We start from the raw sequence: 230,686 nt of genomic DNA, 5'->3' as shown, positions 1-230,686 counted from the left end.
CGTATCACGGCTGGCGCTATTCGGATGCGGGCCGGTGCGTGAAGGTACCGGCCCATCCGAATCAGGAACCGCCGGCACAGCGGCTCGTGGCCGTCTATCACGCCACGGTGCGCTACGGTCTGGTCTGGGTGAGCCTCGGTCGGCCGGAAAGCGACGTGCCGGTATTTCCCGAATGGGACAACCCGGCCTTTCGCAAAGTGTTTGCGGGCCCTTACCGTTATCGCGCGAACGCGTTGCGCTCGGTCGAGAATTTTCTCGATGCGTCGCATTTTCCGTTCGTGCATGCCAACCTGAACGGTGACCCCGACAACCCCGATCCGATCGATGACTACGAAGTGTTCAAGGACCCGCAAGGGCTGAGAACGTCGGAAATCACGGTATTCCAGCCCTACGGTGATCATCGCGGCATTCCGGTCACCGCGCACTACACGTACCACGTATTTCAGCCGACCACCGCCTACTTCACGAAGAAGACCGGTGTGACCGAGCGCTTCTGCACATTCCTGAACGCGACACCCGCTGACGAGGACGAGACCGTGCTGTACCTGATCGTCGCGATCAACTTCGGCGCGGACCTGACTGAAGCGCAGATTCTCGATCGCCAGGATCGGGTGTTCGAACAGGACCGCCGGATCGTCGAATCGCAACGGCCGTACCGCCTGCCACTCGATCTGCGCGAAGAAATGCACGTGCGCAGCGACCGGCTTGCCGTCGAATACCGCCGCTGGTTGAAGAGTCTGGGTGAAGCTGCGTCGGCAGCAGGCTCGACTCCGTCGGCGGAGAACGAACCATCGAGGAGCACTTCCTATGCTTGAACATCGCTTCGAAAGCGCACGACAGGCGATCCCGATGCGCGCGCCCGAACCGGACGGCGCATATCGCGATCCACTCGCCGACCCACTCATCGATCCGCTTGCAACGTTGACGTCGCTGGCCGAGCGCGAATCGAATGCGCGTACCTACGCGCGCACGATCGACCGCGTACTCACGCGCGGCGAACTTGCCGTGGTCCACGACAGCGAAGGGCGTCGCTATCTCGACTGCCTCGCATGCGCTGGCGCGCTGCCGCTCGGACACAATCATCCGTATGTGATGGATCGGGTGAATCGATTCCTTGCGTCTGGTCACATTCTGCAGGGGCTCGACATTGCCACGCCGGCGAAGGCCGCGTTCGTCGACGAGCTGTATCGCGTGTTGCCGCCTGCGTTTGCCGCAAACGCGAAAGTGCAGTTCTGCGGTCCGAGCGGCGCCGATGCGGTCGAAGCGGTGATCAAGCTGTTCAAGACCGCGACCGGACGCCGTTCAGTGCTGGCGTTTCATGGCGCGTACCACGGCATGACGATGGGCGCGATGAGTTTGATGGGCAACGCCGCGCCGAAGCAGGCCGTGTCGGGGCATATGGCCGAAGTGTTCTTTCTGCCGTATCCGAATGCGTATCGCTGTCCGTTCGGTGTCGGCGGCGACGCGAGCGACATGCTGTCGTTGTCGTATATCGATCATCTCCTCGCCGATCCTGAAAGCGGGATCACGAAGCCCGCGCTGATCATTCTCGAGGCGGTGCAGGGCGAGGGCGGTTGCATTCCCGCCAGCGCCGCGTGGCTGAAAGGGCTCGCCGCGCTGGCGGAGCGTCACGCAATCCCGCTCGTGATCGACGAAGTGCAGACCGGCTTTGGCCGCACCGGAACGATGTTTGCGCACGAACACGCGGGCATCGTGCCGGATGCGATCGTGATGTCGAAAGCGGTCGGTGGTGGGTTTCCGCTCGCACTGATCGCGTATCACAAGCAATACGACACGTGGAATCCGGGCGCGCACGCGGGCACGTTCCGCGGCAATCAGATTGCGCTGGTGTCCGGCGCGGCAACGCTGCGGTATCTGCGTGAACACGATTTGCCGGCCGCCGCCGCGCGACTCGGTGCGAAGTTGCGCGCCGGGCTCGAGGCTTTGCAACAGCGCTTCGCCTGCATCGGCGATGTGCGCGGTCGCGGTCTGATGCTCGGTGTCGAGATCGTCGATCCGACTGGCCCTCGCGATGCGCGCGGTCTGCCGCCGGCCGACGGCGCGCTCGCGAAGCGCATCAAACGCGAGTGTTTGCAACAGGGGATGATCATCGAGACCGGTGGTCGTCACGGCGCTGTGCTGCGGATGCTGCCGCCGCTCGTCATCACCGATGCGCAGATCGAGGAAATCCTCACGCGGCTGAATCTCGCGCTCGCGGTGAGCGTGGGCGAGGATGTCCATGCGAATGGCACGGAGGCGCCATGAGCGACGACATCGTTATCGCCGAACCACCGATGCTCGATATCATCGGCATCGGTTTTGGACCCGCGAACATCGCGCTCGCGGTCGCACTCGAGGAACTGACCGAGGGCCTGTCGGTGCAATTCCTCGAGAAACGCCGCGGTAAAGGCTGGCAGGAAGGCATGTTGCTGGAGGAGTCCGATATCCAGAACCATCCGCTGCGTGATCTCGTCACGCCGCGCAACCCGCGCAGCCGCTATTCGTTTACCAATTTCCTGTTCGAGAATGGCCGGTTGTTCGAGCATCTGAATCTCGGCCTGCCGTTTCCGTTGCGCATCGAATACGAACAGTACGTGTGCTGGGTGGCGGGTTTCTTCGACCATCAGGTGACGTACGGCGTGAATGTGACCGGCATCACACCGCTCGTCGATCGCGGCACCGGTGCACTGCAAGGCTATGTGGTGCGCGACGCCGCGGGCCGCGAGTGGCGGGCACGCGCGGTCGTGGTGGCGCCGGGCCGCACACCGAACGTGCCCGCACAGTTTGCGCACGCCGACAGCGAACGCATCGTGCATCTGAACGATTATCTGTTTGCACTGAAGCGCGCCTGCAAAGACGGCCGCAAGCCGCGCGTCGCGGTAGTGGGCGGCAGTCAGAGCGCAGTCGAGATTCTGCTGCACGCGCACGGCAGTGGCGCATGCGAATCGGTGACGGGCATTACGCGCAACTTTGGCTTTCGGCAGAAGGACACGAGCCCGTTCTCCGACGAAGTGTATTTCCCCCAATTCGTGCAGACGTTTTTCTTTGCCGACCAGAAGACTAAAGACCGGTTGCGTGCCGAACTTGCGCCGACCAATTATTCTTCCGCCGACAAGGACGTGGTCGAAGCACTCTACGTGAAGCTCTACGCGAACCGGATTCTGCAGCGCGACTCGCTGACGGTTCGGACCAACACCGAAGTCGCTGGTGTCAGCACCGATCCAGAGAGCGTGCAACTGACGTTGCATGACACGGTGACCGATGCCCGGTCCGACGAGCGCTTCGATCTGGTCGTGCTTGCCACTGGCTTTCTCGACATTGGCGATGGTCCGAAGCGCGAAGCGTATCCGAAGCTGCTGGCGGAATTGACGCCGATGTTCGATCTGAGCCGCGGGCATCTGAACGTATCGATCGACTATCGCGTGCAGTTCAGCGATGCTGTCGATGTAGACCACGCCGCTGCACCGGTCTATCTGAACGGACTGTGCGAGTCGTCGCACGGGATGGGCGATTCGGGGTCGTTCAGCCTGCTCGCGCTGCGCTCGGCGGCGATTGCTCAATCGCTGGCCGCGCGGCTGGCAGCGGCATCGCCTGACGGAGCGTTCGATACGGACTGTGCCCTCGCGGGCGACGCTGTGCGCTGAGTCGTACCGCCAGAATCGCACGCTTGCCGCCGATGCGGAACGCATTCCAGCGTCCGGGATCGGCGGCGAGCTGCCCGAGGTGGACGCATTCAGACCCGATGCCGCCTACACTTCATCCTGTGACCCTCCGGAAAAGCCACCATGCTGACCGAAGCCGACGTGCCCAAGACTATCCCCATGCCGTTTCACTACGATGCCTATCGTTTTACCGACCCCGAGCGGATCGACGCGATCGTCGATAGTTTTCCGCTTGCACTGGTTATCAGCAGCGACGGTTTGCAGCCGCATGCAAACCATGTCCCGCTGTTTCGCTGCGCGGGTTCGCGCGATCTGTTCGGTCATGTCGATGCCGCCAATCCGCAGTTTGCCGGGCAGCGGCGGATTCGCGCGCGCATCGTGTTCGTCGGACCGGACAGCTATATTCCGCCCGAAGCCTACGTGACACGCCAGTTGCCGACATGGAACTACGTGTCGGTGCACGTGAGCGGCGTCATCGACGTTGTCACCGACCTCGCGCACAAGCTCGACGTGCTGCGCGAAACGGCCGCGTGCCTGCAACCGGAAGACGCGCCGTATCAGTTCGACGCGCAGGATGAGCGCGTGCAGCGTTTTGCGCCGCACATCCTGGCGTTGCGGATTCGGGTCGAGCATGAAGAGGCGCGGATCAAGCTCTCGCAGGACAAGTCGCCTGCCGACCAGCACGCGGCGCTCGAACATCTGCTCGCCACACGGTCGCGTAGCCCGCGGCGTCTGCTGGAAACGTTCCTGCCGCCTGCGGAGAGTGTGGGGAGTGCGGATAGGGCGCAGCATGCTTGACGAAGCACAGGTCGTCAGTGCGCTGGCCGCGCGCGAGATCGTGCCCGACACGAGCCAGCGCCACGCCATCGCGGCGCTTGTCGCGATGCTTGGCACGCGCGTGCGGCGCACCTGGCTTGGCCATCCGCACGCGCCACCTGGCATCTATTGTCACGGGCTACCGGGCCGCGGCAAGAGTCTCGTCGTCGATACCGTGTTTGGGCTTGCGACCTGTTCGAAGCGGCGCATTCACTTCCATGAGTTCCTGCGCGAGATGAACCAACGGCTCGTCCACGAACCGCACGGCGACGACCGCCTCGCCTCGGTGTCGAAGCAATGGCTGGCCGGCGTCGAATTGCTGTGCTTCGACGAGTTCCATGTGCACGACATCGCGGATGCGTTTCTGATCGGCCGCTTTCTCGATGTCGCCATCGATCTCGGCACGCGCATCGTCCTGACGTCGAATTACGCGCCGGACGGTTTGCTGCCGGACCCGCAGTTTCACGAACGCTTTCAGCCCACCATCGAGCGGATCCGGCAGCACTTCGTCGTGGTTCATTTCGACGGTGAGCGCGACTATCGCTTTGGCAGCGAAGATGCCGCGTTGCTGCGCTTCTTTGCGCCACTTGATACGGCCACCGCGCAGCAACTGCGACACATCTTTGTCCATTACGAAGGCAGCGCGGCGCTACAGGCGCAAACGCTATCCGCCGCGGGGCGCCCGTTCGTGGCGCGCGCGGCGGGCAATGCCTTGCTGTGGGCCGATTTTCAGAACCTGTGCGTCGACAACCGCTCGCACCTCGACTATCTGGAGCTGGCAGAACGCTGGCAAGGATTGATCGTCGACAACCTGCACACCGGGTTGCTGCAGAAGTCGCACACGTTGCAGCGGCTCGTGTGGCTGGTCGACATTTTCTACGATCACAAGCGGGCGCTGTTCATCGCGTCCGATCAACCGATCGCTCCGGCGCTAAACGGCCTGGAAGGCGCACACGATCTGTCGCGCACGCTCAGCCGGCTCGCCGAAATGCAATCTCGCGCGTATCCGAATCCGCTCGATCGCGCGAGACCCCTCTCTGAGACGACACCATGCCCATCGTAAAGATCGAAGATCGCGGTCCACGTACCGCTCAGGAAAAAGCAGCGCTCGTCGGTGTGCTGTTCGACGCGCTGAAGGCGACGCTCGGCGTGAACGACGAGGAGCTGCAGGCGCGCTATCACTGTTACGACGCGGAAGATTTCATTCCTCCCGTCGGGATGGCCGATTATCTGGCGATTGAAATCAGCCTGTTCGTTGGCCGCTCGCTCGATGCAAAGCGTCGCCTGTATGCGCGTATTGCGCGCGACGTCGCGCAACTGCGTGCGATCGATCCGGCGCACATCATCGTACTGCTGCGCGAAGAGCCGTTCGACAACTGGGGCATGCGTGGGGGCAAGGCCGCGACCGATCTTCGCTTCGACTACGCGATCGAGATATGAAGCTGGAGGGTGAACGTGGCGGCGCCGGTGCGCCGACCTGCCGGTGTGCCCAGGTGGAAACGTGGCCCGATGCTGGCGTGGCGTTCTGGGGAGACGGTGGCGATCTCATGATGTATGTCGCGGATGCTGCGCAACTCAGTTCGCCGACGCTGTGGCGTCGGCTTGAGGCGGTCAAGCGCTGCGGCAGCGGTGCGAGTGTAGACAACGGTTTAGATTCCGATGAGCACGATCGATAGTCAGGAACTCATTCGCCAGATCGAACACGCGGTGCGCACGCTAGGCACATCGCGCGATATCGCGCGTATCGGCGGTTGCAGTGTATTTGCGACGCTTGGTATGGACGTGCGCTGGAGCGATACGACACGCCCGCTCGGCGATCTGATCGCAACCGGGATTCGCGCAGCCCTGCCGACACGCGCCGACACCGTGCCGCTGGAAGTGCACTACGACATCGCGCCAGGCTCGCGTGTCGAGTTGCGCATCGCTTTGACCGATGTCGATGCACCTCCTTGCGCGCTGCTGAAAATGCTAAACCCGTCCGATTCGATCGCCGAATGGGTCGCGCAGACTGCGCCTGTCTGGCATCGCGGCGACGCCGGACGGATGCTTGGACTGGGTGTTGGCGGTAACCCCGAATACGCGATGCTGATGGCGCGTACGGCCTTGCTCGACATCGGTGGACAAGTCGAGGAGCATGGATACGATGCGGGCGACTGGCGCGCAACGTTGCACGAGGCGGTTCTTGCTAGCTGCGCCGCTGCGGGTTATCCGGTGCAGACGCTAAGAATCGTCGGCGCGCCGACCCACGCGGGGACGAAACCCGTCGCGCTGATGAGCGGCGAACCAGCTGCGACCACATATGTACGCGTCGAGCTGGAAGTCACTCACGCCTGATTCATCCCTTCATCGGCGCATCGCGTGGATTCAGACGACCGACCATCAACGGATCGGATGGCGTAAACGGGAACTGCGGCAGGTCACGCTCAAGTACACCAAAGGTCGCCCCAATCACCTCGCGTGAAAATGCAGTCACGCTGGTTCTGCAACCGATATCGCCCGGTGTCGGCTGGTCGAAGAAAATCAGAAAATGAAAACCGTCGTCACCTAGCGTTTCGATGTGATGAGGGTACGCACGCGGGACGAAATACACATCGCCTTGCTTAAGCTCGTACTCGTCGAGTGAACCGTCGGGGTCCAGCACACGCATTCTGGCGCTGCCCTTCTCGACATAGCCCATTTCGGCGGTTTCCGGGTGCCAGTGCACATCTCTCATGCCGTTTTCCTTAATACGAAGCGAGTACATGGAGATGTCTTCGAGTGCTGCCCAGTATTGCTTGCGCGCAAGATGCGCGGAGCCGAAGTCGTAGGAGAGCGGCGCATGCTGCCCTTCGACATCGAACAGACGCGCATTGGGTAATCCGGTGTTCGATGGCACGACAGCATTGCCTTGCCGGCGAACAATCTGTTTAGCCGATGAGCGATCGAACGCCGCAAACGCAGATGCAGGCAGATCGTAAGTGTTACCGAGCACGGCGTTTGTCATCGCATTGAAAGTCGAATGCAGCGAGAAGTGCTGAGGGCGCTCGTTGCGCAACGCGATGATCAACTCGGCCGGGTCATGGCCGATGTTCTCGATGTGGTAAATCGCCCCCGATTCAACGTGATACATCTGGCCGGGTTTCACCACGAACGATGAAAACGACGCACTGTTTCCCAGGGTCGAAATCAGCACGGTGCCAGATGCACAGTAGGCAAGCTGGTTGGCGTTGACGTTCCACTGCGGTTCGCGGATCGCGCCCGGGTTGAGGACCATGCGCTTGATGGACAGGCACTTCAGAATGGGCAGAACGCTTGCATCGACTGCGCTGATGAAGCCGTCCTCGCTTTCGAAGACGGGTTTGGCGGTGAGCAACGAAACGATGTGAGGAGATCTGGCTTGCATGATGTCGGATCCATTCGAATGAAATTGGCCGCTATTCATCTGCCCAGGTACGCTTTACATCCGATGCCTGGAACAAGGCGTTATTTTGACCGCAAGGTCGCAGGCAGATTCTGGTGGTCGGAAGAGCAGCAAGGCGCTCAAGCCAACATTAAGAAGCATAGGACAAAAAATTAACAATCTTGTCGTTGTGCAAAAGACCGCTTTGTCACACTAGAGGACAACATCCAATGTCGCGTCTGGACCAGACCGCGTCGCTTCAGCGAAGGTCACGCGCCCGCCAAAAATTAGCATCCGCGATGTACTACGCATCTGCTAAAGCATCGGCATTCGTAACTGCATTGTCTTAAAGAACGTATACCTGTCATATCGCGTCGCTAGATTAGCGGAAGACATGCGGCCCATGCCTTCCAGAATTGCCCTGCACTGAAGAAGCTGCCGTTACGGCGGGTATGCGAGTACCCGTCTTGTCATCGTTGTGCAAACCCCTGGTGAACAACCCGAAAAAGGCGGTGCTTTACATGGCAAGAATCAGCAGACGTACATTCCTCGAGCGCGCCGCGCAGACGGCCGGCGCGGCAGCAGTAGCCGCCGCGATACCGGAGAGCATCCGGCGTGCCCTCGCGATCGAACCGGCCCGCGTGACCGGTACCATCGAGGATGTCGCGCATATCGTCGTCCTGATGCAGGAAAACCGCAGCTTCGATCACTACTTCGGTTCGTTTCCCGGGGTGCGGGGCTTCAACGATCCGCGTACGGTGCTGCGGGCCGACGGCAAGCTGAACTGGTATCAGGCGTACAACGGACGCGACTACGTGCCATGGCACTTCGATACGTCCACCACCTCCGCGCAATGGCTGTCGTCCGACTATCACGACTGGACCTCGTATCACAACCTGTGGAACGAAGGCCGTTGCGACAAGTGGATGGCAGTGCAATGGCCGACCGCCATCGGTTATTACGAGCGCACCGATCTGCCGTACTACTATCCGCTCGCTGAGGCGTTCACGATTTGCGATGCCTACCATCAATCGATGATGGGGCCGACGAATACCAATCGCCTGTATCTGATGTCGGGCACTGCGTCGCCGAATAGCGACGGCACGAACGTCGCGACCAGCAATTACATGACCGACACAGGTCCGACGGTGTCGTGGGGCACGTTTCCAGAACGTCTGCAGCAGGCTGGGATTGACTGGCGGATTTATCAGGACGGTGGCGCAGGATCGTACAACGCGGTCGCGAACTTCCTGACGAGTCACAACTGGATCGACAACAAGAACAATTTCGACTGCAACGCACTCGCGTGGTTTTCGCAGTTCCGGTCGGCGGCGACGACGTCGGATCTGTATCAGCGCGGCATGGGCGTGCGCGGCATTTCGATGCTGCGCGACGATGTGCTCGCCAACCGTCTGCCGCAGGTGTCGTGGATCATTCCGCCGTTTTCGTCGTCCGAGCATCCGTGGTGGGGACCGTCGTTTGGCGAGCAGTACGTTTCGCGCATCCTCGAGGCGCTGACGTCGAACCCCGACGTATGGGCGAAGACCGTGTTCCTGATCTGCTACGACGAAGGTGATGGCGGCTACGATCACGTCACGGCGCCCGTGCCGCCGTGGAAGGCCGGCAAGGGCCTGTCGACCGTGAGCGTCGAAGGCGAGATTGAACAGGCTTCGGGTTTGCCTATTGGTCTTGGTCCGCGCGTTCCGCTGCTTGCGATATCGCCGTGGTCGAAGGGCGGCTGGACCAGCTCGGAAGTATTCGACCACACATCGGTGATCCGCTTTATCGAAAAGCGTTTCCTCGGTCAATACCCGAGCGTCTACGAAAGCAATATCACGCCGTGGCGCAGGGCGGTTTGCGGCGACCTGACATCGGTGTTCGATTTCGCGGGCACAGCCGATGCAGCGGTGCCCGCGAACCTGCTCAACCTGAACGCCACAGAGGCTCAGCTCGACTACGCTTACTGGACACAGTTCTATTTCGCGTCGCCGGCTTACCCGTCCTCCTATCCGGCCCAGAATGCGCCGCTGCCTGTTCAGGAGCCGGGGCAGCGCAAAGCGCGGCCCGTGCCGTATGAGTTGTTTGCGGAAGCCTCGATCAACCTGACCGCTGGCACGATCCAGCTCGCGTTCACCAACAACGGCAAGGCGATTCCAGGCAACGCGCAAGGCGTCTCCGCTGCCGTGTTCCAGGTCAACGACGCAAAGAGTAGCGATGGCCCGCGGTTCTATACGATCCAGAGCGGCAACCAGCTGGCTGACCAATGGTCGCCTGTGCGCGATTCACAAGGGCTCTACGATCTGTCGGTATATGGACCGAACGGCTTCTATCGTGCGTTCACGGGCAACGTCACGGGGCAAGCGACGCTTGAAGTCACCGTCGCCTATCTGCCCAATGGCAACTTGATCATCATGGCGCGCAATACCGGCAAGACTGTTCGCACGGTGACGGTCGTGGACAACGCTTATGGCGGTGCTACGCGCACCGGCCAGATCGCGCCGGGGAGCGTCGGCAGAATGGAGTGGGGTGCATCGGCAAGCGGCGGATGGTATGACCTGAGCGTCACGACAAACGTAGAGACGGGCTACCTGAGAAGGCTTGCCGGTCACGTCGAAACCGGTAGCGCCAGTGTGACCGATCCACTATTCAAATCGAGGCAGGCGTAAGCGATGAACCGGCAGAACATGCTCTGGGCGGCCTCTGCGATTATCGTGGCCGGTGCCGCGGTGTCTGGTGTGCTGCTCAGTAGCAGTTTCAACAGTGGTCGTAACAGCAATGCGCCGCAGTCCGCCAGTTCGGCGGCGGGCAACGCGTCTTTAGTGCAGAACAGCAAGGTGAACACCATGTCGTCCCCATCGCCGGCAGATTTTCAGGCGCAACTCGAAGCGTATGGACTCAAGCGCGCGCAGCTCTCGCCCGATGCACGTCGCGCAGCAGCACAGCAGTTGATCGACGAACTCAAGCAGGGTGCGCAGGCAGGCACGATCGATCCGCGTCATGCGTCCGATCTTGCCGACATGCTATGGATTGATGCAGAGCCGGATGCCGCCAAGCGCGTCGCTCGCAGCGACGCATTGCATCAGACGTTGCGTGACATCGCGATGCCGCCGGTAACGCCGTCGCCGCAGCGTGAGCAGCAGGATCAGTCATATGCCGAAGCGAGCCGGCAGGTGATCGCCGATGTTACGTCGAGTGTTTCGGATCGAACCGAGCAGCGTGTTTTGATCGACGAACGTTTGCGCGATCTGCGCAAGCGTATTTATGGCGATGCGGATGCGGGGCGATCGCGCTAGGGAAGGGCGAAACGGCACGACACGATCGTGATCAAGGTGAGCGTGGCACGTCGCGTCGTATCAGTCTCGATCCAGCTGTCTGAGAACCGCAGGCGACTCACCAAACCAGCGTATAAACGCTCGCCGGAAAGAGCGTGCATCGCTAAATCCTAGCCGCTCGGCCGTAGCCGAAACCGTGAGACCTTCGTCATGGAGGAGTTCGTGTGCAACCTTGGCGCACACGCGATCCCGGAGTTCGCGGAATGAAGTGTTGGCATCGGTCAAACGTCTGGCCAGCGTGCGAACGCTGAGGTCGAGTGCCTCGGCCGCTTGACCTATGGTTATCGTGGCATCGCCTGTCCGGCTCAACAGGTTTTCAACTGCGGCTGCCGTACCCAGGACCGGATCGCGATCTCGCGCTTGTTGTTCAAGAACCTCCTTGAGCTGCGCGGCCATGATGGGAGAATGTCCCGGCAAGGGGACGCTAAACCAGTGAAGGTTGATCAAGATACGGTTCCGCTTGCAGGCAAAGTGAACGGGGCAATCCAGTACTTCCTGATAGCGCGCGGCATGTGACGGAGCCTTATAAGCGACGTCTACCGCGTGAAAAGAGAAAGTCGGACCCAGCAGAATGCGCAACAGCGCGAGAGCGCTCGAAACCATCTCTTCGACAAGAAACGGTTGAACGCTGGCATCCTTGATCGGTGTGATGATCGACACGATTCCAAAGACATCGTCGACCTCGTAATCGAGACCCACGAGCGGACCAGGTTGCAGGTAGTGGCGCATGGCCAGTGTCAGCGCGTGATGCAAATCAGGCTCTGCCATCATCGCGAAGCCGACCATGCCGAAGTGACTCAGATTCTGCCGGCGGCCCACTTCAAGCCCGAGGTCCGGACGTCCAGTGAGTCGCAAAGAGCGCCGAATCAGACTCCACGCCTGACGCTGGGATATCTGCATGCCGTGCAGAAGTTCATCCGGTGTAAACCCAAGTTCCAAACATGCTCGCTGCGGACTGACGCCAAGCTCCGGCAGAAATTGCATTAACGCGGCCATCGAATATGCCGTGATCTCCGGAATGAACTGACGTTCGTCGATCTTCTTGCGCGACATCCGATCCTCAATTGGCAGAATTTGTCCCCATCGTAAAGCAGAAGGGAAAACGTAATTCAACACGTGAGCGCCGTAAAACAGCGTATTTCCCTGCTCATCCCGCTGCGCGTGCACTTTTCCTTGCGTGTAAACACCAGGCTCATTCGACTTTTGGCGTCCTAACGCGTCCTTATGCACCGCGAGTATAAATTCAACGTCGTCGAGAAAGAAAGGGAAGCTCAATGGAATTGAAATCTGCGCGCGAAGCGGTCGTCGCCGCTGGCCAGCGACTGGCCGCCAGGGGAATCATCATCGGTACGTCCGGCAATCTCTCTGTGCGCGAAGGCGATCACGTTGTGGTGACGCCCTCTGGTGTAGCACTCGACGCCGTACAGCCGGACGACCTCGCAGTCATCGATATGGATGGACAGTGGCTCACCGGCCGGCATAAGCCGACTTCGGAAGTGCAACTTCATCTTGCGGTCTATCAGCACAACGCCAAGGCACGTGCGATCGCCCATACCCATGCGGTGGGATCCACCGCAGTGTCATGCACCTGCACTTCGCTGCCGCCCATTCACTACACCAGCCTGTATCTCGGCGGTGAAGTACGCGTGGCGAAATACGCGACCTATGGCTCAAAGGAGCTGGCTGAGAACGTGGTCGAAGCACTAGCCGACGGCAAGAGCGCAGCGCTGATGGCGAATCACGGAACGATCGCCTATGGCAGCACGATGGATCAGGCGTGCGAGCGACTCGAACTGCTGGAATGGCTATGCGATGTCTATCGCGCAAGCGTGCCGCTTGGCCGCATCCGCGCACTGACCGCCAGCGAACTGGCCGACGTCATGCAGATGTATCAGAACAATCGCTACGCGTCGGGTCCGCAACAGGCGTCCTGAATGACAGAGCATGCGCCGTCCGGGATCAACCCGGTCATCCGGCAAAGTCTTGAATACTTTTATCTCCAGGAAAGCAGCAATGAATCCTGCATTGCGTAACACCGATTTCCCCGCGGGCGTGAACCGCGTCAAACATCCGTCCGGGATTAGCTACTGGCCTGAAATCGATGCCGTCGATCAGGCCGGCCGACGCCTCGCCACTGGTCCGATGCCGAAACTCACCGCGCAGCACAGCGCGCAGGTTGAGGAATGGTTTGCGGCGCATTGCAACAGCTCAAGGGAGTTGGCTCAAGAAGCGAAGAAGTACATTCCAGGCGGCGTGCAGCACAACCTCGCGTTCAACAAGCCGTTTCCGCTCGACATCGTGCGTGCCCAAGGTGCTCACTTGTGGGATGCCGACGGGAACCGTTACATCGACTTCATCCAGGCGGGCGGCCCCACGCTCCTCGGCAGCAACTTCGAGCCGGTGCGCGAGAAGGTCGCGGAACTGCTGCATGAATGCGGCCCGGTGACCGGCCTGTTCCACGCGTACGAACTCAAGCTGGCCCGTCTCATCCACGATTTCATGCCGAACATCGAACTGTTCCGGATGCTCGGCAGCGGTACCGAAAGCGTGATGGCGGCGATCCGGGCAGCGCGCACGTTTACCGGTCACGCACAGATCGTCAAGGTTGGTGGCGGCTATCACGGCTGGAGCGATCAGGTCGTCTACGGTATGCGTCTGCCGGGCACCGGTCTGCTCGATGCCGCAGGTATTCCTGAAGGCGCGCTGAGCAACACCACCGAAGTCTGGCCCAACGACATCGACGCGTTGCGCCACGTCTTGCTGGCCAACAAGGAACGCGGCGGAACCGCGGCCGTTATCGTCGAGCCGTTTGGCCCCGAGAGCGGTGTGCGGCCGGTACGCCTCGATTACAACGAACAGGTAAGCGGCTTGTGCAAAGAGTACGGCGCGCTGCTGATTTTCGACGAGGTGGTCACGGGTTTTCGTGCTGGGCTCGGCGGAGCGCAAGCCTTCTTTGGCCTTAAGCCTGACCTGACGATCTTCGGCAAATGTGTTGCTGGTGGTTATCCCGCTGCTGGCGGTGTGGGTGGTCGTGCGGATGTGATGAGCGTGTTTGCTGCAGGTATTGGCGGCACCGGTCGTCGTGCGATGGTCGGCGGCACGCTGTCTGCCAATCCGTTGAGCTGTGCGGCGGGCTACTGGAGTCTGCTGGAAATCGAACGGACCAATGCTCCGGCAGCGGCCGGTCGCGCAGGCGATCGTCTGAGCGCAGGTCTGCAAACGCTGATCGACAAATACAGGTTGCCGTTTGTGACCTACAACCTCGGCGCAATCGTTCATCTGCACACGACCGGCATATTGCAACTCGATCTGCGCGAAAAAGGTGCGAAGGAACAGATCGCACATCGTAAGGAAGGGTTAGAGGACTTTGGCGCAGCGTTCACTGCCGCCGGGATCATCACACTAGCCGGTAGCCGGCTGTACACGTCACTCGCGGATACCGACGAAGTCGTCGACGACGCGCTCAACCGCTTCGAGCAGGTGTTCCGGGGAGTCGAAGGTGCCGCTGCATAACGAACGCTACGTGCTCGCGATCGATCTGGGAACGAGCGGCGCGAAGGTCGCGCTGGTTACCACCACCGGGCGTGTCGTTGCACACGAGAAAGAGCATGTCGATCTGATACTCGGCGAAGGCGGGCTCGCCGAGCAGGATCCCGATAGTTGGTGGCAGGCTATCTGTCTTGCGAGTCGACGGTTGCTGCAAAGGCATCCAGTTCCGGCGGAGGCGATCGTCTCCGCCTGCGCGGGATCGCAGTGGAGCTGCACGGTGGCGGTCGACGCTAACGGCGTGGCGTTGCGTCATGCGCATAGCTGGCTCGACAGTCGTGGTCGCAAGCAGGCACGTCGTGTTGTCGGTGGATGGATTCGTGTGCCGGGTACACCGTACAGCGCACGCAAGCTGATGACGTGGCTGCGTCGTACGGGCGGGGCGCCTTCGATCGATGGCAAAGATCCGGTTGGCCAGATCCACTGGATACGTACCGAGGAACCCCAGGTGTACGCGGCAACGCGCTGGTTTCTCGACGCGCCTGAATATCTGACGCTACGCCTGAGCGGTCGCGCGGTCGCGACACCCGATTCGATCGTTCCGAGGTGGTGCACCGACAACCGGGATCTGTCGAACGTTCAATACGATACGAAACTGCTGGCGCTAACCGGAATCGAGCGCGAGAAGTTGCCGGACCTGGTGCCGTCGGCGTCGGTCGTCGGACCGATGACGCCCACCGCAAGAAGCGAACTCGGGCTAGGTGGCGAGCATGAGATCGCGGTCGTCGCTGGGGTCGGCGATACGATTGCCGCGGCCATCGGTGCCGGCGCGGTTAACGACTATCAACCTTATCTCTACATCGGAACGTCGGCCTGGTATTCCTACCATTTGCCCCACAAGCGCGCTGACGTGATGCGGAGCGTCTTCACCTTGCCTTCGGTCGTGCCAGAGCGCTATTGGGCCGTTGGGATTCAGGAGACAGCGGGCAAGGCGGTCGAGTGGTTGCTCGACAACGTGATTTTTGCCAGCGACGAATTTGCCAGTGAAGCGCGGTCCGAAGACGCACTGGCGCGACTCAACGCCGTTGGTATGGCGGCGCCCGCGGGGAGCAATGGCGTCATCTTCACGCCCTGGCTCAATGGCGAGCGCACGCCGGTCGACGACAACGACGTGCGCGGCGGCTGGCACAACCTCTCGCTGAAAACCACCCGGGCTGACCTTGTTCGCAGCGTGATCGAAGGCGTGATGTTCAACGCTCGCTGGATGATCGAATCGGTTGATCGACTGGCGAAAAAGGACCGTCCGCCCGTGTCGCTGCCTATTCGCTTTATCGGCGGGGGAGCGTCGTCGGACCTGTTTTGCCAGGTAGCGGCCAACATCCTCGGAAGATCCATCGCTCAGGTGCGCGATCCCGTCTCCGCCAATCTGCGGGGCGCCGGCCTTCTCGGGGCAATTGGCACGGGTCATCTGAAATGGTCGCAGGTCAGCGATGCCGCGGAGATCGCACGAACATTTTCTCCCGAGCTTTCGTTACGGAAACTTTACGACCGCAGATTCGAGGCATTTGTCCGGATCTACAAAGGGAATAAAGCGGTGTATCGAGATCTCGCTGCGCCGGTCGGCAAACACGAGACCAAAACCAATGAGTTAGCCGGACAGGGCCAGTTGCTGGGCTCTTCAGATTAGACACAGGCGCGGGTACTAACCGTCGCCATCTGTAGGCAAGGTATGGGGAGAATCGTATGAGTGAGCCAGCAGGTTTTGTGAGCGACAGCCTCGATCGCGGACAGGAAGGTCTGCGAGGGAATCTGACTGCGCGCAGCATCACGCTGTTGATCGTTGCAGCAGCGTCGCCGCTGGGTGTGGTGATCGGCCAGTCGACGGTTGGTTTTATGTTGGGAAATGGTCCGGGACTCGCGGGCGCATTTCTACTGTCTGGATTGCTGATTCTCTGTTTCGCGATTGGTTACAGCGCATTGATCCGCGACATCCCGGGCGCGGGCGCCTTTTATTACTACCTCTCAGTGGTCTTCGGGCGGAGAGTCGGCACGGGCGCGGCGCTCGTCGCACTGACCTCATATCTGGTCCTGTCGGCTGCGTTGGCCGTTGGGGGAGGCTACTTTGTCGATCTGGTGTTGCAGACCATGAACATCCATGTCGGATGGAAATGGTTCGCGCTGGGCTTTATCGTTGCAGTCGCGATTCTGGGTCGCTCCAACATCGACATAGCAGCAAAATTCCTCGTGCCGCTGGTGCTTGCGGAGTTCGGCATCATTCTTCTGCTGACCATCGCGATCATCTATCACAAGGGGCTGGCGGCATTCCCTTATGAAGCGGTAGCGCCGTCTTTCGTGTTCACGAAGGGATTCGGCTTCTCGATGATGACGGGGCTCTCTGCGTTTATCGGCATCGAAACCGCGGCGTTGTATGTACTCGAGGCACGCAATCCCGGCCGGGCAATTCCAAGAGCGACGCTTGGCGCCGTATTACTGATCAGCGTCTCGTATGTGGCTTGCGTATGGGCAATTGTTGGTGACCTCGGTGTGCACTCCATTCAGGCACTTGCGACGAAAGAGCAGGGCGATCTGATTTTAGGTGTGCTCGGAAGGAACACCGGGGAAGTGCTGGCCAGTGTTGCAGCGATCATGGTGTGCACCAGCACGTTTGCCTGCTATCTGGCTACGCATAACGCGGCCGCTCGTTATGTTTTTACGCTTGCGCAAAACGGCACCGTGCCGCGCACGTTCGCTGCTGCCAGTTCAAAACATGGTTCCCCCGCTCGCGCCAGTCTTCTCGTGACCGTGTGCGTCGCGCTCGTGGTCGGTATCCCGGCATTGCTTAACGTCGACCCCTATACGGTGCTGTTTCCCAGCGCGATGGCGCTAGGAACGATCGGGATCATCGCGCTGCAAGCGGCCGTAGCTATCGCGACTGTGATTCATTTCCGGCGCAAACGCGATCGACGATTGTGGGTGAGCCTCATCTACCCCGCGATCGGTGCCATCGGTCTTCTGACCGCAACGTGGCTGGTTGCAGAGAACTACAAGGTACTCACCGGTAGCACGTCGCCTCTCCTGAACGGTGCGCCGTTTCTGCTACTGGGTCTCTTTACTTACGGCGTCCTTGCCGCGAGGCCGGAATAACATGACTCATATTCTTATCACTGGATGCAGCAGCGGCTTTGGCTATCTCGCCGCATTGGGCCTGGCGCGGCGCGGCAACCGCGTTTTCGCCACGATGCGTGATCCTGAGCGTGGTGCACAGCTAGCCGACGTGGCGTCACGCGAAGGATTGGCACTCACCGTTCACCCGCTCGATGTGACGGACAAGGCATCGGTGGATCGAGCCGTTGCCGGAATCATCGAACTGGGTGGGAAGATCGATGTGCTGGTCAATAACGCGGGCTATGCCCTTCGTGGCCCGATCGAATGTATCTCGGACGAAGAAGCACACCGTCAGTTCGATACCAATGTAATCGGTGTCCTAAGGCTCATCCGTGCGGTGATTCCACACATGCGGGCGCGGGCCGCGGGGACGGTCATCAACATGTCCTCGCTGTCTGGGCTGGTGGGAATTCCGTATGAGGGGCTATACAGCGCGAGCAAGCACGCAGTCGAAGCGTTGACCGATGCGTTGCGATTCGAACTCGCCGGCACCGGAGTGCGCGTTCTGCTGATCGAGCCGGGCGCCTTTGAAACGGGCTTCGTCGGAAATACATCAGAGGCAGCGAATTTTCGGCCGGAGCACCCGCTGTGGGAGGAATACCAGGCGTTCTGGGTCGCGGCCGCGGGGATGACCGGAGGTGCACGTTCGGACCCCGCCGCAGTGGTCGAAGCGATCCATCGGGCAATCACCGACTCTGCTGCGCCTTATCGACAGCTCGTCGGCGCCGATGCACAGCATGCGGTTGAGTTGAAACGAAGTGCTGGCCTGGAAGATACAGGCCCGGTGATTCGTGAAACGCTGCAGTTGCCCTGATTCGCTGATTAGCAACGTACTGGCATATCAACTAATACAACAAAAGGGACCATCAAGAAATGAAAAAGCAAACCTTGCTGTGCACGGCTTTGTCACTGTGGTGCAGTGCCACCTGGGCACAAACCAGTCTCACGCTATACGGTGTGCTCGACGCCGGACTCCGTTATCAGACCCATGGTGTGAGTTACGGTGCGGATGGCGCACCCGTCTCGACCGGAAAGCAGTTTGGGATGACGACTGGCGGTGGCCTCACGGAGAGCTACTGGGGCTTGAAGGGGCAGGAAGATCTGGGTGGAGGTGCGCAGGCGTCATTCGTCCTGGAGAGTCATTTCGACCCCAGCAGCGGCGGCATTACCCCACAGGGGTCAGTGAATTTCTTTCAGGTCTCGTATGTGGCTCTGATGTCGCCCACGCTAGGGCAACTCTCGCTGGGCCGGCAATATAACGTGGCCTTCGAAGGCACGACGCTCGCATACGGTTCTAATCTGTGGGCCGGCGATCAGGATCCCTATACCAATCTCTTCAAGCCCGAGCAGACGATGCTTGCCGGCGCGCGTACCAGCAGCATGATCCAGTACGGCGCACAACTGGGCGACGTGATCCTGCTCGGGCAATACGCGCCTGGAGGCCAGGCGGGTGGTGGCGGATCAGGTAGTCAGATCGGCGCCTCGATCGCGTATGCGCCGCCCAAAGGTCCGGTAAAGGTCGCCGCATCGTTCCTGCGTACACGGGACGACGTGACGAACGCCAAGTTCGATATCTATACCGGCGGCGGCTCGCTCAACATCGGCAATTTCTCGGTCAACGCGGGCTACTTTGAGAACGCACGGGACAACGCCTTCACGAATTTCGGTAACGGCCCGTTCAGCTCGGTCGACCTGGCCGGTCTCGGGATTATTTCGCCGGCGCAGGTCGTCGACCCCAACATCCCGGGGGGCTTTGACAAACGGAAGATGATTCTTGCGGGCCTCACCTACCGCTTTACGCCGGCAGTCACCGTTGCAGTCAACGGCTGGTGGACCAAGCAGACTGGCTACACGCCCGAGTTCAATGGCTGGGCGCACCAGTACCAGATCGTGGCCGGCTACAGCCTGTCGAAGCGCAGCATGCTGTACGCCGAAGCGGACTACTCGATGTACCGCGGCGGTCTGATCGGTGCGCAGCTCGTCGGTGTAAACGGTCAGTCGCCATCGACCAGTTCGACGCAGCTAGGTGTGATGGCTGGTTTGCGCCACTACTTCTGACCGCTGTACGACATCCCGTTGAATGACCGTCGACCAACCCGCCCGGGAAGCGCAATGACAACGCCTGGATTTTCATGGCGCTTTCCGGCAGTACCCATTGCGGCGGGCACCGCGGCATCGCATACCCTGTAGCCCCCGATACGGAGCAGCAATGTTAGCGTCGAAATATCTGAAGCAACTTGGCATGGCGGCCCTGCTCGGCGTAGCCGCCATGAACGGCCACGCGGCCGATGTGCCCACGCCTGACCCTTCCATTCCGTATTACTCATGGTACGAAGTCACGCTGCCGGAGAGCAGCGGTGCCTCCTGCGGCAACGGCACGCCGATGCGTTTCTACATCAACCGCGCGCAGTCGGACAGCATGGCGTACTTCATGGAGTCGGGCGGTGGTTGCTGGGACGAGGGCACGTGTACGCAGACCCCCACCGGCGCAGAGGCCGGTCTAGGCGAATCGAACCCGGACGGTATTCCCCACAATTACCTGAATGGCACAGCGAGCCAAAGCCTGAGGTCTTCGCTCATTGCACCGGTGATATCGCGCATGGATCTCGAACATGTTCTGCTCGGCGAACCCAAGGTAGAGACGCAGGACTGGACGCAGATATATGTTCCGTACTGCACAGGTGATAACTACGGCGGCAATGCCGTACGCAACTACACATCGCCGTCCGGTGACTGGCGCCTCCAGCACTTCAGCGGTATGAAAAACACCGAGGCCATCACGCAATGGCTGGCCGATCATGGACTCGCGAAACCGAACCGCCTTCTCGTCTATGGAGTTAGCGCGGGCGGTTACGCAACGCTCCTTGAATATGCGACGATCCGGGCCGCACTGCAACCGCAGGCCCACAGCTCGATGCTTGACGATGCCGGCACTGTGATGATTTCGCCGTTCAATGCGGATCCGACTACCCATCCGTCGGTAGGCCTCTACAGTAAGGTTCGTCAGGAGTGGAACCTGTCAGGGCCAAACGGCATCATTGCGAAGAACAGCAAGCTGCTGAAGAATCTCGATCCCAACAATATGGGTAGTTCGTACGCGGCACTATCGGCAACCTTCCCGCATGACCGGTTCGGCTACACCACCTACCAGCAGGACAAGATCATAGCGGCGTATCACTATCGCCCGTTCGTACCGGCGGTTATCGCCGCGCCGGACGACACGACCAAGGACACGCTGTCGCTGGCTTTGTATGGTCCGGAACTCGACCGTCTCAAGCAGGCGTTAAATCCGTTGCCGAATTTCGGCTATTTCATGCCTTGGGCCCGTAACGACTTCATCGACAACCACTCGACCACGCTCGTCAGCTTTCAGGGATCGGGCATTCACGAGAATGGCATCAACGCGGATGTCGGCGATTTCATCAACAACCTGCTGAATCAGCAGGATCCGTCCGAGACACCCTTGATGAAAGTATTCAGAACCGAGCAATGGTCGGACTTCACCGCCTCGACGTTTCTGTCCTGGCTCGACAGTGTTATCAATATCACTGGAGAGGCTGGTCCGATCTCGACGCATAAAGACTGATCGATGCCGCATCAATCAAAGTACTGGCGGGGCATCGTGGCCATACTCGTGAAGCGCAGCGGCAATTGTCGGCGGTCGGTTTCGATAATTTCGACGTAGATGACCGCAGTGAGGAATACGTGAGAATTGCTGTCCGGATGGGACCCACTGAACGGCCGTCTATGCACTTGTCCGTGTGTCGGGCTGTTCCTATCCTTCAGTGTCGGGCGTGGTTTGTGCGGTGATGGCGATCGTCGATACGATAGCGCGATCCGTCGTTATGCGAAATGACATTGCTGCGCAGACTCGCCCGATGTATGACGACGCATCGCACTCAAGCGCAGGTCCGAATAGCGGATAGTGTCCAACCTCTAAATCTCGGCGTGTCTCGCGGAATATTTCCGTCTATTATTGCCACTGATTGCAACAATTTGCAACATAAAGAAGCAAAATAAAGCAGGGAGACGTGATGCAAAAATCGAGGCTTTCATGGAGTCTATTGGCAGTGCTACTGACTGGTGGCGCCATTGCGGCAGCGTGGTGGTATGGAGCGCCATCGAGTGCCGCGGCTACGCAGCCCGCCAGCACTGCTGCGTCCGCGCAGCAGACAGCACCGTCCGGGCAGGCACAGGCTTCATCGACAGCAGGTCCCGCTGAACGCCGGCTCGACATCGCAGCATTGCGCAAGAGTCTGGCCGGCCGGCCCGACGCTGAAGCGGAAGTGCAACGCATCCTGGCGTTTGCGCGCTTCCAGGATCAGGTCGCCGACTACGGCAAGAATCGCAAGAACATGTCCGACCAGGACAAGCGCATCCTCGCGCAACAGATCCTTGGTGAACTGCCCGAGCATGTCGCACGCAACGAGATCGTTCCGGTGCAGGCCGAAGCGATGAGCGCGGCGCTGCTGATCGATGCTGAGCCCGATCCGGCCACACGTGACGCAGCGATCCAGAACATGCAGCAGCAGTGGAACAGCTACGCGCAACAGACGGTCGGCCCGTCGCCCGCGCAGGATCCGCGTTTTCAGACGTATTCGCAGCAGGCCAAACAGATCGTCGACCAGGTGCAGTCAACGGTACGCGATCCCGACCAGCAGCAAACGATCATCAGCCAGCGTTTGCAGACGCTGCGCACGCAGATCTACGACGGCGGCGCTCCGTCCGGTACGAACTAAATCTCGCTTCGTAGTAGTCATAGCGTCCCGTTAGAGGACGTTAGAACAATCGTATCTATAAACAGGGAAGAGACATGATTTCAATACGCCTCATCGCGCGGCTCTGCGTGGCATTTCTGTTGAGCCTGACCGTGTTCAACGCTCACGCGGCGGCAGCCGCACCGGCTACGCCTGATCCATCGATTCCGTATTACTCGTGGTACGAAGTGACGCTGCCGGAGAGCACCGGCGCCAGTTGTGGCAACGGTACGCCGATGCGCTTCTATATCAATCGCGCGCAGTCGGACAACATGCTGGTTGGCTTCGAACCCGGTGGCGCCTGCTGGGACTACGGTACCTGCTCGGGCGACGCGACCGGGGTAGAGAAAACATTGGGCGCGGCCAATCCCGATGGCATTCCGCACAACTACATGGACGGCACGCTGACAGAGTCGCTTACGTCGACCTTCCTGTCGCCGATCATGACCCGTATCAACTTCCTGACGTGGCTGGTGGGGGAGCCCAAGGTGGAGACCCAGGACTGGACCCAGGTCTACCTGCCGTATTGCAGCGGCGACATCAGCACCGGTAACGCGGTCCAGAACTACACCGGGCCGAACGGCAACTGGCGTATCCAGCACTTCGCCGGCATGAAGAACACGCAAGCCGTGATGCAATGGCTTGTGTCGCATGGTTTATCAAAGCCGCAACGTCTACTTGTATGGGGTGTTAGCGCGGGAGGCTATAGCGCACTAACCAACTACTCTACGGCTCGGGATGCGCTTCAGCCGCAGTCCTTCAGTTCGTTGCTCGATGACGCGGGTACGGTATTTGTCACGCCGTTCAATGCCGATCCTGCGACACATCCTTCGGTCCGAATCTACAACTACATCAAGCAGCAATGGAACTGGGCGGGTACGAGCGGCTTTCTGACAAAGCTGCGTACTACGCTAGGCACCGCCTTTGACACTAACAACGTGGGCAGCATCTACAAGGGGCTAAGCGCGAAATATCCGCATGACCGTTTAGGTTTCGCGACCTTCCAGCAGGACAAGGTCATCTCGGCGTTCCATTACTTCCTGTTCGATCCAACGGTCGAGGCGTTGCCAGACGTCGCATCGAAATCTACCGCGTCGTTGGCTTTGTTCGATCAGGAGCTTCCGGGTATCAAGACCGAATTGAATGGGCTGACGAATTTTGGTTACTACATCCCGTGGGCTCGCGGTGACTTCGTAGATAACCATATGGTTACCGCGATCACATTCGCCGGTACCGGGATCAACGAGGACGGCATCAATGCCCATGTCGGCGACTTCGTCAACAACCTGCTTAACCAGAAAGATCCGCTGGATACGCCGGTGATGAAAGCGTTCAGAACCGACCAGTCATCCGATTTTTCATGGACGTCGATCGCAGCGGTGTTTCTGAATCTGTTTGGTGTCAATCCGATATGAAGTCGGCGTGTAGACGGTAAGCCGTCTACACGCTTCGAACCGATATGACTTGCGGTCCCCTACTGGCCGGCTCGCTCGCCGGCTGCGGGCGACCGTATGCCCTGCATCGGTGGATACGGAGAAAACATGCTTTCGATGAAATACATCAAGCAGCTTTGTCTGATGATCCTGCTCGGTATCGCCGCCGTGAATAGCCACGCGGCTGATACCACCGCGCCGGATTCGTCCATCCCGTACTACTCGTGGTACGAGGTGACGTTGCCGGAAAGCAGCGGTGCTAGTTGCGGCAACGGTACGCCGATGCGCTTCTATATCAACCGCGCACAATCGGATAGCACGCTGATCGGCTTCGAGGGCGGTGGCGCGTGCTCGGACTACGGCACATGTTCAGGCGATGCAACGGGCGTGGAGCAAAGAGTCAACGCGGTCAATCCAAATGGGATTCCGCACAACTACATGAACAGCACGGTCACGCAGTCGCTGTACTACACCTTCATGTCGCCGGTCATGACGCGTGTCGATCTGCTCACGACACTACTCAATGACCCGAAGGTCGAGACGCAAAACTGGACTCAGGTTTTCATCCCCTATTGCAGTGGCGATTTCCACAGTGGCGACGCGGTCCAGAGTTACATCGGACCGAACGGCAACTGGCGCGTCCAGCACTTCGCCGGTCTGAAGAATACTCAGGCGGTGATGCAATGGCTGGTCTCGCATGGCTTTGCAAAACCTCAGCGGTTGCTGGTGTGGGGTCTTAGTGCGGGCGGCTACGGTTCGCTAGTCAACTACGGCACGGTTCGCGACGCGCTTCAACCGCAGGCACACAGCTCTTTGCTAACCGACGCAGGGGGGATGTTTGTAACGCCCTTCAATGCCGACCCCGCGGCGCATCCTTCCGTGCGGATGTATCAGGTCATCAGGCAACAGTGGAACTGGGGCGGCGCGGCGGGCTTGTTGACGACGCTGCGTAACAAGTTGGGTCAAGCGTTCGACACGAATAACGTCGGCAGCGTCTATCAGGCGTTGAGCGAGAAGTATCCGCACGACCGCCTGGGGTACTCGACTTTCCAGCAGGACAAGACGATTGCCGCATACCACTACTTCCTGTTCGATCCGGCCATCGAGGCGTTGCCTGACGTTGCGTCGAAATCCGCGGCCTCGCTGGTGTTGTTCAATCAGGAGTTACCGGGCATTAAGACAGCGCTGAACAGGCTAACGAATTTCGGTTACTACATGCCGTGGGCACGCGGCGATTTTATCGACAACCACACACTGACCTCAGTGACGTTCGACGGCACAGGCATCGACGAGAACGGCATCCATGCCAACGTCGGCGACTTCGTCAACAACCTGCTCAATCAGAAAGATCCGCTGGATACGCCCGTGATGAAAGCGTTCAGAACCGATCAGTCGTCCGATTTTTCATGGACATCGGTTGCAGCGATCTTTCTGAATCTGTTTGGCATTAACCCGATATGAACACCGCGCGTAAGCAGTAGCGCGGCTACCTGTCGGACCGGCATAACCTCGCAGTAGCCCGCTCGCCCACTGCGAATAAAGGAACACCCTGTATCCATCGATAAGGAGGAGCAATGTTCGCACTGAAATACATGAAGCATCTGGGCGTAGCGGGTCTGTTCGGCATGGCAATGGCAAGCGGTCACGCAGCCGATACGACCGCACCAGACCCATCCATTCCGTACTATTCGTGGTTCGAAGTGACGCTGCCGGAGAGCACCGGCGCAAACTGCGGCAATGGCACACCGCTGCGGTTCTATGTGAACCGTGCGCAATCCGACAGCATGCTGTTCATGATGCAGCCGGGTGGCGCGTGCTGGGATTACGGAACCTGCACCCAGACGTCGACGGGTGCAGAAGCAGGCTTGGGCGGCTTCAACCCGGACGGCATCCCGCACAACTACATGAACGGTACGACGGACGAAGCCCTGATGTCGTCGTTCCTGTCGCCGCTGCTCACGCGTATGGATCTCGAGCACATTCTGGTCGGTGAACCTTCGGTAGAAACGCAGAACTGGACTCAGGTCTACGTTCCGTATTGCAGCGGCGATATTCATATGGGCAACGCGGTGCGCAACTACACGTCGCCGACCGGTGACTGGCGCATTCAGCACTTCAGCGGCACCAAAAACATTCAGGCAGTGAGCCAGTGGCTGGTCGATCATGGATTGAGCAAGCCGAACCGCTTGCTGGTGTATGGCATGAGCGCAGGCGGCTACGGAACACTCGCCAACTATGCGTCGATCCGCAATACGCTGCAGCCGCAGGCGCATAGCTCGTTGCTGGACGATGCCGGTACCGTATTCAACACGCCGTTCAATGCCGATCCGACGACGCATCCTTCGGTGGGGCTATACGACAAGGTCCGCACCGAATGGAATATGACGGGGCAAGGCAGCATGATCACGGTGAACAGCAAACTGCTCAAGAACTTCGATCCCAACAATATGGGCAGTGCGTACGCGGCACTTTCTGCCACGTTCCCGCATGACCGTTTCGGCTTTTCGTCGTATCAGCAGGACAAGATCATCGCGGCCTATCACTACCGCGCGTTCGTGCCGGCAGTCATCGCAGCGCCGGATGACACGACTAAAGACTCACTGTCGCTGGTCATGTTCAACAACGAGCTGGATGGCCTCAAGCAGGCGTTGAACCCGTTGCCGAACTTCGGCTATTACATGCCGTGGGCGCGTAACGACTTCATCGACAACCATCAGGTCACCGCGGTCAGCTTCACAGGCTCGGGGATACACGAGAACGGCATCAACGCTGACATCGGCAATTTCGTCAGTGATTTGCTCAACCAGAAGGATCCGTCCGATACGCCGGTCATGAAGGCGTTCCGGACCGAGCAGTGGTCCGACTTCACGTTCTCGACGTTCCTGTCGTGGCTCGACAGCATTCTCAATCTGACTGGGGAAGCGGGGCCGATCTCCACTCACCACGCTTGATATCGCACTGGCTGTCGCAATCCCGGAAGGGGACGCGGCAGCCAGTGCCGACCTGTTACAGGCGGTGTTGTCTCTCAGGTCCCGCCTGCACCCTCGGCGGGCCTTTGCCAGGACCGCAAGGTCTTGGCCTTTTTATATCCCGGGTAATTGCCACGCCTTTTCACGGGTGGCGTGAAAGCGGGCATGGTGACAACAGAGGAAGATCAGGCCGTCGCATATAAAAGGCAAGCCCGGTGACATTTCGTCGTTGCAATAAGGGGATTGCGCTTTTACAGTTAAACGAGCGTTGTTTGACCCTTCCGCCGAAGCGAATATTTCATGTTACTTGATTCGCATAGCCATTTTCTGCGAAATCCGCCTGTTTGCGGTGGTGCAGAAGACTTCGCGGCGAGGAATCGCCGTCTGGCACTGCTTCGACGCAAACGTTTCAATAGCGCAGTGGCCACGCGCGGCTCGATTTTTACCGAAAAAAAGATATCCAGAATGAAAATTACATAGACGAAAGGTAGCAAGTTGGCGCATTATCTTTCAGGCGTTCCGTGGGTATTAGAATCGTCGATAAAAACCAGTTGCCTCGTCGCACGTAAAAACGATTGTCTTGCATGCACAGACAATGAGGCGCGAATATTCCGAGGGCGAATTTATGCAACGCGAATTCGAATTTCCGGCGGGTTCTGTGTGGCGCCTTTTCACCATGCTGTAGAGGATTGCCATGACCAAGTGCTGGAATGGCATTCATGACGCACCTTACGGCGAGACTGACCGCCATAGCCAAAGCCATCAGAAGAACAGATACGGCTGGGGCACCGGAATCCTGCTAGCCGTGCTGCTGTCGCCAGCTCACGCTCAGGTCGCACCGCCCAATGCAGGACAAATCCTGCGGCAGACCGAGCAGGCTCCGCAGAGCTTGCCACCACCACAAGCACCGTTAAAGCTCGATGTCGAGAATGCCGGGCAATCCGTTTTGCAGGCGCCGCCCACCGCGAAATTCCGCGTCACGGGCTTTCGTATTCAAGGCAACACCGTCTACCCCGAAGCGCGCTTGCAGCCCTTGCTGCACGACGCGATAGGTCGCGATCTGGATCTGGCCGGCCTGGAGGAAGTCGCGGCGCGCATCACCGGTTACTACCGCGATCATGGTTTCCTGCTCGCGCGTGCGTATCTACCTGCCCAGGACATACACGATGGCGTCGTCGCTATCGCCGTCCTGGAAGGCCGCTACGACAAGATCGTCGTGCACAACGAGTCTCTGGTGAGAGACTGGGCCGCCGATATGCCGCTGCAGGTCTTGCAACCCGGCGATGTCGTGCAGACCCAACGTCTCGAGAGTGCCTTGTTGCTGACGGGCGATCTGGCTGGCGTCGGTGATGTGGCGTCGACGTTGCGCCCAGGCAGCACGGTCGGCACGTCGCAACTGGATGTGGCGATCCCGGCGGACAGGCGGGTGTCGGGTTCGGTATCGCTCGATAACTACGGCAATCGCTATACCGGCGGCGATCGTCTTGGCGCTTCGCTCGCGGTGAGAAGCCCGTTAGGCATCGGCGATCTGTTCAACGTCGACGGCCTCGTCTCGGACGAGCATCAATACTATGGCCGCGCCAGCTATCAGGTACCGGTGGGCAGTTATGGCACGCAGATTGGCGCCGCGTATTCGGCGCTCAGGTATTCGTTGGGCAAAGAGTTCGATCAACTCGATGCGCATGGCACGGCGCGGACTGTCGGTGGGTTCCTGACCCAGCCGTTGATTCGCCGGCGCGATTTCAATCTGTCCGCCCGCATCGGTGTCGACAAGGTTGAACTGATCGACAAGATCGATCTATACGGCACCCGCAATGCGCGCAATCTGCTGAACTGGACCTTGAGCCTGAACGGCAACCTGCGCGACAACTTCGGCGGTGGTGGCGTGACCAGCTTTAGCGTCAGCTACCTGACGGGCCAGCTCGATTTCCATGATCCGCTATCGAAAGAACTGGATGCGATCAGCGCGCATACCGAAGGCCACTTCCAGGTATGGAATTTTTCGCTGCTAAGACTGCAGCGCCTGACTGACCGCTTTAGCCTGTACGGTGCATTTCAGGCGCAGGTTGCAAGCAAGAATCTCGATTCCGCGGAGCAGTTTCAGCTCGGCGGTGCCTATGGCGTGCGCGGTTACCCGCAAGGCGAAGGCAACGGCGATCAAGGGTACCTCGCGACGCTCGAACTTCGCTATGCGCTCACGCCTGCATGGCAGCTTGCCGGTTTCTACGATGTCGGCCACGTCACGCTCAGCAAGGACCCGTGGACCAGCGACGTGAACAGCCGCACGCTCGGCGACGTCGGTGTCGCGGTGCGCTGGAACTATGCGGCTCACTGGAGCGTGGATAGTGCGCTGGCCTGGCGGGTTGCCGGCGGTACGCCCGATAGCGGACCGGACCATAACCCGCGAGTCTGGATCCGCGGTAGCTATTACTTTTAAGTTTGCGGCCTGCTGACCAGAGTGGAAGCAAGGCATCAGGTCGGCTGCACCCTTCGGCTTTGCCAGGGACGATCGCTATCATGACTACGCGCAATCCTCGCTTCGTCTTGCATCCGGTGACGCATGCCGTGTTGTTGCTGCTGTTGTTAAGCGGGACGGCAGTGGCACAAAGCCTGCCTACTGGCGGAAGCATCAGCGCCGGCAACGGACGCATCTCGCAGAGCGGTCAAACGCTGACCGTCGATCAAGGCAGCCCCAAGCTGTCGATCAACTGGAACAGCTTCAATATCGGCGCCGGGCAGACGGTGAATTTCAATCAGCCCGGTACCAGCGCGATCGCGTTGAACCGCGTGCTAGGCACCGACGGCAGCAAGATCTTCGGGCAGCTCAATGCGAACGGCCAGGTGTTCCTGATCAATCCCAATGGGGTGTTGTTTGGTCGTGGAGCGCAGGTCAACGTCGGTGGTCTGGTGGCCTCGACGCTGGGTCTCAGCGATCAGGATTTTCTCGCGGGGCGCTACCGTTTTAGCGGTTCGGGCGCGTCGGGTACGGTGCTCAACCAGGGCAACCTGCATGCCGCCGATGGCGGCTACATCGCGATGCTCGGCGGCCAGGTCGACAACGAAGGTTTGATCCAGGCGCGCCTAGGCAGTGTGGCGTTAGGAGCGGGGCAGGGCATCACGCTGAATTTTGCCGGTGACAGCCTGCTGAACCTGCAGATCGACCAGGGCGTCGCGGGCGCACTCGCACAGAACGGCCAACTGATTCAGGCCGACGGCGGCAGCGTGTGGCTTACCGCGAAGGCCACCGACGCACTGCTCGATACGGTGGTGAACAACCAGGGGATCATCGAAGCGCGCACCCTGGAGAATCACAACGGCACGATCACGCTGCTCGGCAATATGGATCAGGGGACGGTCAAGGTCGGCGGCACACTAGACGCTTCGGCGCCGAACGGTGGCAACGGCGGATTTATCGAAACCTCGGGCCACATCGTGCAGGTTGGCGATACCGCGCGGATCACCACCAAGGCAGCTTCCGGCAAGACCGGCCAATGGCTGATCGATCCCACCGATTACTACATCGGCAACGATCCCGGCAACGGCAGCAGCTTCATGACCGGCGCGACGCTCAGCGCGAATCTCGCCAATACCAACATGACGATTGCGACGCTGCCCGGTGGCAGCGCGCCGGGCGATATCTACGTCCAGCAGGCGGTCAACTGGAACAGCGGGCTCAGCCTCGATCTGGAGGCGTACCGCAATATCAACGTCAACGCGAATATCACCAATGCGGGTGCCGGGAACATCATCCTGCGGTCGGACAAGACCGGTACCGGCATCGGGACGGTCATTTTCAATACGGGTATTACCGCGGGCACTGCAGGTGCGATATCGCTTTACTACAACCCCACCAGCTATACCGCGCCTACCGTCTATACCGGCAACATCAGCGCGGGCACGCTGAGCGCCTACATGTTGGTGAACAACGTTACGCAGTTGCAGGCCATCACTAGCAACCTTGCCGGTATCTATGCGCTAAGCCAGAACATCGATGCGTCGGTGACATCGACCTGGAACAGTGGTGCGGGTTTTGTGCCGATTGGTGGTGGCAGCAACTATTTCAGCGGCACGCTGGACGGTCAGGGTCATGTGATTTCCAACCTGTTTATCAATCTGCCCAGTACGAACTACGTCGGTCTGTTCGGCAAGCTTGGCGGTGCGGCTAACACGGGGATCATCAGCAATCTCGGCATCGTCAATGCCAACATCACGGGTTACAGGTTTACCGGCATCCTGGCGGGTTATACCAGCTATGGTTCGGTGACCAATACCTATGTCACAGGCGCATTGAATTCGGGGGATGACTACGTCGGCGGGCTGGTGGGCCAAAGCGAAAACGGTGTTTTCGCCAATGTGTATTCCACCGCTGCCGTGTCGGCTCCCGATACCTCCGGTAGCGGCAGCGACGAAATCGGTGGGTTGATCGGTGCGATCAGCAACGGTTCGATTACCAACTCCTACGCGACGGGTGCAGTGAACGGCGGTGATGATTACGTCGGCGGACTGGTTGGCGACGCACGCACTTCGACTATTACCCGGTCCTATGCCACCGGGAGCGTGCAAGGTGCAACTGGCTCGCAGGCCACCCAGTATATGGGCGGACTGGTTGGCTATTCGACGGCGAACATCAGCGATTCCTATGCGACCGGGTATGTGACCGGCGGCTATGATTCGGTCGGTGGGTTCATCGGCTATAACAACGGTGGCACGGTGACCAACTCGTTCTCGACGGGACTGGTGCGCAGTCCTGCCACTAACGTTGCTGGATTCATCGGCTATAGCTCGGGCGGCGTCACTAATTCCTACTGGGATACAACGACCAGCGGCCAGACTTTAGCTGCCAACAACGTAGCGACCGGCATCACCGGACAAACCACCGCGCAACTTCAAGGCGGTCTGCCCAGCGGTTTCAATCCCGCGGTGTGGGGGATCGAGCCGGGCATTTCCTACGGCTATCTGAACTGGCGCTTCCCTACCGGCCCGACCATCGTCTCCGGCATGGCCAATACCGGTGGCGACAACAGCGCGTTAGGCGTGAAGCTCGCGGGCGGCGGCAACGTGCTGGAGAACGCCACCACCGGCGCTAACGGCTACTACTACTTTACGGTTGATCCGCGGCAAGGCCCAGTGCTGACCTGGTTGTCGGGGGGCACTGCGGTCGGCAACGCGCTGACTAACATCGATGCGGTGGGCGGCAATGCTACCGGTCTCAACATCGTGGCCAACAACGTCACGGTGTATTCATCCGACGTCGCCACCCTGAGCGGGATCATGGCGCCGCCGCTCGGTGGCCTGACCGCCCCGGGCGTGCTCTATACGGTCGACGGTTCGAGCTTGACGCTCACGTCCAACATCAACCTGAACTTCACCGCTACCACCGATCTCACCATCGATCGAAACATCACCACCACCGGCACTGGGACGGTGCTGGTTAAAGGCAGTGGTGCGTTGACGCTTGGTGCCGGTACTACGGTGAGCAGTCAGGCTACCGGCAATGCGGTCGTGCTGTCGGCGCAGACTGCTTTCAACAATCTGTCCGGTGCGGGTGCTGTCAGCACCGGGAACGGCCGCTGGCTGATCTATTCGGCCAATCCGGCTAACGACAATTTCAACAATCTCAACAGCGCCAACGTCGCTGTGTGGAGTTCGACGTATGCATCTCAACCGCCGGGTGGTGTGACGCAGACGGGTAACCGCTATCTGTTTTCGATTCAACCGACGTTGACTTTCACGTCGAGCAATCTTGGCAAGATCTATGGTAATACCGCTAACGTAGGTAGCACCTATACCGTGAGTGGCGGTTTCGCGGAAACCGGTGTCGCCGGCGCGTATCTTGGCGAGAATCCTCTTAACGCTTTTAGCGGTGCGCCTACGCTGGGTTCGGCGGGCACGTTGAGTAGCGCTAACGTGGGCGGTTATCAGATCAATATCGCGCAAGGCACCGTGTCGGCCTTGAATGGCTACGCGCTGGTTTTCCTGAGTTCGGGACAGTTGACCGTTACGCCACGGCCGATCACGCTGACGGGCGATCAGTTGAGCAAGATCTACGGCAACACCGATCCGAATCTGACTTACCAGATCACGAGCGGCAACCTCGTAGGCACGGACACGTTGAGTGGAGCTGCTGCGCGGCTGGCGGGCCAGAACGTTGGTAACTACGCGACTAGCCAGGGGACACTCGCCAATAGCAACTATGCGATTACCTTCGTCAACGGCAATCTGCAGATCACACCGCGGCCGATTACGCTGACCGGCGATCAGCTCAGCAAGATCTATGGCAATACTGATCCCAATCTGACTTACCAGATCACTGGCGGCAATCTGGTGGGTACGGATACCTTGAGCGGTGCTGCCGCGCGTCAGACCGGCGAAAACGTGGGTAACTACGCGATCAACCAGGGGACCGTCGCTAACAGCAACTACGCGATTACGTTCGTCAACGGGCAGCTACAGATCACGCCGCGGCCGATTACGCTGACTGGCGATCAGCTCAGCAAGATCTATGGCAATACCGATCCTAATCTGACGTACCAGATCACGGGTGGCAATCTGGTGGGCACCGATACGCTGAGCGGAGCGGTAACCCGTCAGACCGGCGAGAACGTGGGCAACTACGCGATCAACCAGGGCACCGTCGCTAACAGCAACTACGCGATCACCTTCGTCAATGGGCAACTACAGATCACGCAGCGGCCGATCACGCTAACCGGCGATCAGTTGAGCAAGATCTATGGCAATACCGATCCGAATCTTACCTACCAGATTACTAACGGCAACCTGGTCGGCACCGATACGCTAAGCGGAGCTGCCGGTCGCCTGGCAGGCGAAAACGTCGGCAACTATGCGACCAGTCAAGGGACGATTGCTAACGGCAACTACGCGATTACGTTCGTTAATGGGCAACTTCAGATCACGGCGCGACCGATCACGCTGACCGGCGATCAGCTCAGCAAGATCTACGGCAATACCGATCCAAACCTGACGTATCACGTCACTAGCGGCAATCTCGTAGGCACTGACACGTTGGGCGGCGTGGCTGCGCGTCAGGCCGGCGAGAACGTCGGTAGTTACGCGATCAGTCAGGGGACGCTCGCTAACAGCAACTACATCATTACGTTCGTCAACGGTCAGCTCGCGGTTACACCGCGGCCGATCACGTTGACCGGTGATCAGTTGAGCAAGGTCTACGGCAACACCGATCCGAACCTGACGTACCAGGTCACCACTGGCAACCTGGTGGGCACGGACACGCTGAGCGGAGCGGTGACACGCCAGGCTGGCGAGAACGTGGGTAATTACCTGGTCTCTCAAGGGACACTGGCCAATAGCAACTACGCCATTACCTTCGTCAACGGCGGGCTGCAGATCACACCGCGACCGATCACGCTGACGGGTGACCAGCTCAGCAAGATCTATGGCAATACCGATCCGAATCTGACGTATCAGATCACCGGTGGCAATCTGGTGGGTACAGACGCGCTGAGCGGAGCGGTGACACGTCAGGCCGGCGAGAACGTTGGCAATTACCTGGTTACTCAGGGGACGCTCGCCAACAGCAACTACGCGATCACCTTCGTCAACGGAGGATTGCAGATCACACCGCGACCGATCACGCTCACCGGCGATCAGTTGAGCAAGGTCTACGGGAATACCGATCCGAATCTGACTTATCAGGTGACTGGCGGTAACCTGGTAGGGAGCGATACGTTAAGCGGAGCCGCGGCACGTCAAGCTGGCGAGAACGTCGGCAACTATGCGATCAGTCAGGGAACGCTTGCCAATAGCAACTACACGATCACCTTCGTGAACGGTGGACTGCAGATTACGCCGCGACCGATTACGCTGACCGGCGATCAACTGAGCAAGGTCTATGGCAACACCGATCCGAATCTGACGTATCAGATTACGAGTGGGAACCTGGTCGGCACGGATGCGATAAGCGGTGCTGCGACACGTCAGACTGGTGAGAACGTAGGCAACTACGCGATCAACCAGGGGACACTTTCCAACAGCAACTACGCGATCACTTTCGTCAATGGGCAACTCCAGATCACGCCGCGACCGATCACGCTAACTGGCGACCAGTTGAGCAAGATCTATGGCAACACGGACCCGAATCTGACGTATCAGATTACCGCTGGGAACCTGGTCGGCACGGATACCTTAAGTGGTGCTGCGACACGTCAGACCGGTGAGAACGTCGGTGGCTACGCGATCAACCAGGGAACGCTCGCCAACAGCAACTACGCGATCACTTTCGTCAACGGCCAGCTACAGATCACACCGCGACCGATCACGCTAACCGGCGATCAGTTGAGCAAGATCTATGGCAACACGGATCCGAATCTGACGTACCAGATCACGAGCGGCAACCTGGTGGGGAGCGATACCTTAAGCGGCGCTACGACACGTCAGACCGGCGAGAACGTCGGCAACTATGCGATCAACCAGGGAACGCTCGCTAACAGCAACTACGCGATCACTTTCGTCAACGGACAGCTACAGATCACCCCGCGACCGATCACGTTGACCGGTGATCAGCTAAGCAAGATCTACGGCAACACGGATCCGAACCTGACCTATCAGATTACCGCTGGCAATCTGGTAGGTACGGATGCGTTGAGCGGAACCGCAACACGTCAGGTGGGTGAGAACGTCGGCGGCTACGCGATTGGCCAGGGGACACTCGCCAATAGCAACTATGCGATCACCTTCGTCAACGGCAATCTGCAGATCACGCCGCGGGCGATTACGCTGACTGGCGATCAACTGAGCAAGATCTACGGGAACACCGATCCGAACCTGACGTATCAGATCACCAATGGAAACCTGGTGGGCACGGATGCGCTGAGCGGAGCGGTGACGCGGCAGGCTGGCGAGAACGTCGGCAGCTATCTGGTCACTCAGGGGACGCTGGCCAACAGCAACTATGCCATTACCTTCGTCAACGGCGGATTGCAGATCACCCCGCGACCGATCACATTAACCGGCGATCAGTTAAGCAAGATCTATGGGAACACTGATCCAAACCTCACTTACCAGATCACCACCGGCAATCTGGTAGGTACGGATACGCTAAGCGGCGCGGCGACACGTCAGGCTGGCGAGAATGTCGGCAACTACGCGATCAACCAGGGGACGCTGGCTAACAGCAACTACGCGATTACCTTCGTCAACGGTCAGCTACAGATCACGCCGCGCTCGATCACGCTCACCGGTGACCAGCTGAGCAAGATCTACGGCAATACCGATCCGAACCTGACGTACCAGATCACCGGTGGTAACCTGGTGGGCACCGATACGTTAAGCGGGGCGACGACACGCCAGGCTGGCGAGAACGTAGGTAACTACCTGATCACTCAAGGGACACTGGCCAACAGCAACTACGCGATCACCTTCGTCAACGGCGGACTGCAGATCACCCCGCGCCCGATCACACTGACGGGTGACCAGCTGAGCAAGATCTACGGCAACACTGATCCGAACCTGACGTATCAGATCACCGGTGGCAATCTGGTAGGCACGGACACGTTAAGCGGAGCGACGACACGTCAGGCCGGCGAGAACGTTGGTAGCTACCTGGTCACTCAAGGAACGCTGGCCAACAGCAACTACGCCATCACCTTCGTCAACGGCGGCCTACAGATCACCCCGCGCCCGATCACGTTGACGGGCGATCAGCTCAGCAAGATCTACGGCAACACCGATCCAAACCTCACTTACCAGATCACCACAGGCAATCTGGTAGGCACCGACGCGCTGAGCGGAGCAGCGACACGTCAGACCGGCGAGAACGTAGGCAGTTACCTGATCACTCAAGGGACGCTAGCCAACAGCAACTACGCGATCACCTTCGTCAACGGCGGCCTACAGATCACCCCGCGACCGATCACGCTAACCGGTGATCAGCTAAGCAAGATCTACGGCAACACCGATCCAAACCTCACTTACCAGGTCACCACCGGCAATCTGGTAGGTACAGATACGCTGAGCGGCACAGCGACACGTCAGACCGGCGAGAACGTCGGCAACTACGCGATCAACCAGGGGACGCTTGCTAACAGCAACTACGCAATCACCTTCGTCAACGGCCAGTTGCAGATCACGCCACGGGAGATCACGCTCACGGGTGATCAGCTAAGCAAGATCTACGGCAACACCGATCCGAACCTGGCTTACCAGGTCACGAGCGGCAACCTGGTGGGCACCGATACGTTGAGCGGAGCCGCAACACGTCAGACTGGTGAGAACGTCGGTAACTACGCCATCACTCAAGGGACGCTGGCTAACAGCAACTACACGATCACCTTCGTGAACGGCCAACTGCAGATCACGCCGCGAGCGATCACGCTAACCGGCGACCAGTTGAGCAAGATCTACGGCAACACGGATCCGAACCTGACGTACCAGATCACCAGCGGCAACCTCGTAGGCACCGACACACTAAGTGGAGCGACGACACGTCAGGCCGGCGAGAGCGTTGGCGGTTACGCAATCAGTCAAGGCACACTCGCCAACAGTAATTACACGATCACCTTCGTGAACGGCCAGTTGCAGATCACGCCGCGACCGCTCACGCTAACCGGCGATCAGTTGAGCAAGATCTACGGCAATACGGATCCGAACCTGACGTATCAGATCACTGGCGGCAACCTCGTAGGCACGGATACTCTAAGTGGCGCTACGACAAGACAGACCGGTGAGAACGTCGGCGGCTACGCAATCGAACAGGGCACGCTAGCCAACAGCAACTACGCGATCACGTTCGTCAACGGGCAACTCCAGATTACACCGCGGCCGATCACACTGACCGGTGACCAGCTAGGCAAGATCTACGGCAATACGGACCCCAACCTGACGTATCAGATCACCGGTGGCAACCTCGTGGGCACCGATACGCTAAGCGGAACCGCGACGCGCCAGGCCGGCGAGAACGTCGGCAACTACGCGATTGAACAGGGCACACTGGCCAACAGCAACTACGCGATCACCTTCGTCAACGGTCAGTTGCAAATCACGCCGCGGGCGATCACCTTGACCGGCGATCAACTGAGCAAGATCTACGGCAACACCGATCCGAACCTGGCGTATCAGGTCACCAGCGGCAATCTGGTGGGCAACGACACCTTGAGCGGAGCGGCCACACGGCAAGCCGGCGAGAACGTCGGCAATTACACAATCGGTCAAGGCACGCTGACCAACAGCAATTACACGATCACCTTCGTCAACGGCCAGTTGCAGATCACGCCAAGGCCAATCACAGTGACCGGCGATCAACTGGGCAAGATCTATGGCAACACCGATCCGAACCTGGCGTATCAGGTCACCAGCGGCAATCTGGTCGGCAACGATACCTTGAGCGGAGCGGCCACACGGCAAGCGGGCGAGAACGTCGGTAGTTACGCAATCAGTCAAGGCACGCTGGCCAACAGCAACTACACGATCACGTTCGTGAACGGCCAGCTACAGATCACCCCGCGACCGATCACGCTAACCGGCGATCAACTGGGCAAGATCTACGGCAACACCGATCCGAACCTGACATACCAGATCACGAACGGCAACCTGGTGGGCAGCGATACCTTAAGCGGAGCGGCGACACGGCAGACCGGAGAGAACGTCGGCGGCTACGCAATCGAACAGGGCACGCTAGGCAACAGCAACTACGCAATCACGTTCGTGAATGGACAGCTACAGATCACGCCCAGGCCGATCACGCTCACCGGTGACCAGCTAGGCAAGATCTACGGCAATACCGATCCGAACTTCACCTACCAGATCACCAACGGCAACCTCGTCGGCACCGATACGTTAAGCGGCGCGGCTACGCGTCAAGCTGGCGAGAACGTCGGCGGCTACGCAATCGAACAGGGCACACTGGCCAACAGCAACTACGCGATCACGTTCGTCAACGGGCAACTGCAAATCACGCCAAGGCCCATCACCTTGACCGGCGATCAGCTAAGCAAGATCTACGGCAACACGGATCCGAACTTCGCTTATCAGATCACTGGCGGCAACCTGGTCGGCAACGACAGCCTCAGCGGAGCGGCGACCCGTCAGACCGGCGAGAACGTCGGCAACTACGCGATCGGTCAAGGCACACTCGCCAATAGCAACTACGCGATCACCTTCGTCAACGGCCAGTTGCAGATCACACCGGCCACACTGACCGTGCGTGCCGACAATGTCACGGGATACTGGGGGTTCCTCGCGCCATACAGTGTCACCGTCCGCGGTTTGCGCTACGACGATACGGCCACCGGTGTGCTGGGCGGCAGGGTGATCTTCACTACCAATGTCGGCACGCCGTTACCGGGCCAGTACGTGATTACGCCGTCGGGTTATAGCGTGCTGAGTCCCAACTACGTGCTGAACTACGCGGCCGGCACGCTGCAGTTGCTGCCGTCCAACCCGCAGGTGCCGGGTCAACCGGACAAGGGTTACCACGGCTCTATTGCGAGTCTGGGTGGCGTGCTGGGTCAAGGCGGTGGCAGTGGCTTCGGCGGCGGTGCATTGGGTCAGGGCAGCAGCAGTGGCGTGGGCGGCGGCGTGGTCGGTCAGGGCAACGCATTCGGCCCGAACAGCTTCAGCAACAATGCGGTCGCGCAAAGCACCGATCACGAAGGCAAAGCGCACGGCGAAAAAGGACCTCAGGATGCGAACACTGGCGATCGCTATATCAACCTTATCAATGGCGGCGTGAGACTGCCTGCGGGGCTGATGCCGCTCTGATACAGGCATCCGATGGTCGTTGCGGGTGTGGGTTTCATTGGAAATGCGAGGGAATGGCTATCGCCGGGTAGCCGCCTTTGCTAGACTGGCCGCCATTGAATCTTCCGCCGGCCCCCATGTTCTCGACCCAACGCAAAGCTGAAATCATGCGCATGCTGCGTGCGCAACAGACCTGCACGATCACCGAACTCGCTGAAGTTTTCGCCGTATCGGACGAGACCATCCGGCGCAACATCAAGCCGTTGATCGCCGAAGGCCTGCTGGTCAAGGTGCATGGCGGCATCATGTTGCCCGACCGGCTCGACGAACCGCCGTTCCAGCGGCGCATGCAGGAAAACGATGCGGCGAAGCAGGTGATTGCCGCGCAGGTCGGCGAACTGGTACGCGACGGCGACTCGCTGATTCTCGACGGCGGCACCACCTGCGTCCATGTCGCGCAGGCGTTATGCGCCCGTTCGCGTCTAACCGTCGTCACCAATTCAACCGAGATCGCGCGCATGCTGGCCACGCGCAACGACAATCGTGTGTTCATCACCGGCGGCGAACTGCGCGCCGACGATGCAGCAGCGTTCGGCGAAAGCGTACTGGCCTTCATGCGCCAGTTCTATGTCCGCTATGCGATCGTTTCGGTGACGGCCATCGATGCACAAGGCCGTTTCATGGATGCTCAACCCGCCGACGTCGCGTATTCGCTTGCCGCATTTGCGCAGGCGGAGCGTCGCGTCGTCGTTGCGGATCACGCGAAGTTTGGACATAGCGCGCTGGTCCATGCGTTCGGCGCGGAGGCAGTCAATCTGCTGATCACTGACGAAGCCCCGTCGCCAGCGCTAGCTGAGGTGCTAGCCGCGGCGGGTGTCGAAGTGTGCTACGGCGCGCCGGAAGCGGCGTAGATGCACGATCTTTGGTTTGATTGAAAAGGCGACTATCCTCAAACCAGCCGCCACCTACAAAATTCCACAGACGCGTCTGTGTCGGTTGGCTAACATGACTCACCCCATTTCGTGATCGTCGAAAACCATGCGTAATCACTGCTTTGTGGCTCTGGCTGGACTGGTGATGGTAGTGAACAGTGCGACGGCGGGCGTCGAGGAAAACAATATCCAGTGGGCTGCCCGTACGGCTCCGATCGTGAGCGCACCGGACAATTGCGGGCAATGGACTGCGCCATTGCTATCGGTGAAAAAGGATGGCGGCATTCATTCCGACTGGGGGCGCGCGTTGCTCCAGCTTGCCGCGTACACCGTCGCGTCCAGGCCGCTTTCCTTCACATACGGGCCGGGTTCCATGGACCCGGTCAGGTCGAAATGCGACGCAGAGCGAGCTACGGGCACGATGCCGCGCGACTCTTTCGTCGCGCCGCAGTCTTCCGCACAGTAGCCGCAGGCCGTCACGCTAATAGAGGACCCCGGAAAAGCCAGGCGTTTGGGACCAGCCATTCGCCTCCAGGCAGGAGAGCGTCCCACGACGCCGCTGCGAACTATTCAAGTCGACTGCCGCAACGACCGGCGGCACGTACTCTCCTGGATAGGTCTCGCAGGTTTGTCCATTCCCGTCACGCCAGTAATGGCAGTGAGTTTCGGCTGGCCGGTAGTAGTCGCCGTCCACCAGCCGACCGCCGATCACCTGAGGGTACTGCCGCAGCGCCTGTTGCTCGCAACTGTAGCTGTCGCGAGGAAACGCCGACAGTGGCTTCGAAGGATTAGTCCAGGTACATCCGCTGACGAACGTACCCAGTAATGCCAGAGAAATAATTGCACGCATTTCAGTTGTCTCTTCCGATGAAGGCTCTGTCGCGATGACGATCAACCGCGGACTGTGATTACCACTGCATCGACCCACCGATACCAAACGCCGTACCACCCGCACTCAAACTCGCACCGGCTCGCACCTTGATGTTTTCGGTGATGCGGGCGGTGCCGCCAATCGCCGTTGCCTGGTAGCCGCGATACGATCCGACGCCTACGCCAAGCGACAAAGTCTTGCCCTTGTCGACGTCGGGAATCATCGTCAGTGCGGTAGCCGCTGCCACACCCGAGTACGCGTTACGAGCAGTCTCGTTGACGCTCTGCTGCAATTGTCCAAAGCGCTGATCCGTGTAGCCATTCGCCTGCGAAAGCGCGGAATTGAGCTGATTCACGTTCACCGCGTCAGTACCGCCCACGCCGCTGCCGACGTTGGTCATGCGCCGCTCGTTGCCCACCGAGCCAACCGATACGGTGTTGTCTTCAGATGCAACCGAGTTGTTGCCCAGCGCGACCGAGTCCGTGCCGCTTGCGTGCGCACCGTTGCCCAGCGCGGTACTGCCCGTGCCCGACGCAACGCTGCCACTTCCCGCCGCGGTCGCGTTGGCTGCATTCGCGACTGGTGCCTGGTAGGTGGACGGATTGCCAGCAATCAGTGACCCGTTAGCGGACGAAGCGTTGTTACCGGCGCCACTCGAGGGAGTCGGCGCAACCGGTTTGATACTGTTCGACAGCGAGCTCATCGCGGCTTGCAACTGGCTCAGGTTCACCGCATCGGTGGCCTGCGTACCGGCGGCGACATTAGTGATCTGGCGCAGCGAACCGGCGAGACCGACCGATACCGCACCCAGCGCCGTCGTAAAGTTGGCGCCAGAAATCGGGTCGGTGAATGTTCCTGCCGCACGGTTTGCGATGGAGCCCGAGCCCAATGCAACGCCACCCGCTGTCGTCACGCTGGCATTCGCGCCCAATGCGAGCGACGAGCCGCCCGTTGCGCTTGCGTTCGAACCATACGCGGCATCCTGAGCGATGGTCGCATTCGAACCGGCGACGCCCGCCACCGCACCGGTGCCTTGCGCAATGCTGTTATCGCCATTCGCGATCGCATTCGAACCGGTCGCGATCGAACCGTTACCCGTCGCGCTTGCCGACGGACCGATCGCTACGCTGTCGGTGCCGGTCGCGCTGCTGTCTGGTTGCGTCGAGTTCGCGTGGAAGTACTTGATGCCGGCACCGCTATTGATGTTCTGCACGGAGTTCGTGACCGAATCGATCGCCTGGTTGGTCGCATTCAGTTGCGCGCCGTTGACCGCATCGGTGCTGGTTGCATTGACCGCACCGGCCGCTACATTGGTGATCTTCTGCGGCGCGCTGCTACCGTGGCTCGCGTCGTACGCACCCAATGTGCTGTTCCATTGCAAGGCGTTCTGCTGCAGGCCGTTGATGTTCGATGCATTCGTCGACACGTTGCCTTGCAGCGTCGTGACGTTCGCTTCCGTCGTCGTCATCCGCTTGCCGAGACCCGTTACAGCCTGATTCGTCGCATTGAGCTGCGAGCCGTTCACGGCGTCCGTGCTCGTTGCGTTGATCTGTCCGGCTGCGACGCTGGTAATCGTGCGTTCGTTGCCTGCTGTACCGACGCTGACGGTGCTCGTCGGCGACGTGCCGGCGAACTTGTAGGTCGTACCGTTGATCGTCGTGTTCTTCGTACCGACAGCGGTCGACGTCGTCGAGCCCGCGCCGAGTGCGACATCGTTTGCGTTGTTTGCAGCGCTACCGAGGCCGATTGCAACGGCCGCCGAACGCGATGCGCTTGCCTGACCGCCAATTGCAATTGCGTCCGCTGCGCTCGCTTGCGCACCACGGACCGCATTGCTACCGATCGCGACAGCGCCCTTACCCGAAGCGACCGTCGAATTCGCAGCCGACAGCGGCGTCGTACCGTCACCGCCCGCACCGCCGATCGCCACAGAGTTCGTCGCGCTCGCCACACTGCCGAAGCCGACTGCCGTGCTTGCCGTGCCGGACGCATTCGCCTCGGTGCCGGCCGCCGTGCCCCATTTTCCTGCGGAGGTCATGAAGCCAAAGGCCGAGCCGCCTTCACCGGTGACCTGGGAATATCCGCCATAGACGGTTGCGGCGAGCTGTCCATTGCCGCTCGCGTTGCAGCCGGCGACGGTCGAATAGGTTCCGGACCCGTCGGTGGGTTGCGCACTCTCGCCGGGTACTCCAGATCGCCCAACGGCGCTGAGACCCGCTGAATCGCATGCTTCGTTGGACTTGAAAGTGTTCGCATGGGCGGGCACAGGAAGCCCGATGAAAAGTGCCGTCGCCACGATGGCGAGTACGCTTACCTCGAACGGCGGACGCGGTGACACCGACGTGCCACTGGAATTCCGGACGATGCGTCCATGAGCAGCTGTCGTGTCTTGATTGTTCGTGCCGATGGTCTTTTCAACGGCGATCAGTCGGTTCAAAAAGGCTTTCATCTCGATCTCATTAACATTGGTTGATGTAACAGTGGCGAAAGATAAATGAGATAGGAATGAAAGATTGCAAAGAAACGCAAGATCGGCGGCGGGTAATTGTTAGATCTTGCCAGGTGGCGCTTAACAATCGCGGTGGCACGGGCCTGAGAGCCAGTAAACGCGAGGGTTTCCGGGCAACGCTCGGTCCCCTGGTCGAGGCGGATCAGCAGCGGTGGATTTCACGAATTTCCCGACAGGCCTGTGTGCCGGGAGCGGGAGCTATAAGGTTGGTTATTTATATCAACACGAATCAACGGAAATCAACGAGCTAGATGTGGATTCGAGGATGGCCTTGCTCCGAGCGTCGCAAATGGAAATCAGGCCACCTTCCTGCGGTATTTGTGGTTTTATCTTGCATTTTGCGTCATCGTAAGGCACACTAAACCCACATCGAGTAGCAAAAACACACGTAATACCGGACAGATATCAACATATGTCAACAAACATTCCTCAACACGCACGGGTTGTGATCGTCGGTGGCGGCATCATTGGCTGCTCCGTTGCCTATCACCTGACCAAGCTGGGCTGGTCCGACGTCGTGCTGCTCGAACAGGGCCAACTGTCCTGTGGCACCACCTGGCATGCGGCCGGTCTGGTCGGCCAACTGCGTGCGCAGGAAAGCATGACGAAATTGATTCGCTACTCGACTGCGCTCTATGCCGAGCTGGAGGCCGACACCGGTCTCGCTACCGGCTGGAAGCAATGCGGTTCGCTATCGGTTGCGCGCACGGCTGAACGCATGACGCAGCTCAAACGCACGGCCGCGGTCGCACGCGCCTACGGCGTGGCGTGCGACGTGATCGGTCCGAAGGAAGCCGGCGATCTGTGGCCGGTGATGCGCACCGACGATCTGCTCGGCGCGGTCTGGCTGCCCGGCGACGGCAAGGCGAATCCCACCGATCTGACACAGGCACTCGCACGCGGTGCACGCACGCGCGGCGCACGCATCGTCGAGAACACACGCGTGACCGCGATCCATACGCGGCAAGCCGAAGCGGGCCGCGAAGTGAGTGGCCTCGCGTGGCGCAACAAGGACGGCGAAGAAGGCACCATTGCCGCGGACATCGTCGTCAACTGCGCGGGCCAATGGGCGAAGGCGATCGGCCGGATGTGCGACGTGACTGTGCCGCTGCATTCCGCCGAGCACTACTACATCGTGACCGAGCGCATCGCGGGCGTGCATCCCGACCTGCCGGTGATGCGCGATCCGGACGGCTACATCTATTTCAAGGAAGAAGTGGGCGGCCTCGTGATGGGTGGCTTCGAGCCCAACGCGAAGCCCTGGGGCATGAATGGCATTCCGGAAAACTTCGAATTCCAGTTGCTGCCCGATGATTGGGATCAATTCCAGATCCTGATGGAAAACGCATTGCAGCGCGTGCCCGCGCTCGAAACCGCGCAGGTCAAGCAGTTCTACAACGGGCCGGAATCGTTCACACCGGACAACAACTTCATCCTCGGCGAAGCGCCTGAATTGCGGCGCTTCTTCGTCGGTGCCGGTTTCAATTCGATGGGGATCGCGTCGGCGGGCGGGGCAGGGATGGCGCTTGCCGAGTGGATCGTCGCGGGCTCACCGACGATGGATCTCTGGCCCGTCGACATCCGTCGCTTTGCACGCTTCAACGGCAACGACACGTGGCTGCATGATCGCGTGAAGGAAACACTCGGCCTGCACTACGCGATGCCGTGGCCGAATCGCGAACTCGATACCGCGCGGCCGTTCCGTCGTTCGCCGCTTTACACGTTGCTGCGCGACGAGGGTGCGTACTTCGGTAGCAAGATGGGCTGGGAACGCCCGAACTTCTTCGCGCCGAGCCCGGCTGAAGCGCGCGTCGAATATGGATTTGGCCAGCAAAACTGGCTGCCGTGGAGCGGCGCGGAACATCGCGCGTGCCGTGAGGGCGTCGCGTTGTTCGACATGACATCGTTCTCGAAACTGCTCGTCAAGGGACGCGATGCGGAAGCGGTGCTGCAAGGCATCGTCGCTAACGATGTCGCCGTGCCGACTGGCACGACTGTCTATACCGGCATGCTCAACGAGCGCGGCAACTACGAATCCGATTTCACGTTGACCCGTCTCGCCGACGATCAATACCTGATCGTCACCGGCTCGGCCCAGACCACACGCGATTTCGACTACATCGAAAAATCGATTCCGCACGACAAACACTGCACGCTCGTCGATGTGACGGGCCAGTATGCGGTGCTCGCGGTGATGGGGCCGCGCGCTCGCGACCTTTTGCAGAGCGTGTCGAAGGCCGACTGGAGTGCCGCAGCCTTTCCGTTCGGCCAGAGCCGCGAAGTCGATATCGGTTACGCGACTGTTCGCGCGACACGCCTGACCTATGTCGGTGAGCTGGGCTGGGAACTCTACGTACCGGTTGAATTCGCAGCCGGTGTGTACGAAACGCTGCACGCAGCAGGCAAACCGTTTGGTCTCGTCAATGCGGGCTACTACGCGATCGATTCGCTGCGTATCGAGAAGGGATATCGCGCGTGGGGCCGTGAGCTCACGCCTGATTACAACCCGTTCGAAGCCGGTCTGTCGTTCGCGTGCAAGCTCAACAAGGACATCCCGTTCCGCGGTCGCGAGGCATTGCTTAAGCTGCGCGACGAACCGTTGCGGCGTCGTATGGTGGTGCTCACGGTCGATGGCGCAAGCGATCGCATGGTGTGGGGCAGCGAAGCGATCCTGCGTGACGGCAAACCGGTCGGCTTCGTGACCTCGGCGGCTTTCGGGCATACGCTCGGTTGCCCGGTAGCGATGGGCTACATCAGCAATCCGGACGGTGTCGCCGACGCGGCTTACCTGAACAGCGGCCACTACACGATCGACCTCGCAGGCGAACTGCTGCCCGCCACGGTGCATCTGAAAGCACCCTACGATCCGCGCTCCGAGCGCGTCAAAAGCTGATCGAACGGAACTTTCCCATGGCCGCGCCTGCAAACAGCTACATCCTGAAACTGTCGTGTCCGGACCAGCCCGGTATCGTCAATGCCGTATCGGCGGCGTTGCTTGAATGCGGCGCCAACATCGTCGATTCCGCGCAGTTCGGCGACCGGCGCACCGCGCAATTTTTCATGCGCATGCATTTTCAGTTGCTCGCGAGCGATGCGACGTATGACGATCTATGTGCGAAGTTCGAGCCGCTTGCGCAACACTGGAACATGCAGTGGCAGATCGGCGACGCATCGCACAAGCCCCGTGTGCTGCTGATGGTGTCGAAGTTCGGGCACTGTCTGAACGACCTGCTGTTTCGCTACCGCACCGGGCAGCTGAACATCGAAATTCCTGCGATCGTGTCGAATCACAAGGACTTTTATCAGCTGGCTGCGAGCTACAACATTCCCTATCATCACTTCCCGTTGTTGAAAGCGACGCCTGAATCGAAGGCCGCTCAGGAAGCGAAGATCTGGGACGTGATACAGGATCAGGCGATCGATCTCGTGGTGCTTGCGCGCTATATGCAAGTGCTATCCGCCGATATGTGCGAGAAGCTCGCAGGCCGCGCGATCAATATTCATCATTCGTTTCTGCCGAGCTTCAAGGGCGCGGGGCCGTATCAGCAGGCCTACGATCGCGGCGTCAAGCTGATCGGCGCAACGGCTCATTACGTCACCACCGATCTCGACGAAGGACCGATCATCGAGCAGGCCGTCGAGCGCGTCGACCACGCGATGGATCCGGACGATCTGACGATGATCGGGCGCGATGTCGAATGTGTCGCGCTGTCGCGGGCAGTGAAGTGGCATCTCGAGCATCGGGTGATCATCAACGGGCACCGGACGGTGGTGTTCCGCTGATCTTCACCTTCGTGCTCAGGTCGATGGCCTCGTCGATGTGAGACCTGTCGGCGGCCCGTCGATCGCTGTCCACCCACCGTCCACCGACAACGAACTGCCGGTGATATAGCTTGCCGCATCGGATGCGAGGAAAGCGATCGCCGCACCCACTTCAGAGGGCTGGCCCCAGCGGTTGAACACGGTGTGCGCCGCATAGACGTCGTAGATATCGGCGCGTTCCTTGATCGGCGCGGTCAGCTTCGTCTCGATGATGCTCGGCATGATTGCGTTCACGCGCACGTTATAGGGTCCCACTTCCGCGGCAAACGCTCGCACCATCTGCGCGATGCCGCTTTTGGACGCGGCGTAGATGCCAAGGCCTGGCTCGATGGTGACCGCACGCATCGATGAACACGCGATGATGCTGCCGGAGCCTTGCTGTTGCATCGGACGTCCAAAAGCGCGCAGAAAGTGGAACGTGCCTTTCAGGTTTAGCGTCATGACACGGTCGTATTCCTCTTCCGTGTAATCCATGATCAGCTTGCGGATGTTTAGCGCGGGCGTGCTCACTGCAATGTCGATCACGCGGCGTGTGCGCACGACATCGGCGGCTAGCGCTTCGATCTGCTTGCCATCCGCGGCATCGACCTTTAGCGCTAGCGCTTCGCCCACACTGTTGATCTCGTCGGCCGTTGCCTTTGCGCCGTCGATGTCCGCATCGGCGCAGACCACATACGCACCGAGACTGCCTAGCGCCTCCGCCGCAGCTCTGCCGATACCGGACGCCGCACCGATCACGACCGCCGTCTTCCCGCTGAGATCAAACAGTTTTCGATAGTCTTGCATGGTCGGCTCCGAGGTCGCCCGACTGGGTTGGGCAATGAGGTAGGCGGTGTTCGTTCATAACATTCGCGCCTGGTCAAAGCGAGTCGCGTTCTTCGAGCAGCTCGGCATACTCTCTCGCAAAGCGATGCACATCGCCAGGCCAGCGCGCCGATACATAGCGGCCGTCGCGCACGACGAAGGCTGGCCGTTCGTCGCTGTCGCTATCGCGTGCGATGCCATCGGTCTTGCTGCGATGATCGGGCGCATCGCGTGGGACGTCGAGAAAATCTTCGGGGCGGGCCAGTTCGCGCGTCACTTCCTGCTGAACCGACATATAGCCGGCGGGCTGTCCTGGCGACTCATTGTAGGTGCGGTAATAACCGGGATCCCAGAAGCGCGTGAAGCGCGTGAGCGATGCGGCCTTGTGTTCCAGTGCCCACGTCAATGCCGTGGTGCGCAATCCATACAGTACGGATCGCCCATCGGGGCGACGGCTGCGAGCGGCCAGCAGTACGCCGTGACAGATTGCGCCGATCGGCATTCCGGCAGCAAAGCATGCGGCGGTTACCAGTTGCAACTGTTCGCTCTCGAGATACTCACGCATGCCGCGCGCCCGGTGACCGCCCGGCAGCACCAGACCGTCGAAACCGACGATGTCGATCGCATCCCAGCGCAGCGGATTCTGGAACGCTGCGTCCGCGCGGAGTTGCGCGTAAGCGTCGCGTGCATCGCGCCGTGCCCGCAGTATCAAACCGACCAGCGGCAGGCACCGTAACCCCGGAATCCAGCCCCATGGGTCGAGGCCGCGGCCATCGATCATTAACTGATCGCATTCGGCGGGACGGCCGTCCGGGGTGGCGAAACTGACCCGGTGTCCACGCGCCCGCAGAATCTGCCAGCTCACGGCCACTTCGCTGGGATCGGAATCGCGGGACGGGAGCGGCATCAGGATATGTGCCATGGTGCGTTGCGCGGCATTGGCCGTCATAAGAATTTTTCCTCTCAGGAGTTTGAATGCGCCGCGCATGCCTGTCAGGCGATGGCGGCGCTACAGACCCGGGTTCGAGCGTCGGTCCTTATGACGATTGTGCCTGAGTCTCCAGACGGCTTACCAGTCCACCGCCGGATCGATCCGGCGCATTCCCCACGTTGAGTTTTGCGGGCATGTCGCGCACGGGGCACAAGGATTGCTGATAACCGGTGAGAGCGGCGACGGGTTGCTCGAATAACGAACCGGAAGGAGGCACGCCATGTTGGGAACAATCTTGATCGTCGTATTGATACTGGTGTTGATCGGTGCATTCCCGACCTGGCCACACAGTCGTTCCTGGGGATATGCGCCTAGTGGCACGTTAGGCGTTGTACTGATCGTGCTGGTTGTGTTGCTTCTTTTAGGGCGGATATAAGCGGGCTCGGTGCGCCGCTGGGCGTGCGATTGTGGATCCCGCAGGGTCGCAATCAACCGGCGGCGCGTCGTTGCGCCAGTTGATCGAGGATGCGTGTATGCGCGGACCGGTCGAGTCGATACAGCAGCATGAGCAGCACCCCGGCAATGGAAAGAAGCGCGGCGCCTGGCCCATAGGCTAGTCCGAGCACGGCGACCGTCTCCGGGCGCAGCACGACCTCGATACCTGCTTGCGCCGCAGTGCCGCTCGGCAATCCGCTGAACTCGAGCACAAGGCCTGCAATCAGCGCACCGCCGCCCGTCGCGACTTTGCTGGCGAACGACCAACCCGCAAAGTAGAGTCCTTCGCGTCGGTGGCCGAACAGGTATTCGTGTTCGTCGGCGGCGTCGGCGAGCATCGACGAAGCGGCGATTGCCGCGGCCGTCAGAGCAAGCCCACCGATCGCAGCGTTCGCGACGAGCAGCAGCGTGAGCGGCCGGCCCTCCAGTGCAAGCCATCCGACGAGCCTTAGCGTGGCGGGCAACGCTTGCGTGGCGATCAGGACGCACACGCTGAGCAACAGCATTCGCTTCTTGTCGAAGCGTGGCGCGACGAGGCCGATCAGCGGCGCGCCGATCAGCAGCCCGCAAAAATACGCGACCGTCACGAGCTTGATGCTATCGGCATGGAGTCGCCAGAAATAGGTGTTCGCGTGCAGACCGAGCGACATCGCGACGCCCTGCGCCGCAAAGAACAGCGCCGATGCACCGAACAGGATGCGAAACGACCGGTTGCGAAAAATCTCGGCGACGCCGGCGAGCAATGCACGCAACCAGTCCGAGCGATCTTCGGTAACCGGATGCGCGCGATGCCGCAGCTTGAAGCTGCCCCATATCGCGATCAGCGCACCGACCGTCGCCACGGCCGCGCATGTCAACGCGAATGGCGCATACGCGGCACGATGCGAAAGGCCGCCCGCACCTTTGAAGAAGAAACCAAAACCGATCAACACCGCGGCGAGTGCACCGATCATGCCGAGACCCCAGCGCCACGCGGCGACCTTCGATCGTTCCGCGTAGTCGTCAGTCAGTTCCGCACCGAGCGCGAGATACGGCAGATTGAACAGCGATACCGACAGACGCAGCATCACGGATAACAGAAGCAACATCACGAACAGCGTTGTCGCGGACACGCCGGCGGGCAGCGAGAAAATCAGTACGAACGCAACCATCGCGAGCGGCAGGCCCAGCAGCATGAACGGCAGACGCCTGCCGAGCCGCGAGCGCCATCGGTCGGAGACGGAGCCTATCAGCGGGTCCAGCACGGCATCGACGACCAGCCCAGCCGACAGCGCGAGTCCCGCCGAGCCCCCGGGCACGCCGCATACGGCGGTGAAGTAGAACAGCCCGAACACGGTCAACGCGTTGTTGGTTACCGTGTCGACGAACGAGCCTGCGCCATAGGCGATTTTGGGGCCGAGCGGTAGTGGAGCGTGCCTCGCTGCGGTGGTGTCGACGGGGGTGTTCTGCGTGGTCTCGGTGGTGCTCATGAGAAATGCCGATCCCTCGCTCGATATGCTCGCGCGATGGCCTGTAGGGGCACGCGGGTAGGGCGAATTTCTTTGGCGGTCGGCACGATCAGATTCGATGCAGTTGATGACGTTGCTGGGAGAAAAAGTGTTCTTCGCGATGGAAAGGCTGTCAGGAAGATCTTTTACAGTACGTTTGTGGCAAACGATCACCTTATGCACGCACCTTACTTCGTACGCCTGGTTTTCGCCTTTGCACCGGATGCATTGAGCGCGACCGCAGCAAGAATCAGCGCCTTGAACGCTTTCGCGTCAATCTCTTCTCCTTCGTGGATGTCGATCGCGCGCCTCGTGTTTCCCTCAAGGCTTGAGTTGAAGAGCCTGGCCGGGTCTTCCAACGAAGCCCCCTTGGCGAAGGTCAGCTTGACGATCGCCTTGTAGGACTCGCCGGTGCAAATGATTCCGTCGTGCGACCAGACCGGCGTGCCGCGCCATTTCCATTCTTCTACGATGTCCGGGTCTGCGTCCTTGATGAGCTGACGCACCCGGCTCAAGGTCGCTCCGCGCCAGTCGCCGAGTTCGACGATTTTCTGGTCGATCAGCTCAGACGCAGGCTGGCTCTCGATTGAATCCGGCTTTGTCATGTCTCCTCCTTGAAGCGTGTTAGTCGTCGCCTTGCGCCACGATCGCACCGGTAATGCCATGACGCGCCAGCGATGCCGCGACAAACCCCGATGCTTTCATCTCTTCGACGAACTTCGACAGATACGCGGCCGCTTCATCGCCCCTGGCCTTGGGCACGCCCATCGCCTGGCGGATCACCATGAACCGTTGATCGAGTATCCGCAATCCATCGGTTTTTGCGGCATCGCTTTCCAGCTGTTGCTTGACGCCTGCGGCCACGTCCAGATGCTGATCGAGAAATCCTTGCACCACGGCAGGCGACAGCGGAATCCGCACGATCGTCGCGTGATGCAACTCGCGCGTGAGGAACAGATCGTACGCGCTGTCTTTGCCAACCGCGACCGTCACACCGGGTTGATCGACCTGATCGTTGGTGGTAATCGGTGACGTGTCGCGCACCAGATAAAAACCTTCGATCAACACATACGGCTTCGTGAAACTGATTTCCTGGCCGCGCTTCGGATCGACGGCGAAGAAGCCGACATCGGCGTTGCCTTGATTGACGTTATCGACGGACGCACCCGCCGACTTGACCACGACGAGTTGCAACGGCACACCGAGGCGGCTGGCGAGTTCGGTGGCGAGATCGACCGATACGCCGACTGCTTTGCCGGTCGCCGGGTCGATGCTGGCCAGCACCGGGTTCCCGAGATTGATCGACGCGCGTAGCGTGCCGTGTGGCGCAAATACTTTCGTCATGGATTCACCTGCATGCTGTGTGGTTTGTGCGAATGCGGAAGCGGGTAGGACAGTACCAACTGTCAGCGAGACAGACAGCGTCACCATGAGAGCCACCCAGCGTTTCATTGTAGAAAGCTTTGTCATCTTCGGATGCCTTTATTTAGCGGACACGCATGGTCTTCTGCAGGCGTTTGTCGGATCGATTGCCGTATCTTCGGTGAAAAGAATCGCATGCAGCTGCGGAATGTCATTGCAGACTCCACGGGAATATCCGACAGCGAACTCGTGTCTCCTCAGTGCATGCCGTACCATGTTCGCTTCGTGAGTCGCCATTCTCCCCACGCCTGCTGTCAAGAGGAACCGCAAGTGCAACTGATTCTGCGCCGTTTGCAACTCACTTCCGGTGTGGTGATGCTGGTCTACGTGTTTCTCCATCTGGTCAATCACGCGCTCGGCATCTGGTCGCTCGATCTTGCCGGACAAGGCCTCACGCTTGCCATCCGACTCTGGCACAGCGTGCCCGGAACGATCCTGCTTTACGGTTCAGCTGCCCTGCATTTTTCGCTGGCTATCCATACGCTTTATGGGCGTCGCCACTGGACACTGCCACTCACTGACTGGATCCGTCTTTGGGCTGGGCTCAGTCTTCCGCTTCTGCTCATTGGGCATGCGGTGTCGACGCGCCTGGCTGCCTCGCTATACGGCTTCGAACCGAACTATGAACGGATCGTGACATCGCTGATTACCGGCGGCACGCAAGGCTTGCAACTCGCGCTGCTCGCGCCGGGCTGGGTGCATGGTTGCCTTGGACTGTGGTTGCGCTTTCGACATCACGAGAGGGTGCGCCGTGCGAAACCGATACTGCTGGCTGTGCTGATTCTTCTGCCGCTGTTGTCGGCAGTCGGGTTCATTCAGATGACCCGCGCGGTCGAAGCCGCCCATGCCATCCTGCCAGCGCTCGACCCGACACTGGTCCAGCATCGTCTTTCTCTCGATGCATGGCGTCACAATCTCCTCGTGCTCTACGTGTCGCTGATCATCGGTGCTGTTCTGGCCGGCCACTTGCGTAACTGGATCGAGCGTCGGGCCGCGTAGTTGCATTCAAAGACCTGATGCCCCAACGTTCGCGACACGCTCTGTCTCGACCATCCGGTCGTCCTCGCCAGACATCGGTCCAAAACCCGTCGGCACGATCACGAGCGGATACGTAGTCGCGTCGTGCTTATCGTTGTGCTTCTCATCGTACTTATCAGCCAGCGCGAATGCCTCTGAAATAATCTGCTGCACGTCCTGACGCATCATGGTGACCTCAAACGGCAGATGCGCAGCAAAAGGATCCCAGTCGAAACACCCGACCACCGTCGACTGCCAGGCATCGCGCGACAAACTCGACGCGAACTGCACGAGCCCTTCAAACGCCGTAATCGAATTCATTAGCAAGCCCGCGGGGAGCCGCCCCAGACTCTCATACCGACGAGCCAGCGCCAGCCTCGCAGACGACGCGGCATAGCCGAAGCACTCCACCGCATCGGCGGCCGGACTGATACCGCGCGCTTCGAATGCATCGCGGTAGCCAGCGATACGCATGTCCGTCGCATACTCGTCGGTCACGCCGCCGAGGAACAGCAGTTCGTCGGGCGCGTTGCCGCGTGCCTTCATCTTGTCCATCAATACGTCTGCCAGCGCACGGGCGCCGCCGCGATTGTCGGACACCACCGACGGCGCACCTTCGCCAGGCAGATCGACGTTGATGCAGGGAATCCCTGCGGCTGAGCAGAGCGCATCGAGTGGCGTCGGATTTCGTACGCCAGCGATAAAGAGCAACTCCACCTGTTGCGAGATCAGCGTCTCCGTCACGCTCGCTTCGACGGCCGGATCGCGTTGAGTGCTGACCACGATTGGACACAGTCCGCGACTGCGTGCGTGATCTTCGAAAGTCTCGGCAAGCCCCGCAAAAAAACGGTTGCGATAGTGCGGAAGAATCATGCCGGCCAGTCCCGAACGCGAGAGCCGCAATCCGCGCGCTTTCATGTTCACGTTGTAGCCGAGCTGCGCGGCGCTCGCGAGGATGCGATTCGCCGTTTCCTCCTTGATGCGATAGCGCGCCCAGGTGCCGTTCAGCACCATGCTCACTGCGGATATCGAAGAACCCGTTGCCTTCGCGATGTCATAGATCGTGGACTTGCGGTTCGTGGGGGTGCGGGCCATCGGCGTTCACTCCAAAGGTCAATCTCGTTCTTGTCCGGCAGACGGTAGCGCTTCTGCCGGATCAATCCATTTCGGGTATTCACCTAGTTGACGTAGGTGCTGAATGGATACAGCATGCACTTCAGCCGATTGCTGAATGGATTCAGCAAGTTTACAGCAACGAGCTGACCGTACGTTTTCATAACCCCTACTTGGACCACCGGCGGGCGTAATCCGTGGCCCGTGGTCCAGCGGAGGAGACATGTCAAAGAATTTCGTGCGCATTCTGTGCGCAGGCGTCGTTGCATTTACGGCATTTGCGTTAAGCACCGGCGTGGCAAGCGCGTCGCCCGATCACCCGGTCATCGGCATCGTCGTCAAGATCGGCGGCATTCCATGGTTCAACGCGATGGAAGCGGGGATCAAGAAGCGCGCCGATCAACTCGGCGTCAAAGCCTTCATGGTGGGGCCGACCAGTGCGGACCCGGCGCTGCAGGTGCGGGCCATCCAGGATCTGATCGCGCAACACGTCGACGTGATCGGCGTGGTGCCTAACGATGCGCAGGTACTCGAGCCAGTCTTGCAACGCGCCCGTGCAGCCGGCATCAAGGTCATCACACACGAGTCTCCGAAGCAGCAGAACACCGACTGGGATTTCGAACTGGCGTCGGTCAAGGGCTTCGGAGAAGCGTATGGCAAGCGTCTGGCTACCGCGCTGGGAGGCAAGGGCGAGTACGCAGTCTTTGTCGGCTCGCTCACGGTGCCGTTGCACAACGCATGGGCCGATGCCGCGATTGCGTATCTCAAGGCTAACTATCCCGACATGAAACCGGTCGGCGACCGCTATGGCGTTGCCGAAGATGTCGACGCATCGCGCAAGACCGCACTCGATCTGATGCGGGCCCATCCCAACCTGAAGGGCTTCCTTGCCTTCGGCAGCCAGGGTCCGATTGGTGCTGCGCGTGCAGTGGCAGAAAACCACCAGCAAGGAAAGATCGTCGTGCTCGGGCCGTTCTCGCCGGGGCAGGGCAAGCGTCTCGTACACGACGGGACCCTGACGGGCGGCTTTATGTGGAACCCCGAGCTGGCCGGTGAGGTGTTCGTGACGTTGGGCGTGATGGTCGCGAAAGGGCAACCGATCAAGGACGGTATGACGATCCCAGGTCTCGGCGTTGTCCATCCCGATGGTCATAACCTGATCGTCGATCAACTGGTGGAACTCAACGCGAACACCATCGACGCACTCGCCAAATCGGGCCTTTGATCGGGTCGCCGCAGCGGAATCAATCGATGAACCCCACAGCTTCTACGGCACCTCGCTCGTCTGGGCGAGGTCATGCGAGCGACGTACCCGCGGTGGTCGACACGGATCATGCTGAAGGCACCGCGTTGCTCAAGCTCGAAAATATTTCGAAGCTCTTCGGCGGCGTGAAAGCGCTGCAGGCCGTGAAGTTCGACGTGATGCCCGGCGAGGTGCTGTGCCTCGCCGGAGAAAACGGTTGCGGCAAGAGCACGCTGATCAAGGTGATCAGCGGTGTCTATCAACCGGAAGCCGACGCCGTGATGCTGATGGATGGGCAATCGATTGAAGGACTGGACCCGGCAAAGGCACGAGACCTAGGCATTCAGGTGATCTGGCAGGACCTTGCGCTGTTTCCCGAAATGACGGTTGCCGAGAATATCGCCTTCGAACAGAACCTCGGTCCACGTCCGCGCCTCGTCAACTACGGCCGGATGAAGATTGCGGCGCGCCGCATCCTCGAGCGATTAGGTGTCGATATCGCGCTTAACCGGTCGGTGCGCTCGCTGTCGATTGCGCAGCGCCAGGTTGTGGCGATCGCCCGCGCACTCGTTGCCGATGCACGGTTGGTCTTCATGGACGAACCCACCGCATCGCTGAGTCACGCCGAGACGGAAGCGCTGCTCAAGATCGTCCGGCGTCTCTCCGCCGACGGTATTGCTGTCGTGTTCGTCAGTCACCGGCTCGCAGAAGTGCTCGATGTCTGTACGCGCGTGACGGTGCTGCGCGATGGCCGTTACGTCGGCACGTTCCCGACGGACGGCATGACACAAACGCGGCTGACGGAACTGATGACCGGCCGCACCTTCGACTACGCGGTACGTACGACGGATCTATCGGCGGCGCCGGTCGTATTGCGGGTCGAAAATCTGTCGCGGCGTGACGAATACGACTCCGTGTCATTCGACGTAAAGCGAGGCGAGATCGTTGGCTTGACGGGTCGCCTCGGCGCAGGGCGCACGGAACTCGCGCTGTCGCTGTTCGGTATGACGCGGCCCGATGCGGGCACGATCCGCCTCGACGGAAAGCCGTTATCGCTGCGCTCGAACCGCGATGCAATTCGCGAAGGCATTGCCTATGTTTCCGAAGATCGTCTGCAGCTCGGTCTCGTGCAGCAGCAATCGATCGGCGACAACACCGTGGCTGCAGTACTGGATGACCTGCTCGATGCCACGCATCTGATCGCACTACGCAAACGCGACGAACTGATTCGCGGCTGGATCGAACGGCTAGCGATCAAGATCGGTAAGCCGGACGACGCGGTATCGACTCTTTCCGGCGGCAACCAGCAGCGCGTAGTACTCGCCAAGTGGCTCGCGACCAACCCAGAGCTACTGATCCTCGACTCACCGACAGTCGGTGTGGACGTGGGCGCGCGGGCCGGCATCTTCGCGATCATTCACCAGCTTGCGGAACAGGGCATGGCCATCCTGCTGATCTCCGACGAGATCCCCGAAGTCTATTTCAACGCCGATCGTGTTCTGCATATGCGCAATGGCCAGATCGTCGCGGAGTACGTGCCCGGTGCCACGACCATCGATCAGATCGAGCGAGACGTCCATGCCTGATTTGCGCAAATGGGGAATCGGCTCAACCGAAGCCCTGCTGATTCTCGTCATCGCCGTCATGGCGATCGGTCTCAGCGTTTCAACGACGACCTTCCTTACGTTGCCGAACCTGTTCGATCTGCTCAACCAGAGTTCGGTCAATCTGATCTTCGCCGTTGGGCTGCTGGTGGTGTTGATCGCCGGCGGGATCGATATTTCGTTTGCGGTGGGCGCGTCGGTGGTTCAGTACCTCACGGCGTTGACAGTCATGCATCTCGGTGGTGGTAACTGGGCGACCGGTTTTGTTGCGGCTGCCGGCTTTGGATTTCTGCTGGGCGCGATCAACGCCACCTTCATCTATCGCTTTCGTATCGTTTCGATCGTGGTGACGATTGCTACCTTCAATATATTCTTCGGCGGCTTGATGTTCGTCACCGGTGGCGTGTCGATCTACGATCTGCCCGACTGGTGGATGAACCGCGTTTCACTCGTGCAGGTGAAGACCGCAAGCGGTGTGGCGGACCTCGCGTTGCCTGTCGCCGTGATGGCCGTGATGGTCTCGGCAACCTGGTTTCTACTTCGACGCACGACCACGGGGCGGCAACTCTACGCGATGGGCGACAACCCGGAGGCCGCGCGCCGTGTCGGTATCAATCTCGGCACGATGCATTACGTGGCGTTCGGCTGGCTCGGCATGATGGCCGGCGTCGCGGGACTGATGCAGGCTCACTACGTACAGGAGGTCGTGCCCAACGCGCTCTACGGACGTGAACTCGAGGTGCTCGCAGCGGTAGTGCTCGGTGGAGCACGACTGGGCGGCGGTCGAGGCACGATCCTCGGTGCCATCCTCGGCATTCTGCTGACCGCCATCACCGCGAATGGGCTCAACCTGCTCGGCATCTCGCCTTACGCGTTCAAGATGATCATCGGCGCGATCATCCTGATTGCGATCACCTTGTCGAGCGACGGTTTTGCGAAGCTCGCGGGATCGCGGTTCATGTCGCCACGTGCAAAGGCGTCGTCATGAGTACCTCTTCATCGCGACGCTCCTTCGTGCCGCACGTACCCGCGGACATTGTCGGTCTGCTTGGCTTTCTCGTCTTCGTCATTGCGGCAATGAGCTATGCCTCGCCGCGCTTTTTCTCTGTCGATACGTTCACGTCGGTGGCCTTTCAGTTGCCGGAACTTGGGTTATTTACGCTGGCGATGTTGATGCCGCTCGTTTCCGGTGGCTTCAATCTTGCGGTGACCTTTACCGCCAATATCGCTGGCCTGGCGATGGCGTGGGTGCTGCATTCGTATGGTGGCGTGGATGCGGGCGCGGGCACCATCGCGCTCGGTATCGCCGCTGCGCTCGCAACCGGTGCCGCTTCCGGATGGGTGATGGGCGCGATCATCGCGCGGACCGGCGCGAGTCCAATTCTCGTCTCGCTGTCGATGATGATTTTCCTGCGCGGCCTCGGTGAATTTCTCACACACGGTGGAGATATTTCAGGTTTTCCGCCGTTCGTGCTGTCGCTAGGCAATGGGCTGTTGCTCGGCGTCCCGGTGCCGTTGTGGATCTTCGCCGGTTGCGCAGCGCTCTGGCACGTCGTCATGACGCGCACCCGTCTCGGCTTCGCTACGCGGATGATCGGCTCGAATCTCGAGGCAACCCGCTACTCGGGTATTGCAACGACGCGCGCCGTCACCCGCATTTACATGCTCTCGGGACTGATGTGCGGCGTCGCCGGTGTGGTGATGCTCGGTAGTTTCAACTCGGTGCGGGTCGGTCATGGCGAAGCGTTCCTGCTGATCTCCGTGCTCGCCTGTTTTCTCGGGCGCGTGGATCCGTTCGGCGGCTTCGGGCGTGTCGTGCCGGTAGTGATTGCGCTGGTCATCCTGCAGGCGATCGCCTCTGGCCTCAATCTGCTTGGCGCGAGTCAGCATCTTGCGACGGCCCTGTGGGGTGTGTTTTTGCTTGCCGTGATGCTCATCCGTTGGGCGTGGGCGCACGGCTCTATTCAGTCCATGGTCCGCCGACGCGTGACCGCATCAGGAGGAAAGACTCAATGAACAAGCTAGGCGTGCACGCATTGGTATGGTCCGGCGATCTGACGCCGGAGTCGACTCGCAAGGTGATCAGCCAGACTAAAGCCGCAGGGTTCGACCTCGTCGAACTGTCTTTACATGGACCGAAGGTCATGGACCTGGCGCTTACGCGTGACTTGTTGCAGGAGCACGGTCTGCAGCTTGGCTGCTCGCGCGGCCTGACTTTCGATGCCGATGTATCCAGCGACGATCCCGCTTCCGTTGCACGTGGACTGTCGTTGCTCGAAGAAGGCATCAGCATTACCGCCGAACTTGGCGGCAATTACTTCGGCGGAATTTTGTACGGTGCGATGGGGAAGTATTCCGCACCGCTTACCGCACAAGGGCGTCGCAACGCGGTCGATGCGCTAAAGCGCGTGGCGGACTTTGCGCACAAGAGAAACGTCACGCTGGGTCTCGAAGTGGTGAACCGCTACGAGAGCAATCTGCTGAACACCGCGTCGCAAGCGCTCGCGATGCTCGATGACGTTGGCGCACCAAACGTCGTCGTGCATCTCGACACCTATCACATGAACATCGAAGAATCCGATTTCATGCAACCGGTCCTCGCGTGCGGAAAACGCCTGGGCTACGTCCATATCGGCGAGAGCAACCGTGGCTATCTGGGTTCGGGTACCATCGACTTTGCGCAGTTTTTCCATGCGCTCGCGATGATCGACTACCAGGGCGTGATCACGTTCGAGAGTTTTTCATCGAGCGTCGTGAACGAGCAGTTGTCCAACGCGCTGGCGATCTGGCGGAACCTGTGGGACGACGGCATGGATCTGGCCACGCATGCACGGGCGTTTATCGCTGGCGGCGTGAACGCGGCGGCTAAGGCGAGGGCGCATCATTAGGACGATGCGCCGTTTTTTCAACACGACACCTCATTGTCTCGATGATCGAAGATCGCTTTATTGAAAGGCTGGAGCAGCTTATCGCCGACGGTAAGCGCCGTATTCTTGGGCTGGTCGGTGCGCCGGGCGCCGGCAAATCGACGGTGGCGCAGGCGATACTCGAAGCTTTTTCGGATCGCGCGGTTATCGTGCCGATGGATGGGTTTCATCTTGCGAACGTCGAACTTGAACGTCTTGGCCGCGCTGCCCGTAAGGGTGCAGAAGATACGTTCGACAGCGCGGGTTACGTCGCGCTGCTGGGCCGCCTGCGCGCGCAGCGTTCCGGCGAAGTGATTTACGCGCCCACGTTTCGCCGCGAGATCGAAGAACCGATCGCGGGCGCGATTCCTGTTATGCCAGACACGCCGCTCGTGATTACCGAAGGCAACTATCTGTTGCTCGATCGCGGTCACTGGAAGGACGTTCGGCCGTTGCTCGATGAGGCGTGGTATGTCGATGTCGATCCGGAATTGCGCAGGCAACGACTGGTTGAGCGCCATATGCGGTTTGGCCGCGATGAAGTTGCGGCGAGAAACTGGGTTCAACAGACTGACGAGGTTAACGCGGTGCTGATCGAGTCGACGCGGGCGCGGGCGGATCTGGTATTTCCGTTGGCTTAGTAGAGCGCGATCGCTTGCGTTTAATTCCTGGCCTTCAGAGGCGGACACCATGAAGAACAGTGCTACCGGTCAGGTTCCTGCCGTCGATCTACCGGAATGGGCCGAGGACGCGTGCCGTGAATTGCAGGCTGTCGTCGGCGCAGTCGCGGTGGAGGACATCGATGCGTTGTGCGGTTTGCTCGCGCAGGCGGGCGTTATCGCGCTCCATGGACTCGGCAGGGAAGGGCTCATGATGCGGGCGTTCAGCATGCGGCTTTTTCATCTGGGGCTGCGCGCGACGCCCGTTGGCGACATGGCGTTACCTGCCGTAGGAGGCGGGGATCTCTTCATCGCGAGCGCCGGCCCTGGGCACTTCGACACCGTCGCTGCTTTGATGCGGATCGCACAGACCGCAGGCGCGAAGACTGTACTGTTCACCGCGGAACCTGATGCACCGTTGCGGCATTGCGCGGACCTAACGATTCTTTTGCCTGCCCGGACGATGGCTCGTCCGGTGGCGCATACGTCGGGACCACTGGCGCTTCCGATGGGCAGCGCGTATGAAGGTGGTCTGTTCCTGCTATGCGAGTACATCGTTGCGCAGCTTGCGGGCCGTCTCGAGGTTGATGAGGCGTCCATGCGTGCGCGGCATACGAATCTGGAATGATGAATTGATCCTCAGGCGCGCTTCATTGTTGAGGCGATCCTGGTAGAGGCGTGATGTCCTGAGCCCACGACAGTGCCGAATCACACCATCGTTGTTTGAGCGCCGGGATCTGCGCGCGCTGCGCTACCGCGCCTAGCCGCAGATTGTATTGAGTGGGATTTTCGGCGGCCGACGCGTAGATCGGTGTGCCACATTCAGCACAGAACGCTTGAGCGCGTTTCGCACCAGATGCCGCTGTCTTGATGTAGATCTTGGGCTGACCGCGCAGAAGATGAAAGTCTTCGGCCATAGCGGGCACGCTTGCGCGAAATGGTGCGCCCGATAAGGTCTGGCAATCGGTGCAATGGCAAAGGCTAGCTTTTTGCGGATCGACGACGGCCTCGTAGGCGATTGTGCCGCAGTGGCAGTTACCTGTGATTTTCATGTTCTCCTCCAGACCGTAAAGCGTTCTTTCATTTTATGGGTCGTCGTGCGGGCCACTCAAGCTCGACTGCCTACCAAGGCTCCCGCCGAAGATGCGGCCACTCGCGTTGCCAGCGCCGGGTCTTTTCTTCGTACACGTCCGGTATAGGAAGTGCGCGATTGGGTCTCAGCACACCTTCGAACAGAGACGTCAGGCCAAATGGCGCATAGACCTCAAGCTTCTCGTCGAGGAGCTTGACTCCGACAGCAACCGTTGCACACGGAAATCGATCGATACCATCCGAAGCCCGATACACTGAACCAAACGAAATGCCGAACTTCTTCTCGTACCACAGCGGCACGCGAGCTTGATTGCGGATCTGAACTTCAACAGGGATGTCAGAAAATATTCGTGCGGCCTCGGAGATAACGTCGTTCTCTGCATCCCATGACGTATCCGGATCGTAGTAGAACAGGTCGTAATCGCGGATGCCTGCGTGAATATCCCGATCACAGGCGACATTCCAGACAGACTGAGCAATACAGCCTGCGGTTAACCACCAGTCTTCAAAGCCGAGTCGTGCCGCGCGAGCCAGAATGACCGCATTCCATCGATTCTTTTGTGCGACCTGAGCAAGGTGGAGTTCCAGGGCTGTGCTCATTTTTTCTCGTTAAAGAAGTCAGGTCGGAATGATGCTCCGGTTCAAATCTCTACGGATGGTCCGAATCCTGATCATCGGCGTTGAACTCTTGCTTATACGGCGGGGCAGTGATGCTGCTACAATAGCGCATCTGATGTTTGATGCGTGATGATAAAGGGGCCGATATGCGTACCACTCTCGATATCGATGACGACGTGCTCGCGGTCGTGCGCTCGCGTGCGGAGCGTGAGCACTCCAGCATCGGACGTGTGTTGTCGGAACTTGCCCGGGCCGCCTTGCAGCCGCCTAGTGGTCTAGCCTCGCCCGCGGTGCGAAACGGGCTGCCGGTGCTGCAGGCGGCGGCCGGCAATCGTCCGGTTACGCTCGATCTCGTCAACCAGCTACGGGACGAGACACCCTGATGACCTATCTGCTTGACGTCAATGTATTGATCGCACTGCTCGACTCGGGTCACGTGCAACACGACACGGCGCATGCTTGGTTTGGGCGCGTCGGACAGACGTCGTGGGCTACGTGTCCGCTGACCGAAAACGGTGTGCTGCGTATCATTGGCAACCCGAAGTATCCGAATACAACGGGGTCGCCGGCCGCAGTCGCGCCGCTGGTCGCGCAGCTACGCGCGCATCCTGGGCATCGTTTCTGGCCTGATGATGTGAGCCTGCTTGATTCGCAGCACGTCGATACGACCCGCTTGCTGGCGACCGACCAGGTCACCGATACCTATCTACTCGCACTCGCACGGGCGCACGATGGCACGCTCATCACGTTCGACCGCCGCCTCGCGGTCGGCGCGGTGCACGCTGGTGCGAAGCATCTTGAAGTGCTCGCCTGATCATCACCCCCCACGCGCAAGAAACACCCGCACTTCATCCGCCAGCCAATCCCGCAACGCACACACCTTGGCGTCATCCCGACTACCGATCCGATAAAGCAGATCATGCCCGCGCTCGGCCTTGAGCCGAAACTGCGGAAAAGGCGCGACCAGATATCCCGCCGCAATATCGTCCGCCACAATCACGCTACGCCCCAGCGCGATGCCTTCACCGCGAATCGCCGCCTCGATAGCGAGGCTCCCGTGACTGTAGGCCGAACCCCGATCGCTACGAATGCTGTCCACGTTCGCCAGTGCAAACCATTGCTCCCAGTTGGCCAGCATGCGGTCCTCGTGTAGCAACGTACACCGCGCAAGACTCGCTACTGAAGTCAGCCCGCCCATCTTCGCCTGATAAGCCGGACTGCAAACCGGCGTCACGGTCTCTTCCAGAATCCGCTCGGCGAGAACCCGTGGATAACGACCACTCCCATAACGAATGGCCACATCGACGTCGCTGTCGTTCAGATCGATATGCGTGTCAGTTACGTCGAGGTGCACGTCGAGTTCCGGATGCAAAGCCTTCAATCGATGCAGCCGTGGCGCGAGCCACTTGTTTGCAAAAGAAACACTCGCGTTGATCTTGAGGCGCGCGACATTTTCATGAGCACGCAGGCGTTCGGATTCCTTCGTCAGTTCCCCCAGCACGCGGGTCACAGCCAGCAGGAATTCGGCGCCCGCTTCGGTCAGGACGATGCGTCGGGTCAGGCGCTGGAACAGCGGCGTGCCGAGATGACTCTCGAGCGTCTTGATATGCCGGCTCACCGCGCCGTGAGTGACGTGCAGCTCTTCCGCTGCGAGCGTCATGCTCAACAGCCGTCCGGTTGCTTCGAAAGCGCGCAGCGTTTGCAGAGGAGGAAGTCGGTCGAACACAGTAGCCATATGCGTGAGTCGTACTCACGCATTGTATGACGACAAATGGTTTGTCAGCGGAAGGCGCTGTCCTCAGTATTAACCGGTAGCCACGCCGAAGCAGCTACCGACCCGCGTACGTCGTCCTGTGCCGACATTCTCTGAGTTGTGCCGTCATTCATGAATCTTCTTGTTCTCAAGCTCGCTGTTACGCCGCTGTTGCTGCTGGCTGCATCTATTGCTGTTCGTCGTTGGGGAGAGGCGATTGGTGGGCTGCTGGTCGGGTTGCCGCTCACATCGGGGCCGATTTCGGTGTTCCTCGCTCTTGAACATGGGCCTGCCTTTGCCGCGCAGGCTACAGCGGGCTCGCTCGTCGCGACGGCTGCGCAAGCGGCCTTTTGTTTTGTCTATTACAGACTGGCGCCGCGCGGATGGCTTGCAGCGCTCGCGGGCGCGTGCACGACTTTTTGTATCGTGGCCGGGTTTCTGCAATGGAGCGCGCTGCCGCAAACGTTCCTGTTTCTGATCGCCATCCTGTCCGCTACGCTTGCGCTGAACCTCATTCCCGACCACACCGTTAGAACCGTCAGGCTCGATCCGCCGTGGTGGGATTTGCCTTTGCGCATGGTGCTTATTGCCGCGCTGGTGGTCGGCGTGACGTTGATCGCGCCATATGTCGGGCCTAAAGCGAGCGGTGTGTTCGCGTCGTTTCCGTTCATGGTCATCATCCTCGCGGTATTCGGTCACCGCATGATCGGTCACACTGCAGTGCAGCCATTGATGCGTGGCGTCGTGATGGCGCTCCTCGGCTTTGCTGTGTTTTTCTACGTACTGAGCCTGACGTTGACGCGGTTCAATCTGTTTGCCGCTTATGGTGTCGCGATTCTTTGCGCGCTCGCCATACAGGTTGTTTCCTTGTACAGGATGCGTGTCCCCGTCGCGCTTCCTGTGGAGTCGTCGTCATAATCGTGCATGGTCAATGACTTGCGTCACGATTTAATCGGCTGAAGAAACCATTCCATCAACTAGACTGGTCGATGACCTCTGTCTGCCTGCATGTCCAGTTTCCCGCACAAAAAGACGCTGCTCCCTGTCGACCCCACCCGCCATTGCGACCCAAGCCGTACCGCTTTGTGCAGCACATGAACCGGCGTTGTATTGCGGTCCATGGCACACCCAAGGAAAGGAGATCGCCGTGCAAACCGCATGCAAGCCGACGAACCGTGTGCATCACACGCTGACTGCGTTCATCCTGCTCACAGTCGCCGCCTTCCAGCCCGCCGCAGCCCACCAGAGTTACACCATCAAGGATCTCGGCGCACTACCCGGTAGCGATCTCAGCACGGCTGGCCCCATCAACGAGCGCGGCCAGACGGTCGGTTACTCGATCCTCGCAAGTGGGGAGCAGCACGCCACGCTGTATGAACGCGGCAAGGTGATCGACCTCGGCCTGTTCGATGGTGGCACCAGTGCCGGCGCCTACGGGATCAACGAACGTGGCCAGGCCGTCGGCTACTCGTTTATCGCAACGCAGTACCCGCACGCCGCGCTGTTCGAGAAAGGTGCCGTGACCGACCTGGGCCTGCTGCCCGGTGGCGACAACAGCACCGCTTACGGCATTAACAATCGCGGCCAGGCGGTTGGCTACTCGTTCGACTCAACCCGGGCGTCGCACGCCGTGTTGTTTGAGAAAGGCACTGTGACCAATCTGGGCACGCTGCCTGGCGGCTACTACAGCTCGGCCAACTCAATCAACGATCGCGGCCAGATAGTCGGCTGGTCCACGACAAGCGACAACAACCAGCACGCGTTTCTGTTCGAGAAGGGCGCAATGACCAACCTGGGCGTGCTGCCCGGCGGTAACAGCAGTGCCGCTTACGCGATCAACAATCGTGGTCAGGTGGTTGGCTCATCGGCTACTGCTAGCGGGAACCAGCACGCGTTTCTGTACGAGAGGGGTGTGATGACCGACCTCGGTACACTGCCCGGCGGCAGCAGCAGTGCCGCTCATTCGATCAACGAGCGCGGTCAGATAGTCGGGTCGTCGTCCGACGCTAGCGGGAACTCGCATGCGTTTCTGTACGAGAGGGGCGCGATGATCGATCTGGGCACGCTGCCAGGTGGCAATGGAAGTAACGCTAGCGGGATCAACGATCTCGGCCAGATATCGGGTTCATCCGCGACGCCTTACTCTCCATCGCATGCTGTTATCTGGTCGATAGAGCGGCGATGACTGTCGATCTCTAGCGGCTGGCAGCGCAGTGGGTCGAAACATCGAGATCCGAATGCGGAGGAAGGCGTCAACTATTCCCCATCCGCCTTGCCGATCATCTCGACGCTCCACCCACCCCCCATCGCTTGATACAGCGTCACGCGTGCCGCGAGCGTATCGGCGCGCAACTGCACCACACCGAGTTCCGCAGAAAGCAGATTGCGCTGCGCGTCGAGCTGATCCAGATAGCCCGCGTAACCTTCGCGGTAGCGATTGGTAGCAATCCGCAACTGCTCGGACAAAGAGTCGCGTTGCGCGATGGCGAGCACCAGTTGCTCATCCAGACGCTGAACTGCTGCGAGCGCTTTCTCCGCCTCGCTGATCGCAGTCAAGGCCGTGCCGCGATACGCAAAGGCGGCTTGATCGCGCTGCGCACCGGCCTTGTCGGCGAGCGCGGTCAGCTTGCCGCCTTCGAACAGCGGCGCAAGAATGCTCCCGCCTATCGACCAGATGTTGAACGGATAGATCTGCTCGGTGCCGAAGGAGCGCCCGAACGAAGCCGCCAGATTGAACTGGGGCAGGAAGTTCTTGCGCGCCACAGCAAGCGACTTATCAGCGGCCGCGAGCTGATATTCCGCTGCGGCGACATCGGGGCGGCGCCTTAACAACCCGGAAGGCAAGGTCTGCGGAATGACCGGCTCGGTCAGTTTGTCGAGCACACCGCCGCGTGGGATATCGCCGGGAAGATCGTCGGTGAGCACGCTCAGCGAATTTTCTGCGCGTGTGATTGCGAGCTTCGTCTGCGGGATAAGTTGCGCGGTCGCATCGTATTCCGACTGTGCCTGCTGCAATTCCAGTCGCGACGAATAGCCGTTCGCGAATTCTGTTTTGGCGAGGCGCAGTGAATTCGCGCGCGCAGTGAGCGTGGCCTCGGCGATCTTCAACTGTGCATCGAGGCTCAGCAGTGTGATGTAGCCGCTCGCCGTCGAACTGGCGACCGATAGCCGTGTGGCATCGCGTGCTGCCGCGGTGGCGAGATACGCGTCACGCGCGGCGGCGCGCTGGTCCGCCAGCCGGCCGAACAGGTCCACTTCCCATGCAGCGTCGAACTCCCACTGTGCGGTGTTGAGCAGGAGCGGCGTACCAAACGGACTGACAATCTGCGAGCGCCCGGCATTATCGAAGGCGGCGTTGAGTGTCGGCAGCAACGCGGCGCGCGCGATCCTGGCGTCTGCGCGCGCCTCACGCACGCGGCCGACTGCCTTGCCGATATCGCTATTGTTGGCCAGCGCTTTTTCGACCAGGGCGGTCAGGACCGGATCGCCGAATTGCCGCCACCAGTCCTTATCCAGCGACATCGTCTGCGCGGCATCGCCTTGCCATGCCGCGGGCTCGACGACAGCGGGCACGGTGGCGACTTTGACGGGTGGCCCTGCGCAAGCGGTCAGCAGCAGAGCAACGCCGAGGCCAGAGATACAGCTAGAAACGCGACCAGGAACGCGGCGTTTCATTTGTCACCATCGCGCGTATCGACCGCGGTTTCAACCGACATGCCGGGTCGCAGCCGCTGCGCCAGTTCCTGTCCCGGATCGACGCTGATGCGGATCGCAATGCGCTGTGCCACCTTGACGAAGTTGCCGGTCGCGTTGTCGGGTTTGATCGCCGCAAATTCCGACCCCGTTGCCGGCGAGATTCTTTCGACATGACCATGCAGCTCGGCGTCGCCGAGCGCATCGACGCGGAACGTCACGGGCTGGCCGGGGCGCATGCGATGTGTCTGCGCTTCCTTGTAGTTGGCCACGATCCAGACGAAGTGCGGGACCAGCGACATCATCTGCGTGCCCGCCGTGACATAGTCGCCGTTGCGCACCCCGACTTCGGAAAGCTGTCCATCGACAGGCGCACGAATCACCGTGTTCTCGAGATCGACCTGTGCGCTTCGCAGGGCCGCTTTGGCGGAATCGATCGCTGCCTTCAATCCCGGGCGCGCGACCAGCACGGTGCGCACATCTTCGGTACCGATCGAGCGACCCGCAACCGCCTGTTGCAGCGCGGCCTGCGCCGCGAGCAATGCAGCACGTGTCTGGTCGTACTCGCGCTTCGAAAGCGAGCCGTCCTTGACGAGCGCATCTGCGCGGCGCATGTCGGCTTCGGCACGGACCTGCTGCGCACGCGCGGCGGCGATGTTCGCATCCTGACTGCGTGTCGCCAGTTCGCGCGAGCGTTGCGATTGCGCGGAATTATCGAATGCCGCCTGCTGCGCCTCAAGATTGGCCTGGGCTTGCGCAACCCTCGCCGCATAGATGCGGTCGTCGACGGTGACGAGAATCTGCCCGGCCTTTACTTCGAGGAAATCGTCGACCGGCACGCTCGTGACATAGCCACTCACCTGCGAACTGATGGTCGTCACGAATCCACGCACATAGGCATTGTTGGTATCTTCGAAGGGCCCGGCAAAGGGCGGTAGACGCCACGCGCGCAGCACCACACCGATCGCGCACAGCGCGAGCACGACGATGATGATGACCGTCAGCCGGCTTTTCTTCGGCGGATGCCAGCCGCTCGGTTCAGCCGTTGCAGCGGGAGCGGCAGCGGCTGGTGTCTGGGCGTTGCTCGCGGGTAATTGATTTTTGGGCTCGTTCATTCCGGGCTCTTCCTGTTAGCTTGCGCCTGTTGTGCTTTCATCACTTGCTGCTGGAGAAGGATGAGCGGCGAAACCTCGCGACGTCGCCACATCGACCACTGGATTATCACGCCCCAAACAACGGTCAGGCTGGCCAGCACACCCACCAGCAGGAATACGTCGTTGTAGGCCAGAATATTTGCTTCGCGTGCCACGCGTTGCGCCAGTCGCGCCGCGCCCGCGCGCATCTGCGCGGCGACCACCGGGTTACTCATGACGAGAGACTGAACGAGTTCGTTCGAATGAAACCGTTCGCGAATCGTCTGAAAAGTGCCGAGCAAGGTACTGCCCACGACACCGCCGACGCTCTGGCTGATGTTGAACACCACGATGAAGCTCACCAGATAATTCTGGCTGCCGCCCACGACCATTCGCGCCGCACCGATCACCATCGCCCGCCCGAGGAACAGCAGCGAGGCGAAGCCGATCAACCCCTGGCTGATGTAGAAATTTTCCGGCCTCGACAGGTTGGTTGCATCCGCATCCATGAAGGCGCCGATCGCGATCAGCACGGCCGCTATCGCGATCGGCTTGCCGGGATTCTTTGGATCGAGCGTCAGCGCACTGAACACGATGCCGGCGATCGACGCCACGAGGATGATCGTATTGAGCGTGATCATCTGGTCGTTGAGCATGCCGAACAGCGTCAGCAGACCGACCGAGCCAAAGGTTTGTTCGGAGAGGAGGATGCGGATTGCCGCCGCGATCAGCATGATGCGGGCAACTTCGCGCGTGCCCAGCCAGCGCGTATTGATCAGCGGATTGACGCGATAGTGCTCGATGATCAGGCCCGCGGTGATCAGCGCGATGCTGCCAGCGAGCGCCCAGCCCAGCCAGACGCGCTCGGTCCACCACTCGATCCGGCCTTCGGAGAAGATCGCCACGAATAGTGCGAGCCCCGATCCCAGCACGGCGAGAGTCAGAAAGTCGGCTGGCTCGAATACCTTGCGGCGCTCGCTCGGCGGTAAGGGCAGGGCCATCACGGCCGCCAGCGTCGCCAGCGCCATGCCCAGTTCGAACCAGTTGAGCCGGTGCCAGTTGCCCGTTTCCAGCAGCCCGGGCGACAGGACACGCGCGAGCGGCGTCGCAAGCTGGGGAACGCTGATGCCGATCAGCATCCCGAGCATTTTCTTCGGTCCTGGGAACGACTGCATCATGTAGTAGATGCCCGTCGACGAAAGGCCGGCTGCGGAGATCGCGCTGACGGCCCGCACCACCACCGCCGAGGCGAATCCTCGCGTGAACACATGCAGCATCGCGAACACGACGTAGGTGACGAGCAGGGAAATGACGAAGCGCCGCAAACCGAACTGCTGGCGAAATTTCACGAGGATCAGGTTCGAGGTCGCATAGACCATGAAATACGCGGCGGTGAGCCAGGTCGCTTCGTCGCTGTAGAGGCCGAGCGTTCCCTGCGCGTAATTCAGGTTCACCGACACCAGCCCGTTACCGAGCCCCTGCGTGATGCAGATCAGACAGCCGATCGCGAAGTAGCCATAGCGTCTCGCCGCCGGATGGTCGGGACTGGCCGGTCCGCCCAGTACCATCGGCCGCTCATGCGGCTTTAGCGTGTAGTCGCTTTCTTCTTCCAGGCGGGGGGCGTTGTGCATCCGGTCCTGTCGATGGGTGGGGCTTTCGCCGCGTGTCGGTTGATCGGGTGTCACTGCATGGGGCAACGCGTACTAAGGCCGCTTGCGATTTTCGCTTTGCGGCTTCGCCAGAATAATGCGGAATATAAAGGTCAGCTATAGGTCAGCCGTTGCCTGTTCGACAACACGATGGTGCGTCGCGGTAGGTTGCCCGATCTATGTTTCCTGATTGTGGCCTAAGGGATTTCCCTGGGGAGTGGCTTGGTGACGCTATCCCCAGGGTGATCGGGTCGGTTGCAGTTGCGTGGCTTTTATTGACTCGCTGCTTGAGCCGCGTTGGCCTTCTTTTCTGCGTTTTGCAGGTTCTGCGGATAGTTCGGATCGTTCTGTGCCGGGTGATAGCCGTTGGCCTCGAGCTTTTTCAGTTCGGCAGCATTCTTCGCGTGAGCCTGCTTGCGGGCCGCCTTTCGCTCAGCTTTTTTCTGTGCCCTTTGTTGTGCCTTTGTAGCAGGCGCTGAGGCGGATGGGCTGGCAGTGGCCGCAGCGTCGCTGGACTGGGCTTGCGCGAGCCCGGCCAGACCGAACATCAATGCGCCTGATGTGAGCAGGATGGCCAGCTTTCTTGTATGCAATGACGTCATGTCGTTCTCCACTTTAGTTTTGGGCAAACAGAGATTACCAGCATACAAATGTAATCGGTGTTGGATCTGTTCAACGCGGATGTCGATGGATATACGTGACGCTGATTCGGTAATCGAAATACTAATCTTCACGAAGCAATCATCAGTTTCCGGTTTAAGCGCGTTCGACGCAGTACGCTGGATGCTTCACGATTGCACGGATGAAGAAACGTCATGATCATCGACATTCACGGGCACTACACGACCGCACCGAAGGCGCTAGAGACATGGCGCAATCGACAGATCGCGGGCATCAACCATTCCGCCGAGACACCCAGTCCGTCAGAGTTGCGCATCAGCGATGACGAGCTACGCGAGTCGATCGAAAGCAATCAGCTTCGTCTGATGCGCGAGCGGGGTCTGGACGTGACCGTATTCAGCCCGCGCGCGAGCTTCATGGCACACCATATCGGCAATTTTGAAGTGTCCAGCACGTGGGCGTCGATATGCAACGAGTTGTGCTACAGGGTCAGCCAGCTATTTCCCGACCATTTCATTCCTGCTGCGATGTTGCCGCAGAGCCCAGGCGTGGACGCCGCAAGCTGCATTCCGGAACTGACCCGGTGCATCGAGCAGTATGGGAACGTCGCGATCAACCTGAACCCCGACCCATCGGGTGGTCACTGGACGAGCCCGCCGTTGTCGGATCGCTACTGGTATCCGATTTACGAAAAGATGGTGGAGTACGATGTCCCTGCGATGATCCACGTCAGCACGAGTTGTAACGCGTGTTTCCATACGACAGGCGCGCACTACCTGAATGCGGACACAACAGCGTTCATGCAATGTCTGACCGCAGATCTATTCCACGACTTTCCCACACTACGTTTTGTCATTCCTCACGGTGGCGGCGCGGTTCCGTACCATTGGGGCCGTTTCCGCGGGCTCGCGCAAGAGTTGAAGAAGCCGCTGCTAAAAGATCATCTGCTGAACAACATCTTTTTCGATACCTGCGTCTACCATCAACCGGGCATCGATCTGCTGACGCGCGTCATTCCCGTCGAAAACATCCTGTTCGCGAGCGAAATGATCGGTGCGGTTCGCGGTGTCGATCCTGAAACCGGCCACTATTTCGACGACACCAAACGCTACATCGAAACCGCAACGATCGACGCGGACGCCCGATACAAGATCTACGAATGTAACGCGCGCCGTGTCTATCCACGACTCGATGCCGCACTGAAACGCAAGGGACACTGATCATGTACGAACTGGGTGTGGTGTATCGAAACATCGAACGCGCTGACCAGACCGTGGCGGAAAAGCTCGGCTCCTTCGGTTCGGCGACGGTCCACGAAGCGATGAAGCGCACGGGTCTGATGAAGCCGTATATGCGGCCTATTTTCTCTCGCGCGCGTACCAGCGGGACCGCAGTCACGGTGCTGCTGCATCCCGGCGACAACTGGATGATGCACGTGGTCGCCGAACAGATTCGCCCAGGAGACGTCGTCGTTGCAGCCATCACCGCCGAATGCACGGACGGTTACTTTGGCGACCTGCTTGCGACGAGCTTCAAGGCGCGCGGTGCGAGAGGTTTGGTCATCGACGGCGGCGTGCGTGACGTCGCTACGCTCGAAGACATGAACTTCCCGGTCTGGAGCAAGGCCATTTCTGCTAAAGGCACGATCAAGGCAACACTGGGTTCGGTGAATGTACCGGTCGTATGCGCGGGCGCACTCGTCACACCCGGCGACGTCATCGTCGCGGACGGCGATGGCGTGGTGTGCGTACCTCGGGCGCTCGCCAACGAGGTACTCGACAGGGCAGCCGAGCGCGAAGCGAACGAAGTTCAGAAGCGCGCTACGCTGGCATCGGGTGTTCTCGGTCTCGACATGTACAAGATGCGCGAATCGCTGGCGCAAGCGGGACTGCGCTATATCGACTGAAGCCGGCGCTCATCTTTTCGGCGATCACACGTGATTGGCTAGCGGCATCCGCAGGTTGACGACTTCCCGGATCGCGTTGACGGCACATTGCATGGCAGGCGACGGAAGTGTGTCTGCCCGGAACGTGAAGCCGATCTCGCGTCGCGTGGCGGGTAACGCCAGATCGAGTGCGACCAGGCAACCCGACTGACGCTCGTGCTCCCAATGCTGGGCAGAGAGTGCCGCAATCATGTCGGTGCGTAGCAGTAGTTCTCTCGTGAGGGCGAGATCGCCGGTTTCGACCGTAGGTGCAGGAGAACGCAGCTGGCTTTGCACGAACACGTTATCGAGCATGGCGCGTGCCGGCGAGTGGCTGCGTGGAAGGATCCAGTTTGCATTGGCAAGTTGCGCCAACGTGATGTTCGGGATGTCCGATAGCGGATGACCTTTGCGGGCTAGCACCACCATCTCTTCTGACATCAGCGTTTCGCAGCTTAACCCACTGTTTTTTTCGACGGGTCGCAACGCGCCCAGTATGAAATCGATGTCACCGGCGAGCAGATCCGCAACCAATGTTTCGTATGAGCCCTCGTCGGTTCTGATCACTACTTCGGGAAAGGCGCCATGCAGCCTGGCGATAGATTCCGGGAGGATCGAAGTACGCGTAAGCGGCAACGCGCCGATGTTGACCTCACCGACAACCTTACCCGCTAGCGCGGCGATATCTGCGGGAATCAGGCGCAGTTCATTCAGTGCGCGCCGGATGCGAAGGATGAATGCCTCGCCCTCGACAGTGAGCTTTAAGCCCATGGCGGTACGGTCGAACAAGCGAAAACCGGAACCGGTCTCCACGGCCTTTACCGCGCTGCTTACGGCCGGCTGGCTGACACCGAACGCTCTCGCCACTGTCGGCATGTGGAGATGTCTTCCAAGACTTGCCACGAGTTGCAGACGATGACTGTTCATCAGGTAGGACGGTGTTCCCCAACATGAGGACGTGTGCTCGCGAGATTCATGCAGCGACGACGCGTTGGCGCTCGTGTCCAGTTCCGCGAAGACTTTCTCCGCGCGTTGCAGTACGGACTGACCTGTGCGCGTAGGGAGCATGCCCGAAGCACGCCGCTCAAATAGCGGCGCTCCAATCGTCGCCTCGAGAGTGCGTATGGACCGACTGATTGCTGATTGCGCGCGATAAAGCGATTGACCCGCTCTGGTCGCGCTGCCGTACTGAGCCACTCGCATAAAGGTACGCAAATGGGCAAGGTTGATCAGCTCGGAGGGCATGGGTAGGTGAGCCGGTTTCGCGTTGCGATGGAGGATGACAGGATTCTATATCGGCGACACGATTCCATCTGTACCCGACAAGCAGCCGATGCCTAACCCGTTAGAAGTCTGATTCGCAATGGCAATGAGTAGAGTTGTTTAGAGAATCAAGGATTCGTCTCGACGCGACTACACTACCGTTCAAGCTGAGCCGTAGAGAAACCGTCTAGCCCGTTGATTGCGTCTCGACCTGAGTCGCTTCATTCCATGTATCGACGCGGCTGATCGCTAGCGGATGGTCCGGATACGAGATCCCCACCGGGAGGATTTCGCTCGCCCGAACAGTCACTGGCAAGGGAATTCGTCTGACCAAATAACGATAAAAATCGACGCCCACAAGCTTTGGTGCACTCACGTCGAGATTGAAGCGTTCGCCTTAATCGTCATTGCATGAGTTATCGATACATCTAATTAAGAATAATTGGAGGAGATATGCATCGTGCAGTTTTCACGACGTCTTTAATTGCGTTGTCGACGGGCAGTTCCGCTCTCTTCGCGCAAAGCAGCCTGTCGTTGTCAGGCTTGCTGGATGCCGGTTTGACCTATGTGAGCAATTCGTCTGGACACGGCAACGTTCAGTTTGTCGATGGTGTCGATGTCCCGAATCTGATCATTCTGACGGGAAAGGAAGACCTGGGGCAAGGCACGTCATTCATCTTCCAGCTTGAGGACCAGTACTTACTGGGAACCGGGAGTTGGCCGCAAGGCAAAAGCATGTTCACGTGGGAATCGATGGCGGGTTTCGACAGCCATCGATTGGGTACGTTGACGTTTGGCAACCTGCGCGACTTCATGGTCGACTCGGTGTTTCTCGGGCACAACGACGGCTCGGAGATGTATGACGGCACCTATGGCATAGCAGGTGGTCCGTTTACGAAGCTCAATCTTCCCAACAACCCGACCGGGTCGTTCAACTGGGACCGCATGGGGTTCAACGCCGCGATTCCCAACTCGGTGAAGTATGCGATGCCTGCGTGGAATGGATTTTCCGGTGGTGCGCTTTATTCTTTTGGCGGGGTTCCCGGATCGATTGGATCGAACAACGGGTCCAGCTTCGGAGTGAACTATGCAAGGGGATCGTTTGGGGCCAATGCGGCCATCACTAACGTCAAGTATGTCATTTCCGGTGTTGAGGCCAGTATTCGTAACTGGGGCGTGGGTGCCCACTATTACCTCGGTAAGTTGACGATGGCGGCGCTCTTCACCGCGATTCATAACGGGGCGAACGGTGGAGCCGTATGGGAAGGGCAGCTCAGTGGGTTCTGGCAGATAGATCCGGCGTGGGGGTTAGGTGCTGCATACGTGTACATGAAGGGAAATTCCGAGGTCGATAACAACCACGTTCATGAAGTGTCGTCGGCCCTGTCGTATGCGCTCTCGAAGCGTACCGCTGTCTACACCACCGTCGTCTATCAGCGCACCAACCGTGGTGCCAATGCCTTGATCAACGGCCTGAACAATCCGGGATCGGCGTCGAGTGGGCCGTCGCAGTTTCTCGCGAGGATCGGTGTGCTGACGCACTTTTAGGTGTTGCGACTGATCTTCAAGCGTGCGGATCAGATCAACCGTGTATCGAGAAATCAGACCCGCTCAATGATTTCGATCGCAAATTAGTAGATCGCGAAACGGCAATTGAGGAATGTCTCCCGGGCGAATACTCTGGCCGCAGGTTCACCGGATCGTTGCGACAACAACCAGGGAAAATCATGTTGATGAAAGAGCCATCGCTACCTCGCGAGACGATTGATGCACGCGCCTGTACCCAGGCCGTTTCCGGTATGCAGTCTGGTGCAACCCTGTCGAGCAGGATGCGTAGCGTCATTGGCTCGACTGTCGCCGCCCTGGTGGGCATCGCGGTAGCCATGAGCGCTGCCGCCGCCGGTACCGATCCGTTGAGCGTTGGACCCCTTCCAGTCGAAGTCGCGATCAAGGCCGCGCAAAACGCGCTCACTGCCTGCGACAGAGACGGTTATCACGTGACGGTTAGCATCGTCGACAGAGAAGGGATAACGCGTGTGTTTCTGGTAGGCGATGGCGCAGGGCCGATTAGCATCAGCACCAGCCGACGCAAGGCATACACATCGGCTGCGCTCGGCGTCAGCACCGGTGACATGGCGAAGCACGCTGCCGCTTCTGGTCATCCGCCGCCCGCGATTGATCCGGAGATTCTGGCGTTGGGCGGTGGACTTCCTATTGTCAGTCGCGACGTCGTCGTCGGTGGCATTGGGGTAGGGGGCGCCGATGTCTCCGATAAAGATGAAGCTTGTGCGCGCGCCGGACTTGACAGCATCAAGGACCAGTTGAAGTAACCATTGACGTGGCCGCGATTCAATACAAGGCGCTCTTATGTTCACTACACCACTACCCGCGAATTCCACGCAACCTGCCCTGCCCGAAGGCAAATTGCGCTACGGTCTCCCATTGCGCGTACTGCATTGGCTAACCGCGTTGTGCATGTTCGTCGTTATTCCGTTAGCGTGGTACATGACCGAACTTGACCGGCACAATCCGGCAAGAGAGGGATGGTTCAATCTGCATAAATCGATTGGCCTTACCGTGCTGCTCCTGACGTTGATCCGGGTGTTCACACGTCTCTCGAATGCGCCGACGCCGCTACCTGAATCCATTCCATCTTTTGAGCGAACACTGGCCCACATCGGGCACGGGTTGCTGTATGTGATCCTGATCGCCATGCCAGTCAGTGGTTATCTGAACTCATACGGCGCGGGTCACGCGGTGAACTGGTTCTGGCTGTTTCGCGTGCCTGCCGTCGTGCCCGAGAGCCATTGGCTTGCGCACCTCGGTGGCCAGATTCATGCGCTGCTCGCATGGGCGACCTACGCCTTGATTGCCGGACACCTACTCGCGGTTCTCTATCACCAGTTGATACAGCGAGTCGACCTGTTAGCGCGCATGACCCTAAGAACTGGTGTAACGAGACGCTAACGTCTTCCGTCAAGAAATCGCCATGACTGCCATGCTGATCTGCGTGTCGCATTCGCCCATCACCTTGATTCGTGCGAAAGCGCCCGAACGCGAGCCCGAAATACTTTCGCTCTATGAGCGAACGGCGCAGGAAGTGGCGAGCTTCGATCCCGAACTGGTGGTCGTGTTTGCATCCGACCACTTCGCCGGCTTCCACTACTCGCTGATGCCGTCGTATTGCGTGGGCCTGGAGGCGAGCGCGGTAGCGGATGTAGGTGGGTTCGGCGGCGAGTTTCGCGTGCCCCGGCAGACGGTTCTCTCAATCGTTCAGGCATTGATGGCGCGCGGGTTCGATCCCGCGGTTTCCCATCGGATGAAAGTCGATCACGCGTTTTCGCAGCCGGTTCATCGTCTGTGCGGATCGCTCGATCGGTACCCGGTCATCCCCATATTTCTAAACGCTATCGCAGCGCCGATGCTTTCTTTTGGGCGCGCCCGTCTTCTGGGCGTTGCGCTGGGCGAGATATTCAGCAGCGTCGATGCACGCATCCTCGTGATTGCGTCGGGTGGCCTGTCGCATCATCCAACGCGCTATTACCCGGCGTTGGGAAGCGGGTCGCCTGAGGTCGAGGCGTGGCAGATGTCCGGACCTGACAGCGGAATGTCGAGCGACGCGTGGTTCGACAAGCTGAAGTCGATGCACGAAGAAGGCGCAAACATGTTGATCGACGGACGCAGGACCGTGCGCGACATCCGCTTGAATGAAGCATTCGATGAGCGATTCATGGATTTGATGTGCGGAACGGATATCTCGGTGGTCGACAACTGGGCAACGGATAGCGTGATCGAGGAAGCCGGCATTGGTGCGATGGAACTCAATGCCTGGACAGCGGGCTGGAGCACGTATCGCCAGTTGCAAAGCGCTCCGGTGCGCCGGCAGATCTATGTGCCGGCGCTTGAGTACGGTATCGGCTATGGAATGGTCGTGGCGGGCGGCGTGGGTACGGGTGCGGAATAGTTTCTGCGCTTTAGTGGTTAGCGAGGTTCGCTGAGACGCCACCCGATCGGATCGAAATATCACTGTTGATACACGGAGTTCAACATGCAGATTGTCCAGGAGCGGCAAGATGTACAGGACCACAGTGCTACCGGTTTGACAAACGGTCTATTGGAGCCGGGCGAAACCAGCTCTGCCGCTGCCGACGACGAGCAAAACCTGCGAGTCCAGCTAGCCGGCGTATACCGCATCTTCGCGATGCTCGGATGGACCGAACTGATCTACAACCACATTACGGTTCGCATCCCCGGTCCAGAGTCACACTTTCTGATCAATCCATTCGGGCTTCACTATTCGGAAGTCACGGCCTCGAACCTTGTGAAGATCGACCTCGACGGCAACGCAGTCGGAGATTCGCACTATGGCGTGAATCCGGCGGGCTTCGTCGTGCATTCGACCATTCACCGCGGGTTACCCGATGTGCATTGCGTGATGCATACCCATACGACGGCCGGTTTGGCCGTTGCGTGCTCGGTGAGCGGCCTGGAAAACTCGAACTTCTACTCGGCGCAACTGCACGACAAGGTTGCCTATCACGAGTTTGAAGGCATCACCCTGCGACCCGACGAAGGCCCGCGAATGCTCGCAAGTCTTGGCGAGCGGCGCCTGCTGATCCTCCGCAACCACGGTCTGCTGTCGATCGGCAGCACGATCGCGCAAGCGTTCAGCTTGTTGTGGACATTGAACCGGGCCTGCGAAATCCAGCTCGCTTCCGCTGCCCTTGGACCGAGACGACTGATCGCGGAAGACATCGCGATTCTCTCGACCAGCGCCTCATTGCAATTCGATCCGCGCTATGGCGCTGGGCAGGACGTGCTCGACGCGCTGCTCAGACAGGTCGATAAGGTCGACCCGTCTTACCGGCTTTGAGTCACACCGCGCGTACCGATTGCCATTCCCCGACACACATTCCCCGCTGATTGCGATAACAAATTAATAACCCCGGTCCATGCAATTGATCGCACGAGAACCCGCGGGATACCATCGTTTCACGGTGAAGACACGCCGATAAAAGCAAGCGCCCGGAGGAGACGATGTTGAGAAGTCAGCAGCTTGTCGAGCAGGTCGATTCATCGCCGTCTGTCAGTGCTTCGAATCTCGTGCCGATCATTGTGGCGTGCATTCTGGTGATGATCGACGGTTACGACATGTTCATTGTGTCGTTTCTGGCGCCGCTTATTTCCGGCGAATTGCATCTCACGCCGATGGGGCTGGGTCGCGTTTTCACAGCGGGGCTGGCAGGGTCGATGGCGGGTGGTGTCGTGCTCGGACCGGTCGCCGATCGTCTCGGACGTACGCGCACGCTTGTCGCTTCGCTAGTGGTTGCGGGCATCGCCACGATTCTCTGTTCGCGTGCATCGTCGTTCGGCGGTTTCGGGTTGCTTCGCTTTGTGTCGGGATTCGCGTTGGGCGGTGTGTTGACTGCTGTGGTCCCGCTCGTGGCCGAACACTTCAGTGCAACGAGACGCAGCGCGGCGGTGACGCTGATGTTTGTCGGCTACCCGCTTGGGGCGGTTGTCGGTGGCGCGGTGACCGCGCTGCTTTACGCGCAAGGCTGGCGGCCGTTGTTTTTAGGTACCGGTGTGCTGTTGCTGGCCGCCGCTCCGCTGTCGTTGACGATGCGAGAAACGGTGAGCCAGCAGGGTGTCGTCGCTGAATCGGCAGTCCGCTGGCAGGTTGCGTTTCTTGGCGCGTTCGCGGAAGGACGGCTTATCGCCAGCGCGTTCCTTGCGACGGGCATCTTCTGCATGTTGCTGGTGACGTATCTATTGACGAGCTGGATTCCGATGATCGCCGTGCGATCGGGGATGACACCGGGCGTGGCGGCACTGTGCGGCGTGTTTCTCAACCTCGGCGGCGTGACCGGTGCGCTGCTCTCGACGTTAGCGGTTCGAAAGCTGGGTGTCTTCAAACTGGTTGCTTTCATGATCGCCACGGGTGCGCTATGCATTGCGCTTATTGGGCAGTTTTTCAGCTCGGCCGCTACGTTGTGGGCGATGCTTTTTCTGGCTGGCGCGCTTGCGATCGGTGGTCAGCAGAACACACCGGCGATGTGCGTGCAACTTTATCCACGGCGCGTACGGGCAACCGGAGCGGGATGGATGTTCGCAGCAGGGCGGATTGGATCGATGCTCGGACCGATTCTGGGCGCGCACCTGTTGTCCATCGATACCCACCCGCAGACGATGTTCGTCATCGTGGCCGTACCGACTTTAGTGGCGGCGCTCGCGTACGCCACGGTCGATGTGGTGAGACCGCGCTAGGTTCACGCGTGTTTTCGCCTAACCCGCATTGAGGAATCAACCCACCATGTTATTGACCGAACACCAACGTTTGCCGACCAACGGCGCTCGCGCTGTGTTGCCTTATACGACCGGCGGGCACCAGTATCTGGCGATTCCGCAGCTTTCGAAAGACGTCGCCGACACGCCCGCGCACATGAACGGCGGCGACAGCGATACGGGCGCACCGATCTACCGCTGGGAGCAGGGTCGTTTCGTCGAGGACAGCACGCTTGCGCTAAGCGGCGGTGAAGACATTGCGAGCTTCACACTCGACGGCGAGCAGTTTCTCGTGACCGCGGGCATTCGCGCTGGCCACGGACCTTACCGCTACAACCTCGATCAGTTGCTATACCGGCGTAGCGGCTCGGAATGGGCGCCGTTTCAGCGCTTTGCAGCCTTTGCAGCCAAGCAGTGGTATTTCTTTCAGATCGGCACGCGCGCGTTTCTCGCGCTGGCTCAAGGCGTAACGCTCGGGCATATCGAAGCGATCAATCCGCGTCAGTCGAAGCTATTCGAATGGAACGGCTCGCAGTTCGTCGAGTTCCAGGAGCTCGACGGCAAGTGGGGATACAACTGGGAGTCGTTTGAAATCGACGGCCGGTTTTTCCTTGGGTATGCGGATCACGTGGGCGAGTCGCTGCTGTACGAATGGAATGGCACATCCTTCGTGTCGTTCCAGGTGTTCGCCACTTCGCACGGACGATGCTTCCGGTACTTCGAAGCGGGCGGCCAGCAGTTGCTTGCATTCGCCAATATTCAGGGTGATTCGGTGCTGCACCGGTGGGACGGCACGACCTTCACGCCGCTTCAGACGCTAAGCGGCCCGGGTGGTCGCGAGTTCTGTGTCGTCACGACGAATGACGCGCTCTTTCTCGTGCAGATCAACTTCATCGAGGGAGAGCCGTCCGCGCCGCATACCAGTCTGCGTTCGCGCATCTACCGGTGGGCTAACGGCCAGATGGATCTCGTGGAGGAGTTTCCGACGTCGGGGGGCACGGATGCCGCGACGTTCAGCATAGACGGTCAGCGCTATCTGGCGGTGTCGAACAGCTTGACCGCCGATGTGCGCTTCAGGACCGACACGATTATCTACACGTTCAACGCATAAGGTAGGGGATATGGCTTATCAACCGCATCCGTCGTTTCAAAGCCTGTACGACGCCTACACCGGCCAGGACAGCACGGGACAGCATCTGACCCGTCACATGGTGAAGCTGACCGAGGACAAACCGATCCTGATCGTGACCGGCTCTGACTTCGTGATCTTTCCTGGTTCGCGTCGCCCGCCGATCATAGAAAGCTTCCGGCGTTCGACGCGCGGCTTCACGGAATTGACGGCGATTTCGCATTTCGGGCCCGCGCTTGCCTGGATCTTCCGTCTGCGCGATCTGGGCTACGCATCATGGCGTGAGGACGCAGCACGCATGCTGACGCGGACAGAAGAAGTGCGCGGCAACAACAGCGAAAGCTACTGGACCGACGTTGTCGCCGTCGACGCATTTCGTGGCTACGAGCGCAAGATCACCGACATGATCGACTACAGCTGCGATGTGACCGCATCGTTTCTGAACTGGTGTCTTGCCGACGAAAGCAGGATGACATTCGAAAATCTGCGCGAGCGCTACCTCGATCCGTTGAACAGCGCCGACGTGCCGGTGCCGATCGACGACATGATGGTGGCGACGTTCTCGCTGACGTTCCTCGACATCGGTCATCGCATGCTGAACTGGTTGCGCGCACAGGACTTCGACTGGAGCACGTTGATGGTGCTGTTGAGCGGAAAATCCGGTCGGCCCACTGCGGGCCTTACGTGGCCGACCAACAATAACTGTCACATCCTGTCGAGCGCATCGAACGGACAGTTGCCTGCGGAGAATGTGCAGATCGCCCCGCACGGCCCGTCGATGCAGCTGGCGGACATGGGCAATCCCGCGCGGCTGCAGGAACTCGAACAACAGTTCCGCGAACTCTTTCTGCACATCCGCGCAAATATTGACCTCTCGCGACTGATGTTCGACGGATACCCGGCGTTCCTGAAAAGCATCGAGGAGCCGCCCGTTATCGAACCCGGCACGAAGACGCTACGCGCGATGCCGAAACTGCGTTCCCCCGACGACCGGCTCACTGCGATCACGCGGCTTCGCTTTGTGATGGAAGACCCGTGCCAGCTGCTCTCGAACTCGGTTGCGCATTTCGTCATCGATCAACTGTGCGAGCACGGTAACGACCCGAAGCGCGTGGTGATTCCCGGGTTCTCGAATCTGACGTATCCATCGCGCAGGTGACACGAACGCAGCGCGAACGTTGAACGATACCCAAACGTCATTCAGGAGAAATGCAATGAGCGCGTACCAGGCGCACGAGGGCAATAGCTTGATCGAGAAACTGCGTCGCGGTGAGCTCGTCACGGCGATGATGATCCGCAGTGCACGCAACACCGATGCAGTCCGCGTGGCTGGCTCTGCGGGATACGACAGCATCATCATCGATCTCGAACACAGTTCGATGCCGCTTCAGATTGTGTCCGACATGGCCTCGGCTGCGCACGATCTCGGCATGACGCCGTTCGTGCGTGTGCCCGAGCGCGACTATGGCTCAGTGGGGAGGGTGCTCGACGGCGGCGCGACGGGCGTGATTGCCGCGCGCATAGAAACGCCGGAGCAGGCCGAAGAACTTGCACGTGCGTGCCGGTTCGCGCCACGCGGGCAGCGCTCGCAGATCGCGATGGTGCCGCAGCTCGGCTTCAAGCCGACTTCGGCGCGCGAACTCAACCCGTTGCTCGATCGCGAGACGATCGTCAAGACACTGATCGAAACGCCCTTGGGCGCGGCGAATGCCGATGCGATCGCGCAGGTCGACGGCGTCGACATGCTGGCGATCGGCGCGAATGACCTGTCCGCCGAACTCGGTGCAGCGGGCGACTACACAAGCAGTGCGTTTTATGACGCGGTCGCAACGATCGCAGCGGCGTGCGCGAAACACGGCAAGTTGTGCGTGATCGGCGGCATTGCCGATTTCGACATCCTGGCCGGGTTCATGAGAATCGGCGTCGCGCCGATGATCATCTCCGGCTCGGACATCGAGATGCTGTATGCGGCCGCGCGTCAGCGCAACGAGGCGTTGAAGCACTGGCATGCCGGATTGAAGGATGCGGTGGCCATCACTGCGAATCGATAGACATTCAGAACGGAGAGGAAAATATGGCAAACGAAGTTCAGGTACCGACCGCGATGAGGGAAGCCACGACCAACACCCGGCCCGCGTTTGCACTGCCGCACAACACATGCGACGTCCATTTTCATGTGTTCGAGCAGGGATACCCTTCAGTCAAGGAGCCGCACTATACGTTCCCCGATGGCACGCTCGAGCAGTATCTCGCGATGTGCCGGTATATCGGCATCGAGCGGATGGTGCTTGTTCAACCGAGCTATTACGGCACCGATAACCGGCTCACGATCGACACACTCGGCAAGCTCGGTTCGCGCGCGCGGGCCATCGTGATGGTTGAAGAAACCGTCACCGATGCCGAGCTGGAACGGTTTCATGCAGCCGGTGTTCGCGGTATCCGGCTGGATCTTTTTGCAAGAGCGGGCTGGGCACGGCCCGACATCCAGGCGTACATCCTGCGGATGATCGAACGTGCGCGACCATTTGGCTGGCATATCCAGTTCTATACGCCAGGCTACGTCGTGCGCGACCTGATTCCGTTCCTCGCTACGGTCGAATACAACTTCGTCATCGATCACATGGGCTACATGCTCGAAGAGGACGGTTTGACGGGTCACGACTTCGAACAACTGCTCGGCTTGCTCAAGCGCGGTTTTGCGTGGTTAAAGCTGTCGGCTCCTTATCGGATTGCTCGCGGGCGAGGCTATGGCGCGGTGGAACATCTGGCGCGCGCGATCATCGAAACCCGGTCCGACCGCGCGTTGTGGGGCACCGACTGGCCGCACCTGACCGATGGCAGCCGCGATACCGGCGAACTCGTGAATCTGCTGCTCGACTGGACAACGGATGAAGCGACACGCAATCGCATCCTGGTGGATAACCCACAATCGCTCTTTGGTTTTGACGAGTGAGCCATAGCGCGAATACACCTCGAGAGCGACTCCCGATGTCCAGCGAGACCCGCGTAACCCATACGCACGATCACTTCAGGGAAGCGCTGGCGGGACTCGTTCTGGCTATCGTGCTGTCTTCGCTCGACCAGAACATCGTATCGACGGCGCTGCCGCATATCGCGCAGGTGCTCGGCGGATTGCCGCAGATCTCATGGGTCGTGACGGCGTTTCTGCTCGCGTCTACCGTTTCCATGCCGATCTACGGCAAGCTGTCCGATATGCATGGACGGCGCCGGTTGTTCATCGTCAGCATTGCAATTTTTCTCGTTGCATCTGCGCTTTGCGGCTTTGCCCAGGACATGAACCAGCTCATCGCATTTCGTGCACTGCAGGGTCTAGGAGCAGGTGGTCTTTCGACGTTGTCGCAAAGCGCGATAGGCGATCTCGTAGGCCCCAGGGAGCGCGGCAGATATCAGGGACTCTTTAGCGGAGCTCAGGCTGTTTGCACTGTTGCCGGTCCGTTACTCGGTGGATTGTTCATCGCGGTCGCGTCATGGCGATGGATATTCTTCGCCAGCTTGCCGGTGGGATTGCTGGCGTTGGGGTTGATCGTTGTGCGTTTGCCTGCTGCGACGACCGTGCGCGCACATCGGATCGATTATGCGGGCATGGTGCTGCTTATCGTCAGTGTGGGTGCTGTGCTGCTGGCGTTGAACGGCATCGCTAGCGCGCGCACTGCGTTTCCCGTCAGCCCCGCGGTGAGTGCGGCGATCGCGCTCGTCTTCGGCGCGCTGTTTGTCTGGTGGGAGAAGCGCGCGCAGGAGCCGATCGTCAGTGTGGGACTGTTCCGCAACGATACCTTCGCGGTGGCGGTCGCTGCATCGGGAATGATGGTGTTTGCGATGCAGGCGTCGATGGTGTTCCTGCCGCTCTATTTCCAGATGGTGCTTGGTAAAACGCCGACCGCGTCGGGGTTGATGTTGTTGCCGCAGATCGCCGGGATGATAGTCAGCTCGACCTGGGGAGGACGTTTGTCGAGCGCGAGCGGAAACTTCAAACGGTTCTTCATGCTAGGTGTCGGGCTCGAAACGTTAGGCCTCGCGTCGCTCGGTATCAGTGCGTTTGCTGGTACCGGAAGCGTGCCTTTTCTGTTTGCGCTTGCCATCCTCGGTCTCGGCACGGGCCTTGGTATGCCTAACGCCATCGTGCTGGTTCAGAATGCCGTGCCGTCAGCGAAGCTCGGTATGGCGACGGGATCGATGTCGTTCGTCCGATCGCTCGGCGGTGCAGTCGGTGTCGCGTTCTCGGGCTTCGTCATGCGATTGATGCTCGACGGCGAGCGCGGCAACCGGCTTTTCTCCCGCTTTTTTGGGCATGACGGAGGAAGCGGGGCAATCACAGGAGGCGGTGTGGGCCCGCATACGGCCGATGCATTGCGCTTAGCCATTTCATGCAGCTTTGCGCTTGGCGCGCTCATGATGGCGGTCGCTTTTATGACGTCGACCCGAGTGTCTGCAGAGCAGGCGCACTAGGGTCGCCGCCGACGCACGTCATGCCTGAACGATATCGAGCGCGAGATTCACAAACTGGCGAACCCGTGAATTCGCATCGCCGAAGCGATGTGCGACATAGAGCGTCGTGGTCGCATCGAGATCGGTAAACGTCCGGAACACGACACCAGGCACGGCGATGGTCGCCAGCGGCGCAGGCACGATCGCGACGCCGAGCCCGGTCGATGCAAGCCCGATCATCGTCGATGCCTGTTGTACTTCCTGTACGACGTTCGGAACGAAGCCACGTTTCGCGCACAACTGCAGGATCTGCTCGGAGACTGCGATCCCTGCCTTGCGCGCATACACGATAAACGCTTCGTCGCGCACGTCCGCCACGCTAACCTGCTCAGCCTTGGCGAGTGGGTGCCCGCTATGGAGAGCAAGTAGCAGCGGTTCCTGCAGCAATGGCGTGCAGACGATCGTCGAATTGACCTGAGCGTTTGGTAGCAGACGCAAGATGCTGACATCGAGTTCGCGCTGTTCGAGCGCCTCGAGCTGCAACGAAGACGAAATCTCCGACAACACCATGCTGACTTTCGGCCAGGAGGTCCGGTACTGGCGAATCAGATGGGGAAAGAAAGGCGCCAGCGATGATGCGTTGGTAAAACCCACCCGCAACCTTCCCACCTCTCCGCTCACGGTTTGCCATACCGCTTCCTTACCGTGCTCGAGCCGCGAGAGCACCGCGCGCGCATCGTCGAGTAGCGCCATTCCTGCTTCAGTCAACGAAACCGCTCGCTTGGTCCGGTGAAAGAGTCGCGCGCCCAGTTCGTTTTCGAGTGCCTGAATACCGAGGCTCAGCGGTGCCTGGGTAATGCCGAGACGTTCGGCGGTGCGCCGGAAATGCAGCTCGTCCGAGAGGATGACGAAGTACTCGAGGTGACGGATGTTCATTGATTTACCCGACAAATTTATAAGGTGTTGATTGCAAATGAGGGGGGACGTCAACGCTGAGTGATACTTGTGCATATCGATACTGTGCCACAGCGATGAAGCGATAGCGCAAGTGCGCGGGTAAGTACGGAAGCCTGACGATCTCATGCACAAGCCGCGTATACGGCGAACCGACAGCAGCCGGTCACCCGCGAATGTGTGCCACTGCCTGAATAAATAAGCGCAAACGGAGACGGCAATGATCAAGAGAATGGGGGTGCTGAGCGTATTGCTGTTCGCGGCGGCACGATCCCCTGCATTTGCCCAGAGCAGCGTGACGTTGTCGGGTCTCATCGACGCCGGCGTTTCGTATATCAGCAATCAGGCGGGGCACGGTAACGTCAAGTTCGACGACGGTATTGCGTTGCCGAACCTGTTGCAGTTCACCGGTCGAGAAGACATCGGTGGCGGCAATGCGGTGATCTTCCGGCTCGAGGATCACTATGTTCTGGGTTCAGGAAGTTTCCTGCCGAATCAGAGCCTGTTTAGCTGGCAATCATACGTGGGATTCGATAGCCGGGAATTCGGCAAGCTGACATTCGGTAATCAGCAGGACTTCATGAAGGATGCGTTGTTCTTTGGCGGCAATGACGGTGGCGCGATGTACACCGCGGGGCTCTACGATTTTCGCGCAGGCCCGTTCACGAAACTCGCGCTACCCAACAGCCCAACCGGGGGATTCGATTGGGATCGGCTGGGGGGCGACCAGACTGTCAACAACTCAGTGAAGTACCGCAGCCCCGACTATCACGGTCTATCGGCCGGCATGTTGTATGGCTTCGGCGGCGTGCCGGGGTCGATCGGTGCGAACAACGCGACGAGCTTCGCGCTGAATTATTCGAATGGTGGTTTTGGTGCGGCCGCGGCCTATACGAACGTCAAGTCGTCGGTGGCTGGCGCGCAGGCAAGCGTACGCAACTGGGGGCTGGGTAGTCACTATCGGTTGGGTCCGTTTCTGACGACGGCGCTGTTTACGACGGTTCACAACGGCGCAAACGGCGGAGCGGTGTGGGCTGCGCAACTGGGCGAGTTCTACCAGATCACGCCTTTCTGGTCCGTCAGCGCGGCGTACGTTTATATGAAGGGCAATGCGGAAGTCAACGACAACCATGCTCATCAGATGTCCGCAGCGGTGTCGTATGCGTTCTCCAAACGCACGGTGGTGTACCTGTCTGGCGTGTACCAACGCACGAATGAAGGCGCCAAGGCGTTGATCAATGGTCTTACTGGGCCCACAGCGGCGTCGAGTGGGCCGGATCAGGCTATTGCACGTATTGGACTGGTGACGCGCTTCTAGCGTTAAGCGTGATACGCAGGCGATGACGCTTTCGATAACGGTAATGAACACAACGGAGGTCGTAACATGAAGCTGGTCAGTTTTCGGGCGGAAGGCAGCGACAGGATCGGTCTCGTCACGGCGGACGAAAAAATCAGCGATCTCGCGCAGGCTGCGGTGGCATTCGGTATCGATGTGCTGACTGGGTTTCCGGCTAACATGATTGCGCTGATCGAGGCGGGGTCTGATACGCATGCGGCGCTGAGTCGATTGAACGCAGCGCTGCAAGACGATCCCCAACGTGTGCGTCTTTTCGAGCGGAGCGAGATCGTGTTGCATCCGCCGGTGCGACGCCCTTCGAAGATCTGCTGTCTCGCGCTCAACAACAGCGCGAATGCCGATCGCATCATTTCTGGCCCGAAGCATCCCGCTATCTTCACGAAACCGTCGTCGGCGCTGATTGGCGATCTGGGTGCCTTGCAGGTGCGCGAGGAATACGGTCGCGTTCATCCCGAGCCGGAGCTGGCGGTCGTGATTGGTAAAGAAGCCCGCGATGTGGCGGCGAGCGACGCGCTGGACTATGTATTCGGCTACACGATTCACAACGATTTCACCTCGCCCACCATGCGAGGAGAAGACACCTTTCACTATCGCGCCATTCATCCAAAGGCCGATGACCCAAGCACGGTGGAGTACGTGGATACGTGGGTGAGCTATCCGGGGCGCTATAAAAGCAGTGACACATTCTCCGCGCTCGGCCCGTGGCTCGTCACACGCGACGAGATCACGGACCCGCATGACCTGACGGTGCAGTGCTTCCATCAGGGCAGGTTGGTGACCGAGGACAACACTGAGAACCTGTTCTACAAGGTCGCTCAGGTCATCGAGTTCGCATCGTTCTATATGACATTGTTGCCGGGCGATGTGATCTCGATGGGGACCGCGTTGCGGCGTTCGAACGGTGGCATGGCGGTGCAGAACGTCGATCTGGCGAAGCTCGGTGGTCCGGTGTCGGTGAGCATTCAGGGGCTTGGCACGTTGACCACGGCTGTCGAGCATCGGTCGTGACGGCCGTGTGCAGCCATGCGAGATCCTGACTATTCCTCGCCTGGCTGCACTTTGTGCTCTGCCTGTGTCGGCGCTTGATCAGCAGGTTGTGCCGCAACCGAATACAGCACCTTCGTATTGCGCGTCTCCAGAAACGTATCGAGCGTCTCACCCCGCATTGCAGCGTAGATGTGCAGATTCGATATGCCAAGCACCGCGCCGAGCTTCTCGAGTCCGAAGAAGATCGCGCCGTGATGAATCAATCCGCGCCAGTCGCGCTTGCGTAACAGGTCGCGCTCGACATCGCTCAGTCCCGCATCGGCGAAGGCCTGTTCCGGTTCAGCGAGAAAACGTTGACGGTGCGCCGGTTCCGTCATCGCGTGCAGGAAACGATTGAGCCGGAATGCCTGCAGGCTGCGCGCGTGATCGAACACATAGGTACCCGTTAGATGTTCGGCACCCGACAACTGGCGGCGCATTTTCTCCAGATGCCGTTCATTGATTGCGCCGGGAACGGCCATCGCGTCGTTTTCGAGGATGAGTGTGCCGATGCCGGTCATCGACGGCAGGTAGTACGATTGATGAACCCGCCGCACATTGGCCGACAGTGCTCCGCGCATGATCAGCCACATGATGATTTCCGCGCCTTCGAATCCGCCGACCGCCGCGTACTCCGCCTGCGTCATCTCGGCGAGGTTCGCGGGATCGTTGGTTAGCAGGTCCATGAAGCGCTGATCCCACTCGACGTTATTGAAGCCCGCGCGCTCGCCATGCACCTGGTGCGACAGACCGCCGGTCGCCACGATCGCCACATCGATGTCTTCAGGGAAGCTTTCGACCGCACGGCGCAACGCGTGACCGAGCTTGTAGCAGCGCGCTGCCGTCGGCGTCGGAAACTGCAACACGCCGACCTGCAACGGCACCACTGCGGTTGGCCACCGTCCGCCCTCGTGCTGCAACAGCACCGACATCGGCGAAAAGAAACCGTGATCGAGCGGCTTGCCCTGGAAGAAGGCCATGTCGAATTCATCGGCCATCAGGCTTGTGCCGATATGCTGCGACAGACCGGGATGTCCCGCGACAGGCGGTAGCCCTCGTACGCCGCCGCCTTCGTCCGCGACCGCATACGACGAGTCGATGCCGAGCGTGAACGCCGAATAGTGATCGAAGAAGAAAGACGTGACGTGATCGTTGTAGATGTAGACCAGCGCATCGGGTTTCTTTGCTTCGAACCATGCTTGAATGGGCGCGAAATTCTCAAAGATCGGCGCCCAGACAGGATCGTTCTGTTTGCCGGCGTCGAAAGCGAAACCGATGGTGGGTGTGTGCGAGACGGCAACACCGCCGATGATTCTTGCCATGGCAGGATCGAATGCTCCGTGTGAACGTGCGACTACGTGCGTAACGCGACTGGCGGGAATAGCATGCCGTAGTCGGGATTATGCTGCCACGGCTCCGATCGCGTCAGTCGCGATAAGCAGATTCGATGGGAAAGCGGGGCACTTTGCATGGGTTGTCGCGCGGGCTCGCTTCGTTTCGGCGGCACACTCGTCATTTGCTACTTCAGTTGCTTCATCGTGGCAGGATAGTTGCACTGACTATCCTGCACCTCATCCCGGCACTCACCACTACGGGCGAGAATATGAACGCTCCCTCTCTTCGTGTCATCTCGTCGATGGCGACCCGTACGTTGCTGGCGGATCTCGTCGTGCTTTATCGTGCAACGTCGGGCGAAGAAGTTGCCGTCGAATCGATTGGCGGGGTTGACGCTGCGAAGCGCGTCGAGGCAGGCGAGCCTGTCGACGTCGTCGTTCTAGCCGCCGATGTGATCGAACGTCTCGGGCAAGCAGGGCGGATCGTTGCTGAAACGCGTGTCGATCTGGTGCGCTCCGGCATCGCGGTGGCGATACCCGCACATGTTGCAACGTTCGATATCGGAAGCGAGCACGCGCTCAGGCAGGCGGTGCTGAACGCGCGTAGCGTCGGCTATTCGACGGGGCCGAGCGGCGTGTATGTGCTCAAGCTGTTTGACCGCTGGGGTATCGCCGGGCAGGTCAGGGAGCGCATCGTGCAGGCCGAACCAGGCGTCCCGGTTGGCGCACTCATTGCACAGGGCAAGGTCGAGCTGGGCTTTCAGCAACTGAGCGAACTGATGCATCTGGAGGGCATCACGGTGCTCGGGCCGCTGCCCGACGCCGTCCAGTTGTTGACGACATTTACGGCAGCACGCTCGACGGGGTCGACGCGTATCGCCGAGGTAGAGCGTTTTCTGCGGTTTATCGCGTCACCAGCTACGGAACAGGCGAAGCGCGACAACGGAATGTTGCCTGCCTGAGCGCGATCCGGTCGGCCGGCCCGCCCGCGGTCTCGATCTGGACCACGAGCGATAAGAAAACCTGTTTACAGCCTATTTATTTTCTTGTTGGACCGGCGCGCTCCATATTCGACACACTGCGCTGCCCGATTCAATACGCGGGCACGCGCGCTTTATGCTCACGGCGCGCTCGTCGTCCGCTGCAGGACTGACCATCATCCTGGTTCTGCCTTAAGAAGCACATGCATCTGAACTGAACGCCGGTCGGCTTCGACCGGCGCGGTATGACATCATGCAGCCGCAATGTCATGCATGAGTGCACAGCGGTCCGCCGCAAACCGTTCGAAGAAAAACCCCCTGGAGATATCCAACATGAGCTGGACCCGCGAACAGCGCAATGTGACGATCGCAGCCTACCTCGGCTGGACGCTCGATGCCTTCGATTTCTTCCTGATGGTTTTCGTCCTCAAAGACATTGCGACGGAATTCAATACGGGAATCCCGGCGGTTGCGTTAGCGGTGACGCTGACGCTTGCGATGCGTCCAATCGGTGCGCTGATCTTCGGTTACCTCGCAGATCGCTTTGGACGGCGTCCCACACTGATGATCAACGTCGCCTGCTTCTCGTTGCTGGAATTTGCTTCCGGTTTCGCGCCAAGCCTGACCGCGCTGCTCGTGCTGCGTGCGCTCTTTGGGGTGGCCATGGGCGGTGAATGGGGCGTCGGCTCCGCACTGACGATGGAAACCGTGCCGACCCGTTCGCGCGGCCTCGTGTCGGGCATCTTGCAGGCCGGCTATCCCAGCGGCTATCTGCTCGCATCTGTTGTGTTCGGCGTTTTGTATCAACACATCGGCTGGCGCGGCATGTTCATGGTCGGCGTACTGCCTGCGTTGCTGGTCCTCTACGTGCGCTCGAATGTGCCGGAGTCGCCGGGGTGGAAGCAGATGGCGAAGCGCCCGCGCCCGAGCCTGATGTCAACACTCAAGCACAACTGGAAGCTGTCGATCTACGCAGTCGTGCTGATGACAGCGTTCAATTTCTTCTCGCACGGCACGCAGGACATGTACCCGACGTTTCTGCGCGAGCAGCATCATTTCGCTCCGCATACCGTGACCTGGATCTCGATCGCGTTGAATCTCGGTGCGATCGCCGGAGGGCTGGCTTTCGGTTGGGGATCGGAAAAGATCGGCCGTCGCCGGGCGATTTTCATCGCAGCGTTGATGGCACTGCCGGTATTGCCGCTGTGGGCGTTTTCGAGCGGCGCAGTCGCACTCGCGATCGGTGCGGTTCTGATGCAGATCTTCGAGCAGGGCGCATGGAGCGTGATACCGGTTCACCTCAACGAAATTTCGCCCGAGGAAGTGCGCGCGACGTTCCCCGGTTTCGTCTATCAGCTTGGCAACCTGCTGGCGAGCGGAAACGCTGCGCTGCAGGCGCAAATTGCGGCGAGTCACGGTGGCAACTACGGTATGGCGCTCGCAATCGTCACGGGTATCGTCGCAGTGGTCATCGCTGTGCTGATTCTGTTTAGCCCTGAGCGGCGTGGTATCGATATGTCGCGAACCAGTGCTGGAAGTGCTGCAGCGAGTTGATTTCAGGCGTTTCCCATGAGCGCCTGGTACGCGCGACCCGTAGCGAGGCGCTTCTCGGTAATGTCCCGTGCCCGCTCTCTGACGGTTTCAAGAATCGGTGCGGGCGCCGTGGCGGGCGATCCTGCCTGAAACGGCGGTTTGGGATCGTAGGCCATATATAGCTGAAGCTCCTGAGCGACCGTCTCCCCACGCAGCAGCGACACGACGATCAACGAACCGTCGATCCCGGATGTGACGCCACCCGCGCTGATGAACTGACCGTCGATCACCACGCGCTCATCACTCGGCATCGCACCGTACAGCGGCAGCACGTCCATCGCGGTCCAGTGCGTCGTGGCGCGCTTGCCCTGTAGCAGTCCCGCCGCGCCGCACAGCAACGCGCCGGTACAGACCGAATACACATAGCGCGCGCCTGCCGCCTGCCTGCGGATGAACGACAGCACGGCTTCGTCGTGCATCAGTGCTTCCTGACCGTAGCCACCGGGTATGAGCAATACATCGAGCTGCGGTGCTTCGTCGATCGTGGTGTCGGGTAGCAGCTTCATGCCGGCCAGATCGCGCACGGGTTCTATCTCTTTCCAGATCGTGAAGAACGATGAGTTCGGTACGCGTGCGAGCGCCTCGAACGGACCCGTGAAGTCGCACTGATCCATGTTCGGGAAGATGAGGGCGCCGATTTTCAGGGGGATGTCTAATGGAATGGTCATGGTGGTTACCTCTGCGTCCTGGTCGAATCGACTGTTTCGGTGCGTGTGTTCCTTGAGAAGCTATGTTGGAGAAGACGCCATCGCATGTCTATTACCTGCGATGTAATCGTGATGCCTCCCCCGGCAGTTGCAGCATGCGCAGTAAGGGCGGCTATTACCTCGCGCGTAATTGTTGAGCCTGACGTGGCTCACTAAAGTGTGCGTGTCGTTTGATGAATCTCATCGACACACTCAACTTTCAAGGAAGCGTCATGACTCACTTTCCCATTTACACGCTCGACTCCGCGCCGGAACAATCGAAGCCCGCGCTGAATGGCCTCGCTCAGGCATTCGGCATGGTGCCTAACATCGCTGGTGCGATTGCCGGGTCACCGAGGTTGATCAACGGGCTGGTTGGCGTGTTCCAGCAGGCACACAGCGGCATCTTCACGGAGGCGGAAGTCCAGACGCTGCTGCTGACCAATGCGGTGACAAACGCTGCGACGTGGCCGGTCGCTTTCCATTCGTTCCTTGCACTCAAGGAAGGCTTAAGCGAGGCCGATGTGTGGGCTATTCGTGAACGTCGATTGCCGCAAGACGACAAACTCGCGGCGCTGTCGCGCCTTGCACGCACGCTGATTGAAAAGCGCGGCCGCGTCGGTGATGAGGACGTGGCTGCGTTTACTGCAGCAGGCTTCGAAGCATCGCGTGTACTCGATGTGATTCTCGTGGTCGCCGCATCGACCATGACGAATTACACGGCGAGCGTCACGCAGCCGCCGCTGGAAGAACTGTTCCAGTCTCACGCATGGCAGGACTAAGGGGTAAAAAACGGCCGGCCTCCACGCTTTACACCAGGCTGGCTGGCCGCTACCTCGTATTCGCGTCGCTTTGAACCAACGGTGGCGCCGTTTTCGTACGACGCCCGCTAGCTGCTCACCCCGATCAGTACCTTGCCACGCGCGTGTCCGGTGGCCACCTTCTCGAGGGCGGAGCGTGCTTCGTCAAACGGAAAAACCGAGTCGACAATGATCTGTAGCTGGTCCGCCTGGAACAGGCGGACCGCGTCCCGCAGATACGAAGCTGCTTCCTCAAAGAACACGGACTCGCCTGCATGACCGTTTCTGGCTTGAATCTCGAACTCCACCAGAGTCGCGATGCGTCCGCCCGCAGCGAGTACCGACCACGACCTTTCCATCGTCTCGCCACCGATGGTGTCAAGTACAAGGTCGATGTCGCGTATCGTCGTGAAATCCTGCGTGCGATAGTCGATGACCTCGTTCGCACCGAGACTCTTGACCAGCTCCACGTTGCGGCCTGAGGCTGTCGCAACGACGTAGGCGCCCGCGCGATGAGCCAGTTGGACCGCCATGCTACCTACTCCACCGGCCGCGGCATGAATCAGTACCCGTTGCCCCGGTTGCAACTGACCGATGTCGAAAAGACTCTGGCTGGCCGTGCCGAAAGCGGTAGGGAGAGCCGCTGCCTGCTCGAAGCTCATCTCCAGCGGGATGAGGCACAGCTGGGCGGTAGAGACTACGAGTGCCTTCGCAAATGCACCGCCTGCGCCTGGCGTAGTGCGGCCGACTACACGATCACCCGGTGTGAAATCGGTCACCCGCTCGCCAACAGCCTGGACTACGCCGCTGAAGTCCGTACCTGGCGCATACGGAAACTGGACAGGAAACACCTGCTGCATGTGGCCAGCGATGATCTTCAGGTCGAGCGGGTTAACGCTCGCGGCTTCAACACGGACAACAACTTCGTGGGGTTGCGGGTCGCGTAGAGCGGCTTCGCCAGGCGTGACGACGTCCGGGCCACCGAACGCGTTGATGAAGACTGTCTTCATGGTTCCCTCCGAAAAATAGGTTGATCAGGCTTGCGAAGGGAACTGGCCAAGCTGAAGGAACAAGGCGAACCAGTCCTCCATATGCCACGTGGTGGTGATGTGCTTTCCGTCGAGTGTATGAAACTCATGAAGGCGGAACTTCACTTCCTTCCCCGTCGATGCGATGCCGAATATTTCGCCGCGATGGGTACCGCTGATCTCGGCGCGAACACCGATCCTGCCGGGTTCCTGGATCATGTCGTGAATCGTGATCTGAAGATCGGAAAACGCCTGCGTGAAACTGCGAATAATGACTTTGATGCCCTCGGGTCCCGGCTGCTGACCGGGCGCGAGCGGAATGTCGTCCCAGTCGGAAGCGAGCACTTCGTCGACGAGATCGGGATTCTTCTCGCTGAATGCGCGATAAAGGGTTTCCACCGCAGCGCGTTCCACGCGGAGCCGTGTAGAGAGGTCGGTACCTGATGCGTTCATGGTGTTGTCATCGATTGGGTGGGAGGGGAGCCCATTGTGCGAACTGCGTTAAAATCCGTCCAACAAATAACCGATATATATCTTTATTCGTTCTATGGATTTTCACGGAATCGATCTGAACCTGCTCGTCGCATTCGATGCCTTGATGGGCGAGCTCAATGTGACCCGCGCGGCGGTCCAGGTTGGCGTCAGCCAGCCGGCGATGAGTGCAGCCCTGTCGAGGCTGCGCAAACTGCTGGGCGATCCGCTTTTTCTCCGCGGTGCGGACGGGCTGCGGCCGACGCCGCGTGCGCGTGATCTGGCCGGACCGATCGCGCAGGCCCTGCGCGAGATTGAGGCGACACTTGTTAGCAAGCCGGAGTTCTTGCCCGAGCGTGCATCGTTGACTTTCAGCCTTGGCATGTCGGAGTACCCGGCGTTCGTCTTGTTACCTTCTTTACTGCAGTCGCTTGAACAGGAGGCGCCCGGTATCACGATCACCGTGCATGCATTTAGCGACCGGGATCATGCGGTTGATCTGCTGGATGCGGGGACCATCGATGCCGCTATCGGCGTGCCACCAACGCGTTCAGACGGGCGAATCAAGACACGCCCCATCCTGCGTGACGAATTCGTGACGATCATCGCCAGGCGCCACCCGTCAGCGCGACGAGCGATGAGCATGAAAGCCTACCTGGCGCTATCGCATGTGCTTGCGTCTCCGGAAGGCGACCGGCATGGCCTTGTTGATCAGGTTCTGGCGCAGCAAGGCAAGAAGCGTCGTCTCGCACTCACGTTGCCACACATGTTTGCTGTGCCCGGCGTCGTCGCACGCACGACCATGGCCGCTACCGTGATGAAGCGTGTCGCGCTGAGTTCGCCGGCCAGCCGCAATCTGGTGTTGTTTCCTCCGCCGGTTGCATTGCCGGAGATCGTGTTCGATCTCATCTGGCATCGTCGCAGCGACCATCATCCCGCGCAGATCTGGATGAGAGAGTACATAGCGCAACAGGCTGCGTCGCTGTAGCTATCGCGGTGTCGACGGCATATTTGAATGTAGTTGCCAATTGATGCTGGTACGCTTCACCGCACCGCATTGTCAAGCGAACCTGTACCTGCTCCCTGTCATGTTCCTCCACCGTGACTGCAAGACGCGGTGGAGGTGATTTCGTCGAGAGCGAACCCGAACTCGGAACGACGGCCGTGGAGAACGACCGGGAGCCCTACGGGAAGGTCCTGAATGGCGCACTCGCGGTTGACAAGGACCGTATAGCCGGTGAGCCACGAGTGGATCGACCGGTAGGATCTAGCGGTGACTTCGTCGCTTCCATCTAGCGGGGCGATGTCGGCGTAGTAAGCGTTGGTGACTTTGCCGACGTGACGCAGCCCGGCGCGAGTCACGGTGCCGGCAATGGTCTCAGGTTTTGTGGCGACATGGAAAAGGACGACGCACGTCGCGGAATAGAGCGGAACCCCGGTGAAGAAGATCACTGGCAGCATCCCGAAGCAGTCGATGCCGATACGTTTCAGGCGATCCACGAAAGAGCGCGGTTTGCGATTCTTGAGCTGGAGCCAGAGGATTCCGGCCAGCAACATGAGGGCGCACTCCAGCAACGAAATGCGCATGATGCGGAGTTCCTGGGCACGAGAGGTGATGAGACGTGCCGCGAGATCGTCGAGCCAGAAGAAGACGTAGAAGTAACCGAGGCAAGCAGCGCCCTGGAGTAAATAGATGAGCTGCAGCGCTCGGTTGCCTGCGCGATCCGCTTTTTTCTGCGCCTCCAGGTGCGCTTTGTGTCGCGCCATGCGTTCGGGCGGCAGGGTCGCCAGAAATTGCCTGTTATAGGCCCGCTGCTGGGCACGCAGCAGTCTCGCCGCGCGCCATTGCCTCAGACCAGGCAGAGCGAGCGCGATCGTGACAAACAGGATGCCTGCCAGCAGGCTGAGGAGTAAGGCCATGGCGCATTCTAGTTGGCTATGCCCCATCACCCCCACGTGTGCGGCGCTCGCGAACGGCGCCGAGCCTATCGCACCAGCGCCGAATCGTTTCATAACTGACGATCAACCTACGCTCGAATGTGAGGCGTGGGACCTCCCTGCCTGCTCGTAAAACGACCAGTTATTCCAAGATATTACCCATTCGATTGAATCAATTGACTTGGCGTCGGGCACATGCAAAATTTATATACACAGCAATTACAGTAGAACTAATAAACGTGTAATTACTGTTAAGGATTTTAAATCGTCGGGGGATGAACAACATATGACATCTTGAAGCGTCATTGCAGGCATCGACATTACACCCATGAGAAGAAATCGTAAGATATTGAGCAGCCTTTCCTCGGTGCTGCTGGTGGCCGGTCTGATTACCGCACAAAGCGGACATGCTCAGGTGACACTCAATTTCGTCAATGCCGAGATTGATCAGGTAGCGAAAGCAATTGGCGCAGCGACTGGCAAAACGATCATTGTCGATCCGCGCGTGAAGGGGCAAATCAATCTCGTTTCGGAGAACCCGGTGCCCGAAGATCAGGCGCTCAAGACATTGCAATCTGCGTTGCGGATGCAAGGGTTCTCGATGGTCCAGGATCACGGTGTATTGAAGGTGCTGCCGGAAGCCGATGCGAAGCTGCAGGGTGTACCGACGTATGTCGGCAATGCACCTGCCGCGCGTGGCGACCAGGTGATCACGCAGGTGTTCCAGCTCAAGAACGAATCGGCCAACAATCTGTTGCCGGTACTGCGTCCACTCATCTCGCCGAACAACACGGTGGCCGCGTACCCCGCGAACAACACGCTCGTCGTGACCGACTATGCGGATAACGTGCGGCGTATCGCGCAGATCATCGCGGGTATCGATATGGCGGCGGGTCAGCAGGTGGCCGTTGTGCCGTTGCGTAACGCGAACGCACTCGACACCGCACAGTCGCTGTCGAAGATGCTCGATCCGGGTGCGATCGGTAGTACGGATACGACGTTGAAGGTCTCCGTTACCGCCGATCCTCGCACTAACTCGCTGCTGCTGCGCGCATCGAACGCGGTGCGACTCAATGCAGCGGAGCAGCTCGCGAAGAAACTCGATGCGCCGACTGCGCAACCCGGCAACATCCACGTCGTGCCATTGCGCAATGCCGATGCGGTAAAGCTCGCGAAGACGTTGCACGGCATGCTGGGCAAAGGCGGCGACAGCGGTTCGTCGGCCAGCTCCAACGATGCGAACTCGTTTAACCAGAACGGCAACTCGTCGTCGGGCGGCGGCAGTTTCTCGACAGGGACGTCAGGCACGCCGCCGCTGCCGTCGGGGTTGGGTAGCTCGTCGTCGACATCAAGCGGCTCGTCGGGTTCGACCACCGGCGGTGGCACCGCCGCAGCGGGGCTGCTGGGCGGCGACAAGGACAAGGGTGACGACAATCAGCAGGGCGGCATGATTCAGGCCGATGCGGCGACCAACTCGCTGATCATCACGGCGCCGGACGCGGTGTATCGCAACCTGCGCGCAGTGATCGACCAGCTCGATGCGCGGCGTGCACAGGTCTACGTCGAAGCGTTGATCGTCGAACTGGCAGCGAACAACAATGCCGATCTCGGGATCCAGTGGCAGATCGGCAACAACTCGCTCGTTGCCGGCACTAACCTCGCGGCGAGCGGCACCAACAGCATCATCAATCTGACGTCGGCGGCGGCGACGGCGACCACCGGGGGTCTTGCGTCGTCGTTGGGGAGCCTGTCTCAGGGGCTCAACATCGGTTGGGTGCACAACTTTCTCGGTGTCCAGGGGCTGGGCGCGTTGTTGCAGGCATTGTCCCAGTCCAGCGACGTCAATGTGCTGTCCACACCTAACCTCGTCACACTCGACAACGAAGAAGCCAAGATTGTGGTGGGCCAGAATGTGCCGATCACCACCGGGTCGTATTCGAATCTCACCAGCGGTAGCACGGCCTCGGCGTTCAACACGGTCGATCGCGTGGACGTTGGCCTGACGCTGGATATCAAACCGCAGATCACCGACGGCGGGATCCTCAAGTTGCAGCTTGCCACTGAAGACTCGTCGGTCGTAAGTGGCACGACCGACGCGACGACCAATCCGAACGGTCCGACGTTCAACAAGCGTTCGATTCAATCGACGGTGCTCGCTGACGATGGCGAAATCATTGTGCTCGGTGGCCTGATGCAGGACAGCTACGCGGTCAGCAACAGCAAGGTGCCGCTGCTCGGCGACATTCCGTGGATCGGCCAGCTGTTCCGCTCGGAATCGAAGACCCGCTCGAAGACCAATCTGCTGGTGTTCCTGCGTCCTGTGATCATCAACGACCGCGCGACTGCGCGAGCCGTGACGCAGAACCGCTACGACTACATCCAGGGTGTGCAGGGCGCGTACAAGTCGGACAACAACCTGATCAAGGACACGGACGATCCCGTCGTTCCGCCGATGCCGCTCGGCCCTGCCGAGGGCGGTTCGCCCGCCATGAATCTGTTCAATCTGGACCAGATGCGTCGTCAGCAGATGGCGCCAAAGGCAGCGGCGCCCGCACCTGCTTCGGCGAGCGGCGTCAGTTCGAAGATCGAATCACCGGGTGACCATCCTTGACTGGTTTGCCAACTATTTAGTCATGCCCGCAAGATAAAGGAAACGCCCCATGGACGATCGATCCGGTGAAGTGATGGCAGTAATGTGGGGTTATCTCGCCCTGGCAAAGGCGCTTGACTGCAACGGAGTCTTGCCCGTTTCAGAGCTGGTCAAACATCTGGAGACGGGCTACGGCTATGGCGTGGCAACCCAGCAGATTGCGCAAACCACGGAAGTCGACTCGCTTATCGAAGCGCTGCGGCAGATTGGTGATGCGCTTCACAAGGCGGGGAGCGCGTAGCGAGCGGTACGCCACGACATCCCACAGTCGTCGCCACAAAGATAAGGTGGCGTGAAAACCCAGAAACGACATCGGTTCTGGTCCTCGCGGATAACTCGGCAACGCTATATAACCTGGGCACTAAAGGCAGAAATTCGCATTCTGCCTGCTCCCACTTTCGTCAAAGCTACGCTTGCGGCGTCGGAAAATACACGCCTGCGCGCTGCGCCGCATTCTTGATATGTGTCTCGATCGCCTGACCCGCTGCCGCGCCGTCGCGGGCCTTGAGCGTGTCCAGAATCTCGCGATGCTCGTGGAACGTCGAGAGTACGAGTTCGCGCCGGTAGAACGGCATGCGCTGGCTTTCCTTCATGATGTCGGCGCTGCTGCGCAGAATCGATTCGATAGAGGCGTTACCGGCAATCGCGACGATGCGCATGTGGAAGTCGAAATCGAGCTGGGCTGCTTCGTCGAGCTCGTTGTTCGACAGTGCAACCTGTAGCGCAGCGAGGTTCTCTTCGAGCCATTCGATGTCGGCGTCGCTGATCGCGAGTGCCGCCATACGCGCGGCGAAGCCTTCGAGCGCAAAGCGCATCTGATAGGTGTCCGGCGGCGACGACTGCTGTGCGAAACGCCATGTGTGCGCGTTCGACACCTGCGTGCTTTGCACGTACACCCCTTTGCCGGGCCGGATTGTCAGCAGCCCGAGCGCCTCGAGCGCTGTCAGCGCCTCGCGTAACGATGCTCGACTGATCTCCAGTTCCTCGGACAACTGGCGTTGCGCAGGCAACAGGCTGTCGACCGGATACACGCCGGCCTCGATCCGTTCTCGGATCCTCGCGACGGCGGTGTCAGTCACGGTATGCGGGACGTTTCTCATCATCTCGATGGTTTTTTCTGGTCTGACCAGTATTGTAGTGCGCATTTCCCACAGCCCGTTCCGCATCGCCGCAAAAAGACTTGCCGCACGAAATACCCTGGGTAAACACGGTGATTTTCATCCTTGACTCGACTATATCGGCTTTCTACTATCCAGCATAACGGGTCTGGTCAGACCAGTATGAACAGATGGATCCGAAACCGGGAGAAGGCCGTGTTGAAGTTTTTCAATTCGCTGTTTGGCCGGGTGGTGATCGCGCTTGTCGCAGGGATCGTAATCGGCGCGCTGTTTCCTCACTTCGCGCAATCGCTGCGGCCGCTCGGCGACGGGTTTCTGAAGCTCATCAAGATGGTGATCGGTCCGATCGTGTTCTGTGTGGTGGTGAGCGGAATCGCGCATGCCGGTGACCTGAAGAAAGTGGGGCGGGTCGGTCTGAAGGCCGTCGTGTACTTCGAGGCGATGACGACGATCGCGCTGCTGATCGGGGCCGTGCTCGCGTACGCGACGCGACCGGGTGCCGGCATGAACGTCGATCTGCATTCGCTCGACGCCGCGTCGCTCGCGACTTACACCGAAAACGCAAAGAGCCTGAAGGACACCGCGGCCTTTCTGCTGAAGATCATCCCCGACACTGCCATCGATGCGTTCGCGAAAGGCGACATCCTGCAGATTCTCGTGTTCTCCGTGCTGTTCGGCTCGGCGCTGTCGTTGCTCGGTCCGAAGGCACAGCGTGTCAATCATCTGATCGACGAGCTGGCACAGGTGTTTTTCCGCGTGATGGGTTTCATCATCAAGCTCGCGCCGCTCGGCGTGCTCGGTGCAATCGCGTTCACGACGGGGACATACGGCGTCGCGTCGCTGAAGCAGCTCGGCATGCTGGTCATCGTGTTCTACGCGAGCTGCATCGTGTTCGTCGCGGTGGTGCTCGGCGTCGTGATGCGCATGGCGGGTTTCAGCGTCTTCAAACTGATCCGTTATCTGCGCGAGGAACTGTCGATCGTCCTCGGTACGGCTTCATCCGATGCCGTGCTGCCGCAGATCATGCGCAAGCTCGAATGGATGGGCGTGAAAGACTCGACGGTTGGGCTCGTCATTCCCACCGGCTATTCGTTCAATCTCGACGGCTTCTCGATCTATCTGACGCTCGCGGTGATCTTCATCGCGCAGGCGACCAACACGCCGCTTTCCATTCACGATCTGATCGTGGTCGTGCTGGTATCGCTGGTGACGTCGAAGGGTGCGCATGGCATTCCCGGCTCGGCGATCGTGATTCTTGCCGCGACGCTCTCTGCGATTCCGGCGATCCCTGTGCTCGGCCTCGTCCTGATCCTGCCGGTCGACTGGTTCGTCGGGATTGCGCGCGCGCTGACCAACCTGATCGGCAACTGCGTCGCGACCGTCGTCGTCGCGGTGTGGGAGAACGACATCGATGCGGTGCGTGCGCGCCGCGTACTGAACCAGGACCCGGAACTGCGCTACGTGCCCGCCGGCGATACACCGGGCGACGAACCTCTTGCGGGCCGGCACGTTCCGGCGCTCTGACGCTCGCTGAATACGGCTGGACGAACCGCCCGCTCCCTTTCACTCATCCATAGACACCATCATGGCAACTTCCACTCTTGATCCGAACGCGCCGGCCTTCACGCGCCGCTATATGAATCTCGCCGACCCACGGCTCGGTGCAAAGGCGCTCGTTGCCAGCGATGAATTCTTCGCGCCGAAGGAGCGCATGCTGGACCCGCAGCCCGCGGTGTTCATCCCCGGCAAGTACGACGAACACGGCAAGTGGATGGACGGCTGGGAGACGCGCCGTAAGCGCACCGCAGGACACGACCACTGCGTGGTCCGGCTCGCGCGTCCGGGCATCGTGCATGGCGTCGATCTGGATACCAGCCACTTCACCGGCAACTTCCCGCCCGCCGCATCAATCGAAGCGTGCCATACCGGCGACGACGTGCCGTCGGAGGACGTACAGTGGCATGTCATCGTGCCCGCGACGACGCTGCAGGGCAATCAGCATCACTACGTCGAAGTGAACGATGCGCGTGCCTTTACCCATCTGCGCGTGAATCTGTATCCGGATGGCGGGCTCGCGCGTCTGCGTGTGTACGGTCAACCGAAACGCGAATGGGAGAGCGTCGAGCGCGGCAGTCTCGTGGATCTCGCCGCCGTCGAGAACGGTGCGTATCTCGTCGCTGCGAACAACCAGCATTTCGGGCCGGCGTCGCAGATGCTGATGCCCGGGCGCGGCGTCAACATGGGTGACGGTTGGGAAACGCGGCGGCGCCGCGAGCCGGGTAACGACTGGGCGATCGTCGCGCTTGCGCGGCCGGGCACGATCCGGCGGATCGAAGTCGATACTGCGCATTTCAAGGGCAATTTTCCGGATCGCTGCTCGTTGCAGGCGGCATCGGTAGTGGGCGGCACGGACGAGTCGCTGGTGACGCAGGCGATGTTCTGGCCGGTGCTGCTCGCCGAACAGAAACTGCAGATGGACCACGCGCATACGTTCGCGGCGGAACTCGCAGCGCTCGGACCGGTGACGCACGTGCGCTTCAATATCTTTCCGGATGGCGGCGTGTCGCGGCTGCGTCTGTGGGGTGAGCTCGGCTAAGGGCGCGCATCGATGAAGACATTACGGCTAGAACGTCTGACGCGCGAAGCTTTCGCACCATTCGGCGAGGTGATCGAACTGGCAGGCGCGCGGCATTTTCCGATCAATGGCGGAACGACCGAGCGCTATCACGATCTCGCGAACGTCGACGTATGCGCGGACGGCGGCCGGCCGCTGATCAGCCTGTTTCGCGCGCAACCGCGTGCGTGGCCCATCGAGATCGCTATGATGGAGCGACACCCGCACGGCAGCCAGGCATTCGTCCCGCTTGTCGATGTGCGCTATCTCGTCGTGGTGGCGCCCGCCGGCGAATTCGACGCCGCACGGATGTGTGCGTTCGTGAGCGACGGCTGGCAGGGCGTGAACTATGCGCGTGGTGTGTGGCATCACCCGCTGCTCGCGCTCGATCGCGTCAGCGATTTCGTAGTCGTGGATCGTGGCGGGGCGCAACCGAACTGCGACGAGATCGAACTTCCCGTCCCGCTACGACTCGCGATGGAAGCCGGGTGATGCTCCGCGCGTAAGTCGATCTCGCTCGGCAATACCTGTCGCGGCTTCACTGCAGAGCAAGGACGCAGTGCGGCCAGCGCCGCCTCCTTGCTCCCGTGCTTTGAAAGTCCGCTTATGCGGGATCAGTTCGGATGGGCGTTCGCGGCTTCCGTTGCTTTCTTGAGTTCGTCGCTAGCCTCGACAAGCAGCGCACGTGCCTTTCCGGCGTGTCCGCCAAGGTCCCATTCATTGGCCTTCTGTGCATCATTGATTCGCGTACTCGCTTCTGCGACCAGGCCCTGCGCGACACGCAGGTTGGGGTGTCTGTCGCCGGTGCTCTTCGGTGCGGTTTGGGCAAACGTCGAGAAACTGCACAAGGTCGCTGCTAGAACCGCGGTACTCAGGACGAAGCGCTTCATATGATTCTCTCCTTTGGGGGCACATGCGAGGCGGGCGGCGATGTACTGCCATTCCCGGGGGTATGCCGGCGAGCCGTGAGGCTGCTTACCGTGCTCCTTTCTAACGAAACCGGGTCTCCGAGCGTTGACGCGCAATAGTATGCGTTCCAGATAGGCGCGCGAACCAGAGAAGGTCAGATCGATCTGCACTGCGAAATAGTGAACCTGCCGATGGCGTGACCATGACTCGGGTCCCCGCCCGCTAATGAGCCGTCTGGCCGCTATCGATAGTCCCAGAACCATGACGGCACCACACGATCGAAGCTGCTATTTGCTGAAGGACCCGGTCAGATTTGCCGTTTTTTCACGTACCGAGGGATTTCCCTGGTCATGGGACGTTCTTCAGATTAGGGCCGCGCACACGAGGGGCTGGTGTCAGCTCCGGTGAGTGACATCGGGTAGGGGTGGGGCGTAGATTATCCTGCTGTTTATAAAGGATATTTTATTGAATTCCTGCTTTTTCGCCACGGTTCAAGATTCAAATTCAAGCGAACGAAATCCAAAGTAACGCGATTCTCGCCACCCTAACTTCACCCACTTCTTGAATTTGTCATTCCTCGTCCATATAATTGGCACTCACCGCACGAGAGTGCTAACAACATCGCCGGTTGGCCCGCCAGCCGGGTTTTCTCAGCGTTCTTCAGTCTCAATCAAGAGAGGAGTGTGTATGAACCTTCGTCCTTTGCACGATCGCGTGATCGTCAAGCGTCTGGATCAGGAAACGAAAACCGCCTCGGGCATCGTGATCCCCGAAGCTGCAGCAGAAAAGCCGGATCAAGGCGAAATCCTGGCCGTCGGCCCGGGCAAGCGTGACGACAAGGGCGCACAGATCGCGCTCGACGTGAAGGTCGGTGACCGCGTCCTGTTCGGCAAGTACGCTGGCCAGACCGTCAAGGTCGATGGCAACGAACTGCTCGTGATGCGCGAAGAAGACATCATGGCTGTGGTGCAGAAGTAAGTTTCGCACCCAGTTATTTTCAAGAATTCAAGGAGTTAGAAGATGGCAGCTAAAGACGTCGTATTCGGTGATTCCGCCCGTGCCAAGATGGTTGAAGGCGTGAACATCCTCGCCAACGCTGTTAAGGTCACGCTCGGTCCCAAGGGCCGCAATGTCGTGCTCGAGCGCAGCTTCGGCGGCCCGACGATCACGAAGGACGGTGTGTCGGTCGCGAAGGAAATCGAGCTGAAGGACAAGCTCCAGAACATGGGCGCGCAAATGGTCAAGGAAGTTGCTTCCAAGACCAGCGACAACGCCGGCGACGGTACGACGACCGCAACGGTCCTCGCACAATCCATCGTTCGCGAAGGCATGAAGTACGTCGCATCGGGCATGAACCCGATGGACCTGAAGCGCGGCATCGACAAGGCTGTGAACGCAGCGATCGAAGAACTGCGCAAGATCAGCAAGCCGTGCACGACGAACAAGGAAATCGCCCAGGTCGGCGCGATCTCGGCAAACAGCGACACGTCGATTGGCGACCGCATTGCTGAAGCCATGGACAAGGTCGGCAAGGAAGGCGTCATCACCGTCGAAGACGGCAAGTCGCTGCAAGACGAGCTGGATGTTGTCGAAGGGATGCAATTCGACCGCGGCTACCTGTCGCCGTACTTCATCAACAACCCGGACAAGCAAGTTGCTGTGCTCGAAAACCCGTTCGTGCTGCTGCACGACAAGAAGGTTTCGAACATTCGTGACCTCCTCCCGGTCCTCGAACAAGTCGCGAAGGCTGGCCGTCCGCTGCTGATCATCGCTGAAGACGTCGAAGGCGAAGCGCTCGCTACGCTGGTGGTGAACAACATCCGCGGCATTCTGAAGACGGTGGCTGTCAAGGCTCCGGGCTTCGGCGATCGTCGTAAGGCCATGCTGGAAGACATCGCGATCCTGACCGGTGGTCAGGTCATCGCTGAAGAAACCGGCCTGACGCTCGAGAAGGCAACGCTGGCCGAACTGGGTCAAGCGAAGCGTATCGAAGTGGGCAAGGAAAACACGACGATCATCGACGGCGCTGGCGAAGGCGCGAACATCGAAGCGCGCGTGAAGCAAGTGCGTACGCAGATCGAAGAAGCGACGTCGGACTACGACCGTGAAAAGCTGCAAGAACGCGTGGCCAAGCTGGCCGGCGGCGTGGCAGTGATCAAGGTTGGCGCTGCGACCGAGATGGAAATGAAGGAAAAGAAGGCACGTGTCGAAGACGCACTGCACGCAACTCGCGCAGCTGTTGAAGAAGGCATCGTGGCTGGCGGCGGTGTGGCACTGATCCGCGCGCGTTCGGCAATCGCTGGCATCAAGGGCGACAATGCAGATCAAGACGCAGGTATCAAGATCGTGCTGCGCGCGATGGAAGAGCCGCTGCGTCAGATCGTCACGAACGGCGGCGAAGAAGCCAGCGTCGTGGTGGCAGCAGTTGCAGCAGGCAAGGGCAACTACGGCTACAACGCTGCAACCGGCGAGTACGTCGATCTGGTCGATGCAGGCGTGGTCGATCCGACGAAGGTGACGCGCACGGCGCTGCAAAACGCAGCTTCGGTTGCAGGTCTGCTGCTCACGACCGACGCAGCTGTCTGCGAACTGCCGAAGGAAGATGCACCGATGCCTGGTGGTGGCGGCATGGGTGGCATGGGCGGTATGGGCATGGACATGTAATTTCGGCTTCTGCCGGATTGCATGCGGGAGACGCGCCGCAAGGCGTGTCCCCCGGAAACGAAAAACCCGCAAGCAATTGCGGGTTTTTTTATGGCTCCGGGTTTTGCAGCGCCCGGGCGCGCGGATCAAGGCATCGAAAGATACCGGTCCTGCAGATAACCGAAGACGCGCGCGACACTGCTGGCCTTCGACAACGTTGCCGTGTCCACCGTCAGGTCAGGATCGACTGGCGGCTCATAGGGCGCGGATACGCCGGTGAATGACGGAATCGCGCCGGAGCGTGCCTTCGCATAAAGACCTTTCGGATCGCGGCGCTCGCAGTCGTTTATCGAGGCCGCAACGTACACCTCGATAAATTTGTCCTCTCCGATGATCTCGCGGGCCATGGCGCGATCTTCCCGCATCGGCGATATCAGTGCGACGATCACAATCAGCCCGGCATCGTTCATCAGTTGTGCAACGTGCGCGACTCGACGGATATTCTCGTGCCGGTCCTGCGCGCTGAAACCAAGATCGCTGGTGAGGCCGTGCCGGACGCTGTCGCCATCGAGGACATAGCATGCACGGCCCTCCGACATGAGTTGACGTTCGAGTTCGAAGGCGAGCGTGGACTTGCCGGCGCCCGACAGACCCGTGAGCCAGACGGTCATCGACTTCTGTCCAAGCACCTGGGTTCTCTCGTGACTGGTGATGACCCCGCTGAAGCGTTGCAGGAAGGGCTGCGTGCGAGTGGCAACGACAGTCGTTCTATCTTCGGGCGCGGCGTCGTCGGCTTGATCGATGTCCGCATGTTCATGACGAGACTCGACGGCCGAGGGGGAGTGTAAATGCGGGGTTTTCAATTTGGGTTATCTCTCTTGCCGGTTCTTCTACAAAACCTGTAGCCGGTCATTTCTCCTGTTTGTCGCGAGGGCGCGGACATATTTCCCGAATCACGTGTATCACACGTAATAAGCGAAGAATCGCGCGCGCCCTTTAGTTATATATCGCATTGAAATAGACGGCGCTGTAACGGCAAATTACAGACGTAATGGACGAACGTCGGCAAGGTATTGGCGTTTTGGCCAGGTGCTTGTGAATGGTCCGGCGCAGCGATACTCGGTCGATGCCCGCCAGTTATGTGGATGTAAGCGGCTCACAGGTCCCGCGATGGGATCAGTGGCGCGATGCACCAGCGTGGGGAGACCCGGAAACGGATCCGAGTCTGCTGGAGTCTGCAATAGAGCGTAATGAATTGCGGTCTGAATAGACCCAGGCAAGACGAGCCGCGACACGAATGTGTCCGGCTCACGCACACCCGCGCCAGCAACGATCAGTGCCGCGCTTCCCCTGGCGACGCATCCTTCCCGCTCGCCACCGGCGTCTCGTCTTCGCTGCCGCGAGCCCAGAAAAAGCGATCCGGCAGATACGCGCCCATACCCGGGCGGTACGCGTTCAGGGTCGCCTGATACAGATACTCCTGCGCTTCGCGTACCGCTTCAGCGGGATCCTGGCCATTCGCGAGCAATGCGGCAATGGCCGCGCCGAGCGTATCGGTTAGCCCCATGATGCGATGCGGCCCGCGATCCCACATGTCCTCGCGCAACTGGCCGTCTTCGCTGAAGAGCGTATTGACGAGCCGGTGCGTGCCGGTTTGTGTCGAAAGGATGTATTCGCAACCTTGTGAGAGCAGGTGCGAGATCGCCGCGTCGAGACTCGGTGCTTCGGCATCGCCGTCCGGTTGCGCCAGCGCGAGCAGTGTTGCGTGGTCGGCGACCAGCAGCGTGGTCTGGGGGGCGAGCAGATCGGCGATCGCCTCGCGCAGGTCGTCGGCGGCGAGGACGTGTTCGTCGTCGAGTGTGAAGTCGGGTGCGAGGATGAGCGGGATGTCGTCGTAGTCGGCGACGACTTCGGCAATCGCGCTGACCACTTCGGCACGCGTCGCTGCACCGACCTTGAACGCCGCGATCGGCATGTCTTCGAGCAGCATGCGGGCCTGCGTCGCGACGACTTCGGGGTCGAGCCCGGTGACCTCGTCGCAGTTCGCGGAGTCGCGCACCGTATAGCCGGTGAGTACCGTGACGCCGTGACAACCCATACTGGCGAGCGTCATCAGGTCCGCTTGAACACCGGAGCCACCCGTAGGGTCGGAAAGGCCGAAGGTGAGGACGATCGGAGGGGTCTCGCTGGGCATGAAAATCGGGAGCAGGAGTGAGCGGATTGTCGGGCGGAAGCCGCCGCGCGGCGTGCGCGCAACGGTTCAGCGGTCGGCTCAATTATGCGGCCTATTGCGCCGGCAGGGCATTTTTTCACACTGACCGGAACTGAGGCTCGATTGCTAGGCAGTGGGGCGGCAACACGGTACCATCATGGCTCCCGAATTAACGTGCTTTTCGACGCGATACAAGAATGGACCATAAGAGCTGGATGTGCCTGATTTGCGGCTGGATTTACGATGAAGAAGCCGGTTTGCCGGACGAGGGAATTGCGGCGGGCACGCGCTGGGAAGACGTTCCGATCAACTGGACCTGTCCGGAATGCGGTGCCCGCAAGGAAGACTTCGAGATGGTCCAGATCTGATCCGGGGCCGCGCTGCGGCCCGTCAGCGTTCCTGCAGCCTGCCCATGATTCCTCCTGCCGTTTTCCCCGCGTCGTTCGAAGCGCTACCTAATCCGCGCGGCGGCGCGGTGCGGCCGGCGGAGGCCGCATTGGCCGACGCCGCGCATGCGTTCGCGCGGGGCGACGAGTTTGCCGCGCCGCTGCTGCGGGCCGCGTGGGTCTTGCGCGAAGCAGGGTGGCTTGCGGCACAACGGTTCACGGACACGCTCGTGCTCGTGTCGCCGCTTGCCGCGACCTATGCCGCGTCGACGAACGGCGGGCACGATGCGCGGGCTGTCTTCGCCGCAGCGCTCGACGATTTCCGCGCCGCCGTCGAGCGGCACAATCTCCGCGAGCTGTCCTGTTCGCCGGCGCTGTTTGCGCACTACCGCGCGCTTGATCGGCTGCTCGCGCAGCACACGTCGGGCGCGAATGCCGCGTTCGAGGATCTCGCGCTGGCCGGTCGTCCCATCCCGTCGGCCACCTTCAGCCCGCAACCCGCCGACCGGCTCGCGCATCTGCGGGCCCGCTACGAGCAGGCGCTGCTGCCGGTGCTGCGCGCCCCGGCCGGGAACGAGCCGCAAACAGGGACGGCCGGAGCCACCGGCGTCACGGATACACTCAGCGCCTGCCTGACCGAACTCGCCGGTCCCGATCCCTACGATTTCTGGCGCCTCGCGGCCGCCTGCGCGGATGCGCTGCGCACGCGCGCACAGGTGTCCGGCGACGCGGACCTGCGGCGCTTCCATGCACGCTGCAATCTCGCACTCGCCGACCACGCGCGCGGCATCGGGCTCGCGCCGCGCTCGCTGGTACGTCCGGCGCTCGCGTTGCTGTGGCGCGATTACGCGCTGTTCGGCGCCGCGGCAGAAGATGCCGATCACGTCACGCTGTTGCGCGACTACGGCCTGACGACCGACTGGCACGTCGCGGGTACCCAGGCATCCGAGGCATTGTGGGAAGCGGGGGTGATTGCCGCCGACGCAACCGCATTGCGCGGCGATGGTGCAACCCGCGAAATCGGCGTGCTGACAGTCAACGCCCACGCGTTTGAAGACTTCCTGCAAACCGCGGATGCATCGATCGCCGCGCTCTCCGACCATGCGCGCGCGGCGTTGCAACCCGACCGGGCGGACCCCAGTGCGGCACTGCAGGCGGGCGACGCCGCGTACCGGCTCGGCGCGGCTGCAGCGGCGCTCGGGCTCGGTCACATCGGCCTGCTGGCCGATGCGCTCGGCCTGGCCTGGCGGCGGCGCGCCCACGCGAGCGTGACTGAAACCACAGCGACGCATCCGATCGTCGAAGCACCGGATGCCGCAGCGCTAGAGCAGGCCGCCGAAGCGTTGCGCGCGATCCTGCACAAGATCGCCGCCGGCATCGCCCCCACCGACGGCAGCGCCGCGCTCGCCGTACTCACACACGCGATCGAGCGTGGCGGCACCTAGCGTGCCCGCCGTTACCCGACGCGTCGCATCACCCGATTGCGCATACTTCGCGCGGCTCGACACAGGGCCGCCGGCCGGGGCTGGGCGCGTGATAGAGTGTTGCAACATGATCCGCATTTCCCGGATCGCGGCAAACCCCATCCGCCTCTGCGGTCGGCGGGTGCCGAAGGCCCGCCATCCCGCATCGTCTTTGCTAAAATCCGAACTATGTCCAAGAGTACCGATCGCATCAATCTGACCAACCAGTTCCTGATCGCCATGCCGAACATGGCGGATCCCACGTTTTCAGGAACGGTGGTCTACCTTTGCGATCACAGCGAGCGCGGCGCGCTCGGCCTCGTCATCAACCGGCCGACTGACATCGATCTGCAGGCGCTCTTCAACCGCATCGACCTCAAGCTCGAAATCGAACCCCTGCTGCATGTCCCCGTTTACTTCGGCGGCCCGGTGCAAACCGAGCGTGGCTTCGTGCTGCACGATCCCGCGGAAGGCAACACGTACACGTCGTCGATGTCGGTGCCGGGTGGCCTCGAAATGACCACCTCGAAGGACGTGCTCGAAGCGGTGGCGAGTGGCAGCGGCCCGCAGCGCTTTCTACTCACGCTGGGCCACGCGGGTTGGGGCGCCGGCCAGCTCGAGGAAGAGATTTTGAAGAACGGCTGGCTGTCGGTGGAAGCGGACCCGAAAATCGTTTTCGACGTCCCCGCCGAAGAACGTCTCGAAGCCGCGCTCGCGCTGCTCGGCATTTCGCTGTCGATGCTCTCGGGCGAAGCAGGTCACGCATGAGCAGTGCGGCTGGACGCGAGGCAACGCTGCTTGCGTTCGACTATGGCGAAAAACGCATCGGTGTGGCGGTTGGCAATTCGCTGACCCGCCATGCGCAATCCCTCGTGGTGCTGCAAAACCGCAATCGCGAGTACCGCTTCGAGGCAGTCGGCAAGCTGATCGACGAGTGGAAACCGGACGCACTGGTGGTCGGCCTGCCGATGCACCAGGATGGCACCCCCCACGCGATGACCCAGCAAGCCAAACGTTTCGGCAATCAGCTGAACGGCCGCTTCAATCTGCCGGTGACGTGGGTCGACGAGCGCTATTCATCGGTTGAAGCAGAAGCCGCCATCCGCGCCGGTACCGCGCGCACCGAGCTGGTCGACGCCGAGGCCGCGCGCATCATCCTCCAGCAATATCTAGACGGGCTTTCCGAAGATCATGAGTTCCATTGACGCCGAAGCGCTCTACAGCGCCGTGCTCGAACAGATCCGTGCCGCGTATGGCGAAGCGTTTGCCGCGGGCACGGGCGACGTCGTGCTCGCCGGTATCTATAGCGGCGGTGCGTGGCTCGCGCAGCGCCTCGCACGCGACTTGAAAGTGGCGTCGTTTGGTGTCGTCAACGTGGCGCTGCATCGCGACGATTACGCGAAGAAGGGATTGCATACGCAGGCCAGCCCGACCTCGTTGCCGTTCGAGGTCGACAAGCGCCGCATCGTGCTCGTCGACGACGTGCTGTACACCGGGCGCACGGTGCGCGCCGCGCTGAACGAACTGTATGACTACGGACGGCCGGCATCGGTGGAACTCGCGGTGCTTGCCGATCGCGGCGGGCGCGAGTTGCCGGTGGCGGCGCGTTTTGTCGGCGGCGTGGTCGACGTGCCAGCGAATACCACGCTCGTGCTCGCACGCGGCGAAGGCAGCACCGACGACGCCCCGCGCTTCACGTTCCACACCGAGGCACGCGTCGATTCCTGATCTACCCCGATACACCCCAGGCACATCCATGAACACCGCTACCCAGGGTTCCACCAGCAGCGACGCCGCGGAACCGTTCCGCTACGGCTTCCTGAAGGGCAACCCGCAGCTCACGAAGAACGGCGAGCTCAAACATCTGCTGACTATCGAAGGTTTGCCGCGGGCAATCGTCAATCACATTCTCGATACCGCCGAGCAGTTCGTCAGCGTGACCGATCGCGAAGTGAAGAAGGTGCCGCTGTTGCGCGGCAAGTCGGTGTTCAATCTGTTCTTCGAAAACTCCACACGCACCCGCACCACCTTCGAGATCGCAGCAAAGCGTCTGTCCGCGGATGTGATCAACCTGAACATCAACGCATCGTCGACGAGCAAGGGCGAATCGCTGCTCGATACGATCAACAACCTGTCGGCGATGCATGCCGATATGTTCGTCGTGCGTCACGCATCGAGCGGCGCGCCGTACCTGATCGCCGAACATTGCGCACCGCACGTGCACGTGATCAACGCCGGCGACGGCCGCCACGCGCACCCGACGCAGGGCCTGCTCGACATGTACACGATCCGCCACTACAAGCGCGATTTCACGAATCTGCGCGTGGCGATTGTCGGTGACATCCTGCATTCGCGCGTCGCGCGTTCGGATATTCATGCGCTCACTACACTTGGTGTACCCGAAGTGCGTGCGATCGGACCGCGCACGCTGCTGCCGGGCGGGCTCGAACAAATGGGCGTGCGCGTATTCCACAACCTCGATGAAGGGTTGAAGGACGTCGACGTGATCATCATGCTGCGTCTGCAGAACGAGCGGATGAGTGGCGCGTTGCTGCCGTCGGCGCAGGAATACTTCAAGAGCTGGGGGCTTACACCGGAACGGCTCGCACTTGCGAAACCCGATGCGATCGTGATGCACCCAGGCCCGATGAACCGCGGCGTCGAGATCGACTCGCAGGTGGCAGACGGGCCGCAATCGGTGATCCTGAATCAGGTGACGTTCGGCATTGCCGTGCGGATGGCGGTGATGGGGATCGTTGCTAGTAATCACGATTGAGCACACGACTGAGCGCCGCGTGCGGCAAGTACGGCACGCGACAGACCATGCAGAATAAAGGCAGCGCATGAAGATTCATATTCAGGGTGGCACGCTGATCGATCCGGCGGCTGGCACCGAACAGCAGCAGGACATATTTATCGCGGCGGGCAAGATCGTCGGGCTCGGTAGCGCGCCCGCGGATTTCCACGCAGCGAAAACTATCGATGCGCGCGGATTGCACATCTCGCCGGGGCTTGTCGATCTGTCGGCGCGGCTGCGCGAACCAGGCTTCGAACACAAGGCGACGCTCGAATCCGAAATGGCCGCGGCGCTTGCGGGCGGTGTGACGACATTGGCGTGCCCACCCGATACCGATCCGGTGCTCGATGAGCCAGGTCTCGTCGAAATGCTGAAGTTTCGCGCGCGCAATCTGAATCAGGCGCATGTGTATCCGCTCGGTGCGCTTACCGTTGGATTGAAAGGACAGACCATCACCGAGATGGTCGAGCTAACCGAAGCAGGCTGCATCGGTTTCTCGCAGGCCGATGTGCCAGTGGTCGACACGCAGGTATTGCTGCGCGCGCTGCAATATGCGAGCACATACGGCTACACCGTGTGGCTGCGGCCGCAGGATGCGTACCTCGCGCAGGGCGGTGTTGCGGCGAGTGGTGCGCTCGCGTCGCGGCTCGGCCTCTCCGGCGTACCGGTTTCCGCGGAGACGATCGCGCTTCACACGATCTTCGAACTGGTTCGCGTGACCGGTGCGCGTGTGCATCTGTCGCATGTGTCGTCGTCGGCGGGCGTGGCGCTTGTGCGTGAAGCGAAGGCCGAAGGCCTGGCGGTCACCTGCGATGTGACGATTAACCACGTGCATCTGATCGACATCGACATCGGCTACTTCGATGCGCAGTTCCGGCTTGATCCGCCGTTGCGTCAACAGCGCGATCGCGAGGCGATCCGCGCGGGACTTGCGGACGGCACGATCGATGCGATCTGCTCCGACCACACACCCGTCGATGACGACGAGAAACTGCTGCCGTTCGCCGAAGCGACACCGGGTGCGACCGGGCTCGAACTGTTCCTGTCGCTGACCGTGAAGTGGGCGAACGAAGCCCATGTACCGCTCGCGAAGGCACTGAACCGGATTACAACGGCGCCGGCGGATGTGCTGAAACTCGCCGCAGGGCGCATCGGCGTCGGCGCGGCAGCGGACCTGTGCGTGTTCGATCGCGATGCGCATTGGCGCGTCGAGCCGAAGGCGCTGAAGAGCCAGGGGCACAACACACCGTTCCTCGGCTACGAACTGCCGGCGCGCGTGCGCGCCACCGTGGTGGCCGGCCATGTGGCGTTCGAGCAGCGCTGATGCTGCACGCGCGCCGCGTTTCAATGGATAGATAGAGAACACGTCACAGCATGAAACTCGCGTTTCGCAAGGCACGGCTCGTTGCGCATCTACTGGTTGGGATGTTTGTGGTCGCGACGCGCTTTCCGCGCGCATCCGCCGACGAACGGCTCGCGTTGAACCGTGCATGGTCGCTGAAGATGCTGCGACTCGCGGGCCTGCGGCTTGTCGTGCATAACGACGATGCGCGGCTCGATCATGGCGCGCTGGTGGTCGCGAATCATGTGTCGTGGATCGATATCTACGTGATCAATGCGTGGCGGCCGACGCCTTTCGTGTCGAAGGCGGAGATCCGCCAGTGGCCGGTGGTGGGGTGGCTGGCGCAGCAGCTCGGCACGGTGTTCATCCAGCGCGAGAAGCGCAGCGATGCGAAGCGGATCATGCACGAACTGGCCGATCGCCTGAGTTCTGGCGAACTGATGTGCGTGTTCCCGGAAGGCACGACCTCCGATGGTCTCGGGTTGCTGCCGTTTCACGCGAACATGTTCCAGGCGGCGGTGCTCGCGTCGGCGCCGGTGCAGCCGCTGTGTCTGATGTATGAGGATGCACAGGGACGGCAATCGACGGCGCCTGCGTATATCGACGATCTGACGTTGGCTGACTCGTTGAATGCGTTGCTGCGTGAAGGGCCGTTGACCGCGCATGTTTATGTCGGTGTGCCGCTGGCGGCGGGTGAGGACCGGCGGGTGCTGGCGGGGCAGGCAGAGGCGGCGGTGCGGGGCGCACTCGAAGCAATGCGCGGCGCGCAGAGTACGCCACTGCTGCCAGCCGAGCACGGCTAGCTGAAGCTGGCAGAGCGGCGGCAACGCCGTTTGTTCGTTCGAGTAAACTACCCGCGATATGAACAGCGAACCGGCCATCATGAACCGAACTGAAATTGGCGCGCTGATCGCGAAGCGTCTTGCACCTGTCGTTGCAGAGGCACATGAGCAGTGGCTCTCGGCGGCTCCGATCCATTTCTTCGTGGTCGATGATCTGCTGCCGGTTGAACTGGCCAGCGAGATCCGCCGTGCTTTTCCGGATGCATCGAAGATGATGCTTCGCAAGAGCCTGCGCGAATTGAAGTACGTCACGGCGCAGATGAACCAGCACGCACCACTGCTCGAAGAAATCATCTTCGCGTTCCAGGAGCCTGCGGTTGTCGAGCTCGTGCAGCAGATCAGCGGCTTACGCTCGCTGTATCCCGACGAGCATCTGTATGCGGGCGGCATCTCGATGATGGGCAACGGTCATTTTCTGAACCCGCATCTGGACAATTCGCATGACAAGGATCGCGCGCGCTATCGGGTGCTGAACCTGCTCTATTACGTTTCGCCGGACTGGCAGGCCGGCAACGGCGGCAACCTCGAAGTGTGGCCCAACGGCACGAAGGCCGAACCGACGACGATCGTGAGCGAGTTCAACCGCCTCGTCGTAATGGTGACGAACCAGCATTCGTGGCACTCCGTTTCGAAGAATCTGACCGACCAGCAGCGTTGCTGCGTGTCGAACTACTACTTCTCCGATCATCCGGTCGGGGATGATGAATACTTTCATCCGACGTCGTTTCGCGGGCGGCCCGACGAACCCGTCAAAGATGTCGTGCTGCAAGCCGATGCGGCTGCGCGCGGTGTGGTGCGGCGGCTGTTTCCGAAGGGTGTGAAGCAGGCTACGCACGTCTACAAGAAGGACTAGCCTCGCGCGACAGCGAGGATTCGATCATCGCGCGATCGGCCCACAGCGAGGGCGATCGCGAACATGGGCCAGAGGAGCATCGAGTGACTTTTTCTTCCGAACCGACGCCCCGGCGCGCACTGATCACCGGTGCACGCGGTTTCACCGGCGCGTATGTCCGCGACGAATTGCAGCGCGCGGGATTTGAAGTGGCCGGCACGCTTGCCGGCAACGAGGCGCCGGGTTCGAACGAGCACGTGCTCGACATTACCTCGCTCGACGACTGCAGACGCGTGATCGGCGAAGTGCAACCCACGCATATCGTGCATCTCGCCGCCATCAGCTTTGTTGCGCATGACGATGCGCTCGCCATGTACAACGTCAACGTGCTCGGCACGTTGAATCTTTTGCAGGCCTGCGTGGACGTTGGCGTTCGGCCGGACAAGATACTGATTGCGAGCAGCGCGAATGTGTATGGCAACGCGGGCGGTGTGATCGACGAAAGCGTAGTTCCCGCGCCCGTCAATCACTATGCCGCGAGCAAGCTGGCGATGGAGCATCTGGTGCGCACATGGTTCGACCGCTTGCCGATTGTCGTGACGCGACCGTTCAACTATACGGGGCGAGGGCAGGCAGCGCGCTTCCTGGTGCCGAAGATCGTCGAGCACTTCGTGCAGCGGCGTGCATTGATCGAACTTGGCAACCTCGATGTGGCGCGCGATTTTTCCGACGTGCGGACGGTGGCGCAAACCTATCGGGCGTTGCTTGAATCTGCGGTGGCGGGTGAGGTCGTCAACGTTTGCAGCGAGCACGCCCGTACGCTGCACGAAGTCGTAGACATGGTGCGTGACGCTTCAGGTCACGACCTGGAGATTCGCGTCAATCCGGCTTTCGTCAGAGATAACGAAGTGAAGTTGCTGGTTGGGTCGGTGGCCAAACTGCGTAAGCTCGTGCCCGATGTGCAGCCGGTCGATTTCGCCGAGACGATCCGGTGGATGGTTCGTCCCGCATAACAACAATCGAGGCAACTGCGAGCGGGCTACTTCTACTTCGAAGACGCATCGGATTCCGGGCGGCAGGCCGAACAATCCACCTGCGTGACCGTGCGTTTGCCAGGGTCGCTTGCCAGTTGCACGGCGGAAAGCCGATTGCCCCACACGCAGCCGGAGTCGAGACCGACCAGATTGTCACGCAGGGTCAGCCCGAGCGCGGCCCAGTGGCCGAATACCATCGTAATGTCGGTCGTCTTGCGCGATGGGACATCGAACCAGGGCATGTAGCCTTCCGGAGCGGCATCGAGTCCGCCACTCGATGAGAAGTCCATCACGCCGTCTTTGTCACAAAAGCGCAGCCGCGTGAGTGCGCTGCAGGTGATGCGCAGACGCTCGATGCCTTTTAGATGCTTCGTCCAGCGGTTCGGCTCATTGCCGTAGAGACTCGCGAGCGTTTCCTTCCAGTTCGGTGCGCGCAATGCGCGCTGCAGATCGTCGGCGAGTTCGAGCGTCAGCGTTACGTCCCACTGCGGCAGCACACCAGCGTGGACGAGCAGCATGCCATGCTCGAAGTGCGCGATCGGGCGATGACGGACCCAGTCGAGCAGATCGGCGGCGTCGGGGGCGGCGAGGATATCGTCGAGCGTGTCGCCGCGTTTCGATTTGCGGATGCCCGCCGACACCGACAGCAGATGCAGATCGTGATTGCCGAGCACCGTAACCGCGCGGTTGCCGAGCGCGATCACGTCGCGCAATGTCGCAAGCGATTCGGGGCCGCGGTTGATGAGGTCGCCGGCAAACCACAGCGGTGTGTCGGCAGAGGGGGCGGTTTTCGCGAGGAGCTGCTGGAACTGGGTACGGCAACCCTGCAGATCGCCGAAGGCGAGCGGGGTAGCGGGCAGCGGATTGGCAACGGTCATTGTGGGCAGATCAGATAGGCGCTGGCAGACGGTGCGGCTGGGTAGCTCGACATAGTAGCCTGTATGGCGATGTCCTTGTAAGGGTGAGAGCCGTAGCGGCCTGCGACCACATGCAGTCGAACTATCCCGCCACCCTCGTACAGCCCCGAATCATGCAATCGGCAAGTTTTTACTCATCGCGGGTGCGATCAGAGGTAAATTTTGTCAAGCTGTTTCAAGTTGTTAGGGCTCTAGTTTTTGCCCTGTACCGATTTATAATCGAGGCTTCGAAAATAAAGCGCTCGAACGCTCGCGCCTTTTTTTGTTTACGAACATCGGCGCAAAGCGGTCACACTGATCGGAGCGCGCAACCACTGCTCAGGGCAGTCGGACTATCCACGCCGGCTGTATCCGTCACGTTTATCTTGAAAGGGACTCCATGATCCTGGTAACGGGCGGTGCCGGTTTTATCGGTGCCAATTTCGTGCTCGACTGGCTGAATGCTTCGGACGAGCCTGTCGTCAACCTCGACAAGCTGACGTACGCGGGCAACCTGCGGACGCTGAAGGCGCAGCAGAACGACCCCCGGCACATCTTCGTGCGGGCTGACATCTGCGACCGTGCGGCGCTCGATGCGATATTCGCCACGCATAAACCGCGTGCTGTATTGCATTTCGCAGCTGAAAGCCACGTCGACCGTTCGATTCATGGTCCTGCCGAGTTTGTTCAGACCAATGTGGTCGGCACGTTCACGCTGCTCGAGGCAACCCGTTCGTACTGGAACGCGTTGAGCGACGACGACAAGGCGGCTTTCCGATTCCTGCATGTGTCGACGGATGAAGTGTTCGGTTCGCTGTCCGCAACCGACGCACAGTTTTCCGAAACGACGCCGTACGCGCCGAACAGCCCGTATTCGGCGACCAAGGCCGGCTCCGATCATCTGGTGCGCGCCTACCATCACACGTACGGCCTGCCGACGTTGACGACGAACTGCTCGAACAACTACGGCCCGTACCAGTTCCCCGAGAAACTGATTCCGCTGATGATCGCCAACGCGCTGGGTGGCAAGCCGCTGCCCGTGTATGGCGATGGTCAGAATGTGCGCGACTGGTTGTATGTCGGCGATCATTGCAGCGCAATCCGCGAAGTGCTTGCGCGCGGCACATCGGGCGAGACGTACAACGTGGGTGGCTGGAACGAGAAAAAAAATCTCGACGTCGTGCATACGCTGTGCGATTTGCTCGACGAACTTCGTCCGAAGGCTGCCGGCTCGTATCGCGATCAGATCACGTATGTGACCGATCGCCCGGGCCATGACCGCCGTTATGCAATCGATGCGCGCAAGCTCGAACGCGAACTCGGCTGGAAACCCGCTGAAACCTTTGAAACCGGTTTGAAAAAAACAGTGCGGTGGTATCTCGACAATCAGGAGTGGGTCGACGAAGTGGTGTCGGGCGACTACCGGAAATGGGTCGAGACGAACTACGCGCAGCGCGCGTAAAGGCAGAAACATGGCACGCAAAGGGATTATTCTCGCCGGCGGATCGGGTACGCGGCTCTATCCGATCACGCATGTGGTCTCGAAGCAGTTGCTGCCCGTGTACGACAAGCCGATGATTTACTATCCGCTGTCGACGCTGATGGTGGCGGGCATTCGCGACGTGTTGATCATTTCGACGCCGCAGGACACACCGCGCTTCGAGACGATGCTGGGCGATGGTAGCCAGTGGGGGATGAACATTCAGTATGCGGTTCAGCCCTCTCCTGATGGCCTTGCGCAGGCGTTCATCATTGGGCGCGAGTTCGTGGGCAATGATCCGTCTGCGTTGATTCTTGGTGACAATATTTTCTATGGGCACGATCTTGCGAAGCAGCTGGAGCGTGCGGATGCGAAGGATCAGGGCGCGACGGTGTTTGCGTATCACGTGCATGATCCGGAGCGTTATGGCGTGGTGGAGTTCGACAAGCAGTTTCGTGCGTTGTCGATCGAGGAGAAGCCGGTTAAGCCTCGGTCGAACTACGCTGTCACTGGTCTGTATTTCTATGACAACCAGGTTTGCGATATTGCTGCGGATATCAAGCCTTCTCCGCGTGGTGAGCTTGAGATCACCGATGTCAATTCTCGCTATCTGGCTAACGCTGCGCTCAATGTTGAGATCATGGGGCGGGGGTATGCGTGGCTCGATACGGGCACGCATGATTCGCTCATCGAAGCGGCGACGTTTATTGCGACGCTGCAGAAGCGTCAGGGGCTTGTCGTTGCTTGTCCGGAAGAGATCGCATTCCGGCAGCAGTGGATTGATGCCGAGCAACTTCTGGCGCTTGCTAAACCGCTCGCGAAGAATGCCTACGGGCAGTACCTGCAAAACCTTCTTACGGACCAAGTCGCATGGCCATCCAAGTAACTGCAACGGCGCTTCCTGAAGTCAAGATCATCGAACCGAAGGTGTTTGGGGATGCGCGTGGGTTCTTTTATGAGAGCTTTAATGGTCGTGAGTTTTCCGAGCAGGTAGAGGCGGGTGTTGAGTTTGTGCAGGACAATCATTCGCGATCAGCACGCGGGGTGCTGCGTGGGTTGCATTATCAGATCGAGCACGCACAGGGAAAGCTGGTGCGTGTGGTTGAAGGCGAGGTGTTCGATGTCGCTGTCGATATCCGCGAGAGTTCGCCGAACTTCGGTAAGTGGGTTGGGGTGAATCTGTCGGAAGAGAACCATCGGCAATTGTGGGTGCCGCCGGGTTTTGCGCACGGGTTCGTGGTGTTGTCGGAGACGGCACAGTTCCTCTACAAGACGACCGATTACTGGTACCAGGCTCACGAGCGCAGCATCGTCTGGAACGATCCGGCGATTGGTATTGAGTGGCCGATAGACTTCGAGCCGTTGCTGGCTGCGAAGGATGCGGCGGGTAAGCGATTGTCGGAAGCGGATTGTTTTGCGTGAGGACTTCGATGACGACGCGTGAACAACAAACCATTTTACTGACTGGCGTCAATGGGCAGGTTGGGTTTGAGCTGGCGCGTAGCCTGCAGGGGTTGGGCAAGGTCGTTGCGCTGGATCGCAACGCATTGAACCTCGCTGATCTGGACCAGGTACGCCGCGTGGTGCGGGAAGTGAAACCTGGCTTGATCGTCAATCCGGCCGCTCATACGGCGGTCGATAAGGCCGAGACCGAGGTCGATGCCGCTATGCGCCTCAACGCAGAGGCGCCTGGGGTGCTGGCGGAAGAAGCTAAGCGCCTCGGCGCAGCTCTCGTTCACTATTCGACAGACTATGTGTTCGACGGTACCAAGGACGGTGCTTACGTCGAAACAGACGCAGTCAATCCGCAGAACGTGTACGGTAAAAGCAAGCTCGCTGGTGAGCAGGCGATCGCGGTTTCGGGCTGTGCTCATCTGATTTTTCGCACGAGCTGGGTATATGGCACGCGAGGGAAGAACTTCCTTTTGACGATGTTGCGTCTTGGCGCGGAGCGCAGTGAGCTGAGCGTAGTAGCAGATCAATTCGGTGCTCCGACCTGGGCGAATACGATTGCTGCGTTAAGCGCGAGTGTGTTGTCACAGGCCGTGGCTGCTGATGACGGCGACTGGTGGGCGAAACATTCAGGCGTCTATCACTTGACTGCCTCGGGTGTCACTTCGTGGCACGGGTTTGCCGAAGCTATCTTTGACTTTTCGAATCTCGAGAAGAAGCCTGCGGTGAAACCGATTCCCGCGTCGTCTTATCCGACGCCCGCGGCGCGGCCGAGTAACTCACGGATGTCGAATGACAAGCTTGCCGATGTCTTCGGCGTGCGTGCGCCTGATTGGCGTGATGCGCTGCAATTGTGTATGGCGGTGCGTTGAACGGCGAATCGTATGTGCCACGCGCTGGTGCGGTTGTGGTTTTTTACCACCCCGACGCAGCATGCGTCGAGCGAGCCAACCGGCTTGCGGCAACAATGCGCTGCGTAGTTGTCGACAACACACCGTCTGTGCAGGAGGCGAGCGAACTGGGGCTATCTGCCACGATCACGTACCTGCCTAACGGTGATAATGTCGGCATCGCTACAGCAATCAATCAGGGCGTTGAAGCACTGATTCGCGATGGATTCGATACGGCTATTCTTTTCGATCAGGATAGCGAGCCACCAGCGTCACTGCTCACTGAGTTGCCGATGGTGATCGCTCAGTCCAACAAGACTGGGGACCGCGTGGCACTGGTGGGGCCTGCCTATGACGACGTGCGTCTGCGCGGAACTGCCCCGTTTGTTCGGTTCAAATGGTGGAGACTCGAGCGCATTGTTCCAGAGGGTAATCAACCAATCGATGTTGATTTTCTGATTTCCTCTGGTTCTTGCATCAACCTTCGGTGGTGGGCCGACATTGGTCCGATGGACGACGCGCTTTTTATCGATTTTGTCGATCTTGAGTGGTGTGTACGGGCGAAACGAAAGGGATTTCGCGTGCTTGGCTTGCCTTGGGTACGGATGAGCCATGAACTCGGCGGCGAACCCGTACGCGTGTTTGGGCGGCCCTATCCAATGCATGGTCCGCTGCGCCACTACTACCAGTTTCGAAACGCGATCGCTTTGATGAAGCGACCGTCGATCCCAATAGCATGGAAAACGACTGAACTGGTCAAGCTCCCGGTCAGAGTCGTGATCTACTGCTTTTTCCCTGAGCGCCGCAAAGAACATTTGGCCATGGTATGGCGCGGTCTTTGTGATGGGTGGCGCGGGCGGCTCGGCGCTTATCGGCAGCCGAGTCAGAAACGCTAGTGGGTAGCTGCGCCGATTGCGTTTAATCGAGAATATTCGTGCGCGGCGGATCGGCAAGAGTGAACGGTAGTACTTGTGCACTCAATGACAGATTCGGGTTATAGGCCGGGTCGTGCTCAAACATACCGGCCCAGCGGCTTTCCATCAAGCGGACCTCTTTCACAAAGCGCTCGTACTTGTCGGGATCCATATCGGAGCCGCGCGTTGCGGATTCGTGGTGATATAGCTGCGCGTGGGGCGTCCAAACGTTTCGGTAACCAGCCTCTCGTACTCGCAAACAGAAGTCGACGTCGTTGAACGCTACCGCGAGCTCTTCGTCGAGCCCACCTACTTTTTCATAGATCGATTTTCGAATGACAAGGCACGCGGCGGTGACTGCGGACAGATTCTGGGTTGCAACTGCACGACCAAAATATCCAACATTTCCATACGCCATCAGACGGTGCATGTGTCCGGCAACACCACCCAACCCAATTAGCACGCCGCCGTGCTGAAGCGTGTCGTCGGGATACCATAGCGATGCACCTACAGCACCGTTTCCGGGTTGCGACGCTATGCCGATCATTTCATCCAGCCAGTCCGGCGAAATCACTTCAATGTCGTTGTTCAACAAACATAGGTATTCACCCTTCGTCTCGATCACCGCATCGTTGTTGAGTTTCGAGAAATTAAAAGGTGACTCGTCGCGGAGCACGCGAATATTTTGGTGCTGTTTGATACTTTCAAAATAGGCTAACGTCGCCGGCTGTTCGCTGCCATTGTCGACCACGATGATCTCGTAGTTCTTATAGGCGGTCTTGTTGAGGACACTGTCAATGCACTGTCGTAGAAGATCAACCCCATCACGTGTCGGAATAAGCAACGACACCAGAGGAGGCGGTGTCGGCGTTGCATACCGAACGTGCAAGATTGGCAGGCGATCGAACGACTGTCCGACCGTAGCATCGATATTGTTCCTGCGAAGATGCTCTTCGACCGCACGAATGGCCGCGACGAGGGCGTACGGCTTTTCGTCGCTGTGGCCAGCCGTGCTCCCGGGTGCCATCCGCCAGTGATATAGCACGTGTGGAATATGAACAACTTTGTCATGTCCAGATAACTCGACACAGCGCAACGCAAGGTCGTGATCTTGACTACCTTCGAAACCCTTTCTAAATCCACCAACCTCGCGGATCAGCGCGGTTTCGAATACCCCGAGATGAGAAAACATGTTCTGTGCCCGGAACATTTCGGGATTCCAGTCACTCTTGAAGTACGGTGTCGTTCTTGTACCGTTCGCAGTGAGCTTATCTTCATCACTGTAGAACATGCGCGCATCGGGATACTTGTTGATGTATTGAGCGACCGTAAAAAGAGCGTGCTCTGGCAGTACATCGTCGTGATCCAGCAAAACGGCGAAATCGCCTGAAGCGAGACTTAGGGCGCTGTTGCTGGCCTCGGAGATGTGGCCATTTTCCGTCCGAAAGCATACTTTGATTCGTGAGTCGTGGGCGGACTCCTCACTGAGGATGTCCCTCATGTGTGCGTCGGTCGAGGCATCGTCTGCAATGCAAAGCTCCCAGTTCGGATAAATCTGTTCCCGAACCGACTTGATCATCTCACGCAAGTATCTTGGGTCACTGTTATAGGTTGGAACGATGACCGAGAAAGAGGGCGTACGCTTGAAGGTCTGAAGTCGTCTCTGCATTTCCGCCCGAATTGCAGGCGTAAGCGAATCGTATTGGGTGATCCAACTGGAATACGTCGCCTGGCTGTATCCGAGGCCGTTGTTGAGTCGCCTTAGCTTCTTACGAACGCCTGCTATCCCCTCACGATGCAGGATGCCGACCCCAAGGATCAGTGACTTGCTCAAGCCGCCGCGCATGTGAATTTGGTGGCGAACGGACCGGACGATTAGGCGCGTTTTGGTTGCGAGAACCGAAACCCGCCGCAGTGGGGCGGTAATTCGCCACGAATGAGATTGTTGCAACACCGTAATGTCGGCCCTAAGTTTTGCCAACTCTCTTTGTGCATGCGTCGCTACCGTGGCATCTCTCAGAGCCTCTTTAAGATCATTCTCAAGTTCGGCAACGCGCCTATTCGCCGCTTCAAGTTCCCGTTGCAATGCTGTTTGTTCGGATGATTCTGGTCGAACAACTCGTGCGTGATCGGATTCTGTGGGGCTTGGGAGTGGTGTCATGATGATGTGGCCGGGGGTTGCTCAGGTGATGTCGGTGTGACGAAGCGTCAACGAGACCTCGTTCATCTGCAGTCCCACCAGGCCGGTCGAAGAAGTTGCTGCCTCCGATGTGAAGAAACATGCATCGTGTAGCCAGTGCAGGACTTGCAGGGATGACCGTGATGCATCTGCTACCACGACATCGACAGCATAGCTACCCGGTTGCAGAACCGGCATAGCAAACGTAAATTCGCCAGTTACGTTTTCTCCGTTCATCAAATCGACTGGCCTGTCGCGCGTCACCCAAAAGGTGCTATCACCAAAAAGCATACGACCTAGTTTATCTTTCACCGTGAAACCGATCACTGCTTCACCAACATGGTGTGCTGTCCTCGCGCTGATGCGCAGCGTGACTATTTCGCCACCGACCGTCCAGGATAGCGGTGTACCGTCTTCTTTGGTTAGCTTGGCTATCTGGATTGTTGCGGCGCCATTCTGGACATCGGCCTCAAGCGGATCGAAGACAAAATTTCTCACATGATCTGCGACTTGAGACGTGAATTTCTTTCGCTGATCCTCGCGTTTGTCGACGGACACTACCGGCGGTGACGACAGTTCCTGCGCGACCTTGCTCTTGCCTTGTTGAGCCTCATAATATGCTTCCAGATATCGATTGCAGACGTCCTTGGGATCGCCTGAGCGTACGATCGAACCTCGCTCAATCCAGACCGCTTTCGTGCACAGGCTCCGAACTGCAGAAGAGTCGTGGCTTACGAACAGGATCGTGCCTGTCTGCATAAACTTGCGCAGAAAACGCATGCATTTCTGCGTAAAAAACGCGTCACCCACTGCTAGCGCTTCATCAATAATCAGGATATCGGCGTCAACGTGCGCGATTACAGCAAACGCGAGGCGAACGAACATCCCGCTGGAGTAGGTTTTGACTGGTTGTTCGATGAATTCGCCTATATCGGCGAATGCCTCAATGTCGGCAAATCGCTCATCTATCTGCTCTTTCGTCAGCCCGTGCAGCTGACCATTCATGTAGACATTTTCGCGGCCGGTGAACTCTAGCTCAAAACCCGAGCCGAGCTCCAGTAGCGCTGCGATGCGCCCTTGAGTCTGGATCGAACCTTCCGTCGGCGACAAGGTTCCACAGATGATCTGCAGCAGCGTGCTCTTTCCCGAGCCGTTTCGCCCGATGATTCCGATTGTTTCGCCGCGGTGAACTTCGAGATCGATGTTCCGCAGTGCCCAGAATGTTCGAGCAGCGTCTTGGGCGCGTTTGCTGAGTTTCGCCTTCAACGTCCGAGTCGGTGTGATACGAGCTACAAAATTGTAGAGCGACTGTTTGAGCCGATGCGAAGGGTGTTCATATGCCCTGAAGCCCTTTCCCAGCGCCGATACGCGAATCACAGCGTCAGACGACATCAGCAAATCCTTTGCGCGTCTTCTGGAACCATGCGAAACCGATCCACGCGACGAGCGCGCTCAACGTAAGGTAAATACCCCAAACTTCCCAGTCGATCGCCTTACCCCATATCAGCACATTGCGGCTTTGCTCAATCGGAAACGTCAACGGGTTCCAGTAAACAAATCTTTGAAACCGAGGTGGCAGTGACGATACCGGGAAAAAGATGGGTGACAAGAACATCAGCGCAGTGACGAAGATACCAATCGTTTGGCCGATGTCACGCAGAAAGACACCTGTCGCGGAGAGTATCCAGGAGATACCGAGAATTAGCAGGCACAACGGAAAGAGGACGAGCGGCAGCAGCAGCGCGGTGACCGGCACGTAACCCTGGATCAGGAACTCGGCGACGATAAGAATCGCGATGCTGACGAATGCATGGAAGAGTGCGGAGAACAGGTACACGCACGGAAGAACTTCGAGCGGGAAAATGATCTTTTTAACAAAATTGGTGTTCGCGAGCACCATGGACGGCGCACGGTTGATGCACTCGGAGAACATGTTGAACATGATCATGCCCGCGAACAGAACAATCGCGAATTGCGTATGCGAGCCGGACACGGGGCCGCTATTCCAGCGGGATTTGAATACGCCGCTGAACACGAATGTATATACGCTCAGCATTAAAAGCGGCGTTAGCAAGGACCAAAATATGCCCAGCATGGAACCCTTGTATCGTCCGACAGCATCCCGGCGCGCGAGATCGAACATCAGTCGGCGATTTTTTACCAGTGATGCAAGAAGGTACATTGGCGAGGCACTAAAACTTTGCATAGGTCTCAGTTAGAGGGTACGACGAACATATCCAGGTGGAGGACCCTTCGCGCAGGGGCCGTGTCTATAACCGCCATCGATCATGATCGACATGGCATCGCCTCAGTTCTCGCTTTTGAATTCGCACGCTGCGAGCGACGGGGCAGTCCCGCATTATCGCATAGCGAGTTTTCCCCTTTGCCGGCGTCGCGCGGCATGCTCCTGGGCCTGGCAGCTCAATGCATCACTTGTAACCAAATATTTGCATCGCTTCCCGTGCGCTGTACTCACAATGGGCGCTTACCTCGTTGGAGAGCTGGTTCCGCCAGGCGTCAATCCGGTCCGGGAGGAATGGCTGCGCGAGGTTCCGGTGGCTTGGATCGCTTCTCAGTTCGGGGCCGCGCGTACTCGCATCGAGCATTGCATCCTGGAAGGGTACCCCGAGGGTGTCCGAGATCTGGGTGAGCGTTGTGAGGGGTGTCCTAACCAGATCTTCGTATCGCACAAGCCTATAGTTCGGTTTGTTGTAAAGGGCCTTATACAAATGTAAATTTGTGTAATTCCAGATTCGGGGAAAATATTCCTCAATGCCCGGAGGTGCCCAGCTCACGTTGAGCAAAGATGCGACCGAGCCGCGCACATCTCGAATGATGTGAATGAATTTGATCTGCGAATCGAGCAATCCGACCTGTTCCAGCTTTCGGATGGTAAGTAGGTCGTCAGGTGACTTGTCACCACATAGGCGCTTTCCGAGCTTGTGTGCCAGCGCATCGTACAGGGCATCGAGTACACCAGCCAACGACGGGGGGGCATTTTCGAGGGATGAACGTATTTCGGCTTCTGTGAGATGCAGGGCGAATATGGCTGGGTAGTCATCGGAGGCAATGATCGCGTCGGCTGCGACCTTGCAGGCTTTTTCCCACGAACTGGTACTACCGATGATATGTGCAAGCGTACTGATGATGGTTGTCTGCATCGGGATGAAGATATCCGAATGGAGATTCAGAGTCTCTTTCAAGAGCGTGGTGCCGGAGCGTGGTGATCCAAAGATGATGAACATAACGGTAGAACGGATTGAGGGCGAAGGTAGACCGAGCCGTGCTTACGCTGCTGTCGGGGGGCTTTTGTGACCGATTTTCAAGTTCGACGCGATACCTGTTTCATGCAAACGTTTGCGTGCGATTGCACGCCCCTTTGCTCTATCTTTTGCAAGTGGTGGGATTGTTGCAACGAACAAGAAGACGCCAGCGTTGGTCATCGAGTTTTGCGGGAGGTGCGCTGCAGTGGACGCTTTTTGATTGATCCGCTGTGGAGAGTTCAAATCTGGGTTCGGACCGCCCAAAAAATGTATTCGCTGAACGGAACGCGGACGCGTCGGCGCGGGCTTATAAGCTTGAACGAGCGCGGCGAACCGGCAACCACACTGAGGGTCTTTCGGTTTCAGAGCTAGAGAAGCGTTGTCCGTGGTTCGCGCGAAGAGCGACCGTCTAGCTCGAGCAGGGGCGGCAATTGGTTGCAATTAAGTGCACACATACACTCCGTGATGCGCCATTATCACAGACCACAAACGGTAAGCCACCGCCGTAGTGGTTACGGGAAGTTACAGGCTGCTGTCCGTGCTGATACGAGCAGGTTGCCCTCCACCGTTTCGTGCTGGATCGGACTTCGGGTGCTGTTTGGTAAAATGGCCACGGATGAACCCTCGTGGGTCTGCGGTCCCTTCGGGGCGCGGTCCCCGGTACTTGCGAAGGAAGCGGCCTCTATGTCTAGTCAGATTGTCATTCGAGCATCAGGAGTGACAAAGGGTTTCAACTCATACGAACTTCCAGCCGATCGCCTGAAGCAAGGGGCGCTTAGCGTGGCGAGCCGCATCCTCCTAACGGGGTCGACGCGTCGGCGCGCGCGTGAACGCTCGGAAGCCTACGCGAACGTTTTCTGGGCATTGAATGGTGTCAGTTTCGATGTGGCAAAGGGCGAAACGATCGGCATCATTGGACGCAATGGTTCCGGAAAGAGCACCCTCTTGCAGATTGTTTGCCAGACCCTGAATCCCACGAGCGGTTTTATACAAACGTCAGGCCGGGTGGCTGCGTTGCTGGAATTGGGTTCAGGCTTCGACCTCGAATACACCGGCCGCGACAACATTTACCTGAACGCTCAATTGCACGGCCTGACTCGGCGTCAGATTGACGAACGACTCGCCGACATCATCTCCTTCGCAGACATCGGTGACTTCATCGATCAGCCCGTCAAGACATACTCTAGCGGTATGTTTGTTCGACTTGCCTTTGCGGTGATCGCGCATGTCGATGCCGACATTCTGGTGGTTGACGAGGCGCTTGCGGTAGGTGACGCATTTTTTAACCAGAAGTGTCTTCGCTTCATGGATCGGTTTCGAGAAACGGGCACGATTCTGTTCGTGAGTCATGACACGTCGACCGTAAAAAAAATCTGCACGCGGGTGATCTGGATCGACAAGGGCACTGTCATGCGCTCGGGAGATCCCGACGAAGTATGCGAAGCATATCTCGAAGCGTATTACGACGCCGGCCCTCCGAACACCGCTGGTGTAGCCGCAGCACCAATCCAGCCGACGCCCCAGCCACTTGTTCTAGCAGCAGGCCGCGACAGCCGACTCGTGGCGATCAATCAATCGAAATACCGGAACGACATAGAGATATTTCGCTTCGAATCGTCCGCTGCCTCTTTTGGGAGTGGTGATGCCCGCATTGTCGACGTCGAGCTTGTCGACGAAGAAGGTTCATCGCTTTCATGGGCAGTTGGGGGCGAGCGCGTCACATTGCGTGTGACTGCCCAGATCAGGGAGAGGATCGACTCGGCGATCGTCGGATTCTTCTTTAACGATAACTTGGGCCAGCCGCTCTTCGGAGACAATACATACCTGAGCTATCGGGATAAGCCTGTCTCATGCAGCGAGGGCGATAACCTCGTCGCCTGCTTTACGTTTGCGATGCCGATATTGCCCACAGGGGATTACTCCATCAATGTGGCGATTGCGGACGGTACCCAGCAGAGTCACGTGCAGCTTCACTGGGTACACGATGCGTTACCTGTGAAAGTTCACGCTTCCAGTATTGCTCATCATCTTCTCGCTATACCTATGCTCCGGGTCGGCGTCACCACCTCGTCAGCGGCCCAGTAACCAGAGTTTTTATGTCGAATAACCGTTTGGAAGAATTTCACGGCGCAACCTCGGACCCACATGTTGAGTCTGACCATGTTGCACAGTCAGCGCAAGATCTTGCATGGGACGGTGAGCGTTATATCCCAGGGATGTCTACCGAGATCGAGCTTGAGCATATGCATCGGTATGTCGTCGCACGCAAGCTAGCCGCCGGCTTGCGCGTATTGGATATTGCATGTGGCGAGGGTTATGGTTCGTATGCGCTGTCTCGCCTGGCTGCGTCCGTCGTCGGCGTTGATATCAGCGACGAGGCTGTTCAGCATGCGCAGACGGAGTATCAGCATCGAGCTTCCAATCTGGAATTCAAAGTGGGTTCCGCCGCAGATATCCCACTGGCAGACGCCAGTGTGGATCTTGTCGTGAGCTTTGAAACGATCGAGCATCATGACCAGCATGAAGCTATGATTCGCGAAATCAAGCGGGTGTTGAAGCCGGGCGGCGTGGTAGTGATTTCGAGCCCGAATAAATATGAGTATTCAGACGTAACGGGTTATTCCAATCCATGGCACGTCAAGGAACTCTACCTCGACGAATTTGAATCATTGTTGCATACGCAATTTGCGAACGTTGCGCTGTACGGACAGCGCGTCGTGACCGGATCAATTCTGGCGCCGATGAAGGACACGCTATCGCATCTGCGTACGTTACCGGAACAAGACAAGGCGGCGACAGAAGAGCAGGCAGGTGTGGCACGGCCTCTATATTTTGTGGCCGTTGCGACCGACGGCGTGCCTCCGGTGCTTGACAGCAGTATTTATGAAGCTGCCGATAGGTCCAGTGCGAACCTGGGCAAGGTAGTGGACGGTCGTATCGAATGCAAGTTGTATTGGCGTGTTGCGTCTGATGATGCATGGACGGAGCGACACGCGATAGGTTGCTATGTGCTTGCGGATGATAGCGAGCAGTTAGCCCGCCTGGAAATTCGGGATCCGGGAGCGAGTGTCTCGGTGCACGGACTTCGACTGGATCTGAGCGATCGACCGTGCGCGATACGTTTGGCCAACATCGATTTGCTTGATGCCAGTGGTTCGGTCATTTGGGCTTGGGACGGTCACCCACAGTCCTTCGTACACGTTTACGGTTCTTATTTCCTGTCGTCGGACGACCCTGCTACGTTGATTGTCACGACCAACGATCCATGGCTTGAGCTCCCAGTTCCGCATGAAATTCTCGCTCGGGTGACTCAAGGCTGGTCGGTCGCTCTGCGGCTCGCTACTCAAGGCGATGTAAGCTCGGTCGGAGATCTGCTACAGCAGACAGATGCGCTCATGACTGAGCTCATGCATAACATTGATGAAATGGTCCGCGAAATCGATATCCCCCACGATTCAGGATCAAATGCGCCGGGTCATCCAACTCTCGATGAGAAGGTCATTGGTTTCGGAGATGCTGAGGACGTCGCAGCAAAGCGATGGACCGCGTCTGCGCCAGTGCGAAATGTGCTAGTTGAAGCAAAGAGAATCGAGAGTGAAACGCATGAACGGCTGACAGAACTGCAGCAAGCGGTAGCGGAGCGCGATAGTAGTCTCACCAAGCGCGAAAGTCGTATTGTCGCCTTTAGCCGAGCGCTGGCAGAGCGTAATAGTCGCATTACCGCCCTTCACCGGGTCGTAGCGGTGCGCGATAGCCAGCTCGTCGAACGTGATAGTCGCATTGTCGCCCTTGAGCGGGATCGTGAGGCATTTCTCCGTGAACATAGCAGGTTGGTCATGGAAGTGCAGGAGCGCAATGCGAGAGGGGAGCCTGCAGTTGTGCAAGTAAACGCGATCCTCGCAAGTACGTCCTGGCGAGTCACTAAGCCACTTCGTTTTGTAGGGCGCTTAGCGAAGGGCGGTGAGCAACGTGCAGCGGCACTTCGTTCAGCTGCCAAAATTATCTATCGCCAAATGCCTGTGTCAGACAGGTTTAAGCGGCGAGCTAAAGGCGCGTGTTTTCGCTTGCTTCCGGGCTTGTTTTCTCACACACGCGCATACAAGGACTGGGCTGAACTGCGTGCGCGCATACGTGGTAGCGCGGCCACAACATCCGGGCAGCAGCACGCGACTGTAGCGATTGGTGATTCTGCACCTCCGGCGATTAGAGCGGACGAAGTGAATCTGGCATCCCAGGTTTTTCCTGTGACAGCCGTTGCTCCGGCGACTGACTATCAGGCATTTCCGCCTGTTGCACCTCGCGAAGTGCCGGTTCGTGCCATCGCTTTTTATCTCCCACAATTCCATCCGTTTCCCGAAAATGATGAATGGTGGGGGCGCGGTTTTACTGAGTGGACGAATGTCACGAGGGCGGTGCCGCAGTTTACGGGACACTATCAACCGCATCTGCCTGGCGAGCTTGGCTTTTACGACCTGCGCATACCTGACGTGCAACGCCGCCAGGTTGAACTGGCGAAGGCTGCAGGTCTCGGCGGCTTCTGTTTCTACTTTTACTGGTTCGGTGGCAAGCGCTTGATGGAAGCCCCCATTCTCCAGTATCTCGAGCATGAGGAATTTGATCTGCCGTTTTGCCTTTGCTGGGCAAACGAGAATTGGACGCGCCGGTGGGATGGTCTCGACCAGGAACTGCTTATTTCGCAGCACCATTCTCCGGAGGACGACATCGCGTTTATTGAGCACGTTGCCCGATATATGCGCGATCCGAGATATATCCGCGTCGGTGGACGTCCGTACCTCATGGTGTACCGGCCGAACCTGCTTCCAGATGCGAAAGCTACGGTTGAACGTTGGCGAGCGTGGGCACGGGAAAACGGATTGGGTGAACTTTATCTGGCGTACACGCAATCTTTTGAGAAAGTGGATCCGCGCGAATATGGGTTCGACGCCGCAGTGGAGTTTCCGCCAAATAACAGTCAACCGCCGTCAAAGGCCGGTGATGTAACGCTTATCAACCATAATTTTGCCGGGCATGTGCTGGACTGGACACACTATCTGGAGAGAAGCCGCTCATATGAGACTCCGGAGTACCGGTTGTTTCGTGGAGTCACGCCGTCTTGGGACAACGAGGCACGTAAGCCAGGTCGCGGAACAGCATTCATTGGCTCCACGCCAAAGTTTTACCAGGAGTGGTTGTATAACGCAGCCGTCGACACTATCCACAGTATTGAAGCACCCGACGAGCGGCTTGTCTTCATCAACGCATGGAACGAGTGGGCAGAAGGTGCACACCTGGAGCCCGATCGCAAATACGGGTACGCGTGGCTGCACGCAACCAATGATGCATTGACGCGAGCCAGCACGATTACAAGCCGACGTCGTATTGTGGTCGTATCGCATGACGCCCATCCACATGGCGCTCAATATCTTGCGTTGAATCTTGTCCGAACCCTCTCTACGGATCTCGGTGTTGAGGTTGTCACGGTCCTGCTTGGTGATGGCCCTCTGAAGGCTGAATTTGCGCGTTGGGGTGCGGTACACGATCTGAGCGGATTGAATCCCGAAGGAGACGAGGCTCGTACGTTGGTACAGCGACTCGCCCGACAGGGATTCAGTAACGCGATCTGCAATACGACCGTGTCTGGATTGTTTGCCGGTGTTCTCGCGCGAGGCGGTCTTAGGTGCGTCGTGCTTGTCCACGAACTGCAGGGCATGCTTGCCAAATATCAGTTGGAGCGCCACGCAGAGCAGATTGGCGAGTATGCGTCAGCCGTTGTGTTTCCCGCGACGTCCGTTCAACGTTCGTTCGAACGACTGGTGCCCGCGTTGGGTGAGCGCGCCCACCTTCGACCGCAAGGGCTCTATAAGCGAAATGCACTTCGGAATGATAGGGAACGTGCGCGGTCTGCGCTTCGCGAGAAGCTTCACTTGCCGAAGAACGCGAGGATCGTACTGGGTGTTGGCTTTGCGGATTTTCGGAAGGGAGTAGATCTTTTTGTACAGGCAGGAGACAAGTTAGTCACCCAACAACCGGACGTGTATTTCGTTTGGGTAGGCCATTGGGAAGCGCAGATGCGGAGTCAAATCGAAGGGCGTTTGAAGCAACACGCCGCTCGCTCGCACTTCATTTTCCCGGGGCTCGAATCGGACACGGATGTTTACTACGCGGGCGCAGATGTCCTGGCGGTAACCTCCCGTGAAGATCCATTTCCGTCCGTGGTGCTTGAGGCCTTGGAGGCAGCGTTGCCGGTTGTTGCCTTTGAAGATGCGACAGGTTCATGCGAGCTTCTGGCTCGGGACTGTGGGTTGCTGGTGCCGTTTGAGGATGTCTCTGCATTCGCCAGCGCCGTTCAAAGCCTGCTAGACAATCCTGAACGAGCGCATGAGTTAGGGGCCACGGGTGCTCATATTATTGCTGAAGAGTTTTCATTCCGACACTATCTGTTTGATCTACTCGACATGCTCGGATGTGGATTCAAGCGTGTTTCGGTAATTGTTCCCAATTTCAACTACGCGCGCTTCGTCGATGGAAGACTCGATTCGATCTTCAAACAAAAGTATCCAATTTATGAAGTGATCGTACTTGACGACTGTTCGACGGATGGAAGCGTAGACGTTATCAAGGCGAAGCTTGCCAATCAGCCAGTAGACAACCGTTTGATTGTGAACGAAGTCAACTCGGGATCGGTGTTCGCGCAATGGAAGCGTGGTGTAGAGCTCGCGCATGGCGACTATATTTGGATCGCGGAGGCAGATGATCTTGCGCTTCCCGAATTTCTGCCAACGGTGATCGCCGGATTCGAGGACGCAGACGCTGTCCTAAGCTATTGCGAATCCAAGCAAATGGCCGGATCGGGTGAGCTCATCTCGGAGCACTATGGCGACTATGTGGCCGATATCTCTACAACGAAGTGGAGCGAGCCGTACTTGAACTCGGGTGTTGTGGAGATTCGAGAGGCACTGGCCATCAAGAACACCATTCCGAATGCCAGCGCAGTTGTATTTCGTCGTCGTGAATTGTCGAACGTGTTGCAGTCACACTTTGACGAGGTACGTCGCTTCCGTGTCGCCGGCGACTGGATGGTCTATCTGCGAGTCATGGAGGCGGGCAAGGTCTCGTTTGTGCCCGATTCTCTCAATTTGCATCGCCGCCATGGCAACAGCGTTACTATCGGCGGCTTTGGTGAAGCCCAATTGAGGGAGATTCGCAGCATTCAGTTGTGGATTAGAGAGAAGTACGACCTTGATGCTTCGATTGTTACGATCGCTGACGCATATGTTCGTCACCTTTGCTCGCAGTTCAATCTCGATGAACGGGTGCTTGAGCAGGTGTCAGCGGTTTCCGGAGATTAGCCTGTGCGGGGAACCTAGACACTGGGTCTTTGCTTGGCTTTTGGGAGGTCCAAGAATGGGGCGCGGCGCATCGGTGGTTTGCGTTCGTGCTCCTACTGGGGGAGCACAAATCGGCAGTTGACTCGAATGGTATGATGCCGCGTTATTCACCTTGATTTCTCACGTTCAATGGAACCTCAAAAGCTCGGCTTTATAGATTCACTTCGTGGCTTTGCGGCATTGTACGTACTCGTTTTTCATTTCAGTCTCATCACGACGCCCGCCGCGGTTGCCCCTCGATGGCTGGCGCCATTCACAGGTTTGGGCGGCTCGGGTGTGACCCTCTTCTTTGTGGTCAGCGCGTTTACCTTGTGCCTGTCGTCGGACTCGCGTCGACGGGACGAAGGCACCCCTCTCAGAAATTTCTACATCCGCCGATTCTTTCGCATTGCGCCGCTGTTCTACGTCTGGATCGTCCTCTATTGCATCCGGGACAAGGTTATTTTTGATGTACTCCATTCGCCGGCGGAAATAGCGCGAAGCGTTTTCTTTGTGCTTAACTTCTTTCCTGGGCACGAGCAAGGATTTGTCTGGGCGAGCTGGACTCTTGGCGTCGAGATGCTTTTCTATCTCGCGTTCCCTTTGTTTTTCAAGCTCGCTTCGAATTTCGGCCGGGCGGTCGCGATGTTCCTTGTTTCGCTTCTTTGCCGATGGGTCTGGCACTACGTTATTCTGATGCTGGTGGTTGACCAGTCCGTGGCCTCGACGTACTACAATTTCAGTCTCCTGCACCACATTCCTACGTTTTTTCTTGGGATAGTGGCGTATCGGCTGTATTCGATTCTGGATATGAATCGCGCTCGGCAACATGGCGTCGGCGAGTTGCTGATCGCCGCAGGTCTCTTTGGCTTACTCGCCATTGCCTACGGGATGATCAACACCGAGCAGGTCGACGGGATTACCGTTCAGGCGGTCATTTACGGCGTCCTGTTGATCGGTCTAGCGATCAAGGCACCTGGTTGGTTCGTTAATCCGGTCACGCGCTTTTACGGCAAGATTAGCTACTCGGTGTACCTCAGCCATGCGACGACGCTGTTCCTGATGTCCAGTGTTTTTGGATTCATCTATAGGCGGCTCACATACGTCACCTTCGCCTACGCGGTTTCTCTCGTGATCGGACTTGCAGTGGTAACGCTGATTTCGTATGTTACTTATCGCTTCGTTGAAACCCCTGGGAACAACGCCGGGCGGATTCTGATTCGGTTGTTACGTCGCACTGTCGCGGTTTAGCAAGAGCACACGTAGTCGGCTGCGACCGCCGATTCCATCGACGGAGCCGGTGCAGCAGAATGATATGATCGGCCCGACCTGATTCCAACACGCCGCCATGTCAAGTAGAGCTTCGAAATATTCAGTCTGCGTACTCCTCCTCGTGGCGCTGCTTGCTGCGATTCTCTCTCTTGGCAAGGTATCCGCTCCCCGACCGCTTGTGGTGGCTAGCGGCTGGACCGAGACTGGATTGTTCCCGCCATTGAAGGATGCGCCCTCTGCCTTGCAGGTACCGCAGACAATGCTCGATTCCCCGGGCTTCGCTATGTGGAGAACGTGGAGTTCGACAGGGGCAACGAAAGGAACTATCGAAAGCCCCCCGTTCAAGGCTCCCCACTACATGGCAGTTCCATTCCAGAGGGGGGGTAATCGCGGCTACGTCAACGCTGACGAGATCAATCTCGAATGCAAAGCCTCGGGGCGCCGCCTGATAGTCAGCAGTTTGCAGACGTTTGATGAGTGGAGCGTTGCGTATGTGAGCGTGCCCGCATCCTTCTGTGCATCAGAGGTCAGTCTGATTGCGGTTTCGAACGCCGCAGCTCCGGACTCGTATCTGGGCATTGCCACTCCATTCGAGGTGTCGCGCGCAACTTATCTGGCCAATTCCGGGTTCGGAGTGAAGCAGATGATCGTTGCTGCCACCATGCTCGTACTCCTCGTCATCTTCTTTGCGTCGCACGTCATCGTAGCGGGGTTCCGTAAAGACGTCGACGCCTTCGGGGCAGGGATGATCGGCGTCGGCATCGCCGGCATGATTGTGTTCAGCGCAGCGGCTATCAATCCAGTTCTGGCGCGCGCAACGGGTGTCGCTATTCTTGCTTCATCGATTTGGCTTTGCGCGTGGGGATTTGCGAAGGGTGATCTCAGGACAGTGTGGAATCAGCACCGTACGGCGTTGACTCTGTGGCTGGCTGCGGCGATGTGCCTCACATCGTTTGTAGCGGGTATCGACAACGGCGGGGGACGATGGGCGGTAAATGCAATGTTCTCGCCCTTGAGCTGGTCGACTGACAATGAAAATCCGATCGTCTTTGCCCAGGCGCTCGCTCACAGTTATGGTCCCATGCTCGCCGGCCCGTGGTTTCTGGATGATAGAACTCCATTGCTGACCGTCTTGCTGATCATTCCCCAGACGTTATTCATCGAACCGATTGCGGAGCTTGTTGGCAGCGACTTCGTCTACAACGCTGATGGAATCGCGGGGATTGCGATCCTCACGATGTGGATTCCCGTAGTCGCGTGGTTTGCGACCAAAATCGAGGTGCGGCATCGCACTTTCTTCGTCGCGCTTGTGCTGCTATCACCATTCGCACTCTTCAACACCCTGTACATATGGGGGAAGATGCTGGGCGCGGGTTATATCCTGCTAGCCGTCGGTCTAATGCTCTCAGTACCGGTCGACCCGGACCGGCCGCGCTCGAATCTGTCGTTGATTCCGTCGGCGTTGGCGTTGTCCTACCTCGCTCACTCCGGCAATGCGATAGCAGCGATTGCTTTCCTTATCGTATTCTTCCCGGTCCTCCGGGTTCGCGACTGGCGAATCCTGTTGGTGGGAACGCTACTTGCATTAGCGGTGATGGCGCCATGGCAAATCTGGACGACATTCGTCCAGCCGCATGGAAACGCCCTAACCCGTTTTCAGTTAGCGAATGACGTGGGATTCGACCATCGAGCGAAGTCTGTGTTGACGAGCATGCTCGAGACGCTTCGTGCGACGGGATGGGGAAAATGGTTTCAAATGAAGCGATTTTCGTTCCATCTGCTCGGTGATGTGCCGGGGAACGTGGTGCTGTATCGCCCTATCGACAACCGCTCGCCTAGCTGGCTTGGAAACCAGCGCGCCAAGGATTTTGCAGTGCTGGCCCGCACGGTTGGAATCCCGATGCTTGGCGTTCTGCCGGCACTCGTGGCATGGATTCGCGGAAAGGCAGATCCCCTCGTGACACGGCTGATCTGGTGCGGTTTTCTCGGCATTGTTGCGATGACGCTGCTTATCATCCAGATTGCCGTCGTACACCACATGGCTTATGGATCTGTGATCCTGCTGGCCATCGCTGGCTCCATGTACCTCGCGAATCGTGCGTCGGTATGGCCGAAGGCACTGTTTATCGCGTACTGCCTGTATGGCGGCATTACATGGATAGTCGACCCAATCACTCACGCGGATCACCTACACGTGGCTCCGCTGATCTATTGTGCTTTATGGGGAATCGTTGGGGCGTACGCCGCAATGTGTCTACCCGCCTGCAAGGTCAACCATCAGCGTCTCTGGGAGACTAGCCGCGGCGCTTATGCCTGATGGTGGCGAAGGCGTAGGCGACAATGTGACCGCCCAACACAAAGTCGCCGAGCCACAGGTATGCTTCACCGGAAGGCCCCTATTCGGGCATGGTGAACTCCTCCGCTGACCTAGTTTGGTTTCATGAACACTAGCGTCTGGAACGGATCCTGCAAAAAGCAATCCGTTCCAACGATTTCCCAATCAGTCCATTGGCGCCGGATGTACTCAAGCGTGATCGACGTGTCACCGTATGTGATATCCCCGTCGATTGGGGCGCGGCCATGCGGCGTGAAGGCGAAACCTTTCGATGCATGATCCCGCTTCATTTGCTCTCGATCCACCTTGTTCTGCGCTTCGTCATGATGATCCCAATACGTCACGGGGCGGATAGTGATAACCATGATGCCATCTGGTTTGATTGATTTGCGACACGCGGCAAGCGCAGCTGATGCGGCCCGTTGCGATAAGTGAGTAAAGACGGAAAATGCATAGATCAAGTCAAAATTCACGCCAGCGAAAGGGAGTGCAGTTGGTAAATACTCCGACTGAGAAAGGTTCGCCTTCAAACCAGCCTCGTCACAAAGTTCAATCGAACGAGCCCACGGGTCACATCCATAGAGGTTTTTGGGTTCCGTGAATTTGTACATCAAGCGGATCAATCGCCCCCAGCCGCAACCGTAGTCCAGTATCCGCGCGCCATCAAGTGAACGGCCTCCAAAACGGTTAAATCCGCTCTCCAACGCTCGCACGAATGCGCAACTTTGCATCAGTAGGGTATGTCCGGCCGACCCCGTCCAGCTAACCTGAACATCTTCCGGTGCCATAGCTGGTAACGCTCGACGGACAGCATCATATTCCGGTGGAATGTAATTCAATACATCCGCGACCAGATCGATTGGTAACTTGCGCAGTTCTCGAAAGATGGCTTCCTGATCGCTAGCAACCGATGTAAGTTTTTCGTATGCGTCGACTCTGTCCATCTAGGCCTCGATAAATTTCCAAATAATTAGCTCAACAGGGCAATCGAAGCAATTTCTCCACTTACTCGATTGTTGTGGACACTGTGCGATTTTCAGACACGCACATTGAAGATTTGAAATCGCTACGCCAATCGGTGCTTCAGGCGGCGAGCTACGTTATGAAGTCGCTTAGGGATGATGGTCGTTTGAAGCTTTCGCCAGTCAACGATCGTTCGTGGCGGCAGCGGTGATGCTAATTTTTCCATCTCCTCCCAGGTTGCAGCGGCATAGCCTACATCCGCGCATTCCTGCATATGGACATGGAACTCGAGCTCGTTTCGCGCAGTGTCAAAAAACTTGGCACAAGACATGCGAAGAAGGTTGTTTTCTACAAGCTGTCGGCAAATTCTTGCAAACCCCGCTGGGGTGAATACCCAGCAATGTACATCATGGTAATGGCCGTTCGTAAAGGCGTCCTGTGCGGTTCCTATCGCGTCTGCAAATGTATGTGCCGGTCGGCCATTGGATGATCTGCCAAGCCAGATCTCACTCACGCTTACATCATAGCGGACGTTCAGGATGTGATCGATAACGGCTTGTGGTTGTGGAATGCGTGCACGCACAACATAAGCACTTAGCACATCGCTTAAGCGGGATTCCTCCCGCTTAAGATCAAACGTGAAGCGTTTGTCGGGAACGGCAAGACGCAACTGCCCATTGGGTTTCAGGACCGCGCTGACTTCAGTTAGCCAACCGACAAGATCAGGAACATGCTCAATAACGTGTGAAGCAATCACATAGTCGAGACATTTACCGCCAAGTGCCTCGGACAAAGATTGTTTTCCCCAAACCGCGTCCACGTCAACAATCGCATTTGTGTCAACCTGTGGGTCGTTCTTGTATTTTTCCCGTAAATCTGCCGTACTAGCGTGATCGACGTAATAGATCGCACCATCGCTTCTGCTGACGATGGGCCGGCAAAGAGCTCCAATTTCTGCGCCGATGCCGGTTGAGATGTTCAGCCCAGCCAGGAGTTTTTCCTTGTGATTCACTCGATGCCCCTCAGATAGTTCCGCAGCATGTCAACGACAGTACACGGGATCGCAGGTTTTCAATGAACCGCTAAGATGATACCAACCATTTCAATTCAACGAAAATGAATTGACGGTGGCAGTGCAAGAACAAGCCGACAGTCTTCGCAATATCGGAGACATATTCGCTCCAAGGCCATCTTATGTCGCAAACGGGTTTCCGACGACTACTGTGTCCTGGCACGGTCCAGTTTCGCTGACGACACGAAAAATCCGAGGACTGTGGGCACAATCAATGCTTAAAACTCCATCTTTTGTGCCCAACGTAACTCGTAAACACTGGAACCACGACACCGAACAAATGCGCGATATCTCGCGTATGCCAGTTGAATCCAATTGACGGGAACACGTAGTACGCCAGCCCAACGCTAACGACCCAGGTTTGCGCCACAGCGACCAGATTTACCAGCGAGAAAAAGAAAATCGATCGCCCGGTTGACTGTGTGCTCTTTGTAAACACAAATAGCTTCACCAGCACGAATGCCGTGATCATCCCCGTGATATAGGCAACGACGATCGCCGCTGTGAAGGGCATCCACACGTTGTAGACGATCCGGCTTCCCCAGTTTACCGCCGCCGCGAAGCCACCCGTGAGCAGGAATAGGAGAAAGTTCGTCGAGACGAACGTTCGCTTGGCGCCCGCTTGCGCTCGCGTCATATCATCCTCGCCATCTTTCGTGACAATCCAATGCTCTCTGAGATACCGCGGTCCTCAGGGTAGTAGTACGACGTGTCAGCGACCAGCAAGCCGTTGACGGGGAGCTGGATCGGTGGGAGACGATCCAGATAGCCCGGCTCGCAAATCGGCTGAGCGAACCGATACCGGCTTGCGCGTACGTCGATGAAGTCGTCCAGTGTTAACGCTGGGTTGATCTTCATCAAATAGCGTTTCACTTTGTCTATGAAGACTGAGTCGGCCTCCTGATACTTGGGATGCTCGCCTGGAATGTAGAACGGAACATAGACAATATGCTCGTCCAGCGGTCGTAAATTCGTGTACTCCACGATGCCCGGAATATCCATCTCAGGATCGTTTGTGTTGAGCCAGAAATTTTCGGTGACCGCCTTCTTCAACTTCGCGATGACGCAAACTACCGCGACGTTTTTTACGCTGCGAAATGCGTCGAGGATGTCTTTTGGCAGATCGGGCATCACACGTGGTACGTAGGGCAGTGGAATGGTGCTGATGACTTTGTCGAACGGCAGCACTTCGCCGCCGGCCTCGATACCAGTAACCGTGCCGTTTTCGATCACCACCTTTTGTACGGGCGTGCCTAACCTGAATTCACCCCCGTTAGCCTCGATGTACCGACGCATTTCTAAGAGCAATGTGTCCGAGCCACCCTCGAGATAGCCAAGTTTCTCGTGGAAAAGGTTGTAGCGCGACCGGCCGATGCGGCGGATACGGCTCCAGATCCACGCTGCAGAAAGGTTGTATGCGTGATCGTAGAACTTGTAGTCGAACAGACGGCGCCACAGCACTTCCCATGCTTCTTCACCAATCCAGCGGCGAATCCATCCTGTTGCTTCCACGTGATCCAGGGGCTTCCAGTCGTTTCGCTTGGTCGAGAGGAACGCATGCAATCCGTAACGGAATTTCGCTTGTAGACTCAAACCCTTGAATTTCAGAAGCGCGATCGGGTTGCCCCAAGGCTGGACGCAGCCCTGAAAGAAATACCCCATCTTTGTCTCACGCCATTGCATTTTCTCTTCGATGCCGAGCTCACGCAGTACTTCAAAGAAAGCATGATCCGAGATCGCGTGAAAGTGGTAATAGCGTTCGATCGAAAGTCCTCCAAAGTCGAAACATGCCGCCATCCCGCCGACACGATCGTCTGCTTCAAAGATGACCGGTTTGCGCCCGTCTTTAACCAGTTGATAAGCCGCTCCAAGACCCATCGGACCGGCTCCCAAAACTGCGATACGCTCTGTGCTCATAGATGTTGTTCGCTCAAAATTCGAGTGCAATCTGGCTATATGTCGGATCGTTGAAAGTCTCATCCATCGCCGTCGCAAAGGGCGTGGCGCGGATATTAAAGATACCTTCCCAGTCGATGACCTCGAACTCGTCGCCAGCAGTCAGGGCCTTCAGTTGATCGGCGGTGAACGGCGGGTTCTTGTCGAACAGCGCATAGATCTTTAACAGCACATAGAAGAGGCTGTAGGGAATGCGGACTATCGCGCAGCGCGCGCGGGTCGCGCGCTTGATCTGCCTGATAATGTCGATATAGTCGACGCGCTCGAGGCCCGTAATATTGAATGCCTGACCTTTGATCCGGGATTCCACGCAGCTAATGATCACGTTGCAGAAGTCGCCGACATAGAGAGGTTGGCGCATATAGCGTCCGCTGCCCGGAATGGGGAATACCGGCACGCGATGCATGAAGCGGGACAGCCAGCCGAGATGCTTTCGATCGAACCAGCCGAACATCAACGTAGGTCGCAACACGACGCACTCGATACCTGAAGCGAGCACGATCTCTTCCTGTTCGCGCTTGGTCTCCGTATAGAAGTCTTCTCCAACCGAGTTTACGACCGACGAACTGATGTGCACGGTATAGGGAATCTGATAGTGCATGATCACGTCGAGTACGTTGCGTGTCGCAGTGATGTTATTGCGGACAAACGGTTCTCGGGTGGGCGCACCGATCTGGGCCTGAAGCATCACTACGAGATCGGCACCCTCAAAGTATTTGGCCCAATCGCCTGGCTCGGCGAGATCGGCGGACACCGCGGTCACGTCCGGATGCACCTGTCGCAGTATGTCCAGATTGGCCTCGTGCTTATCGAGCACGACAAGGTTGTTGTACCCACGCGCTTTCAGGCGTGCGACGAGGTTTTGGCCGACTAGGCCAGCGCCACCTGGAAGAAGAATGCGAGTCTGTTTCATACGTTTGCCGGCGAGTAGAAATGTACTTCTGCGATGTTGTATCTTCGAATGATACAGGCAGACCCTGTGTGTCCAGTTAATCTGGATTGGGGCAGTTCGGTCAACGCCTCTGTCGATCGATCACTACGATGGGGTTGGAGAGGTCACGGTAATCGCCCTTTCTTCCGGTAATGCGCAGTAGGCGCCTGAGCCTGTCTGGCCGTTGATCCGGATGCCGCCACCCGCAGGCGCCTTGAAGAAGGCGGTCCAGCCGCTGAATCTCGCCGGTCGTCCAAATATAGTGTCGACATCGAGCCGTTGCCCCCCCGACACACCTGTGCCCAATGTATCGCCGCTCGAATCGGTGACAACAAGCTGGCGAGGTGTTTCTTTGCTGGCCGCATCGTAGATCCAGCCCGACGCGCGGTAGACACCGGGCGTCGTGGTCTGCGAGATCTCATCGATTGCCCCGTTACACTGCGAGTCAGCGCTGACATGGGCGGGTGGCGCAAGGAAGTCAGGCTGGTCCGGCGCGAAGATAGAAAGCTGCGCAATCTCCGCTTGTTTGGCGGTGACGATCAGTGCGTCGGGGAACGGATAAACCGCCTGAGTGATGTCGCGATCGTAGACATGAGAGCGAAGTGCAAGACCTGCGACCATGCGTGCGTACGTTATATTTTTCTCTTTTATAAACACGAAGCGTTGATCGAAGAGAACTAGCATTGTCGCAAGACCGGCAACGATAAGAACGCACCTGCGTTGTGTCGTAGAGCGACTGTTGAGCGCGGCAAAAGCGATTAGCGCGAGCCAGGCTGCAAGGGATGCCGTCGTGTAGCGAGAAGCAAGTGCTGTATCTAGTCCGAGCCACAGACGCCCCATCGCCGTGAGCAGCGCATTTCCGCCAACGAACCCGGCGAACGCAAGTAACGATGTGGCACGGAGCGACTTTCTGCCAGGTTGTAATGCCCTGATGCACCCAATGATGAGCGTCGCCAGAACGAAGGTTCCACAGATGTAGGCGCCCGTCTGCCTAAGATGCGCATGAAATGCAGGAGCTCCGAGATACAGCAACACATAGCGAAGAATGCCAAACGGGTGTTCGCGAAGTCCAGTAGCCAGGTTGCCACTGCTGGCGACAGGATGCCAACCTACAAAGTAGGTAAGCCATACCGTGATGCCTATGACGAGGATTGCTAGTAGCCCGCGCAGATTCAGGCGCAGATAAATGGCCTGAAGCATCAGGACCGGAAACACGAGGACGCCACTGGACATCGAATAAGCAGCGATCGAAGCGCTCGTCACTGCGACCGCGAGCCATCCCAGTGACCCCCGGGGTTCACGCTGCGCGTTGCACTCAACAGCGCGGTCGATCGAATGAAACGCAAGTAACGCGAATAAATAGACGGCGAACCACTGGCTCTGAAACCCCCACGTGAAGTTCTCATTCTGGATCCAGGAGAAGCTGAACACGAGGGCGGCACCCGCTACACCAAGCTGTGCTCCGCGCGTGAGCGTCTGGCAGTGATGTACTGTAATGCGGAAAAAAGCCAAAGCGAACGCGCCAGCGAGCCCGAGATTCGCGATCAGCGATAGCACGTTTCGTCCGCCGAAATAGCGGACATCAGCAAAGAATATGAGCCGCGAGAATGCAAGGCGGTGTTCGTTGTGTTGCTCGAAGAATGCAGGCCAAGGTGCTTGCATCGCACGCATGTAAAACCCGATCGAGCCGTCCCACGAATCATTGATCGGAAGCGGTGAGAAATTTTGCCACACAGCTATGCTGGTCGTCACCAGCGTAGCGACTCCCAGAGCGAAGACGATGTAGTTCAATAAAGCTTGTTTGTTATTCGCAAACATTCGCTCGTCTCACAACGACGCGCGCTTGAACAGCAGTCTCGGCACTGATCGAATGATTAACATGATGATCGACCAGAACCACGGCGTGTACAGAACATCCTTGCGCTTGTCGATCGCACGGACAATATCCGCCGCAACCCTGTCAGGTGTCGCAACAAGCGGTCCTGGCAACGGTAGTCCCACTGTCATCGGCGTTGCGACAAATCCTGGTTTGATCGTCAAGACATGCACGCCGACTTTGAATAGCCGGGCATTCAACCCTTCACAGAACGCGGTAAGAGCAGCCTTTGCACTCCCATAGAGGTAGTTCGACGGTCGCCCACGATCCCCAGCTACCGACGAAATCACCGCCAGCGCGCCGCGCTTCTGCGCCTCGAGCACGTTGGCGATCGGCGTCAGCAAAGCGATCACTGACACGGCATTCGTGTTGAATTCCCGCACCGCAACCGCAGGGTCGGCTTGGCAGGCAGCCTGATCGGGCAAAGTTCCAGGTGCGACCAGCACGACATCCAGCGTGCCCAGTTCACCTGTGCAACGCTGCAACATGGTGGCGTGCTGATCGAGCTTGTCTATGTCGAGTTGATGTGTCGCAGCGAACTGCGCACCGCGTGTTGTCAGATCCGCTGCGACCTGCTCAAGCCGTTCGCCGTTACGTGCGACGAGGAAAAAACGCGCACCTTGCGTTGCCCATTGACGAGCGCATGCGATAGCAATTGCAGATGTGGCACCGACGATAAGAATGTTTTTCATGTTCGAGTGGTCCGTTCCCAGAAGCGCGAGAGCATCGCCGGGTCGCGCAGCGCTTCAAGTTGTTGCCATTGAGGATAAGCGACGCGAAAGTCGGCGCCTGGCATATGCGCATCCTTCGCGGGATAAATGCGGCCTCCGGCCTCACGTACGATCGCATCGAGTTGCGAGAAAAGTCGCGCATTCAGAGCATCGCGCTGTGGAAAATCGAGTGCTAGCGATGTGCCTTCGATCGGAAAAGAGAGCAGTCCAGGTGAGCGTAAATCGCCGCACCGTTTCAGCACCGCGAGAAATGAACCGGTGCCGCTATGCGCAATAGCATCAAGAATCGCGCGAATTGCGTCACGCGCCACACCCGGCGGTACGACGCACTGATATTGCTGAAAGCCCGCCCGCCCATAAATCCGATTCCACTCCAGCAAGCTGTCGAGTGGGTAGAAGTAGGCGTCGTAGCTGACCTGTGCCTGCACTTCGGCGCGTCGTTGGCGGCGATAGTAGAGTTCGTTGAACGCGCCCAAGGTCGTGCGGTTGAATACCGGTATGGGTAGTGTGAACGGGACCGCACGCTTTTTGCGCTTCACGACTTCGAGTGGCCCCGTGGGCGCATGATCGCCAACCATGAAGATGCCGCGCCCAAGCTGCGTACCGCGGCTCTGGCAGTCCACCCACGCGACACTATATTCGTGCAGCGGATCGAGCCGTTCCGACAATGCAAAGAATTCGTCGAGATTAGCGAAGCGGATGCTGGTCATGTCGATCATGCTCGACTGGATCGGCATCAACTGGATTTCGGCCCATAGGATAAGCCCGGTGAGTCCGAGCCCGCCGATCGTCGCTGCGAAGAATTCTTCGCGCTCATTTGGACCACATTCGAATTGAGTGCCGTCGCTACGCACCAACGCAAAGCGGCGCACATGTCGGCCGAAGGTGCCGCGCACGTGATGGTTCTTGCCATGTACGTCGTTGGCGATCGCGCCACCCAGCGTCGCATACTTGGTACCGGGAGTAACCGGCAGTATCCACCCTCGCGGAATGGCAACATCGAGAATCTGTTCGAGCGTAACGCCCGGCTCGGCACGCAGCACACCGCTTTGCCAGTCTGCGGCAATAAGGCGGTCGAGCGGCAACGTTTGCAGGACATGCCCGGATGCAGCGAGGCAACTGTCGCCATAGCTGCGGCCGTTGCCAAACGGGAGCGTCGTTTGGTGATCTCGGATGACGCTTAGCCATTCAGTGGGCACGGCGTCCCGCCACATCACGGTATGAGCCTCTTGAGGCGCGTTTGGGTAGCGTCCCCACGACAGCACTGTGCTCATCGCTTAGGTGGCCGCCCAAAAAACTACACCGCACAGTGCGAACGTGAACAGGCTGACCCGGTCGCGTGCGGCGAAAACGATCGGATCATCGTGCATCAGGCCCCGATGAGCAATCATCCAGGTTCGGCTGATCCAGTAGAGGAGCAGTGGGCAGGCGAGCCAGATTATTTGAGGGTATCGATACAAGCCGGCGGTCTTGCCATCCTGGATGTATAGCGCCAGCACCAGCACCGCCAGATAACCTGCTGCAGTGCCGAGCGATGAGATCAGCGGCAGATCGCTTGCAACGTAGCCGCGCCCGCGCGTTTTCATGAGACCTCGTTCTTTCATCGAGTGCAGTTCGGCGTAGCGCTTGACTAGTGCGAGGCTCAGGAAAATAAACATCGAGAAAGCAAGCAGCCAGAACGTCAGGTGCGCTGCGACAGCCGCGGTTCCCGCGATGATCCGGATGGTGTAAAGCAGAGCCAGCACGACGACATCAACCATTACCTGGCGCTTGAGGAATACTGAGTAGGCAAGCGTTAGTACGTAGTATCCGAGCAGCACTGCCGAGAAGCGCCATGGTAATAAGACCCAGGCAAGAGCGAACGCGCTTATGAGCAGGACAGGAAACAGCGCGATTCCCCACATGAGTGGCAACGCACCCGATGCGAGTGGTCGCCTGCGTTTGACGGGATGGTGGCGGTCGTCTTCGAGATCGAGCAGGTCGTTCAGCAGATATACGCTGGAAGCGCAAAGACCAAACGCGAAAAACGCCAGTAGTGCGGCGATGGCGAGGTCAAGGTGCGACAACCTGTGTCCGGCCAGTAGGGGCACGAAGATCAGCAGGTTCTTTAGCCACTGATGCAGACGCAACGACTTCGCCCATATTTTCAGCGTAGGCGGCCGAGACTCGATTACCCGCTCTACATTGCCGATCTTGCTTGCTGCACGCTCCACCCCGTTGCAGGGATTGACGACATAGGCGCGTTCGGCGGACTGCCAGACGATGACGTCATCATGCGAATTGCCGACATAGTCGAAACCCTTTTCCCCGTACTCGGCCACAAGTACTTCGCGCTTGTTGCGCGCGGACAGGTTCACGTCGTCGTGTGTGGCGAAGGTGCGGTCGAAGATGCCGAGGTGCGCAGCAATGGCTTGCGCATAACGTTCGTGACTCGCTGTCGCCAGCACTAGCGAGCGGCCGGCCTTGCGCTCCGCTTTCAGCCAATCGAGCACCGTGGCGTCATAGGGCAGCACAGTAACGTCCACGTTTGTCGCATCTGCAAGATGTGCTTTCAGCCCAGGCTTGCCACCCTGTGCGAGCCATAACAGCGGCTTGTAGAAGCGGTGCGGTGCCGCTTTCAGGTAGGCGAATCCAGATTCGATCAAAACGTCCGAGCGAATCAATGTGCCATCGAGGTCGACGACGAGTGGTCTGCTGAGCATTCGGTCAGCCCTGCGGGCGGTAGTAGTGAGCGACGCTCCGCCGCAAGCGAGGCCGGGACACTGCGGCGTTCGAAAAGACGGTAAGCGGACAGGCGGCGCTACTTTACTATTTCATGACTGACCGCACAACATCTTACACGCGGAAGTGCCTGATTTTGTGGAACAAGTTAGCGTGTAAAGGCAGTTGTGCGATAAGTTAATCCAAGTGTATGAGCCGTAACAAAAGGCAAGCCTGATTGCCGAATGCCGGATTTTTGAGCAAACTGCCGTCTTGTTGCGGCCTCGCAACGAAAAGTGTCGGTGATAAGACACGCCGTTCTAACCACATGATTGTTACCAGCGTGCCGCGATCCGAAATCGAGGGTTTGTCAGTTTCCGTTGTCGTTTATCGGCCGAATCTGGCTCAACTGATGAGCACGCTCGCCAGTTTCAGCGCTGCGTGCGATGCACTGCGTGCGTCGCGCCCCGCGTTTCCAGTTGAAGTCTACCTGGTCGATAACGGTGGGTTGCCCGATATCAGCGCTGCGCTTCGAGATCTGCATGCCTGCAACATCACGTGTTCGATCGTGACCGGACACGGTAATGTGGGCTATGGACGCGGACACAATCTTGCGGTCGCACAGACGGAGCATCGTTATCACCTGGTGCTGAACCCAGACATCGACCTGGATCGCGACGCGCTCATAGAGGCGCTGAATTTCTTCGAGTCCCAGTTGGATGCGGGGTTGCTCAGCCCGTGCATCGGCGACGAGGAAGGGCGCTTGCAGTACTTGTGCCGCCGCTACCCAACACTGCTGGATTTGTTTGTCCGCGGCTTTTTGCCAGCGAGGATGCGTCGGTTCTTTGTGCGTCGTCTTGCACGGTACGAGATGCAGGATGCAATCAACGAACGCGACACAGTGTGGGATCCACCTATCGTCAGCGGCTGTTTCATGCTGTTTCGAACTACCGTGCTCAAAAAGCTCAAGGGCTTCGACGCCCGCTACTTTCTCTACTTCGAGGACTACGATCTGAGCCTGCGCACCCACGATATCGCTCGTGTAGTTTATGTGCCCGCCGTGCGCGTGCGACATCATGGCGGTGGCGCTGCCCGCAAGGGTTCGGCGCATATCCGGATGTTTGTGGCGTCGGCGTACAAGTTCTTCAACCGGTTCGGGTGGAAGTGGCTATGAGCCATATCCTTGTCACCGGTGCCAACGGATTCGTGGGTCGTGCGCTGAGTCGGGTGTTGATCGACGAAGGCTTCGCCGTTACTGGACTGGTGCGTCACTCGGGTACCTGCGCGAGTGGTGTGCAGGAATGGGTGGACGACAGCAAGGACTTCGCAGGCCTCGCCAAGGCGTGGCCGAACGCGCTGAAGCCAGACTGCGTGGTGCATCTGGCGGCTCGCGTCCATGTGTTGCGTGATGAAGCCGCCGACCCTGACGCTGCGTTTCGCGCGACCAACGTCGAAGGTGCGTTGCGGGTCGCCGAGGCGGCTTGTCAGCGCGGGGTACGACGCCTCGTGTTTGTAAGCAGCATCAAGGCCGTGGCCGAAACCGATACAGGGCATCCACTACGCGAGGACGATCCGCCGTTGCCACAAGATGCCTACGGCCGTTCGAAGCTCGAAGCAGAGCAGGCACTCGTTCGTTATGGAAACAAGACGGGCCTCGACGTCGTGATCGTTCGTCCACCGTTGGTGTATGGCCCGGAGGTCCGCGCGAATTTTCTGCGTCTACTGGATGCCGTGTGGAAGGGTGTGCCGCTACCGATTGCATCCGTGCGTGCGAGACGCAGCTTGGTGTACGTTGACAATCTGGCCGATGGCCTGATGCGCTGTGCGACAGATCCGCGTGCAGCTCATCAGTGCTTTCATGTTACTGATGGCATTGATCCGACGGTCGCGGAGCTGACTCGGGCGCTAGGCAGGCATCTGCAGAAACCTGCTCGGCTGCTGCCAGTGCCCGTGAGCTGCATGCGCGTCGCGGGGCGCATAACGCGTCGTTCGCCGCAAGTCGAGCGGTTGATCGGCAGCCTGCAGGTCGATTCGAGTCTGATTCGTTCTGTGCTGGGCTGGGAGCCACGATATTCGCTCGACGATGGGCTGGCCGCAACAGCCCGCTGGTATCGCTCGACGCATTGAGACAGTTCATGGTTATGCAAGCATTGATGGCGATTTCACCGCAGCTCGGCACGGCAGTTGTCGCGCTCGGCGCGGCATGTGCATGCGCGCTCATTCTGTCCATCCTGCTCAAAACCGGCTTGGCATGGCGTCTCGCTACCGACATTCCGAACGACCGTTCGCTACACAACCGTCCCACGCCACGAGTAGGGGGCTGGGGCATCGTGCCGGTCGTGGTCGTGGCGATCGCGCTGGTTGCGCCTAACCTTTGGTTCACAGCGGCTGCGACGGCGGTGCTCGCTGCGATGTCGCAGATCGACGATCGCCGCGGGCTTCCTGCCCGCGTCAGGTTCGCCGCACACCTGATTGCAGTCGTCGGACTCGTCGCGCTCTATCCCGCGCCAGTCCCCTGGTTGATGCTCGCCGCATTGTCATTTCTGATGCTCTGGCTGGTCAATCTTTACAACTTCATGGACGGCGCGGACGGACTCGCCGGTGGCATGACGCTGTTCGGCTTCTCCGGATATACCGTCGCGGCGTTAGTCAGCGCGCATCCGCTACCTGAACTGGCCCTGGCATCTGCAGCGGTAGCGGGTGCCGCGATCGGCTTCCTGCTATTCAACTTTCACCCCGCGCGAATTTTCCTCGGCGACGCAGGGTCTATCTCTACAGGCTTTCTGGCCGGCGCATTCGGTTACTGGGGCTGGCTCCACAGCGTCTGGCCCATCTGGTTTCCGGTACTGGTGTTCTCGCCATTTATTACGGACGCTTCGATTACCCTTACGCGGCGTTTATTGCGCGGTAAGAAATTTTGGCAAGCGCACAGAGAGCACTACTATCAACGTATGGTGCGTTCCGGCATGGGTCACGCCGGCACCGCTTGTGTTTGGTATCTCGTGATGGTTGTTGGCATAATGCTTGCTGTTTATGCACTCGACCTACCTTCGATTGTCCAGTGGAGTCTCGTTGCCACATGGATCGTCGCTTTGTGTTTGATGGGCGTAGCAGTCGATTTCCGCTGGCGCCGTTTCCAGTCAACACAGTCCGAACACTCTGAGGTATGACGCTGATGTTTAGATCCAGAGCCTCATGGCTGTCTTTCAGCGCTTTCCTTTTCGATCTCTGCGCGGTCGCCGCAGCGTGGCTGGTCGCGTACATCATTCGCTTTAACGGCGTCATTCCGATCGAATTTCGGATGGGCGCGCTGCACTCGATGTTGTGGGTGCTACCTGTCTACGCCGTGATGTTCCACATCTACGGCTTGTATCGCGGCATGTGGGTATTCGCAAGCCTGCCGGACCTGATGCGGATTTCCAAAGCAGTCGTGTCGGGTGCGCTGATCACGATGGTTGTCCTGGTGATGGTTCAGCCGCATCCCATCGTTCCCCGTTCTGTGCTGGTTGTCTCCCCGTTGCTCCTGTTCCTCGGAATGGGCGGTTCGCGTGCGCTCTACCGCGCGGCCAAAGAGTTCTATCTGTACGGCGGTCTGGTTGCTCAAGGCAAACCCGTCATCGTTCTGGGCGCCGGCAGAGCCGGCGCGAGCCTTGCCCGCGAACTGTCCCGCTCGAGCGAATGGCGCCTCGTCGGTCTACTGGACGACGACGTAGCCAAGCATGGTCGGGAAATCTACGGCTACAAGGTTTTGGGGCCTATCAGCGACCTTCCGCAACTCGCGGAGTCGATGAAAACCGAGTACGCGATCATCGCGATTCCTTCAGCGACTGTCGAGGCACAACGACGCGTAGCCACGCTATGTGTGCGCGCAGGCGTTCGTGCGATGGTGCTGCCGGCGTTGACCACTTTGACACAGGGCCAGGCGTTCCTGTCGCGCGTGCGGCATATCGATCTTGAGGACTTGCTGGGTCGCGATGCGGTGAAGATCGACACACCGCACGTCGAGGCGCTGTTGCGAAATCGCGTGGTGATGGTCACCGGGGCCGGCGGTTCGATCGGCTCTGAATTGTGCCGCCAGATCCTGCGTTTCGAGCCTGCACAGCTGATCGCCTACGATCTATCCGAATACGCGATGTACCAGCTCACCGAGGAGTTGCACGAACGCTTCCCGGGTGCGTCGGTGAGTCCGGTCATCGGCGATGCCAAAGATTCGCTCCTGCTCGACCAGGTGCTGTCGCGCCACACACCGCATATCGTGTTTCATGCGGCAGCCTACAAGCACGTTCCGTTGATGGAAGAGCAGAACGCGTGGCAAGCGGTACGCAACAACGTACTGGGCACCTACCGCGTGGCACGCGCCGCGATCCGTCACGACGTTAGACACTTCGTGCTGATTTCAACGGACAAAGCGGTCAACCCGACGAACGTGATGGGTGCGAGCAAACGCCTCGCAGAAATGGCCTGCCAGGCGCTACAGCAGAGTAGCCCGCGAACGCAGTTCGAGACAGTCCGCTTTGGCAACGTGCTGGGCAGCGCGGGGAGCGTGATTCCGAAGTTCCAGCAGCAGATCGCGAAGGGTGGCCCCGTCACCGTCACGCACCCCGAGATCACGCGGTTCTTCATGACCATTCCTGAAGCCTCGCAACTGGTGTTGCAAGCATCGAGCATGGGACACGGCGGCGAGATCTTCATCCTCGATATGGGCGAGCCCGTCAAGATCGTCGATCTTGCCCGAGACCTGATCAAGCTGTACGGATTCAGCGAGGAACAGATCCGGATCGTGTTTACCGGACTCCGTCCAGGAGAAAAGCTGTACGAAGAGTTGCTCGCCGACGATGAAACAACGACTCGCACACCGCATCCGAAACTGCGAATCGCTCAGGCGCGAGAAGTGGCGGATAACCTTCTTGACGAACTGCTGCCGTGGTTGATGCAGCATCGCGTGCTGACCGTCGACGAGGTGCGTCGCGATCTACGGCGCTGGGTTCCGGAGTATCAACCGACGCTCGCACCGCCGCTCCAAAGCATCACCCCAGTGACAGGGATTCGCGCATTGAAGTAACAAGCAGGGTCTCACGCATCACGACAAACAAAAAAAGGCGCTCACGCGCCTTTTTTTGTCACTTCCGTCCCTTCCGCACCACCAACCACCGCGGCACCCGAAACCGCACAATACTCACATAAAGCCAGACATACGTAAAAGCAAACACCACCACAAAGGCGAACAGATGCACCGTATGCCGCCAGAACAGCGTAGCGGGAATCACAGCAACGAGACACAGCAACCAGAGATAAGGCGAGGTGAGCGAATTCCGCTGCGTCAACTCCCGCGCCGTCCGCACCCCCACCGCCCAGCGCATCAGCCGCTTATAAACCAGCATATGCAGATGCACACCATCGGGTATGCCCGGTGAAATCCCCCGAATAAACTTCTTCCGGTAGATCGAGAAACACGTCTCGAAGATCGGGTACATGAACAGCAGCACCGGGTACCACGCGGACACATCGCGATTGCGCATCACCAGCATGATCGACAGTTCGGCCAGCATGAAGCCGATGAAGTAAGCGCCACCGTCGCCGAGAAAGATCAACCCGGCCGGAAAATTCCAGATGAAGAAGCCCATCACCGCGCCCATCATGATCAGCGACGCCGACAGCACGATCGGGTCCGATACCTGAAACGCGACATACGCAAGCGATGCGAACATCATGAACGCGACCATCGAAGCGAGCCCGTTGAAGCCGTCGATGATATTGATCGCATTGGCCAGCGCCGCCACCGCCAGCACGGTGACCACGCCGGAAATCACCGCATACGTGAGCAGGAAATCGAGTGGCGGCACGCTGATCCGTGTCACCGCGATATGCAGCAGGAAGTAGGCAAGCGCCGCTGCCGCCATCGTGCAGACGAGCCGCATGAGCGGCGAGACCCGTTTGGTCAGATCTTCGACGAGACCCGACGCGAACGCCGGCATGCCGCACGCAACCAGGCCGAGTATCCCCACCGATACGGCCGGATAGGCGTGATGCAACTGCACCGCTGATACAACCAGCCCAATCAGGATGCCGGTCCCGCCGATACGCGGCACGGGCCGCACGTGGAATTTCTGCACGCCGGCCAGATCGGTGTCGGTCGAAAATTTTTCGTGCAAGTGCGCATAACGCACGATCAGCAGCGTGACCAGCAGCGAAACGATAAACCCGAGCGCAAAACTAAGCATGAATGTGGCCGGCCAGTACGCAAACGCCAGATTATACAAACGAATCCTGTTGGCTCCCTGGTTGGCAGGTGCGGGGGATCGACAGATTCATCGCAGCGCCGCCATCCTTGCGTTCTTACCCGGCTACTGCATTTGTTTTCGGGATTCGGCCAGGACAAACCAGTGAGTCTTCGGTTCGGTGATAATAGCGGCCTTACAAATATTGTCGACCCCGGCAACCCGTCGAGTATGGATTTTAGAAAAGACATTAACGGACTGAGAGCAATCGCGGTCGCGGGGGTCGTGCTGTTTCACCTGCAGGTCGGACCATTTCCGGGTGGCTTCGTCGGGGTTGACATGTTTTTTGTCATCTCTGGATTCCTCATGGCGTCGATCGCGCGCCGAAACGTAGAGGTCGGTGGCTTCTCGATTCCGGGTTTTCTCGCAAAGCGGATGCAGCGGATTTACCCAGCGCTCGCAGTTCTCACGCTGGCATGCATCGTATGGGCGGGGTGGTCCTATCTTCCGGGTGACTACAAGCATCTCGCTCGAGTCGCTACCAATGCTTTGACGTTTAGGTCGAACGTCGGATTTGCAGGAGATGTCGGCTATTTTCAGCCAGATGCGCAAAAGAGCCTTTTCCTTCACACCTGGTCACTATCGGTCGAAGCTCAGTTCTATCTTGCGTTTGCGGTTGTTTGTGGCGCAACGTGGGCAAACCGAAGGCGGCAGGCGAAGGTATTTGGTCACATCCTCCTTCTTACACTCGGTGTCGCGTCTCTTGCGTGGTGCCTGACGCAGTCGATCTCGAATCCGACAGCGGCCTTTTATCTGTTTCCCGCTCGGGCCTGGGAGTTTCTCGTTGGTGGCGCTGTCGCGGTCTTTCCAACACGCAGACTAACGATCATGTCGCGATCGTTGCTGGGGATACTGGGAAGTCTGCTCGTGATCGTCTCTCTGGTCTACATTGATGCGCAACAGCCTTATCCAGGCTGGCGAGCAATGCTGCCGGTGTTTGGGATCGCATTCATCATCGCAGCAGAATCAGGTCCAGCTAGCTGGTTGTTGAGCGTGGTGCCGCTACAGTTTCTTGGCCGGATCTCGTATTCGGTCTACCTCTGGCACTGGCCGCTAATTCTCGCTTACAAGGAGCGCTTCGGAGTTGCACCGGTCGGACTGGGCGCAGTAGGGTTGATGGTTGGCAGCGTGGCGTTTGGGTGGATCAGTTACCGGTACATCGAACAACCGACACGCCGTTCATGGTCTGGTCGGGCCGTTGTCGGCGGAATGCTGACAGCGATCGTCGCCGGGTTCGCTTTTTCTGGCGTGCTGTCGCTTACCGATGGCTGGCCTCGTCGACTGCCCGAGTACTTGCAACCGGCCGTTGCCGCTATGGAGAATCCGAATTCGCGCGCCGACGAGTGTAGTCGGAATGTCGACGGTACCAAGAATTCTCCAGGGGATTTTTGCGCGATCGGCGCAGACGTTGCGCCAACGATGATGCTGTGGGGCGATTCGTTTGCGGATCGCCTTCAACCTGCGACTTCGGACATAGCGAAGCAACTCGGAATTTCGGGGATCGTCGCAACGGAGGGTGGTTGCCCGCCCTTCCGGGGCAAGGTGTTCAAGGGATCTGGAGCAGAGGTTTTCTCCGGATGCGAGAAGTACGCAAACTTCGTATTCGATTACTTTGAACGCACACCGACCATTAACTTCGTGGTGGTTGCGGCAGACTGGCAACGCTATGAGCCTGGCTACGAAGGGGATGTGCTGAAGCAGATCGGGCAGATCCTGGCGAGCCGGGGTGGTCAGATGGTCTTTGTCGGAATGGTGCCGAATCCGCGAGGTGATGTACCGCACGAGTGGGCTCGCAGACAGTTTCAAGCCGGTCAGTCGATTCCAGAGATGACGGTCCCGCTCGATGATCAGGCAGACCTCTATCAACACGGTGCAAGGCTGAGTGCCGCAGCACTGAAGATCGGTAACGTGACCGTGGTCGATCCATTTAAAGCGCTTTGTTCCGGCAACGTGTGCTACACGGTAAAGGACAGCGTGCCGAGGTTCAGTGATACGGATCACCTCAGCGCGGCCGGTGTGCAGCAACTGATACCGGCTCTGGACGATGCGATGAGGCGGAGTTTTGCGGCAGTGCGTGTCTCGGCTCGATAAGAAGCAGTGACGGCCGATCAGGCCGCAGAGCTTGGGTGGTTGCGGGTCACCACGTGACCTGGTTCGCTGCTGGGTCACGACCACGCAGGCAGCGGAACCGCCCTCATGGATATCCCCTATACACCTATCTCGCCCAAACGCCGATATCCCGCTCAGGGAGGCCACGCCGGCAACCAGCAAAACGCAACCCGTACGCCAACCGCACGCAACCGATAGACCGCCACGGACCCATCATGCTCAACAACCTCACCATTCGCGGTGGCCTGACCCTGATCATCTGCGTATTCGTCGCATTTCTGCTGACGGTGATCGGAGTCGGCTACGGCGCACTGAAGCACACCAGCGACGGCCTGCGCGACCTGCAGCGCAGCTCGGCCGCGCTCGCGTCGTTGAAGACGAGCTCCGAGAAGCTGCTGCAGGTGCGTCTCGCGCTCGGCAGCTACGAGACGCTGTTCAGCATCGGCAAGGACACCGACGGGCTGCTCGCGGCCGCTCACACGATGCTGGTCGATTCGAACAACGACTTCCGTACCTACGCGAGCGGTCCGTTCGCGAGTACCGACGAGCAGAAGCTGGCCCAGGCGGTGACACAGGCCCGTGACGCACTCGTCAATCAGGCAATCGAGCCCGAGCACAAGGCGCTCGTCGACAACGACTTCAACACGTTCCGCACGATCCAGGGCGAAACCGCCGATCGTTACTACAAGGTCTACGCGAAGGCGATCGATGCGCTAGAGCGTGTGCAAACCGACGCACAGCGTCGTGGCGCCGACGACATCGCGCAACGCTTCCGCATCGCGGGTCTGTTGTTTGCGGCCATCGGTGTGATCTCGATCGTGGTCGGTGTCGTTGCGCGCGCAATGATGTCGGCGGCGCTGATCAAACCGGTCAAGCGCACGATCTCGCACTTTCAGAGCATTGCAGCCGGCGATCTGACGATCTCGGTCCGGACCCGTTCGCGCAACGAAATGGGGCAGTTGCTCGGCGCACTCGCACAGATGCGCGACGGGTTGGTGGACACGGTATCGAAGGTGCGTGGCAGCACCGGCGCGATCGCGCACGGCGTGAAGGAGATCGCCGCGGGCAATCTGGATCTGTCGCGCCGCACCGAGCAGCAGGCAGCGGCGCTCGAACGTACGGCGGCGAGCATCGAAGAACTGTCGTCGACGGTGAAACAGAACGCCGACAACGCGAAGGAGGGCAGCCGTCTCGCTCACGGTGCGCTCGATACCGTCACGCGTGGCGGCGAGGTCGTGAACCGCGTGACGCAGACGATGGACGGCATCACCGAATCGTCGCGCAAGGTCACCGAGATCACCGGGATGATCGAGGGCATCGCGTTCCAGACCAACATCCTCGCATTGAATGCCGCCGTTGAGGCTGCCCGCGCCGGCGAGCAGGGTCGCGGCTTCGCGGTGGTCGCATCGGAGGTGCGCAGTCTCGCGCAGCGCTCGGCGACGGCCGCGAAAGAGATCAAGGAGCTGCTCGGGCATTCGGCCGCACAGGTCGCGCAGGGCGCAGCGCTCGTTGTGCAGGCAGGCGGCACGATGAAGGATGCGATGCAGGCGGTGGAGCAGGTCACGAGCATCATGGGCGAAATCGAAGCGGCGGCGCGCGAGCAGAGTGCGGGCATCGAGCAGGTCAACCAGGCCATCACGCAGATCGATGAGGTAACGCAGAACAACGTCGCGCTCGTCGAGGAAGCGGCGGCCGCGGCGAAGTCGCTCGAAGAACAGGCTGAGGTATTGCGGGAAGCCGTGTCGGTGTTTCGCATTGACAGGTCGTATGCCGACTCCGATCCAGTTGCGTCTGATGCCGTGCCGAAGTTGCCAGGACAAACGGGTGCGAGCGGGTACAGACCACACCACCCTGTCCTCGAACACCACACTGAGGCCATCGTCACCTGAAAACCGCTTCGTACGACCGTCGTCACGGATAGTCCGAGAAGCGCGACGTAGGCGCGTCGCTTGCCGGCAGCGGCGTATAGCCCGGCACATTCGCACGAAACTGATCGAGCAGCCCGTTATCGATCTTTGAAAATCCTTTGAGCTGCAACTGCATCAGTACCCGGGTACCGGTGCTCGGTTCGTCGGTGCTCGACGCGTTCGTATACTTTTCGAACGCGATGCTGACTGCCCAGCAATCGGCGTCGTATTGAAGACCCAGCAAGCCGGCAATCAGCCGATGCGTGACCATGTCGTAGTTGATGCGCGCGACGCTCGATATCTGGTGCGCGAGCGGCCACTGTTCCGAGACGATGAACTGGTTGACCGGTTCGTAATCGAGCGTCTCGTCTTCGCGTGTGTAGTGATAGGCGAAGTTCAACACCTCGCGAGACGCGGGCGCCCAGCCGAACCCGACCGTCGCATGCGACAGGTAGTGTTCGATCTCGTTGTACTGGACCGCCTGTTCGGCGCTGAAACCGGGGCCGATCTTGTACGACGCACCTACGATGATTCCAGTCCGGCTCATGTCGGAGATGGGCTCGCCATCCACCAGCGTCACTTGCGGCGCGCGGAAATCGTATAGCTGTGCAACGGTGAAGCGAGCTTTCTCGTCGCCACTCGACGGATCGATCAGACGGCTCGTCACCGCAGCGGTAATACGGCTCGCATCGGCTACGCGATCACCGCCCACAAACGTGTTGTCGGTGAAGATTTCGGACAACCCGAAATCGGCTTCCGCCGTATCGAAGAGCGGTGCGAACTGCTGGTTGCGATATGGTGTGTAGACGTAATAGAGCCGCGGCTCCAGCGTCTGGATGAACGCGTGTCCGAACAGCCGGACGCTGCGCTCGAAAGTCATGCCGGTGTCGAGACTCAGCGTCGGGACGTTGAAGCTGAAGGTCTTCGGTTGCCCGGCCGGTGCATCGCTGCCAATCGACGACAGATCGTAGTCGACGAAATGCCACTTCAATTGCGGGGTAAAAAACCAGCCCGGTCGAACGATCGGATAGCTGATATACGGTGTGAAGGTGAAACGGTTGCCTTCAGTGACACCGGTCCCCGGCAACGTAAATCGCGTTGCATCGGCCTGCGTGCCGAAGTCGAACCCATCCACGTTGTATTGCGTGTAGCGAACGTCGACCTGCGGTTCGCGGTTGTATGTCGTGTCGGTCGAGAATGTCTGCCAGCGTTGCTCGCGTGCCAGCACGGACCACGGTCCGTTGTTGTAGGTGAGCCCGGCTTCCTGCTGATACAGCGTGGTCGAACTGGTGGGGAAGGCGGTGCCCGACGCCAGATCTGTTGTCACTGAGGCATCCGACACGCGGTTGTAATTCACGTAACCGGTGAGGCCCGGGGCGATGTTCCAGTTCTGCACTATCGCAATCGAGTAGCGGTTCGTCTTCGTGATCGCATCGTCGGGCAGATACGCGACATCGATCGTGCCCGAAGATTTTGCTGTCAGATAACGATAGTCGGCGCTCAACATTTCGCCGCGTTTCGACATGTAGCGCGGTGTCAGCGTGAGATCGTAGTTCGGTGCGATGTTGAAGTAGTACGGTAACGCAACATCGATGCCGTTGGTTGAGCCGATCGAGAACGTAGGCGGTAACAGACCGCTTTGCCGATCGTTAGAAAGCGGAAACGACAGCCATGGGCTTGCGAAGATCGGCACGCCCTGAAAGAACAACACACCATCGTGCGCGATGCCATCGTCGCTGCCCTGGTCGATATTGAACTGCGACGCTTTCACGTACCACGCGGGTTGGCCGTCGCACGGGCATGTGGTGTAGGTGCCGTCGTGTATCACCGATCGTTCGCTGTCGATCAGATCGATGCGTTGTGCGCTGCCCCAACCACCGGTCACGCTGAAACGATACTTCGGCACCGTCATGTAGCCTTCGTTTGCGTCGACTCGAAGGTGCGCTTCGGGACCGGTGAACATGTTGCCGTCGTTCACGATCTGAACCGCTCCGTACGCGTCGGCTATGTCGGTGTCGAACGTATAGTGCACATAGTCGCCCTTGACTACCGACGCGTAGCGCCGCAATTCTGCGTTGCCCTTAAGCGCGAGATCGGTGTCGGTTGTGGTGGTCTCGTTGTTACCCAATGTCAGCGTGGCGGGCCTTTGATTAGCAGGCAGTGGGTGTTCGGCGAGTTGCGGTGCGAGGCGCAAGTCCCATTGACCACCGAGGGATTCCGGTGCTGCAGCGGCGCCGGCCAGTTGTGCATACACAGCGGACGGTACCCAGCCCACTGCGAGCAGCACGAGCGAAATCAGAGGTTTCAGGCGAAAGCCTCGCAGGGTGCTGCGCAGAGTCAAGATAAGTGTCGGCGGGCGATGTGCGATTCAAACCATACGGTGTGAGACCGACGTTGTCATGGTTCGGGCGAGGACGCTTGAGGTGCTCGACTGGACCGCGAGCGTTGGAAGATCAAATGCTTGATCGAACTTCGGTGTTCGACGGATAAGCATGAAGCCCGTCGTCAGACACCGCGTCGATCGTGCGGTAACCCGAGACCGTCAGCGTGCTATGCGTGGAGGCGGAGGCGATAAATGCGGAGTACATCGGCGCGGAACTGACTTTCAGTATCGCGGCCAGGATGCAAGGAGTGAAGAATGATTTCATGATGACTGTCTGACCTCGCTGTAGCAGGAAGGGGCAGTCTCACGATAGCCGATGGTGTCCGTCGTTTCGTTACTGGCGTCTCGCTGTTCTTTACAGGATTTGTCATCGCGGCGGCGAGGCTGCATAAGCACGGCGGATCGAACGCCGATAAGCGTGCCTTTTTCGTAACCGCTGCAAGACGGTGTTACGAATCACAAGATGCGGAAATTTTTCATCGATGGCATTACCAATACTTACCGCGTCGACACAGACACGCGTCGTTCCGGAAACGAGGCCCACACGAGCCGGGTGTATGTAACACGGCTCGTGCGGGCAACCACGTCCAGACCACTAATCCAGACACTAAGCCTGATAACTAGCGTCAGCCACCACCGTCTCCAGACTGCTCAGATCCTTGGTCATCGGATCGAAGATTTTAGAAAACACTTCATCGTGATTCTTGAACGCCTTGAACTCAAGCGCGTTCCCCGACGGATCGACGACAAACATCGTCGCATGCTCCCCCGGCATACCCGCCATGCGAACGTGCGGCGGATCGAAGAACGGGTAGTTCTGCGTCTTGATGCGCTCGGCCATGTCGCCCCACGTCTGCCGGTCGAGATTCAGACCGAAGTGCGGCACGATGACCTTTTCGTTATGAAACTTCGACTCGAACATCGCGGGCGTCCGGTCATAACTTGCCGGCGCGATATGCAGCACCAGATGATGGCCGTAGAAATTGAAGTCGATGAAGTTGTCGGTAGACCGTCCTTCGTGTCCGCCCAGCACGTCGCGATAGAACTGTCGTGATGCTTCGAGATCGGTGACGGGTATGGCGAGGTGGAACTGCGTGTGAATCTGTTTCATTTGGGGCTCCGCAGGTGAAGATCTAGGAAAGCGCGACGCTGTGCGCTGCGCCGGCAGGCGCGGTTTGCAGCTGGAAATTGCAGGAGGGAGCGACCCGCGTGCGTTTGACGTCGGTGGAGCGAATGGCAGCAAAAATATTGCTCCAGAAGAGTCCCCACGAGGTCATGCTCTCCTGGTATCCAAGACCAAGATCCGTCACCGCTGCACCGCCTTGCTGGATGATTTCTTCGTTGATGAGCTGGCGCGTCCGAATCCGGTGCTCGATATCGTGCTCGCCGATATGCAGGTCCCAGAACTTCCAGTCGATGGACTCACGGTTGCGCTGGACGTACGGATTCTTGATGACGTGTTCATACAGCTTCGCCAGATAGATCTGACACACGCATTCGCCGCCCATCCCGCGCAATCCGACCGCATATGCATTGCTCGTAGTGTTGCTGACGAGTTTTGTCCGGGTCCCGTCGAGCATGTCGATGTTGTCGGCGAGCGCCAGCGCGTCCAGTTCTTCATTCTGGCTACACAGGCTTCTCAGGAAGTCGTCATAGAGCCGCGGATGCGCGCCCGCCGGATCGCCGCGCCCCAGTTCGTCGAACAGCACATCGGCCATGAAGCTGCGCAGCTTGCCGTCCTTCAGGCGCGCAACCAGGATCGCGATATCCGGAATGTAGTAGACGGTGAAGTAGCGGTACTGGATGAGAATCGCGTTGAGCTGCTCGGGGCTGGCGGTTTCGACGAAGGAGAAAAGCTCGCTTGCGCGTTCGACGGTCTGTTCCTGCAGGGTGTCCGCCATGCGCCAGAACTGATCCGCATTGTCGGAACTCCAGCTGATATCGGTTTTATGCACAGTAAATACCTCGCCTCTGATTCCATGCGCGCGAACATAATCTGATTTTGTTTGTGGCGGGCATGGGAGCGTTGTTTGACACGATGCGCATCGACGAATCGATGTGCTGACAGGGAAACTAAAATTTTGAAATTAGAATTGATTGTTCGTTGAGTATTCTCCTTGCCGGTTGATTGAGGGGTGAGAACTTATAAGCGACCTGGGAAGAGAGGGGCTGGCAAGGCAGATGCGTCGCGACGCGCGGATTCAACGCTGGATCGAGCCGACGTGCGAGGGTGTGCGGTACCGTGCGGCACCTTTACGTCTCCTTGTTTTTGATTGGGGCGATCATGGCGGGCGAAGAGATTTTATGATCCTCGCATAGGGCCGTTTTAATCGCGTCGTCTTATGGCCGCAGTATAGTAATCGGCGAGAGGATTGTTAATTGTAATTTGAGCGATAACTGATTGCGTGTGCAAATCAGATTGCGGTATCGCCTTTTCTAACGTGGCGGAGTTAATCCGCAATGCATATTCACCCGCTGCGTCGGATGCAGTGGGTGAGCTATGGGGATGGCGTGATTCCCAAACGATGGTTACCGCTACCGCCGTCGTTGCTCGATCATTCCCTCGATCAACGTCGCCAGCTCATCAGCGGCCGGGTCGCAGATCCCCGACGATCGGTGCAGTTCCAGATCGGCCGACGGCAACGGCGGTAACCCCTCGTTCTCTCCGAGTACACGCCAGTTCGACGGCAACGTACAGCGATCGATGATCGTCACCGCCGCGCCATGATTGACCGCGATCTTGATGCCGGTCGGGCTCTGGCTCGTGTAGACCACGTGACACGGACGATCGAGCGCCGCCAGCGCTTCAAGACCGCGCTGTCGGTAGCAGCAGGTCTCGGGAAACAACGCGAGCGGCACCGGCGCCGTTTTATCCAGCGCAAAGTCCCGATGCGCGGCCCACACCACGTCTTCGCTGCCGAGATGCCGGCCGCCCGTTTGCGTGCCATGTCGCACGACGAGCGCGAGATCCAGTTCACCTGCCTGCAGGCGTTCGAGCAGTTCGAGCGACATGCGGCAATGGATATGCGGCCGCACGTCCGGCCGCAGCGCGTAAAACTTCTTCAGCAGGTCCGGCAGCCACAGTTCTGCATAGTCCTCTGGTAGTCCAAAGCGGATCACGCCATCTCGTCGGCCCCGATTCAGTGCGGCGATGGCGTCGTTTTGCACCTGAATAATGCGCCGCGCGTGAATCAGGAAATTCTCTCCGTCACGCGATAACGACAGACGCCGGCTATTACGCAGAAACACGTGCGTATCGAGCCGTTCTTCAAGCGTGCGAATGCGCAGGCTGATCGTGGATTGCGTGCGATGCAGCTGTTTCGCGGCGGCCGTAAAGCCGCCGCTGTCGACCACCGCAACGAATGCGCGCAACAGTTCGGGGTCGAGCGCACTGAGCCGTGACCAATCGGGTTCGCTCATCGCAGCCATCGGAATTACTCGCTTTCCAGAAGAAATTGGCGATCAAAAGATGAGGTGTCTTTAACGGATCGCCATTCGCGATACCCCACGCCCTTCATCGATCCGCCATCCACTCCGGAACCGGGAGCTAATATCGTGCCAGTCAGTCCTGCCCTTGCCGATGCCGAATGTAGCGATCTCGGCGATATCGTCGACGCCGAGCGTTTTCCGTTGCACGAACCGGACGGTCCGCGCATGCGCGAACTGATCGCGAGTTGTCGTGCGCGTCTTGCTGAAACGGGTAGCGCCGTGCTGCACGGTTTTCTGCGCCCCGCGGCGCTCGCTCAGGCGCGCGACGAAGGTATCGCGCTCGCTCGCAAGACCTACTTTTCGAGCCGCCGCGTCAACGCGTATTTCACCGCCGACGATCCCTCTCTCCCCGAAGGCGATCCACGACGCGTCTTCATGGATCGCACGAGCGGCTTCGTCACGCGCGACGTGATTCCCGCCGACGCGATCATCCATCGCATCTACGTCGCCCACGCGATGAAGCGTTTCGTTGCCGCGTGTCTTGGCGAAGCGCGCATCTGGGAATACGCGGACCCGTACGCGGGGCTCGTGCAGAACGTGATGCCGCCCGGCACCCAGCAGCCGTGGCACTACGATACGAACGAATTCATCGTGTCGATGATGACGCAGCAGCCGGAGGCGGGCGGTGATTTCGAGTATTGCCCGGGCATCCGCTCGCCGGAAGGCGAGAACTACGGTGAAGTGGGAAGCGTCGTGCGCGGCGAGACCCGTGCGCCGATCAACGTGATCACGCTGCAACCGGGCGACCTGCAACTGTTCAAGGGACGTTTCTCGCTGCATCGCGTGACGCAGGTGCAGGGAGCGATCGAACGTCATACAGCCATCTTTGCGTACTCGAAGAAGCCTGGCGTGATCGGGCGGCTGGAGCGTACGCGCCAGCTCTATGGACGCGTTTCCGAAATGCATCTCGAAGCCGAGCAACGGCTCGTGCGTGCGGACGACCTGGTCGACTGACCTTCACCCCCATTAGATAAAACCCCGCAGACACCATGACCATACTTCGTCCGACCCACCTTCCCGAAGACTGCGAACCGACCGCAGAGGAGATCGCGCAGATCCAGCGCGACCGGCTCGCCGCGGTGCGCCGCGAACTAAAGAAGCGCGACCTGACCGCGGCCGTGTTGTTCGATCCCACCCACATGCGCTACGCGACCGGTTCGCGCAACATGCAGGTCTACTCGATGCGCAATCCGGCGCGCTATGTGTTCGTGCCGGCCGAAGGCAAGGTCGTGCTGTTCGAATATGCAGGTTGCGACTTTCTGGCCGACGGCCTCGACACCGTCGACGAAGTGCGACCGGCAACCGCGATTTCCTACTACTTCTGCGACGACATGCTCGGTCGCGTGACCGAGCGCTGGGCCGACGAAATCGCTGAACTGGTGCGGCAATCGGGTGGCGGTAAACGTCTTGCGATCGAAAGCGCGACCTCGGCGGCGGCATTCGCACTGCAGGCACGCGGCTACCAGATTTCCGACGCCCAGGAGCCACTGGAACGGGCGCGTGCAATCAAGGTACCCAACGAGATCAAGATGATCCGCTCGTCGCTGCGCGCGGCCGAAGCGGGCGTGCGCAAACTCGAAGCAGCACTGGTGCCGGGCATCAGCGAAAACGAACTGTGGTCGCATCTGCACAAGCACATCATCGAGACCGATGGCGACTATGTCGAAACACGTTTGATCAGTTCGGGCCCGCGTACCAACCCGTGGTTCCAGGAAAGCAGTCCGCGCAAGATTCAGGCAGGTGAACTTGTCGGCCTCGACACCGATGTAGTGGGGCGCTTCGGCTACTACGCCGATTTCTCACGCACGTTCCTGTGCGGCGACGGACCGGCGACACCCGCGCAAAAGAACCTGTATCGCCTCGCCTACGAGCAGGTGCATTCGAACATGGAGAACGTGCGTGCCGGCACGACGTTTCAGGAGTTCATTGCGAAAGCGTGGAAGATCCCCGGGCCGTATCAGGCGCGGCGTTACTTTGCGCTCGCGCACGGCGTCGGCATGACCGGCGAATATCCGTACATCGTGCATCGCGAGGACAACGAGGCGAAAGGCTATGACGGTGTGATCGAACCGGGCATGACGCTGTGCATCGAGAGCTACATCGGTCACGAAGACGGTGGCGAAGGCGTGAAGCTCGAAGAGCAGGTGTATGTGCGCGACGACGGCCGCGTCGAGTTGTTGTCCGACTATCCGTTCGAAGCACGTTTGCTTGCTTAACGGCGTGTGCGAGCGCGAGTGCGTTCCTCTCCTGGAAAATCATCATGACCACATTGTTCAGGCGGGCTCTGCTCGCATTGTGTCTGCTTGCCATGCCGGTTGCAGCTTCGCTTGCCGCCGATCGCACGATTTCGATCGGCGTTAACAACTGGGCGGAGAACATCGCCGTCGCGAATCTGTGGAAGGTACTGCTTACACAGAAGGGCTACACGGTGAATCTGCAGTCGGGCGATAAGGCGATCATCTACAGCGGGGTTGCGCAACGCAAGCTCGATCTCACGTTCGAGGTCTGGCTACCTTCCGCCGATGCCGCGCCGTACGACAGCGTGAAGACGCGTGTGGAGAAGATCGGCCCGTGGTTTGACAAGGCGCAACTCGGTCTCGCGGTGCCGGACTACGTGAAGATCGATAGCGTCGAACAGTTGAACGCGAGCAGCGGCCAGTTTCTCCATGACGGCAAACCGACGATCTTCGGTATTGAACCCGGCAGTGGCTTGATGAAACTCACCGCAAAAGCGAAGGTCGACTATGCGCTCGATTACGCGGTGCTGCCTTCATCGGAAGCGGCGATGCTGCTTGCGCTGCAGCGTGCCGGGAAGCGCCAGGAGCCGATCGTCGTGACGCTGTGGAATCCGCACTGGGTGTGGGCGAAGGAGAAGCTGCATTACCTGAAAGACCCGAAGGGGACGTTCGGTACACCCGACGCGATCTATGCGATTGCTGCGTCGAACCTGAGTGCGACGTGGCCGGACGTGTCGCGCTGGTTGCATCAATGGAAGATGGACGACCAGACGCTCGGCGATCTGATGAATGAGATTCGCAGTGCCGGTGATACGCAGCCGGAGAAGGGGGCTGCGCAGTGGGTCGCGAAGAATCAGGGGGTGGTTGGGCAGTGGTTGAAGTAGGTGGGTGCCTTATAGGCAGCTAACGCTTACCGCAGGTAATGCGAGGCTGTGATGATCTGCCGGTAAGCGTCTGCGGTCACTACACAGCGTCCTTGTCAGACGGATTGACGAGGTCACGCAGAAACGTCTGCATCCAGATCGGTAACGCGGACCATCCATCGCGCAGATCGGTCCGGATGGCCTCGCCGTACTGCGTGTCGGCCATGATCCGGCGAAGGATGTCCGTGGTGCGCGCGTGCTCTTGAGGATCGGACAGTACATCCTGCATCCAGTAGAGCGCCTGAACCACGCGCATGGCTGGTCGTCCCGCCCAGAAGAGGCGGCTTGCCGCTGCCGGTTTGAAATGAATTTCCTGGTTGCCGAGTTTGACTGGCTTGAGGCGGGCGTCCGCGAGGACTTCGATACGTGCAGGTACGGCCGTGGTGAGCCCGAGATCATTCGCGGCAGTCATGCCATCGACCACGAAGCGGGCATTGTCCCGATGCGTGACGGCACGGATGACGGCCCGATAGTCCGGAACAGTATCCCGCCCGGTGAGCCGGTTTTTTCTGGGTTGATCGTAGAGGCCGCGATCGATGCGGCGCAAGTCTCCGGAAGCGACGAGCCGCTGCAGCGTCTTGTCGACCGCCGCGCGGCTCGCGAGATGCGCGAAGTTGACCGGAGTCCAGACCACATCCGGATCGGAGGCGATGCGGTCAAGTATCAGCGCGCGAAGGTTGGGATTTTCCTGCAAAGTGTTCATGTCCGAAAAATGTAACATATTTCGGACATCGTTGGCGCTATCAGTCAGCTACCCTGTTCCTCTCCATCGATCGATACATCTTGACGAAGCTCCGCTTCTATCTGAGCGACCGACGGTAATCGTGCCTCAAACGCCTCTGGGATCTGCCGCAGCAGTTGGTATTCCGCGACGCCCATCGGCTTTGCCATGCCTTGCAGTGCGTATTCCGCGACCAGGCGATTTTTCTCACGGCACAACAACAGGCCGATCGTGGGTTGATCTTCCCGCGCCTTCACCTGCGCATCGACGGCGGACAGGTAGAAGTTGAGCTGCCCGGCGTATTCAGGTTTAAAGGGTGTTGTTTTGAGTTCGACGACGACGTAGCTGCGCAGCTTCAGATGGTAGAACAGCAGATCGATGAAAAACTCGTCACCGCCGACAACCAGCGGATATTGCCGCCCGACGAACGCAAAGCCCGCCCCGAGTTCGAGCAGGAAGCGAGTGATGTGACGCGTTAGTGCCTGTTCGATATCGCGCTCCTGGGCGTCATCGGTCAGGCCGAGGAAGTCAAAAATGTACGGATCCTTGAGGGTGTCTCGGGCGAGGTCGGACTGCGGCGGTGGCAATCGCTCGGAAAAATTGGTGACCGCGCCGCCGGTTCGGCCGTACGCTCCTGTGCTGACCTGCATCGCCAGGACATTGCGCGACCAGCCGTGTTCGAGCGATTTGTCGGCGTACCAGTCACGCGCGATGGGGTCCTTGACCTTGTCCAGCAGGATGCAGAGGTGGAACCAGGGCAATTGTGCAGCAGGCTGCTGCACAAATTCCGGCGCCGGCCAGGCCTGCGCCAGCGCGCGCATGTATTTCAGATTGCGCGGCGAAAACCCGCGCATGTCAGGAAAAGCAGCCTTCAGATCCCGTGCGAGCTGGTCAACCACGCGGGTACCCCATCCCTCCCGCTGCTGACGCTCGAGAATGTCGCGACCGATCTGCCAGTAAAGGCCGACCAGTTCGCGGTTTACGCTTGCCGCAGCGCGCAGCCGGGCATGCTCCACTCGCTGCTTGAGTTCGGCCAGCCAGTGTCGGTAATCGTCGCCCCATGGGCCGGTAGACAGCGTATCGGTCATGCTGGTTGTAGCGTCAGTGCGCCTTCTAAGTTCAGGTGTTGCCGCAACCGGTGGTCGAGCGGTTTGCTTCATACGCTACAGGAAAGGAAGCCCTCGTGAAACCCGTCGCACCCGATTGTCTCCGCAGTGCGGACACAATCGGGCCCATCCACACCGTTATACGCGGTCGGCCGTGTGCGTCGCCCGCCGTCAGGCACTCTTCTCCGCCTCAACCGGAAACGGCAACACATGAATCCGTTTCCCCGTAGCCGCAAAAATCGCATTCGCCACCGCAGGCCCAACTGGCGCAACCCCCGGCTCACCAACACCAGTCGGTGCCTCACCCGACTGCACGATATGCACCTCGACCTTCGGCATCTCCGACATCCGCAGCACTTGATACGTGTCGAAGTTGTTCTGCTCGACCCGACCGTCCTTCAACGTGATCGCACTATGCAGCGCCGCGCCCAGCCCGAAACCGATACCGCCTTCCATCTGCGCGGTAATGATGTCGGGATTGATCGGCGTGCCGCAATCCACGGCACAGACGACGCGTTCCACTTTCACGTTGCCGTCCTTGTCGACGGAAACTTCCGCGACCTGCGCGACAAACGTCTTGAACGCTTCGGCCACGGCGATGCCGCGCCCGCGTCCCTTCGGTAGCGGCGTAGCCGGATCCCAGCCCGCTTTTTGCGCCGCCAGTTCAAGCACGGCCCGCATACGCGGTTCGCCCGCAAGCAGATCGCGGCGGAACACGAACGGGTCCTTGCCCGCGGCGTGCGCCGCTTCGTCGATAAAGGCCTCCACCGCGAATGCCGTGTGCGAGCTGCCGACCACGCGCCACCACAACACCGGCACACCGGTCTGCGTGGTCGTCAGTTCGACGGAAACATTCGGAATCGCGTAGGCGATGTTCGCCGCACCTTCGACGGACGTCGCGTCGATCCCATCCTTGATCATGCCGGCGGCGAACGGCGTACCGGCGATGATCGACTGACCGACAATCCGGTGCCGCCAGCCGACCAGCTTGCCGTCGGCGCTCAGGCCCGCATCGAGCTTGTGGAAATACATCGGCCGGTAGAGCCCACCGTGGATGTCGTCCTCGCGCGTCCATTGCAGCTTGACCGGCGTACCGTTCGCGCCGAGCGCCTTCGCGATCGACACAGCCTCGACGATGTAGTCCGACCAGACGTTCGCGCGTCGTCCGAAGCTACCGCCGGCATATAGCGTGTGAATCTTCACCTGCTGCGGATCGAGCCCCGCCGTGCGTGCGGCGTTGCCCTGGTCGACGGTCTGGAACTGGTCGCCGGCCCAGATCTCGCAGCTGTCGGCGGTGAGTTTGACGACGGCGTCGAGCGGTTCCATCGGCGCGTGAGCGAGGTAGGGGAACGAGTAAGTGGCCGAGATTTTCTTTGCCGCGCCCGCCAGCGCCTGCGTCGCATCGCCGACCTTCTTCGCAGATGCGCCTGGCTTCTCGGCGAGCTGCCGGTACTCGCTCATGATCGTGTCGGAGCTACGCTTCTCGGCCTTCGCATCATCCCACTCGACATTCAGCGCATCGCGACCCTGCTTCGCCGCCCAGAAGCCCTTTGCAACCACCGCGACACCGCCCGGCACCTGCACGACCGAGACGACGCCACGCACGGCCTTCGCAGCCGATGCATCGAACGATTTGACCGTCGCACCGAACAGCGGTGGCCGTTGCAGCAGTGCGATCAGCATGCCGGGAAACGTCACATCGAGCGTGAACTGCGCGGTGCCGTTGGTTTTCTGTGGCACGTCGACGCGTGGTAGTTGCTGGCCGATCAGACGAAAATCCTGCGGCGACTTGAGCGTGACCTTGTCCGGCACCGGCAAACGCGCGGCAGCCGACGCAAGCGAGCCATACGTCGCCGTGCGATTACTGGCCGTGTGATGCACGCTGCCGTCGCGCGTCGTCAGTTCGGTAGCGGGCACCTGCCACTGCGTGGCCGCGGCGGACACCAGCATCGCGCGCGCTTTTGCGCCGGCTTCGCGCATCTGCATCCACGAGTTGGCCATCGCCGAACTGCCGCCCGTGCCCTGGATCGTGCCGAACGCGAGATTCGCGTAGCGCTTCGCATCGGCGGGCGCGCTTTCGACACGTACGTCCTGCCAGTTCGCATCGAGTTCTTCGGCAAGGATCGTCGCGAGGCCGGTGTATGCACCCTGGCCCATCTCGACGTGCTTGGCGATGATCGTGATGCTGTTGTCGGGTGCCACGCGCACGAACGCATTCGGTATGAACTCCGCGTTGGGCAACGTGGCGGCGAGCGCGCGGCGGCCGGTGCCGGCCCACTCGAAGCCAACGATCAAACCCACTGCGGCGACAGTGCCGGTTGCTTTCAGAAAAGTCCGGCGGGACGGGCGCACGACGTCCTTGAGATCGAGATCGGTCGTCATGGCTCAGACCTTCAAGGTGGCGGCAGCTTCGTGGATGGCCGCGCGAATGCGGTTGTAGGTCGCACAGCGGCACAGATTGCCGCTCATCGCGCTGTCGATATCGGCGTCAGTCGGTGCGGCGTTGCGTTCGAGCAGTGCGGTCGCGGACATGATCTGTCCGGACTGACAGTACCCGCACTGCGGCACCTGCAGCTTGACCCACGCGGCCTGGATCGCTTTGGCGGGCGCGCTGGTAATGCCTTCAATGGTGGTGATGCGCCTGCCGGCCACCGCGGCGAGCGGCAGCACGCACGAACGCGTGGCTTCGCCCTCGAGATGGACCGTGCACGCGCCGCATTGCGCCATGCCGCAGCCGAACTTCGTGCCGTGCAGGCCGGCGTCTTCGCGGATCGCCCAGAGTAGTGGGGTGGTGGGGTCGGCATCGAGCGTGATGTTCTTGCCGTTCAGGACAAACGATGTGGACATGAACTCTCTCCGTGGGGGAAAGCCCGGACTTGGCGCCGGGTGTAGGCGGGAGTGTGAAGGACGGCGCGCCGTTGTGCTTACACAATCCTGCAAAAATATTGAACAATGCTGCAAATCCGGCGGGCGGATGCGGGTGCTCCGCTGGGGATTCAGTATGCTCAATGTCCTCAACCGATTTCAAAGCGTATGGAACAGAATGCCTCGTGGTTCGATGCTGCGGCATCGCGCGAAACAGCCCGCCGCGAACTGGCCGCGCTCATCGGCCGCTTCGCGCCCTGCGATGGCGGCCATCAGACGGCGATTCCCTCGCTGTCGTTCTACCGCTGTTCGGCGCCCGTCGATCTCGGCTGCGGCGTTTCGCACTCGGCATTCGTGTTCGCAGCCCAGGGCGCCAAGCGGGTCGTGGTCGCGGGGCACGCGTATCAGTACGATCACCTGCATTGCCTCGTGACGTCCGTCGATCTGCCGACGATGTCGCAAGTAACCCGGGCGTCCGCTGCCGAGCCTTATCTGTGCATGAAGCTTGCACTCGATCCACAACGCATCGTCGAGCTGGCCGCGCAGTTGCATCTGCCGGAGCCGGAGGCCGTGCCGGCGGAAGAGGGGATTGCGATAGGTCCGCTGTCGACCCCCGTTTTCGATACCGCACTGCGGCTCGCGCGATTGCTCGATTCTCCTGGCGACATCCCGATCCTCGCACCGCTCATCGAGAAGGAATTGCTCTACCGGTTGATGACGAGCGAAATGGGGACGCGCTTGCGACACGTGGCTGTGACCGGCAGCCAGACCTACCGGATCGCGCGGGCCATCGAATGGATCCAGCATCACTACACCGAGCCTTTACGGGTGGAGACGCTCGCGCAGCAGGTCAACATGAGCGTGTCGTCGCTGCATCATCACTTCAAGAACGTTACGACGTTGAGCCCGCTGCAGTATCAGAAGCAGCTGCGGTTGCATGAGGCGCGGCGGTTGTTGCTCAGGCATAGCGGGGATGTGCGCTCGGTGGCGATCAGGGTGGGTTACGACAGCCCCTCACAGTTCAGCCGTGAATACAGCCGGCTGTTCGGGGCGCCGCCGCTACGGGATGTCGCGCAATTCAGGCGCGGGAACGGGCCGGCGATGAGCGAGGCCATCCAGAACGATTCTGTCGACGAAAAGACCGAGGGTATTCCCTCATATTCCGTGTTAACCCTCGATCATTGAAGCCCCCAGCTGTCCTCTCTATGATGAGTCAAACGGTTTGGTAGAACGTTTTACAAAACATAGGAGACACCGTCATGCAGGTCACCCGTCGCCGTTTTATCCAGAGCGCGACAGCCGCTGCCGCGGCGCTATCGGTGCCGGCGATCGGCCGCGCGAGTGCGCCAGTCGCACTGCGCTTCTCGTCGACGATGACGGCCGACGGTAACTCCGCGCATTACATCTGGTACCAGCGCCTCACCGAGAACCTGAAGAAAAGCGTCGGCGAGCAGATTCGCGTCGACTTCTTCGCGAACGGGCAACTGGGCAAGGAAGCCGACGTCGTGCAGCAGGTCCGGCTTGGTTCGATCGACATGATGATTACGGGCAGTTCGATCTGGGCGACCGCGTTGCCCGAACTGGCACTGCTCGATCTCGGCTTTCTGTTCGACGACTACGCACACGTTGCCCGCGCGGTGGACGGTGGCGTGGCCGGTGTCTACGACAATCTGCTGCAAACGCGCACCGGTTGTTCGGTGATCGGCTGGGGCTCGCACTTCAATGGTCGCAGCGTGTACACAAAACCCGCGATCAGGAATCTCGCGCAACTGAAGAACGTCAAGCTGCGCGTGCTGCCGACCCAGGCGTTCGTCGAGACGTTCCGGCTGATGGGCGCGATCCCGACGCCGATCGCGTTCAACGAGGTCTACACGGCAGTGCAGACCGGCGTGGTGGAAGGCTTCGAACACGACGCAGCAAGCGTGCTGTCGAACAAGCTGAACGAGGTCGTGCAGAACAGCTGGCAGACCAACCATCTGTTCAGTCCGTGCATCGTCGTGATCGGCAAGCGCGGTCTCGCGAAAATTCCCGCGCCACTGCAACAACCGTTTCGCGCGGCAGCCAGCGAGGCGAGCCTGTATCAGCGCAAGGAGGCGGTCACCAAGGGCGCCGATGCGCTCGCTACGCTGCAAAAGCAAGGCATGACGCTCTATCCGATGGCAACCGCGGAGCGCGACACCGTGCGCAAGATGATGCGCGATCAACTGTGGGTGCCGTTCACGCGGACGTATCCGGTGACCGCGCCGGTGCTTGCCGCAATCGACAAGACTCGCGCATAACCACGGGAGTCGGGACATGAACGAATCACTGAGTCAGATGCGTGGCGTTGGTCTGCGTGATGAAGCAGGCAACGCAAGCGGCACGCACGGCGCAACGTCGGGCACCTGGAGCTTCGGCGCAGGCGGCTTCATCGGCCGCACGCTCGCCGCGCTGTGCGTACTGGTCGAGCGACTGTGCGCCGTGGTGCTCGCACTCGACGTGCTGGTCGTCTTCGTCTCGGTGATCCTGCGTTACTTCGTTCATCACCCGGTCGACTGGGCCGAGGAAATCGCGGGCGATCTGATGGTGATGCTGGTGTTTCTCGGCGGCGCGACGGTGCTCGCGCGCGGCCAGCATGTGCACATCGATTTCTTTCGCGGCTTGCTGCCCGCAGCGTGGCGGCAAGCGGCCACGCAGACCGGCGGCTGGATCGTCGCCGGTACTGCGGGAGGGCTTGCGTGGTCGGCGTGGCAACTGCTCGGCGATGCGGCAAACGTCACCACGCCGATGGGCCTGCCGCAATGGATCGGCGTATTGCCGGTGCTGCTGGGCGCACTGTTGATGACGGCCGTCGGTATCGCCAATGCTGTGCGCGGCGCGACCCGAGGTACCTGGTTCACGTTGACCGGCTGTTGCGCAGTCGTCGCTGCGGTATATGGATGGAACACGCTGTTCGACGCGTATGCGATCGCGCCATGGGTACTGCTGCTTGGCGGCTTTGCCGGCAGCCTCGCGGTCGGCGTACCAATCGCCTTCGTGCTTGCGCTAGCCGCACTGCTGTTCTTCATCAGCGAACCGAGCCTGCCGATGATCATCTATTCGCAGCAGGTGATGGCCGGCATCGACCACTTCGTGCTGCTCGCCATTCCGTTCTTCGTGCTGGCGGGCCTGCTGATGGAAGCGAACGGCATGTCGGCGAGGTTGATCGAATTGCTGGTGCGTATCTTCGGCCGTGTGCGCGGTTCGATGAATCTGATTGCGATTCTTGCCACCGCATTCTTCTCCGGCGTGTCGGGCTCGAAGCTCGCTGATATCGCGGCGGTCGGCGGTATCGTCGTGCCGGCGGTGCGGCGTACGCGTCAGGATGCGAACGAAACGGCGGCGGTACTCGCGGCATCGGCGGTGATGGCCGAAACGATTCCGCCGTGCATCAACATGATCATCATCGGTTTTGTCGCGAACATCTCGATTGGCGGGTTGTTTCTGGCGGGCATCGTGCCAGCCATCGTGATGGCGCTCGCGCTGTCGACGATGGTCGTGATCGTCGGCAAGAAGATCGATCCGCGGGCGGCGTTTCCGGCGCGCACGCCGTTGCTGCGGTTGCTCGGCGGTGCACTGGTTGCGCTTGCGATGGTCGTGATGATCGGCAAGGGCGTGACATCGGGTGTCGCTACGTCGACCGAGGTATCGGCGTTTGCGGTGGTGTATGCACTCGTCGTAGGTGGCGTTGCATTTCGCGAACTCACGGTGCGTTCTGTCGCGCGACTATTTGTGCGGGCTTCGTCGATGGCGGCGGGCATTCTCTTTATCGTCGCGGCCGCCTCCGGCGTTGCCTATGCGCTGACCGTTATGCAGATCCCAGCGCTGCTTTCGGCCAGCATGCTGACGCTTGCGCACGACTACGGCAGCATCGCGTTTCTCGGCGTGTCGGTGCTGATCATGATCGTGTTCGGCGCGGTGCTCGAAGGTGCGCCTGCGTTGATTATCTTCGGGCCATTGCTGGTGCCGATCGCCGTACAACTCGGCATCAATCCGCTGCATTTCGGCACGATCGCGGTGACAGCGATGGGGCTCGGCCTGTTCGCCCCACCGTTCGGCCTCGGGCTTTTCGCCACCTGCGCGATGACCGGTACGCGTGGGGAGGATGTGGCGCGACACATGCTCAAATACCTCGCGCTACTGGCTGTGATGCTTGCACTACTGGTGCTCGTGCCGTCGATTTCGCTGTGGCTGCCACGGCATTTCAACATGGCCTGAACTGAATACTCCGTACCTAGAGAGACAAACACGACATGGCAACCGACAGGACCACGGCAACGATTCACGATGTCGCCGCGCTCGCCGGCGTATCGACGAGTTCGGTATCGAACGTGCTCAACGGGCGCACCGACAAGCTGAGTGCGCAGACATGGTCGCGTGTCGAAGACGCGATCCGCACGCTGTCGTTCAGTCCGAACCGCGTGGCGCGCCAGTTGAAGACCGGCCACACGCCGATGCTTGGGCTACTGGTACCGTCCACCGCGAACCCGATGTACGGCCAGCTCGCGCTGAACATCGAGGCAGCAGCACAGCGACGCTTCAATTACCGGCTGCTGCTCGGCAACACGCATCGCGACAAGCAGCAGGAAGCGCGCATGTTCGACGATCTGCTGTCGTTCGGCGTGCGCGCAGTGATCGTGATTTCGTCGCTCGACGACGAGCGTCACCTCGAAAAAGCGGTGTCGCGTGGCCTCGCGGTGGTCAGCTACGATCGCGGCGCGGGCGGCGATACGCATTCGCGCGTCGATCACATGTCGCCCGACAACTACCAGGCCGGCTATCTCGCCGCCGATCACCTGATCAGCCACGGTCACCGCCAGCTCGCGTTTCTGCTGCCGCATGGCAAGACCGTTAGCCGCGGCGAGAAGATCGAGGGCTTTCGTGAGCGCGTGTCCTTGTGCCCGGGTGCGTCCTATTCGGCGAGCGTGGTCGAGGGGCAGGTATCGGAAGCGTTTGGCGACTCCGAGCTGGCCGATCTCGGCTTCGCGATGGCGAGCCAGGTCGCCGCGCTGCGACCGATGCCGACCGGCATCGTGACCGTCAACGACATGCTCGCAATCGGCCTGATGTCGGGCCTGACGCGGCTCGGACTGCGCGTGCCGGAAGACGTTTCGGTGATCGGCATGGATGGTCTGCAGGTATCGGGGTTCGTCAATCCTGGGCTGACGTCGGTGGCGATGCCGCTCGCGGAAATGGCCGATGCGATGGTCGAGCGGGCCATCCAGCGCTCGACCAACCCGGACCTGCCACCGTCTGATTTTCTCTTCCAACCCGTTCTGATCGCGCGCCAGTCGGTTGCTGCGCCGGCTCGCGCCAGAAAGACTGCCACTACGCTATGACCCGGATCTATCTGACGCATACCCCCGATGCGTTGAAAAACTACTACGGTGCCCGCGCGCTTGCGCAGCTACGTGCGCTCGGTGACGTGACGCTCAATCCGCACGGGCGGCTCCTCACGCTCGACGAATTCGTCGACGTCGCGGCCGGACACGACATCGTTGTCGCGAGCCGCGATGCCGCGGCGCCCGCGGCGTTCTTCGACCGGTTGCCGGATCTTGTCGCGATCTGTCGCGTCGCCGTCGATATCCGCAACATCGATGTCGAGGCGGCGAGCCGTCACGGTGTGCTCGTTACGCGCGCGACGCCGGGCTTCGATACGTCGGTGGCAGAGTGGGTCGTCGGTGCAATGATCGATCTGAGTCGCGGGCTTAGTGCATCGTCAGCAGCCTACCGGCAGCAGCGCGTCCCATCGATTGCGATGGGACGCGAGTTGCGTGCATCGACGCTCGGTATCGTCGGCTATGGTTTTATCGGGCGACGTCTTGCGCGGCTCGCGCGAGCGCTCGATATGTCGGTGCGTGTCTACGATCCGCACGCGACGATCGAAGACGCGGATGTCAAAGCAGGTTCGTTCGACGACGTGCTCGCGCATAGCGATTACGTCGTCTGCCTGGCGCCTGCCGTGCCCGAGACCGCGAACCTGTTTAGTCGCGATGCGTTTGCACGGATGCAGCCCGACGCGTTCTTCATCAATGCGTCGCGTGGTGAACTTGTCGATGACGATGCGTTGATCGACGCATTGGATCGAGGCGTTATCAAGGGCGCCGCCATCGATGTCGGCCGCGCGACCGACCAGATGCCGGCCGCCACGCTCGCAGCCCATCCGAAAGTCGTAGCAACGCCGCACGTCGGCGGCCTCACACCACCCGCAATCGAACATCAAGCGATGGATACCGTCGAGCAGGTCCGCGCGCTCGTCGAGGGTCGGCTGCCCGCACATGCCGTCAATGCAGAGCACGCGACGCGGCTCGCGCGCCTGCCTGGTTTTTCCAATGCTGCGCAGGGAGCGCGCCAATGAGCCCGACGTCTTCGAACCCGATGTCCGGTGCGTGCGATTGTCACGTGCATATCTACGAACTCGAACGCTATCCGCTTGCGGGGACGGCGACGTTCGCACCACCGCAGGCTTCGTGGGCGCAGTACGCGGCGGTACAGCGCAGTCTCGGCCTCACGCGTGCAGTGCTGGTTCAGCCGACGGGCTACGGCTTCGACAATCGCTGTCTGCTCGAAGCGCTCGCGCTGGCCGACGGTGCTGCGCGCGGCATCGTCGTGATACGTCCCGACACGCCCGCAGCGGAACTGCAGGTGATGCACGCCGCCGGCGTACGTGGTGTGCGCTTCATGATGATTCCGGGCGCAGGCGGCCTGCTCGAGTGGGGCGATATCGAAGGACTCGCTGCGCGGATTGCGGAGTTCGGCTGGGTCGTCAACCTGCAACTGGACGGGCGCGAACTACCGAACTACGCGGCAAGATTGCGCACACTACCGTGCAAGTTGTCGCTCGATCACACCGGCAAATTTCTCGAACCGGTCACAACGGATCACGCCGCATTTCGCAGCCTGCTCGATCTGCTCGATGCCGGTAACACGTGGGTGAAAATCTCGGCGCCGTACGAGACATCGCGCGTCGGACCACCGCATTACGATGATGTAAGCGCGCTCGCGCAGGCTCTGGCGGCAGCGCATCCCGAGCGGTGCCTGTGGGCCAGCAACTGGCCGCATCCCAACCGCAAGCCCGTCCCCGACGACCGCGAGATGCTCGACCTGCTGTCGCAATGGGCGCCCGATCCGGCGGTGCGGCGGACGATACTCGTCAGCAATCCCGCATCGCTATACGGATTCGGCGCGGACTGACTGGCGGACACACTCGCTGCCCAGCAGGTCGCATCGCGGTGCTTCACACGCACTGCACCATCGACGCGCCCAAAGTAATCGGCGATCATACGCGGCAATCCGCCGCGACCCTGCGGCGTGCGGACTAGTCCAATCCTTATCCAAACGCAGGCCCGCTCACAGGCTGGCTGTCCAGGCACGGAGAACATCATGTCGAAAGTGCGCGTTATGAGCTTCGCTGTTTCCATCGACGGTTACGGCGCAGGCCCGAACCAGGATCTGCAGAATCCGCTTGGCGTACGTGGCCCAGATTTGATGGCGTGGTTCTTTCACACGCGCGTCTGGCGCAAGATGCAGGGTCTCGACGGCGGAGAAACCGGCATCGACAACGAGCTGGCCGAGCAGAGCATGTCCGGCATGGGGGCGTGGATACTCGGGCGCAATATGTTCGGACCCGTTCGCGGCCCGTGGCCCGACGAAACCTGGAAAGGCTGGTGGGGCGAGGAGCCGCCGTATCACACGCCGACTTTCGTGCTGACCCATCACGCGCGCGCACCACTCATGATGAAGGGCGGCACGGAGTTTCGCTTCGTCACCGAAGGGATTCACGCGGCGCTCGAGCAGGCGCGAGCGGCGGCGGGCGAGCGCGATATTCGCATCGGAGGTGGTGCGTCGGTGATCCGGCAGTACCTGCTTGCGGGTCTGATCGACGAGTTGCATCTGGCGGTGCAGCCGGTTCTGTTGGGCTCGGGTGAGAACCTGCTCGGCGGCATCGATATGCATGCGCTCGGTTACGAGTGCAAACGTCACGTTGCGGGTGAACGCGCGATGCATGTGTTTATCGGCAGGCGCGGTTGAGCAGGGTGATGAGTACGGTGATCTAACCGGACTCGTGAGCACCGCGCTCGCGTTGTGCGCTGCCGCGAAACCAGCAAACGACGCTTCACACCGGCGGCCACACGCGCTCCCGACAGCCCGCGCTCATGCCGCCTCGCCATTTCGCACCCATTTCACCCACTCATACACGCGTTTCATTCACGCACTCAAAGCCGGCCACGGCGTCCTCCGTCGATCCACCGCTGTTTGGAGCCCCGCTCCTGGAGCGATCGCTTGGCCTCGCTCACGCAGCGCTATATAAATTTGAAGATCGGAACAGACCGGGCGACGCTGCAGTGCAACCTGCGGAGTACGCCCGGCGGGACGGAAACAAGGAGGGAGACGTTATGGCATCGACGCAAGCTGCACCGGCTCGTTGGGTCGACGGTAAACGCTACCTGTGGCTCCTCGGCGCGCTCACCATCACGCTGCCGCTGCACGCCGCGAATCTGGCGCTGCAGACCGGCTGGCACATCTTCTGGTGGTTCGGTCCGATCTTCGTGTTCGGCATCATCCCGGTGCTCGACTACCTGATCGGCGACGATCCGAGTAACCCTCCCGATGAAGTCGTCCCCACGCTCGAACGCGAGCGCTACTACCGGCGCATCGTCTACCTCGCGACATTGATCGAGTACATCTCGTTCTTCGGCGCGGTGTGGGTCGTCGGTACGCATGCGCTGACCTGGTACGACTACCTCGGTTTCGCGCTGTCGCTCGGTGCAGCCACCGGCGTATCGATCAACACGGCGCACGAACTCGGTCACAAAACCGATCCGTTCGAGCGCTGGCTCGCGAAGATCACGCTTGCACCCGTTGCCTACGGCCACTTCTTCGTCGAACACAACCGCGGCCATCATGTACGCGTGGCAACGCCGCCTGATCCGGCCAGCGCGCGCTACGGCGAATCGTTCTGGGCGTTCTTGCCGCGCACGGTGCTCGGTAGCATCGGGTCAGCGTGGCGGCTTGAAAAACAGCGCCTCGCGGGTCTCGGCAAGTCGCCGTGGACCTGGCGCAACGAGGTGCTGCATGCGTGGGCGATGACCGTGGTGCTGTGGGGCGCGCTGATCTCCGTGTTCGGCGTGCGCGTGATTCCGTTTCTATTGATGCAGGCCGCGTACGGCGCCTCGCTGCTCGAAGTGGTCAACTATCTGGAGCACTACGGGCTTGGGCGCAAGCGTCTCGCGAGTGGGCGTTACGAGCGTTGTATGCCGGAGCACTCGTGGAACAGCAACCGCATCGTGACGAATGTGTTTCTGTATCAGTTGCAGCGTCATGCCGATCATCACGCGAATCCGACGCGCTCGTATCAGGCGCTGCGGCACTTCGAAGGCGCGCCGCAATTGCCGTCCGGCTACGCGACGATGATCATGTTCGCGTATGTGCCGCCGCTGTGGTTCAAGGTGATGAACCCGCGTGTCGTCGCGCACTATCACGGCAACATGGAGCAATCGAATATCAAGCCGTCGATTCGTGAACGTGTGATCGCACAGTTCGCGCAACCGGCGGGGTAGGGGAGGTAAAGTCGCGACGGTGAACGAACGCCGTCGCGACGCGCGCAGCAACTGCAGATCTTTCGTTGCCGTGTCGCAGATACTGCGCGTGCGTCCGCCATGCAAACGCGCTACGCAAACCCCCGCGGATTCTGCTCCTGCCAGCGCCAGTGATCCGCGCACATCCGCTCGATCCCGAACGCCGCCCGCCAGCCGATAATCCGTTCCGCCGCCGCCGGGTCCGCATAGCACTGCGCAATATCGCCAGGCCGCCGCGCGACGATCTCATACGGCACGGGTCGCCCCGATGCTTTCTCGAACGCACGGACCACGTCGAGCACGCTATACCCCTGGCCTGTACCGAGATTCACGACGAAGCTCGCATCGCGCGCAACCAGCGCATCGAGCGCCAGAAGGTGCCCGCGCGCCAGATCCACCACATGGATGTAATCACGCACCCCGGTGCCGTCCGGTGTCTCATAGTCGCCGCCGAACACACGTAGCTTCGCCAGCTTGCCGACCGCGACCTGCGCGACATACGGCATCAGGTTGTTCGGCACGCCCGACGGATCTTCACCGATCAAACCGCTTTCGTGCGCACCGACCGGGTTGAAATAGCGCAGCGTCGCGACGCGCCAGCTCGCATCCGATACCTCGAGATCGCGCAGGATCTGCTCGGCGATCAGCTTCGACTGTCCGTACGGATTGGTCGCCGACAGCGGGAACGATTCATCGATCGGCGAGCTTTTGGGCACGCCGTACACCGTCGCCGACGAACTGAACACGAACTGCCTGACGTTGCGCTCGTGCATGACGGCGAGCAGCACGAGCAGACTGTCGATGTTGTTGCGGTAGTACTCGATCGGTTTCGCGACCGATTCCCCCACGGCTTTCAGCGCCGCAAAGTGAATCGCGCCGGTGACCGGATGTTTGTCGAAGATCGCACGGAGCGCGGTTTCGTCGCGCGCATCGGTTTCGTAGAACGCGACCTGTTTGCCGGTAATCCGTTCGACACGTGCAAGCGACTCGCGATTGCTGTTCACGAGATTGTCGACCACCACGACGTCAAAACCGCCGTTCAACAACTCGACGCACGTGTGCGAGCCGATAAAACCCGCGCCGCCCGTCACCAGAATCGTGCCCTTCGTGGCCATGCTGTGCTCCATTAGAGTGAGACGCCCGTCAAGTTTCGAATCAGGTCTGTATATCGTTCGACGACGGCCCGCTCGTCGAACTCTGCCGCGACTTTCTGTCGGCCGCGTTCGCCCATCTCGCGGCGCGCGGCGCCGCTCATGTCCAGCATCTGTGCCAGTTTCTCTGCCAGGCTCGCTGCGCTTTTTGCTTCGCACAGCAATCCGTTGATACCGTCCGCGACCACTTCGCGGCAGCCCGGTACGTCGGTTGCGACGATCGGCCGGCTCATCGCCGCCGCTTCCATCAGCGTTCGGGGCACGCCTTCCCGGTACGACGGCAGCACGACGCAATCCGCCGCAGCGATAAACGGGCGCACATCGTGCGCTTCACCACCGTACTCGATAATGCCTTCGTGCTCCCAGGCGGCCACTTCCTCACGCGAGATCGCGCTTGGGTTGTCGACACCGACAGGCCCGAGCAACTGAAAGCGCGCATCGGGATAGCGTGCGCGCAGTTGCCGCGCCGCGTCGACATATTCTCCTACGCCTTTATCCCACAGCAAACGGCCAATCAATATGAACGTGATCTGATTACTTTCAGGCAGCGGCGTCGGCGCGAACTGATCGAGGTCGACGCCTTCGCCATGCAGCAGGCGTGCCCGTTCCGGGTGCACCAGCAGATGCTGATCGGTAAACGCGGCCATGTCGTCGCGATTCAAAAACCAGATCTCGCGCGGAAAACGGAACGCGAAGCGGTACAGCTTCTTCGCGATCTGCGCAGTACGGCTCGATTGAATGAAAACATAACCGAGCCCCGTCGTGACTGCGACCGACGCGACGCCCGCGAGCTTCGCCGCAATCGATCCGTAGATATTCGGCTTGATCGTGTAATGAAACACGACATGCGGACGGATCGCGCGATAGTGGCGGTACAGCGCCCACAGCGTACGCAGGTCATCGCGCGGATTCGTGCCTTTCGATGCAACCGGCAGATCGATGCAGCGGCACCCCATCTGTGCGAGCAGATCGAACGTGCGGTCGCGTGGCGCGATCACCGTGACCTCGACGCCGCGGGCGACGAGCGTGCGGATCAGCCCCTGACGATACGTATAGATGGCCCACGCCGTATTGCAGACGAGGCTGATACGCAGTGTGGAACCGGCTGGTTGGGATTCGGAGCTGGGTTTCATGCAGGGCGACAGGGCCGGGTGCTTAAAGGAGTGAGAGAACGATAAACGGGAGCACGAGTCATGACTCACGCGACCCTTGCGAAGCACCCGCACGCGGCGCGAACAGCATGCGTTTCACCCACTGCAACGTCCGGTAAGGCGTAACGAAGTGCAGCAGATTCTTCGCGAGACCGAGCCAGTCGTACGGATTGAATGCGTTGAAGTAGTGCAACTGCAGCCGCAACGTCGACGCGATCTGCCGACGCCGCTTCGTCGCGCTGATACCGCCTTCGTTTAGCTCGTAGTACAGGCCCAGTTCGGGCAGATTCGCGCAGTCGTAGCGTTCCATCAGCCGCAGGAACAGATCGAGGTCTTCGGCGGCGGGGTAGGCGGCGCGATAGTTGCCGACGGCTTGCACCGCATCGATGCGCAGCATCATCGAAGGATGCACGAAGCAGCCGCGCAAAAAACGGATGCGGCGGATCGCAGCTGGTGTGGCGGGCGGTGTCAGCATGAAGAGCGGCGCGCCGGCACGCGTTACGACCTGCGCCCACATGCCGAGTCCTGCCACTTCGGGATGCGCGTCGAGATACGTACGTTGCTTCGCGAGTCGACCAGGCACCGTGAGGTCCCCGGCGTCGATGCGTGCGGCGTAGCGGTAACCACGAGCAGCGAGCGCATCGATACCCGCCTGCAACGCACGCTCGATGCCGACGTTCTGCGGCATGCGTAGTACTTCAATCGACAGATTGGGCAGTGTGGGCGCGACGATCGGCGGCGTGCTGCCGTCGTCGACGATCAGCACATGCACTAGCGACTCTTCGCTGAACGACGCCATCGTGCGCTCGACATCGGCGTGGCCGTTGTACGCAGGCATCAGCACGGCGACATCGTCGAGCGCGTGTGCGGAAGACGGAGCGGAAGAGAGCGTCATGTGCGCAGCTTGAAGCGAATGTAATAGAGGTTCACGCTGGCAGCCGCCAGATAACCAGCCGCCAGCCCGACCAGCGCACCATACGCGCCGAGCCGCGGAATCGCGAGCAGATTCACGACGAATGCCACCGCCAGCGCGAGCAGCCACTTCGACAGCAGCACGAATTTCGCCTGATACTTCAACACGATCAGGTTGCCGATCGCCTCGATGCCTGCGGGCACGGACAGCCACACGGCCCAGCGGAAAATATCGATGGCGCCTTCATACGCGGGCCCGAACACCCGACGGATGATGAAGCCCGCCAGCAGGTCCAGCACCAGGGCGCCGCCTATCATCAGCACCGCGGTCATGCCGGTGAGCCGCCACATGTTGCGCTTCAGTTGCGCCGCGTCCTGCACGCGATAGACGAATGCGGGCGCGATGGTCTGCGCGAGCATCAACGCGAGCGTGATCCAGTTTTCGTTGAGCTGCTGCGCGGCGGAGTAACGACCGAGATCGGCGAACGAGATCGTACGCTCGAGCATCAAGCGGTCGAGTTTCAGAAACAGGTACATGCAGATCAGGCCGATCCAGAACACGGTGCCCGCCGTCGCGAAGTGGCGGAACAGCGACCGGTCGATGCGCCACCCAAGCGAACCGTGGCGGCGCACGTAATACAGCACGAGCACGATGCCGATCGTCGCCGCTTCGAGCGCCCATAGCCAACCGAAGCGCGCGGGGCTCGCCGCCGCGCGCACCAGCACGAACACCAGGCCCGCTTTCAGCACCGCCGTCGTCATGCTCGTGAGCAACTGCGGCTTGCTGTAAGTCATGCTCTGCAGCCACGAGTTGATCACACCGACGAGCGGTTCGCGAAACAGCATCGTCAGTGCGAGGCCCGCGAGCATTGCGCCGACCAGCGGATCGGTGAAGCCTGCGGCGATGCCGGCCCACGTCAGCAGCAACGCGCCCGCCGACACCGTCACGCGCAACGCAAACGCACTGCCGAGCACGGTACCCAGTTGTTCCTGCGGACGGTGCACGATGGTCGGCACGAGAATTTCGGCGCCGCATACCCACGTGATCGGCGACAGTACGAGCAGCAGTGTGTTCGCGTATTGCCATTTGCCGAACACGTCGGGTCCGAAGTAACGCGCGAGCATGCCGCTGATCGCGATCGCGACGACGATCTGCGTGACCCGCTCGAGACCCAGCCACACGATGTTGGCAAGCGCCCGCGCGACGTCCGGATTGGCGAAGCGCCTCACCGCCGGCATCCGGTACCTGGCGTGCCGCCGGGCGGCTTGGCGGTGGTCCGGGAACAGGCCCGCCTTGCCACGACCGATGGCAACGTTATGAGAGGAGGGCGTCCAGGCATTAGAATAGGCACCTGCATGGCGTAATCTGAAAACCGCAATTATAAGGTTGGATAGAGGTAGACCTCCGATCGCTTCCGGCAAGCGCACCATGCGGTGTCCACCGACACCGCATGGTGCGCCGGTCAAAATTTCCTTTGCACGCAAGTGAGCCTATCCATGATCTCCCAGTCCATTTTCAAGGCGTATGACATCCGCGGTGTGATCGGCAAGACGCTCGATGCCGACACAGCCCGTTCGATCGGTCGTGCATTCGGCAGCGAAGTGCGCGCGCAGGGCGGCGATGCCGTCGTCGTCGCGCGTGACGGCCGGCTGTCCGGGCCCGAACTGATCGCCGCGTTGTCCGATGGCCTGCGCTCCGCGGGCGTCGATGTGGTGAACGTCGGCATGGTGCCGACGCCGGTCGGTTACTTCGCCGCGAGCGTGCCGCTTGCGCTTGCCGGTGGCGAACGCCGCATCGATTCATGCATCGTCGTGACGGGCAGCCACAATCCCCCCGACTACAACGGCTTCAAGATGGTCCTGCGCGGCGCGGCTATCTACGGCGAGCAGATTCAGGCGCTGTATCAGCGCATCGTCGACGATCGCTTCGAAACCGGCAGCGGCAGCTACGCCGATTACGACATCGCGGACGCGTACCTGGCCCGTATCGTCGGTGACATCAAGCCTGCGCGGCCGATCAAGATCGTCGTGGATACCGGCAACGGTGTTGCCGGCGGTCTGGCGCCGAAACTCTTCAAGGCGCTCGGTTGTGAGCTCGTCGAGCTGTTCACCGAGATCGACGGTACGTTCCCGAATCACCATCCGGACCCGGCGCACCCCGAGAATCTGCAGGACGTGATCAAGGCATTGAAGGAAACCGATGCCGAAATCGGCTTCGCCTTCGATGGCGATGGCGATCGTCTCGGTGTCGTCACGAAGGACGGTCAGATCATCTATCCGGACCGTCAGTTGATGCTGTTCGCCGAAGAAGTCCTGTCGCGCAACAAGGGCGCGCAGATTATTTACGACGTGAAGTGCACGCGCAATCTCGCGAAGTGGGTGCGCGACAAGGGCGGTGTGCCGCTGATGTGGAAGACCGGCCACTCGCTCGTGAAAGCGAAGCTGCGCGAAACCGGCGCACCGCTCGCCGGCGAAATGAGCGGGCACGTGTTCTTCAAGGATCGCTGGTACGGTTTCGACGACGGCCTGTACACCGGTGCACGGCTGCTCGAAATTCTCTCGAAGGTGAGCGATCCGAGCGCACTGCTGAACAGCCTGCCGAACTCGCACTCCACACCTGAATTGCAACTGAAGCTCGAAGAAGGCGAAAACTTCGAGCTGATCGCGCGTTTGCAAAAGAGCGCGACGTTCACCGGTGCCGATGAAGTCATAAAGATTGATGGTCTGCGGGTCGAGTACCCGGATGGCTTCGGTCTCGCGCGTTCGTCGAACACGACGCCGGTCGTCGTGATGCGCTTCGAGGCCGATAACGATGCGGCGCTTTCGCGCATCCAGGAGGATTTCCGCCGCGTGATTCTCGCGGAAAAACCGGATGCGAAGCTGCCGTTTTGATGGCAATAATCGCGGCGGTACCGGGCGTTAAGGTACCGGTCGCGGCTCGACGCGGCGCGGGGGCCACCCCCGGCGCCGCGTTTTTTATGCGTTTTATGCAAGGCAGATGCTTGCGGCGCGCTAAAATTGCCGTCCTTTCAACGCATCTTCGGGCCGGATTGCCGGCGTTCCACTCTTGAGCGTGCAAAAGATACTGATCGTAAGGGTGTCGTCGCTCGGCGACGTCGTGCATAACATGCCCGTCATCGCCGACATTCGCCGGCGGCATCCCGATGTGCAGATCGACTGGCTGGTCGAAGAGAGCTTCGTCTCGCTGGTGCAGCTCGTCGACGGCGTGCACCGCGCGATTCCGGTATCGCTGCGGCGCTGGCGCAAACGGCTGTTTTCGCTGGCCAACTGGCGCGAGATCCGCGCGTTCCGGCGTGCGCTCGCTGCGGAGCACTACGATCTCGTGATCGACTGCCAGGGGCTCATCAAGACCGCGTGGGTCGCAGGTATGGCGCGCGGGCCGGTGGTCGGCCTCGGTAACCGTACCGACGGCGCGGGCTACGAATGGCCGGTGCGTTTCTTTTACAGCAAGCGTGTGCCGATCGCGCCGCGCACGCATGTGGTTGAGCGAACCCGGCAACTGGTCGCGGCCGCACTCGGCGACCCGCCCCCCCAACCCACCGACGATATCGATTTCGGCATCGACACACGCCGTGCCGCGCTCGCGCTCAGCGAAGCCGGGCTGAACCTGCCGGTGCCGTACGTCGTATTCGTCCACGCAACGTCCCGCGCCGACAAGCAATGGCCCGACGCCGCGTGGATCGAACTGGGCCAGGCGCTGGTGCGACGTGGGGCATCGATCGTGCTGCCGTGGGGCAGCGACGCCGAGCGTGAGACGAGCGAACGGCTCGCCAGGGAGTTCGGCGCGGCTGCGATCGTGCCGCCGCGGCTATCGCTGCCGGCGGTGGTCGGGTTGATCGACGGTGCCGCTGCGACGGTCGGTGTCGACACCGGCCTTGTGCACATTGCCGCCGCACTGAAGCGGCCGACGGTCGAGTTGTACAATTTCGCCACTGCGTGGCGTACCGGCGGCTACTGGTCGCCGAATGTCGTCAATCTCGGCACCGCGGGCCAGCCGCCGACGCTCGATCAGGTGAAGGCGACGCTGTCCGGCTTCGGCCTGCTGTGAACGACATACCGGGCGTTAGCGCTGTACGCAACCGCTGCACCCGTTTTCAAGGGCGACCATGAACGAATCCCAGATCATCGAAGTGGCAACCGGCGACTGGCATGGACACAACCTGTCCGTGCCGCGCGAGACGCTGCTGGCCGGCGTCGAGCGCGGCAAGGTTCTGTATTTTCCGAATCTGTCCTTCGCGATCGAAGGCGGCGAGCAGGCACTGCTCGATCCCGCGCTCGCCGATCCTAAACGCAAGAACATCAGCCTCGAACCGAACGGCGGCGCGCTGCACGGCGTGCTGGGCGACGCGGTGACGCAATCGGCGGTGCGCGCGTTGATCGCGCGTTATCAGATCAATGCGCGCACGCTCGTCGATGGGCTCTTTCCCGAATACGACGGCAAGCTGCGCGTTGCGCCGACCAGCCTGCGCTTGCATCAGGTCGAAACGCGGCAGACGTCGTGGCGCAAGGACGATAGTCGCCTGCACGTCGATGCATTTCCTTCGCGGCCGAATTACGGTGAACGCATCCTGCGTGTCTTCACGAACGTGAATCCGCAGGGCGCGCCGCGTGTGTGGCGTGTCGGTGAGCCGTTCGAAGATATGGCGCAGCGCTTCCTGCCGCGCATCAAGCCGCAGATGCCGGGCTCCGCGTGGCTGCTGAAGCTCTTGCACGTCACCAAGTCGCGCCGCAGTGAATACGATCATCTGATGTTGAATCTGCACGACGGCATGAAAGCCGACCTCGAGTATCAGAGGGTCTCGCCGCAGGAAACCATGCCGTTTCCGCCGGGTTGCGTGTGGGTCTGCTTTTCGGATCAAACCTCGCACGCGGTGATGTCGGGGCAGTTCATGCTTGAGCAAACCTTCTTTCTGCCAGTCAAGGCGATGGCGCAGCCCGAATGCGCGCCGCTCGGCATACTCGAACGTCTGCAGGGTAGGGCTCTCGTTTGAGCGCCGCCGCTCGCGCGAGCCGCGCTTCTTCTGTCTTCGGTCTTCTGTCTGCATGCCTCCGCACGGAGCGCACATGCTAAGGCCGATCTATAACGCGCTGTGGTGGATCGTTGCGCCGCTTGCGGTGCTGCGTTTGCTGATTCGCTCGCGTCGCGAGCGCGGTTATCGCGAGCATATCGGTGAGCGCTTTGGCTATGCGCCTGGACGTTTGCCGGAAGACGATGCGCCGTTGATCTGGGTGCATGCGGTATCGGTGGGCGAGACGCGCGCTGCGCAACCGCTGATCGATGCGTTGCTGCAAGCGCGCCCCGACGCGCGCATCCTTCTCACACACATGACACCGAGTGGCCGCGCTACCGGCGAACAGATCTTCGGTGACCGCGTGCTGCGTAGCTTTCTGCCATACGACATGCCGGGTGCGATCCGGCGCTTCCTGCGCACGTGGCGTCCGTCGCTCGGTCTTGTGATGGAGACCGAGGTGTGGCCCGCGCTGATCGATGAGTGCCGGCGTGCCGATGTGCCGCTCGTGCTGACCAATGCGCGCATGTCTGCCCGTTCGTATCGGCGCGCGGCGAAGTTTGGCCGTGCGACGCGTGAGGTGTTCGGTGGTTTTTCTCGCGTGCTTGCGCAGAGCCCGTCGGATGCGGAGCGGCTCACCGCGCTCGGTGCGCGCAACGTCGCGGTGCTCGGTAACCTGAAGTTCGATATGGCGGCGCCGCCGGAACTCGCAGTGCGCGGCCGTGCGTGGCGCGCGGCGATCGGCACGCGGCCGGTGTGGGTCGCGGCGAGCACGCGCGAAGGTGAAGAGGAACTGGTGCTGCAGGCATTCGCCGCGCTCGCGGTGGAAGACGCGCTGCTGATTCTCGTGCCGCGTCATCCGCAGCGCTTCGATGAAGTGGCGGCGCTGGTCGCGAAGAAGGGGTTGCGCTGCGAGCGTCGTTCGGCGTGGGCGCCGGACAGCGCAGTGATGGCTGGACGTACGCCAGGCAGTTCGTTGCCCGCCGATGTGACGGTGCTGCTCGGCGACTCGATGGGTGAGCTGGCTGCTTACTATGCAGCGTCGGATCTCGCGTTTATCGGTGGAAGTCTGCTGCCGCTCGGTGGGCAGAATCTGATCGAAGCGTGCGCGGTCGGCGTGCCGGTGTTGATCGGCCCGCACGTGTTCAACTTCACGCAGGCCACTGCGGATGCAGTGGCAGTCGGTGCGGCCGTGCAGGTGCAAGACCCCGCCGATCTCGCACGCGTGTTGCGCGAGCTGTTCGTCGACCGGCCGCGTCGTACCGCGATGGGCGCAGCGGCATCGGCGTTCGCTGCGCGCCACCGTGGCGCGACTGCGCGTACGGTCGATGTGCTGACTACGCTGCTGCCGGAATAAACCCGGCTCGATCGGTGCTCAGCACGAGCCCGGTCGATGCAGGCCAACGTGCGCTACAGTGCGACAGGCTCGCGATTCAGCGCGCCTTCAATATCGTTTTCCCAAGCCGAGCGCGGCAACTCGAATACGAGTTCCACAATATTCGAATCAGGGTCCCGAAGATGCACGCTATACGTCACGCCGCGTTTAATCCTGCGTGAAAGTGCGATGTCGTTCACTGTCAGAAATTCAATCTGTCTGGTCCAGGCGTCTAGTGTCGGGTATTCGATAGCGAAATGATCGAGGGTACTGCCGCCATGGTGATCCCAGTCCTCTGCCTGCTGTTCCAGTGCAAGATCGTGGTGGTGCAGTTTCTGGTCACGCCTGCCGCTGTAAAACCGGGTTGGGGGTAGACCACCGGGGTCTGGCTTGCTCGATGACCCTACGTGCACAAAGCCGAGCAGGCCGGCATAAAAGCGATGGGACGCTTCGATATCCCTCACCGCCAGCACGATGTGATTGATGCCGCATGGGGTTTGCGGCCGCTGATCCGAATGGGTTTTGCTAGTCATGATTTCCGGCATACCTCTGCTCCATGAGTGCAACTGAATGTTGAACGATCATCTATGCGTCGAGCGTAACCGGTAGTCGCAAGCGATGAAATCAATCGATTCAGGCCCTGGTGGTCACGTATACTTACCAGCCATGACGCGGATGCCCCTCAATCTCCTGCCAGCTTTCGTCGCCGTGGCCGAGCTACAAAACGTGCGAGCCGCGGCCGAAAGGCTGCACCTGACGCACAGTGCCTTGAGCCAGCAGATCGCTACGCTGGAGGCCCGGCTTGGGTTTCAGTTATTCGATCGACATGCGCGCCGCCTGGTGTTGAACCCGGCGGGCGAGGCACTGCTGAAAAAGGTCGTGCCCGCGCTGGACATCATTCACGAGGGGATCGCGGACGCGACCAGGGCATCGTCCGCAGCTGAGACGCATTTGCGGATTGCGATGTCGCCCACTTTTGCCAATCGCTGGTTTTTGCCGCGCATCGAGCGTTGGCGTAGCCGATATCCGCGCATTACGCTTGATATCGATGCCAGCCAGCGTGCAGTCGATATCGCGCGGGAAGGCTTTCATGCGGGTATCCGCAACGCTGCCGGGCCGTGGCCCGGTTTGACCGGCGAGCCGTTGTATGACGAACCCACGAAGCTGGTAGTCGTTGCCTCGCCGGAAACAGCCGCTCTTCTGGCGCGACAGCCCGCGGATGCGCTCACGCAAGCTGCCTTGCTCGGTGATCGTGAGTTATGGCGGTGCTGGTTCTCGGCCGCGGGACTGATTGCGCAGCCGGAGCCGGTCATGGCATTCAACGACATTGGACTGATGTTGCAGGCCGCCGAACAGGGCTTGGGGCTCGCACTCGCCCGAGTGCTCTATGTCAGCGATGCACTCGATGCGGGTCGGCTGGTGAAGATATCGTCTGTTTCGATTACGCACGAACTCGCTTTGCCGCACAGCATGGTCTATCCGGCCAACCTTGAAGATTGGTCTGCGCTGCAGGCATTCCGGGAATGGATCAAGGCCGAACTTCGCGAGACCTTACGGCAACCCATGTAAGGCCCGGAGGTTCATCCTCGCGTGCACTCATTGCGAACTGAGCAACCCCTTCTTCTCGATGAACGCGACCACCTGAGCGAGCCCGTCGAGCGACTTCAGATTGCTCATCACGAACGGCCGCTCGCCGCGCATCTTCTTCGCATCCGACGCCATGATGTCGAGATTCGCGCCGACCATCGGTGCGAGATCGGTCTTGTTGATCACGAGCAGGTCCGACTTCGTGATGCCCGGTCCGCCCTTGCGCGGAATCTTCTCGCCGCCCGCGACGTCGATCACATAGATTGTCAGATCGGACAGTTCCGGGCTGAAGGTCGCCGCGAGATTGTCGCCACCCGATTCGATAAACACGATGTCCGCATCGGGGAAACGCGTGAGCATGCGGTCGACGGCTTCGAGATTGATCGATGCGTCTTCGCGGATCGCCGTGTGCGGGCAACCGCCTGTCTCGACGCCCATGATCCGCTCGGCGGGCAGCGCGCCGGCTACCGTCAGCAGGCGCTGGTCTTCCTTCGTGTAGATGTCGTTGGTGATTGCGACGAGGTCGTAGCGCTCGCGCATGGCCTTGCACAGCATTTCCAGCAGAGTGGTTTTCCCGGAGCCAACTGGACCGCCGACGCCGACGCGTAGCGGCGGTAGTTTCTTCGTGCGGCGGGTGGCGTGAGGAGTGTGAGACGTGTGAGTTGCCTGAGGCGTATTCATATTCGATGAACCTGCAATGCTTAAGAGCGGAAGAGCCGCGAATACTGCGACTCGTGGCGCGCCGAGAGGATACCGAGTTGTGGCGCGAACGTATTGATGTCGTCGGGAGCGGTGGCGAGTGCGCGTGCGACGGCGTCGTCGATCGCCTCGCGCAGCGCGACGATGATCCGCTGCCCGGCGACCTGGCCGAGCGGCACGGCCTTCAGCGCGGCGGCCGCCTGATTCTCGACCCAGCTAAACGCATAAGCGGCGAGCGTTGCATCGGGCGCGGCGTTCTGCGTGAATGCCGCGAACGCAAACGCGGTGGGCTGTGCGATCGGTATCAACCGATCGAGCGCCGCACGGCGCGCAGCGTCGCCCCATTCGAGCGATGTGCAGAGCTGCCGCAGCGACCAGCCCATCTGTTCGGTCTCGCGACGCAGTTCCGCCGATTCGCGGCTCGCAAGGAAGTCGCTGTTGGCGACAGCGAGTCCGGCTTCGTCATGCGTGCGCCAGCGTTCCATCTGATGCGCGAGGAACGGCAATTCACCGCGCGCGAGCACGTCGCGTAGCCCGCTCGCGATCCAGTCGCGTGCGGTGTCGGCATCGACTACGTGTTGTGCCTCGATCGCTGCTTCGAGTCCCTGCGAATAACTGAACGCGCCGATCGGCAGCGCGGGCGACGCGAGATGCAGCAGCGCAGTGAGTTCAGCGATGCGCATGGTGCGAGTGGTGGCCGTGGCTATGACCGGGGCCGTCGCCATGCGCGTGATCGTGGCAATGGTCGTGATCGTGGTCGTCCGCGGCGGCGTGATCGTGTGGATGATCATGCGCGTGGTCATGATCATGCGCATGACCGTGATGCTCGCCGTACACCTGCTGCGCAAGTGCGTAATCTTCGGCGAAGCTCTCGTCGTGACCATGCCGATGACCGCCGCCATACGCGCCAGCTTCCGGCTGGAACGGCAGCGTCGCATGCTCGACCTGTGCGCCGAGCCGCCGCAGCATGTCTTCGAGTACCGGGTCGGCTTCGAGCGTCAGTGCATCGAGGGCGACTTCGACCGGCGTGTGGCGGTTGCCGAGGTGATAGGCGGCGCGCGTCAGCGTAATACGGTCAGTAGCGGTGACGCGCAGCACCGCCTGCGGCGCGGCGATGACACGTACAAGGCCGCCGTCCTGAGCAACCAGCACATCGCCGTCGCACAAAATCGTCCCACGTGGCAGCAGCACCGCTGCCTCGTCGCCGTTATCCAGCGTAGCGGCCAGCCGGCTCTTGCAGCGTTCGTCGTAGGCGAGCGTCAGCGTCGGCGCGCGCTGCACGAGCACAGCGGCGAGCTTGACGTGCGGATCGATGCGTTTATCGAGCGTTCTCATATCAGAAGAGGAAATAGCGTTGTGCCATCGGCAGCACGGTAGCGGGTTCGCAGGTCAGCAACTGGCCGTCCGCAATCACCTGGTAGGTTTCCGGATCGACGCTGATCGACGGCTGCCACGCATTGTGGATCATATGCGCCTTTGTCACCGAACGACAGTTGCGCACCGGCACGATCCGCTTCGCGAGCCCGTAGCGGCCCGCGATGTCCGCGGCGGCGGCCATTTGCGACACGAAAGTTAGCGACGTGCGCGCGAGCGCACCGCCGCGCGTCGCGAACATCTCGCGGTAGTGGACCGGTTGCGGCGTCGGAATCGATGCATTCGGGTCGCCCATCTGCGCAAGCGCGATCATCCCGCCTTTGAGTATCAACGCCGGTTTGATGCCGAAGAACGCCGGTTCCCAGAAGACTAGGTCGGCCCACTTGCCCGGTTCGATCGAACCGACTTCGTGCGCGATGCCGTGTGTGATCGCCGGGTTGATCGTGTACTTCGCGACGTAGCGTTTTGCGCGGAAGTTGTCGTTGCGCGGAGTGTCTTCGGGCAGCGCACCGCGTTGCACCTTCATCTTGTGCGCGGTCTGCCACGTGCGGATGATCACCTCGCCGACACGGCCCATCGCCTGCGAATCCGACGACAGCATCGATAGCGCGCCGAGATCGTGCAGGATGTCCTCGGCGGCGATCGTCTCGCGGCGGATGCGCGATTCGGCGAACGCGATGTCCTCCGCAATCGATGGATCGAGGTGATGGCAAACCATCAACATGTCGAGATGTTCGTCGAGCGTATTGACCGTGTACGGACGTGTCGGATTCGTCGACGACGGCAGCACGTTAGGTTCGCCGCACACCTTGATGATGTCCGGTGCGTGACCGCCGCCCGCGCCCTCCGTGTGATACGTGTGGATCGTGCGACCCTTGAACGCGGCAACGGTGGCCTCGACGAAGCCCGCTTCGTTGAGCGTGTCGGTGTGGATGGCGACTTGCGTATCGGTGGCTTCGGCAACCGACAGGCAATTGTCGATCGCAGCCGGCGTCGTGCCCCAGTCCTCGTGCAGTTTCAGGCCGATCGCGCCGGCGGCGATCTGTTCTTCGGCGGGCTCGGGCAGGCTCACGTTGCCTTTGCCGAGAAAGCCGAGATTCATCGGATAACCGTCGGCGGCCTGCAGCATGCGTTCGAGATGCCAGGGCCCAGGCGTGCAGGTCGTTGCGTTGGTGCCGGTAGCCGGCCCGGTACCGCCACCGATCATCGTCGTCACACCGCTCGCGAGCGCTTCATCGATCTGCTGCGGGCTGATGAAGTGGATGTGCGTATCGATGCCGCCCGCGGTGACGATCTTCCCTTCGCCAGCAATGACCTCGGTAGCCGCGCCAATCGCAATCGTCACACCGGGCTGGATGTCCGGGTTACCCGCCTTGCCGATCCCGACCACCCGACCGCCCTTGATACCGATATCCGCCTTCACGATGCCCCAGTGATCGAGTATCACCGCATTCGTGATGACGGTATCGACGACGTCCGCGGCAACGCGTTGCGACTGACCCATGCCGTCGCGAATGACCTTGCCGCCGCCGAATTTCACTTCCTCGCCGTAGATCGTATAGTCGCGCTCGATTTCGATCAGTAGCTCGGTGTCGGCGAGGCGGACGCGGTCGCCCGTTGTGGGGCCGAACATTTCCGCGTATGCGCGGCGGCCGATGCGTAATGTCATGGTGTGAGTCCGGAGAAAAGCATGAAGATTCGACGACGTGGAGCGAGCGGGGCGAGCGGGGTGTTACCGCCTCACAGCTTGCCCATCACCTTGCCGTTGAAACCGTAGACGACGCGCTCGCCGGCGAGCGCAACGAGTTCGACGGTGCGCGACTGGCCTGGCTCGAAGCGCACGGCGGTGCCGGCCGCGATATTCAGCCGGAAGCCACGTGCGGCCTCGCGATCGAATGCAAGCGCCGGGTTGACCTCGTAGAAGTGATAGTGCGAGCCGACCTGAACGGGCCGGTCGCCGGTGTTCGATACCGTTACCGTGATGGTTGCGCGGCCAACGTTCAGTTCGTGTTCGCCATCGTCGATGAGCAGTTCGCCGGGAATCATGGGGCGCTCCTTTACGGAATCGGATGATGAACGGTGACGAGCTTTGTGCCGTCGGGGAACGTGGCTTCGACCTGGATATCGGGAATCATCTCGGGGATGCCGTCCATGACGTCGTCGCGCGTGAGCAGCGTGGTGCCGTAGTGCATCACCTCGGCGACCGTTTTGCCGTCGCGCGCGGCTTCCATCAGCGCCGCCGAAATGAACGCGATGGCTTCCGGGTAATTGAGCTTCAGGCCGCGCGCGCGGCGCCGCTCGGCGAGCAGGGCGGCGGTGAAGATCAGCAGTTTGTCTTTTTCGCGAGGGGTTAGCTTCATCGGGTCGGGTCAGTCGCAATCTGCGCGGGGAATGGAGGGCGTACTCAAGATAGCAAGCTCGTTTAACGGGACGCTTACAGGCCGGTGGGCAACGCGGCGCCGAACCACTTCTTCGACATCGTGTTCAGCGTGCCGTCCTGCTTCGCCTGCGCGATGGCCGCATCGACTTTCTGCAGCAGACGCGGCTCGTTCTTGTTCAGACCGACGAAGCACGGCGAATTCTTGATCACGAACTTGGGCTCGGGGCGACGCGGTGGATTCTTCGCGAGGATCGCGGCTGCGACGATGTTGCCTGCGGCGATCAGTTGAACCTGACCGGACAGGAACGCGGCAATCGTCGCGTTGTTGTCTTCGAAGCGCTTGATCGTCGCGTTCGGCGCCAATTGCGTCAGGGCGATTTCTTCGAGCGCGCCACGAGTCGCGCCGACGGTCTTGCCGGTCAGATCGGCGGGGCTCGCAACCTTGACGTCGGCGGGACCGAACACGCCCTGGTAGTACGGCGCATAGGCGGTCGAGAAATCGATGACCTTCTCGCGCTCAGGCGTTTTGCCGAGCGACGAGATGACGAGATCGACCTTGTTGGTCTGCAGATACGGAATGCGGTTCGCGCTGTTCACCGGCACGAGTTCGAGCTTCACGTTCAGCGATTTCGCGAGCAACGCGGCCGTATCGATGTCGTAGCCCTGCGGTTTGAGATCGGGACCGACTGCGCCGAACGGCGGATAGTCTTCGGGCACGGCGACTTTCAGCACGCCGGCCTTCGTGATCGAGTCGAGGGCATCGGCGTGGGCGGTGGGCGTGACGAATGTGGTGAGCGCGAAGAGCGGAGCGAGCAGTAGTGAAGCAAGCGAGGCGCGGCGAGTATGGTGTGTCCGGCGGTTGGGCGGTTGATTCAGGTTCATCGACGGGAGGTCTCCAGCGGGCGGATCGCCTGCCGTCGGATGCGGCAGATGCGTGGGGCTGTAACGAGCAAGGCGTATGCCAAGCGAAAGGCGTCGTGGCTCAGCGTTGTCGGGTGGGGCGCTGCGAGTGACGTGCACCGTTCGGATGCGTGATGACGGTGTGGAATGCACTGCGACGGTGCGTTTTGAGGGCTTGGTCCGACGATGGCCCGGGCTACCTTTCGCGGATCGGGTCGAGGGGGTGTTGGCGGATTACGTTAAGGGTTGCTTCAAACGGGTCGGGCGGTCTGGAAGACCCGATCACGTCGACCACAGCCTCAGCGGCACGGCTTCGACGCCATGCACGATAGGCCGTAGCTGCAGCCAGCATTGTGTGAGCGCTTGCTGAAGCGGCTCCATCGATCGCGCGGCCGCACGCACCAGCAATACGTTCGGGCATACGCAGGTTGCGGCCGCGCGAATCGTATCGTCGAAGGGTAGCGTGGCGGTGAGCGATTCGGCGAGCGCATCATCGCAGGCGGGGCCAATTGCCCACAGCGTGCCGTACGCGGTAAAACCATCCAGGCCCTGAGGCGCAGTGCGCAGCGTATCGGCAGCGGTGACACGCGCGCGTTCTAACCAGAGCGTCTCGCCATTGGGGCCGACGATGCGTGCATCGCTGCGCAGCGTGCCTGCGGACCAGTGCTCGCCCGCGGCCTGTCTACCGAGTTGCATCGCATCCCAACCGATCGCGGTGGCGTTCTCGGAGAGCGTGAGCGTGAAGCCGAGTTCCGCGTGAGCGTGTTCGAACACGATGTTGTTCTGCGGCAGCCAGTCCAGTTTCGCGCCGGCGCCGACGCGGATATCGATGTGCTGCTGCGCGACGCGTCCGTTCGACTTGTACCACTTGGTCGCGCCGGGTGTCGCGAGCACGGCGTGGGTACCGGCGGCTAGTACGATATCGATGTCGAGCCGATCGCCGCCGGCCACCCCGCCTGGCGGATGAACGATCACCGCATGACAAACCGAATCGCCTTCGGGATAGAGCGGCCGTTGCACGCGCAACGGACCGCGATGCAACCGATGTGTCAGTGCCGTGCGTGCCTGCTGCAACGTAAAACCGAGCTCAAGCCGCGCGCGCCATTCGGCGTGCGGGACGGAGTGCGCGGGATGCAGCGTGGCGTGAGGTTCGTGCAGCGACATGCGGATCGAGGAGGAGGGATACAGCGATGCGCCGAGAATAGCACGCGTGTGTGGGCTGGCGACGGCTGGCCGGGGAAAGGAGTGTGTCGTATCGGAATGCGTGCGGCGACGTGCACCAACGATGCAACATCAGCGACGCAACATCAACGGCACAACTTCAACGGCGCAGCGTCCGCATCGCGACGAGACTCAGACCGCGATGAGTTCACGCACGCCATCGGCGTCCATATTTTTCCCTTCGCCGCCCGCGACGATTTCGCCGCGACTCATCACCCAGTATTGATCGGCGATCGCTTTAGCGAAGTCGTAGTACTGCTCGACGAGGAGGACGGTGAGCCCCATTTCCTCGACGAGTTGCCGCAGGGTGCGCCCGATGTCCTGGATGATGGACGGCTGAATACCTTCGGTGGGCTCATCGAGAATCAGTAGTTGGGGCTCGCTCATCAGCGCGCGCCCAATGGCGAGTTGTTGCTGCTGCCCGCCGGACAGATCACCGCCGCGTCGCGAGCGCATGTCCTTGAGTACGGGAAAGAGCTCATAGATACGCTCGGGAATTCTCGAAGGAGCCTTCCGACTAGCGGCTCCGACCAACAGATTTTCCTCGACGGTAAGCCGCGGAAAGATGTCCCGTCCTTGCGGCACATAGGCGAGCCCTTGCGACACACGCGCATGCGGCGGCAACTTGGCAAGCGACGCACCGCGCCAGGCGATCGACCCGCTGCGAGCGTTGACGACCCCCATGAGACAGCGCAACAGCGTGGTCTTACCGACACCGTTGCGCCCAAGCAGGACGGTCAGCTTGCCATCGGGAACGGAGAGCTTCACATCACGAAGAATGTGGCTCCCACCGTAGTATTGATTCAAACCTTCGACTTCAAGCATGACAGTCCTTTACACAAGCGAAAACCAGACACCCAACCAAAGACGAGTGGAGCAATACCGACAGACAGCAACGACAGACAACAGCGACAGACAACAGCGACAGACAACAGCGACAGACAACAGCGACAGACAACAGCGACAGACAACAGCGACAGACAACAGCGACAGACAACAGCGACAGACAACAAGCGATGGATCTCAAAGACACTGAACGACCCAGCCGCGACACACGAAGTGTGGAGTGGGATGAATGACTGCTGTGTCACTACCGTTGAGAGTGCGAGGGATGATCTCGTCTCGGACCACTACCGTTTCAATGCGAGGGCGACACTTAGGTGCGGGCCACTCCGGCTACACGCGGAAATGACCCGCTATCGTCTCGAGCGGCTTTCTTTGCCTTCTTTCTTTGCCGCGGCAAAGAAAGAAGGTGCCGCCCCGCACAGGGGCAACGCTTGCGCCGCGAGGCGCTAAATCAAAGCCGCCTGCCCAGGCAAACAAACCAACCACGAGGCGCTAACAAAAAGCCGCCTGCCCAGGCAAAAACCCCCAACGACGAGCCACAAACAAACAACAAGCCGCCACCCAAGGCAAAAAAAGACCAATCACCTCCCGAGATAAGACTCAATCACAGTCTCGTCACGCTTGACGCTATCCAAAGTTCCATCGGCAAGAACCCGCCCTTCAGCCATAACAGTAACCCTACCGGTATCACCGGCCAAAGCAGCAACAAACTCCATATCATGCTCAACAACCATCATCGAACAAGACCCGCGTAAGCGATTCAACAGCAAAGCCAACTCCATAGTCTCGTCATCAGTCATGCCAGCCGCAGGCTCATCAAGCAACAACAAGGCAGGGCGTTGCATCAACAACATGCCAATTTCAAGCCGCTGCTTTTGCCCATGCGACAACTCACCGGCCAACCGAAGCGCCTCACTTTCCAGGCGAATCACAGCAAGCGTCTCCTCAATCAACGCTTGCGCAGAACGATCAAGCCGCGCCCGCAGAGAAGCCCACCACCCCTTATCCGTCTTCATAGCCAGTTCGAGATTCTCCCAAACCGGATGCTGCTCAAAGACGGTAGGCTTCTGAAACTTCCTCCCGATCCCAGCACGTGCAATAGAAGGCTCATTCATCCGTGTCAGATCGATCGTCTGCCCAAGAAAGACCTTGCCAGAATCCGGCGAAGTCTTCCCGGTAATCACATCCATCATCGTGGTCTTGCCTGCACCATTCGGCCCAATGATGCAACGCAATTCCCCCACATCGATCGACAGCGACAGCGCGTTAAGCGCACGAAACCCATCGAAACTAACAGTCACGTCCTCGAGATACAGAATCGTGCCGTGCGACACATCGATCTCACCGGGCACGACCGCGTGACCCATTCCGGCCACACCGCTCAACGACCGCTCGGCGGGTTCTTCCGGTAGATCGAGACCAACCACCAACGGGTTCTGAATCATGAGCGATTCCTCCTGCGCGTCACGAGTTCGATTAACCCCATGATGCCGTTCGGCAGCAAGAGCGGCACCAGCACGAAGATCAGCCCCAGAAAAAACAACCAGTACTCAGGAAAATTCGCCGTAAAAAAGCTCTTCGCACCGTTCACCGCGAACGCACCGATGATCGGCCCGATCAACGTACCGCGCCCGCCCACCGCGACCCAGATCGCCATTTCGATTGAATTACCCGGCGACATCTCACCGGGGTTGATGATGCCAACCTGCGGCACATACAGCGCGCCAGCAATACCACACAGCACCGCCGACACCGTCCACACGAACAGCTTGTAAGCGAGCGGGCTATAGCCGAGAAACATCAACCGGGTTTCGCCATCGCGCACCGCGGTAACGACGCGCCCGAGCTTCGACGTAACGATGGCGCGCGCACCGAGAAACGCGAGCACGAGCACAGCGAAAGTGATCAGCAACAACGCGGTCCGGGTACCTGGATGAGTGACAGGAAAGCCGCCGATGCGCTTGAAGTCGGTGAAGCCGTTGTTTCCGCCAAAGCCCGTTTCGTTGCGATAGAACAGCAACATCGCAGCGAACGTAAGCGCCTGCGTAATGATCGACAGATACACGCCCTTCACACGCGAGCGGAACGTAAAGAACCCGAACACCCACGCGACCACCGCAGGCACCGCGACCACCAGCAACAGCGCATACCAGAGATGGTCGGTGCCTTGCCAGTACCACGGTAGCGCATGCCAGTCGAGGAACACCATGAAGTCAGGCAGATCACTACCGTACTTACCTTCATGCCCGATCGCGCGCATCAGATACATACCGATCGCGTAGCCGCCGAGCGCAAAAAACAGCGCGTGACCCAGACTCAGAATGCCGCAGTAGCCCCACACGAGATCGAGCGCAAGTGCCGCGATCGCGTAGCACATGAACTTGCCACTGAGCGTCATCGCATACGCCGACAGATGAAACGCACTCGATTCCGGCAGTACGAGCGCAGCAAACGGCACACCGAGCCCGATAACGATAATCAGCGCGATCAGCGCAAGCCACGCGCGACGCGACAGCAACGCGGGACGCGGCGGCAGGCCGAGCGCGAAGCCGCTCGGCACCGCACGCGCGGCGGCGGTGGCCGCCGGTAGCGAAGCAGAGGATGAGGAGGCAGAAGCCGACGTAGAGACAGCTGTCATCTCAAGCCTCCGCGCTGCGGCCCTTCAGGGCGAACATGCCTTGAGGACGCTTCTGGATGAACAGCACGATCAGCACGAGCACCGCGATCTTCGCGAGCACGGCGCCCCAGAACGGTTCGATTGCCTTGCTGACGAGCCCGAGCCCGAACCCGCCGAGCACAGTACCGGCCAGTTGCCCGACACCACCCAGCACGACCGCCATGAACGAATCGATGATGTAGCTCTGGCCGAGGTCGGGGCCGACATTGCCGATCTGCGAGAGCGCGCAGCCGCCGAGCCCGGCGATGCCCGCGCCGAATGCAAACGCATACGAATCGACGCGCGCGGTTTTCACACCGACGCACGCGGCCATGCGCCGGTTCTGCGTGACCGCACGCACGAACAACCCGAGCCGCGTCTTCGTCAGCACAGCCCACGCGATACCAACGACGATCAGTGAGAACGCAAGAATAGCGAGGCGGTTGTACGGCAGGATCAGATTCGGCAGCACGGTGACGCCGCCGCTCATCCATGACGGGTTGACGACCTGCACGTTCTGCGCGCCGAAGATCATGCGCGTCGCCTGGATCAGGATCAGGCTCACGCCGAAGGTCGTGAGCAGCGTTTCGAGCGGTCGGCCATACAGATGTTTCAACACGAGCCGCTCCAGCACGATGCCGACAACCGCAGCCGCAACGAACGAAGCAGGCACCGCGAACAGCGGATACCAGTCGAACGAGCCCGGCGCGTGGTGCTGGATAAAGTTCTGCACCGCATAGGTCGCGTAGGCGCCGATCATCAGGAATTCGCCGTGCGCCATATTGATCACACCGATCAGACCATAGGTGATCGCCAGCCCGAGCGCTGCGAGCAGCAACACGCTGCCAAGCGATAGCCCCGCGAACAACGTACCGGCGATCTCGCTGCGGCGCTGGATCGAATCGAGCGCATCGAGACCCTGTTGAGCGACTGTGCGAATGCCCGCGTCGCTCTCCGCAAAACTGCCGTCAGGCTTCTTCGCGACGAGCGGACGCAACAGTTCATACATGTCGAGATCATGGCGCGCCGCGACGAGCTTGACCGCTTCGAGTCGTGTCGCGACATCGGGATTGTGCAGGGCGGTCATCGCCCACAGCGTGTCGAGGCGCTTCTTCAGCGTGGGGTCGGTTTCCTTCGCACGGGCCGCGTCGATCAGCGGCTTCATCGCGGGGTCGGGGTTTTTCAGCAGTGCGCCGATCGCGGCGCGGCGTGCTTCGACGTCAGGTGAGTCGAGTTGCAGGCCCGACAGTGCGCCCGTTACCTTTGAGCGCAGCAGATTGTTCAGCGTGACAGGCTGCGCATCGCCGGCGGCGACGGTCTTGCCGGTCGCGGCATCGTGTGCGGTGTCGCCATCGAGGATCAGCACTTCGCCGCCGTCGGTGGCGAGCGCGTTGTCTTCGGACAGCGCTTTCAGCAACGCAAGCGACGTTGCATCGTGAGTGGCGATCAGCTTGTCGATCGCGGCGGACTTCGCGTCGAAGTCGTCGGCGGCGAGCGGTGCGACATCAGCTGGCGTCAGCGCGAATGCGGCGAGCGGCGCACCGGCGAGTACCGCGACAAGGACAGTGCCGACGGATCGGCGCAGCAGCCCTGAAAAAGGAAACGCCATAGTGGCCTTCGGAAATAAAACAGCACTGCAGTCGGTACGGCATCGCTTCACAAGCCGATGCCGTACCGTCGGTTCACTTACGCAACGCGCGAGCGCCGCAAGAACGCGGGGATCGAACTGACGACATCCGGCTTGCCCGCATTGCCCGCGATATACGGACTCCACGGTTGCGCACGGATCGTCGTCTTGGTGCGCCACACGACATTGAACTGCCCATCGGCGCGTACTTCACCGATCATCACCGGCTTGTGCAGATGGTGGTTACCGTCCATCTCGAGCGTGAAGCCCGACGGTGCTGCTACCTTCTGGCCGATCATCGCGACGCGCACCTTGTCGACGTCGGTGCTCTTCGCTTTCTCGACGGCCTGCTTCCACATGTGGATGCCGACCCACGTCGCTTCCATCGGATCGTTGGTGACGCGCTTCGTACCGCCCGGCAGGTTCTGCGATTTAACCCAGTCGGCCCATTGCTTCTTGAACTTCTCGTTGGTCGGATTGCGCAGCGACATGAAGTAGTTCCATGCGGCGAGGTTGCCGACCAGCGGTTTCGTATCGATGCCGCGCAGCTCTTCTTCGCCAACCGAGAACGCGACGACCGGTACATCGGTTGCCTTCAAACCCTGATTACCGAGTTCCTTGTAGAACGGCACGTTCGAATCGCCGTTCACCGTCGAGATCACGGCCGTCTTACCGCCCTGCGAGAACGTCTTGATGTTCGCGACGATGGTCTGATAGTCGCTGTGACCGAACGGCGTGTAGACCTCCTGGATGTCCGCGTCCTGCACGCCTTTCGACTTCAGGAACGCACGCAGGATCTTGTTCGTCGTGCGCGGATAGACATAGTCGGTGCCGAGCAGGAAGAAGCGCTTCGCACCGCCGCCTTCGGCGCTCATCAGATATTCGGTGGCGGGAATCGCCTGCTGGTTCGGCGCTGCGCCGGTATAGAACACGTTGCGCGACATTTCTTCGCCTTCGTACTGCACCGGGTAGAACAGCAGGCCGTTCAGTTCTTCGAACACCGGCAGCACCGACTTGCGCGACACCGAGGTCCAGCAGCCGAACACGACTGCGCACTTGTCCTGGGTGATCAGCTGACGCGCCTTCTCGGCGAACAGCGGCCAGTTCGACGCCGGGTCGACAACGACCGGTTCGATCTTGCGTCCGAGCACACCGCCGCTCGCGTTGATCTCGGCGATGGTCATCAACGCCGTGTCTTTCAGCGACGTCTCCGAGATCGCCATCGTGCCCGACAGGGAGTGCAGGATGCCGACCTTGATCGGGCCGCTGCCCGACTGCGCGCGCGCGAACGGGCTTTGACCCGCGAGCGCAAGTGCGCCGCTCATGGAGCCGAGCTTCAGCAGACTACGACGTTTCATGTATTTCCCCTTGCCATGGATAGTTGAGTGTTATGGACGTCAGCGACGACCGCGACGGCGGCGGCATGCGTGAAATGTGTAGCGCCGCATGGCTTGCCGGACCGTTACTGCAAGGCATATGCCAGCGTGAGTGGATGGGGTTCAGACGCGCGAGTCGTGCTGCAAGTCGTGCTGTGAAGCGGCTGTGCCCGGCGCGGTTCGATGCGCGCTGGGCGCGAAACTGGTGCAGCGGCGTTTGCGCCGCTTCGTTGCGGCGCGGTGCGCACCGCAACGAAGCGCATGTCAGCCATCGATGGATGGCTGCGGTGCATCGTCGCCGCCCCGTTGTGCACGCGCGTGCGTCTGCCTACACTGGAAGACCGATTCTCGACCCTCGCCACTTCAAGGAGAATGAAACATGACCGAGCGCTCCACGCCTTACGCCAGCACCCCCGATCTGTCCGCATTCTGGATGCCGTTCACCGCCAACCGACAGTTCAAGAGCGCGCCGCGCCTGCTCGTGAGCGCGAAGGGGATGTACTACACGTCGCACGACGGACGGCAGATTCTCGACGGCACGGCGGGGCTGTGGTGCGTCAACGCGGGGCACTGTCGCGACGAGATCGTCGCCGCCGTTCAGGCGCAGGCTGCGGAGATGGACTTCGCACCGACGTTCCAGATGGGCCACCCGAAGGCATTCGAAGCCGCGACGAAGATCGCGAAGCACACGCCCGGCGACCTCAAGCACATCTTCTTCGTGAACTCCGGGTCGGAAGCCGTCGATACCGCGCTGAAAATCGCGCTCGCCTATCACCGCTCGCGAGGCGAAGGACAGCGCACGCGCTTTGTCGGACGCGAGCGCGGGTATCACGGGGTGGGTTTCGGCGGGATTTCGGTGGGCGGTATTGCGCCGAACCGGAAGACGTTTTCAGGCGGCTTGCTGCCCGCGGTCGATCATCTGCCACATACGCTGAATATCAAGGAGGCGGCGTTCTCGAAAGGCCAGCCCGCCTGGGGCGCACATCTGGCGGATGAACTCGAGCGCATCGTCACGCTGCACGATGCATCGACGATCGCGGCGGTGATCGTCGAGCCGGTGGCCGGTTCGACGGGCGTGCTGATTCCGCCGCAGGGCTATCTGCAGCGGCTACGCGAGATCTGCACGAAGCACGGCATTCTGCTGATCTTCGATGAAGTGATCACGGGTTGGGGGCGACTCGGTACGCCGTTCGCCGCGCAGTATTTCGGCGTCACGCCCGATCTGCTGACGATGGCCAAGGGCACCAACAATGCCGCGGCACCGCTAGGTGCGGTTGCCGCGAGCGCGCGGATTCACGATTCGATCGTCGACGGGGCGCCCGCGGGCATCGAACTGTTTCACGGCTATACGTATTCGGGGCACCCAATTGCCGCCGCCGCTGCCTGCGCCACGATCGATCTCTACGAGCGCGAGGGGTTATTCGAACGTGCGGCGCGGATGGCGCCGATCTTCGAGCAGGCAATCCATCGGCTGCGCGGCGAGCGTCATGTCATCGACGTGCGCAACCTTGGGCTCGTGGGTGGCGTGGAACTCGCGCCGCGCGACGGTGCGCCCGGCGCGCGGGCGGCTGAAGTGTTCCTGCGCTGCTATCAGAAGGGCGTGTTGACGCGCTATACCGGCGACATCCTCGCGTTCTCGCCGCCGCTCATCATCGAGGAAGGGCAGATCGATGAAATCTTCCGCACGGTTGCGGAGGTATTGCGCGAGACGGAATGAGTTAGTACGTAGGAACCGACGAGTCGACCTGACGCGACCATGCGTCGATGCCGCCCTGCAGATTGAACACGTGTTGATAGCCACGCGATTCGAGGAACATCGCGACTTGCGCGCTACGTGCGCCGTGATGGCACACGCAGACAATCTGCGCATCGTCTTCGAGTTCTTCGCTGCGCGCCGGAATCTCGCGCATCGGAATCGACACGCTGCCCGCGATCTGCGCCGTCGTGACTTCCCACGGCTCGCGCACATCCAGCAGGACAGGTGCGGCACGCGACTTGTCGGCGAGCCATTCGGCGAGAGCGGGGGCGGTCAGGTTTTGCATCGATTGATCCGGAACGGGTGGGGTAGTGAAGTGCGCCGGCCGCGGAGTCGCATAGGCGACGCGCGGCCGGACAAGCCAGATTCGGCTTTAGAACTTGAAGCGCGGCGGCTGGACCGCGTTGGTCAGCGGCTCGACGTAGGTTTCGAACACGTCGGCGACGCGGTACTGCTTTTCATCGATACGCGTGATGATCTGTGCCTTCATCACCGGCGCCGTGCCGACGAATGCGGCCAGACGGCCGCCTACCTTCAGTTGTTCGAGAATCTCTTGCGGCAGCACCGGCAGACCGCCCGACACGCAGATCACGTCGTACGGCGCCGCCGAGGCCCAGCCCAGCGCGCCGTCGCCGGTGGCGACTTCGGCGTTCAGCACGCCGTTCGCGGCAAGGTTCTGCTTCGCGAGCCCAGCAAGTTCCGGTTCGATGTCGATGGTCAGCACGTGTTGCGCGCGGTGCGCAAGCAGTGCGGCCATGTAGCCCGACCCGGAGCCGATTTCCAGCACGCTTTCGTGCTTCTTCACCGCCAGTTCCTGCAGCACGCGCGCTTCGACGCGCGGCGCGAGCATGTGCTGGCCGGCCGGCAGCGGCACTTCGAAGTCGACAAAGGCGAGATCGCGATGAATGGCGGGAACGAAGTTCTCGCGCTTGACGATCGACAGCAGGTTCAACACGTCCTGGTCGAGCACTTCCCAGGGGCGGATCTGCTGTTCGATCATGTTGAAACGCGCTTGCTCGATATTCATGGTGGGTTCGGCGGTTTTAGGTTGAATGCGGCCCGATCGGGACGGGCGCCGTGCGGCGGACGCGGCGGCTTCGCTGGTGCCGGAAAATCCGGTAGGCAGCCGGCAGGCAGTGGCCGCGCAACTGCCGGATTGTACCAAACCGGGCGGATGCCTTGTCGGGTTGCCGACAGGCCGCCTCAGTGTTTATCCCTAGACGATGGCACTTGCGGAGCGCACGTCGGCCAGGCAAAAATGTAATCGATTACATTCTGGAGTACAGCAGTGGCGACCTCGTCGCGTCTATCACGTTCCCCGCGTTCGATCTCTTCGGCCCCGGCGTCACGCTCCGGGAAGCCGGACCTGTCTACCGCTGCGCCCGAATTCGGCCGCCATTCGATTGCTAGCGTCGCGGAGCAGGCGGGCGTGTCGGTCGCAACGGTGTCGCGCGTGCTCAACGGCCATGACAACGTGCGGCCGGCGACACGCGACCGAGTCCTCGCCGCGATCAAGGCGAGCGGTTATCGCGTTAATGAGCTCGCGCGCAACCTGCGCACGGCCGAAAGCCACCTGCTGCTCACGATGGTCCCCGACATCGGCAATCCGTTCTATGCGGAGATCGTGCGGGGTATCGACAGCGTGGCGCGGGAGCACGGCTACTTCATGCTGTTGTGCGACACCGGTGCGGACCTCGGGCGCGAGCGTAGTTACTTCGACCTGCTGCGGCAACATCGCGCGGACGGCGCGATCTGTCTCGATCCGGCCGCGATTCACCAGGCGCTCGCGGAAGACTCGGACACGCTGCCGTGGGTCGCGTGCTGCGAATTCGATACGTCGGTTGGTGTGCCGTACGTCGGTATCGATAACTACACCGCCGCCGGCGACGCGGTGCGACATCTGCTCGCGCGCGGCCATCGGCGTATCGGGTTGATCAATTCCGCCGACAGCTATCTGTATGCGCAGCACCGCGAGCTCGGCTACCTCGGTGCGCTGTGCGCTGCGGGCATCGCGCCTGACCCGCGCTGGCGCATGACTGTCACGAATCTCGACTACGCGGCGGGCGGCGCGGCGGCGACCGCGCTGATGCAACTGGCCGATCCGCCGGACGCGGTGTTCGCGGTGTCGGACACGCTCGCAATCGGCGTGATCGCCGGGTTGCGCGAAGCGGGCTGGCGCGTGCCCGACGACATCGCGGTGGTCGGCTTCGACGATATCTCGCTGGCCGCGCAGGTCGACCCACCGCTCACGACGATTGCCCAGCCGATGCGCGAACTCGGCGAAACCGCCGCGCGTCTGCTGTTGCAGCGGCTCGCGAATCCGCACGCAAGTGTGCCGGGCGTGCTGCTGCCGCACCGGCTCGTCGTGCGCAAGAGCGCGTGAAACAGATGAGGCCTGAAAGATGAGCCACGAGCGATGAGCGTCGCCGTACGCTTCGACGACATCCGCAAGGACTTCGGTCCGGTGCGGGTATTGCACGGCGTGAGTTTCGATCTCGCGCCGGGTCGCATCTATGGCTTGCTCGGCGAGAACGGCGCGGGCAAATCGACGTTGATGAAAATCCTGGCCGGCTATGAAACGGCGAGCGCGGGTGCGTTGTTTATCGACGGCCATGCACAGCAGTTCGACGGATCGCGCGCTGCGGAAGCCGCGGGGATTGTACTGATCCATCAGGAGTTCAACCTCGCCGAGCATCTGAGCATCGCGCAGAACATCTACCTCGGTCACGAAAAGCGGCGCGGCTGGTTCGTCGACGATGTGGCGATGCGTGCCGGTGCCGAACAGTTCCTCGCGCAGGTCGGTCTCGCGCGCGACCCCGATACGAAAGTGCGCGACCTGATCGTCGCGGAAAAGCAGCTGGTCGAAATTGCTAAAGCGCTGTCGCGGCGCGCGCGTCTCCTGATCATGGACGAACCGACCGCGACGCTAACGCCTGCCGAAACGGGCCGGCTCTTCGCGCTGATGGCGAAGTTGAAGGCCGACGGCGTGACGCTCGTGTACATCTCGCACAAACTCGACGAGGTCGAGCGCATCACCGACGAAGTCATCGTGATGCGCGATGGCCGCTTCGTCGCGCGCAGCGAAACGGCGGGGCTCGCGCGTCAGCAGATGGCGAACCTGATGGTCGGGCGCGAGGTGTCCGACATGTTTCCCGACAAGCTCACCGTCCCCGCCGATGCGCCGCTTGCGTTGAAGGTGGATGGCCTGAGCGTGCCGGGCTGGGTCGATAACCTGAGCTTCGAGGTGCGCGCCGGCGAAGTGCTCGGCTTTGCAGGTCTCGTCGGTGCGGGTCGCACCGAAGCATTCGAAGCGTTGATCGGACTGCGCCGACGCAGCGCGGGCCGTATCGAACTGGCAGGGCGCGCGGCGGACCTGAAGAATCCGCGCGATGCGATGCGCCGCGGCCTCACGTACCTGAGCGAGGACCGCAAGGGCAAGGGGCTGCATGTGAACCTGAACCTGCAGGACAATCTCACGCTGATGACACTCGAGCGTTACGCGCATCCGTTGATCGACCTGAAAGCGGCGCGCAAGACGTTGCTGGATGCGCTCGGTGAATTCGGCATTCGTACCGGCGACCCCGGTAGCCGCGCACGCATGCTGTCCGGCGGCAACCAGCAGAAGCTCGCGCTCGCCAAGTTCCTGCAGCCCAATCCAAACGTGATCGTGCTCGACGAACCGACGCGCGGCGTCGACGTCGGTGCGAAGCGCGACATCTATTTTCTGATTCACCGGCTCGCGTCGCAGGGGCGCGCGGTGATCGTCATCTCGTCCGAACTGATCGAACTGATCGGGCTGTGCCATCGCGTCGCGGTGATGCGCGCGGGCACGCTGCAGACGACGCTCGGTCTCGACCATCTCACCGAAGAGGAATTGATCGCTCATGCGACCGGCACCCACTGAAGCTGCGCCGTCCGGCCGCGCATGGCGGCTCGCGCGGCGTTTGCACGGCCTCGGGCCGTTAGCGGGCCTCATCCTGCTGTGCGTCGCGGGCACGCTGCTCAATCGCGACTTCGCGACGCTCGACAACATGATGAACGTGCTTACGCGCACGTCGTTCATCGGCATCATCGCGGTCGGCATGACGTTCGTGATCATCTCGGGCGGCATCGATCTGTCGGTGGGATCGATGGCGGCGCTGATCGCGGGCAGCATGATCTGGCTGATGAATGCGTTAGCTGGTCATGCGCTTGCGCCGCTCGCGATCGTTCTGATCGGTATCGTGTGCGCGCTGGTGCTCGGTGCGTTGTTCGGCTGTGCGCATGGTTTGCTGATCACGAAAGGGCGGATTGAACCGTTCATCGTCACGCTCGGTACGCTCGGCATTTTTCGCGCGGTGCTGACGTGGCTCGCTGATGGCGGTGCATTGACACTCGATAACTCATTGTCCGATCTGTACGGCCCTGTGTATTACGCGAGCCTGTTTGGCGTTCCGGTGCCGATCTGGGTGTTCCTCGTCGTTGCGGCCGGCGGCGCGTTGATCCTGAACCGCACCGCTTTTGGCCGGCATGTGCAGGCGATCGGTTCGAACGAACAGGTGGCGCGCTATGCGGCGATCAACGTCGATGCGGTGAAGATCGTTACCTACGTGTTGCTCGGCATCTGCGTCGGCGTGGCCACCGTGCTGTACGTGCCGCGACTCGGTTCCGCAACGCCGACCACAGGCCTGTTGTGGGAACTCGAAGCTATCGCTGCGGTGGTGGTCGGCGGCACAGCGCTGAAGGGCGGTGAAGGGCGCGTGGTCGGAACTGTGATCGGTGCGGTGCTGCTGTCGGTGATCGCGAACATTCTCAATCTGACCAGCATCATCAGTGTGTATCTGAATGCGGCGGTGCAGGGCGCGGTGATCATCGTCGTCGCGTTCCTGCAGCGCGGGCGGCGCTAGCAGGTGGGTAGATTCGCCGGTCTGGTGTCATGCCGGTGACAGGTGGGTGACAGGCGGGCCAGCGAGAAGACAGAACAACGATAACGCAACAGAAGTAACGCAACAGCACGACGATATTCAACATGATGGGTCGTTCAACAATCAACGGGGCGCGAGACGCCTACGACAGGAGAGTCAACATGAAGCAGGTCATTCGGGCGGTTGGCGTGGGGATGTTGGCGCTGGGGTTGCTGGGCACCGCGAGCGGTGCGCAGGCCGAAGAGAAAGTCACACTGGGCGTTGCGATCCCGACTGCGGATCACGGCTTCACGGGCGGGATCGTGTGGTGGGCGAACAAGGCGAAGAGCGATCTCGAGAAAGCCCATCCGGATCTGAAAGTCATCGTGAAGACCGCGGCAGGCTCGCCCGAGCAGGCGAACCAGCTGCAGGATCTCGTCACCGTGAACAAGATCAATGCGCTCGTCATCTTCCCATTCGAATCGGCGTCGCTCACGCAGCCGGTTGCGCAGGTGAAGAAGAAGGGTGTGTACGTGACGGTGGTTGACCGCGGGTTGACGGACACGAGCGCGCAGGACGCCTACGTGGCCGGCGACAACACCGCGTTCGGCAAGCTGCCCGCCGAGTATCTGGCGAAGACGCTCAACGGTAAGGGCGACGTCGTCGTACTGCGCGGCATTCCGACGACGCTCGACAACGAACGTTACGGCGCATTCGAGGCCGTGCTGAAGAACTACCCCAACATGAAGATTCTCGACGCGAAGTATGCGAACTGGAATCGCGACGACGCATTCAAGGTGACGCAGGATTACCTGACGCGCTTCAAGCACATCGACGCCGTCTGGGCCGCCGACGACGACATGGCGATCGGCGTACTGAAAGCCATCGATCAGGCGAAGCGTACCGACATCAAGGAAGTGTTCGGCGGTGCGGGCTCGAAGGTGATGGTGAAGAAGTTGATCGATGGCGACCCGCTGATTCACGCCGACGTGTCGTATTCGCCGAAGTTCATCTACGACGCGATCAAGCTGACCGCTGAAGCGCGACTGAAGGGCGAGAAACTGCCGTCGACGACGATCATTCCGTCGGTGCTGATCATCAAAGAGAACGCCCAGCAGTTCTATTTCCCGGACTCGCCGTTCTGAGCGACGCATAGGTTGACCGATGCGGCGTACGCCGCATCCATTCATCGGGGGGCGCACCATGAAAACAATCAAAGGGCCGGCGATCTTTCTCGCGCAGTTCATGGGCGACGCGATGCCGTTCGACAGTCTCGCGCATCTGGCGGGCTGGGCCGCGGGTCTCGGCTACAAGGGCATCCAGGTGCCCGCCGATCCGCGTCTCGTCGATCTCGAACTGGCTGCGACAAGCCAGGCGTATTGCGACGATATACGCGCGGTGGTCGACAACGAAGGCATCGTGATTACCGAACTGTCGACGCATCTGCAGGGGCAACTCGTCGCGGTGCATCCCGCTTACGACACGCTGTTCGACGGCTTTGCGCCGAAGAGCGTCGGCGGCAATCCGGCGGCGCGCACCGAGTGGGCGATCCGCGAACTGAAGTTTGCCGCGAAGGCGTCGCAACGGCTCGGGCTTTGTACGCACGTGACGTTTTCCGGTGCGCTGGCGTGGCCGTATCTGTACCCGTGGCCGCAGCGGCCGGCGGGGCTTGTCGAAGCCGCGTTCGATGAACTCGCGCGCCGCTGGACACCGATTCTCGATGCGTTCGAAGACGCAGGCGTCGACGTCTGTTACGAGCTGCATCCGGGCGAAGACCTGCACGACGGCGTGACGTTCGAGCGTTTTCTCGATGCGGTGAAGCAGCACCCGCGCGCGAACATCCTGTACGACCCGAGTCACTTCGTATTGCAGCAACTCGACTACCTCGCGTTTATCGATCTCTATCATCCGCGCATCAAGGCGTTTCATGTGAAAGACGCGGAGTTCCGGCCGAACGGACGCCAGGGCGTGTACGGCGGCTATAGCGACTGGGTCGAACGGGCGGGCCGGTTTCGTTCGCTCGGCGACGGGCAGATCGATTTCGGCGCGATTTTCTCGAAGCTCGCGCAATACGATTTTCCGGGCTGGGCGGTGCTTGAGTGGGAATGCGCGTTGAAGCATCCGCAGGATGGTGCGCGTGAAGGTGCCGAGTTTATCCGGCGGCACATCATTCGTGTTGCGGAGCGTGCGTTCGATGATTTCGCGGGTAGCGGTGTCGATGCGCAGCAAGTCAAACAACTGCTAGGTCTTTGAACCGGGCAACAAGGGGACGACATGACGCGCAGGCTACGGCTGGGCATGGTGGGTGGCGGACAGGGCGCGTTCATCGGTGCGGTGCATCGGATTGCCGCGCGCCTCGACGACCGGTTCGAACTGGTAGCGGGTGCGTTGTCGTCGGATCCGCAGCGCGCGCAGAGCAGCGCGGCGGAAGCGGGCATCGCGCGCAGTTATGCGGACTGGCGCGAGATGGCACGCGCCGAGGCAGCCCGCGACGACGGTATCGATGTCGTTGCGATCGTTACGCCGAACCATCTGCATGCACCGGTAGCGACGGCGTTTCTCGAAGCGGGCATTCACGTGATCTGCGACAAGCCGCTGGCGATCTCGCTGGCGGAGGGCGAGGCGCTGGCCGCGCTCGCGCGCAGCAAACAGCGCCTGTTCGCACTGACGCATACGTATTCGGGCTATCCGCTCGTGCGTCATGCACGTGAGTTGATCGAGGCAGGCGAACTCGGTACCGTGCGCATCGTGCAGGTGGAGTACGCGCAGGACTGGCTCGCTGAGCCGGTCGAAACGACGGGCGCGAATCGCCAGGCGGTGTGGCGCACTGACCCGAGTCTCGCGGGGCCGGCGGGCTGCCTTGGCGACATCGGCACGCATGCGTATCATCTCGCGGCGTTCGTCACGGGTATGACGCCGTCGACGCTCGCCGCAGAGCTGCATACGTTCGTACCGGGACGCCGTATCGACGATCACGTACAGGCGATGCTGCGTTATGCGGATGGTGCGCGCGGCATGTTGTGGGCGAGTCAGGTGGCGAGCGGTGCGGAGAACGCGCTGCGTTTGCGCGTGTACGGAACGAAGGCGAACCTCGCGTTCGATCAGGAGCAGCCGAACGACTTGTGGTTCACGCCGCTCGGTGGCGCGGCGCAGCGCCTGACGCGCGCGCGGGTGAAAAGCGCGGTGGCCGCGCATGCGACGCGCGTGCCGGCGGGACACCCCGAGGGGTATCTCGAAGCGTTCGCGCAGTTGTATAAGGATGCTGCGCTGCAGATTGAGGCAATCGATAGTGGGCTCCCCGTTCCCGCCGAGAGCCGTTTGTTGACCACAGTCGACGATGGTGTAGCGGGATTGAAGTTTATCGACGCGGTGATCGCGAGTCACAGTGCCGATGGGGCATGGGTCGCGGTTTAAATTCAGCGAGGAGTATCGATGGACAGAAGAACGTTGATCTCAGGAAGCCTGGCCGGTGCTGCTATCGCGGCTATGACACCGCTGCATGCGCAATCGGCGCAATCCGCACAGGATGTCGCGACGCGCTTCGCGGCAACCTTGAGCGCACACGACATCGATGCGTTCGCCGCGCTCTTCTCCGGGCAGTACGTCAACCATCAGCTCAGTGCCGCGGCGACGCCGCCCGCCGGCGTCTCCAACAAAACCGCGACGGTGAATTTTTTCCGCGCGCGATTGACGGGGTTGCCCGATCTGAACGTCACCATCGAGACGACGGTGATCGACGGGGACAAGTGCGCTGCCAGCTTTGTCTATGAAGGCACGCACGAAGGCATTTTCTTTGGCGTCGCACCCACCGGCAAGAAACTCCGATTCACGTCGTGCGATATCTTTCGCGTGGCCGACGGGTTGATCGTCGAGCACTGGGGGATGGGCGATATCGCGGGGGTTCTGGCGCAACTCAAGGGCTGAGCGCGAGGGCGGCATTGCCGGGATGCAGAACCGCCCCCCAGTTGCGCTCATCGATATTCGCTTTTTGCCACACACACGGTCACCCCTTTTATCTGATTGACCACGGAGAGGATGCTCCAGATCTGCCCGCCGCTGCTTGCCGTGGCCCTGAGCCGCTGCAGGTCGGCGACCGCGTAGATCGAGTGGGTGAAGAAGTTGCCTTGACCGAACCGGGGGACATAGAACAGGTAGCTTCCTGCTTGCCAAAGCGTCCCCAGCGAACTTGCGTCTTTGCCCTGAAGATCGCCGAGGCGTTGTAACTGGCCTGGCGCCACGTCCGGAATGCGATATATCGTCGTCTCGCGCGATTCCAGTGTCTTTGACGAGCGGTTTTGAGCCCAGTGCTCGATGGCTGCGGTGCCGTAAAGCGACTGCCCATCGGTCAAGATCGAACGCAACCCGTCTACTGTGTGCAGACCGGGCGCAGGCGGCACACAGGCGAAGCGCAGCTGGTTACGCTGTGTGTCCCAGAAGAATATTCCGTGTTCGTTGACGAACAGATCCTGATTGGTATGGTCGCGGTCCGTGAGCAGTACGCGCAGAGACTGCGCATCGACGCCATCGACGCTAGCGGGAAATTTCTGTCCGTTGAAATAGTAGCGGCCGCTCGCGCGATCGAAGCCGTAGGTGTCCGCATTGTCGTTGTTGTCCGGCCTGAATATGTCGAAGGTCGCGGCCGCAGCGTCCTCTATCTGTGCGCCCCGGTAGTAGACCGCACGCGAGTCCCTGATGTACGCGTCGTCGATCCGTCCTTTCGCTTCGCCGGTGACGTACGACATCGATTGCACGTTTGCCGGATCGGCACCGACGACGAGATGTCCCTGGTAAAACAGCTGCACGCCGTCGCCGACATAGACCCGGTTGATTGCATGCAACGACGCGACATGGGCGCGCGGCAACGGAACGACGGGAAAGCGCCGATATTTGACCCGATTTGCGCTGCGTTCATCGACGGAACCGATCAGCGCCTGCCACGACCGATACGCCGGATCGCTGACCGATTGTCCGCAAAACCAGGCGCGCTGCGCGTCGGCCACATAGCCTTCGGCGACCACGCGCGCAGCGTCCGGCAGCAAACCGGAGATGACCTGGTCACCGCAATACACCGCGTGGGCATCCTGTCCCAAGGGAGCGAAGCCCTGAACCCCCAGTGGTTTGAAAGTACGCGCATCGGCACCGACGACCCTGTAGTAACCGTCGCCAGCGGAGACAGCGTAGACGTGGCCGTCATAACGAACGAAGCTGCCGGAGAGCGGCTCCTTGCCTCGTTCGATATCGTCGTAGTGAGTGTCCCTCAAGCTGATGAAGCAGCCAGTGATCAACGCAACTGCGATCAGCGTGAGCCCGACGATCGCTTGCAGATTCCGATGCGCTCGAATCTTCATCGCTTTGTCGTCTGGTTCTATACGAATGGTCTCAATGTTCCGGAACGATTGACGCGCATCAGGCATTGCCCTTTTGCGTAGCCCTGCCGCAACAGCAGGACAACGCTACTTCCTGCTCTTCCTGATCTGTTCTTCAAACGCGATATCGAGCTTGCTCGCCTTACGCGGCTTCGCAGGCCCGACTCCATCGACGAACTTCACGAAATCGTCGAGCGGCAACGGCTCGCACAGCCGCACCTCGTTGCCGCTCGAACGGTCCACCAGAAAAAAGACGCCGCCCGCGAGACTGATGGCCGCGTACTGCGGATTGCCGCTGCGGGTTTTTAACCGCTCGACAGCATGAATGGCTCGGGTAGTGCGCATAGGAACACCGGAAGTACGGAAAAGAGACGGCTACTGTAACAACTTTGCCAGCCACAACTCACTGGCTCAGATACGTGAACTTGCCGTTGCGAATCACACCCATGACGCTCGCCCGCTGATCGAGGCCGACGTGATCCTTTGCACTGGTAGTGACGACGCCATTCGGTACGACCAGTTCATGCGCATGCTCCAGTTCATCGCGTAGCGCGACACGAAACGCCACCGTACCCGGCTGCGCGGTTTTCAGCGCACGCGCAACGGCATCCTGCAGACGCGGATACACTCCCGCCGCATCGCCGGCGAACTGCGTGACTGAACCTGGCCCGTACTGCGCCTCATAGGCATCGACGAAAGCAAGCGCCGCTTTCTTCGCCGGATGATCGGCCGGCAGCGTCCGCGCGACCACAACCGGCTGCGTCGGGAACAGCGTGCCCTCGACATCCTTACCGCCGAGCTTGATGAACTCCGGTGTCGCAATGCCGTGCGTCTGATAGATCGGCCCCTTGAACCCGCGCTCGATCAACGTGCGCTCCGGCAACACCGTCGGCGTGCCCGCCCCGGCGATCAGCACCGCATCGGGCTTCGCTGCGAGCAGTTTGAGCACTTGCCCGGTGACGCTTGCATCGGTCCGGTTGAAACGCTCGGTAGCGACGAGCTGGATATGCCGCAGCGTTGCAAACTTCGTGAACTCGTTGAGCCAGCTGTCGCCGTAACTGTCCGCGAAGCCGATGAAGCCCACCGTCTTCACGTTGTGATTGGCCATATAGCGCGTCATCACGTCGGCCATCGCGCTGTCGGTCTGCGCCATCTTGAACGCCCACACGCGCTTGCCTTCCTGCGGCTCGACGACGCTGGCCGAACCGATCAGCGTGATCATCGGCGTCTGGTTTTCGGCAACCGGATCGAGCGCGGCCATCGCGGCCGGCGTGATGTTCGGCCCGACGATCACGTCGACATGGTCTTCGTTGATCAGCTTGCGGATGTTCTTCACGGCGGTGCCGGGGTCCGAACCGTCGTCGAGAATGATGTACTGCGCGTTCTGGCCAGCAATCGTCTTCGGCCACATCAGCATCGCGTTCTTGCTGGTAATGCCGATCGTCGCGGCCGGGCCGGTGCTCGACAGGTCGATGCCGACTTTCAGGTCCGCGTGCGCAGCACTAGCGATCAGCAGGGCGCCGAGCGCGATGGCGCGGCGCAGGTTCTTCTTGGGGTCCATCGAGGGTCTCCGTGGCGGGAACTGCGTTGTTGTCTGGGAGCGAACGATTAATCAAAGCTCGTACGTTTCGTGCTCACCCTTCAGCGCCTGCTCGATCAGCTTGCGGTTCAGCCCCGGCGACAGCAGTTCGACGAGCGTATACACATAGCTGCGCAGATACGCGCCGTGCTTGAGTGCCACACGCGTCACGTTGCTGCCGAACAGATGACCGACCGGCATCGCCCGCAGATGCCGGTCGCGCTCCGCGTTAAATGCAATGTCGGCCATGATCCCAACCCCGAGGCCGAGTTCGACGTAAGTCTTGATCACGTCGGCATCGATCGCTTCGAGAACGATGTCCGGCTGCAACCCGCGCAGCCGGAACGCTTCGTTGATCTTGGTGCGCCCGGCGAACGCGTTATCGTAGGTGATCAGCGGGTACTGCGTCAGATCGTCGAGCGACAGCAGCTTGCGGTCGAGCAGCGGGTGGTCCGGCTGCATCACGGCCACGTGGTGCCACTGGAAGCACGGCAGCGAGACCAGTTCCTTATAGTTAGCGATGGCCTCGGTGGCGATGGCGAGGTCGGCCTGGTCGTGAATCACCATCTCGGCGACCTGGGTCGGGCTACCTTGCAGAATTGAAAGGTGAACCTTCGGGTAACGTTTCTTGAACTCGGCGATGGCGGCCGGCAGCGAGTAGCGCGCCTGGGTATGGGTGGCGGCGATTACGAGGTTGCCCTGGTCCTGCGCCGCGAAGTCTTTGCCGACGCGTTTGAGGCTTTCCACCTCCAGCAGGATGCGTTCAACCGACTCGAGGATGATCCGGCCCGGCTCGGTCAGCGAGCGCACCCGTTTGCCGTGCCGGGTGAAGATCTCGACGCCCAGCTCGTCTTCCAGCTCGATGATGGCCTTCGAGACGCCCGGCTGGCTTGTATACAGCGCCTTGGCGGCCTCGGTGAGGTTGAAGTTCTGCCGCACGGCCTCGCGGACGAAGCGGAACTGGTGCAGGTTCATTTATAACCCCTACGCATATCAAAAGAATTTTTTAGTCGTTTGAAATATATAGCGAGTTTATTACGATTACCCCAACTTTTCCAATATGGTTATCTGTTTTTGTCATTAGCAAATGAGCGATCGCTCTGAACGATCGCCCGCGCGCGAGGCCAAGCGGATATCCAGACGCGGCGTAACCGGAACGCCGCGTGTTACGAGAACTGGGGTCCCCGAATGTATCAATACGATCAGTACGACCAGACCATCGTCGACGAACGCGTCGCGCAGTACCGCGACCAGGTTCGCCGCCGCCTGTCCGGCGAATTGAGCGAAGACGAGTTCCGTCCGCTGCGTCTGCAGAACGGCCTGTACATGCAGCGCCATGCGTACATGCATCGCATCGCGATTCCGTACGGCAATCTGCGCAGCGACCAGATGCGTATGCTCGGCCAGATCGCGCGCGAGCACGATCGTGGCTATGGCCATTTCTCGACGCGCTCGAACATCCAGTACAACTGGATCAAGCTCGAAGAAACGCCTGATCTGCTCGCGAAGCTCGCGTCGGTGCAGATGCACGGCATTCAGACTTCGGGCAACTGCATCCGCAACATTACCGCCGACCAGTTCGCAGGCGTCGCGCCCGACGAGATCGTCGATCCGCGTCCGTGGGCCGAGATTCTGCGTCAATGGTCGACGTTCCACCCGGAATTCGCGTGGCTGCCGCGCAAGTTCAAGATCGCCGTGTCCGGTTCGAAAGAAGACCGCGCAGCCGTGCAGATTCACGACCTCGGCGTCTATCTGAAGAAGAACGCAGACGGTGAAGTGGTCGCGAGCATTCTGGCGGGTGGCGGTATGGGCCGTACGCCGATCATCGGCGCGATCATCCGCGAGGATCTGCCGTGGCAGCATCTGCTCACTTACTGCGAAGCCGTGCTGCGCGTGTACAACCGGTACGGCCGGCGCGACAACATCTACAAGGCGCGCATCAAGATTCTCGTGAAGGCACTGAGCCCGGAGAAGTTCTCGCAGCAGGTCGAGGAAGAATGGCAGCATCTGAAGGACGGTCCGTCCACGCTGACGCAGGCTGAAGTCGAGCGCGTGTCGCAGTGCTTCGCGCCGCCGCAGTACGACAAGCTGCCGGACACCGAAGCAACCTTCGAAAAACATCTGCTCGAGAACCGCGCGTTTGCGCGCTGGGTCGAGCGTAACGTGCGGCCGCACAAGGTGTCGGGCTACGCGGCGGTCACGCTGTCGCTGAAGCCGACCACCATCGCCCCCGGCGACGCCACCGATACGCAGATGGAAGCCGTCGCCGACTGGGCCGATCAGTACTCGCTCGGCGAGATCCGTGTGTCGCACGAACAGAACCTGATTCTCGCCAACGTGAAGAAGCGCGATCTGTTCGAGCTGTGGGAAAAGGCCAAGACGCAAGGTTTCGCGACCGCGAACATCGGTTTGTTGACCGACATCATCGCGTGCCCGGGCGGCGATTTCTGCTCGCTCGCGAATGCGAAGTCGATTCCGATTGCGCTCGCCATTCAAGAACGTTTCAACGATCTCGACTTTGTGTACGACCTCGGCGACGTATCGCTGAACATCTCGGGTTGTATCAACGCGTGCGGTCACCATCACGTCGGCAATATCGGCGTGCTCGGCGTCGATAAGGACGGTTCCGAGTGGTACCAGGTGACGCTCGGCGGCGAGCAGGGCACGGGCGCGACTGGTGCGCATCTTGGTCGTGTGATCGGCCCGTCGTTCTCGGCGGAAGAGATGCCGGATGTGGTGTCGAAGGTGATCGACACGTTCGTGGAACACCGCCTCGACGGCGAGCGTTTCATCGATACGTATCAGCGCATTGGCCTCGCACCGTTCAAGGAACGCGTGTACGCATCGCGTCAACCGGCTCACGCGTAACCCGAGACAAAAGGAATACAGGCAGATGGCTTCGATTATCAAGAACCGCGCAATTGTCTCCGACGACTGGATCATCGTGCGTGCAGCCGAAGACGGTACGTTGCCCGCAGTCGACGCGTTGCCGGCCGGCAAGATCGTGGTACCGCTCGTACTGTGGCAAGCCTCGCGCGAAGCACTGAGCGCGACGCGCGGCGCTTCGGAGCTGGGCGTGTGGCTCGCGCCGGACAGCGAACCCGCCGACATCGCCAGCGATTTCGACAAGGTTGCGCTGCTCGCCGTCGATTTCCCCGTGTTTAACGACGGCCGCGGCTACAGCATCGGGCGGCTGCTGCGCGAACGCTACGGATACAAGGGCGAGCTGCGCGCGATCGGCGCCGTGCTGCGCGATCAGTTGAGATTCATGTTCCGCTGCGGCTTCGACGCATACGCCGTACGCGAGGACAAGGACATTCACGACGCACTGAAGGCGTTCGACGAGTTCACCGTGCAGTACCAGGGCGCGTTCGACAATCCGGTGCCGCTGTTCCGGCGGCGCGATGCGGCAGCCTCGAAGGCGGCTGTATGAGCACCGACCACGCGTCTATCACGCCGGAACTTGCAGCGAAAATCGAACGGCTCGATACGCTGCTCGATTCGATCGCGGCACGTCATACCCGCGTGAAGCTCGCCAGCAGTCTCGCCGCCGAAGACATGCTGCTCACGCACGCGATCCTCTCGCGTGGCGTCGCGATCGGTGTGTTCTCGCTGAACACCGGTCGTCTGCATGCGGAAACGCTCGGCATGATCGATCGCGTGCGTGAACGCTACGGTTACGAGATCGAGCAGTTTCATCCGCAGCAGGATGCCATCGACGAATACGTCGCGCAGAACGGCCTCAACGCGTTCTACGACAGCATCGATCTGCGCAAGCGTTGCTGCGAGATCCGCAAGGTCGAGCCGCTCAATCGCGCGCTGTCGGATGTCAGCGCGTGGGTGACGGGGCAGCGCCGCGAGCAGTCGGTGACGCGTGCGGAGCTGCACGAAGAGGAACACGACGGCGCGCGCAACATCGCCAAGTTCAATCCGCTCGCGGACTGGACCGAGGCCGATGTGTGGGCGTATCTGCAGGCATTCGACGTGCCGGTCAATCCGCTGCATGCGCGCGGCTACCCGAGCATCGGTTGCGAGCCCTGTACCCGCGCGATTCGTCCCGGCGAAGATAGCCGGGCGGGGCGCTGGTGGTGGGAGTCGCGCGATACGAAGGAATGCGGGCTGCACATCACGACGATCCCGATTGCGGTGAGCACCGAATCCGCTTCCGCGTAATATCGCGCTATTCGCCGCCAACCGGCCAGATTACAGATTATTTCCGCGCCGCGGGTGACCCCCGCTGTGCGAACCGACGAAGGACCTGAACATGAGCACGACGCTCGATTCCGCTGTGAACGCTCCGCTTGCCAATACCGCGAACCGGATGGATCACCTCGACTGGCTCGAAGCCGAGTCGATTCACATCCTGCGCGAACTGGTCGCCGAATGCAGCAAGCCTGCACTGCTGTTCTCGGGCGGCAAGGATTCGGTGGTCGTGCTGCATCTCGCGTTGAAGGCGTTCGGTCTCGGTGCGAACCGCAAGACGTCGCTGCCGTTTCCGCTCGTGCACATCGACACGGGTCACAACTACGCTGAAGTGATCGACTTCCGCGATCGTCGCGCGCAGGAAATCGGCGCGGAACTGGTGGTGGGTCACGTCGAGGATTCGATCAAACGCGGCACCGTGCGGCTGCGCCGCGAAACCGATTCGCGCAATGCCGCGCAGGCCGTCACGCTGCTTGAGACGATCGCGCAACACGGCTATACCGCGATGATTGGCGGTGCGCGCCGCGATGAAGAAAAGGCGCGTGCGAAAGAACGCATCTTCTCGTTCCGCGACGAATTCGGCCAGTGGGACCCGAAGGCACAGCGCCCCGAACTGTGGAGCCTCTTCAACGCACGCCTGCATCAAGGCGAACACCTGCGCGTGTTCCCGATCTCGAACTGGACCGAACTGGATGTGTGGCAATACATCGCGCGCGAACAGCTCGAACTGCCGTCGATCTATTACGCGCATGAGCGCGAGATCGTGCGTCGTAATGGTCTGCTGGTGCCGGTGACGCCGCTGACGCCGATTCGTGCGGGCGAGACCAGTGAAACCGCGCTGGTGCGTTTCCGCACAGTGGGTGATATCAGCTGCACGTGCCCGGTTGAAAGCGATGCCGACGATCTCGAGAAGATCATCGCCGAAACGGCCGTGACCGAAATCACGGAGCGCGGCGCGACGCGGATGGACGACCAGACGTCGGAAGCCGCGATGGAACAGCGCAAGAAGCAGGGTTATTTCTAAGGCACAGCGTCCGAGTAAGCGCTAAAGCGCTAACTCAGACATGGGGCCAGAGTAAGCGCCGAAGCGCCAACTCTGGTCGACACGTTGGACAAGGCAATCATGAGCATTCATCAACCAGAAGACCTCGGCGTGCTGCGTTTCATCACTGCAGGCAGCGTCGATGATGGCAAGAGCACGCTGATCGGCCGCCTGCTGTACGACAGCAAGGCCGTGTTGTCGGATCAACTGTCGGCGCTGTCACGTGCGAAGAACAAGCGCACCGTCGGCGACGAAATCGACCTGTCGCTGCTGACCGACGGCCTCGAAGCCGAGCGCGAGCAGGGCATCACGATCGATGTCGCGTATCGCTACTTCGCGACCGCCAAGCGCAAGTTCATCATCGCCGATACGCCGGGCCACGAGCAGTACACGCGCAACATGGTGACCGGTGCATCGACCGCGCATGCGGCGATCATTCTCGTCGACGCGACGCGCGTCACGTTCGAGAGCGGCGTCGCGCAACTGCTGCCGCAGACCAAGCGTCACAGCGCGCTCGTCAAGCTGCTCGGTCTGCAACACGCGATCGTCGCGATCAACAAGATGGATCTGGTCGACTACAGCGAAGCGCGGTTCAACGAGATCCGCGATGCTTACGTCGAACTCGCGCGTCATCTGGGTCTTGCCGATGTGCGTTTCGTGCCGGTGTCGGCGCTGAAGGGCGACAACATCGTGACAGCCAGCGAGCGCATGCCGTGGTATGCGGGCGAGCCACTGCTCGATGTGCTCGAGGCGTTGCCCGTCGAACAGCCGACCGGCCAGGCGCTGCGTTTCCCGGTGCAGTGGGTGGCGCGTCAGGATGGCAGCCAGGCTGACGATTTCCGCGGCTATATGGGCCGTGTTGAGTCGGGCGAAGTGAAGCTCGGCGATACGATCGTCGTGCTGCCTGCGAACCGCGAAGCGACGGTGAGCGAAATCATTGCGCCAGTGCCGGGCGGTACCGCGCAGGTGGATCGCGCGTTTGCCGGACAGACGGTGACGATCCGTCTCGCGGAAGATGTCGATGTGTCGCGCGGCGATACGTTCGTGCTGCGGGACTATGCAGCGGCAGGTGCGACTGGCGCGGAACTCGAAGCCGTACCCGAACCGGCAAAGAAGCTCGAAGCCGACCTCTGCTGGTTCGACGAAGTACCGCTGTCGACGCAGCGCAAGTACCTGCTAAAGCAGACCACCAACACGGTGTTCGCGCGAATCGGCGCAATCCGCGAGGTGCTCGATGTGCATACGCTGTCGCATGCAGTCGATCGCCACGATCTCGCGATGAACGACATCGGCCGTGTGACGGTGACGCTGCAGAAGCCGCTCGTCTGCGACGTGTACGATACGCATCCGGGCACCGGCGCATTCGTGCTGATCGATGAAGCGACGCATCACACGGTTGCAGCCGGCATGATTCGTGCATTTTCGGCGTAGACACTACGCGGCAGTGGGCCGTGTGGTCAGCCAATAGTGCGGATCAAGCGGATTAACGGCACGTACGTGGGATTAGGATAAATGGGTAAGGTGTATCTGATCGGTGC

General features: G+C 60.1%; 195 protein-coding genes and 1 pseudogene (2 of these 196 cut by a window edge). 120 read left to right on the top strand and 76 right to left on the bottom strand.

Annotated elements, in window-relative coordinates:
• From BWP39_RS12505 to BWP39_RS12470, 8 genes are all read left to right on the top strand, one after another.
• Positions 1-815 carry the 3' portion of an aromatic ring-hydroxylating dioxygenase subunit alpha gene (locus BWP39_RS12505; protein WP_096720565.1) on the top strand. 241 nt of this gene lie to the left of the window's left edge, so only the last 815 of its 1,056 coding nucleotides appear in the window; its start codon lies off the left edge, out of view; it ends in the stop codon at positions 813-815.
• The gene (locus tag BWP39_RS12500; protein WP_207556782.1) at positions 808-2,265 is read left to right on the top strand and encodes a diaminobutyrate--2-oxoglutarate transaminase family protein; all 1,458 of its coding nucleotides are present in this window, start codon (positions 808-810) and stop codon (positions 2,263-2,265) included. The genes BWP39_RS12505 and BWP39_RS12500 overlap by 8 nt, the downstream gene beginning before the upstream one ends.
• Positions 2,262-3,644 (top strand): SidA/IucD/PvdA family monooxygenase, encoded by a 1,383-nt coding sequence (locus BWP39_RS12495; RefSeq protein WP_096720563.1) that lies wholly within the window; start codon positions 2,262-2,264, stop codon positions 3,642-3,644. The genes BWP39_RS12500 and BWP39_RS12495 overlap by 4 nt, the downstream gene beginning before the upstream one ends.
• Positions 3,645-3,785: 141 nt before the next feature.
• On the top strand, positions 3,786-4,460 hold the full coding sequence (locus BWP39_RS12490; RefSeq protein WP_096720561.1) for an FMN-binding negative transcriptional regulator: 675 nt from the start codon (positions 3,786-3,788) through the stop codon (positions 4,458-4,460).
• Positions 4,453-5,541, top strand: coding sequence for a cell division protein ZapE (zapE, locus tag BWP39_RS12485; protein ID WP_096720559.1), 1,089 nt, complete (start codon positions 4,453-4,455; stop codon positions 5,539-5,541). Before BWP39_RS12490 ends, zapE begins: the two co-directional genes overlap by 8 nt.
• Positions 5,529-5,918, top strand: coding sequence for a tautomerase family protein (locus BWP39_RS12480; protein WP_096720556.1), 390 nt, complete (start codon positions 5,529-5,531; stop codon positions 5,916-5,918). Before zapE ends, BWP39_RS12480 begins: the two co-directional genes overlap by 13 nt.
• Positions 5,915-6,154: a hypothetical protein gene (locus tag BWP39_RS12475; protein ID WP_096720554.1), complete on the top strand. Its 240-nt coding sequence runs from the start codon at positions 5,915-5,917 to the stop codon at positions 6,152-6,154. The genes BWP39_RS12480 and BWP39_RS12475 overlap by 4 nt, the downstream gene beginning before the upstream one ends.
• Positions 6,138-6,812, top strand: coding sequence for a fumarate hydratase (locus tag BWP39_RS12470; RefSeq protein WP_096720552.1), 675 nt, complete (start codon positions 6,138-6,140; stop codon positions 6,810-6,812). Before BWP39_RS12475 ends, BWP39_RS12470 begins: the two co-directional genes overlap by 17 nt.
• 1 nt (position 6,813) lies before the next feature.
• Here BWP39_RS12470 and BWP39_RS12465 read toward each other — a convergent pair whose 3' ends face one another.
• A complete protein-coding gene (locus tag BWP39_RS12465; RefSeq protein ID WP_096722492.1) occupies positions 6,814-7,860 on the bottom strand; it encodes a cupin domain-containing protein in 1,047 nt (348 codons plus the stop codon).
• Between the two features lie 518 nt (positions 7,861-8,378).
• On the opposite strand from BWP39_RS12465, the gene BWP39_RS12460 reads away from it, so the two are divergent.
• Entirely contained in the window at positions 8,379-10,523 is a 2,145-nt protein-coding gene (locus tag BWP39_RS12460) for a phosphocholine-specific phospholipase C (protein WP_096722490.1), read from the top strand.
• 3 nt (positions 10,524-10,526) lie between these two features.
• Positions 10,527-11,150: a phospholipase C accessory protein PlcR gene (plcR, locus tag BWP39_RS12455; protein ID WP_096720549.1), complete on the top strand. Its 624-nt coding sequence runs from the start codon at positions 10,527-10,529 to the stop codon at positions 11,148-11,150.
• A 60-nt stretch (positions 11,151-11,210) separates the two neighbouring features.
• Here plcR (BWP39_RS12455) and BWP39_RS12450 read toward each other — a convergent pair whose 3' ends face one another.
• A complete protein-coding gene (locus tag BWP39_RS12450) occupies positions 11,211-12,464 on the bottom strand; it encodes an AraC family transcriptional regulator (RefSeq protein WP_096720547.1) in 1,254 nt (417 codons plus the stop codon).
• On the opposite strand from BWP39_RS12450, the gene BWP39_RS12445 reads away from it, so the two are divergent.
• The 14 genes from BWP39_RS12445 (at position 12,464) to BWP39_RS12380 (ending at position 40,624) form a co-directional block, all read left to right on the top strand.
• Positions 12,464-13,123 (top strand): class II aldolase/adducin family protein, encoded by a 660-nt coding sequence (locus BWP39_RS12445; protein WP_096720545.1) that lies wholly within the window; start codon positions 12,464-12,466, stop codon positions 13,121-13,123. The two genes, BWP39_RS12450 and BWP39_RS12445, sit on opposite strands and share 1 nt — an antisense overlap.
• A 79-nt stretch (positions 13,124-13,202) precedes the next feature.
• Entirely contained in the window at positions 13,203-14,702 is a 1,500-nt protein-coding gene (locus BWP39_RS12440) for an aspartate aminotransferase family protein (RefSeq protein WP_096720543.1), read from the top strand.
• Positions 14,703-14,712: 10 nt separating this feature from the next.
• The gene (locus BWP39_RS12435; protein ID WP_133116866.1) at positions 14,713-16,362 is read left to right on the top strand and encodes a xylulokinase; all 1,650 of its coding nucleotides are present in this window, start codon (positions 14,713-14,715) and stop codon (positions 16,360-16,362) included.
• A 56-nt stretch (positions 16,363-16,418) separates the two neighbouring features.
• Positions 16,419-17,819, top strand: a complete 1,401-nt coding sequence (locus BWP39_RS12430; RefSeq protein WP_096720539.1) for an APC family permease — start codon at positions 16,419-16,421, stop codon at positions 17,817-17,819.
• A complete protein-coding gene (locus tag BWP39_RS12425; RefSeq protein ID WP_133116865.1) occupies positions 17,800-18,654 on the top strand; it encodes an SDR family oxidoreductase in 855 nt (284 codons plus the stop codon). Before BWP39_RS12430 ends, BWP39_RS12425 begins: the two co-directional genes overlap by 20 nt.
• 59 nt (positions 18,655-18,713) lie before the next feature.
• The gene (locus tag BWP39_RS12420; RefSeq protein WP_096720535.1) at positions 18,714-19,898 is read left to right on the top strand and encodes a porin; all 1,185 of its coding nucleotides are present in this window, start codon (positions 18,714-18,716) and stop codon (positions 19,896-19,898) included.
• Between the two features lie 151 nt (positions 19,899-20,049).
• On the top strand, positions 20,050-21,426 hold the full coding sequence (locus tag BWP39_RS12415) for a pectin acetylesterase-family hydrolase (protein WP_096720533.1): 1,377 nt from the start codon (positions 20,050-20,052) through the stop codon (positions 21,424-21,426).
• A 448-nt stretch (positions 21,427-21,874) separates the two neighbouring features.
• Positions 21,875-22,579, top strand: coding sequence for a phospholipase C accessory protein PlcR (plcR, locus tag BWP39_RS12410; RefSeq protein WP_096720531.1), 705 nt, complete (start codon positions 21,875-21,877; stop codon positions 22,577-22,579).
• Positions 22,580-22,653: 74 nt separating this feature from the next.
• Complete coding sequence (locus BWP39_RS12405; protein ID WP_096720529.1) at positions 22,654-24,012, top strand: pectin acetylesterase-family hydrolase; 1,359 nt, start codon at positions 22,654-22,656, stop codon at positions 24,010-24,012.
• Positions 24,013-24,138: 126 nt separating this feature from the next.
• A complete protein-coding gene (locus tag BWP39_RS12400; protein ID WP_096720527.1) occupies positions 24,139-25,491 on the top strand; it encodes a pectin acetylesterase-family hydrolase in 1,353 nt (450 codons plus the stop codon).
• Between the two features lie 113 nt (positions 25,492-25,604).
• Positions 25,605-26,981 (top strand): pectin acetylesterase-family hydrolase, encoded by a 1,377-nt coding sequence (locus BWP39_RS12395; protein ID WP_096720525.1) that lies wholly within the window; start codon positions 25,605-25,607, stop codon positions 26,979-26,981.
• Between the two features lie 712 nt (positions 26,982-27,693).
• Positions 27,694-29,436, top strand: coding sequence for a ShlB/FhaC/HecB family hemolysin secretion/activation protein (locus BWP39_RS12390; RefSeq protein WP_096720523.1), 1,743 nt, complete (start codon positions 27,694-27,696; stop codon positions 29,434-29,436).
• 80 nt (positions 29,437-29,516) lie between these two features.
• Positions 29,517-39,734 (top strand): MBG domain-containing protein, encoded by a 10,218-nt coding sequence (locus BWP39_RS12385; RefSeq protein ID WP_096720521.1) that lies wholly within the window; start codon positions 29,517-29,519, stop codon positions 39,732-39,734.
• Positions 39,735-39,850: 116 nt separating this feature from the next.
• Positions 39,851-40,624: a DeoR/GlpR family DNA-binding transcription regulator gene (locus BWP39_RS12380; RefSeq protein WP_096720519.1), complete on the top strand. Its 774-nt coding sequence runs from the start codon at positions 39,851-39,853 to the stop codon at positions 40,622-40,624.
• Positions 40,625-40,930: 306 nt separating this feature from the next.
• Here BWP39_RS12380 and BWP39_RS32085 read toward each other — a convergent pair whose 3' ends face one another.
• A complete protein-coding gene (locus tag BWP39_RS32085) occupies positions 40,931-41,170 on the bottom strand; it encodes a hypothetical protein (protein ID WP_157915139.1) in 240 nt (79 codons plus the stop codon).
• Between the two features lie 383 nt (positions 41,171-41,553).
• Entirely contained in the window at positions 41,554-43,965 is a 2,412-nt protein-coding gene (locus BWP39_RS32485) for a YadA family autotransporter adhesin (RefSeq protein WP_096720514.1), read from the bottom strand.
• A 472-nt stretch (positions 43,966-44,437) separates the two neighbouring features.
• On the opposite strand from BWP39_RS32485, the gene BWP39_RS12365 reads away from it, so the two are divergent.
• The gene (locus tag BWP39_RS12365) at positions 44,438-46,918 is read left to right on the top strand and encodes a GcvT family protein (protein ID WP_096720512.1); all 2,481 of its coding nucleotides are present in this window, start codon (positions 44,438-44,440) and stop codon (positions 46,916-46,918) included.
• Between the two features lie 17 nt (positions 46,919-46,935).
• Entirely contained in the window at positions 46,936-47,808 is an 873-nt protein-coding gene (gene purU, locus BWP39_RS12360) for a formyltetrahydrofolate deformylase (RefSeq protein ID WP_096720510.1), read from the top strand.
• A 15-nt stretch (positions 47,809-47,823) separates the two neighbouring features.
• Here purU and BWP39_RS12355 read toward each other — a convergent pair whose 3' ends face one another.
• Positions 47,824-48,633, bottom strand: a complete 810-nt coding sequence (locus tag BWP39_RS12355; RefSeq protein WP_096720508.1) for an SDR family NAD(P)-dependent oxidoreductase — start codon at positions 48,631-48,633, stop codon at positions 47,824-47,826.
• Between the two features lie 73 nt (positions 48,634-48,706).
• Entirely contained in the window at positions 48,707-49,600 is an 894-nt protein-coding gene (locus BWP39_RS12350) for a type 1 glutamine amidotransferase domain-containing protein (protein WP_207556780.1), read from the bottom strand.
• A 262-nt stretch (positions 49,601-49,862) separates the two neighbouring features.
• On the opposite strand from BWP39_RS12350, the gene BWP39_RS12345 reads away from it, so the two are divergent.
• Positions 49,863-50,018 carry a DUF3309 family protein gene (locus BWP39_RS12345; protein WP_091010927.1) on the top strand — a complete coding sequence of 52 codons (156 nt, stop codon included), beginning with the start codon at positions 49,863-49,865 and terminating at the stop codon, positions 50,016-50,018.
• A gap of 52 nt (positions 50,019-50,070) precedes the next feature.
• Here BWP39_RS12345 and BWP39_RS12340 read toward each other — a convergent pair whose 3' ends face one another.
• The 3 genes from BWP39_RS12340 to BWP39_RS12330 all read right to left on the bottom strand — a co-directional run bounded on the left by BWP39_RS12340 (position 50,071) and on the right by BWP39_RS12330 (position 52,908).
• A complete protein-coding gene (locus BWP39_RS12340; protein WP_096720506.1) occupies positions 50,071-51,546 on the bottom strand; it encodes an MFS transporter in 1,476 nt (491 codons plus the stop codon).
• A gap of 206 nt (positions 51,547-51,752) precedes the next feature.
• On the bottom strand, positions 51,753-52,169 hold the full coding sequence (locus BWP39_RS12335; RefSeq protein WP_096720504.1) for a DUF1801 domain-containing protein: 417 nt from the start codon (positions 52,167-52,169) through the stop codon (positions 51,753-51,755).
• A gap of 19 nt (positions 52,170-52,188) precedes the next feature.
• Positions 52,189-52,908 (bottom strand): ABC transporter substrate-binding protein, encoded by a 720-nt coding sequence (locus BWP39_RS12330; RefSeq protein WP_207556779.1) that lies wholly within the window; start codon positions 52,906-52,908, stop codon positions 52,189-52,191.
• Positions 52,909-53,256: 348 nt separating this feature from the next.
• On the opposite strand from BWP39_RS12330, the gene BWP39_RS12325 reads away from it, so the two are divergent.
• The gene (locus tag BWP39_RS12325; protein WP_207556778.1) at positions 53,257-53,985 is read left to right on the top strand and encodes a hypothetical protein; all 729 of its coding nucleotides are present in this window, start codon (positions 53,257-53,259) and stop codon (positions 53,983-53,985) included.
• Between the two features lie 6 nt (positions 53,986-53,991).
• Here BWP39_RS12325 and BWP39_RS12320 read toward each other — a convergent pair whose 3' ends face one another.
• The gene (locus BWP39_RS12320) at positions 53,992-55,098 is read right to left on the bottom strand and encodes a LacI family DNA-binding transcriptional regulator (protein ID WP_096720500.1); all 1,107 of its coding nucleotides are present in this window, start codon (positions 55,096-55,098) and stop codon (positions 53,992-53,994) included.
• A 241-nt stretch (positions 55,099-55,339) separates the two neighbouring features.
• Between BWP39_RS12320 and BWP39_RS12315 the strand changes: the two genes are divergently transcribed.
• The 7 genes from BWP39_RS12315 to BWP39_RS12285 are packed head-to-tail and all read left to right on the top strand — an operon-like array spanning position 55,340 to position 62,156.
• Entirely contained in the window at positions 55,340-56,341 is a 1,002-nt protein-coding gene (locus tag BWP39_RS12315; RefSeq protein WP_096720498.1) for a substrate-binding domain-containing protein, read from the top strand.
• A gap of 26 nt (positions 56,342-56,367) precedes the next feature.
• Positions 56,368-57,945 carry a sugar ABC transporter ATP-binding protein gene (locus BWP39_RS12310; RefSeq protein ID WP_096722484.1) on the top strand — a complete coding sequence of 526 codons (1,578 nt, stop codon included), beginning with the start codon at positions 56,368-56,370 and terminating at the stop codon, positions 57,943-57,945.
• Positions 57,938-58,951, top strand: coding sequence for an ABC transporter permease (locus BWP39_RS12305; RefSeq protein ID WP_096720496.1), 1,014 nt, complete (start codon positions 57,938-57,940; stop codon positions 58,949-58,951). Before BWP39_RS12310 ends, BWP39_RS12305 begins: the two co-directional genes overlap by 8 nt.
• The gene (locus BWP39_RS12300; RefSeq protein ID WP_096720494.1) at positions 58,948-59,979 is read left to right on the top strand and encodes an ABC transporter permease; all 1,032 of its coding nucleotides are present in this window, start codon (positions 58,948-58,950) and stop codon (positions 59,977-59,979) included. The genes BWP39_RS12305 and BWP39_RS12300 overlap by 4 nt, the downstream gene beginning before the upstream one ends.
• Positions 59,976-60,851: a sugar phosphate isomerase/epimerase family protein gene (locus BWP39_RS12295; RefSeq protein ID WP_096720492.1), complete on the top strand. Its 876-nt coding sequence runs from the start codon at positions 59,976-59,978 to the stop codon at positions 60,849-60,851. The genes BWP39_RS12300 and BWP39_RS12295 overlap by 4 nt, the downstream gene beginning before the upstream one ends.
• Before the next feature lie 41 nt (positions 60,852-60,892).
• Positions 60,893-61,510, top strand: a complete 618-nt coding sequence (locus BWP39_RS12290) for a nucleoside/nucleotide kinase family protein (protein ID WP_096720490.1) — start codon at positions 60,893-60,895, stop codon at positions 61,508-61,510.
• A gap of 49 nt (positions 61,511-61,559) precedes the next feature.
• Positions 61,560-62,156: a phosphoheptose isomerase family protein gene (locus BWP39_RS12285; RefSeq protein ID WP_207556777.1), complete on the top strand. Its 597-nt coding sequence runs from the start codon at positions 61,560-61,562 to the stop codon at positions 62,154-62,156.
• Positions 62,157-62,178: 22 nt separating this feature from the next.
• Here the strand turns inward: BWP39_RS12285 and BWP39_RS12280 are convergent, their stop codons facing one another.
• On the bottom strand, positions 62,179-62,580 hold the full coding sequence (locus tag BWP39_RS12280; protein ID WP_096720488.1) for a GFA family protein: 402 nt from the start codon (positions 62,578-62,580) through the stop codon (positions 62,179-62,181).
• Between the two features lie 70 nt (positions 62,581-62,650).
• Positions 62,651-63,220, bottom strand: a complete 570-nt coding sequence (locus BWP39_RS12275) for a nucleotidyltransferase family protein (protein ID WP_096720486.1) — start codon at positions 63,218-63,220, stop codon at positions 62,651-62,653.
• A gap of 164 nt (positions 63,221-63,384) precedes the next feature.
• Here BWP39_RS12275 and BWP39_RS12270 point away from each other — a divergent pair, with 164 nt between their 5' ends.
• Positions 63,385-63,621, top strand: a complete 237-nt coding sequence (locus tag BWP39_RS12270) for a hypothetical protein (RefSeq protein WP_207556776.1) — start codon at positions 63,385-63,387, stop codon at positions 63,619-63,621.
• The gene (locus tag BWP39_RS12265; protein WP_096720482.1) at positions 63,621-64,052 is read left to right on the top strand and encodes a TA system VapC family ribonuclease toxin; all 432 of its coding nucleotides are present in this window, start codon (positions 63,621-63,623) and stop codon (positions 64,050-64,052) included. The genes BWP39_RS12270 and BWP39_RS12265 overlap by 1 nt, the downstream gene beginning before the upstream one ends.
• 3 nt (positions 64,053-64,055) lie before the next feature.
• Here the strand turns inward: BWP39_RS12265 and gcvA are convergent, their stop codons facing one another.
• A complete protein-coding gene (gene gcvA, locus BWP39_RS12260) occupies positions 64,056-64,973 on the bottom strand; it encodes a transcriptional regulator GcvA (RefSeq protein ID WP_207556775.1) in 918 nt (305 codons plus the stop codon).
• Between the two features lie 150 nt (positions 64,974-65,123).
• On the opposite strand from gcvA, the gene BWP39_RS12255 reads away from it, so the two are divergent.
• Both BWP39_RS12255 and BWP39_RS12250 read left to right on the top strand, forming a co-directional pair.
• Positions 65,124-65,909 carry a hypothetical protein gene (locus BWP39_RS12255; RefSeq protein WP_096720480.1) on the top strand — a complete coding sequence of 262 codons (786 nt, stop codon included), beginning with the start codon at positions 65,124-65,126 and terminating at the stop codon, positions 65,907-65,909.
• Between the two features lie 229 nt (positions 65,910-66,138).
• Positions 66,139-67,176, top strand: a complete 1,038-nt coding sequence (locus BWP39_RS12250) for a hypothetical protein (protein ID WP_207556774.1) — start codon at positions 66,139-66,141, stop codon at positions 67,174-67,176.
• A gap of 71 nt (positions 67,177-67,247) precedes the next feature.
• On the opposite strand, the gene BWP39_RS12245 is transcribed toward BWP39_RS12250, so the two are convergent.
• The 4 genes from BWP39_RS12245 to BWP39_RS12230 form a co-directional block, all read right to left on the bottom strand.
• Positions 67,248-68,666 carry an efflux transporter outer membrane subunit gene (locus BWP39_RS12245; RefSeq protein ID WP_096720478.1) on the bottom strand — a complete coding sequence of 473 codons (1,419 nt, stop codon included), beginning with the start codon at positions 68,664-68,666 and terminating at the stop codon, positions 67,248-67,250.
• Positions 68,663-69,799, bottom strand: a complete 1,137-nt coding sequence (locus BWP39_RS12240; RefSeq protein ID WP_096720476.1) for an HlyD family secretion protein — start codon at positions 69,797-69,799, stop codon at positions 68,663-68,665. The genes BWP39_RS12245 and BWP39_RS12240 overlap by 4 nt, the downstream gene beginning before the upstream one ends.
• Positions 69,796-71,448 (bottom strand): MFS transporter, encoded by a 1,653-nt coding sequence (locus BWP39_RS12235; protein ID WP_096720474.1) that lies wholly within the window; start codon positions 71,446-71,448, stop codon positions 69,796-69,798. Before BWP39_RS12235 ends, BWP39_RS12240 begins: the two co-directional genes overlap by 4 nt.
• A 290-nt stretch (positions 71,449-71,738) precedes the next feature.
• Positions 71,739-72,068, bottom strand: coding sequence for a hypothetical protein (locus BWP39_RS12230; RefSeq protein WP_096720472.1), 330 nt, complete (start codon positions 72,066-72,068; stop codon positions 71,739-71,741).
• 213 nt (positions 72,069-72,281) lie between these two features.
• Here BWP39_RS12230 and BWP39_RS12225 point away from each other — a divergent pair, with 213 nt between their 5' ends.
• Both BWP39_RS12225 and ligK read left to right on the top strand, forming a co-directional pair.
• Positions 72,282-73,307, top strand: a complete 1,026-nt coding sequence (locus tag BWP39_RS12225) for an amidohydrolase family protein (protein ID WP_096720470.1) — start codon at positions 72,282-72,284, stop codon at positions 73,305-73,307.
• 2 nt (positions 73,308-73,309) lie between these two features.
• Positions 73,310-73,993 carry a 4-carboxy-4-hydroxy-2-oxoadipate aldolase/oxaloacetate decarboxylase gene (gene ligK / locus BWP39_RS12220; RefSeq protein ID WP_096720468.1) on the top strand — a complete coding sequence of 228 codons (684 nt, stop codon included), beginning with the start codon at positions 73,310-73,312 and terminating at the stop codon, positions 73,991-73,993.
• Between the two features lie 24 nt (positions 73,994-74,017).
• On the opposite strand, the gene BWP39_RS12215 is transcribed toward ligK, so the two are convergent.
• Positions 74,018-75,256, bottom strand: coding sequence for a LysR family transcriptional regulator (locus BWP39_RS12215; protein ID WP_096720466.1), 1,239 nt, complete (start codon positions 75,254-75,256; stop codon positions 74,018-74,020).
• Positions 75,257-75,727: 471 nt separating this feature from the next.
• Between BWP39_RS12215 and BWP39_RS12210 the strand changes: the two genes are divergently transcribed.
• The 11 genes from BWP39_RS12210 to BWP39_RS12160 all read left to right on the top strand — a co-directional run bounded on the left by BWP39_RS12210 (position 75,728) and on the right by BWP39_RS12160 (position 87,155).
• Positions 75,728-76,822 (top strand): porin, encoded by a 1,095-nt coding sequence (locus tag BWP39_RS12210; RefSeq protein WP_096720464.1) that lies wholly within the window; start codon positions 75,728-75,730, stop codon positions 76,820-76,822.
• A 281-nt stretch (positions 76,823-77,103) separates the two neighbouring features.
• On the top strand, positions 77,104-77,604 hold the full coding sequence (locus tag BWP39_RS12205; RefSeq protein WP_157915138.1) for a GlcG/HbpS family heme-binding protein: 501 nt from the start codon (positions 77,104-77,106) through the stop codon (positions 77,602-77,604).
• A 37-nt stretch (positions 77,605-77,641) separates the two neighbouring features.
• Positions 77,642-78,241 carry a cytochrome b gene (locus BWP39_RS12200; RefSeq protein WP_096720460.1) on the top strand — a complete coding sequence of 200 codons (600 nt, stop codon included), beginning with the start codon at positions 77,642-77,644 and terminating at the stop codon, positions 78,239-78,241.
• A 22-nt stretch (positions 78,242-78,263) separates the two neighbouring features.
• Positions 78,264-79,238 (top strand): DODA-type extradiol aromatic ring-opening family dioxygenase, encoded by a 975-nt coding sequence (locus tag BWP39_RS12195; protein ID WP_096720458.1) that lies wholly within the window; start codon positions 78,264-78,266, stop codon positions 79,236-79,238.
• Between the two features lie 84 nt (positions 79,239-79,322).
• Positions 79,323-80,147: a class II aldolase/adducin family protein gene (locus BWP39_RS12190; protein ID WP_096720456.1), complete on the top strand. Its 825-nt coding sequence runs from the start codon at positions 79,323-79,325 to the stop codon at positions 80,145-80,147.
• A gap of 164 nt (positions 80,148-80,311) precedes the next feature.
• A complete protein-coding gene (locus BWP39_RS12185) occupies positions 80,312-81,541 on the top strand; it encodes an MFS transporter (protein ID WP_096720454.1) in 1,230 nt (409 codons plus the stop codon).
• Positions 81,542-81,587: 46 nt separating this feature from the next.
• On the top strand, positions 81,588-82,670 hold the full coding sequence (locus BWP39_RS12180; protein ID WP_096720452.1) for a hypothetical protein: 1,083 nt from the start codon (positions 81,588-81,590) through the stop codon (positions 82,668-82,670).
• Positions 82,671-82,680: 10 nt separating this feature from the next.
• Complete coding sequence (locus BWP39_RS12175) at positions 82,681-83,847, top strand: DUF5624 domain-containing protein (RefSeq protein ID WP_096720450.1); 1,167 nt, start codon at positions 82,681-82,683, stop codon at positions 83,845-83,847.
• Between the two features lie 55 nt (positions 83,848-83,902).
• Positions 83,903-84,739 carry an HpcH/HpaI aldolase family protein gene (locus tag BWP39_RS12170; protein WP_096720448.1) on the top strand — a complete coding sequence of 279 codons (837 nt, stop codon included), beginning with the start codon at positions 83,903-83,905 and terminating at the stop codon, positions 84,737-84,739.
• Positions 84,740-84,762: 23 nt separating this feature from the next.
• On the top strand, positions 84,763-85,641 hold the full coding sequence (locus tag BWP39_RS12165; protein WP_096720446.1) for an amidohydrolase family protein: 879 nt from the start codon (positions 84,763-84,765) through the stop codon (positions 85,639-85,641).
• A 35-nt stretch (positions 85,642-85,676) separates the two neighbouring features.
• Positions 85,677-87,155, top strand: coding sequence for an MDR family MFS transporter (locus BWP39_RS12160; RefSeq protein WP_096720444.1), 1,479 nt, complete (start codon positions 85,677-85,679; stop codon positions 87,153-87,155).
• Between the two features lie 18 nt (positions 87,156-87,173).
• Here the strand turns inward: BWP39_RS12160 and BWP39_RS31475 are convergent, their stop codons facing one another.
• Entirely contained in the window at positions 87,174-88,070 is an 897-nt protein-coding gene (locus BWP39_RS31475; RefSeq protein ID WP_170043852.1) for a LysR family transcriptional regulator, read from the bottom strand.
• Between the two features lie 238 nt (positions 88,071-88,308).
• Here BWP39_RS31475 and BWP39_RS12145 point away from each other — a divergent pair, with 238 nt between their 5' ends.
• Positions 88,309-89,406: a porin gene (locus BWP39_RS12145; protein ID WP_096720442.1), complete on the top strand. Its 1,098-nt coding sequence runs from the start codon at positions 88,309-88,311 to the stop codon at positions 89,404-89,406.
• Positions 89,407-89,472: 66 nt separating this feature from the next.
• The gene (locus BWP39_RS12140) at positions 89,473-90,453 is read left to right on the top strand and encodes a fumarylacetoacetate hydrolase family protein (protein ID WP_096720440.1); all 981 of its coding nucleotides are present in this window, start codon (positions 89,473-89,475) and stop codon (positions 90,451-90,453) included.
• Positions 90,454-90,482: 29 nt separating this feature from the next.
• On the opposite strand, the gene BWP39_RS12135 is transcribed toward BWP39_RS12140, so the two are convergent.
• Positions 90,483-91,793 (bottom strand): gallate dioxygenase, encoded by a 1,311-nt coding sequence (locus BWP39_RS12135; protein ID WP_096720438.1) that lies wholly within the window; start codon positions 91,791-91,793, stop codon positions 90,483-90,485.
• Positions 91,794-92,074: 281 nt separating this feature from the next.
• Between BWP39_RS12135 and BWP39_RS12130 the strand changes: the two genes are divergently transcribed.
• Together BWP39_RS12130 and BWP39_RS12125 are read left to right on the top strand one after the other, a co-directional pair.
• Positions 92,075-92,767, top strand: a complete 693-nt coding sequence (locus tag BWP39_RS12130) for a substrate-binding domain-containing protein (RefSeq protein WP_096720436.1) — start codon at positions 92,075-92,077, stop codon at positions 92,765-92,767.
• Between the two features lie 351 nt (positions 92,768-93,118).
• A complete protein-coding gene (locus BWP39_RS12125) occupies positions 93,119-94,339 on the top strand; it encodes an MFS transporter (RefSeq protein ID WP_096720434.1) in 1,221 nt (406 codons plus the stop codon).
• A gap of 2 nt (positions 94,340-94,341) precedes the next feature.
• On the opposite strand, the gene BWP39_RS12120 is transcribed toward BWP39_RS12125, so the two are convergent.
• The gene (locus tag BWP39_RS12120; protein ID WP_096720432.1) at positions 94,342-95,046 is read right to left on the bottom strand and encodes a DJ-1/PfpI family protein; all 705 of its coding nucleotides are present in this window, start codon (positions 95,044-95,046) and stop codon (positions 94,342-94,344) included.
• 251 nt (positions 95,047-95,297) lie between these two features.
• On the opposite strand from BWP39_RS12120, the gene BWP39_RS12115 reads away from it, so the two are divergent.
• Complete coding sequence (locus tag BWP39_RS12115) at positions 95,298-95,846, top strand: carboxymuconolactone decarboxylase family protein (protein ID WP_096722473.1); 549 nt, start codon at positions 95,298-95,300, stop codon at positions 95,844-95,846.
• A 107-nt stretch (positions 95,847-95,953) separates the two neighbouring features.
• On the opposite strand, the gene BWP39_RS12110 is transcribed toward BWP39_RS12115, so the two are convergent.
• Together BWP39_RS12110 and BWP39_RS12105 are read right to left on the bottom strand one after the other, a co-directional pair.
• Positions 95,954-96,874 (bottom strand): NADP-dependent oxidoreductase, encoded by a 921-nt coding sequence (locus tag BWP39_RS12110; protein ID WP_096720430.1) that lies wholly within the window; start codon positions 96,872-96,874, stop codon positions 95,954-95,956.
• 24 nt (positions 96,875-96,898) lie between these two features.
• Positions 96,899-97,306: an ester cyclase gene (locus tag BWP39_RS12105; RefSeq protein ID WP_207556772.1), complete on the bottom strand. Its 408-nt coding sequence runs from the start codon at positions 97,304-97,306 to the stop codon at positions 96,899-96,901.
• Between the two features lie 133 nt (positions 97,307-97,439).
• Between BWP39_RS12105 and BWP39_RS12100 the strand changes: the two genes are divergently transcribed.
• Positions 97,440-98,351: a LysR family transcriptional regulator gene (locus BWP39_RS12100; RefSeq protein WP_096720426.1), complete on the top strand. Its 912-nt coding sequence runs from the start codon at positions 97,440-97,442 to the stop codon at positions 98,349-98,351.
• Between the two features lie 98 nt (positions 98,352-98,449).
• On the opposite strand, the gene BWP39_RS12095 is transcribed toward BWP39_RS12100, so the two are convergent.
• A complete protein-coding gene (locus tag BWP39_RS12095; protein ID WP_133116863.1) occupies positions 98,450-99,283 on the bottom strand; it encodes a hypothetical protein in 834 nt (277 codons plus the stop codon).
• A 346-nt stretch (positions 99,284-99,629) separates the two neighbouring features.
• Here BWP39_RS12095 and gspD point away from each other — a divergent pair, with 346 nt between their 5' ends.
• Complete coding sequence (gene gspD, locus BWP39_RS12090; protein WP_096720422.1) at positions 99,630-101,912, top strand: type II secretion system secretin GspD; 2,283 nt, start codon at positions 99,630-99,632, stop codon at positions 101,910-101,912.
• Positions 101,913-101,961: 49 nt separating this feature from the next.
• Positions 101,962-102,192, top strand: a complete 231-nt coding sequence (locus BWP39_RS12085) for a hypothetical protein (RefSeq protein WP_133116862.1) — start codon at positions 101,962-101,964, stop codon at positions 102,190-102,192.
• Positions 102,193-102,358: 166 nt separating this feature from the next.
• Here the strand turns inward: BWP39_RS12085 and BWP39_RS12080 are convergent, their stop codons facing one another.
• Positions 102,359-103,051 carry a FadR/GntR family transcriptional regulator gene (locus tag BWP39_RS12080; protein ID WP_096722471.1) on the bottom strand — a complete coding sequence of 231 codons (693 nt, stop codon included), beginning with the start codon at positions 103,049-103,051 and terminating at the stop codon, positions 102,359-102,361.
• A 213-nt stretch (positions 103,052-103,264) separates the two neighbouring features.
• On the opposite strand from BWP39_RS12080, the gene BWP39_RS12075 reads away from it, so the two are divergent.
• The 3 genes from BWP39_RS12075 (at position 103,265) to BWP39_RS12065 (ending at position 106,175) form a co-directional block, all read left to right on the top strand.
• Positions 103,265-104,593, top strand: a complete 1,329-nt coding sequence (locus BWP39_RS12075; RefSeq protein WP_096720418.1) for a C4-dicarboxylate transporter DctA — start codon at positions 103,265-103,267, stop codon at positions 104,591-104,593.
• 61 nt (positions 104,594-104,654) lie between these two features.
• A complete protein-coding gene (alc, locus tag BWP39_RS12070) occupies positions 104,655-105,665 on the top strand; it encodes an allantoicase (RefSeq protein WP_096720416.1) in 1,011 nt (336 codons plus the stop codon).
• 12 nt (positions 105,666-105,677) lie between these two features.
• Positions 105,678-106,175, top strand: coding sequence for an ureidoglycolate lyase (locus BWP39_RS12065; protein WP_096720414.1), 498 nt, complete (start codon positions 105,678-105,680; stop codon positions 106,173-106,175).
• A gap of 122 nt (positions 106,176-106,297) precedes the next feature.
• On the opposite strand, the gene BWP39_RS12060 is transcribed toward BWP39_RS12065, so the two are convergent.
• A complete protein-coding gene (locus BWP39_RS12060) occupies positions 106,298-106,573 on the bottom strand; it encodes a hypothetical protein (RefSeq protein WP_091010634.1) in 276 nt (91 codons plus the stop codon).
• A gap of 706 nt (positions 106,574-107,279) precedes the next feature.
• Here BWP39_RS12060 and groES point away from each other — a divergent pair.
• Both groES and groL read left to right on the top strand, forming a co-directional pair.
• Positions 107,280-107,570: a co-chaperone GroES gene (gene groES, locus BWP39_RS12055; protein ID WP_007178996.1), complete on the top strand. Its 291-nt coding sequence runs from the start codon at positions 107,280-107,282 to the stop codon at positions 107,568-107,570.
• A 42-nt stretch (positions 107,571-107,612) separates the two neighbouring features.
• A complete protein-coding gene (gene groL / locus BWP39_RS12050) occupies positions 107,613-109,256 on the top strand; it encodes a chaperonin GroEL (RefSeq protein WP_091010636.1) in 1,644 nt (547 codons plus the stop codon).
• 125 nt (positions 109,257-109,381) lie between these two features.
• On the opposite strand, the gene cysC is transcribed toward groL, so the two are convergent.
• The gene (gene cysC, locus BWP39_RS12045; RefSeq protein WP_235851442.1) at positions 109,382-109,969 is read right to left on the bottom strand and encodes an adenylyl-sulfate kinase; all 588 of its coding nucleotides are present in this window, start codon (positions 109,967-109,969) and stop codon (positions 109,382-109,384) included.
• 599 nt (positions 109,970-110,568) lie between these two features.
• On the bottom strand, positions 110,569-111,429 hold the full coding sequence (locus BWP39_RS12040; protein WP_096720412.1) for a hydroxymethylpyrimidine/phosphomethylpyrimidine kinase: 861 nt from the start codon (positions 111,427-111,429) through the stop codon (positions 110,569-110,571).
• 215 nt (positions 111,430-111,644) lie between these two features.
• Here BWP39_RS12040 and BWP39_RS12035 point away from each other — a divergent pair, with 215 nt between their 5' ends.
• From BWP39_RS12035 to BWP39_RS11990, 10 genes are all read left to right on the top strand, one after another.
• Positions 111,645-111,815 carry a rubredoxin gene (locus tag BWP39_RS12035; RefSeq protein ID WP_096720410.1) on the top strand — a complete coding sequence of 57 codons (171 nt, stop codon included), beginning with the start codon at positions 111,645-111,647 and terminating at the stop codon, positions 111,813-111,815.
• 44 nt (positions 111,816-111,859) lie between these two features.
• Positions 111,860-113,278 carry a hypothetical protein gene (locus tag BWP39_RS12030; RefSeq protein ID WP_096720408.1) on the top strand — a complete coding sequence of 473 codons (1,419 nt, stop codon included), beginning with the start codon at positions 111,860-111,862 and terminating at the stop codon, positions 113,276-113,278.
• Between the two features lie 207 nt (positions 113,279-113,485).
• On the top strand, positions 113,486-114,064 hold the full coding sequence (locus BWP39_RS12025) for a YqgE/AlgH family protein (RefSeq protein ID WP_091010646.1): 579 nt from the start codon (positions 113,486-113,488) through the stop codon (positions 114,062-114,064).
• On the top strand, positions 114,061-114,501 hold the full coding sequence (gene ruvX / locus BWP39_RS12020; protein ID WP_096720406.1) for a Holliday junction resolvase RuvX: 441 nt from the start codon (positions 114,061-114,063) through the stop codon (positions 114,499-114,501). Before BWP39_RS12025 ends, ruvX begins: the two co-directional genes overlap by 4 nt.
• Positions 114,488-115,024, top strand: a complete 537-nt coding sequence (pyrR, locus tag BWP39_RS12015; RefSeq protein WP_096720404.1) for a bifunctional pyr operon transcriptional regulator/uracil phosphoribosyltransferase PyrR — start codon at positions 114,488-114,490, stop codon at positions 115,022-115,024. Before ruvX ends, pyrR begins: the two co-directional genes overlap by 14 nt.
• A gap of 28 nt (positions 115,025-115,052) precedes the next feature.
• On the top strand, positions 115,053-116,072 hold the full coding sequence (locus BWP39_RS12010; RefSeq protein WP_096720402.1) for an aspartate carbamoyltransferase catalytic subunit: 1,020 nt from the start codon (positions 115,053-115,055) through the stop codon (positions 116,070-116,072).
• 67 nt (positions 116,073-116,139) lie between these two features.
• Positions 116,140-117,417, top strand: coding sequence for a dihydroorotase (locus BWP39_RS12005; protein ID WP_096720400.1), 1,278 nt, complete (start codon positions 116,140-116,142; stop codon positions 117,415-117,417).
• A 50-nt stretch (positions 117,418-117,467) separates the two neighbouring features.
• Positions 117,468-118,238: a lysophospholipid acyltransferase family protein gene (locus tag BWP39_RS12000; protein WP_096720398.1), complete on the top strand. Its 771-nt coding sequence runs from the start codon at positions 117,468-117,470 to the stop codon at positions 118,236-118,238.
• A gap of 79 nt (positions 118,239-118,317) precedes the next feature.
• A complete protein-coding gene (locus BWP39_RS11995; protein WP_096722467.1) occupies positions 118,318-119,130 on the top strand; it encodes a 2OG-Fe(II) oxygenase in 813 nt (270 codons plus the stop codon).
• Between the two features lie 83 nt (positions 119,131-119,213).
• Positions 119,214-120,122, top strand: a complete 909-nt coding sequence (locus BWP39_RS11990; protein WP_096720396.1) for an NAD-dependent epimerase/dehydratase family protein — start codon at positions 119,214-119,216, stop codon at positions 120,120-120,122.
• A 32-nt stretch (positions 120,123-120,154) separates the two neighbouring features.
• Here BWP39_RS11990 and BWP39_RS11985 read toward each other — a convergent pair whose 3' ends face one another.
• The gene (locus BWP39_RS11985; protein ID WP_096720394.1) at positions 120,155-121,021 is read right to left on the bottom strand and encodes a symmetrical bis(5'-nucleosyl)-tetraphosphatase; all 867 of its coding nucleotides are present in this window, start codon (positions 121,019-121,021) and stop codon (positions 120,155-120,157) included.
• 418 nt (positions 121,022-121,439) lie between these two features.
• On the opposite strand from BWP39_RS11985, the gene rfbB reads away from it, so the two are divergent.
• From rfbB to BWP39_RS11960, 5 genes are read left to right on the top strand one after another with little or no spacing between them, the layout of a single operon-like run.
• Entirely contained in the window at positions 121,440-122,501 is a 1,062-nt protein-coding gene (rfbB, locus tag BWP39_RS11980) for a dTDP-glucose 4,6-dehydratase (protein ID WP_096720392.1), read from the top strand.
• Between the two features lie 10 nt (positions 122,502-122,511).
• The gene (gene rfbA / locus BWP39_RS11975) at positions 122,512-123,405 is read left to right on the top strand and encodes a glucose-1-phosphate thymidylyltransferase RfbA (protein WP_096720390.1); all 894 of its coding nucleotides are present in this window, start codon (positions 122,512-122,514) and stop codon (positions 123,403-123,405) included.
• Positions 123,390-123,941: a dTDP-4-dehydrorhamnose 3,5-epimerase gene (rfbC, locus tag BWP39_RS11970; RefSeq protein ID WP_096720388.1), complete on the top strand. Its 552-nt coding sequence runs from the start codon at positions 123,390-123,392 to the stop codon at positions 123,939-123,941. Before rfbA ends, rfbC begins: the two co-directional genes overlap by 16 nt.
• A gap of 8 nt (positions 123,942-123,949) precedes the next feature.
• Positions 123,950-124,843 carry a dTDP-4-dehydrorhamnose reductase gene (gene rfbD / locus BWP39_RS11965; protein ID WP_096720386.1) on the top strand — a complete coding sequence of 298 codons (894 nt, stop codon included), beginning with the start codon at positions 123,950-123,952 and terminating at the stop codon, positions 124,841-124,843.
• Positions 124,825-125,757, top strand: a complete 933-nt coding sequence (locus BWP39_RS11960) for a glycosyltransferase family 2 protein (RefSeq protein WP_407944790.1) — start codon at positions 124,825-124,827, stop codon at positions 125,755-125,757. Before rfbD ends, BWP39_RS11960 begins: the two co-directional genes overlap by 19 nt.
• Positions 125,758-125,779: 22 nt before the next feature.
• On the opposite strand, the gene BWP39_RS11955 is transcribed toward BWP39_RS11960, so the two are convergent.
• The 4 genes from BWP39_RS11955 to BWP39_RS11940 all read right to left on the bottom strand — a co-directional run bounded on the left by BWP39_RS11955 (position 125,780) and on the right by BWP39_RS11940 (position 131,199).
• Entirely contained in the window at positions 125,780-127,936 is a 2,157-nt protein-coding gene (locus BWP39_RS11955; RefSeq protein ID WP_096720382.1) for a glycosyltransferase family 2 protein, read from the bottom strand.
• A 21-nt stretch (positions 127,937-127,957) separates the two neighbouring features.
• Positions 127,958-129,346: an ABC transporter ATP-binding protein gene (locus BWP39_RS11950; RefSeq protein ID WP_096720380.1), complete on the bottom strand. Its 1,389-nt coding sequence runs from the start codon at positions 129,344-129,346 to the stop codon at positions 127,958-127,960.
• Positions 129,336-130,160: an ABC transporter permease gene (locus BWP39_RS11945; protein ID WP_096720379.1), complete on the bottom strand. Its 825-nt coding sequence runs from the start codon at positions 130,158-130,160 to the stop codon at positions 129,336-129,338. The genes BWP39_RS11950 and BWP39_RS11945 overlap by 11 nt, the downstream gene beginning before the upstream one ends.
• Before the next feature lie 223 nt (positions 130,161-130,383).
• Positions 130,384-131,199, bottom strand: coding sequence for a sulfotransferase family protein (locus BWP39_RS11940; protein ID WP_096720377.1), 816 nt, complete (start codon positions 131,197-131,199; stop codon positions 130,384-130,386).
• Positions 131,200-131,901: 702 nt separating this feature from the next.
• Between BWP39_RS11940 and BWP39_RS11935 the strand changes: the two genes are divergently transcribed.
• The 4 genes from BWP39_RS11935 to BWP39_RS11920 all read left to right on the top strand — a co-directional run bounded on the left by BWP39_RS11935 (position 131,902) and on the right by BWP39_RS11920 (position 142,173).
• Positions 131,902-133,302, top strand: coding sequence for an ABC transporter ATP-binding protein (locus tag BWP39_RS11935; protein WP_096722465.1), 1,401 nt, complete (start codon positions 131,902-131,904; stop codon positions 133,300-133,302).
• A gap of 11 nt (positions 133,303-133,313) precedes the next feature.
• Positions 133,314-138,566: a glycoside hydrolase family 99-like domain-containing protein gene (locus BWP39_RS11930; protein WP_096720375.1), complete on the top strand. Its 5,253-nt coding sequence runs from the start codon at positions 133,314-133,316 to the stop codon at positions 138,564-138,566.
• A 168-nt stretch (positions 138,567-138,734) separates the two neighbouring features.
• Positions 138,735-139,835 (top strand): acyltransferase family protein, encoded by a 1,101-nt coding sequence (locus BWP39_RS11925; RefSeq protein WP_096720373.1) that lies wholly within the window; start codon positions 138,735-138,737, stop codon positions 139,833-139,835.
• A gap of 379 nt (positions 139,836-140,214) precedes the next feature.
• A complete protein-coding gene (locus BWP39_RS11920; RefSeq protein WP_133116861.1) occupies positions 140,215-142,173 on the top strand; it encodes a hypothetical protein in 1,959 nt (652 codons plus the stop codon).
• Between the two features lie 110 nt (positions 142,174-142,283).
• Here the strand turns inward: BWP39_RS11920 and BWP39_RS11915 are convergent, their stop codons facing one another.
• The 9 genes from BWP39_RS11915 to BWP39_RS11875 form a co-directional block, all read right to left on the bottom strand.
• Positions 142,284-143,135: a class I SAM-dependent methyltransferase gene (locus tag BWP39_RS11915; protein ID WP_096720369.1), complete on the bottom strand. Its 852-nt coding sequence runs from the start codon at positions 143,133-143,135 to the stop codon at positions 142,284-142,286.
• A gap of 122 nt (positions 143,136-143,257) precedes the next feature.
• Complete coding sequence (locus BWP39_RS11910; protein ID WP_096720367.1) at positions 143,258-144,166, bottom strand: methyltransferase; 909 nt, start codon at positions 144,164-144,166, stop codon at positions 143,258-143,260.
• 271 nt (positions 144,167-144,437) lie between these two features.
• Entirely contained in the window at positions 144,438-144,863 is a 426-nt protein-coding gene (locus tag BWP39_RS11905; RefSeq protein ID WP_096720365.1) for a GtrA family protein, read from the bottom strand.
• Positions 144,860-146,143 (bottom strand): NAD(P)/FAD-dependent oxidoreductase, encoded by a 1,284-nt coding sequence (locus tag BWP39_RS11900; protein ID WP_096720363.1) that lies wholly within the window; start codon positions 146,141-146,143, stop codon positions 144,860-144,862. The genes BWP39_RS11905 and BWP39_RS11900 overlap by 4 nt, the downstream gene beginning before the upstream one ends.
• A gap of 13 nt (positions 146,144-146,156) precedes the next feature.
• Positions 146,157-147,095: an NAD-dependent epimerase/dehydratase family protein gene (locus BWP39_RS11895; RefSeq protein ID WP_096720361.1), complete on the bottom strand. Its 939-nt coding sequence runs from the start codon at positions 147,093-147,095 to the stop codon at positions 146,157-146,159.
• A 123-nt stretch (positions 147,096-147,218) separates the two neighbouring features.
• Complete coding sequence (locus tag BWP39_RS11890) at positions 147,219-148,904, bottom strand: hypothetical protein (protein ID WP_207556768.1); 1,686 nt, start codon at positions 148,902-148,904, stop codon at positions 147,219-147,221.
• Between the two features lie 36 nt (positions 148,905-148,940).
• Positions 148,941-149,681, bottom strand: a complete 741-nt coding sequence (locus BWP39_RS11885; RefSeq protein ID WP_096720357.1) for an SDR family oxidoreductase — start codon at positions 149,679-149,681, stop codon at positions 148,941-148,943.
• Positions 149,678-150,994 carry an FAD-binding oxidoreductase gene (locus tag BWP39_RS11880; protein WP_096720355.1) on the bottom strand — a complete coding sequence of 439 codons (1,317 nt, stop codon included), beginning with the start codon at positions 150,992-150,994 and terminating at the stop codon, positions 149,678-149,680. Before BWP39_RS11880 ends, BWP39_RS11885 begins: the two co-directional genes overlap by 4 nt.
• Positions 150,995-150,997: 3 nt before the next feature.
• Positions 150,998-152,422: a UbiA family prenyltransferase gene (locus tag BWP39_RS11875; protein ID WP_096720353.1), complete on the bottom strand. Its 1,425-nt coding sequence runs from the start codon at positions 152,420-152,422 to the stop codon at positions 150,998-151,000.
• A 326-nt stretch (positions 152,423-152,748) separates the two neighbouring features.
• Between BWP39_RS11875 and BWP39_RS11870 the strand changes: the two genes are divergently transcribed.
• The 4 genes from BWP39_RS11870 to BWP39_RS11855 are packed head-to-tail and all read left to right on the top strand — an operon-like array spanning position 152,749 to position 157,482.
• Complete coding sequence (locus tag BWP39_RS11870; RefSeq protein WP_096720351.1) at positions 152,749-153,594, top strand: glycosyltransferase family protein; 846 nt, start codon at positions 152,749-152,751, stop codon at positions 153,592-153,594.
• Positions 153,591-154,547: a UDP-glucose 4-epimerase family protein gene (locus BWP39_RS11865; RefSeq protein ID WP_096720349.1), complete on the top strand. Its 957-nt coding sequence runs from the start codon at positions 153,591-153,593 to the stop codon at positions 154,545-154,547. Before BWP39_RS11870 ends, BWP39_RS11865 begins: the two co-directional genes overlap by 4 nt.
• Positions 154,548-154,555: 8 nt before the next feature.
• On the top strand, positions 154,556-155,590 hold the full coding sequence (locus BWP39_RS11860) for an MraY family glycosyltransferase (RefSeq protein ID WP_096720347.1): 1,035 nt from the start codon (positions 154,556-154,558) through the stop codon (positions 155,588-155,590).
• Positions 155,591-155,595: 5 nt separating this feature from the next.
• A complete protein-coding gene (locus BWP39_RS11855; protein WP_096722463.1) occupies positions 155,596-157,482 on the top strand; it encodes a polysaccharide biosynthesis protein in 1,887 nt (628 codons plus the stop codon).
• 58 nt (positions 157,483-157,540) lie between these two features.
• Here the strand turns inward: BWP39_RS11855 and BWP39_RS11850 are convergent, their stop codons facing one another.
• On the bottom strand, positions 157,541-158,641 hold the full coding sequence (locus BWP39_RS11850; RefSeq protein ID WP_096722460.1) for an MraY family glycosyltransferase: 1,101 nt from the start codon (positions 158,639-158,641) through the stop codon (positions 157,541-157,543).
• A 162-nt stretch (positions 158,642-158,803) separates the two neighbouring features.
• On the opposite strand from BWP39_RS11850, the gene BWP39_RS11845 reads away from it, so the two are divergent.
• Positions 158,804-160,789: an acyltransferase family protein gene (locus BWP39_RS11845; protein ID WP_133116860.1), complete on the top strand. Its 1,986-nt coding sequence runs from the start codon at positions 158,804-158,806 to the stop codon at positions 160,787-160,789.
• A 233-nt stretch (positions 160,790-161,022) separates the two neighbouring features.
• Positions 161,023-162,696 carry a methyl-accepting chemotaxis protein gene (locus tag BWP39_RS11840; protein ID WP_096720343.1) on the top strand — a complete coding sequence of 558 codons (1,674 nt, stop codon included), beginning with the start codon at positions 161,023-161,025 and terminating at the stop codon, positions 162,694-162,696.
• A 22-nt stretch (positions 162,697-162,718) separates the two neighbouring features.
• Here the strand turns inward: BWP39_RS11840 and BWP39_RS11835 are convergent, their stop codons facing one another.
• From BWP39_RS11835 to BWP39_RS11820, 5 genes are all read right to left on the bottom strand, one after another.
• A complete protein-coding gene (locus BWP39_RS11835; RefSeq protein WP_207556767.1) occupies positions 162,719-165,055 on the bottom strand; it encodes an LPS-assembly protein LptD in 2,337 nt (778 codons plus the stop codon).
• Between the two features lie 112 nt (positions 165,056-165,167).
• Positions 165,168-165,362: a hypothetical protein gene (locus tag BWP39_RS31470; RefSeq protein ID WP_133116859.1), complete on the bottom strand. Its 195-nt coding sequence runs from the start codon at positions 165,360-165,362 to the stop codon at positions 165,168-165,170.
• Positions 165,363-165,704: 342 nt separating this feature from the next.
• Positions 165,705-166,208, bottom strand: a complete 504-nt coding sequence (locus BWP39_RS11830; RefSeq protein ID WP_096720341.1) for a VOC family protein — start codon at positions 166,206-166,208, stop codon at positions 165,705-165,707.
• 22 nt (positions 166,209-166,230) lie between these two features.
• Complete coding sequence (locus BWP39_RS11825) at positions 166,231-167,052, bottom strand: iron-containing redox enzyme family protein (protein WP_096720339.1); 822 nt, start codon at positions 167,050-167,052, stop codon at positions 166,231-166,233.
• A 580-nt stretch (positions 167,053-167,632) separates the two neighbouring features.
• On the bottom strand, positions 167,633-168,517 hold the full coding sequence (locus BWP39_RS11820) for a LysR substrate-binding domain-containing protein (protein ID WP_207556766.1): 885 nt from the start codon (positions 168,515-168,517) through the stop codon (positions 167,633-167,635).
• Between the two features lie 135 nt (positions 168,518-168,652).
• Here BWP39_RS11820 and BWP39_RS11815 point away from each other — a divergent pair, with 135 nt between their 5' ends.
• From BWP39_RS11815 to BWP39_RS11805, 3 genes are read left to right on the top strand one after another with little or no spacing between them, the layout of a single operon-like run.
• Complete coding sequence (locus BWP39_RS11815; RefSeq protein ID WP_207556765.1) at positions 168,653-169,540, top strand: HalD/BesD family halogenase; 888 nt, start codon at positions 168,653-168,655, stop codon at positions 169,538-169,540.
• A 35-nt stretch (positions 169,541-169,575) separates the two neighbouring features.
• Positions 169,576-170,802, top strand: a complete 1,227-nt coding sequence (locus BWP39_RS11810) for a M24 family metallopeptidase (protein ID WP_096720335.1) — start codon at positions 169,576-169,578, stop codon at positions 170,800-170,802.
• A 44-nt stretch (positions 170,803-170,846) separates the two neighbouring features.
• Positions 170,847-171,707 carry a glycine betaine ABC transporter substrate-binding protein gene (locus BWP39_RS11805; protein WP_096720333.1) on the top strand — a complete coding sequence of 287 codons (861 nt, stop codon included), beginning with the start codon at positions 170,847-170,849 and terminating at the stop codon, positions 171,705-171,707.
• Between the two features lie 79 nt (positions 171,708-171,786).
• Here BWP39_RS11805 and BWP39_RS11800 read toward each other — a convergent pair whose 3' ends face one another.
• The 4 genes from BWP39_RS11800 to BWP39_RS11785 all read right to left on the bottom strand — a co-directional run bounded on the left by BWP39_RS11800 (position 171,787) and on the right by BWP39_RS11785 (position 176,420).
• Complete coding sequence (locus tag BWP39_RS11800) at positions 171,787-172,449, bottom strand: DUF6088 family protein (RefSeq protein WP_096720331.1); 663 nt, start codon at positions 172,447-172,449, stop codon at positions 171,787-171,789.
• A 44-nt stretch (positions 172,450-172,493) separates the two neighbouring features.
• Entirely contained in the window at positions 172,494-173,555 is a 1,062-nt protein-coding gene (locus BWP39_RS11795; RefSeq protein ID WP_096720329.1) for a PDDEXK nuclease domain-containing protein, read from the bottom strand.
• 189 nt (positions 173,556-173,744) lie between these two features.
• Positions 173,745-175,955, bottom strand: a complete 2,211-nt coding sequence (locus BWP39_RS11790; RefSeq protein WP_096720327.1) for a xanthine dehydrogenase family protein molybdopterin-binding subunit — start codon at positions 175,953-175,955, stop codon at positions 173,745-173,747.
• 3 nt (positions 175,956-175,958) lie between these two features.
• Positions 175,959-176,420, bottom strand: a complete 462-nt coding sequence (locus BWP39_RS11785; protein ID WP_096720325.1) for a (2Fe-2S)-binding protein — start codon at positions 176,418-176,420, stop codon at positions 175,959-175,961.
• A gap of 186 nt (positions 176,421-176,606) precedes the next feature.
• Here BWP39_RS11785 and BWP39_RS11780 point away from each other — a divergent pair.
• The 8 genes and pseudogenes from BWP39_RS11780 to BWP39_RS11745 all read left to right on the top strand — a co-directional run.
• Positions 176,607-177,548 (top strand): annotated as a pseudogene (locus tag BWP39_RS11780) (AraC family transcriptional regulator N-terminal domain-containing protein); the annotation flags it as partial.
• Positions 177,549-177,697: 149 nt separating this feature from the next.
• Positions 177,698-178,717, top strand: a complete 1,020-nt coding sequence (locus BWP39_RS11775; RefSeq protein WP_096720321.1) for a TRAP transporter substrate-binding protein — start codon at positions 177,698-177,700, stop codon at positions 178,715-178,717.
• A 16-nt stretch (positions 178,718-178,733) separates the two neighbouring features.
• Positions 178,734-180,674 (top strand): TRAP transporter large permease, encoded by a 1,941-nt coding sequence (locus tag BWP39_RS11770; RefSeq protein WP_207556764.1) that lies wholly within the window; start codon positions 178,734-178,736, stop codon positions 180,672-180,674.
• A gap of 35 nt (positions 180,675-180,709) precedes the next feature.
• The gene (locus BWP39_RS11765; RefSeq protein WP_091010747.1) at positions 180,710-181,795 is read left to right on the top strand and encodes a LacI family DNA-binding transcriptional regulator; all 1,086 of its coding nucleotides are present in this window, start codon (positions 180,710-180,712) and stop codon (positions 181,793-181,795) included.
• A complete protein-coding gene (locus BWP39_RS11760; protein ID WP_096720318.1) occupies positions 181,792-182,814 on the top strand; it encodes an NAD(P)-dependent oxidoreductase in 1,023 nt (340 codons plus the stop codon). Before BWP39_RS11765 ends, BWP39_RS11760 begins: the two co-directional genes overlap by 4 nt.
• Positions 182,811-183,650: an amidohydrolase family protein gene (locus tag BWP39_RS11755; RefSeq protein ID WP_096720316.1), complete on the top strand. Its 840-nt coding sequence runs from the start codon at positions 182,811-182,813 to the stop codon at positions 183,648-183,650. Before BWP39_RS11760 ends, BWP39_RS11755 begins: the two co-directional genes overlap by 4 nt.
• A 189-nt stretch (positions 183,651-183,839) precedes the next feature.
• Positions 183,840-184,487: a dihydrofolate reductase family protein gene (locus tag BWP39_RS11750; protein WP_096720314.1), complete on the top strand. Its 648-nt coding sequence runs from the start codon at positions 183,840-183,842 to the stop codon at positions 184,485-184,487.
• A gap of 365 nt (positions 184,488-184,852) precedes the next feature.
• Positions 184,853-186,016 carry an alkane 1-monooxygenase gene (locus BWP39_RS11745; protein ID WP_096720312.1) on the top strand — a complete coding sequence of 388 codons (1,164 nt, stop codon included), beginning with the start codon at positions 184,853-184,855 and terminating at the stop codon, positions 186,014-186,016.
• A 110-nt stretch (positions 186,017-186,126) separates the two neighbouring features.
• Here BWP39_RS11745 and galE read toward each other — a convergent pair whose 3' ends face one another.
• The 4 genes from galE to BWP39_RS11725 are packed head-to-tail and all read right to left on the bottom strand — an operon-like array spanning position 186,127 to position 190,487.
• Positions 186,127-187,149, bottom strand: a complete 1,023-nt coding sequence (galE, locus tag BWP39_RS11740) for a UDP-glucose 4-epimerase GalE (protein WP_096722452.1) — start codon at positions 187,147-187,149, stop codon at positions 186,127-186,129.
• A gap of 11 nt (positions 187,150-187,160) precedes the next feature.
• Positions 187,161-188,318 (bottom strand): glycosyltransferase family 4 protein, encoded by a 1,158-nt coding sequence (locus BWP39_RS11735; protein ID WP_096720310.1) that lies wholly within the window; start codon positions 188,316-188,318, stop codon positions 187,161-187,163.
• A gap of 58 nt (positions 188,319-188,376) precedes the next feature.
• Positions 188,377-189,231, bottom strand: a complete 855-nt coding sequence (locus BWP39_RS11730) for a glycosyltransferase (RefSeq protein ID WP_096720308.1) — start codon at positions 189,229-189,231, stop codon at positions 188,377-188,379.
• Positions 189,228-190,487 carry an oligosaccharide flippase family protein gene (locus BWP39_RS11725; RefSeq protein ID WP_096720306.1) on the bottom strand — a complete coding sequence of 420 codons (1,260 nt, stop codon included), beginning with the start codon at positions 190,485-190,487 and terminating at the stop codon, positions 189,228-189,230. Before BWP39_RS11725 ends, BWP39_RS11730 begins: the two co-directional genes overlap by 4 nt.
• A 258-nt stretch (positions 190,488-190,745) precedes the next feature.
• Between BWP39_RS11725 and BWP39_RS11720 the strand changes: the two genes are divergently transcribed.
• The 4 genes from BWP39_RS11720 (at position 190,746) to waaA (ending at position 195,635) form a co-directional block, all read left to right on the top strand.
• On the top strand, positions 190,746-192,140 hold the full coding sequence (locus tag BWP39_RS11720; RefSeq protein WP_096720304.1) for a phosphomannomutase/phosphoglucomutase: 1,395 nt from the start codon (positions 190,746-190,748) through the stop codon (positions 192,138-192,140).
• Positions 192,141-192,315: 175 nt separating this feature from the next.
• Entirely contained in the window at positions 192,316-193,317 is a 1,002-nt protein-coding gene (waaC, locus tag BWP39_RS11715) for a lipopolysaccharide heptosyltransferase I (RefSeq protein ID WP_096720302.1), read from the top strand.
• Between the two features lie 58 nt (positions 193,318-193,375).
• A complete protein-coding gene (locus BWP39_RS11710; RefSeq protein WP_096720300.1) occupies positions 193,376-194,260 on the top strand; it encodes a Kdo hydroxylase family protein in 885 nt (294 codons plus the stop codon).
• 73 nt (positions 194,261-194,333) lie between these two features.
• A complete protein-coding gene (gene waaA / locus BWP39_RS11705; RefSeq protein ID WP_096720298.1) occupies positions 194,334-195,635 on the top strand; it encodes a lipid IV(A) 3-deoxy-D-manno-octulosonic acid transferase in 1,302 nt (433 codons plus the stop codon).
• A 53-nt stretch (positions 195,636-195,688) separates the two neighbouring features.
• Here the strand turns inward: waaA and BWP39_RS11700 are convergent, their stop codons facing one another.
• Entirely contained in the window at positions 195,689-196,198 is a 510-nt protein-coding gene (locus tag BWP39_RS11700; RefSeq protein ID WP_096720296.1) for a VOC family protein, read from the bottom strand.
• A gap of 73 nt (positions 196,199-196,271) precedes the next feature.
• Here BWP39_RS11700 and BWP39_RS11695 point away from each other — a divergent pair, with 73 nt between their 5' ends.
• On the top strand, positions 196,272-197,222 hold the full coding sequence (locus BWP39_RS11695; protein WP_207556761.1) for a LysR substrate-binding domain-containing protein: 951 nt from the start codon (positions 196,272-196,274) through the stop codon (positions 197,220-197,222).
• Between the two features lie 27 nt (positions 197,223-197,249).
• Here BWP39_RS11695 and ureG read toward each other — a convergent pair whose 3' ends face one another.
• From ureG to urtA, 13 genes are all read right to left on the bottom strand, one after another.
• Positions 197,250-197,921: an urease accessory protein UreG gene (gene ureG / locus BWP39_RS11690; RefSeq protein ID WP_096720292.1), complete on the bottom strand. Its 672-nt coding sequence runs from the start codon at positions 197,919-197,921 to the stop codon at positions 197,250-197,252.
• Between the two features lie 20 nt (positions 197,922-197,941).
• Positions 197,942-198,622, bottom strand: coding sequence for an urease accessory protein UreF (locus BWP39_RS11685; protein ID WP_096720290.1), 681 nt, complete (start codon positions 198,620-198,622; stop codon positions 197,942-197,944).
• Positions 198,609-199,274, bottom strand: a complete 666-nt coding sequence (gene ureE, locus BWP39_RS11680; RefSeq protein ID WP_096720288.1) for an urease accessory protein UreE — start codon at positions 199,272-199,274, stop codon at positions 198,609-198,611. The genes BWP39_RS11685 and ureE overlap by 14 nt, the downstream gene beginning before the upstream one ends.
• A gap of 1 nt (position 199,275) precedes the next feature.
• Positions 199,276-200,982, bottom strand: a complete 1,707-nt coding sequence (gene ureC, locus BWP39_RS11675) for an urease subunit alpha (protein ID WP_096720286.1) — start codon at positions 200,980-200,982, stop codon at positions 199,276-199,278.
• A 71-nt stretch (positions 200,983-201,053) separates the two neighbouring features.
• Positions 201,054-201,359 (bottom strand): urease subunit beta, encoded by a 306-nt coding sequence (locus tag BWP39_RS11670; RefSeq protein WP_096720284.1) that lies wholly within the window; start codon positions 201,357-201,359, stop codon positions 201,054-201,056.
• An 11-nt stretch (positions 201,360-201,370) separates the two neighbouring features.
• Positions 201,371-201,673, bottom strand: coding sequence for an urease subunit gamma (gene ureA, locus BWP39_RS11665; RefSeq protein WP_096720282.1), 303 nt, complete (start codon positions 201,671-201,673; stop codon positions 201,371-201,373).
• Positions 201,674-201,747: 74 nt separating this feature from the next.
• Positions 201,748-202,575: a transporter substrate-binding domain-containing protein gene (locus BWP39_RS11660; protein ID WP_096720280.1), complete on the bottom strand. Its 828-nt coding sequence runs from the start codon at positions 202,573-202,575 to the stop codon at positions 201,748-201,750.
• Positions 202,576-202,875: 300 nt separating this feature from the next.
• The gene (locus tag BWP39_RS11655) at positions 202,876-203,757 is read right to left on the bottom strand and encodes an urease accessory protein UreD (RefSeq protein WP_096720278.1); all 882 of its coding nucleotides are present in this window, start codon (positions 203,755-203,757) and stop codon (positions 202,876-202,878) included.
• 189 nt (positions 203,758-203,946) lie between these two features.
• Positions 203,947-204,639 carry an urea ABC transporter ATP-binding subunit UrtE gene (urtE, locus tag BWP39_RS11650; protein WP_096720276.1) on the bottom strand — a complete coding sequence of 231 codons (693 nt, stop codon included), beginning with the start codon at positions 204,637-204,639 and terminating at the stop codon, positions 203,947-203,949.
• Between the two features lie 602 nt (positions 204,640-205,241).
• Positions 205,242-206,105, bottom strand: coding sequence for an urea ABC transporter ATP-binding protein UrtD (gene urtD / locus BWP39_RS11645; protein ID WP_096720274.1), 864 nt, complete (start codon positions 206,103-206,105; stop codon positions 205,242-205,244).
• On the bottom strand, positions 206,102-207,298 hold the full coding sequence (gene urtC, locus BWP39_RS11640; RefSeq protein WP_096720272.1) for an urea ABC transporter permease subunit UrtC: 1,197 nt from the start codon (positions 207,296-207,298) through the stop codon (positions 206,102-206,104). Before urtC ends, urtD begins: the two co-directional genes overlap by 4 nt.
• A gap of 1 nt (position 207,299) precedes the next feature.
• Positions 207,300-208,925, bottom strand: coding sequence for an urea ABC transporter permease subunit UrtB (gene urtB, locus BWP39_RS11635; protein WP_096720270.1), 1,626 nt, complete (start codon positions 208,923-208,925; stop codon positions 207,300-207,302).
• Positions 208,926-209,002: 77 nt separating this feature from the next.
• Positions 209,003-210,301: an urea ABC transporter substrate-binding protein gene (urtA, locus tag BWP39_RS11630; protein ID WP_096720268.1), complete on the bottom strand. Its 1,299-nt coding sequence runs from the start codon at positions 210,299-210,301 to the stop codon at positions 209,003-209,005.
• 397 nt (positions 210,302-210,698) lie between these two features.
• On the opposite strand from urtA, the gene BWP39_RS11620 reads away from it, so the two are divergent.
• Entirely contained in the window at positions 210,699-212,036 is a 1,338-nt protein-coding gene (locus tag BWP39_RS11620; RefSeq protein ID WP_096720264.1) for an aspartate aminotransferase family protein, read from the top strand.
• Between the two features lies 1 nt (position 212,037).
• Here BWP39_RS11620 and BWP39_RS11615 read toward each other — a convergent pair whose 3' ends face one another.
• Both BWP39_RS11615 and BWP39_RS11610 read right to left on the bottom strand, forming a co-directional pair.
• Positions 212,038-212,361 (bottom strand): rhodanese-like domain-containing protein, encoded by a 324-nt coding sequence (locus tag BWP39_RS11615; protein WP_096720262.1) that lies wholly within the window; start codon positions 212,359-212,361, stop codon positions 212,038-212,040.
• 87 nt (positions 212,362-212,448) lie between these two features.
• Positions 212,449-213,102: a protein-L-isoaspartate O-methyltransferase family protein gene (locus BWP39_RS11610; protein ID WP_096720260.1), complete on the bottom strand. Its 654-nt coding sequence runs from the start codon at positions 213,100-213,102 to the stop codon at positions 212,449-212,451.
• Between the two features lie 339 nt (positions 213,103-213,441).
• On the opposite strand from BWP39_RS11610, the gene BWP39_RS11605 reads away from it, so the two are divergent.
• The 7 genes from BWP39_RS11605 to BWP39_RS11575 all read left to right on the top strand — a co-directional run bounded on the left by BWP39_RS11605 (position 213,442) and on the right by BWP39_RS11575 (position 220,882).
• Positions 213,442-214,458: a LacI family DNA-binding transcriptional regulator gene (locus BWP39_RS11605; RefSeq protein ID WP_235851440.1), complete on the top strand. Its 1,017-nt coding sequence runs from the start codon at positions 213,442-213,444 to the stop codon at positions 214,456-214,458.
• A 33-nt stretch (positions 214,459-214,491) separates the two neighbouring features.
• On the top strand, positions 214,492-215,979 hold the full coding sequence (locus tag BWP39_RS11600; RefSeq protein ID WP_096720256.1) for a sugar ABC transporter ATP-binding protein: 1,488 nt from the start codon (positions 214,492-214,494) through the stop codon (positions 215,977-215,979).
• Positions 215,960-216,961: an ABC transporter permease gene (locus BWP39_RS11595; protein ID WP_096720254.1), complete on the top strand. Its 1,002-nt coding sequence runs from the start codon at positions 215,960-215,962 to the stop codon at positions 216,959-216,961. Before BWP39_RS11600 ends, BWP39_RS11595 begins: the two co-directional genes overlap by 20 nt.
• A 179-nt stretch (positions 216,962-217,140) precedes the next feature.
• Positions 217,141-218,103 carry a substrate-binding domain-containing protein gene (locus BWP39_RS11590; RefSeq protein ID WP_096720252.1) on the top strand — a complete coding sequence of 321 codons (963 nt, stop codon included), beginning with the start codon at positions 217,141-217,143 and terminating at the stop codon, positions 218,101-218,103.
• Between the two features lie 58 nt (positions 218,104-218,161).
• Positions 218,162-219,211 (top strand): sugar phosphate isomerase/epimerase family protein, encoded by a 1,050-nt coding sequence (locus BWP39_RS11585; protein ID WP_096720250.1) that lies wholly within the window; start codon positions 218,162-218,164, stop codon positions 219,209-219,211.
• Between the two features lie 21 nt (positions 219,212-219,232).
• Positions 219,233-220,372 (top strand): Gfo/Idh/MocA family protein, encoded by a 1,140-nt coding sequence (locus tag BWP39_RS11580; RefSeq protein WP_235851415.1) that lies wholly within the window; start codon positions 219,233-219,235, stop codon positions 220,370-220,372.
• Between the two features lie 18 nt (positions 220,373-220,390).
• Complete coding sequence (locus tag BWP39_RS11575) at positions 220,391-220,882, top strand: ester cyclase (protein ID WP_096720248.1); 492 nt, start codon at positions 220,391-220,393, stop codon at positions 220,880-220,882.
• Between the two features lie 47 nt (positions 220,883-220,929).
• Here BWP39_RS11575 and BWP39_RS11570 read toward each other — a convergent pair whose 3' ends face one another.
• The 4 genes from BWP39_RS11570 to BWP39_RS11555 all read right to left on the bottom strand — a co-directional run bounded on the left by BWP39_RS11570 (position 220,930) and on the right by BWP39_RS11555 (position 224,878).
• Entirely contained in the window at positions 220,930-222,306 is a 1,377-nt protein-coding gene (locus tag BWP39_RS11570; protein ID WP_157915137.1) for a DKNYY domain-containing protein, read from the bottom strand.
• 105 nt (positions 222,307-222,411) lie between these two features.
• Positions 222,412-222,669, bottom strand: a complete 258-nt coding sequence (locus BWP39_RS11565) for a hypothetical protein (RefSeq protein ID WP_096720244.1) — start codon at positions 222,667-222,669, stop codon at positions 222,412-222,414.
• A 58-nt stretch (positions 222,670-222,727) separates the two neighbouring features.
• The gene (locus tag BWP39_RS11560; protein WP_096720242.1) at positions 222,728-223,885 is read right to left on the bottom strand and encodes an ABC transporter substrate-binding protein; all 1,158 of its coding nucleotides are present in this window, start codon (positions 223,883-223,885) and stop codon (positions 222,728-222,730) included.
• Between the two features lie 51 nt (positions 223,886-223,936).
• On the bottom strand, positions 223,937-224,878 hold the full coding sequence (locus BWP39_RS11555; protein WP_096720240.1) for a CysB family HTH-type transcriptional regulator: 942 nt from the start codon (positions 224,876-224,878) through the stop codon (positions 223,937-223,939).
• Positions 224,879-225,091: 213 nt separating this feature from the next.
• Between BWP39_RS11555 and BWP39_RS11550 the strand changes: the two genes are divergently transcribed.
• From BWP39_RS11550 to cobA, 6 genes are all read left to right on the top strand, one after another.
• The gene (locus BWP39_RS11550) at positions 225,092-226,771 is read left to right on the top strand and encodes a nitrite/sulfite reductase (RefSeq protein ID WP_096720238.1); all 1,680 of its coding nucleotides are present in this window, start codon (positions 225,092-225,094) and stop codon (positions 226,769-226,771) included.
• A 25-nt stretch (positions 226,772-226,796) separates the two neighbouring features.
• Positions 226,797-227,336, top strand: a complete 540-nt coding sequence (locus BWP39_RS11545; RefSeq protein WP_096720236.1) for a DUF934 domain-containing protein — start codon at positions 226,797-226,799, stop codon at positions 227,334-227,336.
• Positions 227,333-228,076 (top strand): phosphoadenylyl-sulfate reductase, encoded by a 744-nt coding sequence (locus BWP39_RS11540; RefSeq protein WP_096720234.1) that lies wholly within the window; start codon positions 227,333-227,335, stop codon positions 228,074-228,076. The genes BWP39_RS11545 and BWP39_RS11540 overlap by 4 nt, the downstream gene beginning before the upstream one ends.
• Before the next feature lie 91 nt (positions 228,077-228,167).
• The gene (gene cysD, locus BWP39_RS11535; protein WP_096720232.1) at positions 228,168-229,130 is read left to right on the top strand and encodes a sulfate adenylyltransferase subunit CysD; all 963 of its coding nucleotides are present in this window, start codon (positions 228,168-228,170) and stop codon (positions 229,128-229,130) included.
• Between the two features lie 96 nt (positions 229,131-229,226).
• Positions 229,227-230,579 carry a sulfate adenylyltransferase subunit 1 gene (locus BWP39_RS11530; protein WP_235851439.1) on the top strand — a complete coding sequence of 451 codons (1,353 nt, stop codon included), beginning with the start codon at positions 229,227-229,229 and terminating at the stop codon, positions 230,577-230,579.
• 81 nt (positions 230,580-230,660) lie between these two features.
• Positions 230,661-230,686: the 5' portion of a uroporphyrinogen-III C-methyltransferase gene (gene cobA, locus BWP39_RS11525; RefSeq protein WP_096720228.1), read on the top strand. 736 nt of this gene lie beyond the right edge of the window; only the first 26 of its 762 coding nucleotides appear in the window; its start codon is at positions 230,661-230,663; its stop codon lies beyond the right edge, outside the window.

The organism is Paraburkholderia acidicola (assembly GCF_002362315.1).
Classification (GTDB): Bacteria; Pseudomonadota; Gammaproteobacteria; order Burkholderiales; family Burkholderiaceae; genus Paraburkholderia; species Paraburkholderia acidicola.
Note: the sequence above shows the minus strand (reverse complement) of the source record. Positions and strands in the feature narration are given on the sequence as shown.

Bases quoted from the DNA above. Each gene is read 5' to 3' on its own strand.
- urtD (WP_096720274.1), bottom strand. From the start codon at position 206,105: ATGATTCAGAACCCGTTGGTGGTTGGTCTCGATCTACCGGAAGAACCC.
- pyrR (WP_096720404.1), top strand. From the start codon at position 114,488: ATGAGTTCCATTGACGCCGAAGCGCTCTACAGCGCCGTGCTCGAACAG.
- BWP39_RS11615 (WP_096720262.1), bottom strand. From the start codon at position 212,361: ATGCAAAACCTGACCGCCCCCGCTCTCGCCGAATGGCTCGCCGACAAG.
- groL (WP_091010636.1), top strand. From the start codon at position 107,613: ATGGCAGCTAAAGACGTCGTATTCGGTGATTCCGCCCGTGCCAAGATG.
- BWP39_RS11760 (WP_096720318.1), top strand. From the start codon at position 181,792: ATGACCCGGATCTATCTGACGCATACCCCCGATGCGTTGAAAAACTAC.
- BWP39_RS12380 (WP_096720519.1), top strand. From the start codon at position 39,851: ATGTTCTCGACCCAACGCAAAGCTGAAATCATGCGCATGCTGCGTGCG.
- BWP39_RS12445 (WP_096720545.1), top strand. From the start codon at position 12,464: ATGGAATTGAAATCTGCGCGCGAAGCGGTCGTCGCCGCTGGCCAGCGA.
- BWP39_RS11565 (WP_096720244.1), bottom strand. From the start codon at position 222,669: ATGCGCACTACCCGAGCCATTCATGCTGTCGAGCGGTTAAAAACCCGC.
- urtB (WP_096720270.1), bottom strand. From the start codon at position 208,925: ATGGCGTTTCCTTTTTCAGGGCTGCTGCGCCGATCCGTCGGCACTGTC.
- BWP39_RS12145 (WP_096720442.1), top strand. From the start codon at position 88,309: ATGATCAAGAGAATGGGGGTGCTGAGCGTATTGCTGTTCGCGGCGGCA.
- BWP39_RS12040 (WP_096720412.1), bottom strand. From the start codon at position 111,429: ATGCCCAGCGAGACCCCTCCGATCGTCCTCACCTTCGGCCTTTCCGAC.
- BWP39_RS11785 (WP_096720325.1), bottom strand. From the start codon at position 176,420: ATGTCCACATCGTTTGTCCTGAACGGCAAGAACATCACGCTCGATGCC.
- BWP39_RS11585 (WP_096720250.1), top strand. From the start codon at position 218,162: ATGAAAACAATCAAAGGGCCGGCGATCTTTCTCGCGCAGTTCATGGGC.
- BWP39_RS11790 (WP_096720327.1), bottom strand. From the start codon at position 175,955: ATGACGACCGATCTCGATCTCAAGGACGTCGTGCGCCCGTCCCGCCGG.
- BWP39_RS11540 (WP_096720234.1), top strand. From the start codon at position 227,333: ATGAGCACCGACCACGCGTCTATCACGCCGGAACTTGCAGCGAAAATC.
- BWP39_RS12185 (WP_096720454.1), top strand. From the start codon at position 80,312: ATGTTGAGAAGTCAGCAGCTTGTCGAGCAGGTCGATTCATCGCCGTCT.
- BWP39_RS11620 (WP_096720264.1), top strand. From the start codon at position 210,699: ATGACCGAGCGCTCCACGCCTTACGCCAGCACCCCCGATCTGTCCGCA.
- BWP39_RS12430 (WP_096720539.1), top strand. From the start codon at position 16,419: ATGAGTGAGCCAGCAGGTTTTGTGAGCGACAGCCTCGATCGCGGACAG.
- BWP39_RS12460 (WP_096722490.1), top strand. From the start codon at position 8,379: ATGGCAAGAATCAGCAGACGTACATTCCTCGAGCGCGCCGCGCAGACG.
- BWP39_RS12205 (WP_157915138.1), top strand. From the start codon at position 77,104: ATGCGTAGCGTCATTGGCTCGACTGTCGCCGCCCTGGTGGGCATCGCG.
- BWP39_RS12240 (WP_096720476.1), bottom strand. From the start codon at position 69,799: ATGAACGAGCCCAAAAATCAATTACCCGCGAGCAACGCCCAGACACCA.
- BWP39_RS12170 (WP_096720448.1), top strand. From the start codon at position 83,903: ATGAGCGCGTACCAGGCGCACGAGGGCAATAGCTTGATCGAGAAACTG.
- rfbB (WP_096720392.1), top strand. From the start codon at position 121,440: ATGATCCTGGTAACGGGCGGTGCCGGTTTTATCGGTGCCAATTTCGTG.
- BWP39_RS12310 (WP_096722484.1), top strand. From the start codon at position 56,368: ATGAACCCCACAGCTTCTACGGCACCTCGCTCGTCTGGGCGAGGTCAT.
- purU (WP_096720510.1), top strand. From the start codon at position 46,936: ATGGCCGCGCCTGCAAACAGCTACATCCTGAAACTGTCGTGTCCGGAC.
- galE (WP_096722452.1), bottom strand. From the start codon at position 187,149: ATGGCCACGAAGGGCACGATTCTGGTGACGGGCGGCGCGGGTTTTATC.
- BWP39_RS11695 (WP_207556761.1), top strand. From the start codon at position 196,272: ATGAAATCAATCGATTCAGGCCCTGGTGGTCACGTATACTTACCAGCC.
- BWP39_RS11945 (WP_096720379.1), bottom strand. From the start codon at position 130,160: ATGCAAAGTTTTAGTGCCTCGCCAATGTACCTTCTTGCATCACTGGTA.
- BWP39_RS11775 (WP_096720321.1), top strand. From the start codon at position 177,698: ATGCAGGTCACCCGTCGCCGTTTTATCCAGAGCGCGACAGCCGCTGCC.
- BWP39_RS11655 (WP_096720278.1), bottom strand. From the start codon at position 203,757: ATGTCGCTGCACGAACCTCACGCCACGCTGCATCCCGCGCACTCCGTC.
- BWP39_RS11995 (WP_096722467.1), top strand. From the start codon at position 118,318: ATGAACCGAACTGAAATTGGCGCGCTGATCGCGAAGCGTCTTGCACCT.
- BWP39_RS12235 (WP_096720474.1), bottom strand. From the start codon at position 71,448: ATGCACAACGCCCCCCGCCTGGAAGAAGAAAGCGACTACACGCTAAAG.
- BWP39_RS12415 (WP_096720533.1), top strand. From the start codon at position 20,050: ATGTTAGCGTCGAAATATCTGAAGCAACTTGGCATGGCGGCCCTGCTC.
- BWP39_RS11930 (WP_096720375.1), top strand. From the start codon at position 133,314: ATGTCGAATAACCGTTTGGAAGAATTTCACGGCGCAACCTCGGACCCA.
- BWP39_RS11660 (WP_096720280.1), bottom strand. From the start codon at position 202,575: ATGAACCTGAATCAACCGCCCAACCGCCGGACACACCATACTCGCCGC.
- BWP39_RS12295 (WP_096720492.1), top strand. From the start codon at position 59,976: ATGAACAAGCTAGGCGTGCACGCATTGGTATGGTCCGGCGATCTGACG.
- BWP39_RS11560 (WP_096720242.1), bottom strand. From the start codon at position 223,885: ATGGACCCCAAGAAGAACCTGCGCCGCGCCATCGCGCTCGGCGCCCTG.
- ruvX (WP_096720406.1), top strand. From the start codon at position 114,061: ATGAGCAGTGCGGCTGGACGCGAGGCAACGCTGCTTGCGTTCGACTAT.
- BWP39_RS11810 (WP_096720335.1), top strand. From the start codon at position 169,576: ATGACCATACTTCGTCCGACCCACCTTCCCGAAGACTGCGAACCGACC.
- BWP39_RS11545 (WP_096720236.1), top strand. From the start codon at position 226,797: ATGGCTTCGATTATCAAGAACCGCGCAATTGTCTCCGACGACTGGATC.
- BWP39_RS12225 (WP_096720470.1), top strand. From the start codon at position 72,282: ATGATCATCGACATTCACGGGCACTACACGACCGCACCGAAGGCGCTA.
- ureE (WP_096720288.1), bottom strand. From the start codon at position 199,274: ATGAGAACGCTCGATAAACGCATCGATCCGCACGTCAAGCTCGCCGCT.
- BWP39_RS12290 (WP_096720490.1), top strand. From the start codon at position 60,893: ATGATCGAAGATCGCTTTATTGAAAGGCTGGAGCAGCTTATCGCCGAC.
- BWP39_RS11820 (WP_207556766.1), bottom strand. From the start codon at position 168,517: ATGAGCGAACCCGATTGGTCACGGCTCAGTGCGCTCGACCCCGAACTG.
- BWP39_RS11940 (WP_096720377.1), bottom strand. From the start codon at position 131,199: ATGTTCATCATCTTTGGATCACCACGCTCCGGCACCACGCTCTTGAAA.
- BWP39_RS11840 (WP_096720343.1), top strand. From the start codon at position 161,023: ATGCTCAACAACCTCACCATTCGCGGTGGCCTGACCCTGATCATCTGC.
- urtE (WP_096720276.1), bottom strand. From the start codon at position 204,639: ATGCTTGAAGTCGAAGGTTTGAATCAATACTACGGTGGGAGCCACATT.
- BWP39_RS11985 (WP_096720394.1), bottom strand. From the start codon at position 121,021: ATGACCGTTGCCAATCCGCTGCCCGCTACCCCGCTCGCCTTCGGCGAT.
- BWP39_RS12340 (WP_096720506.1), bottom strand. From the start codon at position 51,546: ATGAGCACCACCGAGACCACGCAGAACACCCCCGTCGACACCACCGCA.
- BWP39_RS12065 (WP_096720414.1), top strand. From the start codon at position 105,678: ATGAAGACATTACGGCTAGAACGTCTGACGCGCGAAGCTTTCGCACCA.
- BWP39_RS12135 (WP_096720438.1), bottom strand. From the start codon at position 91,793: ATGGCAAGAATCATCGGCGGTGTTGCCGTCTCGCACACACCCACCATC.
- BWP39_RS11830 (WP_096720341.1), bottom strand. From the start codon at position 166,208: ATGAAACAGATTCACACGCAGTTCCACCTCGCCATACCCGTCACCGAT.
- BWP39_RS12180 (WP_096720452.1), top strand. From the start codon at position 81,588: ATGTTATTGACCGAACACCAACGTTTGCCGACCAACGGCGCTCGCGCT.
- BWP39_RS12035 (WP_096720410.1), top strand. From the start codon at position 111,645: ATGGACCATAAGAGCTGGATGTGCCTGATTTGCGGCTGGATTTACGAT.
- BWP39_RS11735 (WP_096720310.1), bottom strand. From the start codon at position 188,318: ATGAAACCCAGCTCCGAATCCCAACCAGCCGGTTCCACACTGCGTATC.
- gspD (WP_096720422.1), top strand. From the start codon at position 99,630: ATGAGAAGAAATCGTAAGATATTGAGCAGCCTTTCCTCGGTGCTGCTG.
- BWP39_RS12175 (WP_096720450.1), top strand. From the start codon at position 82,681: ATGGCTTATCAACCGCATCCGTCGTTTCAAAGCCTGTACGACGCCTAC.
- BWP39_RS12190 (WP_096720456.1), top strand. From the start codon at position 79,323: ATGCAGATTGTCCAGGAGCGGCAAGATGTACAGGACCACAGTGCTACC.
- BWP39_RS11795 (WP_096720329.1), bottom strand. From the start codon at position 173,555: ATGACCGATACGCTGTCTACCGGCCCATGGGGCGACGATTACCGACAC.
- plcR (WP_096720549.1), top strand. From the start codon at position 10,527: ATGAACCGGCAGAACATGCTCTGGGCGGCCTCTGCGATTATCGTGGCC.
- BWP39_RS12095 (WP_133116863.1), bottom strand. From the start codon at position 99,283: ATGGCCTTACTCCTCAGCCTGCTGGCAGGCATCCTGTTTGTCACGATC.
- BWP39_RS32485 (WP_096720514.1), bottom strand. From the start codon at position 43,965: ATGAAAGCCTTTTTGAACCGACTGATCGCCGTTGAAAAGACCATCGGC.
- BWP39_RS11915 (WP_096720369.1), bottom strand. From the start codon at position 143,135: ATGGACAGAGTCGACGCATACGAAAAACTTACATCGGTTGCTAGCGAT.
- BWP39_RS12030 (WP_096720408.1), top strand. From the start codon at position 111,860: ATGATTCCTCCTGCCGTTTTCCCCGCGTCGTTCGAAGCGCTACCTAAT.
- BWP39_RS12405 (WP_096720529.1), top strand. From the start codon at position 22,654: ATGATTTCAATACGCCTCATCGCGCGGCTCTGCGTGGCATTTCTGTTG.
- rfbC (WP_096720388.1), top strand. From the start codon at position 123,390: ATGGCCATCCAAGTAACTGCAACGGCGCTTCCTGAAGTCAAGATCATC.
- BWP39_RS11770 (WP_207556764.1), top strand. From the start codon at position 178,734: ATGAACGAATCACTGAGTCAGATGCGTGGCGTTGGTCTGCGTGATGAA.
- rfbD (WP_096720386.1), top strand. From the start codon at position 123,950: ATGACGACGCGTGAACAACAAACCATTTTACTGACTGGCGTCAATGGG.
- BWP39_RS11610 (WP_096720260.1), bottom strand. From the start codon at position 213,102: ATGAATATCGAGCAAGCGCGTTTCAACATGATCGAACAGCAGATCCGC.
- BWP39_RS12345 (WP_091010927.1), top strand. From the start codon at position 49,863: ATGTTGGGAACAATCTTGATCGTCGTATTGATACTGGTGTTGATCGGT.
- BWP39_RS12385 (WP_096720521.1), top strand. From the start codon at position 29,517: ATGACTACGCGCAATCCTCGCTTCGTCTTGCATCCGGTGACGCATGCC.
- BWP39_RS12490 (WP_096720561.1), top strand. From the start codon at position 3,786: ATGCTGACCGAAGCCGACGTGCCCAAGACTATCCCCATGCCGTTTCAC.
- BWP39_RS12365 (WP_096720512.1), top strand. From the start codon at position 44,438: ATGTCAACAAACATTCCTCAACACGCACGGGTTGTGATCGTCGGTGGC.
- BWP39_RS11870 (WP_096720351.1), top strand. From the start codon at position 152,749: ATGATTGTTACCAGCGTGCCGCGATCCGAAATCGAGGGTTTGTCAGTT.
- BWP39_RS12115 (WP_096722473.1), top strand. From the start codon at position 95,298: ATGACTCACTTTCCCATTTACACGCTCGACTCCGCGCCGGAACAATCG.
- BWP39_RS12315 (WP_096720498.1), top strand. From the start codon at position 55,340: ATGTCAAAGAATTTCGTGCGCATTCTGTGCGCAGGCGTCGTTGCATTT.
- BWP39_RS11765 (WP_091010747.1), top strand. From the start codon at position 180,710: ATGGCAACCGACAGGACCACGGCAACGATTCACGATGTCGCCGCGCTC.
- BWP39_RS12140 (WP_096720440.1), top strand. From the start codon at position 89,473: ATGAAGCTGGTCAGTTTTCGGGCGGAAGGCAGCGACAGGATCGGTCTC.
- BWP39_RS11950 (WP_096720380.1), bottom strand. From the start codon at position 129,346: ATGTCGTCTGACGCTGTGATTCGCGTATCGGCGCTGGGAAAGGGCTTC.
- BWP39_RS12120 (WP_096720432.1), bottom strand. From the start codon at position 95,046: ATGACCATTCCATTAGACATCCCCCTGAAAATCGGCGCCCTCATCTTC.
- BWP39_RS11895 (WP_096720361.1), bottom strand. From the start codon at position 147,095: ATGAAACAGACTCGCATTCTTCTTCCAGGTGGCGCTGGCCTAGTCGGC.
- BWP39_RS12440 (WP_096720543.1), top strand. From the start codon at position 13,203: ATGAATCCTGCATTGCGTAACACCGATTTCCCCGCGGGCGTGAACCGC.
- urtC (WP_096720272.1), bottom strand. From the start codon at position 207,298: ATGACAGCTGTCTCTACGTCGGCTTCTGCCTCCTCATCCTCTGCTTCG.
- BWP39_RS11580 (WP_235851415.1), top strand. From the start codon at position 219,233: ATGACGCGCAGGCTACGGCTGGGCATGGTGGGTGGCGGACAGGGCGCG.
- BWP39_RS11900 (WP_096720363.1), bottom strand. From the start codon at position 146,143: ATGAGCACAGAGCGTATCGCAGTTTTGGGAGCCGGTCCGATGGGTCTT.
- BWP39_RS12215 (WP_096720466.1), bottom strand. From the start codon at position 75,256: ATGCCCTCCGAGCTGATCAACCTTGCCCATTTGCGTACCTTTATGCGA.
- BWP39_RS12130 (WP_096720436.1), top strand. From the start codon at position 92,075: ATGAACGCTCCCTCTCTTCGTGTCATCTCGTCGATGGCGACCCGTACG.
- urtA (WP_096720268.1), bottom strand. From the start codon at position 210,301: ATGAAACGTCGTAGTCTGCTGAAGCTCGGCTCCATGAGCGGCGCACTT.
- BWP39_RS12245 (WP_096720478.1), bottom strand. From the start codon at position 68,666: ATGAAACGCCGCGTTCCTGGTCGCGTTTCTAGCTGTATCTCTGGCCTC.
- BWP39_RS12355 (WP_096720508.1), bottom strand. From the start codon at position 48,633: ATGCAAGACTATCGAAAACTGTTTGATCTCAGCGGGAAGACGGCGGTC.
- BWP39_RS12060 (WP_091010634.1), bottom strand. From the start codon at position 106,573: ATGAAGCGCTTCGTCCTGAGTACCGCGGTTCTAGCAGCGACCTTGTGC.
- BWP39_RS11570 (WP_157915137.1), bottom strand. From the start codon at position 222,306: ATGAAGATTCGAGCGCATCGGAATCTGCAAGCGATCGTCGGGCTCACG.
- BWP39_RS12350 (WP_207556780.1), bottom strand. From the start codon at position 49,600: ATGACGGCCAATGCCGCGCAACGCACCATGGCACATATCCTGATGCCG.
- BWP39_RS12465 (WP_096722492.1), bottom strand. From the start codon at position 7,860: ATGCAAGCCAGATCTCCTCACATCGTTTCGTTGCTCACCGCCAAACCC.
- BWP39_RS11595 (WP_096720254.1), top strand. From the start codon at position 215,960: ATGCGACCGGCACCCACTGAAGCTGCGCCGTCCGGCCGCGCATGGCGG.
- BWP39_RS11850 (WP_096722460.1), bottom strand. From the start codon at position 158,641: ATGCTTAGTTTTGCGCTCGGGTTTATCGTTTCGCTGCTGGTCACGCTG.
- BWP39_RS11685 (WP_096720290.1), bottom strand. From the start codon at position 198,622: ATGCGCATCGCTGAACTCACTGCGCTGCTGCATCTCGCGTCGCCCGCG.
- BWP39_RS11575 (WP_096720248.1), top strand. From the start codon at position 220,391: ATGGACAGAAGAACGTTGATCTCAGGAAGCCTGGCCGGTGCTGCTATC.
- BWP39_RS12495 (WP_096720563.1), top strand. From the start codon at position 2,262: ATGAGCGACGACATCGTTATCGCCGAACCACCGATGCTCGATATCATC.
- BWP39_RS12160 (WP_096720444.1), top strand. From the start codon at position 85,677: ATGTCCAGCGAGACCCGCGTAACCCATACGCACGATCACTTCAGGGAA.
- BWP39_RS12200 (WP_096720460.1), top strand. From the start codon at position 77,642: ATGTTCACTACACCACTACCCGCGAATTCCACGCAACCTGCCCTGCCC.
- BWP39_RS12275 (WP_096720486.1), bottom strand. From the start codon at position 63,220: ATGAGCACAGCCCTGGAACTCCACCTTGCTCAGGTCGCACAAAAGAAT.
- BWP39_RS12420 (WP_096720535.1), top strand. From the start codon at position 18,714: ATGAAAAAGCAAACCTTGCTGTGCACGGCTTTGTCACTGTGGTGCAGT.
- BWP39_RS12005 (WP_096720400.1), top strand. From the start codon at position 116,140: ATGAAGATTCATATTCAGGGTGGCACGCTGATCGATCCGGCGGCTGGC.
- BWP39_RS11550 (WP_096720238.1), top strand. From the start codon at position 225,092: ATGTATCAATACGATCAGTACGACCAGACCATCGTCGACGAACGCGTC.
- zapE (WP_096720559.1), top strand. From the start codon at position 4,453: ATGCTTGACGAAGCACAGGTCGTCAGTGCGCTGGCCGCGCGCGAGATC.
- BWP39_RS12500 (WP_207556782.1), top strand. From the start codon at position 808: ATGCTTGAACATCGCTTCGAAAGCGCACGACAGGCGATCCCGATGCGC.
- BWP39_RS12285 (WP_207556777.1), top strand. From the start codon at position 61,560: ATGAAGAACAGTGCTACCGGTCAGGTTCCTGCCGTCGATCTACCGGAA.
- BWP39_RS12390 (WP_096720523.1), top strand. From the start codon at position 27,694: ATGACCAAGTGCTGGAATGGCATTCATGACGCACCTTACGGCGAGACT.
- BWP39_RS11755 (WP_096720316.1), top strand. From the start codon at position 182,811: ATGAGCCCGACGTCTTCGAACCCGATGTCCGGTGCGTGCGATTGTCAC.
- rfbA (WP_096720390.1), top strand. From the start codon at position 122,512: ATGGCACGCAAAGGGATTATTCTCGCCGGCGGATCGGGTACGCGGCTC.
- BWP39_RS11730 (WP_096720308.1), bottom strand. From the start codon at position 189,231: ATGACGCTCTCTTCCGCTCCGTCTTCCGCACACGCGCTCGACGATGTC.
- BWP39_RS11725 (WP_096720306.1), bottom strand. From the start codon at position 190,487: ATGCCGGCGGTGAGGCGCTTCGCCAATCCGGACGTCGCGCGGGCGCTT.
- ligK (WP_096720468.1), top strand. From the start codon at position 73,310: ATGTACGAACTGGGTGTGGTGTATCGAAACATCGAACGCGCTGACCAG.
- BWP39_RS12165 (WP_096720446.1), top strand. From the start codon at position 84,763: ATGGCAAACGAAGTTCAGGTACCGACCGCGATGAGGGAAGCCACGACC.
- BWP39_RS12330 (WP_207556779.1), bottom strand. From the start codon at position 52,908: ATGACGAAAGTATTTGCGCCACACGGCACGCTACGCGCGTCGATCAAT.
- plcR (WP_096720531.1), top strand. From the start codon at position 21,875: ATGCAAAAATCGAGGCTTTCATGGAGTCTATTGGCAGTGCTACTGACT.
- BWP39_RS12000 (WP_096720398.1), top strand. From the start codon at position 117,468: ATGAAACTCGCGTTTCGCAAGGCACGGCTCGTTGCGCATCTACTGGTT.
- BWP39_RS11710 (WP_096720300.1), top strand. From the start codon at position 193,376: ATGAACGAATCCCAGATCATCGAAGTGGCAACCGGCGACTGGCATGGA.
- ureC (WP_096720286.1), bottom strand. From the start codon at position 200,982: ATGACATTACGCATCGGCCGCCGCGCATACGCGGAAATGTTCGGCCCC.
- BWP39_RS11590 (WP_096720252.1), top strand. From the start codon at position 217,141: ATGAAGCAGGTCATTCGGGCGGTTGGCGTGGGGATGTTGGCGCTGGGG.
- cysD (WP_096720232.1), top strand. From the start codon at position 228,168: ATGAGCACGACGCTCGATTCCGCTGTGAACGCTCCGCTTGCCAATACC.
- BWP39_RS12400 (WP_096720527.1), top strand. From the start codon at position 24,139: ATGCTTTCGATGAAATACATCAAGCAGCTTTGTCTGATGATCCTGCTC.
- BWP39_RS12470 (WP_096720552.1), top strand. From the start codon at position 6,138: ATGAGCACGATCGATAGTCAGGAACTCATTCGCCAGATCGAACACGCG.
- BWP39_RS11720 (WP_096720304.1), top strand. From the start codon at position 190,746: ATGATCTCCCAGTCCATTTTCAAGGCGTATGACATCCGCGGTGTGATC.
- BWP39_RS11875 (WP_096720353.1), bottom strand. From the start codon at position 152,422: ATGCTCAGCAGACCACTCGTCGTCGACCTCGATGGCACATTGATTCGC.
- BWP39_RS11805 (WP_096720333.1), top strand. From the start codon at position 170,847: ATGACCACATTGTTCAGGCGGGCTCTGCTCGCATTGTGTCTGCTTGCC.
- BWP39_RS11800 (WP_096720331.1), bottom strand. From the start codon at position 172,449: ATGAACACTTTGCAGGAAAATCCCAACCTTCGCGCGCTGATACTTGAC.
- BWP39_RS11745 (WP_096720312.1), top strand. From the start codon at position 184,853: ATGGCATCGACGCAAGCTGCACCGGCTCGTTGGGTCGACGGTAAACGC.
- BWP39_RS12320 (WP_096720500.1), bottom strand. From the start codon at position 55,098: ATGGCCCGCACCCCCACGAACCGCAAGTCCACGATCTATGACATCGCG.
- BWP39_RS12300 (WP_096720494.1), top strand. From the start codon at position 58,948: ATGAGTACCTCTTCATCGCGACGCTCCTTCGTGCCGCACGTACCCGCG.
- BWP39_RS11935 (WP_096722465.1), top strand. From the start codon at position 131,902: ATGTCTAGTCAGATTGTCATTCGAGCATCAGGAGTGACAAAGGGTTTC.
- BWP39_RS11700 (WP_096720296.1), bottom strand. From the start codon at position 196,198: ATGCCGGAAATCATGACTAGCAAAACCCATTCGGATCAGCGGCCGCAA.
- ureG (WP_096720292.1), bottom strand. From the start codon at position 197,921: ATGAATACGCCTCAGGCAACTCACACGTCTCACACTCCTCACGCCACC.
- BWP39_RS12210 (WP_096720464.1), top strand. From the start codon at position 75,728: ATGCATCGTGCAGTTTTCACGACGTCTTTAATTGCGTTGTCGACGGGC.
- BWP39_RS12265 (WP_096720482.1), top strand. From the start codon at position 63,621: ATGACCTATCTGCTTGACGTCAATGTATTGATCGCACTGCTCGACTCG.
- BWP39_RS12480 (WP_096720556.1), top strand. From the start codon at position 5,529: ATGCCCATCGTAAAGATCGAAGATCGCGGTCCACGTACCGCTCAGGAA.
- BWP39_RS11600 (WP_096720256.1), top strand. From the start codon at position 214,492: ATGAGCGTCGCCGTACGCTTCGACGACATCCGCAAGGACTTCGGTCCG.
- BWP39_RS11920 (WP_133116861.1), top strand. From the start codon at position 140,215: ATGGCAGTTCCATTCCAGAGGGGGGGTAATCGCGGCTACGTCAACGCT.
- BWP39_RS12110 (WP_096720430.1), bottom strand. From the start codon at position 96,874: ATGAAGACAGTCTTCATCAACGCGTTCGGTGGCCCGGACGTCGTCACG.
- BWP39_RS31475 (WP_170043852.1), bottom strand. From the start codon at position 88,070: ATGAACATCCGTCACCTCGAGTACTTCGTCATCCTCTCGGACGAGCTG.
- BWP39_RS12280 (WP_096720488.1), bottom strand. From the start codon at position 62,580: ATGAAAATCACAGGTAACTGCCACTGCGGCACAATCGCCTACGAGGCC.
- BWP39_RS12080 (WP_096722471.1), bottom strand. From the start codon at position 103,051: ATGAGAAACGTCCCGCATACCGTGACTGACACCGCCGTCGCGAGGATC.
- BWP39_RS11925 (WP_096720373.1), top strand. From the start codon at position 138,735: ATGGAACCTCAAAAGCTCGGCTTTATAGATTCACTTCGTGGCTTTGCG.
- BWP39_RS12025 (WP_091010646.1), top strand. From the start codon at position 113,486: ATGTCCAAGAGTACCGATCGCATCAATCTGACCAACCAGTTCCTGATC.
- BWP39_RS11670 (WP_096720284.1), bottom strand. From the start codon at position 201,359: ATGATTCCCGGCGAACTGCTCATCGACGATGGCGAACACGAACTGAAC.
- BWP39_RS12305 (WP_096720496.1), top strand. From the start codon at position 57,938: ATGCCTGATTTGCGCAAATGGGGAATCGGCTCAACCGAAGCCCTGCTG.
- BWP39_RS11955 (WP_096720382.1), bottom strand. From the start codon at position 127,936: ATGACACCACTCCCAAGCCCCACAGAATCCGATCACGCACGAGTTGTT.
- BWP39_RS11905 (WP_096720365.1), bottom strand. From the start codon at position 144,863: ATGACGCGAGCGCAAGCGGGCGCCAAGCGAACGTTCGTCTCGACGAAC.
- BWP39_RS11860 (WP_096720347.1), top strand. From the start codon at position 154,556: ATGGTTATGCAAGCATTGATGGCGATTTCACCGCAGCTCGGCACGGCA.
- gcvA (WP_207556775.1), bottom strand. From the start codon at position 64,973: ATGGCTACTGTGTTCGACCGACTTCCTCCTCTGCAAACGCTGCGCGCT.
- groES (WP_007178996.1), top strand. From the start codon at position 107,280: ATGAACCTTCGTCCTTTGCACGATCGCGTGATCGTCAAGCGTCTGGAT.
- BWP39_RS12085 (WP_133116862.1), top strand. From the start codon at position 101,962: ATGGACGATCGATCCGGTGAAGTGATGGCAGTAATGTGGGGTTATCTC.
- BWP39_RS12395 (WP_096720525.1), top strand. From the start codon at position 25,605: ATGTTCGCACTGAAATACATGAAGCATCTGGGCGTAGCGGGTCTGTTC.
- ureA (WP_096720282.1), bottom strand. From the start codon at position 201,673: ATGAAGCTAACCCCTCGCGAAAAAGACAAACTGCTGATCTTCACCGCC.
- BWP39_RS12335 (WP_096720504.1), bottom strand. From the start codon at position 52,169: ATGACAAAGCCGGATTCAATCGAGAGCCAGCCTGCGTCTGAGCTGATC.
- BWP39_RS12125 (WP_096720434.1), top strand. From the start codon at position 93,119: ATGAGCTGGACCCGCGAACAGCGCAATGTGACGATCGCAGCCTACCTC.
- BWP39_RS31470 (WP_133116859.1), bottom strand. From the start codon at position 165,362: ATGAAATCATTCTTCACTCCTTGCATCCTGGCCGCGATACTGAAAGTC.
- BWP39_RS11750 (WP_096720314.1), top strand. From the start codon at position 183,840: ATGTCGAAAGTGCGCGTTATGAGCTTCGCTGTTTCCATCGACGGTTAC.
- BWP39_RS12010 (WP_096720402.1), top strand. From the start codon at position 115,053: ATGAACACCGCTACCCAGGGTTCCACCAGCAGCGACGCCGCGGAACCG.
- BWP39_RS12255 (WP_096720480.1), top strand. From the start codon at position 65,124: ATGAATCTTCTTGTTCTCAAGCTCGCTGTTACGCCGCTGTTGCTGCTG.
- BWP39_RS12100 (WP_096720426.1), top strand. From the start codon at position 97,440: ATGGATTTTCACGGAATCGATCTGAACCTGCTCGTCGCATTCGATGCC.
- BWP39_RS11555 (WP_096720240.1), bottom strand. From the start codon at position 224,878: ATGAACCTGCACCAGTTCCGCTTCGTCCGCGAGGCCGTGCGGCAGAAC.
- waaA (WP_096720298.1), top strand. From the start codon at position 194,334: ATGCTAAGGCCGATCTATAACGCGCTGTGGTGGATCGTTGCGCCGCTT.
- BWP39_RS11885 (WP_096720357.1), bottom strand. From the start codon at position 149,681: ATGAAAAACATTCTTATCGTCGGTGCCACATCTGCAATTGCTATCGCA.
- BWP39_RS11880 (WP_096720355.1), bottom strand. From the start codon at position 150,994: ATGAGCACAGTGCTGTCGTGGGGACGCTACCCAAACGCGCCTCAAGAG.
- BWP39_RS12195 (WP_096720458.1), top strand. From the start codon at position 78,264: ATGACTGCCATGCTGATCTGCGTGTCGCATTCGCCCATCACCTTGATT.
- BWP39_RS12475 (WP_096720554.1), top strand. From the start codon at position 5,915: ATGAAGCTGGAGGGTGAACGTGGCGGCGCCGGTGCGCCGACCTGCCGG.
- BWP39_RS11865 (WP_096720349.1), top strand. From the start codon at position 153,591: ATGAGCCATATCCTTGTCACCGGTGCCAACGGATTCGTGGGTCGTGCG.
- BWP39_RS12270 (WP_207556776.1), top strand. From the start codon at position 63,385: ATGCGTACCACTCTCGATATCGATGACGACGTGCTCGCGGTCGTGCGC.
- alc (WP_096720416.1), top strand. From the start codon at position 104,655: ATGGCAACTTCCACTCTTGATCCGAACGCGCCGGCCTTCACGCGCCGC.
- BWP39_RS12230 (WP_096720472.1), bottom strand. From the start codon at position 72,068: ATGACGTCATTGCATACAAGAAAGCTGGCCATCCTGCTCACATCAGGC.
- BWP39_RS11855 (WP_096722463.1), top strand. From the start codon at position 155,596: ATGTTTAGATCCAGAGCCTCATGGCTGTCTTTCAGCGCTTTCCTTTTC.
- BWP39_RS32085 (WP_157915139.1), bottom strand. From the start codon at position 41,170: ATGGCTGGTCCCAAACGCCTGGCTTTTCCGGGGTCCTCTATTAGCGTG.